The organism is Pseudomonas sp. BJa3, assembly GCF_026343815.1.
In the GTDB taxonomy this organism is placed as follows: domain Bacteria; phylum Pseudomonadota; class Gammaproteobacteria; order Pseudomonadales; family Pseudomonadaceae; genus Aquipseudomonas; species Aquipseudomonas soli.
In genome coordinates, this window is record NZ_JAOXMC010000013.1 from 1 (window position 1) to 187612 (window position 187612).

A 187612-nucleotide genomic window follows, 5' to 3' on the forward strand; every position below is an offset into this window, starting at 1 on the left:
GGCATCCATGCCCGTCACCTCCCTCCGCAAGACCTCCGTTCGGCCTCCTGAAGTCGCGAAGTTACGGGCGGCGCCTGGGCTGACGCAGCTGTCGCTAGCTGGGTAGGGCGCTAGACTCCTGATCGGCAACGGCAACGGCAACGGCAACGGCAACGGCAACGGCAACGGCAACTTGCCCAGGTGCTGCTTTGATTGACGTAATCCCGCGCCTGGGTAAGGCTAGCCCTTTTCCAGGCATGAGGCTGACAATGCTGATCGATCCTCGCAAGGCCACGCTGTTGGTCGTCGATATCCAGGAAAAGCTCATCGGTGCCATGAGCGACCCCGAGGGCACTGCGGCCCGCGCCCGCTGGCTGCTGGCGGCAACCGCCGAACTCGAACTGCCCACCGTGATCTCCGAGCAATACCCCAAGGGCCTGGGCCACACCCTGGCCGCCCTCAAGGCCGCGGCGCCAGCCGCTGAGGTCGTCGAGAAAATGCACTTCTCCTGTGTCGCCGCCGAATGCCTGCCGCCCAGCCTGCTGGCGCGCGAGCAGGTGATCGTCTGTGGCATGGAGACCCATGTCTGCGTGCTGCAGACCGTGCTCGGCCTGCTGGCCCTGGGCAAGCAGGTGTTCGTGGTCGAGGATGCCTGCGACAGCCGCACTCCGGCCAGCAAGGCGGCGGGCCTGGCGCGCATGCGCGATGCCGGGGCGCAGGTGGTCACCCGCGAGATGGTGCTGTTCGAATTGCTGGGCAGCTCCAGCCATCCGCTGTTCCGCCAGATCAGCAAGACCTACCTGGTGGGGGAGCAACCCTGAACGGGCGTCTGTGGGCCTTCGGGCTGCTGGCGCTCGGTCTGCTGCAGGGCTGCGCCGGGCGCCGCGAAGAGGCACCGGAGGCCGATCCGGCCAAGGTCCGCGCCCAGCTCATGCGCCTGCTGCCGGCCCAGGTCAAGGACCGTCAGGGTTGGGCCGAGGATATCCAGGTGGCGTTCCAGGCCCAGGGCATCAGCCCGAGCAAGAGCAACCTGTGCGCCGTGCTGGCAGTGACCGAGCAGGAGTCCACCTTCAACGCCGACCCTCAAGTGCCAAACCTGGGGCGCATTGCCCGGGAGGAGATCGACCGCCGGGCGGCTCGGCTGCATGTGCCTCGGCTGCTGGTCGATGGCGCCCTGAGCACGCCTTCGGCCAACGGCAAGACCTACCAGCAACGCCTGCTCGCCGTACGCAGTGAAAAGCAACTGAGCGCCCTGTACGACGAGGTGATCGGTGGCCTGCCGCTGGGGCGTTCGCTGCTGGGCGGGCTTAATCCGGTGCGCACCGGCGGGCCGATGCAGGTCAGCGTGGATTTTGCCGAACAGCACGCCAAGGGCTATCCCTACGACCACCCGGGCAGCATTCGCCAGGAGGTGTTCAGCCGCCGTGGCGGGATGTACTTCGGCATCACCCACCTGTTGGGTTATCCCACCCATTACCAACGCCATCTTTACCGCTTCGCTGACTTCAACGCCGGTTGGTACGCCAGCCGCAACGCGGCGTTCCAGGCGGCGCTAAGCCGAGCCAGCGGGGTGCCGCTGGCGCTCGACGGCGACCTGATTGCCCCTGGTGCGATCATGCCCGGCACCACCGAGCAGGCGGCGCGCAAGCTGGGGGCGAAGCTGGGGTTGCGTAATCCGCAGATCAGGGCGCAGTTGGAGAAAGAGAATGACCTGGCGCTGGAGGAGACCGAGCTCTACCGCAAGGTCTTCGCCCTGGCCGAAGCCAAGGCCGGCAAGCCCTTGCCAAGGGCGGTGCTGCCTGGGATCGAGCTGAAAAGTCCGAAGATCACTCGCAAGCTGACCACGGCGTGGTTTGCCGGCAGGGTGGATGAGCGTTATCAGCGTTGCATGAAGCGCTGAAGCGGTCGCAGCGTGGGAGAGGGCTTGCCCCGCGACAGGGCCGGCATTGCAATCGCGGGTGCAATCCCGCCCCCATGTCGATCAGCCCTGACCGAGCGCCTTGACCACCTGCTCGACACTGGCCTTGAGCCCGGCTACGGTATCGTCCGCATCGCTCTCTACCACCAGCAGCTTGGCCCCGGTGGCGGCGATCACTTCGGCTACCTTGGCATCCGGCTGGCGATGGTGCAGCACCAGCGCCACGTCCTGCGCCTTGAGGTTGTCTCCAAGCGCCTTGAGCGCCGCTTCATCCCACTTGTCGTCGGCTGGCAGCGCCTGCTCGACCACGTCCAGGTTCAGCCCGCTGGCCAGGTAGCCCAGGCGTTCGGACAGGCTGACCACGGTCAGGTTGTCGACCTCGGCCAGGCGCGTCTGGCTGTTGGCGGTCAGCTCCAGCATCTGCCGCTTGATGTTGGCCAGGTTGGCCTGGATCTTCGCTTTGTCCGCTGGCGAGAGGCGCTCCAGGTCATTGGCCACCACGTCGGCCATGCGCCCCAGGTTGGTCGGGTTGAGCCAGGGGTAGGCGGCGAAGGCTTCGTCGCCCTTGACCGCGATACCGGGCAGGGCGCCGTCCACCGGGCGCGCGGCGTCGATCTCGACGATGCGGATGTTGCTGCGCCGGGCCATGGGGTAGAGCGGGTCGTCGCGCCAGATCGAGCGCACGCCGATCACCGCGTCGGCCTGTTGCGCCACCTTGTGCAGGCTGGCGCCGCCACGGCCGCTGAAATACGAAGGTTGGCGGCTGGCCGGCAGGTTGGCCGGGGCGGCGCGCTTGAGCTGCACCGAGGTGCCGTCGAGCAAGGCGCTGGCCAGGCTGTGGGTCACCGGCAGGGTGGTCAGTACTTCGGTGGCGCCCGCCAGCAGCGGCATGCCGCTCAGGGCCAGGGCCAGAGTGAGTCTCTTCAGGGTCATGCCGGGTTTCCTTGCAGGCGTGGGACGAGGGCGCGGGCCAGGGCGCAGAGGGCGAAGCAGATCCCGGCGACCAGGATGATCGCCGCGCCCGAGGGCACCGGCAGGTCGAAGACGATCGGCAGCAGGATGCCGAGCAACGTGCTGAGGGTGGCGATGATCACCGAGACGAAGAAGAAGCCCTTGAGCGACTGGCTGACCAGCCGCGCCGCCGCCGCCGGGATCACCAGCAGGGCGCCGACCAGGATCGCGCCGATCACCTTGACCGAGGCCACGGTGACCAGGGTCACCAGCACCACGAAAAGGTAGTCGAGGGTCTTCACCGCCACCCCGCGCACCGCCGCCAGCTGCGGGTTGAAACTGGCCAGCATGATGCGGTTGTACAACGGCAGGGCCAGGGCCAGCACCAGCACCGCGACGATGCCCAGCACCAGCAGGTCGTGGGCGCTGACGGTGAGCACCGAGCCGAACAGCACGTTTTCGAGGATGTGCACGTTGATCTTGCCGGCCAGCATCAGCAACAGGCTCGCGCCCAGGGCCAGCGACACCGAGAGGAACACGCCGATCAGGGTGTCCGGCGACAGGCCGGTGCGGTTGCGCAGGAAGTTGAGCAGGATGCCGAACAGCAGGCAGTAGCCGAACAGGCTGCCGTACGGGCCGGTGTAGGGCTCGCCGAGCAGGATGCCGATGGCAACTCCGGTGAGCGCCGCGTGGCCGACCGCCTCGGAGAAGAAGGCAAAGCGCTTGACCACCACCAGGGTGCCCAGGCCGCCGAGGACCGGGCCGATCATCAGGCCCGCCAGCAGGGCGTTGACCACGAAGCCGTAGGCCAGTGCCTCCGGCAGATAGCCAGCCGTGGCCCAGTCCTGGACCAGCTGGCGCAAGGTTTCGAAACTCATCAGGCAAGGCTCTCGCTGCGCGGGTGAACGGAGAACAGCCCGAGCAGGCGCTCGGGAGTCAAGGCCTGGGCCGGCGGGGCGTCGAACAGCACCTGACGGCTCAGCCCGGTGACGCGGTCGGCCATGCGCAGCACCGCTTCGAGGTCGTGCTCGATCCACAGCACGGTGGTGCCGGCCTGGCGCCAGCCGTGCAGCAGTTGCTCGAACACCTGGATACCGGCCTCGTCGAGGGCCGACATCGGCTCGTCCAGCACCAGCAGCTGCGGCTCGGGGATCAGCCCTTGGGCCAGCAGCACGCGCTGGCGCTCGCCGCCGGAGAGGGCGCCCATGCGCCGCTTGCGCTTGTCGAGCATGCCCACCCGTTGCAGCGCCGCGTCGATTTGCGGGCGCTCACGCCGCGACAGGCCAAGGAACGCCGGGCGGCGCTGGCACATGGCGGCCATGAAGTCGTCCACGGTCATCGGCAGGCCGCGGTCGAACTCCAGGGCCTGGGGCACGTAGCCGATCACCTCGCGCTCGCCGGGCCAGTGCAGGGTCAACTGGCCCTGGTGCGGCATCTGCCCGAGCAAGGTCTTGATCAGCGAGCTCTTGCCGCCGCCGTTGGGGCCGACAATGGCGTGCACGCTGCCTGGGGCGACACTGAAACGCACATTTTCGAGGATGCGCGTGCGGCCGAGGGTGAGGTCGATGCCGTCGAACTCGATGCGCGGCCCGCAGGCGCTGGTGAGGTTGGCGGCGGCGGTCATGTGCGGTTTTCCTGGATGGCCTGGACCACGGTATTGAGGTTGCGCTTCATCTCGACCTCGTATTTTTCCTTGGTGTAGTCGCCGTAGGAAATGTGGGTGAGCGGGTAGATGCGCACGCCGGACTCGCGGTGGATGGTGTCGACATAGGCCGAGGGGAAGTCCATCTCCGAGAAGATCACCTTCACGTCCAGCGCCTTGAGCTGGTCGATGGTCTTCTTCAACTGCGCCGGGCTCGGCTCGATGCCGTGGGCAGGCTCCACCACGGCGGTGACCTCCAGGCCGAAGTCACGCACCAGGTAGTCGTAGGCGGCGTGGATGGTGGCCACGCGGAAGGTCGCGTCCGGCGCCTGGGTGACCTTGGCCAGGGCCTCGGCACGCAAGCCACGCAGGCGCTTGGCGTAGGCACGGGCATTCTGCGTATAGAACTTGGCGTTGTCGGGGTCGAGCTTGCCCAATTCGCGGGCGATGTTGTTGACCTGGGCGATGGTGGCGCTGATCGACAGGAAGGTGTGCGGGTTGACCACCTTGCCGGCGCCGCGGGCGGCGATGCCGGTGGCTGCCAGCAGCGGCACGTTGGCGTTGGACTCGATGGTCCTGATGTCGGGCTTTTCGCTGGCGGCGATCATGCGGTCGGCGAAGTCGTCGTGGCCGACGCCGTTGAGCACGATCACGTCGAGACTGCCGATGCGCTTGATGTCCTCGGCGCGCGGCTCGTAGGCATGCGGGTTGAAACCGGCCGGGATCAGCGGCACCACTTCGGCCTTGTCGCCGACAATATTGCTCACGTAGCTGTAGTAGGGGTGCAGGGTGATGCCGATGCGCAGGGGCTTGCCGTTGTCGGCGAGGGCCAGGGCGGGCAGGGCGCAGGCCAGGAGCAGCGCCAGGGTGCGGCGGGCGAAGCGGAGCATGGGCAGGTCCTTAGTGACGGTGTTGGCGGGTGACCCCGGCGTCGTAGTGGGTGACGATCTGCTGCCAGCCGGCGGCGATCAGTGCATCGCTGTCCAGCGCGTCCGGGGGCAGGGCGGTGCTGTCGCGGCGCAGCCAGACATCAGGCTGGGCATCGCCGGCGGCAGGCAGGATCACCAGGAAGCTGCCGGCCACCTGGGCGTCCTGGCTGCGTCCCAGGTAGGCACCGTTGGCCAGCAACGACCACTGGTGGCTGCCGCGGCTCTGGCTGCTTGCGTCGCTGACGAAGGGTGGCAGACCCTCGGCGGCCAGGGCCTGGGCGTCCGGGGCGACGCCATTGTCCTCGCGCAGTGCGCGGATCTCCTCGACGGCCACCCACAGGTCGGTGTGGATGCCCTGTTCGGCGGCATTGAGGTCGCGGCGGGCGTCGAGCTGGTGGGCGGCGATGGCCTGTTCATCCTCGCGCTCGCCGCGCACGGCCACCACGCTTGCGGCCAGCACCACGATCAGCACGGCGGCCAGCAGCACGTAGAGGGTCTCGTGCCCGGCGCCGGCCGGGCGCACCACCTGGGCGCGGCTCATGGCGCACCGATGTCGGCGTGGTCGACTTCCACCACGTGGCCGGGGCCGGCGTCGAACAGCACATAGAACTCGCCGTCGGGGCGCTTGAAGGTCAGGGTCGAGTCGTCGCCGAGCTTGCTCGCCACCAGCACCTGTTCGTCGTAGCCGATCACGTCCAGGGTCACCCCCGGTGCGCCGCTGCCGTCGGAGAAACCGCCCTTGCAGGTGATCTGTTCGCCGTGCTCGGTGCACTCACACATGGGGTTGTGCGCCAGCGCCGGGGTGGCGGCCAGGGCCAAGAGGGGCAGGGCCAGCCTGCGCATCAGCTGTTTCATTTGTTGCCTCCTTGTTTTTCAAGCCAGGCCGCGGTGGCGGGGGATGCCTTGGCCAGCGGAACCGAGGCCTGGTACATCTTGCCGTCCCAGCCTTCGATGGTGATCCAGATGTCGGCGTCGGAACGGGTGCGTGGCGGGATCGGCAGCGAGGTGCCCATGCGCGCCGGCGCACCGAAGAAGATCGTGCCGGCGGCGCGCAGGCTGCGCGGCTTGCCCACCCGCAGGTAGATGGCCTTGGCGCCGTCGTTGCAGTTGCCGCAGGCGGCGTTGAAGGCCTTGAAGTAACCGGCCGGCCCTTCGGCACGCGGGGCTTCGTCGCGCAGCTCGGCCAGGTCCAGGGTCCAGCGCCCGACCTGGACGTCCTGGATGATGTTGGCGCCCAGGCCGCTGTCGCCGCGGAACAGGCTGGCGTCGGCGAAGTACTTGGGCATGAAGCCCAGCGGCACGAGGATCAGCAGGATGTTCAGGTGAAAGCGCCATTTCAGCCACAGCTGCTTCAGGCCGCTCGGCGGCAGGGTGTCGGTCTGGCTCAAGAGTGGGCCTCCAGGGTGATTGGGCGCGCCGGGCGTTCGCCGCGCTTGAGGGCGGCGCGGGTGGCCTGGGTGGTTCGTTTGGTCCAGATCAGCAGGCCGCTGAACACCATCAGGGTCAGCACCAGGCCGAAGAAGAACCAGATCAGCTTGATCGCCAGGCCACCGAAGTCACCGGTGTGCAGCGGACGCATGGATTCGGTGACGAACTCCAGGGCCGAGCGGTCGCCGAGCAGGAACTGGGCGTCGACGTTGCGCGTGTAGGGGTTGACCTCGGCGGTCTGGAACATCAGCGGGTACCAGCCACGGCCGCCCATGCTGTAGTGGCTGTAGGCGGTGGCGGGCAGCGAGATGAAACTGACGTCCAGGCCCGGGACCGCCTGGGTGGCGATGCGCGCCGCCTCGTCAAGGTCGATGCGTGGCGCCGGGCTGCCGTCGGGGGTTTGCGGGACCTGCTGGCGGGCGATCACCGGGGTGACGGGCTCGCTGGAAATGGTCACGTGGTTGTCGCCGAGGATCGCCTGGATCAGGAACCAGGTGCCGGTGATGGAGATCACCGCGATGAACCAGATCGACCACACGCCGGCCAGGCGGTGCAGGTCGCCCCAGAAGATCCGCCGGCCATGGCCGGTGCGCACGGGCTTGAAGAAGCCGCGCCAGAACTTCTTGTACACCACCAGCCCGGTGACCAGCGAGGCGAGCATCGGCAGCCCGAGCAGCGACACCAGGTACCAGCCCCAGCTGTAGCCGTTGGTGAAGGGCACCAGCCACCAGCCGTGCAGGGCGCGGGTGAAGGCCTCGAAGTCGAAGTCCGGGCGCTGGCCCTGGATGGCCCCGCTGTACGGGTTGACGTAGAGCAGCGCGTTGGTGCCGTCGGCGCGGGTCACCGAGGCCTGCAGGGCGAAGTGCGAACCGTCCGGCTGGTTGAAGAAACGCACCGCCAGGTCCGGTTCGGCCTTGTGCATGGCGTCGAGCACCTGCTGGTAGCTAAGGCGCTGGCTGTCGTCGTCGGGCTTGCTGGCGCGCACGTCGGCATTGGCCAGCCAGACGATTTCCTGGCTGACCACCGCGAGCATGCCGGTGAAGCAGACGATCAGGACGAAGAACCAGATCGGCAGGGCAAGCCAGCTGTGCACCAGAAACCACAGCTTGGAATTGGATTTCTTTCTCGATTGTCGGGCCATCGGTCGGTCTTCTGCATAAAAAAATACGGTCGAGTCTGTGCTCAACCTGGAGGGCTGCATAAGTAAGGACGAATGAGAATCAGAAAGCTGCCAAAGCAAATGAAAGAAAATGTTTCAAGAACTGGACGTAACCTCCGTTGCAACCGGCTGCTTGGCCGTGCGCGCCTGCTTTTGGCTGCGCTTGAGCGCGTTGGCGGTGGCCAGGGCGGTACGTTTGCTCCAGATCAGCAGGCCGCTGAGCACCATCATGCTCAGCAGCAGGCCGAAGAAGAACCAGATCAGCTTGGTGGTCAGGCCGGCGAACTCGCCGGTGTGCAATGGGCGCATGGACTCGGTGACGATTTCAACCGCCTTGCGATCGCCCAGCAGGCGGCTGGCTTCCATCTTGCCGGTATAGGGGTTGATCTCAGCTTTCTGGTACACCAGTGGATACCAGCTCATGCCGCCGATGCTCAGATGGGCATAGGCGTTGCTGGGGAAGCCGACGTAGTCGACGGTGAAACCCGGAATTTCGCGCTGGGTGATCCTGACGGCCTCGTCCGGGCTGATCATCGGCGTCGGGCTGCCGTCGGCGGTTAGCGGCACCGTCTCCCTTGCCACCACCGGCACGATGGGTTGGCTGGAGATGGCGATATGGTTGTCGGCGAGCAGGGCCTTGACCAGGAACCAGGTGCCGGTGATGGAAATCACCGCGATGAACCAGATCGACCAGATGCCGCTCAGGCGGTGGAAATCGCCCCAGAAGATTCGCGCGCCCTGGTTGAAGCGCAGGGTCGGCTTGAAGAAACCTTTCCAGAAGCGTTTATAGATCACCAGGCCGGTGACCAGCGAAGCGAGCATCGGCAGTCCGAGCAGTGACACCAGGTACCAGCCCCAGCTGTAGCCATTGGTGTGCGGCACCAGCCACCAGCCGTGCAGGGCGCGGGTGAATTCCTCGAAGTTGAACTGCGGGGGAACGCCCTGGATGTGCCCGGTGTAGGGGTTGACGTAGACCCTCAGCGTGCGGCCGTCAGGGTAGGTGACATCCGACAGCATGGCGAAGTGCGACTCGCTCAGGGTCATCAGGCTGGCCACGGCGATGCCGGGCTCGTCGCGCTGCATGGCCACCAGCAACTCGTCATAGGACAACCGCCGGGCGTCATCCGAAGGCGGATTGGCGCGGGTTTCCGGATTGGCCAGCCAGACGATCTCCTTGCTGATCACCGCCAGGGTGCCGGTGACGCAGACGATGAGCACGAAGAACCAGATGGGCAGCGCCAGCCAGCTGTGCACGAGGAACCAGATTTTCGAGCGTGACTTTTTCGACATGGGGTACGCAGTGTCAATGGCGAATTCAGGGGCGGATTGCCCGGCCGTATCAGAAAGAGACGCATGAGCAGGGCAAAACCTGATGGGTCAATTGCAAGCAAGTGTTTCCAGGTTGCCCTGTCTGTTGCTGCAGGTTCCTGCGCCGGGACTAATTTGCCTGCTTCCCGAAACGTCCCCCTATCACCGGATGCGAGCGTGCCCCTGGGCCGTCGCTCCCTTTTCCTTAGGTGTGTACAGGAGGCCCGTCATGGGTGTTGCTGTGGGATTTACAGTGCGTCCGCTATTGCCGGAGCAGGGACGTTTGCCATTGCTGGTGGAGGCCGGTGACGACGACACCAGCCTGCTGGACGTGTTCGATGAGCTCAAGGCGCTGGTGGACGAGCACCTGTTGCACGATGGCGGCATCCTGTTCCGCGGTTTCCGCCTGGAGGGCGCTGAACAGTTCCGTCAGTTCGCCGCCAGTTTCGGCCATCCGCTGCTCAACTACGAGTTCGGCTCCACGCCGCGCACCAACGTCACCCAGGGGGTCTACACCTCCACCGAGTATCCGGCGCACCAGCACATTCCGCTGCACAACGAGCAGGCCTACTCCCGCGACTGGCCGATGAAGATCTGGTTCTACAGCATGATCGCGGCGAAGTCCGGTGGCCAGACGCCGATTGCCGACAGTCGCGAGGTTTACCGCAAGGTGCCGGCGCACATTCGCGAGCGCTTCGTCAGCAAGGGCCTGATGTACGTGCGCAACTTCGGCAATGGCCTGGATGTGTCGTGGGAGGATGTGTTCAATACCGAGGATCCGCAGGAGGTCGAAGCCTACTGCAAGGCCCACGGCATCACCTGTGAATGGAAGGACGACGGTGAGCTGCGCACCCGCCAGGTATGTCAGGCTGTGGCCGAGCATCCGGTTACCGGCGACAAGGTCTGGTTCAACCAGGCGCACCTGTTCCATATTTCCAACCTGCCGCCCGAGGTGCGGGAAAGCCTGCTGGATATCGTCGACGAGGAAGACCTGCCGCGTAACGTCTACTACGGTGACGGTTCGCCCATCGAGGATGACGTGCTCGACGAGATCCGTGCGGTGCTCGAGGACTGCAAGATCAGCTTCCTCTGGCAGGAAGGCGACGTGATGATGCTCGACAACATGCTCGCCGCCCATGCCCGCGCGCCGTTCGAGGGCCCGCGCAAGGTGATCGTGGCGATGGCCGAGGGGCACTCGCTGGACCAGGCCTGACCTGTCGACGCCGGGGCTGCCGCGCAGCCCCAGGCTTTTCAGGCTCGATACCCGCTAAATCATCCCCCCTTCCATTCGTTCTTGTTGATGCGCCCGGACCTTCCGGTCGCGCCGCCGATCAGCAAGGACCCCACACATGAATGCCGCAGACGCCCAGAAACTTTCCCGCCGTTTCATCGAGTTGCCCCTGGACAAGCGTCGCTTGTTCCTCGAAGGGATGCGACGCGAGGGTATCGATTTCGCGCAGTTGCCCATGTCGTCCTGTGTCGGCCTGAGCGAGCGCGACGGCCTGTCCTACGCCCAGCTGCGCATGTGGTTCCTCTGGCAGCTGGAACCCTACAGTGCCGCCTACAACCTGCCGATGGCCGTGCGCCTGGAAGGCGAGCTGCAGGTCCAGGCGCTGGAGCGGGCCTTCACCTTGCTGGTCGGCCGCCACGAATGCCTGCGCACCACCTTCGCCCAGGACGGCGAGTGCGCCGTGCAGCGGGTGGCCGAGCCAACGCCGGTAGGCATCCAGCTGTTCGACCTGGCTGATCTGCCCGAAGCCACGCGCTGGGAGCGCGCCCACCAGCAGATGGCGGCCCAGGCCACCCAGGCCTTCGACCTCGAGCGCGGCCCGCTGTTCGGCATCGCCCTGCTGCGCCTGGCGCCCCAGGAGCATGTGCTGCTGCTGACCCTGCATCACATCATCGCCGACGGCTGGTCGATGAACGTCCTGATCGACGAATTCATGCGCAGCTACGACGCCCTGGTGGCGGGGCGCGAGCCTGCGCTGGCGGAAATCAAGGTGCACTACCGCGACTACGCGCTGTGGCAGCGCAGCTGGCTGGAGGCCGGTGAGCGCGAGCGCCAGCTGGACTACTGGCGCGAGCAACTGGGCGACGAGCACCCGTTGCTGGAGCTGCCGACCGACCGGCCTTATCCGGCCCAGCCCAGCCACCTGGGCGAGCGCCTGGAACTGGTGCTCGACGCTGGCCTGCGCGAAGATCTCAAGCAACTGGCCCAGCAGTACGGCGTGACCCTGTCCACCGTGCTGCTGGCGGTGTTCAAGACCCTGCTGCACCGCTACAGCGGGCAGGCCGACATCCGCGTCGGCGGCCTGATCGCCAACCGCAACCGCAGCGAAACCGAGGGGCTGGTCGGTTTCTTCGTCAACACCCAGGTGCTGCGCAGCCAGTTCAGCGCGCAGACGCCGTTCAGCGACCTGCTGCGCAGCCTGCACCAGGCCTCGGTCGGCGCCCAGGCGCATCAGGACCTGCCGTTCGACGCGCTGATCGAAGCCTTGCAACCCCAGCGCAGCCAGAGCCACACGCCGCTGTTCCAGGTGATGTTCAACCACCAGCCGCTGGTCACCGACCTCAAGGATGTGCGCCTGGACTGCGGCCTGCGCGTGGGCTACCTGAGCGCCGAGCAACTGGCCGGCAGCCGCCGCCAGCATGCGGCCACCAGTGACCTGATGCTCGATACCCGGGAGGAGGGCGAGCAGGTGTTTGCCGCCTTCACCTATGCCACCGATATCTTCGATGAAACCACCATCAGTGCCCTGGCCGGGCACTGGCGCAACCTGCTGCGCGCGGTGTGCAACGATCCGCGCCAGCGCCTGGGCGAGCTGCCGATGCTGGCCGAGGCCGAACGCCAGGCGTTGCTGTGCCCGGTGGCCGATGTGGCGCCGTGGGAGCCGGTGCAGCGCCTGTTCGAAACCCAGGCCGCGCGCAGCGGCGAGGCGCTGGCGCTGATCCTGGCCAATGGCGCCGAGGCGCCGTCGATGCGCTATGCCGAGCTCAACGCCCGGAGCAATCGCCTGGCCCATTACCTGCGTCGCCAGGGCGTTGGCCCCGACAGCCTGGTGGGCGTGGCCCTGGATCGTTCGCTGGACCTGGCCGTGGCCCTGCTGGCAGTGCTCAAGGCCGGTGGCGCTTATGTGCCGCTGGACCTCCAGGCACCGACCGAGCGCCTCGGCCATGTGCTTGAGGACAGTGGCCTGCAGTGGCTGTTGACCACTTCCGCGCAGTTGCCCGGCCTGCCGGCGCGGGAGGCAGTGCGCTGCCTGTGCCTGGACCAGCTGAAACTGGAAGACGAGCCGGTCGCTGACCTGCCGCTGACCGTCGTGCCCGACAACCTCGCCTATGTGATCTACACCTCCGGCTCTACCGGCCGGCCCAAGGGCGTGGCGATCAGCCACGGCGCCCTGAGCGAGTTCATTGCCCGCGCCATCGACTACAGCGACCTGCGCGAAGGCGACCGGGTGCTGCAGTTCGCCACCAGCAGCTTCGATGGTTTCGTCGAGCAGTTCTTCCCGCCGCTGTGCCATGGCGCCTGCGTGGTGCTGCGCGATACCCGCCTGTGGGACAGCGCCGCCCTGCACGAAGTGCTGATCGAGCACGGTGTGACCCTCGCCGACCTGCCGGCCGCCTACTGGTACTGGCTGGTGCAGGACTTCGCCGCGCGTCCGCCGGCCAGCTATGGCGCGCTGCGCCAGATCCACGTCGGCGGCGAGGCGATGGCGGTGGACGGGCTGCGCCTGTGGCAACTGGCAGGGCTCGGCCATGTGCGCCTGCTCAACACCTATGGCCCGACCGAGGCCACGGTGGTCTCGACCATTCACGACTGCACCGGGCTTGGCCATGAGGCAGTGTCCTGGCGTGGCATCCCCATTGGCCAGGGCCTGGCGCAGCGTCGCCTGTACATCCTCGACGATGACCTCGAACTGCTGCCCCAGGGCGCGGTGGGCGAGCTCTACATCGGCGGCCCGGGCCTGGCCCGTGGCTACCACGGCCAGCCATCACTGACTGCCCAGCGCTTCGTCGCCGATCCGTTCGCCCAGGGCGAGCGCCTGTACCGCACCGGCGACCGCGCGCGCCTGGGCGCCGATGGCGCCATCGAATACATCGGCCGCGTCGATCACCAGGTCAAGGTACGCGGTTTCCGCATCGAGCTTGGCGAGATCGAGGCGCGCCTGCAACAGTGCCCGGGGGTTCGCGAAGCGGTGGTGCTGGCCCTGCCGATGACCGGCGGCCTGCAACTGGTGGCCTACATCGTGCCTGACGCCGCCGAGCAGGACGCCGCCGAGCAGGCGCGCTTACGCCAGCAGGTGCGCAGCCTGCTCAAGGCCCGCCTGCCCGAGTACATGGTGCCCGGCCACCTGCTGCTGTTGCCGCGCCTGCCCCTCACGCCCAGCGGCAAGCTCGACCGCAAGGCCCTGCCAGCACCGGACCCGAGTGCGTTGCAGGCCGAGTACCGGGCGCCGCAGAGCGCGGTCGAGCAACAACTGGCGCAGATCTGGATGGACGTGCTGAACGTGCCGAAGGTCGGCCTGGACGATCACTTCTTCGAACTCGGCGGGCACTCGTTGCTGGCTGCCCAGGTGCTGGCGCGGATCAAGGACCAGCTGGGCCTGGTGCTGCCATTGCGCAGCCTGTTTGAACAACCGGCGCTGGGTGACCTGGCCGCCGAGCTGGCCCGGCTGCAGGGCGGCGATACGGATGACGACTGGTCGGATATGGACGCGTTCCTGGGTTCCTTGGAAGGGGTTGAGGCATGAGTGGCAACATGGCGGTACGCATTGCGAAACGGTTCGTCAGCCTGCCCCTGGAGCAGCGCCGGCAGTTCCTCGCCAAGCTGCGTGAGGACGGCAAGGACTTCAGCCTGTTGCCGGTGGTCGAGTCGCGGCACGACTTCGCCAGCATCCCCTTGTCCTTCGCCCAGCAGCGCCTGCTGTTCCTCTGGCAGCTGGAGCCGCACAGCGCGGCGTACAACATGGCGGCTGGCCTGCGCCTGAACGGTCGGCTCGACGTGGCGGCGCTGCAGCGCTCATTCGACTTCCTGGCCACGCGCCACGAGGCGCTGCGCACGGTGTTCCAGGTCGAGGGCGAACAGCCGCGCCAGGTGATCCTCGATCATCTGGCCGTGCCCCTGGAACAGGTCGACCTCACCGCCATCGCCACTGACCAGCGTGAGGCCGAGCTGGCCACGCGGGTGCGCGAGGCCAGTCACCAGCCGTTCGACCTGCTGCACGGCCCGCTGCTGCGCGCCACCCTGTACCGGCTGGCGGCCGAGGACTATGTGCTGCTGGTGTGCATGCACCACATCGTCTCCGACGGCTGGTCGATGGACGTGATGGTCAAGGAGTTCGTGCACAGCTACCAGGCGTTCACCCAGGGCCAGGCGCCGCAGTTGCCGGCGTTGGCGGTGCAGTACGCCGACTACGCCATCTGGCAGCGCAGCTGGCTGGAGGCCGGCGAGGGCGCGCGCCAGCTCGACTACTGGCGCGAGCAGTTGGGCGATGAGCAACCGCTGCTGGAGGTCGCCGCGGACTACCCGCGTCCACTGGCCCAGAGCTTCGACGGCCAGACCCTGGGCTTCGACTTCGGCGTCGAGCTGTCCCGACGCCTGGGCGGCTACGCCCGCGCCCAGGGCATGACCCTGTTCATGCTGGTGCTGACCGGTTTCTCGCTGTTCCTGTCGCGCCAGGCCGGGCAGCGCGATATCCGCATCGGCGTGCCCAACGCTAACCGCGGCCGTGCCGAGGTCGAGGGGCTGATCGGCTTCTTCGTCAACACCCAGGTGCTGCGCTGCCAGGTGGACGAACGCCTGAGCTTCGATGACCTGCTGGCCCAGGTGCGCGAAGCGGTGCTCGGCGCCCAGGCGCACCAGGAGCTGCCGTTCGAGCAACTGGTGGACGCGCTGGTGCCGGAGCGCAACCTCGGCCACAACCCGCTGTTCCAGGTCAAGTTCAACCAGAACGTCGGCATGCAGCGCCAGCGCTCGCTGGCCTTGCCGGGCCTGAGTGTCGCCGAGTACTCGCTGGACAAGGTCGGCACCCACTTCGACCTGGCGTTGGACATCACCGACGACGGTCAGCTGATCCATGGCGAAATGACCTTCGCCAGCGACCTTTACCAGCGTTCGACCGTCGAAGCCTTCATTCCGGCCTTCATCGAGCTGCTGGGCCAGCTGCTCGACGCTCCGCAACTGCCGCTGCACCGCCTGGCCGCGCCGCTGCGCAGCGAGCAGGCGCCGCAGCGTGAAGTGCCGGCGCTGGTGCTGGAACAGTGGCAGCAGCAGGTGTACCGGCAGCCCGAGGCGCTTGCCGCTTGCAGCCTGGAGCACAGCCTGAGTTTCGCCGCTCTGGACCAGGCCGCCAACCGCCTGGCCCATCACCTGCAACAGCAGGGTGTGGTCAGCGGCCAACCGGTTGCGGTGCTGATGGAGCGTTCGCTGGACTGGCTGACCTGCATGCTCGGTATCCTCAAGGCTGGCGCCGTGTACATGCCGCTGGACACCAAGGCGCCTGAAACGCGCCTGCGGCAGATGCTCGACGCCGCGCAAGCCAAGGTGCTGCTGTGCGCCGCCGACGATGCACGACTGACCAGCCTGGCCGCCGCCGATCGCCTGACCTTGGCGTATGTCCCCGAACAATGGCAGGACCTGCCGGCCAAGGCGCCGGCGCTCACGTTGTGGGCCGAATCGCCGGCCTACGTGATCCACACCTCCGGCTCCACCGGCCAGCCCAAGGGCGTGCTGGTCAGCCATGGCGCCCTGGCCAGCTACGTCGCCGGCCTGCTCGAACGCCTGGCGCTTGCGCCGGGGGCGAGCATGGCGCTGGTCTCGACCATCGCCGCCGACCTCGGCCACACCGTGCTGTTCGGTGCCCTGTGTGCCGGGCGCCTGCTGCATGTACTGCCCGAGGCGCTGGGCTTCGACCCGGACGCCTTCGCCCGCTACATGGCCGAACACCAGGTCGGCGTGCTGAAGATCGTCCCCGGCCACCTGGCGGCGTTGCTGCAAGCCGGCAACCCCGTCGATGTGCTGCCCCGGCATGCGCTGATCGTCGGTGGCGAGGCCTGCACGCCAGCCCTGGTGGAGCAGGTACGCCGGCTCAAGCCGGGCTGCCGCCTGATCAACCACTATGGCCCGAGCGAGACCACGGTCGGCGTGCTGACCCATGAAGTGGCCGCGCTCGCCGAGGGCGCCCGCGCCGTGCCGGTGGGCGAGCCCTTGCGGGGCGCCCATGTGCTGTTGCTCGACGATGTGCTCAATCCGGTGGCCGACCAGGTCGCCGGTGAGCTGTACATCGGTGGCGCCAGCGTGGCCCAGGGTTACCTGGGCCAACCGGGCCTGACCGCCGAACGCTTCCTGCCGGACCCGACGCGGTCGGGCCAGCGCCTGTACCGCAGCGGCGATCGGGTGCGGCGCAATCGTTCGGGCCAAGTGGAATTCATCGGCCGCGCCGACGACCAGGTCAAGGTGCGCGGTTATCGCGTCGAGCCGGCCGAGGTGGCGCGGGTGCTGCGGGGGCTGGACGGGGTCGCCGAAGCGGTGGTCCTGGCGCAGCCGGTGGAAGGCGACGAAAGCCGCCTGCAACTGGTCGGCTGGTGCGTGGGCCAGGGGCTGCAGGGTGAAGCCTTGCGCCAGCAACTGCAGGATCGGCTGCCGGACTACATGGTGCCGGCGCAGATCTTGGTCCTGGACCGCCTGCCGCTGACCGCCAACGGCAAGCTGGACAAGCGTGCCTTGCCGGCACCGGGCGTCGCCAGGCGCCAGTACACGGCGCCGGTCGGCGAGATCGAAGAGGCCTTGGCGGCCATCTGGGCCGAGGTGCTCAAGCTCGACCAGGTCGGCAGCACCGACAACTTCTTCGAGCTGGGCGGCGACTCGATTCTCAGCCTGCAGATCATCGCCCGGGCCAAGCGCCAGGGCATCAAGCTCAGCCCCAAGCAGCTGTTCGAGAAGCAGACCATCGGCCAGCTGGCGGCGGTGGCCAAGCGCATCGAGAAAAAGGCCGTGGCGGCCGAGCAGGTCAGTGGTTCCATGCCATTGCTGCCGATCCAGGCGCGCTTCTTCGAAACCGCTATCCCCGAGCGTCAATACTGGAACCAGGCCCTGCTGCTCAAGCCGACCCAGGCCCTTGGTGCTGACCATCTGCAAGGCGCATTGCAGGCGCTGGTCGCTCAGCACGACGCATTGCGCCTGCGCTTCACCCAGGGCGAGGCCTGGCAGGCCGAGTTCCAGCCCACCAAGGCCGACGATATCCTCTGGGTTCGTCAACTGACTGACCTGGCCGAGCTGCCGGCGTTGGCCGAGCAGGCCCAGCGCAGCCTCGACCTGGCCCAGGGGCCGCTGCTGCGGGCGTTGCTGGTAGAACTGCCTGAAGGCCAGCAGCGCTTGCTGCTGGTGATCCACCACCTGGTGGTCGACGGCGTGTCCTGGCGGGTACTGCTGGAAGACCTGCAACTGGCCTACACGGCCCTGGCCGCCGGCAAGGCGGTGACACTGGCAGCCAAGAGCAGCTCGCTCAAGGCCTGGGCCGAGCGCCTTGGCGCCTATGCCCGCAGCCCGGAGCTGCTGGCCGAGGCCGACCACTGGCTGCGCGATTTTGAAGCCGCTGGCGGCGAGTTGCCCCGCGATAACCCGACGGGCGCCCAGACCAATCGTTATGTCGCCCATGCCTCGTCACGCCTGGACGCCACGCTGACCCGCAAACTACTGCAAGTGGCGCCCGCCGCCTACCGCACCCAGGTCAACGACCTGCTGCTGGCGGCCCTGGCGCGGGTGCTGTGCGACTGGACCCGAGAGGATTCGGTACTGGTCCAGCTCGAAGGCCACGGCCGTGAAGACCTGTTCCCGGAACTGGACCTCAGCCGCACCCTCGGCTGGTTCAGCAGCCTGTTCCCGGTACGCCTGACGCCGGCCCAAGGGCTTGGCGCGGGGCTGTGCGCAATCAAGGAACAACTGCGAGCGGTGCCGAACAAAGGCATCGGCTATGGCGTGCTGCGCTATCTCGGCGAGCCTGACCTGCGCGAGCGCCTGCAGGCGCTGCCACGGCCACGGGTGACCTTCAACTACCTCGGCCAGTTCGACGGCAGCTTCGCCCAGGCCGAGGGCGCCTTGTTCACTCCGGCCAGCGAGGCCAGCGGCGCCACCCAGGACCTGGACAGCCCGCTGGGCAACTGGCTCGGCATCAACGGCCAGGTCTACCAGGGCGAGCTGGAGCTGGACTGGAGCTTCAGCCGCGAGGTGTTCCATCCAGGGACCATCGAGGCCCTGGCGCGCCGCTACGAGCAGGTGCTGGCCGAGCTGGTTGAGCATTGCGCCCAGGCGCCGCACCAGGGCGTCACGCCATCGGACTTCCCACTGGCCGAGCTGACCCAGGCGCAACTGGACAGCTTGCCGCTGGCTGCGGGGGACATCGAAGACCTCTATCCGCTGTCGCCGATGCAGCAGGGCATGCTGTTCCATAGCCTCTACGAGCAGGACGCGGGCAACTACATCAACCAACTGCGCGTGAACGTGCAGGGGCTGGATGTGGCACGCTTCCGCGCGGCCTGGCAGGCGGTGGTGGACAATCACGAAGTGCTGCGCAGCTGCTTCCCGCAGGACCTGCCGTTGCCTGTGCAGGTGGTGCGGCGCCAGGTGCAGGTGCCGTTCGTCGAACTCGGCCAGGCCCAGGACCTGGACGCCGTGGCCCAGGCCGAGCGCCAGGCCGGCTTCGACCTGGCCAGCGGCCCGCTGCTGCGCCTGACACTGATCCGCACGGCTGACGGCGGCCATCACCTGATCTACACCAGCCACCATATCCTGATGGACGGCTGGAGCAGCTCGCGCCTGCTCGGCGAGGTGCTGCAGCGTTACAGCGGCGTCGCCCCGAGCGCCAGGACCAGCCGCTACCGCGACTATATCCAGTGGCTGCAAGGCCAGGACCAGCAGGCCAGCGAAACCTTCTGGCGCGCCCAGGTGGCCGAGCTGGACGAGCCAACGCGACTGGTACAGGCGTTCAAGTCCTCGGCCCAGGGGCGAGGCCATGGCAGCCTGGCGCTGCGCTTCGAACCGCAACAGACCCAGCAATTGGCGGACTTCGCCCGGGAACAGCGGGTCACCCTCAACACCCTGGTCCAGGCCGCGTGGCTGTTGCTGTTGCAACGCTACACCGGCCAGGCCAGCGTGGCCTTCGGCGCCACCGTGGCCGGCCGTCCGGCGGAGCTCGCGGGCGTCGAGGAGCAGCTGGGGCTGTTCATCAACACCTTGCCGGTGGTCGCCAGCCCACGCCCGGAACAGACCGTGGGCGACTGGGTGCAGCAGGTGCAGGCGCTGAACCTGGCCCTGCGCGAGCACGAGCACACGCCGTTGTACGAGATCCAGCGCTGGGCCGGCTGGAGTGGCGAGGCGCTGTTCGACAACATTCTGGTATTCGAGAACTACCCGGTCGCCGAGGCGCTGCAACAGGGCGCGCCGCAAGGCCTGCAGTTCGGCGAGGTGCAGAACCAGGAACAGACGAACTACCCGCTGACCCTGGTGGTGCAGGTGGGCGAGCGCCTGGAGGCGAGCTTCAGTTTCGATCTCCAGTGCTTCAGCGAGCTGGCCATCTACCAGCTGGCGGGGCACTTCCGGCACCTGCTCGCGCAGTTGGCGGCTGATGGTCAGCGTGCCCTGGGTGCGCTCAGCCTGCCGGTGGAAGACCAGCAGGTGGTTGCCAGCTATCCAAGTACGGCTTGCACCCAGGAGCTGATCGAAGCGCAGGCGGCGCGCACGCCTGAAGCGATCGCCGTGACTTTCGCCGGGCAGGCGTTGAGCTATGACCAGCTCAACCGCCGTGCCAACCGCCTGGCGCACAAGCTGCGCGCGCAGGGCGTGGGGCCGGATGTGCTGGTGGGCATCGCGGTGGAGCGTGGTTTCGAGATGATCGTCGGTCTGCTGGCGATCCTCAAGGCCGGGGGCGCCTATGTGCCGCTGGATCCGGAGTACCCTCAGGATCGCCTGAGCTACATGATGGAGGACAGCGGCATTCAGTTGCTGCTGACTCAAGGCCATCTGCTGGCCGGGCTGCCGGTGCCGGCGCACGTGCGCAGCCTGTCTCTCGAAGATGATTTGACCGACTATAGCGACGAAAACCCCGAGCACCTGACCCAGCCAGACAACCTGGCCTATGTGATCTACACCTCGGGCTCGACCGGCAAGCCAAAAGGCACGCTGCTGCCGCACCACAACCTGCTGCGCCTGTTCAAGGCCACCGATGCCTGGTTCGGCTTCGGCCCGCAGGATGTGTGGACACTGTTCCACTCGTACGCCTTCGACTTCTCGGTGTGGGAGATTTTCGGTGCGTTGCTGCACGGTGGCCGTCTTGTCATCGTTCCGCGTGAAGTGACCCGTTCGCCGGAGGACTTCCACCAGTTGCTGGTGGAGCAGGGCGTGACCGTGCTGAACCAGACCCCATCGGCGTTCAAGCCGCTGATGCGCGTGGCCTGTGACAGTGCATCCGACCTTTCGCTGCGCTACGTGATCTTCGGCGGCGAAGCCCTGGATGTGGCCGCGTTGCAACCGTGGTTCGAGCGCTTCGGCGAGGATTGCGACAACCTGATCAACATGTACGGCATCACCGAGACCACGGTCCACGTGACCTACCGGCCGATCCGCTTCGCCGACACGCAACAGGCGGGCAGCCCGATCGGTGCGGCGATCCCGGACCTGTCGATGTACGTGCTGGACGCCGATTTCAATCCGGTGGCCAAGGGCTGCACGGGCGAGCTGCATGTCGGCCATGCCGGCTTGGCAAGGGGTTACCACAACCGTGCCTCGCTGACCGCCGAACGCTTCGTGCCGGACCCGTTCTCCAGCGAAGGCGGGCGCCTGTACCGCACCGGCGACCTGGCGCGTTACCGCGAACAGGGCGTGATCGAGTACGTGGGCCGGATCGACCACCAGGTGAAGATCCGTGGCTTCCGTATCGAACTGGGCGAGATCGAAGCGCGCCTGCAAGAACATGCGGCGGTGCGCGAAGTGCTGGTGCTGGATATCGACGGGGCAGGTGGCAAGCAACTGGCCGCCTACCTGATTGCTCAAGATTCATCAGCCGACCATGCAACCCTGCGTGACACGCTGAAACAGCACCTGAAAGCCGACCTGCCGGACTACATGGTGCCGACGCACTTCCTGGTCTTGGACCAGTGGCCACTGACCGCCAACGGCAAGCTGGACCGCAAGGCGTTGCCGAAGCCGGACGCCAGCCAGCTGCAACAGGGCTACGTGGCCCCGCGCACGGCGCTGGAGCAGCAACTGGCGGCGATCTGGGCGGAGGTGCTCAAGGTCGAGCAAGTGGGCCTGCACGACAACTTCTTCGAACTCGGCGGCCACTCGTTGCTGGCCACCCAGGTGACCTCGCGGATCCGCCAGCGCCTGAATGTGGAAGTCCCGCTGCGCAGCCTGTTCGAATCCGCCGACCTGCAAGCCTTCGCCCAGACCACCGGCCAAGGTGCGGCCAGCCAGGCACCGGCGTTCAGCGTCGTTGACCGCAACCAGCCGTTGGCCTTGTCCTACGCCCAGCAACGCCAGTGGTTCCTCTGGCAGCTGGAACCGGCCAGCGCTGCCTACAACATCCCTTCGGCCCTGCGCCTGCAAGGCGAGCTGGATATCGAGGCACTGCGCAGCAGCTTCGCCGCGCTGATCGCCCGTCACGAAACCCTGCGCACTACCTTCCGCCAGCAGGGCGACAGTGCCGAGCAGGTGGTGCATGCGCGGCTGGAAACGCCGCTGGACATTACCACGGCCGTTCTGGACGAAGCCGGCGTGCAGGCCTGGGTCGAGAAGCAGGTATGCCAGCCGTTCGACCTGGAACACGGCCCGCTGCTGCGCGCCCGCCTGCTGCGCCTGGCCGCCGACGAGCATGTGCTGGTGCTGGTCCTCCACCATATCGTTGCCGACGGCTGGTCGATGCCGATCCTGGTCGACGAACTGGTGCGCGGCTATGAAAGCCATCTGCAAGGCCAGGCCCCGCAACTGCCGGCGCTGGCCTTCCAGTACGCCGACTACGCGGCCTGGCAGCGCCAGTGGATGGAAGCCGGTGAGCAACAGCGTCAGCTCGACTACTGGCAGGCGCGCCTGGGCAGCACCCAGCCGATCCTCGAGCTGGCCACCGATCGCCCGCGCCCCGTGGTGCAGCAGTATGAGGGTGCGCGCCTGCCGGTGGATCTCGAGCCAAGCCTGGTTGCCCAGCTCAAGACGCTGGCCGGGCAGCATGACGTGACCCTGTTCATGCTCCTGCTGGCTTCGTTCCAGGCTTTGCTGCATCGCCACAGCGGCCAGTCGGACATCCGCGTCGGCGTGCCGGTGGCCAACCGCACCCGGGCCGAGACCGAAGGCCTGATCGGCTTCTTCGTCAACACCCAGGTGCTGGATGCGCGCTTCGAACCGCAGATTCGTTTCGACGAGCTGCTGCAACAGGTCAAGCACACCGCCCTGGGCGCCCAGGCGCACCAGGAGCTGCCCTTCGAGCAACTGGTCGAAGCCCTGCAGCCCGAGCGCAGCCTGAGCCACAGCCCGCTGTTCCAGGTGATGTTCAACCACCAGACCCAGGTGCTGGGTGAATCCCGCGTACTCGCAGGCCTCAGCCTGCAGGGTCTGGTATCGGACAAGCAGACCGCACAGTTCGACCTGACCCTGGACACCGCCGAACACGAAGGCGGCCTGAGCGCGACCCTGACCTACGCCACCAGCCTGTTCGAGCCGGCGACCGTGGCGCGCATGGCCGAGCACTGGCGCAACCTGTTGCAGGGCATCTGCCAGGACGCCGGGCAGCGCGTCGCCGAACTGCCGTTGCTGAGCCGCGAGGAGCGCGAGCGCACCCTGTACGCCTGGAACGACAGCGCCGCCGACTACCCGCGCGGGCAGACCGTCCAGCAGCTGATCGAGGCACAGGCTGCCCGCACGCCGCAGGCCGTCGCCGCAGTCCTGGGCGAGCAGTCGCTGAGCTACGCGCAACTGAACCAGCGCGCCAACGCCCTGGCCCACCACCTGCGCAGCCTGGGCGTCGGCCCCGATGTGCTGGTGGGGATCGCGGTGGAGCGCAGCCTGGACATGCTCGTCGGCCTGCTGGCGGTGCTCAAGGCCGGCGGCGCCTACGTGCCGCTGGATCCGCAGTTCCCCGAGGACCGCCTGGCCTACATGATGGAGGACAGCGGCATCGCGCTGCTGCTGACTCAGTCCAGCCTGGTGCAACGCCTGCCGATCCCGCCGCAGGTGCGCAGCCTGTGCCTCGACCAGGCGCTGCCGGGCGAGTACAGCCAGGACAATCCGCGCCCGCTGGCACACCCGGAAAACCTTGCCTATGTGATCTACACCTCCGGCTCCACCGGCAAGCCCAAGGGCGTGACCATCCGCCACGACGCGCTGGTCAACTTCCTCTGCAGCATGGCGCGCCAGCCGGGTATCGATGCTCGCGACAAGGTGCTGTCGCTGACCTCGCTGTCGTTCGATATCGCGGGCCTCGAGCTGTACCTGCCGCTGCTGCGCGGTGCCTGCGTGGTGCTGCTGGGCGAACAGGTGAACAAAGACCCGCAGGCGTTGCTGGCGGTGATCCAGGTCCAGGCGGTCAGCGTCGTCCAGGCCACCCCGTCGACCTGGCGCATGCTGCTGGACGCCGCGGCGCCTGGAGCCTTCGCCGGCAAGAAGGTACTGTGCGGCGGCGAGGCGCTGAGCGCCGAGCTGGCCCAGCGCCTGATCGCCCAGGCCGGGCATGTGTGGAACGTCTATGGCCCGACCGAGACCACCATCTGGTCGGCCTGCCATTACCTGACCGACAGCGACGACGTGTGGCTGGGGCGGCCGTTGGCCAACACCCGCCTGCACGTGGTCAGCGACGAGCTCGACGTGCTGCCGCAAGGCGCGCGTGGCGAGTTGCTGATCGGCGGCGACGGCCTGGCGCGGGGTTACCACAACCGCCCGGGCCTGACCGCCGAGCGTTTTGTCCCGGACCCGTTCGCCAGCGAGCCGGGCGCGCGCCTGTATCGCACCGGCGACCTGACCCGCTATCGCGAGGACGGGGTGATCGAGTACGTCGGGCGTCTGGACCACCAAGTGAAGATCCGTGGCTTCCGTATCGAACTGGGCGAAATCGAGGAGCGCCTGCTGTTGCATCCGGCGATCCGCGAGGCCGCGGTGATAGATATCGATGGCCCGGCTGGCAAGCAGTTGGCCGCCTACCTGGTGCTGCACGATGCGCAGCAAAGCGTGGAAGCGCTGCGCGGCGAGCTGCGTGCGCACCTAAAGGCCGGCCTGCCGGACTACATGGTGCCGAGCCATCTGGTCGGCCTGGCACGCATGCCGCAGACCCCCAACGGCAAGCTCGACCGCAAGGCCCTGCCGCTGCCGGATGCCAGCCAGCTGCAGGCAGCCCACGTGGCACCGGTCACGGAGCTGGAGCGCAAGCTGGCGGCGATCTGGGCCGAGGTGCTGCAGGTCGAGCGGGTGGGCCTGCAGGACAACTTCTTCGACCTCGGCGGGCATTCGCTGCTGATCGTCCAGGTGATCGGCCGGGTGCGCGAACAACTGGGCGTCGACCTGAGTCTCAACGAGCTGTTCGAGCAGGCCACGCTGGCCGACTTCAGCCAGGTGGTGGAGCGCAAGTCGGGGCAGGTCGCCAACGCCCATGACGAGCTGACTAAATCCTTGGAGGCCTTGAAACGTCTTACTGCACAGGAAATAGATAATCTGATCGCTTAGCGGGAGACATTCAAAGTGCAAGAGCTGCTCGACTCCGTAAAGTCGCTGTCCACCAGGGAGCGCAAGGCATTGGCAGCCTTGCTCAAGCGCCAGGGTGTCAACCTCTACGGGGTCACCCCGATCTTCAGAAGGGACTCGGCGGACGGGGCAGCGCTTTCCTATGCACAGCAGCGCCAGTGGTTCCTCTGGCAGCTCGACCCGCACAGCGCCGCCTACAACATCCCGGCGGCGCTGCGGCTCAAGGGCGCGCTGGATGTCGAGGCGTTGCAGCGCAGCTTCGACAGCCTGGTGGCGCGCCACGAAACCCTGCGCACCACCTTCCGCCAGGAAGGTGACGGGGCGGTGCAGATCGTCCATCCGCCAATGCCCGTGGCGCTGGCGGTGGAGCCCTTCGTGCCTGCGGATTCGACGGATCTGCAGGCAGCCATCCGCGCGCGCGTGGAGGCCGAGGTCCAGCAGCCGTTCGACCTGGAGCATGGACCGTTGCTGCGGGTCAGGCTGCTGGTGCTGGGGCCTGAAGAGCATGTGCTGATCCTGACCGTGCACCATATCGTTTCCGATGGCTGGTCCACGCCGATTCTGGTGGACGAGCTGATCCGCCTGTACGAGGGCTTGCGCACGGGCTCGCCGGTGACCCTGGCCGAGCTGCCGATCCAGTACGCCGACTACGCCCTGTGGCAGCGCGACTGGATGGAGGCGGGCGAGCAGGAGCGCCAGCTCGGTTATTGGCGCGAGCAGCTGGCGGGCGAGCAGCCGTTGCTGGAGCTGCCTGTCGACCGCCCGCGGCCGTCGGTGCAGAGCTTCCAGGGCGCACGCCTGGCCATCGATATCGATGCCTCCCTGGCGCAGGGGCTCAAGGCCCTGGCGCGCCAGCAGGGGGTGACCCTGTTCATGCTGTTGCTGGCCTCCTTCCAGACCCTGCTGCATCGCTACAGCGGGCAAGCCGACATCCGTGTCGGGGTGCCGGTGGCCAATCGTACCCGCGCCGAAACCCAAGGGCTGATCGGCTTCTTCGTCAACACTCAGGTGCTCAAGGCTGAGTTCGCGCCGCAGACTACCTTTGCCGCGTTGCTGCAGCAGGTGCGTGAAACCTCGCTGCAGGCCCAGGCGCACCAGGACCTGCCGTTCGAGCAACTGGTCGAGGCGCTGCAGCCCGAGCGCAGCATGAGCCACAACCCGTTGTTCCAGGTGCTGTTCAACCACCAGGCCGAAAGCCCGGGCATGGTCCGTGAGCTGGGCGGGTTGCAGGTCCAGGGCTTGAGCTGGGAAGGGCAGACCACCCAGTTCGACCTGATCCTCAACACGGCCGAGCACGAGGGTGGGCTGATTGCGGCGTTCACCTATGCCACCTCGCTGTTCGATGCGGCCACGGTCGAGCGCATCGGCCGGCATTGGCGCAATCTGTTGCAGGGCATCTGCGCCGATCACGCCCAGCGCGTGGCGCAGTTGCCGTTGCTCGATTCGGCAGAGCTGGGGGCGTGGACGGCTGATGTGCGGCGCTACCCGAGCACCGAGTGCGCCCAAGCGCTGATCGAGCAGCAGGCGGCGCGCACGCCTGAGGCGATCGCCGTGACCTTCGCCGGCCAGGCGCTGAGCTACGACCAGCTCAACCGCCGCGCCAATCGCTTGGCGCATAAACTGCGCGCGCAGGGCGTGGGGCCGGATGTGCTGGTGGGCATCGCGGTGGAGCGCGGGTTCGAGATGATCGTCGGCCTGCTGGCGATCCTCAAGGCCGGGGGCGCCTATGTGCCGCTGGATCCGGAGTACCCACAGGACCGCCTGAGCTACATGATGGAAGACAGCGGCATCGCACTGCTGCTGACTCAAGAGCATCTGCTGGCCGACCTGCCTGTGCCGGCGCAGGTGCGCAGCCTGTCTCTCGAAGATGATCTGGCTGGCTACAGCGACGAAAACCCCGAGTACCTGACCCAGCCGGACAACCTGGCCTATGTGATCTATACCTCGGGTTCCACCGGCAAGCCAAAAGGCACGCTGCTGCCACACCACAACCTGCTGCGCCTGTTCAAGGCGACGGACGCCTGGTTTGGCTTTGATGCGCAGGACGTGTGGACGCTGTTCCACTCGTACGCCTTCGACTTCTCGGTGTGGGAGATCTTCGGTGCGCTGCTGCACGGTGGCCGCCTGGTGATCGTCCCGCGTGAAGTGACTCGTTCGCCGGAAGACTTCCATCAGTTGCTGGTGGAGCAGGGCGTGACCGTGCTGAACCAGACCCCATCGGCGTTCAAACCGCTGATGCGCGTGGCCTGTGACAGTGCATCCGATCTTTCGCTGCGCTACGTGATCTTCGGCGGCGAAGCCCTGGATGTGGCTGCACTGCAACCGTGGTTCGAGCGCTTCGGCGAGGATTGCGACAACCTGATCAACATGTACGGCATCACCGAGACCACGGTGCATGTGACCTACCGGCCGATCCGTTTTGCTGACACGCAACAGGCGGGCAGCCCGATCGGTGCGGCGATCCCGGATTTGTCGATGTATGTGCTGGATGCCGACTTCAACCCGGTGGCCAAGGGCTGCACGGGCGAGCTGCATGTCGGCCACGCTGGCCTGGCACGGGGTTACCACAACCGTGCCTCGCTGACCGCCGAACGCTTCGTACCGGACCCGTTCTCCGGCGAAGGCGGACGCCTGTACCGCACCGGCGACCTGGCGCGTTACCGCGAACAGGGCGTGATCGAGTACGTGGGCCGGATCGACCACCAGGTGAAGATCCGCGGCTTCCGTATCGAACTGGGCGAGATCGAAGCACGCCTGCAAGAACATGCGGCGGTGCGTGAAGTGCTGGTCCTGGATATCGACGGGGCAGGGGGTAAGCAACTGGCTGCCTACCTGATCGCTCAAGATCCATCAGCCGACCATGCAACCCTGCGCGACACGCTGAAACAGCACCTGAAAGCCAACCTGCCGGACTACATGGTGCCGACGCACTTCCTGGTCCTGGACCAGTGGCCACTGACCGCCAACGGCAAGCTGGACCGCAAGGCCCTGCCCAAGCCGGATGCCAGCCAGCTGCAGCAGGGCTACATGGCCCCACGCACGGCGCTGGAGCAGCAGCTGGCGGCGATCTGGGCCGAGGTGCTGAAGGTCGAGCAAGTTGGCCTGCACGACAACTTCTTCGAACTCGGCGGCCACTCGTTGCTGGCCACCCAGGTCACCTCGCGCATCCGCCAGCGCCTGGACCTGGAAGTCCCGCTGCGCAGCCTGTTCGAATCCGCCGACCTGCAAGCCTTCGCCCAGGCCGCAGGCCAAGGTGCGGCCAGCCAGGCGCCGGCGTTCAGTGTCGTGGATCGCAACCAGCCGTTGGCCTTGTCCTACGCCCAGCAACGCCAGTGGTTCCTCTGGCAGCTGGAGCCGGCCAGTGCTGCCTACAACATCCCTTCGGCCCTGCGCCTGAAGGGCGAGCTGGACATCGAGGCGCTGCGCAGCAGCTTCGCCGCGCTGATCGCCCGCCACGAAACCCTGCGTACTACCTTCCATCAGAAAGGTGAACAGGCCTGGCAACGCATCCATGGCGCAGGTGATTTCGACCTGCCTGTCGAACCGGTAACAAGCGAGGCGCTGCAGGCGCGGATCGCGCAGGAGACCGCGCAGCCGTTCGACCTGGAGCACGGCCCGTTGCTGCGCGCCCGCCTGCTGCGCCTGGCCGCCGACGAGCATGTGCTGGTACTGACCCTGCACCATATCGTCGCCGATGGTTGGTCGATGCCGATCATGGTCGATGAAGTGGTGCGTCTGTATGCCGGGTACCGTCAGGGCGCCGAGGCGCAACTGCCGGCCCTGGCGTTCCAGTACGCCGATTATGCCGCCTGGCAGCGCCAATGGATGGCGGCGGGCGAGCAGGCGCGCCAGCTCGACTACTGGCGCCAGCAACTGGGCGACGAGCAACCGGTGCTGGAGTTGCCTGCCGACCGCCCACGCCCGTTGCAGCTGAGTCATGCCGGGGCACGCCTGGATATCCACCTGGAGCCGGAACTCGCCGAGGCGCTGAAAGCCACCGCACGGCAACAGGGCGTGACCCTGTTCATGCTGTTGCTGGCCTCGTTCCAGGTGCTGCTGCACCGCCTCAGTGGTCAATCGCAGGTGCGCGTCGGCGTCCCGGTCGCCAACCGCAACCGGGCCGAGACCGAGGGCCTGATCGGCTTCTTCGTCAACACCCAGGTGCTCAAGGCTGAGTTCGCGCCGCAAACCACCTTCGCCGGGTTGCTGCAACAGGTCCGGCACACCGCCGTGCAGGCCCAGGCGCACCAGGACCTGCCGTTCGAGCAACTGGTCGAGGCGCTGCAGCCCGAACGCAGCCTGAGCCACAGCCCGCTGTTCCAGGTGCTGTTCAACCACAAGGCGGAAAACCCCGGCATGGCCCAGGAACTGGCCGGGCTGCGGATCGAGGGGCTGGGTTGGGAAGACCGCAGCACCCAGTTCGACCTGGTCCTGAATACGGTCGAGCACGACGCGGGGTTGAGCGCCATCCTGACCTACGCCACTGCATTGTTCGATCCGGCCACTGCCGAGCGTCTGGGCAGGTACTGGCGCAATCTGCTGCAGGGCATCTGCCAGGACAGCGCCCAACGCGTGGCGCAGTTACCGTTGCTCGACGCGCTCGAGCTGGATGAGTGGCAAGCGCATGTACAACGTTACCCAAGCTCCGAGTGCGCTCACGCGCTGATCGAGCAGCAGGCGGCGCGCACGCCTGAAGCGATCGCCGTGACCTTCGCCGGGCAGGCGCTGAGCTACGACCAGCTCAACCGCCGCGCCAACCGCCTGGCGCACAAGCTGCGCGTCGAGGGCGTGGGGCCGGATGTGCTGGTGGGCATCGCGGTGGAGCGTGGGTTCGAGATGATCGTCGGCCTGCTGGCGATCCTCAAGGCCGGCGGCGCCTATGTGCCGCTGGACCCGGAATACCCGCAGGATCGCCTGAGCTACATGATGGAAGACAGCGGCATTCAGTTGCTGCTGACTCAAGGCCATTTGCTGGCCGGCCTGCCGGTACCGGCGCAGGTCCGTAGTCTGAAGCTGGAAGATGATCTGGCCGGCTACAGCGACGAAAACCCCGAGCATCTGACCCAGCCGGACAACCTGGCCTATGTGATCTACACCTCGGGCTCGACCGGCAAACCGAAAGGCACCTTGCTGCCGCACCACAACCTGCTGCGTCTGTTCAAGGCCACCGATGCCTGGTTCGGCTTCGGTGCGCAGGATGTGTGGACGCTGTTCCACTCCTACGCCTTCGACTTCTCTGTGTGGGAGATCTTCGGTGCGCTGCTGCACGGCGGTCGTCTGGTTATCGTGCCGCGTGAAGTGACCCGTTCGCCGGAAGACTTCCATCAGTTGCTGGTGGAGCAGGGTGTGACCGTGCTGAACCAGACCCCATCGGCGTTCAAGCCGCTGATGCGTGTGGCCTGTGACAGCACTGCCGATCTGGCGCTGCGCTACGTGATCTTCGGCGGCGAAGCCCTGGATGTGGCTGCATTGCAACCGTGGTTCGAGCGCTTCGGGGAGGATTGCGACAACCTGATCAACATGTACGGCATCACCGAGACCACGGTGCATGTGACCTACCGGCCGATCTGTTTTGCTGACACGCAACAGTCGGGCAGCCCGATCGGTGCGGCAATTCCGGACCTGTCGATGTATGTGCTGGACGCCGACTTCAACCCGGTGGCCAAGGGCTGCACGGGCGAGCTGCATGTCGGCCACGCCGGCCTGGCGCGGGGTTACCACAACCGCGCCTCGCTGACCGCCGAACGTTTCGTGCCGGACCCGTTCTCCAGTGAAGGCGGGCGTCTGTACCGCACCGGCGACCTGGCGCGTTACCGCGAACAGGACGTGATCGAGTACGTGGGCCGGATCGACCACCAGGTTAAGATCCGTGGCTTCCGTATCGAGCTGGGCGAGATCGAAGCCCGCCTGCAAGAGCATGCGGCGGTGCGTGAAGTGCTGGTGCTGGATATCGACGGGGCAGGGGGCAAGCAACTGGCTGCCTACCTGATCGCTCAAGATCCAGCTGCTGATCATGCAGCCCTGCGTGACACGCTGAAACAGCACCTCAAAGCCAACTTGCCGGACTACATGGTGCCGACGCACTTCCTGATCTTGGACCAGTGGCCATTGACCGCCAACGGCAAGCTGGACCGCAAGGCCTTGCCCAAGCCAGACGCCAGCCAACTGCAACAGGGCTACGTGGCCCCGCGCACGGCGCTGGAGCAGCAACTGGCGGCGATCTGGTCCGAGGTGCTGAAGATCGAGCAGGTCGGCCTGCACGACAACTTCTTCGAACTCGGTGGCCACTCGTTGCTGGCTACCCAGGTCACCTCGCGGATCCGTCAGCGCCTGAATGTGGAAGTGTCGCTGCGCAGTCTGTTCGAGTCCGCCGACCTGCAGGCCTTCGCCCAGGCCGCAGGCGAGGGTGCGGCCAGCCAGGCCCCCGCCATTACCGTGGCGGATCGCAACCAGCCGCTGGTGCTGTCGTACGCCCAGCAGCGCCAGTGGTTCCTCTGGCAACTGGAGCCGGATAGCGCCGCCTACCACATCCCTGCAGCCTTGCAGCTGAAGGGGCGACTGAACCCCGAGGCGTTGCGTCAGGCCTTCGAGACCCTGATCGCTCGCCATGAGAGCCTGCGCACCACCTTCGATCAGCAAGGCGGCGAGGCGCAGCAGCGTATCCACGCGCCCGCGACGTTCACCCTGGTCATGGAATCGCTGCAGGACACCTCCACCGAGGCGGTCCGCGAGCGCGTGGCTCGGGAGATCCAGCGCCCGTTCGACCTGACCCAGGGGCCGCTGCTGCGGGTGCGCCTGCTGCGCCTGGCCGAGGACGACCACGTGCTGGTACTGACCCTGCATCATATCGTCGCCGATGGCTGGTCGATGCCGATCATGGTCGATGAAGTGGTCGACGCCTACCTGGCCTTGAGCCAGGGCCGGCAACCCGAACAGCCGGTCTTGCCGGTGCAGTACGCCGACTATGCCGTCTGGCAGCGCCAGTGGATGGAGGCCGGCGAGCAGGCCCGCCAGCTGGACTACTGGCTGGCGCAGCTGGGCGGCGAGCACTATGTGCTGCAACTGCCTACCGATCATCCACGGCCCACTGTGCAAAGCCACGCCGGTCGCAGCCTCGCCATCGAGGTACCGGCGCCGCTGGTCCAGGCTTTGAAGGCGCAGGCGCGCCAGCAAGGGGTGACGCTGTTCATGCTGCTGCTGGCTTCGTTCCAGAGCTTGCTGCACCGCCAGACCGGGCAGGCCGATATCCGTGTCGGCGTGCCGATCGCCAACCGCACCCGGGCCGAGACCGAAGGCTTGATCGGCTTCTTCGTCAACACCCAGGTGCTCAAGGCGCAGTTCGAGCTGCACACGACCTTCAGCGCGTTGCTGCAACAGGTCAAGCACGCCGCCTTGCAGGCCCAGGCGCACCAGGATCTGCCGTTCGAGCAACTGGTCGAAGCGCTGCAGCCGGAGCGCAGCCTGAGCCACAACCCGCTGTTCCAGGTGATGTTCAACCACCAGGCCCAACGCTCGGACCAGGGGCGCGAACTGCCTGGGCTGAGCATCGAAGGCCTGAGCTGGGGCAACCCCACGGCGCACCTCGACCTGGCCCTGGATACTTTCGAAAGCGAACACGGCCTCGGCGCGACCCTGACCTACGTCAGCGACCTGTTCGAGCACGCCACCATCGAGCGCATGGCCGCGCACTGGCTCAACCTGTTGCAGGCAGTCAGCACCCAGCCTGCGCAGCGGATCGTCGAGCTGCCGCTGCTCGATGAGGCACAGCGCCAGGTCATCCTCGGGCAGTGGAGCCGCCACGAGGCGATCTACCCTGACCAGCGCACCGTGCAGCAGCTGATCGCCGACCAGGCCGCGCGTACCCCGCACGCCACGGCGCTGATCTGCGAAGGGCAGCAGCTCACCTACCAGGCCCTGGACCAGCGTGCCAACCAGCTGGCCCATCGCCTGCGCGAGGCGGGCATCGGCCCGGACGTGCGCGTGGGCATCGCCCTGCCGCGCAGCCTGGACATGGTGGTCGGCCTGCTGGGCGTGCTCAAGGCCGGCGGCGCCTATGTGCCGCTGGACCCCGACTACCCGCACGAGCGCCTGGCCTACATGATGGAGGACAGCGGCATCGCCCTGTTGCTCGGCCACAGCGCCCAACTGCAAGACCTGGCCGTGGCACCGCAGGTGCGCAGCCTGTGCCTGGACAGCGAGCCGCTCGATGCCTGGCCGAGCCATGCGCTGCCAGCGCTGGGCGACCCCGACAACCTGGCGTACATCATGTACACCTCCGGTTCCACCGGGCGCCCCAAAGGCGTCGGCATCAGCGCCGCGGCGCTGAGCCGACATGCCCATGTCGCCCAGGGTTTCTGCGGCCTGTCGGCGGCCGACCGGGTGCTGCAGTTCTCCACCTTCAACTTCGACGCCTTCGTCGAGCAGCTGTACCCGGCGCTGATCTGCGGCGCCAGCGTGGTGCTGCGCGGCCCGACGCTGTGGGACAGCGAGACCTTCTACCGTGAAGTGGTGACCCAGGGCATCACCTTCGCCGACCTGCCGACCGCCTACTGGTACCTGCTGGCCAAGGACTTCGCGGCCAAGGGTCCACGCGACTATGGTTCGCTGCGGCGCATCCACATGGGGGGCGAGGCCATGGCCGCCGATGGCGTGCTGGCCTGGCAACAGGCCGGGCTCGGCCATGTGCGCCTGCTCAATACCTACGGGCCGACCGAGGCCACCGTCAGCGTCATGAGCCACGACTGCAGCGCCTATGTCACCGGCGAGCAACCCCTGCCGGTGCAGATCCCGATCGGCAAGGCCCTGGGCGGTCGCTCGATCCACCTGGTGGACGCCGATGCCGACCTGGCCCTGCCGGGCGCCATCGGTGAACTGCTGGTCGGTGGCGAGCTGCTCGCCCGCGGCTATCACAATCGTCCGGGGCTGACCGCCGAACGCTTCATCCCCGACCCGTTCGCGACGACGCCGGGCGGGCGCCTGTACCGCACCGGCGACCTGGCGCGCTATCGCGAGCACGGCGTGGTCGAGTACGCCGGGCGTATCGACCACCAGGTGAAGATCCGCGGCTTCCGTATCGAGCTGGGCGAGATCGAGGCGCGCCTGCGCGAGCACCCTGCGGTGCGCGAAGTGCTGGTGGTCGATATCGATGGCCCCGGCGGCAAGCAACTGGCGGCCTATCTGGTGCCCAACACCATGCCCGAGGCCGAGGACGGCCTGCGCGCCGAGCTGAAGGCGCACCTGGGCGCCAGCCTGCCGGACTACATGGTGCCGATGTACCTGGTGCTGCTCGAACGCATGCCGTTGCTGCCCAACGGCAAGCTCGACCGCAAGGCACTGCCGACCCCCGATACCCGCCAGTCGCAGCCGGCCTATGTGGCCCCGGTCAGTGAACTGGAGCAGCAGCTGGCGGCGCTCTGGGCCGAGGTGCTGCAGGTCGAGCGGGTGGGCCTGGGCGATGACTTCTTCGAGCTGGGCGGGCACTCGCTGCTGGCGGCCCAGCTGATTTCCAAGATCAACTCGGGCCTGGGCATCGACATCCCCCTGCGCCTGCTATTCGAGAAACCGCAATTGAATGATTTTGCCCAGGCCTGTGCCAGCACCGGCTTGTCGTTGAGCGAGGACGGCTTGTCCGATATCGAAAGAATGATGAATGAAATGGCGGGCGTCTGAGATGGACAAGAGCACAGCAGAACGTATCGCCAAACGCTTTGTCGGCCTTGCCCTGGAGCAGCGTCGGCAGATCCTCGACAAGATGCGCGAGACCGGGCAGAGCTTCCGCTTGCTGCCCATCGCCGTGACCCGTCACGACAGCCCGCGCATCCCGCTGTCCTATGCCCAGCAGCGCATGCTGTTCCTCTGGCAGCTGGAGCCGCACAGCAGCTTCTACAACGTGCCGATGGCGGTGCGCCTGAGCGGTTCGCTGAACCAGCAGGCTCTGGCCCAGGCCCTGGATGCGCTGGTGCGGCGCCATGAGAGCCTGCGCACGCGCTTTGTCTCCGAGCAGGGCGAGTTCCACCAGCAGGTCCTCGAACAATCGGGCGTTGGCCTGGAGGTGCGTGAGGTGCAGGCCGGGCCGGGCGAGGATATCGAGCAGTGTCTGCGTACTGCGGTGCGCGAGGCGCTGGATGCGCCGTTCGACCTGCTCGAAGGCCCGCTGCTGCGGATCCGGCTGTTGCGCCTGGCACCGACCGAGCACGTGCTGACGGTGTGCATGCACCATATCGTCTCGGACGGCTGGTCGGGCGAGTTGATGGTGCAGGAGTTCGTGCACCTGTACGAGGCCCTGTCGCAAGGCCGTGACGCCAACCTGCCGGCGCTGGAGGTGCAATACGCCGACTACGCGATCTGGCAACGCGCCTGGCTGGAGGCCGGCGAGGGCGAGCGCCAGTTGCAGTACTGGAAGCAGCAATTGGGCGATGAACACCCGGTACTGGACCTGCCCCTGGACCACGAGCGTCCGGCGCACCCCAGCTACCGTGGTGCGACGCTGCGCAGCGATGTGCCGGCGGCACTGTCGGCGCAGCTCAAGGTCCAGGCGCGTAGCCAGGGCCAGACCGTGTTCATGCTGACCCTGGCGGCGCTGGCCGTGACCCTGTCGCGCTACAGCGGCCAGGCCGACATCCGCATCGGCGCGCCCAACGCCGGGCGCAACCGCAAGGAAGTTGAAGGCCTGATCGGCTTCTTCATCAACACCCAGGTGCTGCGGGTTCAGGTAGACGAGCGCCAGAGCGGCGCGGCGCTGCTGGAACAGGTGAAGCAGGTGGTCAGTGGCGCGCAGTCGCACCAGGAATTGCCGTTCGAGCACCTGGTCGACGCCCTGGCGCCGGAGCGCAACCTGGGCCACAACCCGCTGTTCCAGGTGAAGATCAACCAGAACATGGCCGATACCGAGGCCGGCGCCCAGGCCCGCCAGACGCTGGGTGAGCTGAGTGTCAGCGGTTTTTCGGTCGAGGGCAGCGATGCGCGCTTCGACCTGGCCTACGACTTCACCGAGACCCCCGACGGCCTGCAAGGCTACTTCACCTACAGCACCGACCTGTTCGAAGCCGCGACCATCGAGCGCATGGCCGATTCGTTCCAGGCCGTGTTGCGTACGCTTGTCGAGCACCCCGACGCGGCGTTGCTCGATCACCCGGACGCCCAGGCTGAGCAGGTCGAAACCGCTGCCCAAGACTGGCCGCAGCAGGACTTCCTCGCCCTGTGGCGTCAGGGCCTGCAAGCCGGGGGTGGGCAGTCGGCATTGCGGGCGGGGGATCGCACGCTCACCTACGCCGAGCTTGAGCAGCAGGCCAACCGTTTCGCGCATTACCTCAAGGCGCAGGGTATCGCCCCGGGCATGACCGTGGCGCTGTGCCAGGAGCGCTCCATCGAGTGGGTGACCAGCCTGCTGGCGGTGCTCAAGCTGGGCGCGGTGTACCTGCCGCTGGACAGCCGCCAGCCGGCCGAGCGCCTGCAGCAGTTGCTGCAGGCCAGCGCCGCGCAGCTGCTGGTGCATGCCCAGGGCGACGCCCAGGCGGCGGGGCTGGGCGTGTGCCGCGCCGTGGCCTATGACGCTTCACTGTATGGCGACTGCGACGAGCAGCCACCGGCGGTGCGTGTCTTGCCGCAGCAGGCGGCCTACATCATCTATACCTCGGGTTCCACCGGGCAGCCCAAGGGCGTGGTGGTCAGCCACGGGGCGCTGGCCAACTACCTCCAGGGCGTGCTGCAACGCCTCGACCTGCAGCCCGGCGCCAGCCTGGCGATGGTTTCCACGGTGGCCGCCGACCTTGGCCATACCGTGCTGTTCGGCGCGCTGGCCTCGGGCCGGCTGCTGCACCTGCTGGGCCACGACCAGGGTTTCGATCCGGATGCCTTCGCCAGCTACATGGCCGAGCACCGCGTCGATGTGCTGAAGATCGTGCCGAGCCACCTGCAGGGCCTGTTGCAGGCCGCGCAGCCGGAGCGGGTGCTGCCCGAGCAATTGCTGATCCTCGGTGGCGAGGCCAGTTCCTGGGCGCTGATCGAGCAGATCCGCCGCCTGAAGCCCGGCTGCCGGATCATCAACCACTACGGCCCGACCGAGACCACCGTGGGCATCCTCACCCACGAAGTTGGCGCGCGCCTGCCCGGCTGGCGCAGCGTGCCGGTCGGCCGGCCGCTGGACAACGGCCAGGCGCGGGTGCTGGACGCCTACCTCAATCCGCTGCCCGAGCGCGTGGCCGGCGAGCTGTACCTGGGCGGCCAGGGCCTGGCCCAGGGTTATGTCGGCCAGCCGGGGTTGACCGCCGAGCGTTTCGTCCCCGATCCGTTCGCTGGCAACGGCGAGCGGCTGTACCGTGCCGGTGACCGCGCACGCCTGGACCAGGGTGTGCTGGAGTACCTGGGCCGTGGCGACGACCAGGTGAAGATCCGTGGTTACCGGGTAGAGCCAGGCGAGGTCGGCCAGGTGCTGCAAGGCCTGCCCGGCGTGGCCGAGGCCGTGGTGCTGGCACTGCCTCTGGACAGCGACCCCACGCGCCTGCAACTGGTGGCCTGGGCTGTACCGGCGGCGGGTGTCGAGCTGCAGGCCGAAGCCCTGCGCCAGGCCCTGTTGGCGCGCCTGCCAGAGTATCTGGTGCCGGCGCAGGTGCTGCTGCTCGAGCGCCTGCCGCTGACCGCCAACGGCAAGCTGGACAAGCGTGCCCTGCCCAGACCCGGTGTGGTGGCCAAGCAGCGCTTTGTCGCGCCGGTGGGTGAAATCGAAGAGAAACTCGCGGCGATCTGGTGCGAGGTGCTCAAGCGTGAGCAAGTGGGCAGCACCGACAACTTCTTCGAGCTGGGTGGCGACTCGATCCTCAGCCTGCAGATCATTGCCCGCGCCAAGCGCCAGGGCATCAAGCTCAGCCCCAAGCAGTTGTTCGAGAAACAGACCATCGGCCAACTGGCGGCGGTGGCCAAGCTGATCGAGAAGAAGCCGGCGGCCGAGGTAGTCGAGCAGGTCAGCGGCAGCCTGCCGCTGCTGCCGATCCAGGCGCGTTTCTTCGACAGCGCGATTCCCCAGCGCCACCACTGGAACCAGGCAGTGCTGCTGACCCCGCGCCAGCCGTTGACGGTGGCCTTGCTGCAACCTGCGCTCAAGCTGCTGCTGGAACAGCACGACGCCCTGCGCCTGCGGTTCAGCGAGGACCAGGGCCAGTGGCAAGGGCAGTTCGCGCCGCTCGATATGCAGGAACTCCTGTGGGTACATCAGCTGGACGATGCCGCGCGCCTGCCGGAGCTGGCCGACGAGGCCCAGCGCAGCCTGGACCTGAAGAATGGCCCGCTGCTGCGCGTGGTACTGATCGACCTGCCCGAGGGGCAACAGCGCCTGCTGGTGGTGATCCACCACCTGGTGGTCGATGGCGTGTCCTGGCGCGTCCTGCTCGAAGACCTGCAGCTGGCCTGCCAGGCACTGCTGGCCGGCAAGGCGCCGGTGCTGCCGGCCAAGAGCAGTTCGCTCAAGGCCTGGGCCGAGCACCTGCGCGAGCACGCCCGCAGCCCCGCGATGGTGGCCGAGCTGGCCTACTGGCAAGCGCAGTTGCAGGGTGTCAGCGACGTCCTGCCTGGGGCGAACCTGCAGGGTGGCCAGCAGCGCAAGCATGAAATCTCGGTGCGCACCCACCTGAACGCCGAACTGACCCGGCAACTGCTGCAGGAGGCGCCGGCAGCCTACCGCACTCAGGTCAATGATTTGCTGCTGACGGCGCTGGCGCGGGTCATCCGTCGCTGGACCGGCGAGGCGCACGCGCTGATCCGCCTGGAAGGCCATGGCCGCGAAGACCTGTTCGATGACCTCGACATCACCCGCACGGTCGGCTGGTTCAGCAGCCTGTACCCATTGAAGCTGACCCCCGCCGATGACCTGGGCGCGTCGCTCATGGCGGTCAAGGAGCAACTGCGCGCCGTGCCGGCCAAGGGCATCGGCTACGGTGTACTGCGTTACCTGGGCGACGCGCAGGTCCGCGAAACCCTTGGCGCCCTGGCCCAGGGCAGCATCGTGTTCAACTACCTGGGGCAGTTCGACGGCAGCTTCGACAGCGAGCAAGGGTTGTTCACCCCGGCGCCGGAAGGCGCGGGGCAGGGGCAAAGCCCGGAGGCGCCGCTGGGCAGCCTGCTCAGCATCGATGGCCAGGTCTACGCCGGTGAGCTGGCGCTGGACTGGAGCTTCAGCAGCGCCGTGTTCGAACGTGGGCAGATCCAGCGTCTGGCCGACGAGTACGCCGAGGAGCTGCGCCTGTTGATTGCCCACTGCACCAGCCCGGGCGTGGCGGGCGTGACGCCTTCGGACTTCCCGCTGGCCAATCTCGACCAGCGTCAGCTGGCGGCGCTGTCGGTGGCGGCGGACAACATCGAAGACATCTACCCGCTGTCGCCGATGCAGCAGGGCATGCTGTTCCACAGCCTGTACCAGCAGGAGGCGGGCAACTACATCAACCAGACTCGCGTCGAAGTGCAGGGGCTGGACGTACCGCGCTTCATCGCGGCCTTGCAGGCCACCGTGGACAACCACGAAGTGCTGCGCAGCAGTTTCTTCAGTGGCTACGACCAGTCACTGCAAGTGGTGCAGCGCCAGGCTAGGCTGCCGCTGGTCGAGCTCGACTGGCGTGACCAGGCCGATTTGCCCAGGGCGTTGCAGGAATGGGCCGAGGCCGACCTGCGTGCCAGTTTCGACCTGGCCAGCGGTCCGCTGCTGCGCCTGGCGGTGATCCGCAGCGCCGAACAGCAGTACCAGCTGGTGCTGACCAACCACCATATCCTGCTCGATGGCTGGAGCAGCTCGCGCCTGTTCGGCGAAGTGCTGCAGCGTTACGCCGGTGTTACCCCGGCAGGCAAGAACAGCCGTTACCGCGACTATATCCAATGGCTGCAGCGCCAGGACCAGGCCGCCAGCGAGCGCTTCTGGCGCGAGCGCACGGCGGAACTCGACGAGCCTACGCGGCTGGCCCAGGCCTTCAGGTCCGAAGCCCAGGGCCATGGGCAGGCCGAGCATCAGATCAGCCTGGATGCACAGCGTACCCAGCGCCTGGGCGAGTTTGCCCGGGACCAGCGGATCACCCTCAACACCCTGGTCCAGGCGGCGTGGCTGTTGCTGTTGCAGCGCTACACCGGGCAGGCATGCGTGACCTTCGGCGCCACCGTGGCCGGCCGCCCGACCGAGCTTGCGGGCGTCGAGGAGCAGCTGGGGCTGTTCATCAACACCTTGCCGGTGGTCGCCAGCCCGCGCCCGGAACAGACCGTGGGCGACTGGGTACAGCACGTGCAAGGGCTGAACCTGGCCCTGCGCGAGCACGAGCACACGCCGCTGTACGAGATCCAGCGCTGGGCCGGCTGGAGCGGCGAGGCGCTGTTCGACAATATCCTGGTGTTCGAGAACTACCCGGTGTCGGAGGCGCTGCAGCAAGGCGCTCCCGAGGGGCTGGTGTTCGGCGAGGTGGCCAGCCAGGAGCAGACCAACTATCCGCTGACGCTGGTGGCCCAGGTGGGCGAAAAACTGTCGGCCAGCTTCAAGTTCGACCGCGCCAGCTATGCCGGATCGGCTGTCGGGCAGATGGCGGCACACTTCGTCGAACTGTTGGAAGGGTTGGCGGACTCGTCGCAGCGGGCTTTGGGTGAGCTGGTGCTAAGTACAGCGCCGCTACAGGTCATTGACAGCTATCCGAGCTCGGCCTGCGCCCACGCGCTGATCGAGCAGCAGGCGGCGCGCACGCCTGAGGCGATCGCCGTGACCTTCGCCGGGCAGGCGTTGAGCTATGACCAGCTCAACCGCCGTGCCAACCGCCTGGCGCACAAGCTGCGCGCGCAGGGCGTGGGGCCGGATGTGCTGGTGGGCATCGCGGTGGAGCGTGGTTTCGAGATGATCGTCGGCCTGCTGGCGATCCTCAAGGCCGGGGGCGCCTATGTGCCGCTGGACCCGGAATACCCGCAGGATCGCCTGAGCTACATGATGGAAGACAGCGGCATTCAGTTGCTGCTGACTCAAGGCCACCTGCTGGCCGGCCTGCCGGTGCCGGCGCACGTGCGCAGCTTGTCTCTTGAAGATGATCTGGCTTGCTACAGCGACGAAAACCCCGAGCACCTGACCCGGCCGGACAACCTGGCCTATGTGATCTACACCTCCGGTTCCACCGGCAAGCCAAAAGGCACGCTGCTGCCGCACCAAAACCTGCTGCGCCTGTTCAAGGCCACCGATGCCTGGTTCGGTTTCGGTGCACAGGACGTATGGACACTGTTCCACTCCTACGCCTTCGACTTCTCGGTGTGGGAGATCTTCGGTGCGCTGCTGCACGGTGGTCGTCTGGTGATCGTGCCGCGTGAAACCACGCGTTCGCCGGAAGACTTCCATCAGTTGCTGGTGGAGCAGGGCGTGACGGTGCTGAACCAGACCCCATCGGCGTTCAAACCGCTGATGCGCGTGGCCTGTGGCAGTGCATCCGACCTTTCGCTGCGCTACGTGATCTTCGGCGGTGAAGCCCTGGATGTGGCTGCACTGCAACCGTGGTTCGAACGCTTCGGCGAGGGTTGCGACAACCTGATCAACATGTACGGCATCACCGAGACCACGGTGCACGTGACCTACCGGCCGATCCGCTTTGCCGACACGCAACAGGCGGGCAGCCCGATCGGCGCGGCGATCCCGGACCTGTCGATGTACGTGCTGGACGCAGACTTCAATCCGGTGGCCAAGGGCTGCACGGGCGAGCTGCATGTCGGCCACGCCGGCCTGGCGCGGGGTTACCACAACCGTGCCTCGCTGACCGCCGAACGCTTCGTACCGGACCCGTTCTCCAGTGAAGGCGGGCGCCTGTACCGCACCGGTGACCTGGCGCGTTACCGCGAGCAGGACGTGATCGAGTACGTGGGCCGGATCGACCACCAGGTTAAGATCCGTGGCTTCCGTATCGAGCTGGGCGAGATCGAAGCCCGCCTGCAAGAGCATGCGGCGGTGCGTGAAGTGCTGGTGCTGGATATCGACGGGGCAGGGGGTAAGCAACTGACGGCTTACCTGATCGCTCAAGATCCATCAGCCGATCACGCAAGCTTACGCGACACGCTGAAACAGCATCTCAAAGCCAACCTGCCGGACTACATGGTGCCGACGCACTTCCTGGTCTTGGACCAGTGGCCATTGACCGCCAACGGCAAGCTGGACCGCAAGGCCTTGCCCAAACCGGACGCCAGCCAACTGCAACAGGGCTACGTGGCCCCGCGCACGGCGCTGGAGCAGCAACTGGCGGCGATCTGGGCTGAGGTGCTGAAGGTCGAGCAAGTCGGCTTGCACGACAACTTCTTCGAACTCGGCGGCCACTCGTTGCTGGTGATCACCCTGGTGAACAAGGTGCGCGAAGCCTTCGCCATCAACATCAGCCTGCATGAGTTCATGCTGATGGCCAGCTTTGAGGAACTCGCCAACTTCATCGGCGGCGGCAAGGATCGCCTGAAATCGCCGGTAATCAACCTCAACGGCTGCCAGCGCCAGCGCCCGGCGCTGTTCTGCCTGCCGCCGGGTGGCGGCGGTGCCTACGCCTACTACCCGCTGGCCAGCCGCCTGGCCGATGAGCGCCCGGTGTATGGCCTGGTCAACCGCTGCTATGCCGAGCCGGGCTGGGTGGACGAATCCTGGGCGGCGATGGTCGGCTATTACGTCGAGCAGATCCGCCGTACCCAGGCCAGCGGCCCGTACCATCTGCTGGGTTGGTCCATGGGTGGCGCCCTGGCGCTGGAGGTGGCTCACGCCCTGGAGCAGGCCGGCCAGCAGGTCGGTTTCGTCGGCCTGGTCGACACCCAGCTGCCGCAGGAGGTATCCGGCCTCGACGCCGAGCCGGTCGAGGTGGTGCAGGTGGCACGGGCGGACGAGAGCCTGCTGCGTGGCCTGCTGGCCTTTGCGCCGGGCGTCGGCGAGGCGCGGATCGCTGGCTTCATCGACGAGGCCGAGCGTCTGCCGGCCGAGGTCGACAGGACCGAGTGGGTCATCCAGCAGGTGGCCGCCGCGGGGAATGTCAGCGCCGAACGCCTGCGCAGCATCCACGAGGATGTGCACCTGCAGCGGGAGATCGTCGATGGCTTCGCCGTGCTCGACCGCAACGCCGAACTGAGCCAGTCATTCCGCCTGCGCCCGTTGGTGGTCCAGGTGGACTGCTGGTGGGCCAGTGAAAGCCGCAGCGCCGAGCGGGTACGTCTGGGCGAGGCGGGGCTGCTGGCCCAGGCTTCGGTCAACGGGCTGGCCAGTTCGACGGTGATCGCCGATGGGCATGAGGGTGTGATCAACGCCGTCGCGTTCACCGACGGGCTATTGCAGCGGCTTGCCGACAAGGCGTAAGGGTTGCTGTTGCAGCAAGCCGGGACCGCACTGTGGTCCCGGCATTGCTGCCCATCAAACCGTGCGCAAGCGCGCTTTCTCCACCTGTTGCATCTCCACTCCATCGAGCAATGCCTCGACCACCGCCTTGGCCGCATCCAGCCCATGATCATTGCCCAGCAACAGGTCATGGCAGGTGCCGCTCGCCAGTTCCATTGCCTTGAGGTTGGTGGCGAACGCGCCCTTGAGCAGAGTGGACAGGTGCACCAATGCATCTTCGAAGTCCACGCCTTCGCGCACGGCGAACAGGGAAGGGTGGCTGCATTCGCAGTTGCCGAAGCTGGAGTGCGCCGTGGTGGCGCGGGAAGGGGGATCAGGTAAGCCTTTTGTCATTGTGTCGCTCCTTGATTCAATGGAGCCGCCACAGATCGCTACCAAACGAAGTGGTGACGGCTGTACGCAGGTTGGTAGACCGGGAATCAAGGAAACCGGCGCGCACGAGTGCGCCCTACGCACAGCCGCCATAAAACGAAATAGCGGGCACAGAAAAAGCGCCGACTCTATCGCAATGGGGGCGCTTGTGCGCCTTGATTGATCGCGGGCTACCAAACCCGGCTGCTGGACTTACAGCAGCGCGCAAAGGTTACCGGGCTCAGGCAACCGTTTCAAGGCGCGTTCATATGCGGATACACTCGCCGACTCACCATCACAAGGATGTGCCTGATGCCCGAACCCTCCAACCTGTTGGCCTTCGCCCTGATCAGCCTGGGCATGGTGCTGACCCCCGGCCCCAACATGATCTACCTGATCTCCCGCTCCATCTGCCAGGGGCGCGGCGCCGGGCTGGTCTCGCTGGCAGGGGTGGCCATGGGCTTTGTCTTCTACATGCTCTGCGCAGCGCTCGGGATCACCGCGTTGGTCATGGCCGTGCCGTTCGCCTACGACGCCCTGCGCATCGGCGGCGCGTTGTACCTGCTGTACCTGGCCTGGCAGGCGCTGCGCCCGGGCGGGCGCTCGCCGTTCCAGGTGCGCGAGCTGCCGGCGGACAGCCCCCGGCGGCTGTTCATGATGGGCTTTGTGACCAACCTGCTGAACCCCAAGATCGCGGTCATGTACCTGTCGCTGATGCCGCAGTTCATCGAGCCGGGCCATGGCAGCGTCTTGCTGCAGTCGCTGGTACTGGGCGGCACGCAGATCGCCATCAGCGTCACGGTCAACGCGTTGATCGCGGTCATGGCGGGGTCGATCGCCGTGTTCCTGGCCGGTCGGCCGGCGTGGCAGCAGGTGCAGCGCTGGCTGATGGGCACGGTGCTGGCCGCCCTGGCCGTGCGCATGCTAGCTGAAGGGCGCCGTTGATCGCCAACAGCGATCAGATGGAACGTTTTGCCACCGGCCGACTTCTTACCCTCAGAGGAAAGACAACGTGCCCGGGATTACCGCGACATGAAAGCCCGCCAGGAGAGCAAATCAGTCAACCTGCAACCATTACCGGGTTTCATGCGCGGTGGTGGCGAAGTCAGCTGCCTGTTGCAGGCCATGGATTGGGGACGTTCGCCACTGGGCCCGCCGGACGCTTGGTCGCCAGCATTGAAGGGCGTGGTCGCCACGCTCCTCAGCGCCGAGGCACAAATCGTGCTGTTCTGGGGGCCGCAGTACGCCGCGCTGTACAACGATGCTTACTGGCCGACCATTGGTGACAAGCACCCCGCGGCGCTAGGGCAACCCGCCCAGGTTCACTGGCGCGAACTGTGGGACGACCTGGAACCTTTGTTACGCGGAGTGCGTGAAACCGGCGTGAGCTTTTCCGCCAAGGACCGGCCGTTCTACATCGAACGCCATGGCCCCGGTGAAACGGCATACTTCGACGTCTCCTACTCCGCCGTTCGCGAGGCCGATGGCGCCGTAGGCGGCGTGCTTTGCATCGTCACCGAGACATCCGAACGCGTGTATTTCCAGCACCGTCAGGCATTTCTCCAGGAACTGCGCCAGGCCTTGCCCGGCCTCGGCCAGGCCGAACGCATCGAAGCCCATGCGGTAAGGCGCCTGGCCAAGGAGCTGGGGGCCGCAAGAGTCTGCTTCGGCGAAGACCTGGGCGATGGACGCTACCGGGTAGGACAGGAATGGGCCGCACACGTGCCGCCAATCACCGGCATCAACCAGTACGCGGCCTTGGACCCGGCATTGCGCGAGGCGCTGCTGGCCGGTCAGGTCGTGCAGCGTAACTATGAAGCGAACAGTGCTATGCCCGGTTTCCAAGGGCTGTGTGCCACGTTGCACGCCCCTGTGCTGCGCGCCGAGCGGCTGGAGGCTATGCTCGCGGTGCACTTCCACACCCCCCATGCATGGACACCCAACGAGTGCGTGCTGGTCCAGGAGACCGCCAGCCAGGTGTGGGCGGCCATCACCCATGCCCGCGCCGAGCGCGCGCTGCATGCCTTGAACGAAGACCTCGAGGAAAGAGTGGTAAACATGCTCGCCCAGCGCGAGGCCTCACTGGTGCACCTGCACGAGGCGCGCAAGGCGGAGATCATCGGCCAGCTGTCCGGCGGTATCGCCCACGACCTGAACAACATGCTCACGCCGATCATTGCTTCGTTCGAGTTGCTGCGCCGCCATCCGCAGCAGGAGCGTGCCGAACGCCTGATCGACGGCGGCCTGCAGGCGGCGGAGCGGGCGCGCAATCTTGTCGGGCGCCTGCTCAGTTTCGCCCGGCGCCAGACCCTCAAGCCCGTCACGGTGTCGCTGGCCGCGCTGGTGGCGGACATGCACGAACTGATGGCGCGCTCCCTGGGGCCGGCCATTGTGTTGCAGGTCGACATCGACACGGCGCTGCCAGGTGTATTGGTGGATCCGCACCAGTTGGAACTCGCACTGCTGAACCTTGTGGTAAACGCCCGGGACGCCATGAGTGAGGGTGGCCAACTGATCATACGCGCGGGAGCCAATGAGGGCAGCGTGCCTAGGCCGCAAGGGCTGGAGGGCGGTCGCCAGTTGTGGCTGCAGGTCAGTGACAACGGCTGTGGCATGAGTGACGAAGTGCTGGAGCATTGCATCGAGCCGTTCTACTCGACCAAGGGGGTGGGTCGGGGCACCGGCCTTGGTCTGCCGATGGTGCAGGGCCTGGCGTTGCAATCTGGCGGCGGCTTCAGCATTCGCTCATGGGTCGGTCGAGGCACGGAAGCGACCTTGTGGCTGCCAGCCAGCGAGGCTGAGGTGGTCGAGCGCTTCGTCGAAACGGACGCGCCGCAGCAGGCGCAACGGCCGACTCGGGTGCTGCTGGTCGATGACGAGCCGCTGGTGCGCCAGGCCACGTTGATGCAGTTGCGCGCTCTCGGTTACGAGGTGACCGAAGCGCAAGGGCCCGCCGAGGCCCTGGGGTTGCTGGACCAGGGGCTGGTGCCCGATGCGCTGCTGACCGACCATGTCATGGCCGAGATGACCGGGGCGCGACTGGCCCAGCAGGTACGTGAACGCCTGGGCCAACTGCCGGTGTTGATCATTACCGGTTACACCAACCTCACGCCACGCGAGTTGCATGGCTTCGACGTGCTGCGCAAGCCGTTTCGCCAGGATGAGCTAGGGCGCAGCCTGGCGCGTTTGCTGACGGCACGAGGGTAGGTCACGAACCGTTCCTGTGCGACACAGCGCTCACTGCCGCCGCAGCACCTCCTCCAGCATTCGGCACACCTGCTCGGCCGAATAGGGCTTGGCGAGAAAGGCGAAACCCTGGTGGCCACCTTCGGCAATCGCCTCGCTGTAGCCGGAGGTGAGGATCACCGGCAACTGCGGCTGGCTGCGCTGTAACTCCAAGGCCAGGGCCAGTCCCCCCATGCCCGGCATCATCACGTCGGAGAACACCACGTCGAACCCGCCTTGTGTCGAGGCGATCTGTATCAGCGCATCCTCGGCCGAGACCGCCCAACTGACCCGATAGCCATGATCGCGCAGGATCTGCGCGATGAAACTGCCGACATCCGGGTTGTCCTCGACCACCATGATATGTCGGGACTCGCCAGAGGGCTCTAGCGCTGGCATCGCGGCGATGTCCTCGACCGCTGCCTGAGGTACCTGGGGCAGATACAGGGTAAAGGTAGTGCCTTTGCCTTGGCTGCTGCTGACCTGGACATCGCCGCCCGACTGCTTGACGAAGCCGAACACCTGGGACAAGCCGAGCCCGGTACCCTGGCCCGCGCCCTTGGTGGTGAAGAATGGATCGAAGATCCGCTCCTGCAGGTGCGGGGCGATACCCACGCCACTGTCGATCACCGAGATCGCGGCGAATGGCCCGGCCTGGGCGGCCTGGCCGCGCAGCGCCGGCATGGGCTGGTCGGCTTCCAGGCGCAAGCGCAGGGTGCCCGCGCCCGCCATGGCATCGCGGCCGTTGATCATCAGGTTGATCACCGCGGTTTCCAGCTGGCCGAGGTCGGCGTGCACGTGGCAGGGCGTGTCGGGCAGTTCCAGGCTCACCTGGATGCGCGCGCCGGTGGCGGTATCGAGCATCTCGGCCATTGCTTCGAGCCTCGGGCCTGCGTCGAACACCTGGGGGCTGAGCGCCTGGCGCCGAGCGAAGGCGAGCAGTTGCCCGGTCAGCTTGGCGCCACGGTCGACGGTGTCGGAGACGGTCTTGAAGTAGCGGCTGCGCCGGTTGTCGTCGAGGTCCGGCCGCTGCAGGAAATGGATGGAGGAGCGGATGATGGTCAGCAGGTTGTTGAAGTCGTGGGCCACGCCACCGGTCAGCTGACCGATGGCCTCGAGCTTTTGGGTCTGGCGCAGGACCGCTTCGGTGTGCAGCAACTGGCAGGTACGTTCTTCGACACGCTGCTCGAGGGTCGCGTTGAGCGCCTCCAATGCCGTCATCGCCTCGCGCACCTCGGCGTTGGCCTGGACCCGCTGGATATGCGCCCAGCAGCGTTCGGTCACTTCGCCAAGCAGGGTCTGTTCGTAGCGGGTCCAGGCCCTGGGCCGCTTGTCGTGGATGGCCATCAGCGCCGTCAGGCGGCCCTCCTTGATCAGCGGCATACAGATGGTCGCGGTGATGCCGATGGCCTGAAAGGTCGCCGACTCGGCGGCCGGCAACTGGCTGAGGTTGTCATCGATCACCAGCGCCTGGCCTGCGCGCAGGCGGCTGACGGCCAGTTCGCCGAAGGCGGCCAGGCGATACTGGCCGACCAGCCGTGGCGAGCCCGGTGCAACCCAGTCGCCACAGATGGTGAAACCGTCCTCGTCGGACGCCATCACGGCATAGGCGCAGCTGGACAATTTCAGGTGCTCGCCCAGCAGGCGGGTGGTGGTTGCCATGATCCGTTCGGGATCGGTGGCGTGCGCGGTGGCCCGGCCGAGGCTGTCGAGGAAGTTCAGGCGGCGGTTGGCCACCACGCTCGCGGTAGTTTCGGTGACCGTGTCGAGCATGCCCACAACGTTGCCGTCATGGTCGCGCACGGGGCTGTAGCAGAAGGTGAAATAGGCGCGCTCCGGGCTGCCGTGGCGCTCGATCGTCAGCGGGAAGTCTTCGATGTACACCGCTTCGCCGTCGAGGGCGCGCCGGGCCATGCGGCCGATATCGCTCCAGGCTTCCTGCCACACTTGGCTGAAGGGGCGCCCGAGGGCCGTGGGCTTGTTGCCGAGGATTTCGCTGAAGGCGTCGTTGTGCAGGGTCAGCAGCGCATCGCCCCAGAGCACGGCCTGGGGGAAGCGCGAGGCCAGACACAGGGCGACGCTGGTCTTGAGCACGTCGGGCCAGCCGTCCAGAGGCCCAAGGGGCGTAGCCGCCCAGTCGTGGTTGCGGATGCGCGCGGCCATCAGCCCGCCGCCGTCTAGCCATTTCGCCATGAACGCTTGCCGGTCCTTTTGTGTGGGATCATCAGGTTGCACCGAGACGCGACGCTTGGCGAGGGATTTGTATGCGCTGTCGCCTCAGCGGATGAAATGCACCTTGCCGGTATCGTCGTTGCCCATGTAGATGCCGTACACCCCGGCCTGGCGCTCGAGGATGTAGCGTTCGAGGATCTGCCGGATCGCCGGGTAGTAGATCTCGTCCCAGGGGATCTGGTCCGGCTCGAAGAAGCGGTAGTCCAAGGTCTCGGGCCCGTACTGGCCGGTCTCCTCGGTGACCACGGCGCGGAAGATGATGTACACCTCGCTGATCTGCGGCACGCTGAAGATCGAGTAGGGCGAGACGATGTCGGCGCGCACGCCGCTCTCTTCCCACACCTCGCGCAGCGCCGCCTGCTCGGTGGTCTCGCCGGCCTCCATGAAACCGGCTGGCAGGGTCCAGGTCCCGGGGCGCGGCGGGATGGCGCGCTGGCACAGCAGGTACTTGCCGTCGCGCTCGATGATGCAGCCGGCGATGATCTTCGGATTGATGTAGTGGATGTAGCCGCAACCGGCGCAGTGAAGACGTTCGTGGGTGTCGCCGTTGGGGACGCCCCGGGCCAGTTCCGTGGTGCAGTGCGGGCAGTAGCGCGGGGCGGTGGGCATGGTCAGTGGCCTATGCGAGGGTCCTTGAGGGGCAGGGGGGCGACGATATCGCGGACCTTGGCGTTGTCGTCCTGCTTCTGGCGCAGGTAGTCGAGGGCGACCTTGGCGGCGGCGCGCACATGGTCGACCGAGGCCTGGTGGGCGGCCAGGGGGTCGCCGCCCTTGATCGCCTCGACGATCTTTTCCATCTCGCGGTTGCTCGCGCCCCGGCGGTTCTCCTGGGACACCGAGGTGGCGCGCAGGTAACTGATGCGCGCCTGCAGCTGGCGCAACTGCTGGGCGGCGACCTGGTTGCCCGAGCCTTCGAGCAGCACGTCGTAGAAGCCTTGCACCGAGTCGAGCACCTGCTGCAGCTCGCCGTCTTCCAGCGCCTCGCGGTTGACCTCTAGGGCGCGCTCCAGGGCGCGGATGTCCTTGGCCTTGGCGTTGAGGGTGAACAGTTGCACGATCAGGCCTTCGAGCACGCAACGCAGCTCGTAGATATCACGGGCGTCTTCCAGGGTGATGATCGCCACCCGAGGACCCTTGGCGTCGGCGAACTCCACCAGGCCTTCAGACTCCAGGTGCCGCAGGGCCTCGCGCACGGAGGTGCGGCTGACGCCCAGGCGCTCGCAGAGGTCGCGCTCGACCAGGCGATCGCCTGGTAGCAGGTGGAAGTTCATGATCGCGCCGCGCAGCTTGTCGAGCACGATTTCACGCAGGGTGACGGGGTTGCGGTTGACCTTGAAGCTGTCGTCGAGGGGCTGGCGTTTCATCAGGGGCGCTCTTCTATGCGGCTGTTGCGCCAACATCGCGGAATGCCTTGAACCGGGGCATTCCTTGCAGTGGTTCACACAGCCCGCTGTTAACGGGTGGATTGCGCATCGGCTTCGGCGAACGCTTCGCGGGCCAGGCGGAAACTGTCCACCGCCGCGGGCACGCCGCAGTAAATGCCGACTTGAAGCAGGATCTCGCGAATCTGTTCGCGGCTCAGGCCATTACGCAGCGCGCCGCGGATGTGCAGCTTGAGCTCGTGGGGCCGGTTGAGCGCGGAAATCATCGCCAAGTTTATCATGCTGCGCTCTTTGAGCGACAAGCCATCGCGGCCCCAGACATGGCCCCAGCAGTACTCGGTGACCAGCTCCTGGAGTGGCTGGGTGAACTCGTCGGCGTTTTCGATCGAGCGGTTGACGTAGTCTTCGCCGAGCACTTGTGAGCGGATCTGCAGGCCTTTCTCGTACTTTTCGTTGCTCATCTGCCGAGGTCCTTGAACGTTGAATAAAAATGGGGGCCGCAACCGAGGGTGAAGGGGTATGCGCGGCCCCCGGAAACTGTGGGGCGCACAGCGCCCCCGCGAGTGTCAGCCCAGCGGCGGCAGCGCGCCGAGCTTGCCCTTGTGGTAGACCATCGGGGTGACCGGCTGCTCGGGCAGCACCAGGTTCTTCACCTGGCCGACGATGATCGCGTGGTCGCCGCCGTCGTACTCGCGCCACAACTCGCACTCGATGATCGCCGTGGCCTTGGTCAGCAGCGGGTTGCCCAGCTCGCTCAACTGCCAGTCGATGCCCTTGGCCTTGTCCTTGCCCTTGCCGGCGAAGGCATAGGCCTCGGCGGTCTGGTCGGCGGACAGCAGGTGGATGGCGAACTGCTTGCTGTCACGCAGGATCGGGTAGGTGTCGGAGGCGTAGTTGGGGCAGAACAGCACCAGCGCCGGCTCGATCGACAGCGCGCTGAACGCGCTGGCGGTGATGCCGACGATGCCGCCGTCGGCATCCAGGGTGGTGACCACGGTGACGCCGGACGGGAACGAGCCCATCACGTCTTTGTAGATGCCAGGTTCGATCATGGTGGCGTTCTCCTAGCGCATCACGAAGGGGTCGGGCATGGGCGCGGTGGACAGGTTGATCCACACCGTCTTCAGCTCGGTGTAGGCCAGTACCGAGTCGATGCCGCTCTCGCGGCCGTAACCGCTGTTCTTGAAGCCGCCGATGGGGGCCATGGCCGATACGGCGCGGTAGGTGTTGACCCAGATGATCCCCGAGCGCACGTCACGGGCCAGGCGGTGGGCGCGGCCCAGGTCGCGGGTCCAGATACCGGCGGCCAGGCCGAACTGCGAGTCGTTGGCCATCGCCAGGGCCTGTTCCTCGGTCTTGAAGCGGATTACCGCGGCGACCGGGCCGAACACTTCTTCCTGCATGATGGTCATCGAGTTGCTGTCGCACTCGAACAGGGTCGGCTCGTAGAACCAGCCATCGCCTTCGACTTCGGCACGCTTGCCACCCATTCGCAAGGTGGCGCCCTCGGCCTTGGCCGCGGCCACCAGGCCTTCGATCACCGCCAGTTGCTGGGCGGTGGCGATCGGCCCCATCTCGCTGTTGTCGTCCTGCGGGTTGCCGATGCGGATGCTTTTGGCGCGTGCGATCAGGCGTTCGACGAACTCGTCGAAGATCTCGTCCTGCACCAGCAGGCGCGAACCTGCCACGCAGCTTTGCCCGGAGGCGGCATAGATGCCGGCCACGGCGCCGTTGATGGCGCTGTCCAGGTCGGCGTCGGCGAAGATGATGTTCGGTGACTTGCCGCCCAGTTCCAGCGACAGCTTGGCGAAGTTCTCGGCGCTGCTGCGCACCACGTGGCGGGCGGTGGCGGCGCCGCCGGTGAAGGCGATCTTGCGCACCAGCGGGTGGCGGGTCAGCGCCGCGCCGGTGCTTGGGCCGTAACCTGTGACCACGTTGACAACGCCAGCCGGGAAGCCGGCTTCCAGGGCCAGGCGGGCCAGCTCGAGGAGGGTGGCGGAGGCGTGTTCCGAGGGTTTGAGCACGATGGTGTTGCCGGCGGCCAGGGCCGGGGCCAGCTTGATCGCGGTGAGGTACAGCGGGCTGTTCCACGGGATGATCCCGGCCACCACGCCGACCGGCTCGTGCACCGTGTAGGCGAACAGGTCCGGCTTGTCCAGCGGCAGGGTGCCGCCTTCGAGCTTGTCGGCCAGGCCCGCGGTGTAGTGGAAGAACTCCGGCAGGTAGCCGACCTGGCCGCGGGTCTCGCGGATCAACTTGCCGTTGTCGCGGCTTTCCAGCTGGGCCAGGTGTTCCTTGTTCTCGGCAATCAGGTCGCCGAGGCGGCGCAGCAGCTTGCCCCGGGCGGTGGCAGTGAGGCCGCGCCAGGCCTTGCCTTCGAAGGCGCGCTGGGCGGCCTGCACGGCGAGCTCGACATCGGCTTCGCCGGCATCTGGCAGTTGCGCCCAGGCCTTGGCGGTGGCCGGGTCAAGGCTGTCGAAGGTCTTGCCGCTCTGGGCATCGCGCCATTGGCCATCGATGCACATCTGGAAACGAACGAGGGTCATGCAACTATCCCCTTGGCGGATTCGGTGAGGGTGCGGGCCTGCCTGAGGAAGTCCAGCAGCATCTTGTTGACTTCGCGCGGTGCTTCCACCGGCATCATATGCCGTTGCTCGGCCAGGACCACACTCTGCGCGCCGGGAATTCGCGCGGCGAGTTGGCGGGTCATGGCCGGGGTGGAACCGCTGTCGAGCTCGCCGGTAGCGATCAGCGTCGGTACCTGGATGCTGCTCAGGTCGGCTTCGCGGTACATGTCCTGGGTGGCGAACAGCGAGTAAGTGGTGTGGTAGCCCTGCGGGTCGTTGCTTGCCAGGATCTGGCGGATGGCGGCGACCTGGGCCGGGTTGGCGGCCTTGTACTCGCGGCTGAACCAACGCTCGAGGGCGGCATCGACGTTGGCGTCTGGACCCTGTTCGTAGGCTTGCGCGGCGCGTGCGATCACCCCGGCGCTCTGCTCGGGAGTACGGTTGAAGACGCTGTTGAGTATTACCAGCGAGGCCAGGCGTTGCGGGTAGTCCAGGGCGAACGCGCGGGCCACCAGGCCGCCCATGGAAAAGCCGATCACGCAGGCCTGAGCGACCTGCAGGTGGTCGAGCAGTTCGGCGAGCTGCTCGGCATAGCCTTCCAGCGGCGTATCGGCGCTGGGTACGCGGCTCTGGCCATGGCCGAGCATGTCGTAGGCGATGACGCGATAGTCGTTGGCCAGGCCGACGATCTGCCCGCCCCACATTTCCTTGTTCAGGCCCACGCCGTGGATCAGTACCACGGGCTGGCCCTGGCCCAGGTCCAGGTAACTGGTCCCGGCCGGTGTACGTTCAGCGACAGGCTGAATCATGGAGGGCGCTCCTTGAAGGTCGGGCGCGGCGGGTATGCACGCCACGCCCAGGCCCGGCTTGGTTGTTGTTATTGAGCGTTGGCCTTTTCGGCAGCCAGTTCTTCCAGGTCGATGTAGCGGTTGCCAATGCGTGGGTGCAGGCGGCCACCGTCGGCGGCGCCCAGTACCACGACGATCTCGTCGGCACGTGGCGCATCTTCGATCTGCATTTCCAGGGTGATGTAGTGCGAGCGCAGGCCTTCGTCGTCCTTCTGCATCATCGGGATCTGGATCGAGGTGCCGGGGCCGCCGCGCTTGTTGGTGAAGCTCAGGTAGCTCTTGGCCTGCACGGCTTCGCGGTAGTGGTTGCCGAAGCGCAGGGTGTGGATCACCGCCGAGGCGTGCTCGATCTCGCCGTCGGCGCCGACCACGGCGGCCTTGCCATAGGCCTCGATCTTGTCGGCTCCGCCGATGGCGGCGGTCAGGCGCTCGACCATCAGCGTACCCAGTGCGGAGCAGTTGGCGCGGATCTCCGGCTTGAGGTCTTCGACGAAGCCGCGACCAGCCCATGGGTTCTTGATCACCACGGCCAGGCCGACCATGGTCACCGGCTTGTCGGTGGCCTTGCCGCCTTCGATGCGGGTCTCTTCGGAGTAGGTGACGATCTTGCGGATTTCGAAACTCATGGGGGGCTCCTGGTTAGGGTTATCAGCTCTTGTTGTCTGATGGTATACCATAATATTTGATGTGCAAGAGCCGGTCGAAAATTTCTCTCACCGGAGGACGAAAGGCTGTGTGCCTGGCTTGGATTTGGAGGCGATGCATCTATCGAGCGCCCCCCCGCGCGGCGCTCGATCTCACAGGTGCAGAACCTGCCCCGACGAACGTTTCAAGGCGACCCGCAAAAAAAGCCCGCTCGCGCCGGCCACGGGGGCCAACGCGAGCGGGCTGGTCCCCGCAATCAATCAGGCAAAGGGAATTCAGGCGAACGCCGGGACCACTTCCTTGATGAACAGCTCCAGCGACTTGCGTTTCTCGGCATGGGGCAGGCTGTTGTCGCACCAGAAGCTGAACTCGTCGACGCCTAGCTCCTGGTAGTACTTGATGCGCGCGATGATTTCTTCAGGGGTGCCGATCATGGTGTTCTTGCGGATGTTCTCCAGCGCGAAGGCTGGCACCTCGGCGAACTTCGATTCAGGGCTTGGCTCGAGGAAGCCGTTGACCGGCACGCTCTTGTTGCCGAACCAGGCATCGAAGGTGCGGTAGAAGCGTGAAATTGCCTGGGCGCCGACCTTCCAGCCGTCCGGCTCGGCCGGGCTGTGCACGTGGGTGTGGCGCAGCACCATCAATTGTGGGCGCGGCACGTCCGGGTTGTTGTCCAGCGCGGCCTGGAACTTGTTCTTCAGGTCCAGCACCTCTTCGTCGCCCTTCATCAGCGGGGTGACCATGACGTTGCAACCATTGGCCACGGCGAAGTTGTGCGAGTCCGGGTCGCGGGCGGCGATCCACATCGGCGGCATGCCCTGCTGGACCGGCTTTGGCACGCTGGTGGAGGTGGGGAAGTTGTAGATCTCGCCTTCATGGGCATAGTCGCCTTGCCACAGCTGGCGCACCGCCGGGACCATTTCGCGCAGGGCCTTGCCGCCGTCAGTGGCCGGCATGCCGCCGGCCATCCGGTCGAACTCGAACTGGTAGGCGCCACGGGCCAGGCCCACTTCCATGCGGCCATTGCTGATCACGTCGAGCAGGGCGCATTCGCCGGCGACGCGGATCGGGTTCCAGAAGGGCGCGATGATGGTGCCGGCGCCCAGGCGGATTTTCTCGGTGCGCGCGGCCAGGTAGGCCAGCAGCGGCATCGGGCTCGGCGAGATGGTGTACTCCATGGCGTGGTGTTCGCCGATCCACACGGTGCTGAAACCGCCGTCTTCGGCCATCAGGGTCAGTTCGGTGAGGTCTTCGAACAGCTGGCGGTGGCTGACCTGCTCATCCCAACGTTCCATGTGCACGAACAGCGAAAATTTCATGGGGCTTTTCCTCGGAGCTTTGTTGTTGTCGCCCGCCGGGGCAGGCGCTCTAAGTGGAATCGGTCGTCAGGGTTCAGGCGAAGGCCGGCAGGCTGGCCATCTTGCCGCGGCAATAGACCATCGGGCGGGGCGCCTCCTGGGGGACGATCAGGTTGTGTACCTTGCCGACCATGATGGCGTGGTCGCCGCCTTCGTATTCACGCCACAGTTCGCATTCGATCACGGCGGTGGCGCCGGCCAGGATCGGGTTGCCCAGTTCGCTCAGGGTCCACTCGATGCCGACGGCCTTGTCCTTGCCTTTTTTCGCGAACGCATACGCCTCGGCCTGCTGTTCACCGGAGAGCAGGTGAATGGCGAAGCGCTTGTTCTTCATCAGGACAGGGTAGGAGTCGGAGCTGTAGTTGGGGCAGAACAGCACCAGCGGCGGGTCCATGGACAGGGAGGAGAAGGCGCTGGCGGTGAGGCCGACGATCGAGCCTTCGTCGTCCAGGGTGGTGATGACGGTTACGCCGGAGGGGAAGGAACCCAGGACGTGCTTGTAGACGGTTGCGTCGATCATCTCGTGTACCTCTGAAAAGGCTGCGGTGGTCCGCGGTTTTTATCGTTGATGTGTCTGATGGTATACCGTAATACCTATATTGCAAGCGGAATTTTCCGTGGCCTGGAGTTCACGATAAACGGTGCAAACCCCGTAATTACTGGCCTTGGTGTAGACATTCGTGCTGCGTGACGGTGCAAGGAGCGGATCAGTTGCGCTGAAAATGAGCAGTGCAGTGTTGTCAAACTGTTGGAATACCATAATATGGTCTGCAGCTGAGAGGCCGCCCCGAGCGGTTTCCATACAACGATAAAAACGACCTTTCGAGCTGAATCCTATGTCCCAACCGTCGTCGCAACACCATCTCGTCGAGCAACACACGGTCGATTACGTGCCACCGTCCGAGCGCCATGGGAAGGCGCGCGACCTTTTCACCCTGTGGTTCAGCACCAACATCGCGCCGCTGCCGATTGTCACTGGTGCCATGGTGGTCCAGGTGTTCCATCTGAACTTGCTGTGGGGGCTGCTGGCCATCGTGCTGGGGCATCTGCTGGGTGGGGTGGTGATCGCCCTGGCCTCGGCGCAGGGGCCGCAGCTGGGCATTCCGCAGATGGTGCAGAGCCGCGGCCAGTTCGGGCGCTATGGCGCACTGCTGATCGTGTTCTTCACCGCACTGATCTACGTCGGTTTCTTCATTTCCAACATCGTCCTGGCCGGCAAGTCGATCCACGGCATCGCCCCCGGCGTGCCGATGCCCGCCGCCATCGTCATCGGCGCCCTGAGCGCCACCGCCATCGGGGTGATCGGCTACCGCTTCATCCATACGCTGAACCGCGTCGGCACCTGGGTGATGGGCTCGGCGCTGCTGGCCGGCTTCATCATGATGTTCGCCCAGGAACTGCCGGGCGATTTCTTCAGCCGCGGCGCGTTCAACCTGTCCGGCTTCGTTGCCACGGTGTCGCTGGGCATCATCTGGCAGATCAGCTTCTCGCCCTACACCTCAGACTACTCGCGCTACCTGCCCCGTGAAGTCGGCATCGCCAAGCCGTTCTGGGCCACCTACCTCGGTGCCACCCTGGGCACCATCCTGTGCTTCAGTTTCGGTGCGGTGGCGGTGCTGTGCGTGCCGGAAGGCACCGACGCCATGGTGGCGGTCAAGCAGGCCACCGGCTGGCTGGGCCCGGTGCTGATGGTGCTGTTCCTGCTCAACATCATCAGCCACAACGCCCTCAACCTCTACGGTGCGGTGCTGTCAATCGTCACCGCGATCCAGACCTTCGCCGCCCATTGGACGCCGAGCATCAAGCTGCGGGTGGTGCTGGCGGGGGTAATCCTGGTGGGTTGCGGTCTCGTGGCGCTGAACGCCTCGGCCGACTTCATCGGCCAGTTCATCGGGCTGATCCTGGCGCTGTTGCTGGTGCTGGTGCCGTGGGCGTCGATCAACCTGGTGGACTTCTACCTGATCAAGCGCGGCGAGTACGACATCGCCTCGATCTTCCGCGCCGATGGCGGCATCTACGGGCGCTTCAACCACCACGCGATCATCGCCTATGCCTGCGGCATCCTGGTGCAGCTGCCGTTCGCCAATACGTCGCTGTATGTCGGGCCGTATTCGAACATTGTCGAAGGAGCCGACCTATCGTGGCTGTTCGGGCTGCTGGTGACAGTGCCGCTGTACTACTGCCTGGCAACGCGGGCACAGCCGGAAATGGCGCAGCGGGTGGTCGGCGTCAAATCCTGAAATTTGCGACAAACTCATCGCCGGGGACGCCTACTCCCGCACAGCCGGCAGGAGCAGGCGTGTCCCGCGATAGTCGTAAGGCCGTTCAGACCTTGAACTGCGCGACCAGCCCGTTGAGTTCCAGCGCCAGCTGTGACAAGTCCTGGGCCGATACGCTGGTTTGATTGGCCCCGGTGGTTGTCTGCATCGCCAGGTCGCGGATATTCATCAGGTTGCGGTCCACTTCCCGTGCCACCTGCGCCTGTTCCTCAGTGGCGCTGGCGATCACCAGGTTGCGCTGGTTGATCGAGGCGATGGTCCGGGCGATCAGCTCCAGAGCCCGGCCGGCCGATTGCGCCACCTCCAAGGTGCCGCTGGCGCGGCCCTGGCTGCTGTGCATGGCACTGACTGCGCGCTCGGTGCCGATCTGGATGGCGCCGATCATCTGCTCGATCTCCGCCGTGGATTGCTGCGTGCGGTGGGCCAATGCGCGCACTTCGTCGGCGACCACGGCGAAGCCACGGCCTGCCTCGCCAGCTCGGGCGGCCTCGATGGCGGCATTGAGCGCCAGCAGGTTGGTCTGGCCGGCAATCGCGCCGATCACATCCAGCACGCGGGTAATTTCGTTGGCGCTGTTGGCCAACCGTTCGATCTCGGTGGCGGTACCGGTGACGTCGTCGACCAGGTGCTGAATCGAAGCGAGTGCCTGGTTAACCTGGTCTTGACCATCACGGGTGGTCTGGTCCGCGTCTTGCGAGGCTTCGGCGGTGCTCACGGCGTTGCTGGCCACTTCCTCGACGGCACTGGTCATCTGGTTGACCGCGGTGGCGGCCTGGTCGATCTCGGTGCTCTGCAGCAGCAGGTCACGGCTGGTGTCCTCGGTGACGCCGTGCAACCGCTCCGAGGCCGAGGCCAGGCGGTTGGAGGAGGTGGCGATCTTGCCAATGGTCTCGCGCAGGCTTTGCTGCATGCGGCGCAGAGCGTGCAGCAGCAGCGCGGGTTCGTCCTGGCCGGCCACTACGATCTCGCGAGTCAGGTCGCCAATGGCAATACGTTCGGCCACCATGACGGCCTCCGCCAGCGGCGTGACGACACTGTTGGTGAACAACAAGGCGACGGCGACCAGCACCAGAATGATCAGCAACAGCGCAATGACGATTGCCCGCAAGGCATCGTCCCCAACATCGCTGCTGTGCTGCGAGGCGGTGTGCGCACCTTTGTAGTTGAAATCAACCAGTGTCGACAACGCGTCCATCATATGGTCCGCCCGCTGGATCAGCGGGCCGCTGATCTGTTGCTTGGCTTGCGTCATGCGGCCTTCGTTGATGTTCGCGAGTACCTGAAGCTGCAGGTCGGTGTATTGCTTGCGCGCCTCGAGAAAGGCATTGAACAGGTTGCGATCTTGCGGACCATCGATGGTCGACTCGTAGCTGTTCAGGCTGTTGCGCAACGTATCTTCAATGCTGCCAAGCAAGTGCAGGCTCGTTCCCTCGCCGCTGCTGTCCTCAAGGGCAGCACGCAGTGTGGCCGCACGCTCCTTGGCGAGGCTGGAGCTAATGCCGTTGAGCGCAATCATGGCCGGTAGCCAGTTAACCCGGATTTCATCCGTGGCACTGTCCATTCGTTGGGTTTCGTACACTGCGACCCCACCCATGGACAGAATGAGAACAGCCAGGGTGGTGAAAAAACAGCCAGCCCTTTTGCCGATTTTCATGTTTCTAAGCAGCATGGATATTCCTTGACGTGAGATAAATTTACACGTCAAGAGCATGGTGGCGCGGCGACTTACGGAGTAGTCGGCGAAGACCACACGCTACTGCGAGTTTTTCTGACTTTTTATCTGCGTGAATTGTGATGGGAAGGGGGCGCACGGCTGCGCCCCACACTGCTGCGAATGGTCAGACCTTGAATTGCGCCACCATCGCGTTCAGCTCCACCGCCAGGCGTGAAAGGTCCTGGGCCGCAGCGCTGGTCTGGTTGGCGCCTGCCGAAGTCTGCATCGCCAGGTCGCGGATGTTCACCAGATTGCGGTCGACCTCCCGCGCCACCTGGGCCTGCTGTTCAGAGGCCGTGGCGATCACCAGGTTGCGCTGGTTGATCGTGGCGATCGCCTCGGCGATCAGTTCCAGGGCCCGGCCGGCCGATTGCGCCACTTCCAGGGTGCCGCCGGCGCGGCCCTGGCTGCTGTGCATGGCGTTGACCGCGCGCTCGGTGCCGGTCTGGATGCCGCCGATCATCTGCTCGATCTCCGCCGTCGACTGCTGGGTGCGGTGGGCCAGGGCGCGTACCTCGTCGGCGACGACGGCAAAACCACGGCCCGCCTCGCCGGCACGGGCGGCCTCGATGGCGGCGTTGAGGGCCAGCAGGTTGGTCTGGCCGGCGATCGAACCGATCACGTCGAGCACCTGGCTGATCTGGTTGGCGTGGCTGGCAAGTTGCTCAATTTCCTCGGCGGTGCCGGTCACGTCATCGACCAGGTGCTGGATCGAGGCCAGTGCCTGGTTGACCTGGTCGCGGCCGTCGCGAGTTGTGCGGTCGGCGCCTTGGGAAGCATCGGCGGTGCTCACGGCGTTGCTGGCCACTTCTTCGACAGCGGCGGTCATCTGGTTGACCGCGGTGGCGGCCTGGTCGATCTCGGCACTCTGCTGGTGCAGGCCGCGGCTGGTGTCTTCTGTAACGCTGTGCAATTCCTCGGAGGCCGAGGCCAGCTGGTCGGAGGAGGCGGCGATCCGCCGCAAGGTATCGCGCAGGCTGTGCTGCATGCGGCTCAGGGCGCGCAGCAGCAAGGCCGGCTCGTCGCGGCCGAGCACGGTGATCTCGCGGGTCAGGTCGCCGGTGGCGACGCGCTCGGCCACGGCGACGGCGTCGGCCAGCGGCACGATGATGCTGCGGGTGAGGAGGGTGGCGATGGCGACCAGCGCGAGCAGGATCACGGTGATGGCGCCGATGATCAGGGCAAAGGCTTCGTCCGAGGCCGCACTGCTGCGCTGCGAGGCCTGCTCGGCGCCCTGGGTGTTGTAGGCGATCAGTTCGCCCAGAGCCTTCATCATGCTGTCGGCGTATTCGGCCAGCGGGCCGTTGACCAGGCGGCGGGCTTCGTCGAGCTGATCGTTGCCGGCGGCGCTGCGAATGGCTTTCTGCAGGCCGTGGTAACGCTCGCTGAGACCGATGAAGGCATCGAACAGGGCGCGGTCGTCGGCTTTGATGATGGTGCGCTCGTAGGCCTTGAGGTCGCTATCGAGCTGCTGGTTGACCTGGACGATCTTGTCCAGGGTAATGTGACGTGCGCTGCTGCTGTCCTCCAGGACACTGCGCAAGGTGAGGGCGCGGGCTCGGCCCAGGTTGCTGCTGACTTCGCCCAGGGCGATTACCGCGGGCATCCAGGTGATGCGGATCTCGTCGGTGGCGCTGTCCATTCTGCGGGTTTCGTACAGGGCGACCAGGCCCATGACCAGGACCAGGACCCCGAGCAGGGTGAACATTCCTGCTGCCCGAATGCCAATCTTAACGTTCCGTAACTGCATGCGACGCTCCTTGACGGTGGCTGGCAGGCGTCAAGAGCGCGGACTGACCGGGCTCGGCTGGAAGGGCTCTCGATGCACTGCGAAAGGGGATATATCCTCACGGTTCATGTTGTTTTTTCTGGATGATGACACAGTGCCACTATTATTGACCAGTCGTTCAATGAAAGCTCGTTCCCTCGGGTATGTCGTCACTTGCTGACCGTTAGTCTTCATTGCGTCGCAAAAAGGGCCGCAGAGCGGCCCTTTCTTATCATGCAACGATTGGAATGGCGGGGTCGGCAGCTGCTAGCGCCTGGGCGCGATCAGCTGCGGGGGGGTAGATCCATACCGTGTTGATCTGGCGCTTGAGACTCTTGCCTTCCAGGCCCTGCAGGTGCAGTTCGCGTTCCCAGCCTTCGCTGTAGGCCGCGCCCCACCCTCCAAGGTCCAGGCAGGTGACGTACTTGGGCTGGCGATAGATCACCGGCTCCACGCCCAGCAGCTCGGCCATGGCGTTGTTGCCCGAATGGCGGCCCATGGGAATGGCGTGCTGGCAGGTCATCAGCGCTAGGTTGCCCTTGTCGTCGACGGCGGCGCAGGCGACATCGCCAGTGGCGAAGATGTAGTCCTGCCCAATGACTTTCAGGTGATCATCAACTTTCAGGCGTCCCAAGCCGTCACGCTCGCCTGCGACCTGGGCGGTCAACGGGCTGGCCTTGACCCCAACGGTCCATATCACAGTCTTGCTGGCGATGTATTCGCCGTTATCCAGGGTCACGCCCCCCGCATCCACCGCCACCACCGAGGTGCCAGTCAGCCATTGCACCCCGGCCTGCTCGCTGGCGCTGACAATGGCCGGGGTGATCCCGGCGCCGAGCGCGGCACCGATGCTGGCGCCACGGTCGATCAGCACCACGCGGGCCTGGCCTTCGCCGAGGATGGCGCGCAGTCGGGATGGCAGCTCGGTGGCCGTTTCGATACCGGTGAAGCCACCGCCGCACACCACCAGGGTGTTGCGCGCCGGGGAGGCGGGCAGGCTGGCCAGGCTATGCAGGTGCTGCTCCAGGCGAGTGGCCGACTCCATCTGGTCGACATCGAAGGTGTGCTCGGTCAGGCCCGGGACGGCGGGGCGGGCCACCTGGCTGCCGGCGGCGAGGATCAGACGATCGTAGGCGAGCTGGTGCGTGTGCCCGTTGGTATCGCGATAGCCGACCAGGCGGGCGTCGCTGTCGATGGTGTCGGCGGTGCCGTGGATGAACTCCACGCCCACCACGTCGAACAGGGCCTCCAAGGGCGCCTGCAAGCTGTGCACGTCGGCTTCATAGAAGCGTGGGCGGATCCGCAGTTGCGGCTGCGGGGCCAGCACACTGATGCGCACGTCGCCGCGCTGGGCCTGGTCGAGCAGGCGGGCGGCGCTCAGGGCGCTCCAGACACCGGCAAAGCCGGCACCGATGATCAGGATACGAGAGGTCATGAAGGTGCTCCGCAAGGTAGGAAAGGGCTTCGACGAAGCATGTGCTACTTGTCGAATAACTACGACTGTATTGATCGTAGTTTAATTCGGCAAGTGTTTTTTAAGCATCGGGTTGTGCGTCAACCGCCACAAAATGCGCGGATGCCGCGTATTGAATGACGTAAAGCGGGGTCTTGACCGGCCAGCCCGACGACAGGCGGCTACGCCCGGCTTTGCTTTCCAGCACTGACGGGCGTACAATTTACGACTAAATCAGTCGGAGATTTATATGTCCCTCTACAGTGCAGGCGTCGAGTACGGCATCCACTGCCTGCTGTTCCTGGTGGACGAGCGTGGCGACAGTCGCGAGTCCAGCGTGCGTGACCTGGCCGAGCTGCAGGGGGTGCCCCAGGAATACCTGGCCAAGGTCTTCACCAAGCTCGCCCGGGCCGGGCTGGTTGCCGCGACCGAAGGCGTGCGCGGCGGGTTTCGCCTGGCGCGGCCTTCCGACGAAATCACCGTGCTGGATATCGTCACGGCCATCGATGGACCGAAGAAGCTCTTCGATTGCCGGGAGATCCGCGAGCGCTGCGCGGTGTTCGAGGGTTCGGCGCCGGGCTGGGCGACCGAGGGCACCTGTGCCATTCACGCGGTGATGCTGGGGGCACAGAAACGCATGGAAGAGGCGTTGGCCCAGCAGACCATCCTCGACCTGGTACGGCGGTTCGGGCGCAAGGCGCCGGCTGAGTTCGGGCAGAAGGTCAATGACTGGATGAGCGAGCGACGCGACGGCAAAGGCAGCGCTGGCGATATTTCGTTGCAGGTGGTCTGACTGGGCCTGGGCCACCACGGAAAATGCTGCTCAACCCCCAGGTAAATCCTGGCCTGGGTGATCCGCCCGCGCGCCTCAAGGCGCGGTAAGCTGACAGGAAAATCCCGCGCGCCGCCCACGGCGCCAGAGAGGTCAGCGTGGCTTCCTACACCTTGCGTCAACTGAAGTACTTCGTCACCACCGTGGAGGCCGGCAGCGTCGCCGAAGCCTCGCGCCAGTTGTACATCGCCCAGCCGTCGATCTCCACGGCGATCAAGAGCCTGGAAGAAAGCTTCGGCGTGCAGCTGTTCATTCGCCATCACGCCCAGGGCGTGTCGCTGACGCCCAGCGGCAAGCGCTTCTACGCCAAGACCCGGTCCCTGCTGCAGATGGCCCACGAGTTCGAGCAGAACGCCCTGGCCGACAACGACACGGTGGCCGGGCAGATCGACATCGGCTGTTTCGAGACCGTGGCACCGCTGTATCTGCCGCGGCTGATCGCCGGCTTCCGCGAGCGCTACCCCGGGGTGGACATCCGCCTGCGCGACGGTGAGCAACAGGACCTGATCCAGGGGCTGACGGCCGGTACCTTCGACCTGGCGTTCCTCTATGACCATGACCTGGACGGCACCATCGAGACCGAGCCGCTGATGCCCCCACAGAAGCCCTATGTGCTGCTGCCGGAAAAGCACCGTTTCGCAGGCCAAGCCCAGGTGTCGCTGCGTGACCTGTGTCCCGAGCCGATGATCCTGCTCGACGTGGCCCCAAGCCGCACCTATTTCGTCAGCCTGTTCAACGAACTGGGGCTGACGCCGAACATCGTCTTCAGCTCCCCGTCGATCGAGATGGTCCGGGGCATGGTCGGGCAGGGCTTTGGTTTCTCGCTGCTGGTGACCCGGCCGCACTCGGAATTCACCTACGACGGGCAGCGGCTGGTGACGCTGGCGATCGCCGAGCCGGTGACGCTGTCGGGGTTGGCGGCGGCGCACCTCAGGCGTGTGCAACTGACCAAGCCGGCGCAGCTATTCGTGGAGTTCTGCCGTGAAGAGCTGGCACGGATGTAGGTGCTGACCGCCCGTCGCCTGTAGGGCGAAGACGACCGAACGTTGCCCGGTCAGTGGTTTCTTCCACTAAGGTGCATGAGACACTTCGGCGTTGTCATTACCGGGGCGAATGGACCTGCGCCCGGTGATGCTCAACTTCGACTGACAACCTTGCCGGTCGAGGGCGTAGCACATCTAACAGGCCATCCACTACAGAGAGGGTCGTACCATGTCTTTGATTGGCGTTTCTATGCTTGAGATGCGGCAGATGATCGAGCAGGCTTGCCTGCCCGACCACTGCGAGGTGAGCTGCGCCGATGGCGAGAACCTCACCATTCGCTTGGGTCAGGGCTCGAGTCCGGACGATTGCCTTACCGTGGCAGTGGTGCCAATTGCCAACCTCAACAACTGTCGAGATCTGGTGAACCTTGTGAGTCGGGTCAAGGCGCAACGTGATGCCCCGCCGGGGGCCCGTAAAGCGATTGCCTGAGGTCATTGCAACTCGAGCAACAGATTGATGCCGCCGTCGCCGCACTTGACGTGTTCACGGACAACGCCCCGATAATTGCGTCCCTCCCAGGCGAAGGCGACGCTGTGCGCCTTCTCCACCTTGGCAGGTAACGGTGGCTCGATATGCAGGCGCAGTGCGGGGCGGCCCTGCAGGCTAAGTGCCGCCAACTGGACCTGGCACATGGCACGCTGGGCCATTGGACCGAATAATGTATCGCGGACGAAATCCAGTTCCAGGCAAGCGCAAGGGGCACGACAAGGCATCTTCATGGTGGCTTTCCGACTCAAAGAGGCATAGCTCGAAGTTGGAAGCGTAAAGGCGCCAGACGTTCAAATTATTTCAGTAGGCTGAAGCAGCTCATTCGGCCTGGCATGCGCGGCACCCGCTAAGCCAGTTGCTAACAGGCGGCTCAGGGGGGGCCGAGAATCTCCAGCACCTTGTCGCGCAACTGGTCGATGCTGAACGGCTTGCCTATGAGGTGCATGCCTGGGGGCACGTTGAAGCTCTCGGCGTAGCCACTGGCGAACAGCACGGGCAGATTCGGCCGGCTTTCCCGGGCCTTGGCCGCCAATTCCTCGCCGCGCAGGTCGGGCAACCCGACGTCGGTCATCAACAGCGCCAGCGGTTGCGTCGGATCCTCGATGATCTTGAGGGCCGCGGCAGCGCTGTCGGCCTCGATGGCGGCATAGCCCAGTTCGTCGAGCACTTCGACTATCAGCATACGAACGATGTCGTCGTCTTCGACTACCAGAAGGTGCATTTCATGGGTCCTGTTTCGATGGATTGTCTCTACTCTGTGCGCGGGGCCATGGCAGAAGTTCCCAAGCTTAACGGCATGCGCAAATAGATGGAACGTTTGCTGCAAGCAGGCTTCAAATACTGGCTAAATGCCCTGCCAGATCTGCCAAAGCTGGTTAGACTCGCGGTATTCGCGGTCGGTCTGGCGCAGGGCATCACTTACACGACGTTGACGCCGGTCTGTTCAATGGATTTTTTTCGCTCGGGCACTTTCACATGATTCAAGCAGCCTCGATGGACCAACGCAGTTTTCGCAAACTGCTGAGCCGCAACGTCGGCCTGCCCCTGGGAGTGGGGCTACTGGGCGCCGTGGCCTTTGTCGCGGTGATCTACTACCTGCTTTCGGCCATGCAGTGGGTCGAGCACACCGATCGGGTGATCGGCAATGCCAACGAGACGATCAAGCTGTCGATCGACATGGAAACCGGCATGCGCGGCTATCTGCTGACCGGCGAAGAGCGTTTCCTCGACCCCTATGAGGTGGCCAAGCCGCGCATCTTCGGCAGCCTGGACAGCCTGCGGGCAATGGTGGCCGACAACCCTCAGCAAGTTGACCGCATCGACCGCATCGCGGCGCTGCAGCGCGAGTGGAACACCTTCGGCAACGAAGTCATCAGCCAGCGGCGCACCCAACAGGGTGATGTGGCGTCGTCGATTGGCCGTGGCCGCGGCAAGCGCCTGACCGACGAGATCCGCAAGGAGTTCGACACTTTCATCAACACCGAGCAGCAACTGCGTACGGCGCGCAACGAGACGGTCAGCACGGTCACCATGACCGCGATCTCGGCGTTCGTGCTGTTCATCGTTGCCCTGAGTGCGTTGCTTGCTTACCTCGGACGGCGTGACTTGCTGGCCTTGTCCTCAAGCTATGTCGAAAACCTCGAAGCCCAGCAACGCGCCGCCGAGCGCCTGGAGCAACAGGCCTGGGTGCGTGCCGGACAGACCCAGCTGGCCGAACAGGTGCTGGGCCAGCTGACGCTGCCGATGCTTGGCGACAATATCCTGCGCTTTTTCGCCGGTTACCTGGGCAGCGTGGTCGGTGCGCTGTATGTGCGCGATGAGCATGGCCAGCTGGTGCGGGTCGCCGCCTATGGTCTGGATGCCGAACAGAAGGCCAGCGAACCGCGCGTCGGCGATCATGCCGGCCTGCTGGGCGAGGCGGTGGCCCAGGGGCGGCTGTTGCGCCTGGATGAGCTGCCGGAGGATTACTACCGCCTGAGTTCCGGGCTGGGCCGTGGCTTGCCTCGCAGCGGTGTGCTGGTGCCGGCGCAGGACGAAGCGCGGGTCAACGGCGTACTGGAGCTGGGATTCCTACGCACGCTGCAAGATCGTGACTTGGAGCTGCTGCAGCGCGTCGCCGAAAACCTGGGTATCTCCATCGAAAGCGCCCGCTATCGCCAGCGCCTGCAGGAAGTGCTCGCTGAAACCCAGCAGCTCAACGAAGAACTGCAGGTGCAGCAGGAGGAACTCAAGACCGCCAACGAAGAGCTCGAGGAACAGTCGCGGGTGCTCAAGGAGTCCCAGGCCCACCTCGAGACCCAGCAGGCCGAACTCGAGCAGACCAACGAACAACTGGCCGAGCGCACCGAGGCGCTGGACCGCAAGAACGGCGAGCTGAACCAGGCCCAGGTCGAGTTGCAGGCCCGCGCCGATGACCTGCAGCGCTCGAGCAAGTACAAGTCCGAGTTTCTCGCCAACATGTCCCATGAGCTGCGCACTCCACTCAACAGCTCACTGATCCTGGCCAAGCTGCTGGCCGAGAACGCCGAAGGCAACCTCAGCAAGGAGCAGGTGAAGTTCGCCGAGTCCATCTATTCGGCCGGCAACGACCTGCTCAACCTGATCAACGATATTCTCGACATCGCCAAGGTCGAGGCCGGCAAGCTGGAGGTACGCGCCGAAAACACTCCGCTGGAGCGGCTGGTCGAAGGCTTGAAGGGTATGTTCCAACCGTTGGCGCAGGACAAGGGGCTGTCCTTCGCCGTGCAACTGGAGCAACCGTTGCCGGCTTCCCTGTTCACCGACCGTCAGCGCCTTGAGCAGATTCTCAAGAACCTGTTGTCCAACGCCATCAAGTTCACCGAGCGTGGCCAGGTCAGCCTGCGCATCAGCCATCAAGCGGGACGGGGGATCGTCTTCGCGGTGCGCGACACCGGCATCGGCATCGCCGCCGACCAGCAGCAGGCGATCTTCGGCGCCTTCCACCAGGTCGATGGCACCAGCAACCGGCGCTATGGCGGCACGGGCCTGGGCTTGTCCATCTCGCGTGACCTGGCGCACCTGCTGGGTGGGCAGATCGATGTCGATAGCACCCCGGGGCAGGGCAGCGTTTTCAGCCTGGTCCTTCCCGAGCATTTCGAGCCTGATACCCAGCAGATCGAGGTGCACAGCCTGCGCCCGGCGGTCGACGAACTGCCTCCGGCACCGCCGATGGCGACAACCGTACGCAGCGAGCGCCCGACGCCGGCCTTCGCCGACGATCGCGAGCAGGCGCCATTCGGCAACCGCTGCATCCTGGTGATCGAGGATGAGCCGAATTTCGCTCGTATCCTCTTCGACCTCGCCCACGAACTGGGCTACAGCTGCCTGGTCGCCCATTCCGCCGACGAGGGCTTCGAGCTGGCGGCCCAGTACCTGCCCGATGCCATCCTGCTGGACATGCGCCTGCCTGACCATTCCGGGCTTACCGTGCTGCAGCGCCTGAAAGAGCAGGCCGGCACCCGGCATATTCCGGTGCATATCATTTCGGTGGAGGACCGAGTCGAGGCGGCCATGCACATGGGGGCGGTGGGCTACGCAGTCAAGCCCACCAGCCGCGAGGAACTCAAGGCGGTGTTCGGTCGGCTGGAGGCGAAGCTCACGCAGAAGCTCAAGCACATCCTGCTGGTGGAAGACGATGACCTGCAGCGCGAGAGCATTGCCCGCCTGATCGGCGACGACGATATCGAAATCACTGCCGTGGCAATGGCTCAGGATGCCCTGGCGCTGCTGCGCGAGAATATCTACGACTGCATGATCATCGACCTCAAGTTGCCCGACATGCTCGGCAACGAGCTGCTCAAACGCATGACCGCCGAAGATATCCGCAGCTTCCCGCCAGTGATCGTCTACACCGGCCGTAATCTCACCCGCGAGGAGGAGGCCGACCTGCTCAAATATTCGCGCTCGATCATCATCAAGGGCGCGCGCTCGCCCGAGCGCCTGCTCGATGAAGTGACACTGTTCTTGCACAAGGTCGAGTCGCAGCTGTCCAACGAACGCCAGCGCATGCTCAAGACCGCTCGCAGCCGCGACAAGGTGTTCGAGGGGCGCAAGATCCTGCTGGTGGACGATGATGTGCGTAATATCTTCGCCCTGACCAGCGCCCTGGAACACAAGGGTGCCATCGTCGAGATCGGCCGCAACGGGCGCGAGGCCATAGAGTGCCTCGAAGCCAACGACGACATCGACCTGGTGCTGATGGACGTGATGATGCCGGAAATGGATGGCTACGAGGCGACGCGCCTGATCCGTCAGCAACCGCGCTGGCGCAAGCTGCCGATTATCGCCGTGACCGCCAAGGCGATGAAGGACGACCAGCAGCGTTGCCTGCAGGCCGGGGCCAATGACTACCTGGCCAAACCGATCGAGCTGGACCGCCTGTTCTCGCTGATCCGAGTCTGGCTGCCGCAATTGGAGCGAATCTGAAATCTTGACCAGTGAACGCAATACCGATATCGAAATCCGGCTGCTGATCGAGGCGATCTACCTCAAGTACAGCTACGATTTTCGCGATTACTCCGGCGCCTCGATCAAGCGCCGGATCCTCCATGCCATGCGCCAGTTCGACTGCCGCACGGTATCGTCGCTGCAGGAGCGAGTGCTGCATGACCCGGGCATGTTCCTCGAGTTGCTGCAGTACCTGACGATCCCGGTCAGCGAGATGTTCCGCGACCCTGGGCACTTCCTGGCACTGCGCACCGAAGTGGTGCCGCTGCTGCGCACCTGGCCCTCGCTGAAGATCTGGATCGCCGGTTGCAGCACCGGCGAGGAGGTGTACTCCATGGCCATCCTGCTGCGCGAGGAGGGCCTGCTCGAACGCACCATCATTTATGCCACCGATATCAATCCGCACTCGCTGGAGCGTGCCAAGCAGGGCATCTACTCCATGCAGGTCATGCATGAGTACGAAGATAACTATCGCAAGGCAGGTGGTCGGCGGGACTTTTCCGAGTACTACACCAGCGCCTACGGCAACGCCATCATGGATGCCAGTCTGCGCGACAACGTGACCTTCGCCGATCACAGCCTGGCCACCGACAGCGTGTTCTCCGAGACACAACTGGTGTCGTGCCGCAATGTGCTGATCTACTTCAACAAGGGGCTGCAAGACCGTGCCCTGGGGCTGTTCCACGAGTCGCTGTGCCACCGCGGCTTTCTGGTGCTGGGCAGCAAGGAGTCGGTGGACTTCTCGGCCTACGGCGAGCGTTTCGAGCCGCTGGTGCGGCCCGAGCGGATCTACCGCAAGACATGAACAGCGTGCGAGCGATTGTGATTGGCGCCTCGGCGGGGGGCGTGTCGGCGCTGTTCAGCGTGCTCGGCGCGCTGCCCGGCGATTTCGCCATCCCGGTATTATGCGTGCTGCATCTGCCCGATGATCGGCACAGCCAGCTGGCCGAGGTGCTGCAACGCCGCTTGCGTCGACCGGTTCGCGAGGCCCTCGACAAGGCGCGAATAGAGCCCGGCCTGATCTATGTAGCGGGGCCGGGCTACCACCTGTCGGTGGAGCGTGATTTCAGCCTGTCGCTGAGCCAGGAAGAACCGGTGCATTTCTCACGACCGGCAATCGATTTTCTCTTCGAGTCGGCCGCCGACGCCTACGGCTCGGAGCTGCTAGGCGTATTGCTCACCGGGGCCAATGAAGACGGCGCCCAAGGGCTTTTACGCATCAAACAAAGCGGAGGCCGGACGGTAGTCCAGGACCCTCGCGAAGCACAGGTCGCGTTGATGCCGGAGGCCGCACTGGCCCTGCACGACCCGGACCACATTCTTTCCCTGAGCGGTATCGGGCAGTTGCTCGCTACCCTGGAACCCAGCGCATGCTAAGCCACATCACCGCGAAACTGCTGATCGTCGACGACCTGCCGGAAAACCTGCTGGCCCTGGCCGCCCTGATCCAGGGCGATGACCGCGAGGTGTATCAGGCACAGTCCGCCGACGAGGCGTTGTCGCTCCTGCTCGAGCACGAGTTCGGCCTGGCCATTCTCGATGTGCAGATGCCTGGCATGAACGGATTCGAGCTGGCCGAGCTGATGCGCGGCATGGAGAAGACCCGCAATATTCCCATCGTCTTTGTCAGCGCCGCCGGGCGCGAGATGAACTATGCCTTCAAGGGGTATGAGAGCGGAGCGGTGGATTTTCTGCACAAGCCCCTGGAACCCTTGGCTGTGAAGAGCAAGGTGTCGGTATTCGTCGACCTGTTCCGCCAACGCAAGGCGCTGGACCGCCAACTGCAGGCCCTGGAACACAGCCGGCAGGAGCAGGAGCTGCTCCTCAACCAGTTGCAGCTGGCTCGTGGCGAGCTGGAGCGAGCAGTGCGCATGCGCGATGACTTCATGTCGATCGTCTCCCATGAGGTGCGCACGCCACTCAACGGGCTGATCCTGGAAACCCAGTTGCGTCGCATGCATCTTGCGCGTGGCAACCTGGCGGCGTTCAGCGAAGACAAGCTCAAGGCCATGGTCGAGCGCGACGAACGCCAGATCAACAGCCTGATCCGCCTGGTCGAAGACATGCTCGACGTGTCGCGGATTCGCACCGGCAAGCTTTCGATCCGGCCGCGCACCTTCGACCTTGGACAACTGGTGCGGGGGCTGGTGGAGAACTTCACCGCCCAGGCCAACGCGGTGGACACCTTTATCGAGCTGCAGCGCTGCGATGCCTTGCAGGGCGAGTGGGACGAGTTCCGGATTGAACAGGTGGTGGCCAACCTGTTGTCCAATGCCTTGCGCTATGGCAATCGCAAGCCTGTGCAAGTGCGGGTGTTCGAAGAGGACGCAATGGCCTGTGTACAGGTGCAGGACCAAGGTATCGGCATCGATGTACAGAACCAGCAGCGGATCTTCCAGCAGTTCGAGCGTGTCGCTGCGCAGCAGGCCAGTGGTGGCCTGGGCTTGGGCCTGTACATTTCCGAGCAGATCATCCTGGCTCATGGCGGGCGGATCCGGGTCGACAGTCAGGTTGGAACTGGGTCGACGTTCACCGTCCAGCTGCCGCTATCGGTATTGCCGCATGCCTGTGATCAGCCCCGGGCAACCTCTGCATAAAGCTGCGGTCTGATAGCCAACTTATTGAATTCGAAGGCGTTGTCATGAGTGAAGATGCACAAGACGTGGTACTGGTGGTTGAGGACGAGCCGGCGATCCGCATGATCCTGCGTGATTACCTGGCAGGCGAGGGCTACCACGTGCTGGTGGCCGAGGATGGCGAGCAGGCGTTCGCGATCCTGGCCAGCAAGCCGCACCTGGACCTGATGGTCACCGATTTCCGCCTGCCGGGCGGGATTTCCGGGGTGGAGATCGCAGAGCCTGCGGTGAAACTGCGGCCTGACCTGAAAGTGATCTTCATCAGCGGCTATCCGGCGGAGATTCTCGAGTCGGGTAGCCCGATCGCGCGCAAGGCGCCGATCTTGGCCAAGCCGTTTGACCTGGATACCCTCCACGAGCAGATCCAGGCGTTGCTGCGCTAGGCCATCGCTGGCAAGTCGTTGCGGCGAACCGTAGCTCCCACAGAGGCGGCGCTTGGCTTGAGGGCGGCGCGGTCGGGGTGGGAGCCGGCTCGCCGGCGAATGGGCTGCACCGCAGCCCCGGTATGGATGGCGTTACCTCAACCGATCTGCGTACGCAGCAATGCCATGGCCCGGTCAACCTGCTGTTCATCGTTGAGCAGGCTCGGCGCAAAGCGGATCACCGGCCCTGCGTCGCGGTCCACGGCATCGACCATGACCTTGTTGGCGTTCAGGTAGGCGGCCACGGCATCGGGATCGCGATCCTTGATGCGGAAGAAGGTGAAGCCTGCGGAGAACTCGCGGCTGACCGGCGTCACCAGCTCCACGGCGCGGTGTTCAGCCAGGCGCGCCTTGAGGTAGTCGTTGAGCTGGTGGATACGTGCCTGGACATCGGCCTTGCCCAGCTCCAGGTGCAGCTTGAAGGCCTCGCCCAGCGCCCAGCGGTGCTCGAAGGCGTGGTACCCGCCCGGGGTCATGATGGTGCCGAAGTCCTCGTTGCGTGAAAAGGTGGCGAAGGTCGGTGTCAGGTGCTGCATCTGCTCGGACGCCGAGCAGATGATCCCGGTCCCGCGTGGACCGAACATCCACTTGTGGGTGCCAGCGATGAAGTAGTCGCAGTTGAAGTCGGCGAAGCGGGCGTTTTCCACGCCGAAGCCATGCACGCCATCGACCACGTAGACAATCCGTTCGGCCTCGTCGCGGTTGCGGTTGTGCTGGCGCACCAGCTCGCCGATGGCGCCCACCGGCAGCTTGACGCCGCTGCCCGAGTGCACCCAGGTCATGCCCAGCACACGGGTTTCAGGGCGAATGCTGCGGTCGATCACGCTCAGCACCCGGTCGGTGGACACGTCGCCCGGTTTGTCGAACAGGCGCAGCTTGCGCACCTGGGTGCCATGCTGGCGCAGACGGAAGGCCAGGCAGTTGTGGGTCGAGTAGTGCTCGTGCTCGGTGGTCAGGATCTCCTGGTGCGACGCCACGTGCAGGCCGCCGTAGATCATGCCCAGACCCTCGGTGGTGCTGCCGGTGAGGGCGACCTGGCGGGGGCGCACGTCCAGATAACGGCCAGCCCACTCGCGGACCTCATCCTCGCGCTGCCATTCGTACTGGCTCTCCCAGTCCATGCACACCGCGGGGTTGTGGTCGAGGGTGGCGCGGTGGCGGTCGATCGCATCCTGTACCGGCCGTGGGTGGGCGGTGATCAGGAAGTTGGCGAAGTGCGCGACATCCGGCGCCAGGGGAAACAGCTGGCGCAACTGGCGCCATTTGTCCGGGCCCTGCAATGACGGCGGGGTGGCGGTGGCGGCCAGGGCGCTTGGCAGCAACGGCAGGCTGGCCGCCAGGGCGGCGGCCTGCTTGAGGAAGGCGCGCCGATCAGTCATGGCGGGTTTCCTGGGCGGTATTGGCGAGCTGGGCCACGGGGTTGGCGGCTTTCTGCACCTGCCCCCAGACGCGCAGGAAGTTGCCTGCCCAGAGCTTGGCGATATCGGTTTCGGAATAGCCGCGGGTCAGCAGTTCGGCGGTCACGTTGCGGATCTCGCCGACGTTCATGAAACCGGTGACGCCGCCGCCATCGTTGAAGTCGGAACTGATGCCGACATGGTCGATGCCCATCTTCTTCACCGCGTAGTCAATGGCGTCGACATACTCCTTGAGGCCGGCGCGGGGCTCTTCGTCGACGATGGCATACAGGCTGCTGGCGTATTCGCCGAAGCGCGCCTCTGGCCAGATGGCGATGATCGGGTCGCCCGGCATCAGTGCGTTGGTCAGGCCTTGCAACGGTTGCAGGTCGAAGCGTGCGCGCAGGGCTTCGAGCTTCTCCAGGGTCGGCTTGCTCAGGGGCTTGAGGTAAGTGGTGAAGGCCACCACCTGAAGCACGCCGCCGCTGTCCTTGATCAGTTGCATCTCTTTGTCGGACAGGTTGCGCGGAATGTCCACCAGCGCCCGTGGCGCCGAATGCGAGGCCACGAACGGCGCGCGGCTCAGGCGGGCGACGTCTTCCAGGGCCAGGGTGGACATCTGCGAGACATCGATGATCACGCCCAGGTCGTTGAGCCGCTTGACCGCCTGCTCGCCCAGTGGCGACAGGCCGCCGAAGGCGTCGGGGGTGTCGTTGAAGAATGGCAGTGGCCGCGAGGAATCGGCCCAGGCGTTGTTGCCGGTGTAGCTGAAGCCGAACATGCGCATGCCGCGCTTGGTCCACAAGTCGAGCTGCGACAGGTCGCTGCCCAGTGGGTAGGCGTTGAGCATGCTGATGAAAATGGCGAACTTGCCTTCGCCGTTCAGGCGCCGGAAATCGTCTGGTGTGTAGGCAATGCCGACCTGGTTGGGGAAGTCGCGCACGATGCCGCTGATGATCTTGTAGCGCACTTCCTGCTGGTTGCGGGCCTCGTCGATGAAGCCAGGGGTAGGGCGGTGCGGCGCGTTCGGGCCGTTCCACAGCTCCGGCCAGCCGAAGACGGTCAGCGCCGCGCCGGACAGCCGGCCCTTGGCCGCCTTGGCCAGGTCGAACTGGCCACGGCCGTCCTTGTCTGCTTCGTAACCGGTGCTGCCGTAGCCCAACGGCACGGTGACATGGCTGTCGAAGGAGAGCATGTGCTCATGCAGGTCGTTGGCCTGCTGCACGATCGCACGGGGGTAGCCGCCGTCCTGTTTCCAGAAGTAATAGCCGGCGGCTCCACCCAGGGCGGCCACCAGGGCCAGGGGCAGGCCGATGTACAAGGCTTTGCGGGAGCGGGTCTTGGTCATTGCCATCTCGTTGCAGGGCTGATCGGTTCCGGCCTGGCCGCGCGGTGGGCGCTAGGGCAGGGCTCGGGTATCAGGTGGACGAATGGCGGGCGGGTAAATTTATCGGTGGGCGAGAATCAAGTTTGCACGCGTGGTGCCGATACCCCAGTCATTGAAAGGACCCACCGTGGAGGATTAAGGAATGGTAGGCATCAACAACGTCAGCAGCAGCATCGCCACGCAACTGGTCAAAGGGCAGGCCAAAGAAGACGAGAAGTCGCCGGCTACTGTCGCGGTAGACCTCAAAGGCACCAGCGAACCAGGCAAGCCTGCCGGCGCAAAGAAGGCCGAGGATGACGAGGGTAGCGGCGAGCCGTCGTACATTCAGCAAATGCGCGAGATGATCAGGCAATTGCAGAAGCAGATGGCCGAAGAACAGCGTCAGCTGGCGAAGATCGCCGCGCAGGAAATGGACGACACCACGAAAGCGACGATGATTCTCGCCAAGCAGTCGAGCATTGCCACCTTGAGCGGGCAAATACAGGCAGCGACCGCGAAGCTGCTTGATGCACTGACCAAGACCGGCGGCAACAGTGCCGGTGGCATGGTATCCACCCAGGCCTGAAAACGCCCGGTTTCAGCCCACAACGCCCCGCTTGCGCGGGGCGTTGTCGTTTCAGTCCTGCGCCAGGCGCGCGCGCTGCCTTTCACTCTTGTACTGCATGGCGACTGCCGGCGCCGGCTTGGCGCTGCCGGTTTCCAGCCACTGGCGCATGCGGCTGGCGTCGGCGAAGTGGGTGTACTTGCCGAAGGCGTCGAGGATCACCATGGCCACTGGACGGTTGTCCATTTTGGTCAGCAGCACCAGGCAATGCCCCGCTTCGTTGGTGAAGCCGGTCTTGGTCAGCTTGATGTCCCAGTTGCTCTTGTTCACCAGGTGGTCGGTGTTACGGAAACCCAGGGTGTAGTTGGGCTTGCGGAACGCCACGGTCTTTTCGCGGGTGACCGACAACTCGCTGAGCATCGGGTACTTGCGCGAGGCCATCAGCAGCTTGGCCAGGTCCTGGGCGGTGGAGACGTTCAAGGTCGACAGGCCGGTCGGCTCGACGTAGCGGGTGTGGCTCATGCCCAGGCTGCGGGCCTTGGCGTTCATCGCCTTGATGAACGCGCCGTAGCCACCGGGGTAATGGTTGGCCAGGGAGTTGGCCGCACGGTTTTCCGACGACATCAGGGTGATCAGCAACGTCTCGCGACGGTTCAGCTCGCTGCCCAGTCGCACCCGGGAATACACGCCTTTCATCTCCGGGTTGTTGGCGATTGTCATGGTGAGCATCTCGTCCATGGGCAGCTTGGCGTCGAGCACGACCATCGCGGTCATCAACTTGGTGACCGAGGCGATGGGGCGCACGCGATCGGCGTGGCTGGAATACAGCTCCTTGTTGGTGTTGAGGTCGATCAACAGGGCGCTGCCGGACGCCAGGTGCAGTTTGCCCGGGTCACGCTGGACCTGGGCCGGGGGTTGTGCAGCAGCGGTCGACGGTAGGGTCGCGGTTCCTGTGAGCAACAGCAGCAGGCTGAGGATGGACAGGGAAGTTTTCACGTTGAGGCTCACTAAATGTTGGTATGTCGTTGGCTGTGCAAGGGTTTCCCCCAAAAAACCGTTGCATTCTGGAGTATGGTCGAACGGCTGTCGAATGCCTTATATCCAAAGGGCGCAACGTGAAGTAAATTTAATCCGGCGCGCTTTGCGCCGCATTCCCATATGGTCAACCGGACGACCTGCCATGACACTCCGTATCGATTTCACCGACCAGGCGACTAGCCTGCATCACGATGCAATTTTGAAACCCTTGCGCGAATTCAATGATGGCGTGATCGGCTCGCCTGGAGCGGCCACCGTCGCCTGGACGCTGCGTGACCCCAACCTTGATGAAATCGTCGGTGGCCTCTACGCCAGGCTGGGTGGGGGGTGGATGTTCGTCGAACTGCTGGTGGTGCCCGAGCGGATGCGCGGGCAGGGCTGTGGGCGCGAGCTGATGGCCAGGGCTGAGGCGCTGGCGAGGAAAAAGGGCTGTGGCGGGATCTGGCTGGATACCTTCAGCTTCCAGGCGCCGGACTTCTACCGCAAGCTGGGGTTCGAGTTTTTTGGTGAGATTGCCGATTTCCCGCCTGGGCATACCCGTTATTTTCTGCAAAAGCGATTGGCCTAGTCTTGCAGGCTTCGCACAGGAAAAGGTCTCAGCCAACCCGCAACCAGATCGCCGAGGCGTCGTCGCTCATCTTGAATCGTGGGTAGCGCAGGCATGCCGCATCGTCTTGCTCGATGCCACGCAACGTCCGCGCCAGGTCATCGAGGCCGTGGGCCAGCAGGCGCTCGATGAAACCGGCTGGGTCATAGGCGCGATAAGTGTCGAACAGTGCGGCGAAACCGTCGCTCATCAACAGCACATCGTCCCCCAGGGACACTGATGCCCGGCTGTAGAGCGTGCCCTCCCTGGACAGCTCGGCATCGATGCCAAGCACGGCCCGGGGACGCTCACGGGCAACCCGCCGGTCAGCCAGTACGGCAGGGGTCCGCACGCCGTGGGCGCCAGTACCGGGCCCAAGTGCCGCAGCCTCGGCGCGTTCGGCCTCGCGGTCGGGCTCCGGGGTGAGGAAGTGGATGCCGCTCGCGCTGCGGTGCAGTACCACGCAGTCGGCCAGGTGGGCGCAGACCAGCTCATCACCTTCCAACGCTACCGCGGCAAAGGCGGCGCGCGGCAGTTCCCAGGTGGCCAACGGCTCACGTTGACGGTCTTGCTGGTAAGCCTGGGCAATCGCCACGAAAACCGATTCGCAGACCTGCCGCAGGGGCCCCGACGCCGCGGAGAAGGCGCGCTGGGCCGTGGCCGAGAGCCAGGCCGCGCCGCCGCGCTCACCCAGCAGGCCGGGAGCGCCGAGGTCAGTAGCGCCGTCGATTACCCAGGCATGGCGGTCGGCACTGCCGACGCGGTCGTCATTGGGGACATCGGGCTTGCCAGCCAGGCTCAGGGACTGGATCAGGTCGAAATGCATATCGGGCTCCGGATCGATGGGGTGCAGCAACCTTGAACGCTGGGTCGGCGTGCGTCAAATATCAAGGTTTGGGTGCGCGGTCCCAGCAGTCGCTGTCCAGGGCGCAGACGCCGTATTGCCGGTCCATCAGCGCCATGCGCCGCAGGTGGGCGTCGATGATGTCGCGGTTCACTTCGCTGTCGATGATGTAGCGGCTGTAGCGCTCGATCAGGCGGAGTTTCCAGGCCTCTCGGGTGGCCGCGTCGAGTGTGTCGGGCGCATTGGCCAGCCGTTGCAGGGTGAGGTCGTCGACACGCTTGAGCTGGTCGGTGAGGGTGTCGATGTAGAGGGCGCGCTGCGTTTCCTTGTGGCGCGCAGTGTCGGCATCGAAGACATCAAGGTTGCGCTGCCATTGGCTCCAGTAGGCGTCCGGCAGCTGGATATCGCGTTTCTGACGCAGCTTGGCGACGATTTGCGCGTTGCTCTGGCGCGGGGGTGGTTGACGGTTCTGACTGGCCAGCGGGTCCAGGGCGAGGGCCTGGGCAATCCAGGCATTGCGTGCCTCGCTGTCCGGCAGCACCGGGCCAAGTGGCGGGGCTTGGTCGGTGGTGGAGCGGGGCAGGGCATTGCAGCCGGCAAGCGACAGGAGCAGTGACAGTACCAGCAGCGCTGGTAGGTTGTGACGCGACATGAATCTTCCTTGAGTAACTGCAAGATCGTGCATCCGTGGCGGATGCACGAGAAGTATCGGCGCTTGCGCGGCTGACTTGAGCTCAGTCCAGTTGCTTGGCCATTTCCGCGGTCTGCGCCCAGCCCAGCCCGGCATAGACCGGCCGGCCCACCTCGGTGGCGTGCAGGACGGCAAAGCCCAGGCCGCGCCGGATGAACTCGGCCTCCGCCAGGCACATCAGTTTCGAAGCCAGTCCCCGGCGGCGATGGGAAGGCTCCACGTAGACATTGAGCACGTAGCCGCGCTGCTCGTGACAGGGATGCGCCGGGTGCGGCGGCCAGTCGATCGACATCAGGCCGATGGCCGCCACCGGCTGCTCCTCATCCAGCAGCACGAAACCGTAGTAGCGACCATCGGCCAGGCGTGGTTGCAGCCAGGGCCGGAAGTGTTCGGTCATGGTTCGCAGGCTCACAGGGTCGCCACCGGCCTCCAGGAACATGGCCTCGCGATGGGCGCAAACCATGGCCTGGTCGCCCGGCAGCAAGCGGCGCAGGACCAGCCCGGGAAAATCGCTGGTGGTTGGCAGTTCGTTCATGGCAGCTCCCTTGGTTACAGGCTTCGATCCTAGGCGCAGCGGGCAATCGCCGTTAGATACAGATGGCCGGCAAACCTGGCATACAGCAACCTTGCCGCTGCCTGCGTTTATGGCGATGATCCGTGGCAACGCGACCACCCGACGAAGAGGCCCGCATGCCTGTTGCCCCGCTTTTGCGTTGCACCCTGCTCCTGCTGCTCGCAACCCCGGTGTGGGCGATGGACGGCAAGGGCAACTCGATCGATCACTTCACCGTTGGCTCCAGCCTGGGCACGGCCGCAGTGAGCGGCTCCACCAGCCACTCGCAGCGCAGCTACCAGGCCGCCCGCGATGATGCGCTGATGTTCATCGCCAGCGACGGGCGTTTGCGCGGAGCACGCCTGGAGCAGGCGCTGGGTGACTATCGCCAATTGCACCCCGCTAGCGCGCTGGGTGACCTTGAGCTGGCCCGGGCCTTCGCCTGCCAGGGGAGCTGACTGGCCAGCCGTTGATCGCGCTTGCTCGGGGCGGATGGATCCGGGGGCTAGACTCGTGGGCAGTGAGACCCGCCCAGGAGAGTGCCCATGACCGCCAAGAACACTGTTTGCCTGTGGTACGACAACGACGCCGAGGACGCGGCGAATTTCTATGCCAGCACCTTTCCCGACAGCCGCGTGACCGCAGTGCACAAGGCGCCTGCCGACTACCCCTCGGGCAAGGCGGGCGACGTGATCACCGTCGAGTTCACAGTGATGGGCGTGCCCTGCATTGGCCTGAACGGCGGCAAGGCGTTCAGCCACAGCGAGGCGTTTTCGTTCCAGGTGGCGACCGACAGCCAGGAAGAGACCGACCGCTACTGGAACGCCATCGTCGGCAATGGTGGCAGTGAAAGTGTCTGTGGCTGGTGCAAGGACAAATGGGGCCTGTCCTGGCAGATCAGTCCACGGATACTCACCGAGGCCGTTGCCAGCGCCGATCGCGGCGTGGCGAAGCGGGCGTTCGAGGCGATGCTGCAGATGAGCAGGATCGATATCGCCGCCATCGAGAAAGCCATCAAGGGCTGAACCCTTCAGTGCACGAGCTTGCGTTCGCTGACGCATGCCCTCGCTTGCTCGGCCAGCGTATCCAGCCGTACGTCGCGCAGCCGTTCGGCCTCGACCATCGCCGCTTCGCCCTGCTGCTTGAGCAGGTAGGCATGGATCTGCCGCACCTCGACGGTCTGGTAGATCGGCGCGATATCCAGCCGCCCGATCAGTGCCTCGCTGGGCTTGCCGGTACTGCTCATCAATACCTGCGGCCCGGCGCTGGCGACTACCTGCAGGCCCATGTTCTCGAACCACGGCACTTGCTGGGCGAAGGCGCTCAGCTCGACACAGGCATAGCGGCCACGCACGGCATCCAGCAGGCCACGGGCGATACCTTTGCGGCGGTGGTTGGCGTCCACGGCGAGGTAGGCGAGGGCGCAGGCTTGCGGGTTGTCCTGGGCCGGCAATACCAGGGCAAAGCCGAGCAACCGGTCCGGCGCGTCGGCATCCAGGGCGAGGGTCAGTTCAACTCGCAGGCCGCGGGTGCCGTCCAGGGCCATCAGGTACTGGTGCACCTCCAGGCCGACACCATACTGGTACAGCGGGTACAGCGGGTTGTCCGGGCTGATGGCGACGCTGCTGAGCTGACCGACGTGGTCGATCACCAGTTGGCGGATCTGGTTCTGGAAGGATTCGGGCGGCACGCCGTCAAGGCGGCGGAGGATGAACATCGCGGGTGGAACTCCGGCAAGGTGTGAAACACCCGCCCCGGACGAGGCGGGCGTCCATTCTACCCGCAGATGCTAGTGTCCTGCCTCGGAAATAAGCTGTTCACTTTTGGCGGCGTCTTGGGCGCCCGGCCCGCGTTGCCACTCCTCGCCATAGCCCTGCTATGACTCGTCGCGGCGCCTTGGCCGAACACCCAAGCCACTCGCCAAAAGAGAACGTATTTCCGAGACAGGACACTAGCGCAGCCCAGCCAGCATCAGGTCGAGGTTCTGCACGGCGGCGCCCGACGCGCCCTTGCCCAGGTTGTCGAATACCGCGGTCAGCAGCACCTGGCCGTGCTCGGGGTTGGCGTACAGGGCCAGGCGCAGGTCATTGCTATCGTTCAGCGCCTGCGGGTCGAGCGCTGCGGCCGCGCCGTGCTGGTGCAGGGGCATGACCTGCACGTGCTGGGCTCCCTGGTAGTGCTGTTCCAGGCAGGCCTGCAGTTGCTCGGCGCTGACCCCGGGCAGCAGGCGCAGTTGCAGGGGAATGCTCAGCACGATGCCCTGGCGATAGTCGCCATAGCCCGGGACGAACACCGGTCGTGCGCTGAGCCCTGCGTGTCGCTGGATCTCCGGCACATGCTTGTGGGCCAGTTCCAGGCCGTACAGCTGCAGCGCCGGCAGGTAATCATCGCTGCGCTGTTCATGGCGCTCGACCGCGGCACGGCCACCCCCGGAGTAGCCGGATATGGCATGGATGCTCAGCGGGTAGTCGGCGGGCAGCAGGCCGGCGTTGACCAGCGGATGCAGCAGGGCGATGGCGCCGGTAGGGTAGCAGCCGGGGTTGCTGACCCGGGTAGCCGTGGCGATGCGCTCGGCCTGCTCGGCGTTCAGCTCAGGCAGGCCGTAGACCCAGCCTGGAGCTGTGCGGTGCGCAGAGCTGGCGTCGATCACCCGTACCGCCGGGTTGCGCAGGATGGCCACGGCCTCGCGGGCGGCTTCGTCGGGCAGGCAGAGAAGGGCAATGTCGGCGCTGTTGATGGCCTCGCTGCGGCGGGCCGGGTCCTTGCGCTCGGCCTCGGGCAGGGTGAGCAAACGCAGGTCGTCGCGGCCTTGCAGGCGGGCGTGGATCTGCAGACCGGTGGTGCCTTGGTCGCCATCGATGAATACTAGGGGTTGATGCATGTCGATTGTCCGGTGACGGGAGTGATGGCTAATCCTCGCTGCTCACTGGACGAAAGAAAATTTGAATATCATGATGCCCACGTTCAGTAATACTGAATTGATAGCCGCCCTTGCGAGACCCCATGCGAAAAATCAGCCTCGACCGCCTGCGCACCCTGGTGGTGATCGCCGACTGCGCGTCCTTCGCGCAGGCCGCCCGCCAGCTCAACCTGGCGCCCCCGACCATCAGCCTGCATGTGGCGGAACTGGAGGCGCGCATCGGAGCCCCATTGCTCACCCGCACGCGCGGCCAGGTTCGCCCCACGACCATCGGCGCGACGTTGCTGGCCCGCGCCCGGCGCCTGCTGGCCGATGCCGACCAGGCGCTGGACGAGGTGCGCCGGCAGGTCGAGGGCCTGACCGGCCGGGTGCGCCTCGGCGCCTCGACCGGCGCCATTGCCCACCTGCTGCCCCAGGCCCTGGAAACCCTGCGGGTGGATCATCCGGGGATCGACGTGCAGGTGCAGGTGCTCACCTCCCAGGCCTCCCTGGCGCGTCTGCGTGAAGGCACCCTGGACATCGGCCTGGTGGCGCTGCCGCAGGTGGCGGGCAAGGGCTTGAGGATCACGCCGTGGCGGCGCGATCCGATCATGGCCTATGTGCCCGCCGACTGGCAGCCGCCGGCGCGGGTCACCCCGGCCTGGCTGGCCGGCAGGGCGCTGATCCTCAACGACAGCACCACCCAGCTGTCGCGGGTCACCTCGGAGTGGTTCGCCACGGCAGGTCTGTATCCCGAAGCGCGGATCGAGCTGAACTACAACGATGCGATCAAGAGCTTGGTGGCCGCCGGGTATGGCGCCACCTTGCTGCCGCAGGAAGGTGAGGTGCGCCAGCCGCAGGGGCGTATTGCCCAACGGCCATTGCGACCTGGCTTGTGGCGTCAGCTCGGCATTGCCTGCCGTGAAGGGGAGGTGGAGCGGGCGACCGCGCATGTGCTGGAGGCGCTGGGGCGGTTGCGCCAGTGACAGGCTCAAGGGTCCTGCGGATCGTGCCCCAGCGATTGCAGAAACAATGAGAACAGCTCCGGTTGCGACGAGATGTCCAGCTTGGCGTACAGATGCCGGCGATGCACCTTGATGGTCTCCGGTGAAATGGCCAGCCGCTCGGCCATGGCCTTCGATGAATAACCGCGCAGGATAAGCCGGGCGATCTCCAGCTCGCGCTCCGACAGCACCTTGGCGCCGAACAGGCTCATGGCGTCGCGCACCTGGTGGGCCATGCCCGCCACTGGCGTCGGGCGCAAGCTGTGCTGCTGCCAGTGCTGGGTCATCAGTGCGACCACCCACGGACAGACCAGCGCCAGCAGGCCGTGGCTGGCGCTGTCGAACCGTTCGCGCCGGCCCAGCGACAGGGACAGGGCGCCGCTGTCGCCGAGCTGGACGATGAACTGCACCTCGTCCTCCAGGACATGGTCGTGAAAGTACTTGAGGTAGTACTCGCTCTGGCGGAACTGGTCCGGCGCCACTTCTTCCAGGCGATGCAGGCCATCGCCTATGCGCTCCTGGCAGGCCTGGTAGAACGGGTCGAGCTGATACAGGCCACTCAGGTACAGGGCCATGGCCTCGGGGTTGCCTTCACCCCGTGCGTCGAAAATTTCCAGTGCCCGGGGCAGCCCGGTACGGGGGTAGAACATCGCCAGGGCGTTGTCGAACGCCAGCCATTGCTGCAGCAGCAGGATCAACTGGCGCCAGAAGCGCGGCTGGCCGATTCGCTCGACGGTGCGGGCAAGGCCGGCGTGGGCGCTGGCTTCGGTGAATAGATGGTGCATGGGGCCCGCCGCGGCTGGTGGTAGGCCCGCAGTGTTCAGAGCTTTGCACCGCCCCGTCAAGGGGCGTACCCCCTAAGGGTAATTGGCCAAAGGCTTGCCCAGGCCTACAGTCCAGCCCAGGTCCAGCGGCCGCGCGACCGGTTTTCCCCTCACAACCAATAACAATCAGAGGAAAAACGCCATGAGCTCCAGCGAAGAGCCCGCAAGCGCGCTCAAGCAGCGCCTGGGTGTGTTCGACGTGGTCGCCATCACCGTTTCCGCGGTGACCCCAGCCAGTTCCGTGTTCGTCATTGCCCCGTTCGCCATCCAGCAGGCCGGCAGTGGTGCGTTCCTGTCCTTCATCATGGCCGGAGCGCTGGCGTTGATGTTCGCCTGGTGCTACGCCGAACTGGGGCGCGCCCACAGCTCCGCTGGCGGCGAGTACGTGTACGCCAAGCGCGTGTTCGGCGGGCTGGCGGGTTATGCCACCTTCCTCACCGTGCTGGCCTCGATGCTGTTCATACCGCCGGTGCTCGCAGGTGGCGCCGCCACCTACCTGAACAATGCCCTGGGCACGCGTTTCGATACCCAGACCGTGGCCTTGGTGATCGTGGTGTCGAGCTATGCCCTGGGTATCCTCAATATCCGCCTGAATGCCTGGATTACCGGGGTGTTCCTGTTCTGCGAGGTCGCCGCGCTGCTGGTGATCGTGATCCTGGGCTTCGGCAATGCCAGCCAGCCGGTGGCTAGCCTGTTGCAGCCGCAGATGCTCGAGCAAGGGGCGCTGACGGTCGCGCCCTGGGCACTGGTGCTGGGCGCGGTGGGCATGGCGCTGTTCGCCTTCAATGGTTATGGTGGCGCGGTGCTGCTGGCCGAAGACATGAAAGACCGTGGCCGCACCGTGCACCGGGCGGTGCTGTGGTCGCTGGCGGTGGTGGTGGCCATCGAGGTGATCCCGCTGGCGGCGCTGTCGATTGGCGCGCCGTCGCTGCAGGCAATGCTGGCCAGCGGCGATCCGATCGGCTACCTGCTGACCGCCCATGGCAACGAGACCCTGGCGCGGCTGGTCAGCGCGGGGATCTTCCTCTCGGTGTTCAACGCCATCGTCGCCATCGTCATCCAGGTCGGCCGGGTGGTGTACAGCAGCGGGCGCGACGCGATCTGGACGCCCACGCTAAACCGTGCCTTCACCCTGATCCATCCGCGCTGGGAGTCGCCGTGGCTGGCCACGCTGTTCCTCGCCGTGCCGTCGGCCTTGCTGAGCCTGTCCGGCAGCCTGGAGGAGCTGACCTCGTTCACCGTGCTGCTGTTGCTGCTGATCTACCTGGTGGTGGCCGCATGCGCCTTGTGCAGCCGGGTACTGCGCCGCGACCGCGAGCATCCGTACCGCATGCCGCTATGGCCATTGCCGTCGCTGCTGGCGGTCAGCGGTGCCGGCTGGCTGCTGGTGACCTTGCTGCGTGAGGCGTCCTTGCGTGACCTGTTGATCATTCTCGGGCTGCTGGCCGTGTCGGTGACGCTGTACAGCACCCACGGCCGGCTCAGCCCGACCTTCCAGAAATTGTGAGTATCCAAGGAGTACACATGCGTGCGCGTCAACTGGGCATCACCCTCGGCCACGGCACCCCGGGCCCGTTCAATGCCATCACCGACGTCCCTGGAGTGCGGGTCGGCCACAGTACCTTGATCGACGAACAACGCCCGGCACCGATCCGCACCGGGGTGACCTTGATCGAGCCCCGTGCGGGCGCGGCCCGCCAGCAACCCTGCTTCGCCGGCTGCCACGTGCTCAACGGCAACGGCGACGCCACGGGCCTGGAGTGGATCCGTGAGGCTGGCCTGCTGACCACGCCGATCGCCATCACCAACACCCATAGCGTCGGCGTGGTGCGCGATGCGCTGATCGCCGCCGAGCGCGAGCGCCTGCCGGACGATGCGGTGTACTGGTGCATGCCGGTGGTGATGGAAACCTACGATGGTTTGCTCAACGATATCTGGGGCCAGCACGTGACCCCGGCACAGGTACGCCAGGCGCAGGAGGCAGCCATCCCGGGGCCGGTGCAGGAAGGGCCGGTGGGCGGTGGCACGGGGATGATCTGCCACGAGTTCAAGGGCGGCATCGGCACGGCCTCGCGGCGCCTGGAGGACGGGCAGGGCGGCTGGACTGTCGGTGCGCTGGTCCAGGCCAACCATGGCCAGCGGCGCGAGTTGCGGGTGGACGGCTACCCGGTGGGGCGCCAGCTGGGGCATTTGCCGTCGCCTTTCGCCGAACCTGTGACCGGCACCCCGGGCATGGGCTCGATCGTGGTGGTGATCGCCACCGACGCACCGCTGCTGCCGCACCAGTGCCAGCGCCTGGCCCAGCGCGCGTCGATCGGCATCGCCCGCACTGGTGGCGGCACCGAGGACTCCAGCGGCGATATCTTCCTGGCGTTCTCCACCGGTAACCAGAATCTGCCGCCGGCGGACTATGCACGCAAGGGGCTGGAACAATGCACCGAGTTGCGCATGCTCAACAACGACCATATCTCGGCGTTGTTCATGGCGGCCGCGGAAGCGGTGGAGGAGGCGATCGTCAATGCCTTGCTGGCGGGGCGCACGATGCAGGGCAAGGGAGGGGTGGTGGTGCCGGCGCTGGATGGGGATACCTTGCTGACGGCATTGCATGAAGCAGGTTGGAAACCTCGCGACTAGCGTAGTGGCCATCGCGGGGCAAGCCCGCGATGGCCTCGTCGACACTTACTGGCGAGCGCCTGCCAGGGCGCTGCTGGTGCTGCGCGAAACGCGCAAGGCCACCAGGCTACCGACCATGATCAACCCGGCCAGCGCATACAGCGCCGCATCGGTCGAGCCGGTCTGGTCCTTGATGAAGCCCACCAGGTAGGGGCTGAGGAAGCCGGCCATCTGTCCCACCGAGTTGATGATCGCCAGGCCCGCCACGGCGGTGCCGGCGGTGAGCAGCGCGGTCGGCATCGGCCAGAACATCGGCAGGCCGGTCAGCGCGCCCATGGTGGCAATGGACAGGCCGAGGATGGCGATGGTCGGGTGGGCGGCGAAGTTCACTGCGATCAACAGGCCCAGCGCGCCCATCAGCATCGGTACCACCAGGTGCCAGCGGCGTTCGTTGCGCAGGTCCGCCGAGCGGCCGACGACAATCATGAACACACCGGCCAGCAGGTACGGGATGGCGCTTAGCCAGCCGATCAGCAGGGGGCTGTCGAAGCCCATGTTCTTGATGATCGACGGCAGCCAGAAGTTGATGGCATAGACACCGCTCTGGATGCAGAAGTAGACGAAGCCAAAAGTCCAGATCAGCGGGTTGCCCAGCACCGACAGCACGCTATCGCCGCGAGTGGCCGGCTTGCCGGCGGCGTCGGCTTTCAGGTCCGCCTCGATCAGCTGGCGTTCGACCGGGCTCAGCCAGCGGGCGCTCTGGTAGCCGTCGCTGAGCAGCACGATGGCCAGCGCGCCCAGCGCGACGGTGGGCAAGCCCTGGATCAGGAACATCCACTGCCAGCCGGCCAGGCCGTGCTGGCCCGCGGCGAAGTGGTCGAGGATCCAGCCAGAGAATGGCCCGCCCAGCAGCCCGGACACCGGGATCGCCGACATGAACAGGGCCATGATGCGGCCGCGACGGTCCGCCGGGAACCAGCGCGAGAGGTACAGCACAACGCCCGGGAAGAAGCCCGCTTCGGCGGCGCCGGTCAACAGGCGCAGGGTGTAGAACTCGGTGGGGGTGGTGACGAACAGCAGGCAGGTGGACAGGCTGCCCCAGGCGATCATCATCAGCGCGATCCAGCGCCGCGGCCCGAAGCGGTTGAGCGCCAGGTTGCTGGGCAGGCCGCAGAGCACGTAGCCGATGAAGAAGATGCCGGCGCCGAGGCCGTACACGGTTTCGCTGAATTTCAGTGCGTCGAGCATCTGCAGCTTGGCGAAGCCGACGTTGACGCGGTCGAGGTAGTTGAACAGGTAGCAGATGAAAATGAACGGGATCAGCCGCAGGGTGATGCGCCGGTAGAGCGCGTTGCGGGTGATCTCGTTGCCTTGGTCAGGGGCGGGGCTGTGTGCCATGATCGGGTTCTCTGTTGTTATGGTTGTCACCGCGTCGCCTGTGCCGGCGCTCGCATGGAAAAGTCTCGGGCAGTGTAGCGCGGCTGTCTTTGTGCTTTTGCACAGCGTCAGGTATGGGCTGCTGTGCCGCCGACCAAAGCCGAAGGATCCTTACATGTTCGAGCTGGACCACGACCTGGCCCAGGACATCGTCGACCGGGCGATGGCCATCCTGCCGTGCAACGTCAACGTGATGGACAGCCAGGGGCTGATCCTGGGCAGTGGTGAGGCCGAGCGTATCAACACCCGCCACGAAGGCGCGCAACTGGTGCTGGCCAATGGGCGCATCGTCGAGCTGGACGTGGAAGCGGCCAAGTGCCTCAAGGGCGTGCAGCCCGGTGTCAACCTGCCATTGATGCTCGATGGCCGGCTGATCGGCGTGCTCGGCCTCACCGGCGATCCTCAGCAACTGCGCACCTACGCCGAGCTGGTGCGCATGACCGCCGAGATGCTCCTGGCCCAGCGCCACCTGCAGGTGGAGCAGCAGTGGCGGCGCCAGCGCTGCGACGACCTGCTGGCGCTGTTGCTGGGCGGCAGCGGCGACTCGCCGCGGTTGGTCGATGAGGCCCGGCAGCTGGGGCTCAAACCGAACCTGCCACGCATTGCCTGCCTGTTCGAGTTGCGTGGCGGCCCGCCTGCCGAGGCGCTCTCGGCCTGGCTGATGAGCCGCTACCCGGACAGCTGGTGTGTCAGCCCTGCGCGGCAGTCGCTGCTATGGTGCCGGCCAGCTGGCGTGCCGCTGGACGAGCCGCGCCTGCTCGAGCGCCTGCAACGCCATGGTTGGGACGTCGAGCGCCTGGCCTTGGGCAGCCCGGCGCAGAGCCTGGAGCAACTGCGCCGCAGTTATCGGCGGGTGCGCGACCTGCTGGCCTACGGTCGTGAGGTGCTGCCCGACGAGCGCCTGCTGAGCCTGGCCCGCTACCGGCTGCCGGCGTTGCTGTGGCGGCACCGCAACGACGATGCGCTGGACGAGCTGCTCGAACCCTTGCAGCGCATTCGCGCCAAGGATGCCAGCGGGCAGTTGCTGCTCACCCTGCGCGCCTGGTGCGCCCATGACGGGCAGAGCCAGGCCTGCGCCGAGGCGCTGGGGATCCACCGCAACAGTCTGCGCTACCGGCTGGAGCGCATTGCCGAGGTTGGCGAGGTGGATCCGTTGCGCATGGAGGGGATGCTGAGCTTGTACCTGGGGTTGCAGCTGTTGCCGGCGGACTGACGGCTGGCAAAGGCATCCGCCCAAACAACCGCCGCTGGTTTTTGTGCATTCGACCGAGGCCAGTGCACCGCGCACCTGTCAGCATGCGCGGAACAGGACAGGAGAATCCCATGAAAATCGTCATCGCCCCCGATTCGTTCAAGGACAGCCTCGACGCCGCCGGTGTCGCCCGCGCCATCGCCAGCGGCCTGGCCGAAGTGTGGCCGGCCTGCGAGCGCATCGAATGCCCGATGGCCGATGGCGGTGAAGGCACCATGGAGGCGATCGTCGCCGCCAGTCAGGGCGAGTTGCGCTGCCAGGTGGTGCGCGGCCCGCTGGGCGAGCCCGTCGAGGCTGCTTGGGGCTGGCTGGCCGAGAGCCGCACGGCAGTGATCGAGATGGCCCAGGCCAGTGGTATCCAGCTGGTGCCCAACGGGCGGCGCGATGCGTGTCGTAGCAGCACCTGGGGCACCGGCGAACTGATCGCCGCGGCGCTGGCGGCCGGCGCCTCGCGCATTGTCCTGGCCATCGGCGGCAGCGCCACCAACGACGGCGGCAGCGGCATGCTGCGCGCGTTGGGCCTGCGCCTGCTGGACGCACAGGGCGAGCCGCTGGCCGAAGGCGGGTTGGCCCTGGCGCAGCTGGCGCGCATCGACGCCAGCGATCTGGACCCGCGCCTGGCGCAGGTGCGGGTGGACGTTGCCGCCGATGTCGATAATCCGCTGTGCGGCGCCAATGGCGCCTCGGCGATCTTCGGCCCGCAGAAGGGTGCCAACTCCGAGCAAGTGCAGGCTCTGGACCAGGCCCTGGCGAACTTCGCCGATCATTGCGCGGGTGTGCTGGGCAAGGATGTGCGTGACGAGCCTGGCAGCGGTGCGGCCGGAGGGATGGGGTTTGCGGCCAAGGCGTTCCTGGGCGCGCAGTTCCGCCCGGGGGTCGAGGTGGTCGCCGAGCTGGCCGGGCTCGATGCCCTGGTGCAGGGCGCGGATCTGGTGATTACCGGTGAAGGGCGCTTCGATGCCCAGACCCTGCGCGGCAAGACACCCCTTGGTGTGGCGCGGGTAGCCAAGCGCCACGGCGTGCCGGTGGTGGTGCTGGCGGGTACGCTGGGTGCGGGTTACGAGCAACTGTATGGGCTGGGCATCGATGCGGCCTTCGCCCTGGCCAGCGGGCCGATGAGCCTGGAGCAGGCCTGTGCCGAGGCTGGGGCGTTGCTCAAGGCGCGGGCCGCGGATGTGGCGCGGTTGTGGCAGGTGGCGCGCCAACACTGACGACGTCATAAGACAACCAGGCTTCATGAGGCTGACCCGGTCCCTGTGGATGCAACTGTCTCGTGATGCTTGCAAGGGACTCATCGCTGGCAAGCCAGCTCCCACAGGGACGGTGCTTGCCCGCCAAGCGGGTGCCACCCATCTCGATGCGCCGCCTCTGGCGGCGCTCCTTGCCTGTCCTCGCGCAGCAAAGCGCTGACGCTTTCAGCCCCTCCCAATGAATATTTATTTAGCATCCTAATCAAGGCTTTGACATTCACTGCCTAAGCAGTAATATTTTCACACAATTACCCGAGCAGGCCGCCGATGTCCCATTTCACCCCGGAAAACTTCCAGACCTGCGCCATCGGCATGCTGCTCGGCCGCGCCGCGCTGCTCAAGGACCGCATCCTCGACTGGCACCTCGAAGCCGACGGCGTCACGGCCGCCCAGTTCAAGGTGCTGATCATCGTCACCCAGTACCAGGTCGACACCCCGGCCGAACTGTGCCGCTACCTGGGCCTGGACAGCGGTTCGATGACCCGCATGCTCGACCGCCTCGAGCAGAAGGGCCTGATTCTGCGCAACCGCTGCCCCGACGACCGCCGCCAGGTGCGCCTGGCCCTGACCGCCGACGGCCAGCGTCTGGCCGACCGCTTGCCCCAGGTCGGCGCGGCGGCAATGAACGAACTGGTCGGCGTACTGCAGCCCGAGGAGCTCAAGACCCTCGAGCAACTGCTTGCCAAGGTCCTGCTCAGCGCCGGCGACCCCCTGACGATTCGCCGTTTCGGCGACCGTTGATCCCAGTCACGCATTTTCCAAGGTATTGTCATGGCCACTCCCGTTGACACCTCCACCCCGGCCCCTGAGCCTGACAACTCGGGCAAGCGCAAGGCCTGGCTGCTCGCTTTGTTGTTGATCCTGATCCTCGCCGGTGCCGGCACCTGGGCCTGGTACAGCCTGGTCGGGCGCTGGCACGAAAGCACCGACGATGCCTACGTCAACGGCAACGTCGTGGAAATCACTCCGCTGGTGAGCGGCACTGTCACCAGCATCGGCGCCGACGACGGCGACCTGGTGCATGCCGGCCAGGTGCTGCTGCGCTTCGACCCGGCCGACAGCGAGGTTGCCCTGCAGGCCGCCGAAGCCAAGCTGGCGCGCACCGTGCGCCAGGTGCGCGGGCTGTACAGCAATGTCGATTCGCTCAAGGCTCAGTTGCAGACCCGCCAGGCCGAGCTGCAGAAGGCCCAGCAGGACTACAACCGACGCAAGGTGCTGGCCGACAGTGGCGCCATCGCCGCCGAGGAAGTCGCCCACTCCCGTGATGACCTGACCGTGGCCCAGGCCGCCGTCAACAGTGCCCGCCAGCAACTCAACACCAGCTCCGCGCTGGTCGACGACACGGTGGTCTCGTCGCACCCGGAAGTGATGGCCGCCGCCGCCGACCTGCGCCAGGCCTACCTGGACCATGCCCGCACCACGCTGGTGGCGCCGGTCACCGGCTATGTCGCCAAGCGCACCGTGCAACTGGGCCAGCGCCTGCAGCCGGGTACCGCGACCATGGCGGTGATCCCTCTGGACGAGGTGTGGGTCGACGCCAACTTCAAGGAAACCCAGCTGCGCGACATGCGCATCGGCCAGCCGGTGGAAATCACCGCCGACCTGTACGGCAGCGAAGTGACCTACTCCGGCACCGTCGACAGCCTCGGCGCCGGCACCGGCAGCGCCTTTGCCCTGTTGCCGGCGCAGAACGCCACCGGCAACTGGATCAAGATCGTCCAGCGGGTACCGGTACGCATCCATCTGGCCCCTGAGCAGCTGAAAAGCCACCCGCTGCGGATCGGCCTGTCCACCGTCGCCGAAGTCGACCTGCACGACCAGAGTGGTCCGGCCCTGGCCCAGCAACCGCCGCAGCAGGCCAGCTATACCACCGAGGTGTACGACCGCCAGCTGGTCGAGGCCGATGACCTGATCGCCCGGCTGATCCACGAGAATAGCGCCACCGGCAAGACGGCCCAGCGATGAGCCAGGCGGCCCCCGCGCAGTTCACCCCGCCGAGCCTGCTGCTGACCACGATCGGGCTGTCCCTGGCGACGTTCATGCAGGTGCTCGACACCACCATCGCCAACGTGGCACTGCCGACCATCTCCGGCAACCTCGGCGTGAGCTCGGAGCAGGGCACCTGGGTGATTACCTCGTTTGCGGTGAGCAATGCCATCGCCCTGCCGCTGACCGGCTGGCTGAGCCGGCGCTTCGGCGAAGTGAAGCTGTTCATCTGGGCCACGCTGCTGTTCGTGCTGGCGTCGTTCCTGTGCGGTATCGCCCAGTCGATGCCCGAGCTGGTGTTCTTCCGTGTGCTCCAAGGCGTGGTGGCCGGCCCGCTGTACCCGATGACCCAGACCCTGCTGATTGCCGTATATCCACCGGCGAAACGGGGCATGGCCCTGGCGTTGCTGGCGATGGTCACGGTGGTCGCGCCGATTGCCGGGCCGATCCTCGGCGGCTGGATCACCGACAGCTACAGCTGGCCGTGGATCTTCTTCATCAACGTGCCGATCGGCCTGTTCGCCGCCGCCGTGGTGCGCCAGCAGATGCGCACGCGCCCGGTGGTCACCAGCCGCCAGCCCATGGACTACATCGGCCTGCTGACCCTGATCGTCGGCGTCGGCGCCTTGCAGGTGGTGCTGGACAAGGGCAACGACCTGGACTGGTTCGAGTCGTCGTTCATCGTCATCGGCACGCTGGTCTCGGTGGTATTCCTGGCGGTGTTCGTCATCTGGGAGCTGACCGATCGCCACCCGGTGGTCAACCTGCGCCTGTTCGTGCACCGCAACTTCCGCATCGGCACCTTGGTGCTGGTGGGTGGCTACGCAGGGTTCTTCGGGATCAACCTGATCCTGCCGCAATGGCTGCAGACCCAGATGGGCTACACCGCCACCTGGGCGGGCCTGGCAGTGGCGCCGATCGGCTTGTTGCCGGTGCTGATGTCGCCGTTCGTGGGCAAGTACGCGCACCGGTTCGACCTGCGCCTGCTGGCCGGCATCGCCTTCCTGGCGATCGGCACCAGCTGCTACATGCGCGCCGGCTTCACCAACGAGGTGGACTTCCTGCACATCGCCCTGGTGCAGCTGTTCATGGGTATCGGCGTGGCGCTGTTCTTCATGCCGACCCTGAGCATCCTGCTGTCGGACCTGCCACCGCACCAGATCGCCGACGGATCGGGGCTGGCGACGTTCCTGCGTACCCTGGGCGGCAGTTTCGCCGCGTCGCTGACCACCTGGATCTGGATCCGCCGGGCCGACCAGCACCATGCCTACCTCAGCGAGCACATCAGCACCTTCGAGCCGGCCACCCGCCAGACCCTGGAACAACTGGGCGGGGCCAGCCCGCAGAACTACGCGAAGCTTGAACAGATCCTCAACAGCCAGGCGTACATGATGTCGACGGTGGACTACTTCACCTTGCTGACCTGGGTGTTCGCCGGTTTGATCCTGCTGGTGTGGCTGGCCAAGCCACCGTTCACGGCCAAGGCCGCTCCGGCGTCGGCAGGGCACTGAGTCCAACCTGTGGAAAGGTCCGATAAGCCTGCCGTTTTCAAATGGTGGTATTTCCCCTAATCTTGTAGGTCCTTTCGGGACTACTTGGCAGGCTCATGGACAAGGTCATCGTCATCACCGGCGCCAGCCGGGGCATAGGCGCCGCCACCGCGCTGTTGGCGGCGCAACAGGGTTACCACATATGCATCAACTACCACGCCGATGACCAGGCCGCCGAGAAGATACTGGCGCAGGTCCGCGCGTTGGGGGCCGAGGCTATTGCCGTGCGCGCCGACGCCAGTGTCGAAGACGAAGTGGTGCGGCTGTTCCACTGTGTCGACCAGCAACTCGGGCCTGTCACCGCGCTGGTCAACAACGCCGGGACCATCGGCCAGCAGAGCCGGGTGGAGGACATGTCCGAGTTTCGTCTGCTCAAGGTGATGAAGACCAACGTGGTCGGGCCGATGCTGTGCGCCAAGCATGCCTTGCTGCGCATGGCCCGGCGCCATGGCGGGCAGGGTGGGGCGATCGTCAATGTGTCGTCGGTGGCCGCGCGCCTTGGCTCGCCCAATGAGTATGTCGACTACGCCGCGTCAAAGGGTGCGCTGGATACCTTCACCCTTGGCCTGGCCAAGGAAGTGGCGGGCGAGGGCGTGCGCGTCAACGGTGTGCGGCCTGGGTACATCCATACCGGCTTCCATGCACTGAGTGGCGATCCGGACCGGGTCGGCAAGCTTGAAGCCGGCCTGCCGATGGGGCGTGGCGGCAAGCCCGAGGAAGTGGCCGAGGCGATTATGTGGCTGCTGTCGGACAAGGCGTCCTATTCGACAGGGAGTTTCATCGACCTGGGCGGCGGGCGCTAGAACCGCTCCTCACTCCTGCAGCAGGCAATCGACCTGCTCTGCCAGTTGCTGCAAGGAAAACGGCTTGGTCAGCACGCTCATGCCTGTCTCGAGGCCGCCATCGCCCAGCGCAGCCGTTTCGTCGTAGCCCGTGACAAACAGTACTTTCAAGCCTGGGTAGCGCTGGCGCAGCAGGCCGGCCACCTGGCGGCCATTGAGGCCGCCGGGTAGGCCGACGTCAGTCACCAGCAAGTCTGGCGCCTTGCTTGCCTGCAGGCCTGCCACGGCTTCGGGGCCATCCTTGAACATACGCACCTCATGGCCCATCTCCTCGAGGACTTCGCCCATCACCTTGCGCATGGCCAGCTCATCTTCAACCACCGCGACGTTGCGCGCACTGCCCTGTGTCTGAGGTGCGACCACGCACCCTGTAGTCTTGCCTCGCAGGCACTGCGCCGCGCCGTGGTGGCGAGGCAGAAACATGGATATGCTGGTGCCTTGCCCAGGTATCGAGGCTATTTTTAGCTGGCCCCCGGACTGACGTACGAAACCGAAGATCATCGAAAGCCCAAGGCCGGTGCCCTGGCCAAGCGGCTTAGTGGTGAAGAAAGGATCCATCGCCCGTGCCAGCACGGGCTTCTCCATGCCGCGCCCATTGTCGTCGACGCTGATGCGCACGTACTGCCCGGCGCCCAGATCCAGGATGGCGGCATCCTGCTCGTCCAGTTCGACGTTGCTGCAGGCGATGCGCACCGCGCCATTGCCGCTGATGGCGTCGCGGGCATTGATGCACAGATTGAGCAGCGCGCTCTCCAACTGCGGCGGATCTATGCGCACTGTCCAAAGTTCGTCATCGTTCTGACAAGACAGGTCGATATGCGGCCCGACAGTGCGCGCAATCAGTTCGCGCATGCCCTCGACCAGTGCCGCCACAGCGGTAGGCTTGGGCTGCAGAATCTGTTGGCGGGAGAACGCCAGCAGTCGGTGAACCAGCGAGGCGGCTCGCAGCGCGGCGTCCTTGGCGTTGCCCAGCAGCAGCGGCAGGGCATCGTGACGTTGTTGTTGCACGCGCTGGTCAGCCAGTTCCAGTGCCCCAAGAATGCCGCCGAGCAGGTTGTTGAAGTCGTGCGCCACACCGCCGGTCAGCTGGCCCACGGCCTCCATTTTCTGCGCCTGGCGCAACGCTTGTTCGGCTTGCGCCAGGCGTTGTTGCTCCTGGACCCGCTCGGTAATGTCGTAGGCGAACAGGTAAGCGCCCACTGGTTGGCCATCGTTATCGTGCAAGGGCGCGAAACGCATTTCATAGTGACGGCGCGCGGCACCTTCACCGAACGCGTCGATTTCGATGAAGGTTTCTCCGGACAACGCCTTGCGCCATAGCGCCAGAGAGCGTTGGCAGTCGCTCGTTGCGGCTGAGAATTCGGCCATCAGTGGCGCACCGATTTCGGGCTCGAAAGCGAAAATCCGCTGGAATTCGACGCGAGTGGCGGCGTTGACGGCCAGCCAACGCATGTGCCTGTCCACCACTTGCACGCAGGCGACGCTGGCATCGATCAGGTCGGCGAAAATCTTGCGCTCGGCTACTGCCTGCTCGATGCGCCGTTCAAGTTGCGTATTGAGCGTGTGCAAGGCCGTTTCGGCGCGCTTGCGCGCCGTCACATCGCGAAAGATCACCGCGACTTGATGATGTTCGGCGGGCTCGACCCGAATCGCCGCCAACCCAAGGCAGCGGTCAGTGGCGTACAGATCGTGTTCGAAGTAGATGGGATCGCCGGTGCGTTCCACTTCACCGAAGCGTTCCAGCCAGATTTCGGCCTCGTCGGGGATGACTTCGCGCAAGGTGCGCCCCACTACATCGGACAAACCAGCATGGCGGCAATAGGCGGGATTGGCCATCAGGTGCAGGTAGTCGTTCCATTGGCCGTCGGCGCCGGGGATGAACTGGATGATGCAGAAACCTTCCTCCATGGCCTCGAACAGGAACCGGTAGCGTTCGGCCTCCTGCACCCGCGCCTGCAATCGCTCCAGCTCTTGTGCCATGCGCATGTTGCGCTGGCGCTCTTCGCTGAGGGCCTGCCGCAGCTCATGCAGATCCTCAGGATTCTCGCTTCGCGGGCACACAGTCATCGACGGGGCTCCTTGTCATCGACAGCAATTGCTCTACCTGTTCGACCAGCGCTTCGAGCGTGAAGGGTTTGGTCAGTACTCGAGCCCCAGAAGGCATGGGCCGCTCATTCAATACGGCATTCGCATCGTAACCGGTGATGAAAAGCACAGGTACCTCAGGCAGGCGCAGGCGAAACGCCTCGGCTACCTGTCGTCCATCAAGGCCGCCGGGCAGGCCGATATCGGTGATCAACAACTCGGGCTGGCCGTTCGCCTCGAGGGCTGCAGGGCCGTTTGGGTAGCTGTCGATGCAATGGCCGAGGTCTTCGAGTACTTCAGTGATTATCGCGCGCAGTGGTTCATGGTCTTCTACCAAGGTTATGCGTCGCCCGGAGGCGGGAGTGCGGGCAGCAGGCTCGATTGCCGCCAAGGGCGGGCGTTCGCTCCCGGGTTTCCAAGGCAGGTAAAGGCGTATGCATGTCCCTTCACCAGGCGCCGAGCGGATCTGCAATTGGCCACCGGACTGGCGGACGAAGCCGTAGACCATGGACAGCCCAAGCCCGGTGTTGCGCTCTGACGGCTTAGTGGTGAAAAACGGTTCGACCGCACGTGCCGCCACCTCTGCAGACATGCCTTGGCCATTGTCCTCTACCGCCAGGCACAGATAACGACCCGCCGGCAAATTCAACGTCTGGGCAGTATCATCTGTAATCTGCACCCGGCGGCAATCGATATCGATGCGCCCGCCACTGGGCATGGCATCGCGGGCGTTGATGCACAGGTTGAGCAGCGCGCTCTCTAATTGTGGCGGGTCGACAAAGCTCAGCCCCTTGTCATGCTCGAAATGGCAGCTCACTTCAATGGCCGGGCCGACACTGCGACTGATCAACTCCTGCATGCCCTCGACCAGGGTACGGAGCCGGATCATCTGGGGCTGCAGGGTCTGTTGTCTGGAAAAAGCCAGCAGCCGCTGAACCAGCGTGGCGGCCCGATGAGCTGAACTGCAGGCGCTGTCCAGCAAGGCCGGGATATCATCATGGCGTGCTTGCTGCACACGTTGGCGCATCAGCTCCTGAGCGCCGAGTATCCCCGCCAGCAGGTTGTTGAAGTCATGGGCGATGCCACCGGTAAGCTGGCCAACTGCCTCCATCTTCTGGGCCTGGCGCAAGGCCTTTTCAGCCTCCAGCAGTTGTTGCTGCTCGTTGACCCGGCGGGTGATGTCGTAGACGAACAAATAAGCGCCGGTTATTACCCCGGCGCCGTCGCGCAGTGGCGTGAAACGCGACTCGAAATGGCCAAGGCGGCCATTTTTTTCGTAAGCGATCACTTCAGTGAAGCTTTCACCTGCCAGTGCTCTGCGCCACAGCGCCATGCAGCGGTCAAGCTCGGTGGGGAAGTCTGCCAGGCAGTCGATCAGGCTATCGCCTGCCTTGAGCGTATGGTTGAACAGATACTCGAAGTCCCTGACCGCGCGTTTGTTTACCGCGAGGAATGTCATCGAGGTGTCCACCACCTGGACCCGCGCAACGCTGTTCTCCACCAGCTCGGCAAACAAGCTGCGTTCAGCGAGGGCGGCAGCCACGCGTTGTTCGAGATGCTCGTTGAGTTGTTGCAGCGCCGTTTCGGCGCGGTAACGCTCGGTGACGTCCTTGAACAGTACCGCCACTTGCCGGCGTTCGGCCGGCTCGATGCGGAAGGTGGTCACCGACAGCACCCGCCCCGTTGCCACCAATTCCTGCTCGAACTGCAAGGGCTTCCCGGTGCGCAGCACGGGGCCATAACGGGCGATCCAGTCATCGGCTTCGTCGGGCACCATTTCCCGCAGTTTCTGCCCGGTTACGTCGGCAATGCCTGCGTGGCGGGTATAGGCCGCATTCGCCAGCACATGCACGTAGTCGCTGAGCGGACCGTGAGGCCCATCGAAGAACTCGATGACACAGAAACCTTCGTCCATCGTGTCGAAGAGAAAGCGGAACAGGTCTTGATCATCCTGTTGATGGCGGGCCCATTGTGTTTCCAACTCGGTGTTGCGCTGACGAAGGACTTCCATCTGTTGGCGAAGGGACTGCAGTTCGCGCGAGGGCATGAGGGCTTCCAGTGATAGGGGGGGGCGCCGTGGCGGCGTTGCGTCAGAGTGTGTCAGGAGCTTGGCGGGTACCGCTGAGCAACTGGTCGACCCGTGCCATCAGCAACGCCAACTCAAAGGGTTTGCGCAGCAGGAGGGTGTGATCGGATGGCGTCCACCGGTCCTTATCCAACTCCCCGTCGTAGCCGATGATGAACAACACGGGCATGTGCGCGTTACCGGCACGATAAGCGTTGGCGACCTGGTAGCCATCGACGCTACCTGGCAATCCGAGATCGACTATCAGCAATGCGGGGCTGGGGGCCTGGCCAAGGGCCTGTACGGCGCCAACGCCTTCGTCGAAGACGCGAACCCGATGCCCCCGTTCTTCCAATACCTCACGGATTACCATGAGCAGGGTCTGCTGGTCTTCGACCAGCAGAATGTCGAGGCCAGTATTACATGCAGACTCTATCGCTCGGTGAGGGTCCAAGTGTGCGAGCGGTAACGTGGAACTCTGTTCCCGTGGCAGGTACAGGCTGATGCGTGTGCCGCCTTGGGGAGTGCTGTGGATACTCAACTGTCCTCCGGACTGGCGCATCAGTCCATATGCCATGGACAAGCCCAGGCCAGTACCCTGGCCAAGTGGCTTGGTGGTGAAGAACGGCTCGATGGCGCGGGAGGCAACCTCGGCGGGCATGCCGCAGCCCGTATCTTCCACCACGATCTGAAGGTAGTCGCCTGGAGCGAGCTGCAAGGCGGCGGCCTCGGGCGAGCCGAGTGGATTGTTCTGGCAACTGATACGCAAGGTGCCGCCTCTGGACATGGCATCCCGGGCGTTGATACACAGGTTCAACAAGGCGTTTTCCAGTTGCGGGGGATCCACACGCACTGCCCACAGCCCGGCCAGCGTCGCATCGACAAATGTGATGTTCGCATCGAGGGTGCTGTTGATCAGGTCATGCATGCCCGCCATCAGAAGGTGCACGTCCACGGCCTGTGGCGTCAGCGTCTGCTGGCGGGCGAATGCCAGCAGGCGTTGGACCAGCGTGCTGGCACGCGTGGCGTTCTGCTGGACGATGCCGAGCATGTGCCGACAGTCGCGGCTATGACCGTGTCTGAGTCGTTTGTCGGCGATCTCGAGGGCGGCCAGGATGCCCCCCAGGAGATTGTTGAAATCGTGGGCGATGCCCCCGGTAAGTTGGCCAATAGCTTCCATTTTCTGCGATTGGCGCAAGGCTTCTTCTGTCAGTTGCAGGCGTTTCTGCTCCTTTACCCGCAATGAGATGTCATAGGCGAAGAGGTAGCCGCCCTGAATCCGTCCCTCGGCGTCGCGCAAGGGGTTGTAGCGCATATCGTAGTGTCGCTGCGCTTCAGCGGGGCCGACGGTGATGACATGAGTGAATGGCTCGCCCGCCCGCACTCTCGGCCACACCGGCTCGAGGCTTGGCAGGAGGTCAGGCGTTGCCGCCAGGATCTGCGAAATGGAATCGCCCACCTTGGGGATGAAGCCATGCAGACGCTCGAAGGTTTCGCATGCTGTCCGGTTGATGGCGATCAGGCGCTGGTTGCAGTCGGCAGCAAATACGTTGGCCAAGCTGTGGTCGACCAGCTCTCCCAGAAGCTTGTTGTTTACACGCGCTTCGTCAGCGCTCTTGCGGGCGCGGTCAAGCATGGCATTCGTGACCCGTTCGCTGGCCGGGGCGCCGGTAAACAGCACCGCCACCCGGCGGTCGGTGGCCGGGCCTAGGCGATGGGCAGCGATGGACAGCAGACGGTCGGTGGCGTTCAAGCGCTGCTCGAAGCAGGCCGGTTTGCCGGTACGCACGACTTCGGCGAAGCGTGCTACCCAGGCGTCGGCTTCGCTGGGGAGGAGTTCACGCACCGTCTGCCCCATCTGCTTGGCATGTGCGGTGTGCTGGAGGCAGGCATCGTTGCTGAGGATGTAGCGATAGTTACTCAGCGGCCCCTCTGGCCCGTCAAGCAGCTCCAGCACGCAGAAACCCTCGGCCATATGGCTGCGCAGCAATGCAAAGCAGTTTAATTCGAGCTCATTGCGCGCAACTTGCGCCTCGAGCTCGGCGATGCGTGCGCTCAAGCGTTCGATGGAGGGGGCTGGAGTATTGGCCATGGGCAGGTACCGGTCGGCTAGTGGCGAAACTATAACCGGGCCGACCTTTACCTGCCATGTATCAGAACGAACGCACGATTCGCCCCAAGGTTTCCATGGCCTGTTCCGCGCCATCGCCCCAGGGGCTGCCATAGTTCAGGCGGATACAGTTGCCGAAGCGCCGGGTGGGCGAGAAGATCGGCCCTGGCGCGATGCTGATGCCCTGGGCCAACGCCATGTGGAACAGCTTCAACGCGTCCATCTGCTCGGGCAGCTCCAGCCACAGGAAGTAGCCGCCAGAGGGCTGGCTGACCCGGGTCTGCGCCGGGAAGTGACGGGCGATGGCGGCGAGCATGTTGGCCTGTTGGCCCTCCAGCGCGTAGCGCAGCTTGCGCAGGTGGCGGTCGTAGCCGCCGTGTTGCAGGTAGTCGGCGATCGCCGCCTGGGCCGGCATCGAGGCGCACAGGGAGGTCATCAGCTTGAGCCGCTCGATTTTCTGCGCAAAGCGCCCGGCCGCCACCCACCCAATGCGATAGCCCGGGGCCAGGCTCTTGGCGAACGACCCGCAGTGCATCACCAGGCCTTCGGTATCGAAGGCCTTGGCCGGCTTTGGCGCCTGCTGCGAGTAGTACAGCTCGGCATAGACATCGTCCTCGATCAGCGGTACCTGGTGGCGTTTGAGCAATTCGACCAGTTCCTGCTTCTTGGCCTCCGGCATGCTCGCGCCCACCGGGTTCTGGAAGTTGGTCATGCACCACACGGCCTTGACCGGGTGTTTGTCGAGGGTCTGGGCCAGCACGCCGAGGTCCATGCCCTCGCGCGGGTGCACCGGGATTTCCACCGCCTTGAGCTTGAGGCGTTCGAGCACCTGCAGGCAGGCATAGAAGGCCGGTGCCTCGATGGCTACCAGGTCGCCAGGCTGGGTCACGGCCTGCAGGCACAGGTTCAACGCTTCCAGCGCGCCGTTGGTGATCAGCAGTTCTTCCATGGGCAGCATCAGCCCGCCAACCATGTAGCGCAGGGCGATCTGCCGACGCAGTTGCGGGTTGCCCGGCGACAGGTCGGTCACCACCATGCGCGGGTCCATGGCCCGGCTGGCGCTGGCCAGCGAACGGGACAGGCGCTGCAACGGGAACAGGCTCGGGCTGGGGAAGGCCGAGCCGAACGGTACGGTGTGCGGGTCCTTGATCGAGTCGAGGATCGAGAACACCAGGCCGCTCACATCGACATCGGTGGACTCGCTGGCCGGCGCCTGGGGCTGCGGCTCGCAGAACGGCCGCGGCGCATGGGCGTTGACGAAGTATCCGGAACGCGGCCGGGCACGGATCAGTCCGCGGCGCTCCAGCAGGTAATAGGCCTGGAACACGGTGGACGGGCTGACCCCGTGGGTCTGGCTGGCGTAGCGCACCGAAGGCACCCGCTGGCCGGGGCCTAGCACCCCGGAGCGGATCAGTTCGGCAATGTCGTCGGCAAATCGTTCGTAGCGTTTCATTATGGCTTTGGCAGGTAAGGTGATGATCAGTGTAAGGGATCAGCGATTCATCGGTGCGACGAAACGGCTGCGCGCGGTGCTGCGGATCCCCGGCTGGTCGCTGTCCTGGATCTCGAAGGTCAGTTCTTGGGAGCTGCTGGTCGGGCGATCAGCCAGCATCGCCACCGACACCGGCAGCTCGCTCATCTCGCCGGAGGCCAGGGTGAACTCAGTACGGCCATGCAGCTCGAAGCCGTCGGCGTCCACCAGGCGCAGGCGATAGTGCTGCGGTTCCTGGGTCTTGTTGATGATCTTGAGCAGGTAGATGTTCTCGATCTGGCCCAGGGCGTTCTCGCGGAACAGGCCACGGTCCTTGATCACGTCCATCGACACCATCGGGCGTATCTGCAGGGCCAACACCAGGGCGCCGATCATCACCGTCAGCGCGGCGGCGTAGCCTAGCAGGCGAGGGCGCAGCCAGTGGGTCTTGCCGCCTTGCAGGTTGTGTTCGGACTTGTAGCCGATCAGGCCACGGGCATAGCCCATCTTGTCCATCACCCCGTCGCAGGCGTCGATGCAGGCGGCGCAGCCGATGCAGGCCATCTGCAGGCCTTCGCGGATGTCGATGCCGGTGGGGCATACCTGCACGCACAGGGTGCAGTCGATGCAGTCGCCCAGGCCCTGGCTGCGCGCATCGCTGCCTTTCTTGCGCGGGCCACGGGCTTCGCCGCGGCTGGGGTCGTAGGCCACCGCCAGGGTGTCCTTGTCGAACATCACGCTCTGGAACCGCGCATAGGGGCACATGTGCATGCATACCGCCTCGCGCAGCCAGCCGGCGTTGAGGTAGGTGGCGGCGGTGAAGAACAGCACCCAGAACAAGGCCACGCCACCCAGCTCGAAGGTGAACAGTTCGGCAGCCAGCGGGCGGATCGGCGTGAAGTAGCCGACAAAGGTCAGCCCGGTCAGCACGCCAATGGCCAGCCACAGGCCGTGCTTGAGAGCGCGGCGGGCGATCTTCTCCACGCCCCAGGGCGCGGCAGCCAGCTTGATGCGTTGGTTGCGGTCGCCCTCGGCGATTTTCTCGCACCACATGAACAGCCAGGTCCAGGTGCTTTGCGGGCAGCTGTAGCCGCACCACACGCGGCCGGCAAACACGGTGATGGCGAACAGGCCGAAGGCGCAGATGATCAGCAGCGCCGACAGCAGGATGAAGTCCTGCGGCCAGAAGGTCGCGCCGAAGATATGGAACTTGCTGTCGGCCAGGTCCCAGAGCACGGCCTGGCGGTCGCCCCATTGCAACCAGGCAGTGCCGAAGAACAGTACGAACAGCAAGCCGGCGAAGGCGATCCGCAGGTTGCGGTAGAAGCCAGTGAAACTGCGTGTATGGATGCCACCGGCCACCTGGCTTTTGCTCTTGTGGGTGGTGGGGGCAACCTCGATGACTCGGAAGGGGATTCTCTCGCTCATGGTTCGTCGCTCATCAGGCCTCGATCAGGCCAGGGCACTATGGCCCGCGATCTGTTTTCAGCACAGGCCCAGGTATCGCGATAAAAACCATATCAGATGACGGGCTTGTTTGTTGAGGCCTTGTATTTCGGGGCATGGCGTACTGGATGGCAGATGCCTGCGGCTATCCACCGCACCTTTGTGGATACGGCTTTGGATGTGGGCGCGAGAAGCGGCCCGCATCGCCGCAATGCGGTAAGGTGTTGCCTCTGCGCCTGCGTACCGGTCTGTCATGACTATCATGAGTATTCGATGCTGATTTCCACGCTATTCAATGGTCGCTCATTGACGCCATCCCTCCAGGCCGAACCCTGTGTGCCCTGGTGGAGCTTCACAAAGACGGTATTGGCCGCGACCGCCTTGACCTTGGTGCGCGACGGTCGACTTGCCCTGGATACCGCGCTGCCTGAAACCCCTTACACCCTGCGCCAGCTTCTGCGTCATGAGGCGGGCCTCGCAGATTATTGCGAGCTTGCCGAGTACTACGCGGCAGTTGCCAAGCATGAACCTGCGTGGCCCGTGGACGAGATGATGCAGCGCCTGGATGGCGCCCGGCTTCGCTACGCCCCCGGAGCGGGCTGGCGCTACTCGAATGTGGGTTACATGTTGGTAGCCAGGCTCATCGAGCGGGCCACGGGCTTACCGCTTGAAGAAGCGCTCAGGCAGCAGGTGTTGGCGCCGCTCGGTATCTCGGCGGTTCGCCTGGCGAGCAAACGTGCGGATCTGAATGGGGACTACCTGGGCGATTCGTTGAACTACGACCCTGGCTGGGTCTATCACGGGCTGCTGATCGGCCCTGTTTCGCAGGCTGCGCTTTTGCTGGATCGTCTGCTTGCCGGGGCACTGCTTCCGGCCGAGCTGCTGCAGGAAATGCGGGTGACAAAGGGTTTGGGTGGGCCAATGGCTGGCCGGCCGTGGATCGCGCCTGGATATGCTTTGGGGCTGATGCGAGGGGCGGTCGAGGGTGGTTTGACGCTGGCCGGGCATACCGGGTGCGGGCCCGGGAGCGTGGTGGCGGTCTATCGATGTGCGGTGGGGGAGGCCGTCGCGTGTTGCGCAGTGTTCTCGATGGAGCTGGATGAGGGAAGTGTCGAGGCGGTGGTAGTCCGGGAGATACGTAAATTACTTGAGGCGCGGTGCTGAGGCTTTCTGGGGCTTGTTTCGCTTTTGCGGGAGATCACTAGTTGCCTGGATATAACATCCGTTTTTTGCTCGATAGCTGAACGTCGTGGATGACCGCTATCGGCCTGAATCAGCCGCTTCAACCCAAGTACCAAGAAACGATTAAAATCCCGAGCTGTCAACTTCCTTGCCAGAGTGCTGCGTTATGAAACTTGAGAGAGTTAGGTACTTGCTCGGTCCCAACCCTGGCGACCCTTCTCCGATGGAGTTGCTGGTGTTGATTCTGGAGGCGTCTATCGAGCTGGTGTCGATTCCAGGTAACGACTTTTGCTGGTCGTATTGGGCAGACGAAAGCGAAGCAATACAAGAGCTTCAAAGCTTGCTTGACTTGGTGAAGGCCGGCACCTTACCCGAACGATTGAAGCTCACCGTAATCTTTGCACCCACTGGGCCGCTGCAAGAAACAAGCATGAGTAGCGGTTGGGCAGAAACCTATTTGAAGATTGCAGAGCGATTTGATCAGGTTGAAGCATTGTTGTGGTGATGTCAGAAGATGTCCAAACACTCGCGCGGCCCCCACAGAGACGGGCATCTTGATCTTGCCAGATAGCACTAGATTGACCGCTATGGGTCGATACCAGTCATCAACGACCACGGCTATCGACCTACAACAGACGCTCAAAGCATGCAGTTGACCGAACCCGCCATTGCCGTACAATCGCGCCCCCAAAAATCATCAGGCATGGCGAGAGGGAGCTTCAATGCAACGGGTGATGATCATTGGTCAGCCAGGGTCTGGGAAAAGTACCCTGGCGCGCAAGCTTGGCGAGCGCACGGGCTTGCCGGTCGTGCATATCGACACGATTCACTGGCAGCCAGGGTGGGTCGAGCGCAGCCGTGACGAGAAGACGCGTCTTTGCCATGAGGTCGAGGCCCGTGAGCGTTGGATCTTCGAAGGCGGGCACTCGACGACATGGCAAAACCGGCTGGCCCGCGCTGACACGGTGATATGGATCGATCGCTCGGCGCCGCTTCGATTCTGGCGTGTGTTCTTCAGAACGATGCTGAGCCGCGGTCGATCTCGGCCTGACTTGCCGGACGACTGTCCGGAACTGCTGGCCAACCTGCCGGAGTTTTTCAGGTTCATGTGGCGGACGAAGAACTCGTCCCGGGAGGCGATGAAGCGATTCGTGGCGACCGCCCCGTCGGCTTGTCGCGTGGTCTGCCTGCGGTCCAATCGAGATACCGAAGTTTTTCTCGCGAGCCTGGGCGCATTGCCTGATCAGGTGGCGCGAGGTCATTAGAGGCCCGTTCTCGATTGATTGGCGGCTGCGGTCGATCGTGATGACCTCTCTGGCATTCATCGCCGGCGCCGTACCGCTTCTGCTCGGCAGCGGCGCAGGTAGCGAGGTCGGGCGTCACGGTGTTTTGCGCAATGCTTGGCGTGACGTTGTTCGGCTTGTTGCTGTCGCCGGTGTTCTATGTCGTGCTGAGAAAACTCGGCGCAGGCATTCCTGTACATTCTTCCGGCATGGCACGGGACAGTATGCTGAACATACTGCCGCGAAACTAAGTTTCGAGCGCCAGAGCCATCGATTTCCAGCCGTGCAAATGCCCTTGGTCTTGCGGCCGTTGATACTGGGTTGAAACCGATGGCCCTGGTTCAGTGCGGGGCGTGCGAACGTCAGAAGTTGTACTTGATACCCGTCATGATGTTTCTTGGAGCACCGTACATACCGTGGTCGCCGGCATAGCTGAGGTATTCGCGGTCGAACACGTTGTTCAGATTGACTGACGCACTCAGATGTTGGTTGAAGTCATAGCGAGCCATGAGGTTGGTGACGGCGTAGCTGCCTTGGGTGAAGGTGTGCAGGTCGGCACCGGTCTTGCTCTGCCAGTTCACACCGCCGCCGAGGGTGACCTTGTCCAGAATGCCCGGCAGGCGATAGCTGGTGAAGGTCTTCAGACTGTGGCGGGGCAGGGTGGTAACGATACGCTGGTCGTCAGCGTCGGTGCTCACCGCATAGGCATAACCGGCGGAGGCCTGCCAGCCTTCGGCCAGTTCTCCGTCCAGGGTGAACTCAGCGCCCTTGGTAGTAGTGCCCTGTTCCGACTTGTAAGTGTTGCCGCCTGGAGTGTCGATCCAGATCGCCAGGTTGTCCTGCTCGATCTTGAACAGCGCGATGCTGGAGTTCAGCTTGCCGTCGAAGTGGCTGCCCTTGACACCGACTTCATAGCCGGTGCCTTCCATCGGGTCCAGTGGCTTGTTGTTGATGTCGCGAACCCAGGACGACTGAGGGTTGAAGATTTTCGTATAGCTGGCATACAGCGACCACGTATCGTTGACGTCATACACCACGCCGGCATACGGAATGTAGACGCCGGTTTCCGATTCCTTGGTCTTGGTGTGTTCTGCGTTGTAGGGCTTGTCCTCGATGTCACGATGCCAGTCGATCACGCGGCTACCCAGCAAGATGCTCAGATCGTCGGTGGCATGCAGGCGCGTGGCGAGGTAGGCGGCGTATTGGGTCTCGTCGACAGTGGATTTGCCCGTGACGTCGAATTCCGGTTTCACCGAGGCGCCGTTCCAGTTCAGCAGGTTGTCGATCGCGCCGGCGGGAGAGCCCGAGTAATCGTATTTCCAGCCGCCGTAGCTTGGCACGCTCTCGTAGTAGTTGGACAAGGTCACACCGGCGATCAACTCGTGCTCGCGGCCCAACAGGCCGAACGGGCCGGTCAGGTAGGCATCGATGTTGTTCTGGCGTGGGATACCGGAGAAGCGCACTGGCAACTGAGTGGTGCCACTTCCATCCGGGTTGAGGCTACCGTTCACGTAGTTGAAGACTTCGTCAAACTTGTTTTCGGAGTGGGTCAGTTCGATCTTCCCGCTCCAGCCATTGGCAAGCTGCTGCTCGATCGAGGTGAAAAAGCTGGTTTGTTCATGGTCGTTGTAAGACCAGGTCTGAGCCGAATTGAGCGAGCGTTTGAGGTTTGCACGAGAGCCGTCAGTGAAGCGGGTCGGCAAGCCGGAGCGCATGGGGGAGTCAACGTCTGTGCGTTGATAACTGAAGCCCATCGTCAGCAGGGTGTCCTCGGTCAGGTCGAACTCGGTAATGCCGTAGATTAGTTGCGAGTCCTGTTTGTAGCGGTCGATCCAGGACTGCTCGGTCTTGAAGTCGGCGACCAGGCGACCGCGTACGTTGCCGGTTTCGGTCAGCGGGCCGGATACATCAAAGCCGGTACCGTAGCGGTCCCAGTTGCCGGCTTCAGCGGTGACGCTGGCCTGAGCCTCGGCGGTCGGACGCTTGCGGATCAGGTTGATCGTCGCTGAAGGGCTGCCCAGCCCGCTGATCAGGCCGGTAGCACCGCGCACTACCTCCACACGGTCATACATGGCCATGCCCTGGGTGTAATTGTCCATGCGCTTGACGGTGGGCACACCATCGATTTCAAAGTTCTGGATCTCGAAGCCGCGAGAGAAGTAACCGTCGGATTCGGCACCCTGTCCGTCGCGCAACACGATGATGCCCGGTGTGGCATCGAGGGTATCGCTGAGATTGGTCAGGCGCTGGTCATCCAGGCGCTGGCGGGTCATGACGGTCAGCGACTGCGGGGTTTCCTTGGGGGTCAGGTTCAGACGGGTCGAGCTGCTGGATGAGTAGGTGGTATAGAGCCCGGTGCCCTCTGTAGTCGACCCGGGAGCCTTGCCCGAAATGGAAATGCTCTGAAGCTCCAGGGCGGCAGAGGCCGGTGCGCGCTGGAGGGTGTATCGCCCATCCGGCTGGCGAACCGCAATGAGTTGGCTGCCCTCGAGTAACGCCTGTAAAGCGCCGTCGACCGTGTAATCACCATTCAAGCCCTGGCTGTTTTGCCCGGCAATCAACTCATTGGGAAACGACAACAACAAGTGGGCTTGCTGGCCCAGCTGATTGAGCGCAGCGCCCAGTGGCGCCGGGGCAATTTCGTAGTGCTGCACGTGGCTATCGGCGGCTGCCCAGGCTGGCGCTGAAGTGGCGAGCAGAACCGCTGCGGTAGTGGCGAGCGAGGTTACGTAGCAGGAGGAAATACTGCGGCGATGCATGTGAAGTTTCCCGATGATTTTTGATGTATGGCCTATGAGTCTCGCCAGAAATCAAAACGGCTCATCGAGGACGAAAAAACTTCAAACGTTAGCGGGCAGGGGTCGCAAGTTGATCCACAGGCGAGTGAAACGCTGTACATCCAGTTTCAGTGTCTGGGCGACGGCATCGATGATTCGATCACTGTCTGCCAGCGGGTAGGTGCCCCATACACGCAGATTGGCCAAGGCGGCGTCGCACCCCAGATGCCCATGACGATACCGGCCAAGCTCATCGAGGAACGCCTGAAGCGGCTGGCCGTTGGCGACGATCATGCCTTCGGCCCAAGCGGGAGTGGATGCTTGCATTGCCCCCTGGTCGAGCATCCCGAGCGGCCCGAAACGCGCCAGCTGCCCGGCTTGCAGGGTGGTCCAGGTGCTGGCTTGAGTCGGCAGGACGTCAAGCGAGCCACGATAGACCGCCAACTGGGTCGAGCCATTGTCAAACTGCCGCATCGTGAAACGCGCCGAGGACGTCTGCGCCCGAACCTGAGCGGTTTCGATAAACAGCGCCGGGTTCAAGGCAGTGTTGATCAGGACCTCGCCGCTGAGCAATCTCAGGTGCCAGCGATGGTCAGTCGCGCGAGCATTTATCGCGCTACGGGTATTGAGTTCAAGCGACAGATCCGAGGCCAGCGCAACACGTCGCTGCTCGCCCACACCCGTGGTGTACTCGGCACTCATGCGCGACACCAACTCGCTGTCGCGACTCAACCAGGCACCGGTACCCGCAGCCAGCAGCAAGGCCAGGCCCTTTATTGCCCGACGCCTGCTCAGCCCTTCCTGGGAGGGGAGCAACAGCGCCTGTCGGGCGAGGCCAGGATCGCCTTGGGTGCGCACTGAATCGAGCTGCGCCCCCAGCGCCAAGGCTTTTTCCCAGGCCAGTTCATGCAAGGGGTGTTCACGACGCCACGCCATGAAAGCGGCCTGTGCGGGTGAATCAAAATGGGCCTCCTGCATATCGAGCCACCATTCCATCGCTTCCTCACACATCTTCGGCGATAGCGAGGGTTCTTGGCCAAAGGCGTTTGCGGTGATAGTCATTGCAGCCATTCCGTCACCAGCATGCATCGCGCCCCCGCCTTGATGATATGGCGCTTGACGGTAGCGATTGAAATATCCAGCCGCTCGGCAATTTCTGCGTGGCCGAGCCCATCGAGTTGCGACCAGAGAAAAGCCTTCTTGACGGCGACATCCAGTTCGCACAGCGCTTCGTCGAGTCGTACCAGCGTCTCGAAAAGAATCAATTGGGTCGCCAGATCCGGCAGTTCGCTTTGGTCCTCGGTCTGCAGCGCCTCCAGATAGGCTTTTTCCAGGCGTGCGCGGCGGTAGTGGTTGGACAGGACACTGCGTGCCACCTTGGCCAGAAAAGGGCGAGGCTGGCGGATTTCAAGTGCCTCGTTGCTGGCCAACAGACGCATGAAGGTGTCCTGCATCAAGTCAGCCGCGCGGTGTGAGCAGCTCAATTGCCGATACAGCCAGCTACGCAACCAGCGGTGTTGCTGTTCGTAGAGAGCAGTGAGCTGAGCGGTATCGATGGATGCCATGAGCTGCCACAGAACTGGTGCAAATGAGACTTAGTATCATATGGGATTAATTGAGTATCGACAAGAATGCACAAGGGCGCAGCGCATGACTGGCCTGATGGATCAGGGGCATTTGCTTGCTTTCAGCGCCGTGCGGAAAGTTGCTGCGGCGCCAGGAATGCGTCGTGGAAGTAATTGTTGAACGCGTGCATCGCCGGGCTGAATTCTCGCTCGCGATGCCAGGCCAGGCCGACGCTCATGGGGGTGACCTTGTCGGTGATGGTCACGGTTTCGATGCGTTTACCCTCCAGCGACCAGGGGCGGTGTACCAGGTCGGAGAGGATCGCCACGCCGCTGCCGTTGGCCACCATGCTGCGCACCGCTTCCACGGAGCTGGTGCGGATTCGCACGTTGGGCTGCTGTCGGGCATGTTCCCAGTAGCGCATGGCGCTTTGTTCGGCTTCGTCGACGGTAAGCAGGATGAAGGGCTCCTGTGTGACGTCGGCAAGGCTCACGGCCGAGTGTTCGCACAGCGGGTGATGGCTGGGCAGCCACAGCCGGCGCTCGGAATTGAGCAGGGTTTTCGAAACGATGTCCGGGTGGGTCAGGTTCGATGTCAGCACCACCGCCATGTCGAATTCGCCTTCCAGCAGGCCTTGCTCGATGGCCTGGCGCTCCCGTTCGTGCACTTCGATGGCCACGTCCGGGTGCCAGTGTTCCAGGCGTTGCAGATGATGCGGCAGGAAGTAGCCGATTACCGTGTAACTGGCCGCTATTCGCAACAGGCCGGTGGCGCGAACGTCCGGCAGTGGGCTGTTAAGGGCGTCGTCGACGCTGCGCAAGATCACGTAGGCCCGATTGAGAAAGTGCCGTCCGGCATCGGTCAGGCTCATGCCCTGTGCCGAGCGCTGGAACAGCAGCGTGCCGAGCATGCCCTCCAGCTCCTTGATCGCCGTGGTTACCGCCGACTGGGAAATATTCAAATGAATCGCAGCCTGGGAGATTTGCCCGATCTCGGCCGTGGCGACGAAATAGCGAACCTGGCGCAGGGTCAGTGACATGAACACTCCGCTTGATGAGGTATCTGATTTTCAGAAGATAACCCCTCTGATAATAGATCTTCCCAAGGGGGCGGCTGGAATTTAACGTGCTCTGCATGAAGTCACAAGGGTCAGGAGCAAGTGTCATGCAGGCAGTAGATTTCAATTCGGACATGGGCGAAGGCTTCGGTCCGTGGACTATCGGCGACGGCGTCGACAACGAACTGATGGGCTTCATCAGCTCGGCCAACATCGCCACCGGTTTCCATGCCGGCGACCCCGGCACCATGCGACGCACTGTCGAGCAGGCCAAGCGCCTGGGCGTGGCCGTTGGTGCCCATCCGGGCTTTCGCGACCTGGTCGGGTTCGGCCGCCGTCACATCAATGCACCGGCCCAGGAGCTGGTGGACGACATGCTCTATCAGCTGGGCGCCCTGCGTGAACTCGCCCGGGTTCAAGGCGTGGCCCTGCAACACATCAAACCCCACGGCGCGCTGTACATGCACCTGGCCCGGGACGAAGAAGCGGCGCGTTTGCTGGTGGAAAACCTGCAGCGCCTGGAGCCCGAGCTGCTGCTGTATTGCATGCCCGAGTCGGCGATCTGGCGTATCGCCACGGAGCTCGGCCAACCGGTGATCCGCGAGTTCTACGCCGACCGCGAATACGACCTCAGCGGCTCCATCGTCTTCACCCGCAACGTGCGTGCCTACGACCCGACGCAAGTAGCTGCGCGGGTACTGCGTGCCTGCCAGGAAGGCGTGGTGCGCACGGTGGAGGGTGAAGACCTGGCGATCGAATTCGACTCCATTTGCTTGCACAGCGATACACCCGGTGCCCTGGCACTGGTCGAGGCTACCCGTAATGCGCTCGATGGCGCAGGGATCCAGGTGCGCGCACCGCGATAACGCAACCGAAGACACTGGCACGCAGACGCCAGGACTTACTCGACACACAGATTTCTTGCCTGCCTTTCTACAAATATTCCAAGAGGAACAGACATGGCGCAGCACACAGTCATCACCCCGTTGCCGGGGACTTTCTACCGCAAGGCCACCCCGGAATCGCCGAACTACGTCGAGGCCGGTGCCAACGTCAGCGCCGACACGGTGATTGGCCTGATCGAGGTCATGAAGCAGTTTTCCGAACTGACCGCCGGCACGGCAGGGCGTCTGGACGCGTTTCTGGTCGAAGACGGTGATCCGGTGGAGCCGGGTCAGGTCATCGCCACACTCGAAGACGCGTGAGGGCACGACCATGACCCAAGGCATTGGTAAACTGCTGATCGCCAACCGTGGCGAGATCGCCGTGCGGATCATCCGTGCCGCGCAAGCGCTGGGGATTCCAACCGTGGCGGCGTGCAGCGAAGCAGACGTCGATTCCCAGGCCGCACGCATGGCCGACGAAGTGCACATCCTCGGCCCGGCTCGCGCCGACAAGAGCTACCTCAATGTCGAAGCGCTGCTCGGTGCCCTGAAGGCCACCGGCGCCAACGCGGTGCACCCAGGCTACGGCTTTCTCTCGGAGAACGCCGAATTTGCCGAAGCGGTGCAAGCCGCCGGGGCGATTTTCGTAGGCCCAAGCCCCGAGACCATCCGGCGCATGGGCGACAAGGCCGAGGCCCGGCGCACTGCGCAAGCCGCGGGTGTGCCGGTGGTGCCCGGCTCCCCGGATGAACTGTTCGATGTGGAGTCGGCGCTCAAAGCCGCCGAATCCGTCGGTTTCCCGCTGCTGATCAAGGCCTCGGCCGGTGGCGGAGGGCGTGGGATTCGCCTGGCGGAAAACCCGCAGCAACTGAGCGAAGAATTCCCCCGTTCCCAGCGCGAAGCCCAGGCCGCCTTCGGCAATGGCGCGGTGTATCTGGAGCGCTTCATCGGCAAGGCCCGGCACATCGAAGTGCAGGTGCTGGGCGACGGCAAGCATGCGGTGCATCTGTTCGAACGCGAGTGTTCCCTGCAACGCCGCCGGCAGAAGATCTTCGAAGAAGCGCCGTCGCCGGTGCTCGATGCGCAGCAGCGCGAGACCCTCTGCGCGAGTGCCGTGCGCCTGACCGAGGCCCTGGGCTATCAGGGCGCGGGCACCCTTGAGTATCTGTACGACGACGCCACCGGCGAGTTTTTCTTCATCGAGATGAACACGCGGATCCAGGTGGAACACCCGGTCAGCGAGCTGATCACCGGCATCGATCTGGTTCAGGCCATGTTGCGCATCGCCGGCGGCGAACCGCTGGGCCTCAAGCAAAGCGATATCCGGCTCAACGGCGCGGCCCTGCAAATGCGCCTGAACGCCGAAGACCCGGCGCGGGATTTCTTCCCAAGCCCGGGTCTTGTGCAAGCGCTGAACTGGCCGGAAGGCGAGGGCGTGCGCGTCGACAGCCATCTGTATGAAGGCTACCGGGTACCGCCATACTATGACTCGCTGCTGGCCAAGCTGATCGTCCATGGCAGCGATCGCGCCGAGGCCCTGGCCCGCGCGCGACTGGCCGTGGAGCAGACCACGCTCACGGGCATGGCCAGCACCTTGTCTCTGCACGGCGAGTTGCTGGAGCAACCCTGGCTGCACACCGCCGACTTCCACACCGGCACTTTGGAAACCTGGCTGGCCGAGCGCCGCAGCGGAGGTGCAGCATGAACAGTCCGATTCGCTACAGCTTTGGCGCCGACGAACATCTGTTTGCCGAAGTCAGCGACAGCATGTCCCTTGAAGCCTTCTTCAAGGGCATGGCCGTCACCCGTGCGGTGGAGCGCCTGGCCCTCGATGGCGTGCTCGACGTGTGCCTGGCCAACGCTTCGTTCCAGATCCGTTTCGACCCGGACCGCATCGCCCCGGCCGATCTGCTCGAAGCGGTGAAGGGCGCCGAAGCCGAGGCCGTGGCCGAGCGCACCCTGCACACCCGGATCATCGAAATCCCGGTGCTCTACAACGATCCGTGGACCCACGAAACCCTGATGCGTTTTCGCGACCGCCACCAGGACCCGAACGCCACGGACCTGGAGTACGCCGCGCGCATCAACGGCCTGGCCGACGTCGAGGCGTTCATCGCCGCCCACAGTGGCGCGCCGTGGTTCGTTTCGATGGTGGGCTTCGTCGCGGGCCTGCCGTTCATGTTCCAGATGGTCGAGCGCGAACGCCAGTTGCAGGTGCCCAAGTACCTGCGACCCCGTACCGACACGCCGAAATTGACCCTGGGCCATGGCGGCTGCTTCGGTTGCATCTATTCGGTACGTGGCGCCGGTGGCTACCAGATGTTTGGCGTCACTCCGGCACCGATCTACGACCCGCAGCAGAACCTGGGGTACCTCAAGGAACACATGGTGTTCTTCCGTCCCGGCGACATCGTGCAGTTCAAGTCGATGGACCGCGATGCTTATGACCACGCCGTGGCCGAGGTCGAAGCCGGGCGCTTCGACCTGCGCATCCGTCCAGTAGAGTTCTCGCTCGATGCGTTTCTCGCCGACCCGATCGGCTATCCCAAGTCGCTGCAGGAGGTGCTGGCATGATCAAGGTACTCAAACCCGGTCTGGCCACCTCGGTGCAGGACCTCGGCCGCGAGGGCTACTACCACCTGGGTATCCCGCCTTCCGGGGCGCTGGACCAGTACGCCCTGAGCGCGGCCAACCAGTTGGTGGGCAACCCGGCCAATTCGGCGGCGCTGGAGTGCACCTTGCTGGGGCCGGAGCTGGAGTTTCACCAGGATGCCCTGGTGGCGGTATGCGGTGCGCAGATGACGCCGAAAGTCGATGGCGTGGACATGCACTTGGACACAGCCTTCGAAGTGAAGGCCGGACAAGTGCTGCGATTCGATTTTCCCAAGGCTGGCGCGCGGGCTTATCTGGCGGTGGCCGGCGGTATCGATGTACCGGTGGTGCTCGGCAGTCGCTCCACCTACACATTGGGGGCGTTGGGTGGTTTTCAGGGGCGCAGGCTGGTGATGGGTGATGAACTGCCGATCGGCATTGCCAGCGGCAAGGGGTGTGTCGGGGCAAGCCTGCCCATGGCGTTGCGACAGTCGCTGGGAGGGGAGATCACCCTGCGGGTGGTGCCAGGGCTGTACTACGACCGTCTGACCCTGGCGGCGGCGGACAGCTTTTTTGCCGAAGCCTGGACCGTCGGCTCGGAGGCAGATCGCATCGGCTATCGCTTCAAGGGTGGCAGCCCGCTGAGCTTCCAGCCTCGCGAGCAGCCGTTCGGCGCCGGCTCCGATCCTTCGAACATCGTCGACAGCTGCTACCCGATCGGCTCTATCCAGGTGCCTGCAGGGCTCGAGCCCATCATTCTGCACCGCGATGCAGTGTCCGGTGGCGGCTACGCGATGATCGGCACGGTGATCAGCGCCGACCTCGATCTGGTCGGCCAGATGCAACCCAACCAGAAGGCCCGCTTCGTCGCGGTGACTCTGGAAGAGGCGCTGCAAGCCCGACGTTCCTACAAGAAAAAACTCAGCTATCTGAGCAAGCTGTTCCCTTCCTGATCTGCCCGCCGTACTGCGCGGGTAAAGCCAAAAAAGGCTAGCCAACGCCGCCCCTCGGTGCGGGGGCGGCTGCCCGCGCTTCAACCTCTGACTGGCTCTGGAGTTCACGCATATGGCTGCTTTATCGCAATCGAGTCAAACCGGAAAGGACCCGGCCAATCACCCCGTTTCGACCGACGCGCGCATGGGGCGACTGTCGTTGACCATGGCCTGGTGGGCGGTGTGCAGTGCAATGTTCTATATCGTGGTCGGCGCTTCCCTGGCGCTGTCCTACGGCGCGCGCAATGCGTTGATCGGCATGCTGTTGTCGGTGATCAGCTATGGCCTGGTCAACAGCGTGCTCAGTCGCTTCGCGATGCGCAGCGGTTTGTCGGTGGCGCTGTTTTCGCGGCTGCTGTTCGGTAGCACCGGTGCGTGCCTGGCGACGCTGATCTTCTTTTCCACGGCCATTTACTACGCGGTTTTCGAGGGTTCGGTGATCGCCGTGGCGCTCAATCACCTGTATCCACAGTTGGCGTATCCGCTGGCTGCATTGCTGGTGGTGCTGTACAGCGTGCCGATGGTGATGGGCAGCGTTCAGCATTGGCTGGACAAGCTCAACGGTGTACTGCTGCCGGTGTACCTCGGCGGTCTGCTGGCGGCGGTGGGGTGGTCGATCAGTCGTTATGGCTACCAGCCGCAATGGCTGGACTTTGGCCCGGCGATTCCCGCTGCATTGGGCTGGTGGGACTGTTTCGTGGCATACATGGGGGTCTGGATCCTGATGCTGTTCACCTTCGATTACGCGCGTTTCGGCAAACCTGAGGACGCTGAGTACCATGGTCGCTGGAACTTCGGCATGCCGTTCTACATGGTGACTTTCCTGCTCAATGGCGCGGCGGGCATCTATCTGGTCAGCAGCATTCCCCACGAAGGCGCGCTGAACGAAGTGTCGGTGGTCATGGCGATCCTGCAGTTGATGGGGCTGTGGGGGCTGTTGTTCGTCTGGGCCACGCAAACCCGGATCAACACGGCCAATTACTACCTGGCGACCTTGAACATGCAGGCGTTCTTTTCCCGTTTCGGCCTGTGTGGTTCGTACCTGCTGTGGGCGCTGGCGGTTGGGCTGATCGTGTATGGCCTGATGCTCGCGGATGTATTCGCATACTTGCTCAAGGCGTTGGCCTACCAAGGCATCTTTGTAGTGGCTTGGGTCGGCGTGGCATTAGCGCAGATTCTTTTGGGTCGTCTTGACGTGGTTGCGCTCGGCGGGGAGCGCGCATGGAATGCTGTCGGCTTGACGGCCTGGTTTGGCGCCACCGCTTCGGGGCTGGCCTTGATGTTTGCCGGTGGCGGGCTGGGCAGCTTTTCTGCACCATCGACTGTAACGATTGCGTTCGCCTTGCAAGCAGGTTTGTCCAGACGAAGCCGGGTACTATCGCAGTCGATTCAGTAAGTTTTAGCCGTTACACCTCCGGGGGGGGGACGGAAAGTCGCCGAGCGGCGGTCAGGCAATTCGAAAGCAGGCGAGGAGCGGACGCAGTCGTGAAAAAACTAGCGACTGGCAGTCGAGCTTTCTAACCAGGCAGCACGAGTCATTTCCCATACTTCGACCTCCATCCGTCCAGATACGAAATCTCCTGGCCGCACGTCTACCAAGCGCATACCCTCATGTTCCGAGACCCTGCGAGATGCGTCGTTGGCAACCGCTTTGGGAACCTGCATGACCGGACGCGACAGTGTCTCGAACCAATAGGCATTGATGATCCGGCATGCCTCGCGCATGTAGCCCTTTCCCCACCACTGTGGAGCGAGCCAGAAGCCTCTGTTGTTTCCAGGCTGATCATACAAACTGATGCTACCCAGGGTGCAGCTGGCATCGTCGCGCATGCGGATCATCCAGTGCCATTCACGACCTGCTGTCATGGCAGGCAGGGCGATATCTCGGACATAGATCAGCGCCCCGTCTTCTGGATACGGCCATGGGACACGACGATCGAGGTAGCGAACCACCTCCCAGCAGGGGAACAGCTCCTGGATGATGGGCGAATCCTCTAACTGGAGGGGGGTGAGAACCAGCCGATCAGTGACAAGCGTCGGAAGACAGTCCATGACATTCGTTCCTGGGCATCCCTGTGAGATTTTGATTATCTGTACCGGGCTGGTTTGTGTCGACTGCTTCTGGCCGTTAGCTGACCTTCGCCAAGGGCAGCCATGGGGCGAAAGCGGTCACTCGCGACTGGCTGCTTTCGACCCAAAGCTGCCTCTCAGCCAACATCTTCCCACGACCACATTTTGCAAAGCCTCTAGCGTTGGCCCGGGACGCTGGCATGCAAGTCAGCGGCAATTCCCTTCGTCATCCTATGATTTTACCCCGTTCTCATTTTATGGGCGCGTCACTCGAGCTGCTTTAAGCAGAACACGAAAATCGGCACGCATAAGCCTACGTGGGCTAAGATAGAAATCTAAAATCGAGCTATAAATTGATCTGTAGGGAGTAGTTATGGCTACACATGGTTTGTTTTTTGATGCGGAAATCATCACAGCAGAAAAAATAGAACGCCCATTTCCAGCTCATGACGGTGCTAGTTTAGAGAGAGAGCTTAGATGCTTCTATGGTGAGACTGCGCATATAAAAGTTAGTTATAGAGGTCAGTTTCAAGTGGGCGTGCACACTGACATGTGTCACGGAATGTATTTTTTAGCCACCATAGGGAATGACACCTTTTACTATATTTCCAACGAACCAGGATTTAAATATTTATCTCTGGTTTTTAATAATCAAGCAATGCAAGAGCAACAGAGTATCTTGTAATATCCAGGGCGTATCATTATTTCCATACATATTCGATTCACTGCTCTTGGCCGAAAGCTGTCCCTTGCAAAACTCAGCTTTCGGCCGGAAGCGGAGGGGGTCCCTAAAAAATTTGGCGGACTCCAGAAGCCGTTGGCATGGTCATCAAAATTCAATAGGGCATATCAAGATGTACGAAGAACGGTTCATTGCTTTTGTAGATATATTGGGATTTGGCAAGCTAGTAGAGAAAAGCGCCGTCACACCTGATCTACCTAAAAAGATTCTTGATGCATTGATGGCGATGCATCCGGCACAAATCGAAGCTGAGCTGGTCACTACTGTTAATTTTGAGCTAATTCCTGCGGGGGAAGTAGAGCGGGTTCGAGAAACCGCTCGACATATGTCAACAATTCAGCAGCAACTGCACCCAGTTAGCATTAACTACTTTTCTGATAGCTTGGTATTATCTGCCCGCTCTGATGATATTATTGCGTCGCAAATGGTCCTGGATCTACTAACTAAAATTAGCGCAATGATGTGGATGTCACATAACCTATTGCTTCGCGGTGGCGTGACAGTCGGAGAGCTTGTCCACATCCAAGGTGGCCCAATGTTCGGGCCAGCAATGAATCAAGCATATTTCCTTGAATCCGAGAAGGCCAACCATCCTAGATTTTTGATCGATAAGCATTGTATCGAGCATTACAGAGCTGTTGATACATTTAGATTGTTCGAGTCGTTCATAGAAGAAGACGGTGATTACTACTATGCCTCTCTTGCGACCGCTTTCAGACATATTTTGAATGACAGTTCCCTGGTCATGTCCGGAGAAAAAGTTCTTCGTAAGTTCCGACAATCGATGCTGAAAGCGCCAGCAGAGATCGAAAAGCTGCGGGAGCAATTCAAAGACGACGACAGAGTACGCCCCAAATATGAATGGCTGGCCAAGGAGTTCGAGGCACGAATTCCTGAAGTGGATCCCCCGTATCCATGTGAAGACGGCGATTAATGGCGTCAGCTTTTGCAAAAATTTTAAGACCTCTTTTGGCCGATAGCTGTCCGTAGTCACAGGCAGCTATCAGCCAGAAGCGGACACTGACTTCGAGGGGTTTACCCACATGACACGGGTGGAGGCTCATCTCATTGGTTTAGCAGGAGCATCTGTGCCCATGGGTGCGCATCGGAAACCAAATCGGACGTTTCGAAAAATGGATCTCAGCCGCCTGTCGCGGTTTTTTAGTACGAGGACAGTTAGTACATATGCGCAGTGAAGGATCAATGCGACGGTAAGTAGGTCCTGGATGACTAGCATTCCCGCCAGAGCGCACCCAGCAAATCACTTTCACTTCATCGCTAAGATGATTATATGCCGCCAGATTGCTCTCGGAGCCATGGTGAGGTGCAGTGGCAACCACGTAACGTGATGCTTCTGTAGGCCATCGTAACCAGCTCGCAGAATAATTCTTTCCCTTCCCCAAGGGCGAATCGCCCGTAAACAAGATACTAGGTCCTAGCCAGTAGTCTTTGGAAGCCGGTGATAGAAATACCAAACATTCTTCATTAACCGGGGTGAGGCGTACCAGAAATGATAACCCAACAGGCGGGGGCAGCGGGGTAGCAAGCTCAACCGCATTGAGGGGTATGAGAAAACCTCTATCCCCCCCACCAGCACGATCCGTTCTCGCAAACTCCCCAAAATCGAACCAGCGTACTTTGACGCCGTGCCGCATGGCCTGCACAGCTATCGCGTGAATTCGCTCAGCGGTGTCGATCAAACCTAACCAGAAGGAAGCGACCGTTTTGCTAACCTTCTTTTTGGCCACCCGATACCTGATCCGACCGCGACCATTTCGAAACGCTCTGGCCGCGCGCTCCGCAGCAGGTCTGTCCTCTGGCAGTTCAGCATCCAACGGGCCAACGCTCCTTTGTTCATCTATTTGTATGAAGGGCTTTTCATAGTCATCTCCATCGGCCAACCTCTCAGCATTTTTGTAGTTATCTCTGTCAGCCAACCGCTCAGAATCTCTGTATGCATCTCTCTGACCACTGATGTAAGAGTGCATCCGCTCCTCGAACTCTTCAGGGTCTGCATCGAAAGGGGCAACGTGGATTTCCTGATCCAAGGTTTGGATGAGGTCATCCACTACGACAGCCGGGTTTTTTAATAGCACAGGCAGCGACTCTGCCCACGCCCCCGGCAACCAAAATTCCCGGACTTTTATCTTCGACCTGTCCAGCAGATCGACCAGTCCACCAGCGTGGTCATGGTCAGCATGGGTGCAGATAACAACATCTAGGCGATCCACACCGTATTTGGTCAGCTCTCCTGAGAGAAGTACGCTGCTCCTTCCACCGTCGACCAGAATCACGCGGCCTGAGCGGCGTAGTAAAAATGCGTCACCCGAAACCGGCAGCGCTACGAGCTGATCCATCAATTCCCCCAAGTCTTCCACTCAACTAAAAATCCACACAGGAAATCGCCCCTACTCATCCCCGTAGTATAATATACCTATACCACGTACTCCACTTAATCGCAGCGAGACGCTTCATGTCACAAAATAATGAGCACGATGAACTTGATTTTGAAGGCGGCCTGGATCTAATAGTACCCGGCACAAAGCAAAGGACTGAAATTCTGTTCAGGATCGGGGCCGAACTAAATAAAGAATCAGACCGTGGATGTGCTCTAGTTGCAGCCGCATATCTTGAGAATGAAATTAATGAGCTGCTCAGTAGTTTTTTTGTTAAGCAGGGCGCGAGAGCGAGAGCAGCGTTATTTGATTTCAATGGTCCGGTAGGGACATTTTCATCGAAAATCAAAATGTCGACTGCATTGGGGCTGATACCGGAAGAAATCCATAATTCGCTTGATCTTATTCGCAAAATTAGAAACGAATTCGCTCATCTCCATGAGCCACTTGACTTCGATTCGCCAAAAATCAGACAGCAGGCAATGAGTCTTCTACCGAGTTTTAATGCAGCACAAGAATCCATCCGCGAAAATTTCATATGTAAAATCCAGAGCATTGCAGCCACTATCCACCTATGTATTGCTCACACTTTCCCACGACAAGCTCCGAAATATGAGCAAGTACCAATACGCACAGATGCCAGCGAGCAGCAAATTGAGTTAGCCGCACGTCGATTGATGAAAACCACGGCACCAGACATCACATATGAACAAGCAGTAGAGATGGCGCGACTCGTCAAGGAAATTAAATAACCATGGTTCACCCCTGCTTCTAAGCGGCCTATCAACCAAGTTTAATTAGGACTGGCCACAACCAGTCCTTCCACCAAGATTACATGCGGATCAAATCAATATGGCTGAACAGCTATCGAGCAAAGCCGTGAATCGAATATCCTTTCAGGCCATATACAGGCCCTGGTGAGCTTTGGCTATCGGCCAGAAGCGGACACTCAGCAATGGCCGCTTCCGCCCCATTGATGATCCCTATGGACAGGACTTTAGACAACCTGTAGCGGCCATTGACCAATCGCGCAAAACGGCCATTTAAGGGACCTACGAAAACAGCGACGATTCATTTTTCCGACTCCTCTTGAGCACCGAGACTTCGATACCTTTGCTTACCCCACACTGTAGGGTCTGGCGTCACCTCAATCACCGTCGCCGGTGGCCGATTGATACGAAAGCCGGGCTCCATTTTTTCACGCATTTCCAAGTACTGCCCCAGGAAGGCGTCGTACGCCAAGCGGGGGGCGTATTGCACACTTCCGTTCTGATCCACTGCTTCACCGTGGTAGAAGAAGTCCACCCCCTGGGCAAGAGGCAAGGACAGGCTGGCGATAGGTTTGTAGTCGCCTTCATAGAGCGTGAGACGCAGCTTTGCCTTTATCCCATACAACAGGCCCATCTGTTCGGCAAACCAATTGATATACATATCGCCGTTGATGCGCACAGGTTTGATTGCGGGCACTGTATAGGCGGTGTCTAGATCATGATTCTTGCGAAGGCGGCTAGCCATGCCATGGAGTTCCAACCCTTCACCAAGTCTGATTTCCACCTGCTCCCCGGGCTCGATCTTGATTGGCTTGTTAACTGAGAGCGCAGGCCACAAAAGGTTTTTGCCACCATATGAGCCACCGCCTTTCGATAGATTTCTCGCCTGAACTATCTCCCATTTGGCTGCTGTCAGGACGATTATGGCTGATGTGATATTTGTCGCGCGTACCGATAAGTAGACCTGCTCATTTACAGACTTTTTGTCCCCGCTCGGTTGTCCGAACATGGGCGTTGGGCTGAACCAAGCGTCTGACACGAAGAGCCTACGGCCACGACTCGAGGCAGTGATGTCGGAGAGGCGCTCTAATGCTTCTTTGGTGATCCCTATGCAGTAGCTAGTCACCGATGCCCCTGCGCCAGTGACGATCGCCGAGCAAGGATCTGTCGTCTGCATGTTCGGTGATCCTGCGATACCCAGCTGGGGCAGCGATAGCACCGCAAGCATCACTATCGAGCGGTAACTTCTTTGCGTCATCATGGGCGGGTATCGACTGTGGCTTTCACAACAGCACCTTGTCCGGTCACGATCGGCGAGGCAGCGCCGTGGGTGGAGAAGCCGTCTCTCCTAGAGGCTTGCGCAGAGGTCGGATTAGTAGGCCCTGTGACATGCACTTCCACTTGTGCATCAGGCGCAGTGACGATGGGAGAGGCATCTGTATAGGTGGCAATAGGCGGGGTCGGATATTCGGCCGGCTGGAGTGTCACGCCTATCCGATCGGCCTGTGCCTCGACCTTGAGCCCGCGATTCTGGATTACTGCCGCGCTGCCCAATGCTCCGATCACAATAATCAGTGTGAGCGCCATTATGTTGCGGATGCGGTTGCTGTTTGCGGGGGTGTTTTGCGAGAAGTTGTTCGAGTCCAAAGGCATTCTTCCTTATTCGCATTGCGAGCTGCTGTACTCCTAGGGGATATGGTGCCTCAGAACGAAGTCGAAAGTCATGAATCGCGTCTGTTTGCGTAGGTCCCTCAAATGGCCGTTTTGAGCGACTGGTCAATGGCAGCTCTTGTCCGGCTGAAACTCTTGGCGACCGGCAGCTATGGGTCGGAAGCGGCCAGTCACGAAATGCCAGTAACGACCCATAGTCGGCCTCCACCGCACTGTCTGAAAACGGGCAAAAGCAAAAATTCGGAGTGCCTGGTCCTGGAGCGGCCTTGCACTTGTATCAGCCAATCACCGGCGCATGTTCGGCCATCAATTCGGTTATCCAGTCGATAAACACCCGCACCTTGGCGCTGACATGGCGATTCGGCGGGAAGGCCAGGTACATCGGCATTGGCGACATGTGCCAGTCTTCGAACAGTGGCAGCAGTTCGCCGCTGATCAGGTGCGGTTTGGCCATGTACTGCGGCAGCCAGAGCATCCCGAGGCCAGCCAGGCCGGCGGCAAGGTACGCATTGCCGTCATCGACTGTCAGTTGCGGGCGCGCCTGGACCTCCAAGCGTTCATCACCTCGGTGCATCGCATAGGGCAAGGTTTTGCCTGTGCGAAACCAGAGAAAGCCGACGGTTTTGTGCTGGCCTTCCTCCAGCTCAAGGGGGTGAACCGGCGTCCCGAAGCGCTGCAGATAGCCGGGCGTGGCATAGATGCCGAGTTTCAGATCGCCCACATGCCTTGCCACCAAGGACTGGTCGGTGATCTCGCCGCCACGCACCACGCAGTCAATGTTTTCACCGATGATGTCGACGATGCGATCGCTCACGCCCACCGTCAGCTGGATTTCCGGATAACGTGCAAAGAACCCCGGCAAGGCGGGTATGAGCAGCATTCGCGCCAGCGGGCTGGGTACATCAACCCGCAGCCGGCCGCGCGGCGCCATCGACGCGCTGGACAAGCTGGTCTCGGCGTCGTCCATGTCTGCCAGTAACCGGACGACGCGTTCGTAGTAGGCCGCGCCGTCGGCGGTGACATTGACCTTGCGTGTGGTGCGGTTGAGCAGGCGCACGCGCAGCCTTGCTTCCAACTGCTGAATGAGCTGCGTCACGGTGGTCTTGCTCATGTGCAGGGTGGCGGCCGCCTTGGTGAAACTGCCGGTCTCCACCACCCGGGCAAACGCCTGCATTGCATCGAATCGGTCCATTCCACGCCTCGTTCGCCCCTGGATTGTTTGGAGTATACAAACAGTCCTGGCCAGCGCTGCCCGTTTATCCAGGCAGGTGGCGTTTTTTATAGTGGCCTCACCGTAAACAGCGGGCCGCGATGGCCCAAAACGAGGTAGGCCATGTCCAGCAAACGTGATGTCGTTTTCCCGCCAGATCGCCATGCTTTGTACGAGTTGCACCGCTACTCACCAGCGATTCGCTCCAATGGTTTTCTGTTCGTATCCGGTCAGGTCGGCAGCCGCAAGGATGGTTCGGCCGAGCCTGACCTCGCGGCTCAGGTTCGTTTGGCCTTTGCCAACCTCAACGCGATCCTGGCCGAGGCGGGCGGGAGTTTCGAGGATGTAGTTGATACGACCATCTTCATGGTCGACCCCGACTCGAAATTCGAAACCATCTGGGAGGTGGCAGCCGAGTATTGGGGCGAAGCACCTTATCCCACGGTGACCGCTATCGGCGTGACCTGGCTGTCCGGTTTCGATTTCGAGATCAAGGTGATTGCGAAACTGCCGCAATAGTAATGGGGTAGGGGAGCATGTTCATAGCGCGTCCTACAGGCATGAATAAGATGTTCCCTAGTTCGAGTAGTCTGGTTCCGAAGCATGCGTTGACCACTGTTGCGCCCCCGAAGTGGCGGCTAGTCTCGCTGGGTCGTATCAACGGCCGGGTCTGCAAGCCTGCGCGGTATTACGATGGTGCTCACCATGAGCCTCGGCGTTGAGTCGTGGGTCCCGCTTTATGGTGGCTGCGTGCGGGTGACCTTTTGGTCAGCCGGGTTTTCGCCTCGTAATGCCCCGGTCTTGCAGGCCTGTACGTAGCTGCCATCTTTCACTGTCCGCCGAATTCCCTCTCCTTAAAGACGCCCCGCACCTGCCTGGAAGGCGCCACCAAAGGTACGCGGCTGTTCCGCGTAGAGCCTGGCAACTGTGCGAACCACGCCATGGAGCAGGCCTCCGTGCTGCTCGACAGCGCCCGCCGGGCGTCTTTCATCGGCGTGATGGACAACGAACCGGTGCTGGTCTGGGCATCGCACTACCTGAGCGATATGGCCAAGGCATTGATGGATGATGCGCATATGGGGATTTTGAAGAAGGTGTGACACAGACAGGGGAGGCACGCGCAGGGCCGCCCCGACTTGCGCCTGTCAGAAACGCCCCCTGAGTAAAAAAGAGGCGGATTTTTCCTCGCCAGAGTTTGGAATGGCTATCAGTCCATATCCGAGAATCGCCGCCGCGTCAGGAACAGCACCACGCCTAGCGGCACAGCCAGTAGCGCCAGCAGCTCCAGGTCAAAGCCCAACACCTGTTGCTGGTCGACTTTGAAGATGCCGACCAAGCCTGCGGCTAACAGCGTCAGGCCCAGCCACTTGCGTAAGGGGGATGGTCTCAGAAACTGAACGAGGAGTGCGCCCAGTACCAGAAGGATGGCAGCTTGCATGATGTAAGGCATGTACCGCTCCTCAGACCTTGATGACCAACGTCACGCCAGAACGCTGCGGGCCAATCCCGCCATGAACCTCTCTCGATGCACTTTCCATAAGGGTAATTTGCGAGAGATTGAAGACGATCCCTTCATCGGTTCTGTACTGAGTGGTCCTCTCAAGCTTCATGCGCGTGTCCATTCGTGCAAAAGAGAGGATGTTCTACTAGCGATGGCGTAGATGCAAACTGTCTCTCGGATAGCTGGGTAATGGGGTAGGGAGCAAGCTCGTATCGCGTCCTCCAGGCATGAATAAGATTTTCCCTATTTCAAGTAGGCCGTTTCCGAAGAATGCTTTGGCCACTGTTGCGCCCTCGAAGTGGCGGCTAGTCTCGCTGGGTCGTTGCCAAATCAACGGCCGGGCCTGCAAGCCCGTCTGAACATCGAACTGTACTCACCCTCGAGTCGCTGGCGTTTTCCAGTGGTTGTGCTCAATGGTGGCTACGTGTGGTTGGCCCTCGGGCCGGCCGGGTTATCGCTCGATGTTCCCCGGACTTGCAGACCCGCACGTAGCCGCCACCCATCCTCCTGCAGGTGAATGTGTGTCTGGTTGATCATTCATGAACGTCGAGTACGAAGTCATGTTGAAGATCGTCCCGGATCCACCACCGTCCTCCGAATCCCCCCACCTCCTTGAAGACACTCTGGTCCAGGCTACCGAGTACGTCATGTGTGCGTTCGCCGTCGCCTATCAGTCGTTTTGACGGATGATGCACATATGGGAATGTAGTAAAGGCCTCCAGGTGTCCGCCGCAAATCTTGCAGCGCTCGATCTAACAGGTGCAGATGCCTTCGTGGCGAACACCTTGAAAAGCCCGGCGCTTACGTCCCTGCACCCATCAGAAACTCCCCTTGAGCGTCACCATGAAGTTGCGCGGCTCACCGTAGTAGTTGCCCCAGCCAGTGGCCCCGACAGTCGAGTAATAGCGCTTGTCCAGCAGGTTGTTGCCGTTCAGCGCCAGGCTCCAGTGGTCGTCCAGGCGGTACTGCACGCGGCCGCTCCACAGCGAGTAGCCCGCTTGCTCGATGCTCAGGTTGCCCTGGCGGCGGAAGTTCTCGCTCTGGCTGGAAACCCCGGCCCCCACGGTCCAGCGGTCGAGCGCGCCGGCGAGCTGGTAATCGCCCCAGACCTTGAGCATGTGCCGGGGGATGAAGCTGGACGTGAAGTTGAGCTCGGTCGGCTCGGTCTGGTTGATGGTGTTCAGGTACTTGGTCTGGGTGTAGGTGTAGCCCGCCAGCAGTTGCAGGCGCTCGATGGGCGAGCCGCTGACTTCGGCCTCGAAGCCCTGGGCGCGCACCTTGCCGCTGTCGGTGTAGCAGTACTGGTCGCCCGAGCCCTTGCAGGTGTCGACGAAGTCGGTTTCGGCGCGGTGTTCCTCGATGGTGCGGAACAGGTTGAAGGCGGTGTTGAGCGCGCCGCCGAACAGTTCACCCTTGATGCCCAGCTCGTAGTTGGCGCCGGTCTTCGGTTGCAGGGCCTGGCCCTGGGCGTTCACCAGGTTGCTCTGCGGCTGGAAGATATCGGCGTAGCTGGCGTAGGCGGTCCATTCATCGTTGAGGTCATAGAGCACTGCGGCGAAGGGCGTGACCTGGCCGTTCTCCTGGCTGCGGTTATGCACCCAGTAGTCCCAGGCCTGGGTGTAGGAATCGCTTTTGTTGCGGTACCAGCTAACCCGCGTGCCGAGCACCAGGGTCAGCGGCTCGGCCAGTTTCAGGCGCAGGGTGGCGTAGGTGCCGTACTGGGTGGTGGTGGAATCCGTGGGAACGCTGCCGCCACGACTGGGGGCGGCCAGGAACGCGTCCTTGGACGGGTGCGGGAAGGCCGGCGACGGGTCGAACGGATTCTGGGTGCCGCCCAGGCCTCTCAGGGCGAAGTAGTCGTGGGTCTGCTGGCGGCTGGCGTTGGCGCCGACGATCAACTCGTGCTCAAGACCGAATGCCTCGAACTTGCCGTCGAGGTAGCTATCGAAGCCGTAGTCGTCCTGATCGTAGTCGAATCGCCCGGCGTAGCGGCCGATGGCGGCACTGCCGGCACCGACCGGCACCGCGCCCTCGGCGTAGCCGTACTCGATGTTCTGGTTGTTGTGGGTATAGACCGAGGCGAAGTTCAGACTCCAGTCGTCGTTGAAGCGGTGCTTGAGGTCGGCGAAACCGGTGGTGCGCTGGCTTTGCTGGTCGTTCCAGCTGGCGCCCAGGCAGGTGGAGCGCGACAGCTTCAGGTCGCTGCCATCAGCATAGCGGGGCAGGCCGTGGTAGCAGGGCGAGGCATCGACGTCCTCATAGGCCAGGCCGACGCCCAGGGTAGTGTCAGGTGTCACGTCCCAGTCCAGGGCGCCGTACAGCACCTGGTCCTGGCGCTTGGCATTGTCGTAGAAGTACTGGCGATCCTGCAGGGTGGCCACGGCGCGGCCGCGCACGGTCCCTGATTCGTTCAGGGGGCCGCCCACGTCCACCTGGCCGCGGTAGTTGTCCCAGGTGCCGGCGGACAGGGTCAGTGTGGTCTGGGCCTTGTCCTGGCCACGTTTGCGCACGAAGTTGACGCCGCCTGCCGATGAGCCGGAACCTTTCATCATGCCGGCCGCGCCCTTGAGGATCTCGACCCGGTCGTAGAAGGCCATGTCGCTGGAGAAGCTGTTGGCCTGCACATAGTTGCCGCCCACGTCCAGCGGTACGCCGTCGTACTGGTACTGGCCGTCGAGGTTGAAGCCACGGGAGTAGAAGTACTTGCCGCCCATGGGCGAGTCGTAGACGGTGATGCCGGGAGTTTTGTCGAGCACCTGTTCCAGGGTGTTGAGGTTCTGGTCGTCGAGCATCTTGCGGGTCATGACGGTGACCGACTGCGGCGTCTCCTTGAGGGTGTGCACGCCTTTGCCGATGGTCACCGCCCGCGCTGCATAGGACTGGGTGCCCTCGCTTGTGGCGTCGAGGCGGTTGGCGTCGATGGTCAACGGCCCCAGCTCCATCGCGGGGCCACTATCAGCCGGGATCAGCACATAGCCGCCATTGCCCTGGCGTTGGGCTTGCAGCCCGCTGCTGCCGAGCAGGCGCAGCAGGCCTTCCTCGACGCTGTAGCTGCCGTCGAGCCCGGGGGTGGAGAGATGGCGGGTCTGCTCGGTGTCGAACGAAATGGTCACCCCCGCCTGCACGCCGAACTGGGTGATGGCGTTGCCCAGGGGGCCGGCTGCGATGTGGTAGGCGGTCTGGCTGACGGCCAGGGCGTCGACCGGCGCGAACATCAGGCCAGGCGCGGTGGCGAGGGACAGGCCGAGGGTGAACCGGTGGATGGCGTGGCGCAGGCGGGTGCTGGGCTGGAGCAGGGGCATTGGGTGATCCTTGCGTGTCATGGCGGAAAGTCGCTGTCGTCGCGGCTTGTGTCATGGACGGACGAGAATCGAAATCAGCAAGATTGCGAAAAACTTTTTTTGGCGCCGGGCTCAGGCAGGTTCGACGTTGACCCAGTAACGGCTCAGGTAGCGCACCCTCACGGGCAGGGATTTCGGCAGGTTCGCCAGGGCGATATCGGTATCATCAATGGCGAACGAGCCGGAAATGCGCATGCCTTGGACGGACGGCGCGCAACGCAGTACGCCCGGGCGGTAGCGGCCCAGTTCGGCGATGAAATCGCCCAGGCGCCAATCGTTCACGCTGAGCATGCCCTGGACCCAGGCCGCGGAATCGGCGGGCAGGGCTTGTGCGCGGCCGATCGCGTCGCGGTCAAAGCCTGCCTGTTGGCCGGCGTCCAGGCGCAACACCTGGTCGAGGTGGCGTTGCGGGCGTATCTCGACGGCGGACTGCAACACGCCGACCTGTGTCTGCTGCGCTGCTTGGCGCACGCTGAATTGCGTGCCCAGCGCACGCACGCTGCCGTTGTCGGTGTGCACGATGAACGGGCGGCGGGCGGCGTCGCTGGCGGTGCTGATCAGGATCTCGCCGCGATACAACTGGATCGCCCGCACCTGGGCGTCGAAGCGCACGTCGAGTGCGGTGTCGACGTTCAGCTCCAGCTGCGAACCGTCGTCCAGGCGCAGCGAGCGCCGTTCACCGCTGCCGGTGCGCTGCTGGGCGAGCAGGGCGCGATAGGGCACCTGCTCGCTGGCCAACCAGGTACCGCCACCGACCGCCAGTAGCAGGCCCAGCACCTTGAGCACCTCGCGGCGCTGCGCCTGGGCCGCGCCCAGGCCTGACAGCGCAGCCTGGCGCGGTACCGTTGACCACTGGTGTTGGAGTTTCTCCACCCGGGCCCAGGCTTCGGCATGCGCGGGGCTTGCGGCCAGCCAATCGCGCCAGGCCTGGGTCCGTGCTGGGTCGGCATCACCGTCATTGAGTTGCACGTACCAGGTCGCGGCCGCCTCGAGGGTCTTCAGGTCCACTGGCCGGCCCTCAATTGTCGACCACCAGCAGGCAGCGGGTCATGGCCCGGATCAGGTGGTTCTTGACTGTGGTGATCGATACATCGAAGCGTTCGGCGACTGCCGCGTAGGTCAGCCCTTCCAGTTGCACCGCGAGGAAGATGTCACGGGTCCTGGGGCCCAGTTCGTCGAGCAGTGCATCGACCGCTACCAGCATTTCGATGATCGACAGGCGCGTCTCCGGCGACACTTCGACCGGCTCCGGGCGCAGGGCCAGGGCCTGCAGGTAGGCCTGCTCGATGGCGCGGCGCCTGACTTTGTCGATCAGCAGCGCGCGGGCAATGGCGCTGAGGTAGCTGCGCGCCTCGCGAATGGGGCCCTGGTTGCGGGCAGTCATCACCCGCAGGAAGGTGTCGTGGGCCAGGTCGGACGCATCGGCGGCATTGCCCAGGCGTGCGCGCAGCCAGCTTTTCAGCCAGCCGTTGTTTTCGCAGTACAGCTGGTGAAGCGCCGAGCGGTCGAGCGTCGACATAGAGCGGGATCCACGATGTAAATGGTAATTGCTCGCATTGTCTCGGGGTGGCGGGGGGATTGCAAGACTCGGCTGATTACTCTCTCCGGACCAAGTCGTGCACCCGGCTTGGTTTCTGCGGACCAGGCAATTGGTCGCCTTGCTCGAGTTCATGGCGTCATGGCGACCGCTTGTTCAGACGTTCAGGGTCAGCGACCAACTGTGCTGCAGAACCTGCGACAGATCGCGGGTCAGCTCATCAAGGGCCTCCTCGGCGACATGTCCTTTCAGCATCAGCCTGAACTGGTCATTCAGAATCTTGCCCTGGCTACTGAGCTTCTCCTTGGAGTGATCTACGAGGCCGAAGCGGTAAGGCGTCCAGCCATGAGACATCCGGCTCAGATTGTTCGCGGTTCGCTTGACCAGGTTTTCTTTTGTGACTGCCATGCCGGGTGAGTATCGATATAGCTGCGTACCCTCCTTGATGGTCGCGGCTTCAACAACCCGCCCTATGATTGCCAGGATAAAATCGTTGGCGCCGTCTTGCAGCTTTTCATCCTCCGCCAGCATGGACGAGATGATGTTGTTCAGGTCCTTTTCGTTTTGATGCATTTCTATCTTCCGGGATGATCTGGGGCTATTGCACTGTAAAGGGAGCCAGTGGCCCCGGCCAGGGCGGATACGCGCATTTGACTGACAATGCGATTCTACCGTTGCGGTCAGTGCCTGCGCTGTCAGCTAATGAAAATGATCCTGGACACCAGCTCCGCACTGTTCTTCGCCTGCAACTTCTTCATCAACCGCGCCCGATGCACTTCCACCGTCCGATGGGATATCCCCAGCTGCCGCGCCACTTCCTTGCAGGTCAGGCCGTTCACGATATGCGACGAAATCTGCCGCTCACGCGGCGTCAGTTGCACCGCGGGCGCCGGCTGCCGGTCGAGCCGTTCGAAATGCCAGATCATCAGCTTGAACGGATCCTCCGCCGTTAGCGTAAAGCCCTGGGCCCGGGCCCAGAACACCTCTCCGCTGCGGTGCTGCATGAAACGCTCGTCTGAATAGAAAGCGCCCAGACCGTTGCGCAGCCAGTGCTCGCTGCGCTCGCCAATGCTCTGGTAGTCAGCCTGGGAAGGGTAGAGCAGCAGGGTCAGGTGCCCGCGCAGCTCCTCGCGGGTGTAGCCGAACAGCCGGGCGAAGGCCTCGTTGCAGTCGAGCATGCGCCGGTGGCCGGTGATCAGTTGCGGCGCGGGTGACACCTGGAACGCCAGGCGCTCGAGGTCCGGGGAGGCGTGGGTGGGTACGGTCATCAGGCTTCCTGCCTCGGTGCTTATGGTCATGCCCCGTAAGGCTCACTACTTACTCGTGTACGTAGTTGCCCCAACTAGCGTGGGATTCGGGTGCTGACACATTGTATGCAATACCCGCTTCAAGGACAGAAGAAAACACCATGTTCCACGATTCCGTCGCCATCGTCGCCGCCGCGCACAGCCCTTTCGGTCGTTTGGATGGCCTGAACCTCGAAGACCTGATCGTCCAGGTCACCCGCGATGCCTTGCAGGATGCAGGCATCGACGCCGCCGAGATCGACGCGCTGTTTCTCGGCCACTTCAACTCGGGCCTGGTGGCCGACGGCTTCCCCGCATCGTTGATGCTGCAGGCCGACCCGCAACTGCGCTTCAAACCCGCCACCCGCTGCGAAAACGCCTGTGCCTCGGGCTCGGCGGCGATCCAGGCCGGGATCAACGCGATCCGCAGCGGCGCCGCCGAGCTGGTGCTGGTGGTCGGCGCGGAGAAGATGACTGGCAACAGCACGGTCGAGGTCACCCGGGCGCTGGCCGGTGCCGGTTACCAGAACGCCTTGCAGGAGGCCGGCCTGAGTTTTGCCCAGCTGTTCGGCCAGGTCGCCCAGCAATACACCGAGCGCTACCACAGCCCATTGGCATCGATGGCGGCGATCGCGGTGAAGAACCACGCCAATGCCATGGCCAACCCGCTGGCGCAGATGCACCGGGTGATGGACTTCGAGCACTGCAACCAGGTGTCGCCGAGCAACCCGCTGATCGCGGCGCCCCTGCGCCTGACCGACTGCTCGCTGATCAGTGATGGTGCTGCGGCGATCATCCTGGCTTCGCCTGCCCGCGCCCGCTCGATGCGGCGCCAGGTGGCGATCCGCTCGATGGTTCAGGTCAATGATTTCCTGCCGTTGTCGCGCCGCGACATGCTGGCTTTCGAGGGGCCGCAGCGGGCCATTCACGGGGCGCTGCGCGAGGCAGGGGTGACCCTCAACGACCTGAGTTTTGCCGAGGTGCACGACTGCTTCACCATCGCCGAACTGCTGATCTACGAAGCCATGGGCCTGGCGCCCCGTGGCGAGGGGCATCGCGCCCTGGACGACGGCATCGTGCGCCAGGGTGGGCGCTTGCCGGTGAATCTGTCCGGCGGGCTCAAGGCCAAGGGGCATCCGGTGGGGGCCACCGGGGTGTCGATGCATGCCCTGGGCTTCGCCCAGCTGACCGGCAAGCCCATCGGCCTGGGCGTGCCCAATGCCGAGTTCGGCCTGCTGTTCAACATGGGCGGCATGGCGGTGGCCAACTACGCCAGTGTGCTGCAAGCCGTCAGGGTCTGAGCCATGAACATCGCCCATTGGTTGCAGGATGCGGCCCTGCGCTGGCCTGAGCGGCCGGCGTTGTTCGAGGGGCCGCGGCAGATCGCCGACTACCGGATGTTTGCCACCCAGGTGCGGGCACGGGCGCTGGAGCTGCGTCACGTGCACGGCATCGAACCGGGCGAGCGGGTGGCGCTGCTGATGAAGAACAGCTGCGACTACCTGCAACTGCTCTACGCGATCTGGTGGTGCGGGGCTGTGGCGGTGCCGATCAACCACAAGCTGCACGCCCTGGAGGCCGCGTGGATCGCCGGCAATGCCGGGGCGCGGCTGATCTTCACCGACGAGGGCCAGCTGCTCGCCGACCTGGCATTGCCGAACGGTTGCCGCGAGCTGGCCACGCCTGCCCGGCGCATGCCGGGGTTGCCGGCCAGCGATGAGCTGCAGGCGCCGCACCCACGCCTGGACAGCGACCTGGCCTGGCTGTTCTACACCTCCGGCACCACCGGGCGTTCCAAGGGGGTGATGCTGTCCCATGGCAACCTGGTGGCCATGTCGCTGTGCTATTCGCTGGACGTCGACCCGGTAGCCGCCGAAGACGCCGTGGTCTATGCCGCGCCGATGTCCCACGGCGCAGGGCTGTACAACTTCATCCACGTGCGCTGCGGCGCCCGGCACGTGGTGCCCCTGTCCCGGGGCTTCCAGGCGACGGAGCTGTTCACCCTGGCGCGATCGCTGGGGCAGGTCAGCCTGTTCGCCGCGCCGACCATGGTCAAGCGCATGGTCGAGCAGGCGCGCGAGCAAGGCTATGCCGGCGAAGGCATCAAGACCATCGTCTACGGCGGCGGCCCGATGTACCTGGCGGACCTGGTGGATGCCCTGGATACCTTCGGCCCGCGCCTGGTGCAGATCTACGGCCAGGGCGAATGCCCGATGACCATCAGTGCGTTGTCCCGCGAGGCCATCGCCGACCGTGGCAACCCGGGCTGGCCGGCCATCGCCGCTTCCGTTGGCCGCGCCCAGGCCTGCGTGGAGGTGCGCGTGGTCGATGGCGCGGGCCGGGAGACGGCGGCTGGCGAGGCAGGGGAGATCGTCGTGCGCGGCCCGGTGGTGATGCAGGGTTACTGGGACAATCCCCAGGCCACCGCGGCGGCCCTGGTGGATGGCTGGCTGCACACCGGCGATATCGGCTTTCTCGACGGCCAGGGCTACCTGTCGCTGACGGACCGCAGCAAGGACGTGATCATTTCCGGGGGCAGCAACATCTATCCCCGCGAGGTCGAGGAAGTGCTGATCCAGCACCCCGAAGTGTTCGAGGCCTGCGTGGTGGGTGAAGCCGACCCCGAGTGGGGCGAGTCGGTGGTGGCCTTCGTCGTGCCGCGCACGGCAGGCAGCCTCGATGCGCGGACGCTCAATGAGTGGTTCCTGGCGCGCATGGCCTCGTTCAAGAAACCGAAGAAGTACCTGTTCTGCGCCGAGCTGCCGAAAAACAGCTATGGCAAGATTCTCAAGACCCAGTTGCGCCAATGGCTGCTGGACCCGGACGGGTCGCTCGGCAGCGCTTGAGCCGCGACATTTCATGGAAAGCGACACGACAGGAGTTACCCGCATGGGCATGTCACCCGCCAACACCCAGCGCCAGCGGCACCGGGCTTTCATCGGCGCCACCACCGGCCACCTGATCGAGTGGTACGACTATGGTGTCTACGGTTTCCTGGCCTTGTATATCGGCAAGGCCTTCTTCGTTTCCGACGACCCCACCAGCAGCCTGCTGGCGAGCTTCGCGGCCTTCGCCCTGAGCTTCTTCATCCGCCCGCTGGGCGGGCTGTTCTTCGGCCCGCTGGCGGACAAGATCGGCCGCCGTCGCACGCTGATCACGGTGCTGGTGATGATGGCAGGCTCCACCTTCCTGCTCGGCCTGCTGCCGACCTACGCCAGCATCGGCATCGCAGCGCCAGTGCTGCTGGTGCTGATCCGCTGTGTGCAGGGCTTCTCCGCCGGCGGCGAGATCGGCACCATCACCAGCTTCATCTCCGAATACGCCGGCCCCGGCCGTCGGGGCTTCGCCACCTGCTGGCTGATGGTCACGGCGGTGCTCGGGTTGCTGTTGGGCGGCGCGGTGGCCAATGGTATGACCTGGGCCTTGGGCGCCGAGCTGATGCAGGACTGGGGCTGGCGGATTCCGTTCCTGATTGCCGGCCCTCTGGGCTTCATCTCGCTGTATATTCGCCTCAAGCTCGAGGACAGCCCGGAGTTCCTCGCCCTGGTGGAGGCCGGGCAGACCTCCAAGGCGCCGCTGCGCGAGGTGTGGCAGTGGAAGCGCTCGATTGCCCTGGTGTTCTTCATCATCACCTTGCACAGCTCGATCTTCTACCTGGTGCTGACTTTCGCCTCGACCTACATGTCCAACACGCTGAAATTCGACAGCGGCACCACCTTGCTCTATGTGTTCGTCGCCAGCCTGTCGGCGGCGCTGGTGATGCCGTTTGGCGGCGCCTTCACCGATCGCTACGGGCGCAAGCCGTTCCTGATGGTGATCGGCACGTTGGCGACCCTGGCCATGTACTGGTTCTTCAAGACCGCGCCGGGCGCTACGCCGGCGACCCTGTTCTGGCCGCTGATGGCGGTGGCGATCCTGTTCGGGCTGTATGCGTCGTCGACCTACGCGCTGATGAGCGAGCTGCTGCCGACGCGCATCCGCTCCACCGGCATCGCCATGGCCTACAACATTCCGGTGGCGGTATTCGGCGGCAGCGCGCCGCTGATCTCCACCTGGCTGATCAAGGTGACCGGGGATATTACCGCGCCGTGGTACTTCTACGTGGGCACCGGCGTGGCGTCGCTGCTGGCGCTGGTGGTGCTGCGCCAGGAGGACTTCGTGGCGTGCAACCGTGCACCGACGCAAGAACGGCCGGTGGGGACGGTACTGGCGGATTCTCAGGCTTGATGTAGCACGGGGATATCAGGCGCAGCGCCATTTCCGGAGCGGGGCGGCATTCTGTTACAGTCGCCGCCTCATGTAATCGGCCCGAGGATGTACAAGGATGTCGCTGCACGATTGGTTCGGATTTGTCGTTGTCTCGATGGTGGTGACCTTGTCGCCAGGCCCGGGTGTCATCATGGCGTTGTCCAACTCGCTGTCCCACGGGCCGAAGCGGGCGATGCTCGGCTCGCTGGGCAACGCGCTCGGGCTGCTGGTGGTGTCCACCGCCACCAGTGCGGGCCTCGGGGTATTGCTGCAGACTTCGGCCACGGCTTTCCTGCTGCTCAAGGTGCTCGGCGCGAGTTACCTGATCTACCTGGGGATCAAGCAGTGGAAGAGCCGTACCAGCGCCTTTGACCTGCTGGAGCAGCCGGTCAAGGCCAGCGCCAGCAATCGGCGGCTGCTGCTCAATGGCGTGGCAGTCGCGCTGACCAACCCGAAGGCGATCCTGTTCTTCGCCGCCTTCCTGCCGCAGTTCATGCGCACCGGCCACGGCGCCGATGGCCAGCTCGGCCTTTTGGTAGTCACCTTTGCCCTGTGCTCGATACTGTCCCACGCTTTCTATGTCACCCTGGCCCAAGCCTTGAAACGCCAGCTGGCTGCGCCGAACCGTGCGCGCCTGATGAATCGCCTGTTCGGCGTGTCGTTCATGACGCTGGGGGCCAGCCTGTTCACCGTTCAGGCCAAGACCGCCTGAGCACAAAGTTTTCCGATAGGTATATTCCCATGGCACAAGCCACCGACCAGGCCTTTTACGACCGCGCCGATGCGCATGTGGAACTGGCTAACCAGCAGATCGAAAAGCTCGAGGACCTCGGCAAGGTCAGCGCTTCGATGACCTTCGCCGCCAGCCGCTTCAATGCCTGGATGGCGGCACGCAGTTTCAAGTCCGCGGCGGAGATGGCGGCAGCGCGCGAGGAATTGTTGAAGTATTTCAGCGAGCAGTACCGGATGATGCTCGAGGACAACCTCGACGAACATATCCAGCACTTCGACCGCTATGTGCTGGGCAAGGACGGCTGAGCCAGCACCCGCAGGCGTTGTGAAGGCGGCGCTAGCGCCTGGCCAGCAGGATGTCTTCGAAAAACGCTCCCACCGGTTCTGTGGGATGGCACAGCTGAATTTCCAGCACCCAGACCATCTCCCCCGGCACGATCGGTAGATCGGCCAGCTTATCCTGCCCGAACAGGGCATGGGGGAAGTCGGTAATGCGGTGCCCGGCCAAGTTGCGCTCCAGCCGCCAACCCTTTGCCGCGGCGCTGCGCTCGGCGACGTCATACAGTTCGCGGCCGGTCAGTCCTGTGTGCCAGGCCTGGCGCGTTTCCTCGAACACCTCGTGCAAGGCCGTGACGCAGGCCAGATGCAGGGGATGCTTGCCAAACACAAAGGTGTCGCCATAGTCGCCTTCATAGCCGTCCCACACAGGGCCGAGGTCGACCACGGCGATATCACTGGCGCGCAGCCGGCGCTGCGGGTCAATCCCCTGGCGTGGTGTGCGTACGGTGTCGTCGCCAAAGCGGATGTAGGTCGGGTGCCAGGTGTGCGAGGCGCCCATGGCCTGCAAGGTCTGCTCGGCCATCGCCAGGGCCTGGGCGGTGGTCATGCCGATTTTCAATTGACTGGCAATCGCCGCCAGCGCTCTTACCGTCTGCTCGCGGGCGGCCAGCATGCCATCGAGCGAATAGCGCGGGCCTACCTGTTCCCAGTACGGATCCAGTGCGTTTGGCGCCGCCGCGGTGCCGCTGGGGACAAACGCCTCGGCGATGAACCGATGCGTCTGAACCCCCGCAGCCAGGCACTGTTGGCGGGCCTCGCGGATCATCGCCGCGTTACCGCAGGCATAGACCTGTGTGTCCCCCCAGGGATGTCCCTGGGCCAGCGCCACCTGGTGAACGCGCGCGCGCGCCGACAGTACCGGGTGCCACTGAAACCGAGGGTGCTCCAGGCCGGCCTGGTCGAGAAAGCCACGGTCATAGAAGTCGTCCGGCGTTGAACCGCCCCAGTACAGTGAAACCTCGGCCTTGCGCGCCAGAGCGGTCAGCAGCAAGGGCTTGATGCCGGCGTAACCGGTCCCGGTGGCGAACAGCACCATTGGCCGTTCATTTTCATGCTGCCAAGTGCAGGCACCTGTCGGGCCCTCGAGCTTCACCGTGTCGCCCCTGCGCAACGTGGGCAGCAGACGCTCGGAAAACAGGCCGCCACTGACCTTGCGGATATGGAACACCATGCGTCCTTGATCGTGCGCCGGCAGGTTGGCGATGGAGAAGCAGCGGCTGTCGCCGTTGTCGAGACACAACCTGACGTACTGGCCAGGCCGAACCTCCACAGGCTGTGCGGGCTGCAGCACCAGTTCACTGATGTCTTGGCTCAAGGCGCGCAGGCTCTGTACCTGCGCGGTGAACGCCAGGGTGGGGGTGTCCAGTGACCAGCCGGGAATCTCCAGGCACATGTCGCTGCAGGCATGGCTCTGACACAACAGCATCTCGTCGGGAGCCAGGGGATAGGAGGGCGCGGGTGTGTCCGCGCTACGTGGCGTGTCGCGATAGCTACCCGAAACAACCTTGACCTTGCACGAGCCGCAGGCACCTCGGCGGCACGAGAACGGCACGGCAAGGCCGCTGGCAAGCATGGCGTCGAGCAGCAATTCTTGGTGGGCGTCGAACGTGCTGCCCGAGGGCGACAATTCAATGACATGACGATTGGGCATGGGCACCTCGGGGCAAGGAGAAGGCGTGATTGTTGCGGTAGACTTGGCCCAGGAAAACCTCCAGTTTTGGATAGTTCACATGGTCCAGCTCCGCAAATGGCGGCTGTTGCTCAACCTCGATGACGCTGCGCCACAGGCGTCCTACCGGAAAATCGTCGAAGGCCTGGTGGCCGCCATCACCGAAGGCCGTCTGCGGCCCGGCACTGCGTTGCCCGGCACGCGGGAAATGGCCCAACTGCTCGACGTCAACCGCAAGACGGTGATCCTTGCCTACGAGGAGGCAGTGACCAAGGGGTGGCTGGAAAGCGTGCCGCGTCGTGGCACCTTCGTCAGCCAGCAACTCGCGACAGCGGCAGTGCCGGTGCCCGGTGGCCCGCGCTCATTCGCCCCGGTGCTGCGCGACGCACCCGCTGGCGCCTATTTCGCGGCAAACGACCAGGCGACGGCATTGCAGCAGCGGCCCTGTGCGTTGTTCTTCGATAACGGTGCCTGTGACCATAGGCTGTTGCCCCAGGCCGTGCTGCATCGTTACTACCGCAATGCCCTGCGCTATAGCTTCGCCAGCAACACGGTGCGCCACGGCAGTGACGGCAGCGGTCATTATCTGCGTTGCGCGTTGGCGCAGATGTTGCGCCACGACCGCGGCCTGAATGTGCAGGCAGAGCATATCTGCCTTACCCAAGGCGTGCAGATGTCGCTGTACCTGGCCGCCAGTGCGCTGATCGAGCCCGGGGACGTGGTGCTGGTCGAGCGCCTGAGCTATCCGCCGGCATGGGAGATCTTCCGCCGGCTGGGCGCTCGGCTGGTGACCGTGGACCTGGACGAGCAGGGCTGCCGGGTCGAGCAGATCGACGCGTTGTGCCGGTTGCACCCGGTGCGCATGCTCTATATCACTCCCCACCACCAGTTCCCCACCACCGTCAGCCTACGTGCCGGTCGCCGGCGACGGTTGCTGGAGCTGGCGCGAGTGCATGACTTCTGCGTGATCGAGGAAGACTACGACCATGAGTTCCACTTTGCCGGCCGGCCGTACCTGCCGCTGGCCAGCGATCCGGCGCAACGCCATGTGATCTACATCGGCTCGCTTTCCAAGTCGCTGGGCAGTACCTTCCGGTGCAGCTACATCGTCGCGCCAGCACCGGTCATCGAAGTATTTGCGCGGACCGCGGCGCTGACCTTGGGCCAGGGCGACGCGGTGATGCAGCGCATGCTGGCAGACTTGATCAACGCCGGTGAGCTGAGAAAGCACCTGCGTCGGGTGAGCAAGGAGTACCTGCGCCGGCGCGAGACACTGGCGCGTTGTCTGCGCGAGGCGTTCGCCGAGCGGGTGGTGGTGCGCGAGCCGGAAGGGGGCCTGGCTCTGTGGGTGGTGTTCGATCCAGCTATTGATGTGCAGCGGCTGGTGGCCGAGGCACTGCGACTGGACCTGATGGTGCGCAGTGGCCGGCAGTTTTCACCTGCCGGCGAGGCGGAGAATGCCCTGCGCCTGGGCTTCGCATCGTTGGACCAGGGCGAGATCTCCCTGGCTGTGCGGCGCTTGGCCCAGGCAGCAGCGGCAATCGCCGGGTAGGTGCTGTCAGCGCAGCGCACCCTGTTCCTGAGCAGGTACACCGTACGACACGTAATAGGCCAGGCCGACGAAAAACGCTCCACCCACGGCATTGCCGAGGAACACTGCTGCCAGGTTCTCCAGCAGTTGCCCCCAGCTCAGGTAGCCGGCGAAGATCGCCGCCGGTATCAGGAACATGTTGGCTACCACGTGTTGGAAGCCGATGGCGACGAAGGCCATGATCGGGAACCAGATGCCGAGGATCTTGCCGCTCATCTCGCGACTGGCGTAGGACAGCCACACTGCCAGGCATACCAGCCAGTTGCAGCCGATGCCGGAAACGAAAGCGTGCAGGAAGTCGGCGCTCACCTTGCTGGTGGCGCTGGCCAGGGTTTTGCCCAGGTAAGCACCCTCGGTCAGCCCTAGCAGATGGCCGAAGCAGTAGGCGACGAACAGCGCGCCCAGCAGGTTGGCGAGGGTCACCAGGGTCCAGTTGCGCGCCACTGCCCGCAGGCGGATACGTCCGGCGAACATTGCCAGAGGCAGGCTCATCATGTTGCCGGTGAGCAGCTCGCCACCTGCCAGGATCACCAGGATCAAGCCGATGGGAAACACCGCGGCGCCCAGCAGCGTGCCGAACGAGGCCCACTGCGCGGGAATCATGGTGCTGACGTGGATCGCCAGGAGAAAACCCAGGGAAATGAACGCACCGGCCAGAAAACCGAGGATCAAGGTGGCGCGGGCGGGTAAGAGGGCTTTGCGGGTACCGGCTTCGATGACCAGCTCGGTGATCCGGGAGGGGGTATTCACAGACATTTCAACAACTCGAACGCAAGGACAACGGCAAGGCCGTGGGTCGGGGGTTGGCGGCAATGGGCAGGTGATGCGCTTGGCCTTATGGAGGACGACGTGGCTTTGAAGCGGGCGGCACGGTAGCTGAGGCAATTTGACGCGGTCAAATCGATAGCCTGGATCAGGTGATAGATCCCCTCTATGAGGGTGGGAAGGCCATCGGGCTGTGCTATACCACATGCGGCCCGGCGCGTATTAACGCACCGCATGGGGTAATGCGCCGACCTTTTCCAGCGAAGCGTGGGGATGAAACCTGTATGACTATTGACCAGATCGAACCGCAGGCGGTGGACAGCCCGATCACCCGCAGCGCGCTGTTCATGGTGGCGACGCTCGGTCCAGGCGAGCACTGCGCGGTCCGTGTCCGCGAAGTGTGCGGTGACCTGGCCGGGCTGGTGCGCTCGGTGGGCAAGCGCGTGCCCTCGGGCAACCTATCTTGCGTCATCGGCTTCGGCGCGGCGGTGTGGGAGCGCCTGTTCGGCACCCCGCAGCCGATTGGCCTGCACCCCTTCCGCGAGTTCGGCAGTGGAGCGCGCAAGGCGCTTGCCACGCCGGGCGACATTCTTCTGCATATTCGCGCCGAGCACATGGACCTGTGTTTCGAGTTGGCGGCGTTGCTGGTCAAGCGCCTGGGTGATGCGGTGGCGGTGGTCGATGAGGTGCAGGGTTTCCGCTATTTCGACATGCGCAGCATCATCGGCTTCGTCGATGGCACTGAGAATCCCGGTCCGCGGGACGTGGCACGCTTCACCCTGGTAGGCGATGAGGACCCGGCGTTCGCCGGCGGCAGCTATGTGCTGGTGCAGAAGTACCTGCATGACATGGCCGGCTGGGAGGCGCTGTCGACCCAGGAGCAGGAGCGCATCATCGGGCGCACCAAGCTGGCCGACATCGAGCTGGATGCCGCGAGCAAGCCCAGTTGCTCGCACAGTTCGCTGACCACCCTGGAAGAGGGCGGGCAAGAGATCAAGATCCTGCGCGACAACATGCCCTTCGGCCGCCCCGGTGCCGGGGAGTTCGGTACCTATTTCATCGGTTACGCCCGGTCGCCCGCGCCGATCGAGCAGATGCTCGAGAACATGTTCGTCGGCAAGCCGCCGGGCAACTACGATCGTCTCCTGGACTACAGTCGCGCCGTTACCGGCGGGTTGTACTTCGTGCCGCCGGTGGATTTCCTCGAACAGGCCGCTGAATGATATTTCACCCGCAGGCTTGAATCGAGGGGCAGTGCCGTGCAGTATTGCGCGGTATTACATGGTACATGCCATGGTACGAATAGGTGGAATGAGTAATGGCCCGCAATGGCATAGACAAGGCTGCCGTTCAGCAGGCACGGCAGGCACTGATGGCCCGGGGTGAACACCCCAGTATCGATGCGGTACGTATCGAGCTGGGTAATACCGGCTCGAAGACCACTATCCATCGGTACCTCAAGGAACTGGACCGGCAGCCGCTGGAATTGCTGGGCAGCCAGGGGGCCTTGAGCGAACCGTTGGCGCGATTGGTCGAGCAGCTGGCTGCCCAGTTGCAGGAGGAAGGGCTGGCCCGGATCGCCGCCGCCGAGCAGGCGGCGCAAGCGCGTTGTGCGGCGATGCAGGCCGAGCTGCAACTGACCCAGCGCGACCTGGCTGGCACGCTGCGCCAGGTCGAGGCCCTGACCGCTGCGCTGCACGCCGAGACTCAACGCCTCACGACCGCCCAGGCCAGCCTGCAAGCCGAGCAGTTGCGCAGCGCCAGCCTCAGCCAGTCACAGGGTGAGTTGCAGGCGCGCCTGGCCGACAAGGACGGGCAACTGCGCGCCAGCCTCGAGCAGCGCCAACAGGATCAACGCCGCAACGAGACCCAGGTGCGCCAGTTGCAAGGCCAGTTGCAGACCTTGCAGCAGGGTGCCCTGGCGCGTCAGGACGAGCTGACGCGCCTGCACCGCGACAATGAACGCCTGCTCGCCGAGCATCGCCAGGCCACGGCCCGGGGCACGCTGCTGGACGAGCAATTGCAGCAGCGTGACGCGCAGGTGCAGGGGCTGCGCGCCATCCTCGCCCAGGCCCAGGGCGCCAACGATGAGATGCGTAGACAGCTGGCAGCCCGAGCTGCTGACACTTCGACCCTGTAGAGCATCGCTGCGACAGATGCGCCGTTCGTTCAATCGCCGAGGTCAGGCACCAGGCAACACTGGCGGCTCCAACCATGACTGGAGCCATCCATGCGTATCCTCTATGCCCCGTGTTTCTTCTTCGGTTTCATTGCCACCGCGGTGTGGCTGATCGATCTTGGCGCCGATATCCTCTGGCTGCTGCCCCTGCTTGGCGTGGCGATCTTGCTGTCGTTCTCCTGCGAAGTGCTGTGCCCCTACAAATCGGCCTGGCGCGAGGCAACAGGCGAGGGCGGGCGCGATGCACTGCACGCATTGGTCAACGAAACCCTCAATATCGCCAGCATCGCCGCCATCCCGCTGTTCGCCGGCTGGCTGCCGGCCACAAGCCTGTGGCCCAGCCACTGGCCCGTGCTCGGGCAACTGTTGCTGGCGCTGCCCTTGGCCGACCTGGGCATCACCCTGGTGCATTACGCCAGCCATCGCAGCGCGCTGCTCTGGCGCCTGCACGCGGTGCATCACAGCGTGACCCGGCTGTACGGCTTCAATGGCTTGATGAAGCACCCGCTGCACCAGATGGCCGAGGGGCTGGGCGGCGTGCTGCCATTATTGCTGCTGGGTTTGTCGCAGGACGTGGCGGCGTTGCTGGCGTTCTGCATCGCGGTCCAGCTGCTGTTGCAGCACAGCAATGTCGACATGCGCATCGGCGTTCTGCGCCATCTTTTCGCCTGGGCCCCCGTGCACCGGCTGCACCACCTGAAGTACGGCACCCTGGGCGACGTCAACTTCGCGTTGTTCTTTCCCGTCTGGGATCGCTTGCTCGGCACTGCCCTGCACCTGCCGGCCTACGGGTTGGCCGATGACGACATGGGCATCGGCGACCGTCCGGACTATCCCAAAACGTACCTTGCGCAACTGCGTGAGCCGTTCTGCCAAGTGGCCACGGCGCATCCGCCGGCAGCCGTGCCGGACAGCCTGCGTCAGGCGCTAGAGCACGTCTGAGCGCAGGTGGCGCAGGGCTTCGCTGGCGCGGATGCCGAATTGCTGGCGCAGGCTGCGGCTCAGGTGCGCCGAGTCGGCGAAGCCGGCGGCCATGGCCGCCTCGGTCAGGCTGGCACCGGCCAGCGCTTCGCCCAGGGCCACGCGCAGGCGTTGCCACAGCACCATGCGCCGCACCGACAGGCCCAGGCGGCCACTGAACAGGCGCTCGAGCTGGCTGACCGACAGCGCCGCTGCCTGTGCCAGCTCCGTGGCAGGCAGGCGCTGCTCGTCCACCGCGCGAATCCGTGCGAGGGCCCGCGCCAGACGGAGATCCAACGGGCGACGCGGTGCCTGGCGCAATGCCTGGGCGAGGCTTGAGATATCGCGGGGGGCTTGCCGGCAGACGTCGAGCAAGGTCTCCAGGGAAAACGCCAGGGGCTCGGCGAACAGGGTGATGCAGGCGGTGCCGGGCGCGAGAATGGCGTGGGGCTGCAACGAGGCGATGGCCAGCATGTCGCCGCGGTGCTCTTCGCCATTGACCTGCAGGCAGGCTTGGCCCTCGAGGGCGAGCACTACCTGGTGGGCATAGTGGGCATGGACACCGGTGTGGCCCGCCGTGCCGAGCAGCAGGCCGTGATCATCGGCCAGCCAGAGCCGACCTCGCCAGGCGCCGTGCCGTGCTTCGCTCATTGCCGGTTCCCTATCCGTTTCGGCGCTCGATCACTCAGGCGAGTGGCTATCGTGCAAAGGCCGATTATGCTTGAAGTGACTTGCCGCGATTCGAGGCCGATGCCTCGTCGTGCTTCGCGCAGCCTGCAATGCCGTTGGGCCTGGGTGCGTGCTTTGGCTACCTGATGGAGCACTCCGGTCTACCACAACCAGACGGAGGCGACCCATGGCGGTCCTTGACAGCGCATCCACGGGCAGTAGCGCGCCCCAACGTGGCATTTCCCGGGAGGAGCGCAAGGTCATCTTCGCCTCTTCGCTGGGCACCGTGTTCGAATGGTACGACTTCTACCTGTACGGCTCGCTGGCGGCAATCATCGCCAAGCACTTTTTTGCCGGGGTCAATGAGACCACCTCGTTCATCTTTGCCTTGCTGGCTTTCGCCGCCGGCTTTGCCGTGCGGCCGTTCGGCGCCATCGTGTTCGGCCGCCTGGGCGACATGATCGGGCGCAAGCACACCTTCCTGATCACCATCGTGATCATGGGCGTGTCCACCGCGGTGGTCGGCTTGCTGCCCAGCTATGCGACGATCGGCGTGGCCGCGCCGGTGATCCTCATCACCCTGCGGCTGTTGCAGGGGCTGGCATTGGGCGGGGAGTACGGCGGCGCTGCCACCTATGTGGCCGAGCACGCGCCCAAGGGCAAGCGCGGTTTCTTCACCGCGTGGATCCAGACCACTGCCACCCTCGGGCTGTTCCTGTCGCTGCTGGTGATCCTGGCCTGCCGCACGGCCATGGGCACCGAGGCGTTCGAGGATTGGGGCTGGCGGATACCGTTCCTGCTGTCGATCCTGCTGCTGGCGATTTCGGTGTACATCCGCCTGCAGCTCAACGAGTCGCCGGTGTTCATGAAGATGAAGGCCGAGGGCAAGGCGTCGAAGGCGCCGCTGACCGAATCGTTCGCCCGCTGGGACAACCTCAAGGTGGTGATCATGGCACTGCTCGGCGGCACCGCCGGCCAGGCGGTGGTGTGGTACACCGGGCAGTTCTACGCGCTGTTCTTCCTGCTGCAGACCCTGAAGATCGACCCGCAGACCGCCAACCTGCTGATCGCCGGTTCCCTGCTGATCGGCACGCCGTTCTTCATCGTCTTCGGCAGCCTGTCCGACCGCATCGGGCGCAAGAAGATCATCATGGCCGGCTGCATCATTGCCGCGTTGACCTACTTCCCGATCTTCAAGGCGCTGACCGAGTACGGCAACCCGGATGTGTTCGTTGCCCAGGAGCAGAACCCGGTCGTGGTGGTGGCTGACCCCGGGCAGTGTGCCTTCCAGTTCGACCCGGTGGGCAAGGCCCGCTTCACCAGTTCCTGCGATATCGCAAAGAGCCTGCTGGCCAAGCGGGCGATCCCGTATGAGAACGAAAAGGCTGAGCCGGGCAGCGTGGCGCAGATCCGTATCGGTGAGCGGGTGATCCCGAGTTTCGAGGGCACTGGCCTGGCCGCGGCTGAACTGAAGACTCAGGCCGACGCCTTCACCGCCACGCTGACCGGTGCCCTGAAAGGGGCCGGATATCCCGAGAAGGCCGACCCTGCGAAGATCCATTACCCGATGGTGTTGCTGCTGCTGACCATCCTGGTGATCTACGTGACCATGGTCTACGGGCCGATCGCCGCCTGGCTGGTGGAGCTGTTCCCGGCACGGATCCGCTACACCTCGATGTCGCTGCCGTACCACATCGGCAACGGCTGGTTCGGTGGCTTCCTGCCGACGGTGGCCTTCGCCATGGTGGCGGCCACCGGGGATATCTACTACGGGCTGTGGTATCCGATCATCATTGCGGTGATGACCGCGGTGTTGGGTATCTTCTTCCTGCCCGAGACCAAGGATCGGGATATCCATCACACCTGAGCGATGACAGTCTGCTGCTGCGGCGATGGCTCGCTCCACGCCGCAGCAGCGGCCCTGGTCAGTCGAAGTACCCGCGCAAGGTATACCGGTAGCCGACATCCACCTCCAAGGCCTGTGGCCGCGCATAGGTCTTTTTCATGACGAATTCGAACGCCGGTTCGTACACCCCGTCGCGGACTACTGCGCCCGCGAGCACTTCCACCGAATACCAGCCGTTGTCCAGCTCGATGATCGGCCGCCCCGGCTCCTGGTAGCGCGCCAGCAGATCACCCAGGGTCTTGTTGGTGAAGTGCTGCAGGATGCGCCAGGTGAAGAGCATCACGGCGCCGTGTTCGACTCTGAGCATATGGCCCGGACGACGGTGCTTGAGGCGGCTGCCGGGTTCGAGCAGTGCCGGGGTGCGTTCGTCGAGGGTGAACAGGATGCGGTAGGGCAGGTTGTCGACGCCGGCCAGCGGCAGGATCACGCCTTGTTGCACCGCCAGGTCGCCGCTGTCGCTGCTGGTGAACGCGCGCGCCAGGTCGTCGGGCAGGTCTTGGTCTTCCTTGAACTGTTCGAGCAACTGGATATCGCCCAGCAGGAAATAGTCGACCAGGTCGTTGAACACTTCGCTGAATTCGTAGCGCATGGGGTGTCCTTGTTCTGGCTGCGCCGAGGAAGTCAGCAATGTAGCAGCCCCAGCGAGGGGCGCCAGCACCTCGATCGCGAGACTTCAGACTGGCTTCAGATTCGCCCTCGATACTGCCTCCACTGAAACGAGCGGGGGCCCGTCATGACCGAGCTGAATTGGAACACCCTGTTTCCCGTGGCCATTGGCAGCCATGCGCAACACCAGGCCCAACTACTGCTGCATGGGCCGGAAACGCCAGGTCGACTTGAACTTGAGCAATTCATCCATGCGCGATTCGCCTGCGTGCATCACGCCGATGTGCATCATTACATGCCCGAGCTGCTGGGGCTGCGTGATCGCCATGGCCGGCTGATCGCAGCCGCCGGCGTACGCCTGGCTGGCAGTACACCGTTGTTCCTGGAGCGCTACCTCGATGTGCCGCTGGAGAACGCCGTGGCGAACGTGGCAGCGGCGCCGATCACCCGCGAGCAGCTGGTGGAGGTGGGTAACCTGGCCGCGCTCAGTGCCGGCAGCGCACGGATCATGATCGTCGCGGTGACCTGGCTGCTGGCGGCACGCGGCCTGCAGTGGGTCGCATTCACTGGGGCGGCGACCTTGCTCAACAGTTTCCGTCGACTCGGGCTGGAGCCCACGGTCGTGGCGCAAGCGGCTGCGCACCGGCTAGGCGAGGAGTCCGGCAGTTGGGGCAGTTACTACGCGCAGCAACCCCAGGTGTACGTCGGCAATATCGGACTAGGCCACACGGCTCTGGCCCGCGCCGGCGTGTTCGAACGGCTGGGCCTGCCGGTGCTGAATCAGGAGAGCGGTCATGCCGCATGATATCGAGGCATTTTTCGAAACACTGCAGGTCCATGCCCGCCACCGTGGCGAGCAACCGGCGCTGCTGGGCAGTGATGAACGGTTCAGCTACGCGCAGTTGCTGAGTGAAGTGCGCCTGCGAGCGGACTGGTTGCGCGAACAACCTGCCGGCACCTTCGCCGTGGCATTGGATAACGGTCCGCAAGCCGTGCTTTGGGACCTTGCCGCGTTGCTGGCCGAGCGTCCGATGCTGCTGCTGCCGGGCTTTTTCAGTGCGGCCCAGCGACGCCACTGCCTGACGCAGGGGGGCGTCTCACTGGTGCTGGCCGACAGCGCGCTTGCCGATGAGCTGCAAGCCTGTGGGTTCACCCGTGGCACGCAGTTCTGGCGCCGTGATCCGCTTGTGTCCCCGCAACTGCCGCTCGGCACCGCCAAGATTACCTACACCTCCGGCAGTACCGGTGCGCCCAAGGGCGTTTGCCTGGGCGCCGCGTCGATGCTGCGCGTCGCCCGCGAGCTTGAGGCGGCCAGCCGGGAGGCGGCGCCGGGCAAGTACCTTGCCGTGCTGCCGCTGGCGGTGTTGCTGGAAAACCTGGGGGTGTACGCGGCGCTGCTGGCCGGCGCCGTGGTCATGCTCTATCCGCAGGCGCAGCTGGGTATCCGCGGCGCCAGCCAGGTGGACTTCGCGCGTCTGCTGGGGGTGATCGCCCTGAGCGGCGCCGAGAGCCTGATCCTGGTCCCGCAGCTGTTGCTGGGGCTGGTCACGGCCATCGAGCGGGGGGCGATGCGTGTCGGCCCGTTGCGTTTTGTCGCCGTGGGCGGTGCCCGGGTGGCGGCCAGCCTGCTGTCGCGTGCCGCAGCGGTCGGCCTGCCTGTGTACGAAGGCTACGGCTTGTCCGAGTGCGCCTCGGTGGTATGCCTGAACCGTCCCGGGGCGCGGCGCCTGGGCAGTGTCGGCCGGCCGTTGCCCCATGTCCAGGTGCGCATCGCCGAGGATGGCGAGGTGCTGGTGGCCGGCTCTAGCATGCTTGGTTACCTCGGCGAACCCGCGTTCGATGGCCAGTGGTGGCCGACCGGGGACCTCGGCCAGCTTGACCGCGACGGCTACCTGCACCTGGCTGGGCGCAAGAAACACCAGTTCATCACCAGCTTCGGGCGCAACGTCAACCCTGAATGGGTCGAGGCCGAGCTGACTCAGGGCGGGGTCATCGCCCAGGCCTTTGTGCATGGCGAGGGCCTGCCGGGCAACCTGGCACTGCTCTGGCCGCTGGACCCGCAGGCCAGCGATGAGCAGATCGAGCGTGCGGTTCGCCAGTGCAACGAAGGCCTGCCTGACTATGCCCGGGTCCATGCCTGGCGACGCTTGTTCGAGCCGTTGAATGCCGAGGCGGGGACTCTCACCGCCAATGGCCGGCCACGCCGCGAGGCGATCCTGCTGCATTACCAGTCCCTGTTGTCCATTCTCCAACAAGCATGAGGTTCGCCATGTCCTTTTTCGAAAACCTGCAAGCACAGACCGCCAGTGAGCGCGAAGCGCTGTTCAGTGTCCCGGTGATCCGCGATGCCCTGGGTGGCGTGGTCAGCCTGGAGGGTTATGTGGCCTTCCTGACCCAGGCCTACCACCATGTGCGTCATACCGTACCGTTGATGATGGCCTGTGGCGCCCGTCTGCCATCGCGTCTCGAGTGGTTACGTGGCGCCGTGTGCGAGTACATCGAGGAGGAATACGGCCACGAACGCTGGATCCTCAACGACATCGCCGCCTGTGGCGGTGACCCGGACAAGGTCCGCGATGGGCGTCCCGCGTTGCCGATCGAGTTGATGGTCGCCTTCCTCTACGACTTGATCGCTCGGGGTAACCCGGTGGGGCTGTTCGGCATGGTCAATGTGCTCGAGGGCACCAGCATCGCTCTGGCCACCCAGGCTGCCGGCAGGATACAGGGTAGCCTGGGGCTTGCGGACAAGGCTTTCAGCTACCTCAGTTCCCACGGCGCCCTGGACCAGGATCACATGGTGACTTACCGCGGCCTTATGGACCGCCTGGACGACAGTGGCGATCAGCAGGCGGTGATCCATGCGGCCAAGGTGGTATACCGCCTGTACACCGAAATGTTCCAGCACCTGCCACGTGCAGGCCAGAGTGAGGTGCGGCATGCGCTTGCCTGATTGCGTGGTGGTGTTGACCGGGGCCAGCGGCGGAATCGGCCTGGAGCTGGCCGAGCAGCTGTGTGCCGCCGGCGCCCGGGTGCTGGCCGTAAGCCGACACCTTGGCCCGCTGGCGCAGTTGATGAACCGTTATCCGCAGCAATTGCGCTGGCAAGCGGCTGACCTGCGCTGTGCCCAGAGCCGCGAGGACGTGCTGGCGGCGGCGCGGTCCATGGGTGGTGTCAACGTGCTGATCAACGCTGCGGGGATCAATCGCTTCGCCTTGCTCGACCAGCTTGACGAGGCGGCTCTCGACGAGCTGCTGGATATCAACCTCAAGGCCGCACTGCAGCTGACCCGTGCCTGCCTGCCGCTGTTACGCGATCAGCCTCGGGCCCTGGTGGTCAACGTGGGCTCTACCTACGGCTCGATCGGCTACCCCGGCTACGCCGCCTACTGCGCTAGCAAGTTCGCGCTGCGCGGCTTTTCCGAAGCACTGCGCCGCGAGCTGGCCGACACCCCGGTGAACGTGCTATATGCCGCGCCACGAGCAACGCGCACGGCAATGAACAGCAATGCCGCCACGGCGCTCAACCAGGCACTGAAGGTCGGCGTGGACCAGCCGCGGGATGTGGCCCGCGCGGTGCTCGATGCGGTCCAGTCCGAGCGCAGCGAGGTGTACCTCGGCTGGCCGGAAAAACTCTTCGTGCGTTTGAACGGCATGCTGCCGGGGTTGGTTGATCGTGCCCTGCGCAAGCAACTGCCGCTGATTCGTCGTTTTAGCGCCCATCCGGGCAAGGAGTCAGGCAAATGAAACGTCTGCTATTGGCCGGTGTGCTGGCCTTTTCGCCCCTTGTCTGGGCCCTCGACCAAGCCGGCAACCAGCGCCTGAGCGAGGTGCAGCAGCGCTGGGCGCAGATTCAGTACCAATTGCCCGAAGCGCAGCGCGCCAAAGCGTTCGAGGCGCTGGCCGTGGAAGCGGCAGGGTTTGTCCGTCAATACCCGGGGTCGGCGGAACCCTTGATCTGGGAGGGCATCGTCAACAGCAGTTGGGCTGGCGCCACAGGCGGGCTCGGCGCGCTGGGTAAAGTCAAGGCCGCCCGTGCCAGCCTGGAAAAGGCGTTGGCGCTGGACCCCAAGGCCCTGCAAGGGTCGGCCTACACCAGCCTGGGGGCTTTGTACGATCGGGTGCCGGGCTGGCCCTTGGGGTTCGGTGACCAGGACAAGGCCGACGCGATGCTGCGCCAGGCCCTGGCGATCAACCCCGACGGTATCGACAGCAACTACTTCTGGGCCGACCACTTGTACCGGCAGAACCGCTACGGTGAAGCCCGTGCTGCCTTGGACAAGGCCCTGCACGCCGCGCCGCGGCCAGGACGCGGGCTGGCCGACCAGGGCCGGCGCGGGGAAATCGATGCTTTACTCAAGGCCATCGAGGACAAACAGGACTGAGCATGCGCCTGCTACTGGTTGAGGATGACGCCGCTTTGGGCGAGGGAATCTGCGATGGCCTGCGGCTGGAGGGCTACACCCTCGACTGGTTGCAGGATGGCCAGAGTGCGTTGCATGCGCTAGGCGTCGAGAGCTTCGACGTGCTGGTGCTGGACCTGGGGTTGCCGCGTCTGGATGGCCTGGAACTGTTGCGTCGGCTGCGCGCCGCGGAAAACGCCATGCCGGTGCTGATCCTCACCGCGCGCGACGGGCTGGAGGATCGCATCGCGGGGCTGGATGCCGGTGCCGACGATTACCTGGTAAAACCCTTCGACCTCAACGAACTCAAGGCCCGCCTGCGCGCGCTGCTGCGGCGCAGCGCAGGCCGCGCCCGGGTGCTGATCGAGCATGCCGGCGTGAGCCTGGATCCGACGACCCAGCAGGTGCGCTACAACGGCCAGCCAGTCGTACTCACGCCCAAGGAGTATCTGCTGCTGCACGAGTTGCTTGCCCAGCCGGGCAAGGTTTTCACCCGTGAGCGCCTGACCCAGTTGCTCTATGGGTGGGACGAGGAGCCTGAGAGCAATACCCTTGAAGTCAATATCTACCAGTTGCGCAAGAAGCTATTCAACGGCCTGATCCGCACGGTGCGCGGTATCGGCTACCTGGTGGAGGGGCGCGCATGAGTTCGTTGCGCCAGCGCACGCTGTGGCGGGTCATGCTGTTGCTGCTGGTCGGCAGCGGTCTGCTGGCGCTGTACAACTACCACGACAGCCGCCATGAAATCACCGAGGTCTACGATGCCCATCTGGCGCAGAACGCTCGCCTGCTGCAGGGGGTGATGAGCCTGCCCGTGCACGAGCAGAACCGGCAGGCGCTGTACCAGGCGTTCGACGAGGCGCTGAGCAAGGCGGGGCGGCACCGGGTCGGCCATCCCTACGAAAGCAAGCTGGCCTTCCAAGTGTGGGACGACCAGGCCACCTCGCTGGTGCATACACCCAGCGCGCCCGCTTTCGCGGTGCCACCGAGCACGCCGGGGTTTTCCGACATGCTGGTTCAGGGGCAGCGTTGGCGTGGTTTCGTGCTGCCGGTGCCGGAGAAGCACTGGCTGATCTGGGTGGGGGAGCGCAACGATGTTCGCTACGACCTGATCGACAGGATCGTGCGCCACACGCTGATGCCGTTTCTGCTCGGCAGCCTGGCATTGGCGCTGCTGGTCTGGGCGGCCATCGGCTGGGGACTGCAGCCGTTACAGAACATGGCCCGGGTGATCCGTGGCCGGCACGCCGAGTCCCTGGAACCTCTGCAGCTGGTGCCGTTGCCCAAGGAACTCGAGCCGATGCAGGCGGCGATCAACCGGTTGCTTGCGCAGATCGAGCAATTGCTGCGCCGAGAACATCGTTTCATTGCCGATGCCGCCCACGAGATGCGCACGCCGCTGGCGATTCTGCGCCTCCACGCGCAGAACGCCCAGGCGGCCACCGGTGAGGCTGAGCGCGACAAGGCGCTGGGGTATCTGATCGGAGGCGTCGACCGCCTGACCCGGGTGGTCAACCAACTGCTGACCCTGGCCCGCCTTGAACCTCGCCTGGCGCAGCGCAACTGGGCCGCAATCGATCTCGGTGTACTGGCCACCGAAACCCTGGCAGAGCTGACCCCGTGGATCCTCGAACGCGGTCAGGAGCCCTCTCTGGAGATCGCCGAAGGCGTTGATTATCGCGTGTTCAGCGATGCCGGTGCCCTGGCCATCGCCTTGCAGAACCTGGTGACCAACGCGGTGGATCATTCGCCCCCTGGGGGGCGGGTGCGTGTCGCCTTGCGCCGAGATGCACAGGTGTTGGTGGTGGAGGTCCAGGACGAAGGCCCCGGTATCGAGTCGGCGGACCTTGAGCGGGTATTCGAGCGCTTCTACAGCAAGGACACGCCCAATGGTGCCGGCCTGGGATTGTCGATCGTGAGCACCGTCATCAAACGCCTGGACGGTAGTGTGCAACTGCGCAACGCCTCGCCGCGCGGGCTGTGCGCCACCCTGCGGTTGCCGGCGGCCCAGAGCTGATCAATGGCGTTGTGCGATCTGGATCAGGTTGCCGCAGGTGTCGTCGAACACGGCCACGGTGACCGGGCCCACGGGGGTAGGTGACTGGGTGAAGTGCACGCCCGCCTTGCACAGCCTTTCATATTCAGCCTGGATATCGCGCACGCCGAACGAAGTGGCGGGAATCCCGTCCTGCTTGAGGGCGGCCTTGTAGGTCTTCGCCGCTGGATGGGCATCGGGCTCGAGCAGCAACTCGACGCCATTGGGGTCATTGGGGGAGGTGAGGGTGAGCCAGCGGTACTTGCCCATGGGGATGTCGTGCCTGGGCTCGAAGCCCAGGACATGGTGGTAGAAGGCATGGGCCTTGGCCTGGTCGTCGACGAGGATGCTGGTGACTACGATCTTCATGGGTATCCCTCTTGCGGGGCATCGTGCACCTGATACTGGGGGAGTATAGAAGAGGGGCCTGATTCATGGGGGCTGCTGCGTGAACGTTGGTGGCGGCCTGCCCCCAGTGCAGTCGATGCGGTGCGGGCACTTGCGGCCCTTGGTGCGTCGTCAGCATTTCACCAGATCGAACAAAGAACGCATCGCCCGTGTCGCCATGCGACGCATCACCGGCGCCTGCAGGCGTTGCGCGGGACCACCGGCACCCAGCGCGGCCACCACCTGGCCGCGCAGGCGCAAGGGCAGGGCGAAGCAGTGCAGGTCCGGGCGCGAGGCGGCAAGGTCAAGGGCGAAGCCTTGGTTGGCGACCTGGTGCAGTTCCTGGGCAAGGGTTTCTGGAACCGCTCGAGTGCGGAACAACTGCCTGGCCAACTGACGATCATGGGCCAGCAGCACTTTGCCGATCGCTGAAGTGGCCAGGCCATCGCGACGGCTGTCCAGCGGCTGTTGCAGGGACAGGCCGCGGCTATCCAGCGCCGCCAGCGTTAGATAGGCTCGGGTGCCCCCGGGAACGGCGAGGAAGCAGTTTTCGCCACACAGTTCGGCGAAAGCACGCAATGCTGGCGTGAAGGCCTGGCGCAGGCGCTGCTCGGTCTCGTTCAGCGGCTGAGCCAGCTGTCGCAGGCGCAGGCCGAGGGTGTAGAAGCGCTGCTCGCGGGTGACATAGCCAAGCGAGATCAGCGTGTCGAGCAGGCCATGGATGGTGCTCTTGCCCAGGCCACTGCGTGCTGCGAGGTCGTTCAGGCGTGCCCGACCGCCTTCGGCGCGAAGGAGTTCGAGCAAGCGCATGGCGCGCTCCAGGGACTGTATCTGGCGAGGGTTGGTGGTCATGGGCGATCCCGTTGTGCGATGGCTGCACATTGTGCCTGCAATCGTCGCAGCGTGCAGGCGCAGCGCAGTGCAAGGTTCGACAATGTCGAACTGCGGCGCTTTTGTGGGACCAATACAGCCTCTGGCTGATTCCGCGCCGTAGACTCGCCGGCAAATCCAACCAGCCAGAGGAATCAGTACATGGATCTGCAACTGCAAGGTGCCCGAGTCGTGGTCAGCGGCGGGACGCGCGGGATCGGCCGGGCAATCGTCGAATGCTTCCTTGGCGAAGGCGCCCAGGTGGCCTTCTGCGCCCGGGACGAGGCCGGAGTAAGCCAGGCCGAGGCGCAGTTGAACGGGCACGCCTGGGGCAGGGCGGTAGACATTACCGACGCCGACGAAGTCGAGGGGTGGATCGCCGCCGCCGCCGAACGCATGGGAGGGGTTGACATCGTCGTGCCCAACGTCAGTGCCCTGGCCCATGGCAGCGAGGCGGCCGTATGGCGGCAGGCCTTCGAGACCGACCTGCTGGGCAGCGTGCGGCTGGTCACGGCGGCGCTGCCCTGGCTCAGGGAGTCCGCGCAAGCGGCGGTGGTGCTGATTTCCAGCGTATCCGGGCGCGAACTGAGCAGTTTCGACGAACCCTACGGGGTGCTCAAGGCTGCCCTGACCCACTATGGCAAGACGCTCTCGGCGCGTCATGCGGCAGAGGGCATCCGGGTCAATTGCGTGTCCCCCGGCAATGTCTACTTCGCCGACGGTGTCTGGGGGCGTATCGAGCAGGAGCAGCCCCAGGTGTTCGCCCGCAGCCTGACGGCCAACCCACTGGGGCGCATGGCTCGACCCGACGAGGTGGCGCGAGCCACAGTGTTCCTGGCCAGTCCCGCAGCCAGCTTCATCACTGGCACCAACCTGCTGGTCGACGGTGGCCTGACCCGCGGTGTGCAGTTCTGATGACAGTCAGAGCCTGTAGCGAGGTGAACCCCGGTCCTGACCTGACAGACGGCACAAATGCCTAATGCGAAAGTGATATCAGATCGCTTGCAGGCCTTGGCCGCCGATCTATGCTCAGGACATCCGTGGAATCAGGAGGCCCGGCTCATGTTCGAGTATCATCGCAAGTCCGATCTGGTCGAGATCCAGCGCTGCCGGCAGGCCCTGGCGGGCATGGAGGCGAAGCTGGCAGCGATCAGCCGCTCGATGGCGATGATCGAGTTCACGCCGGATGGCACGATCCTCGAGGCGAACGAACACTTCTGCAAGACCATGGGCTACAGCGCCGACGAGTTACGTGGCAAGCACCACCGGCTGTTTTGCGACCCGACCTATGCCAAGAGTGCCGAGTACCAGCAACTGTGGCGCGAGCTGGGTGAGGGCAAGGCTATCGGCGGTACGTTCGAGCGCCTGGACAAGGCGGGGCGCGAGGTGTGGCTGGAAGCCAGCTACATGCCGGTGATCGACGAGCGCCAGCAGGTGACCAGCGTGATCAAGGTGGCCTCCGACATTACCCGCCACGTGATCGAGGAGCACGAGAGCGAAAGCCTGCTCAAGGCTATCGGCCGTTCGATGGCGGTGATCGAGTTCACTCCGGCTGGGCGAGTGATCAAGGCCAACCAGAACTTCCTCGACACCATGGGCTATCGCCTGGAGGAAGTGGTCGGGCGCCACCATGGGCTGTTCTGCCTGCCCCATGAACGCGAATCATCCCAGTACCGCGATTTCTGGGCGTCGCTCAACCGTGGCGAGTACCATTCACATCGCTTCGAGCGGGTCAACAAACAGGGCCAGACGGTTTACCTCAAGGCTTCCTACAACCCGATCTTCGACAACAAGGGCCGGCTGTACAAGGTGGTGAAGTTCGCCAGCGACATCACCCATCAGATCAGCACCCAGCAAACCGCCGCCGACGCCGCCCATGCCAGCTCGGTGCAGACCGATGCCTGTGCGCGCAAGGGTACCCAGGTGGTGCAGCAGGCAGTCGAGGTGATCGAGCAGATCTCATGCGAGCTCAATGATGCCGCCCGTACCATCGATGCCGTGAGCAAGCAGTCCGAAGTGATCGGGCAGATCGTCCTGACCATCCGTGGCATCGCTGACCAGACCAACCTTTTGGCGCTCAATGCCGCCATCGAGGCGGCCCGGGCCGGGGAGCATGGCCGTGGCTTCGCCGTGGTCGCCGACGAGGTGCGCAACCTGGCTGCGCGCACCAGCAAGGCGACCCTGGAGATCGTCGAGGTGGTGCGACAGAATCATGACCTGTCGTTGACCGCGGTGGCCAGCATGCAGTCAAGCCTGACCCGCACCGGCCTGGGCGTGGAACTGGCCAATGAAGCCGGTACGGTGATCATGGAGATCCAGGAGGGCTCAAGGCACGTGGTGGACGCCATCAGCCAGATCAGTTCGACCCTTCAATTGCACTGAGGCTCTGACGCAGTTCGAGCTCCAGGGTATGCAGGCTCGCCCGTAACTGGGCGAGCCCCTTCTCCACCGGCTGCCCTTGGGCGATGGCCTGTTCCAAGGCCTCGCAGTCCTGCCTCACGCCCTTGACCTTGAGCATTCGGGCGCCGCCCTTGACCCGGTGGACCACCGGAGCGAGGGCGGCGCCCGACGGGTTGTCACCGAGCGCGTGCAGCGCCTGCAGGTCTTCGGCACTGCTTTGCGCCAACTGCTCCAGCAGGCGCTTGACCAGCCGATCATCGTCCTGGGTGAGGTGGCGCAGTTGCGCCAGATCGAAGCCGCTGGCGCGGGGTGCCTCGGTGGCCAGCGGCAGGCAAGCCTTGAGCGCCTGCAGGCCGATCGGTTTGAACAGGCACTCATCCATGCCGTTGTCCAGGCAGCGCTGGCGCTCCTCGGCCTGGGCATTTGCCGTCACGCCAATGATTCGAACCGCGGGCAGGTTTGCCTCGCGCTCCCGAGCGCGTATCTGCCGGGTCAGCTCATGGCCGTCCATGACCGGCATGCTGCAGTCGGTGATGACCACGTCGAAACGGCCGTCCTGCCAGAGTGACAGCGCGGCCTTGCCCTGCTCGGCGAGGGTCACCTGATGCCCAAGTGAACGCAGTTGCTTGTCGAGCAATAGCAGGTTGGCGGGGTAGTCATCGACGATCAGGACCTGCAGGGGGCCTGCGCCGGGTTCGATCAAGGCGTTGCCGGTTGTTTCGGTGCCAGGAGGCGCGGCGCCGGGCAGTGTCAGGTGCACTGCAACCTGGGTCCCCAGCCCCTCGATGCTGTTCATGTTCAGTTCGCCTCCCATCAGCTCGCACAACTCGCGGCTGATCACCAGGCCGAGGCCGGCGCCCTGGCGCGCCTGCCGGCCATCGACCTGGGAAAAGGAGGTGAACAGGCGGGCCTGGTCAATGCTGCTGATACCCACGCCACTGTCCTTGATCTGCAGCGTGATCTCGAACATGCCGCCGTCGACCGGAGCGATGGTCAGCGACACTTCGATATGGCCCTGATCGGTGAACTTGATGGCGTTGCTCACCAGGTTCGACAGAACTTGCTTGAAGCGCAGCGGGTCGACGAGCAACCAGGTGGGCGAGTCGGGCAGCTGCGCGGTCATTACCAGCCCTTTCAGGTTGGCGCTGCCTTCGAACACCCGCAGGGTCGAATGGATCAGCGCGACCAGGTCGCAGGCCACGGGTTGCAGCGTCATATGGCCGGACTCGATACGCGAGATATCGAGCACATCGCCGATCAGGTCGAGCAGGCCAAGTGCCGAACCGTGAGCCGCCTCCAGCGCCTGGCGGTCGCTATGACCGTGCTGGCTGTCTTCAAGCGCCATCTCGAGCAGGCCGATCACCGCGTTCATCGGAGTGCGGATCTCGTGGCTCATGACCGCCAGGAAGGTACTTTTCGCCCGGCTCGCCTGTTCGGCATCGTCCTTGGCCTGACGCAGCTGTTCGAGCAGGCCGCGGCTGAGTGCCAGTTGCTCCTGCAAAGCGCGCTGGGCTTCGCTGCGCTGGTGGATCAGCTTGCGCAGGTAGGTATTCCAGAACACCACGCCAGCCAGCAACAGGGCGGCCAGAACCAGTACCTGCAGGGCCAGGGTGCGGTAGTTGCGCCAGGGGATGTCGCTGACGGCTGCGTTGGTTCGCCATTGACTGACCAGTTGTTCCAGTTCGTCAGGTGGAATGCTCAGCAAAGCCTTGTCGAGGATGGCCTGCAACTGCGGCTGCGCAGGACCCACGGCGAAAGTTGCCAGGGCCGGCTCATCACCGTACAGGCCGGCAATGCGCAGGCGGTCCTTGAACACCTGGTTGATGAAATAGCTGGCGTTGATGTGCGAGCCAAGGGCGACGTCGGCATTACCATTGGCCACGGCCTCCATCAGTTGCAGGGGGTTTTCCACTTCTACGATCCGCAGTTCGCCGTACTCGCGTTCCAGGCCTTCGCGCAACGGTGAACCGCGCAGCAGCGCCACTCGCAGTCCTTTCAGTGGTTGCTGCGGTTCCAGGGACGGGGCATCCCGCCGTGTGACCACTACCCGCGGGCTGATCATGTAGGGTCGGGTGTAGCGCAGGCGTTGCGCGCGGTGCTCGCCGTAGCCGATGGCACCGATCATGTTCGCCTTGCCTTGGGCGACCTGCTCGACCATCTCCTCGAAAGACTCCGATTCGACCACCTTGAAGCGCAACCCCGTGCGCAGGCCGATACGCTCCAGGAGGTTCAAGGCGATACCCCGTGGTTGCTGCTGGGCGTCGGTGAAGCTCAGGGGCGCCAGCGTGGTGTTGATCATCACGCTGACCTGCCGGTGTTGCGCGATCCAGTCTCGCTCCTCTTGGGTCAAGGCATCGAGGCGGCGGTCGAGCAGCAGGCTGGTGCTGCCTCCGGCCCAGCGGCGCAGGATGTTGAGCCGTTCGCTGTCGGCGATGCGCCCGAGGGCGAGGTCGACCAGTTGCAACAGGCGCAGGTTGTCCTGGTTCAGTGCAAAGGCAAAGCTGCTGGCCGGGGCCTTGACGAAGTGATCGACCTTGACCGTTTGTTGGAAACCCTTGGCGATTGCATAGTCGGTACTGATGGCATCACCCAGGTAAGCGTCGGCCTGTCCCAGGGCCACGGCGGCGACCCCGGCGAGGGTCGAGCGATACAGCTCCAGCCGGGCGCGGGGATAGAGGCGACGCACCGCCTGAATGGGCAGGTAGTGATCCACCATGGCAAGGCGCAGCTCGGCCAGGTCGTCACCGTCGCGCAGGGCCTGGTTCTTGCGCGTTACGATGACCGGTAGGTCGTCGGCATAGGGCAGGCTGAGGGCCAGGTGCGCATCATTGGCTTCGAAAGCATTGGAGCTGCCTAGCAGGTCGATCTCGCCAGCGCGCAGCGCCGCCAGCGCCTGCTCGCGGCTTGGATAACGGCGCACCTGGACCGGCACGCCCAACTGCTCGCCGATCAGGCCGGCATAGTCCGCGCTCAGGCCTTCGTAGTCGGACTGACTGTTGTTGATGTCGAAGGGGGGGTAGTCCGGGCGCGAGCTGCCCAGCACCAGGCGTCCACGCTCTGCAAGCCACTGACGGTCGGAGGCGGCGAGCGTCAAGGGAGGCGCCGCGCTGAGGGCGCGGGCCAGAAGATGTCGGGATTCGCTGTGCGCTTCGCTGTGCGCGGGAAGTGCCGGCAGCATGGCCAGCAGCAGGCACAGCAGGGCGCCCTTGTTCATGACTCAGGCCACGTTGTTGCGTTTGGCCAGGTCGACCATTTCCACCAGCGACTCGACCTTGAGCTTTTCCATGATCCGGCCGCGGTAGGTGCTGATGGTCTTGGCGCTGAGGTTCATCTGTTCACCGATCAGTTTGTTGCTCTGGCCGGCGCTGAGCCGACGCAACACTTCCATTTCGCGGTTGGACAGCAGTCCCAGGCGCGACGTCTCGCTTTCCAGGGTATTGCTGTTGACTGCCATCTGCGGAAAGGTCGAGTAGCCCTTGACCAAGGCCTTGAGGGCAAAGACCAGGGCATCGAGGTCTTCGTCCTTGTTGACGAAGGCCGAGATGCCGGCGTCCATGCAGCGGCGCACGTAGAGATCGGCGGGCTGGCCGGTGAGTGCCATGATCCGCGGCGGAGGGGCGATCAACTTGAGACGCTTGATCACCTCCATGCCGTCGAGGTCCGGTAGGCCGATGTCGAGGATGACCACGTCTGCCTTGGTTTGCTCGGCCAGGCGTGCGGCCTCTTTGCCTTTGCCGGTTTCGCCCACGACGGTGAAGCGTTCGCGTTCAAGCAGTATGCGTACGGCGAGCCGCACGATGTGGTGGTCATCGACCAACAGCACGGATGTCATTCAGGTAGCTCCTGTCAAAGTGCATCCCGCTTCCAGCCTTGTCTTCAAGGTTCCGGGCCGCGGACTTGCTGGGCAGCGCGCACCTTACGGATATTCAGCACCCTTGGTAATAGGCGAGTATAGGGGTGTTGAAAAACCCGCGCCAAGATGTGGAAAATTCCTACAAACAAGGTTCGAGCACAGGGGCTTCAGGCGCAGGGTGCGTGGGGCTTGAGTACACGGAGTGCGGAGGCGGGATTGTTGCCCAGTACCTTGCCCACGCGGGTTGGGCGCGTCACCAGTTGGCCGCCGCAATTTGGGCAGCGGTCATGGAAGTGCTGCGCGTTGCAGGCACGGCAGAAGGTGCACTCGAACGAGCAGATCAGCGCATCCGGGCTTTCAGGTGGCAGGTCGGTGTCGCAGCATTCGCAGTTGGGGCGCAGGTCGAGCATGTTCAGGGCTTCCATCCAGTTGGAAAGCCCAGTGTGCGCCGCCGCTGCCCGCTCGGCAATCGCTTCACGGGCCGGGCCGATAGAGGTGGGCGTGGCCGGCGCGATACAGGGCGGATTCGGCGAAGGGGGCGTCGCCCAGGACATGCCCCACGAGGATCAGCGCGGTGCGTCGGAAGCCCTTGGCGGCCACGCGTTCGGTGATGTCCGCCAGGGTGCCCTTGACCCAGTCCTGATCTGGCCAGGTGGCGCGATGGACCACGGCGATGGGACAGTCGGTACCGTAATGCGGCAGCAACTGTTCGACGATCCGCTCCAGATGACGTACGCCCAGGTGAATGGCCAGGGTGCTGCCATGGCGGGCCAGATCGGCCAGCTGTTCACCGGCCGGCATCGGCGAACTGTCGCCGTAGCGGGTGAGGATCACCGTCTGCGCTACGCCTGGCAATGTCAGCTCACAGCCCAGCAGCGCGGCGCTTGCGGCGGTGGCGGTGACGCCGGGGACGATCTGGTAGTCGATGCCCAGCTCACGCAGGTGGCGGATCTGTTCGCCGATGGCTCCATACAGGCTGGGGTCGCCGCTATGCACGCGGGCTACATCCTCCCCGTTGGCATGTGCCTGGCGCATGGCCTCGATAATCTGCTCCAGGTGTAGCTCGGCGCTGTTGAGCACGGTGTGCGCCTGGTGCCCCTCGAGCACCGCAGCAGGTACCAGGGAGCCCGCGTAGATGAGCACGGGGCATTGGCGGATCAGGCGTTGGCCCTTGACCGTGATCAGCTCGGGATCGCCGGGGCCGGCGCCGATGAAATAGACCGTCATGGGGGTTCCTTGCAGGTAAAAGGATCGGATTATCCGCCGATGGCCAGGGCCAGGGTAGCGCCTCGTAACCCCTGCCTTGGTACGCGCAGGCGCGGCTCGGTGCCGCTGCGCCCGGCCAGGGCCAGCGCCGCGCTTTCGGCCACGCCCCAGCAGCCGGTCTGCGCGTACGCTATTGTCGAGCGCTGGCTGAGCAGCGGTTCGAAGGTTGCCAGGTGGCTGCTGTCGAAGCAGATGAACGGCAGGCCGAGCCGTTCGGCCAGCGCCAGCAGGCCGGGTTCGCGCGCCTTGGGTTCGATGCTGGCAATGGCCTTGAGGGCCGACAGAGGCAGGGCGTGGCTGGTCAGCGTCTGGCGCAGCAGCACGGCGAGTGTTTCGACCGGGCAGCCACGCCGGCAGCCAAAGCCGGCATATAACGCCGGCGGGCGAGCGAGGTCGCGCATCAGGCCTGACTGGAGCGGCGGAACAACCAGGCGCTGAGCAGGCCCAGGGCCAGCCAGAACGCGGCGTTGGTCAGCCAGGATGCGATCTTGAACTGGGTTTCCAGCGCTTCGGGGGCCAAGCTTTCATGAACCGCTGGTTGCGGCGCGCCGATCAGGTGAGGGACTACCAGCAGGGCGACACCCAGCACCTTGAACAGCCAATGGTGGGCGAAGACCAGCAGCGCCAGGCCCGCGGCGGTGGCGGCGGCGGTGCCGATCCACCAAGTCTGGCGCTGGCCGAGGTCGGCGGCGGCTGTCCCCGGAAGTTCCGGTGGCAGACCCAGGGTCGGCGCCAGGCAGAACACGGCGAAGCCCGCCAGGCCCCACAGCGCACCGGTGGCCACTCGGCCTGGGGTGCGCAGGCTGTACAGGGCGGCGAGAATCAGAGCGAAGCCGACGGCTACCACCAGGTTGCCACCGGTAGTGGACAGGACCCGCTGCCAGCCATCTTCGGGCGCCCAGGCCTCGGCGCTGTGCTCATGAGGTGCTGCCGCCTCGCCGTGCTCATGGTGTTCGACGGCGGGGGCGGCGGTTTCATAGGTTTCCGCCTGGAGAATCAGCGGGGCGACCCAGAAGCTTTGCAGCAGGGTCAGCAGCAGGGCGGCGAGCAGGCCGCTGAAACCCGCGGTACGGGCGATGCGCGTGATCATGCGGGCGTACTCAGTGGCAAGGGAAGGCAGCGCTGTGGCGGGTGTCGTGGGCGGCGTTGTGCACCGCCTCGATGTGCGAGAAACCGGCGAAGTACACCAGGCACAGGCCCAGCAGGGTGGCGCCGACCGCGACGATCAGGCGCTGGCTGAGGCTGATGGGGGTGGCGATACTGGATTTGGCGTGGGTGATGGGCATGACGCGTCCTCTGCTGCTTTTGTTGTGGCAACGGGCAGGCGCGACGCCCCCGGGCACGGTTGGCCCAGGTGATACGACAGCGCCCGCCCACCGCGGGGTGTTCTGCAAGCATGTCAGGCCGGTCTCCGGGCTGGCGAGGTGGAGTGGGGCTCCATTGGTCAAGCATCACCTTCCCATGCCATGCGGGGGCACAGTGGTTTGGATGCTTCTCTCGCTTACCGTTGCGGGGGCAGCACCGGCCTTGTCGTCCCTCTTCAAAGGGCGCGCGACGCACCGGTTTCCCGTTTCACCCCCGTTGGGGGCACCTGAACGCAATGCGTTAGCAAATCACGGGGCCGGGCCTGCGTCAATCGCTGTGGCGGTTGACCGTCAGGCAGGCACTGCGTAGCCTTGCCGGTTCGAGGTTCCCGGGCGTTGGCCCGGGCTAAGACGGGAACGCGGTACAAGCCGCGGCTGCCCCCGCAACTGTAGGCACTGATGAAGGATCGGCATAGCCACTGCGCACGCGCGGGAAGGCGCCATCCCACTGGCTGAGAAGGCCGGCGGTGCAAGCCAGGAGACCTGCCTCGCAACGTTTTCGACTTTCAACCGGGCGGGGTGATCCGGTGGCGAACCAGCCAGGGCGACTCGACCCGGGGCTGTCGTCCTGCATGCCCGCGCCACTGCTGCCAAGGGCATTGCGACATGAAAACACTGGCCAAGCTTCCCGTCACCATCGTCACCGGCTTCCTCGGCTCGGGCAAGACCACCTTGCTGCGCCATATGCTCGACAACGCCCAGGGCCGCCGGATCGCGGTGATCGTCAACGAGTTCGGCGAACTGGGTATCGATGGCGAGATCCTGAAGCAGTGCAGCATCGGTTGCTCAGAGGAAGAAGCCAACGGCCGTGTCTACGAGCTGGCCAACGGCTGCCTGTGCTGCACCGTGCAGGAAGAGTTCTTCCCGGTGATGCGCGAGCTGGTAGCGCGCCGCGGCGACCTCGACCATATCCTTATCGAAACCAGCGGCCTGGCCCTGCCCAAACCCTTGGTGCAGGCCTTCCAGTGGCCAGAGATCCGCAACGCCTGCACGGTCGATGCGGTGATCACTGTGGTCGACAGCCCGGCCGTGGCGGCCGGTACTTTCGCCGCCTATCCAGACCAGGTCGACGCCCAACGAAAGCTCGACCCTAACCTGGACCACGAATCGCCGCTGCATGAACTGTTCGCCGATCAGCTGGCCAGCGCCGACCTGGTGGTGTTGAACAAGGCCGACCTGATCGATGCCGACGGCCTGGCCAAGGTCCGTGCCGAAGTGGCCGAGGAACTGCCGCCGGCGGTCAAGGTGATCGAGGCAAGCAGTGGTCGCCTGCCGCTGGAAGTGTTGCTGGGCGTGGGCGCCGAGTCCGAGGTACATATCGACGGCCGCCGCACCCACCACGACAGCCACCACGACGGCGACGATCACGACGACCATGACCACGACGCCTTCGACTCTATCTCCATCGACTTGCCCGAGGCTGACGAAAGCCTGTTGCTCGACGCCTTGACACAACTGGTCACCGAGTTCGGCATCTTGCGCGCCAAGGGCTTCGCCGCCATTCCCGGCAAGCCGATGCGTCTGCTGATCCAGGGCGTGGGCACCCGTTTCGACAAGCATTTCGACCGCGCCTGGCGCAGCGAGGAAGCACGGATCACCCGCCTGGTGCTGATCGGCCAGGACCTGGATGCTGCACGCCTGCAAGCGCGTCTGCGCCAGGCCCTGGGCGCCTGACCCATGCACCTGCTGCGGACCCAGCCGGGCGGTTTTGTGCCGGACGACAGCATCGCCGACCTCGGCCAGACCCCTGCCGAACTGGTGATCCTCTGCAGCGGTGATTCGCACCTGGCGCTGCTCGCCGAAACCGCCGAGCAGTTGCCGGCGGATTTCCTCAGCGTGCGCCTGGCTAACCCGATGCAGGTGCAGAACCACGCCTCGGTCGACCTGTATGTCGACCAGGTGCTGCGCCATGCCAAGGTGATCCTTGTGTCGCTGCATGGCGGCGTCGGTTACTGGCGCTACGGTGTCGAACAACTGGTGGCGTTGGCGGCGCAGGGCGTGCAATTGATCCTGGTCCCCGGCGACGACCGGCCCGACCCGGAGCTTACCGGGCTGGGCACGGTACGCGGCGAACAGGCCGAGCGCCTCTGGCATTACTTGCGCCAGGGCGGCAAGGCCAATGCACTGAACCTGTTCAACTGCCTGGCCAGCCAGTGGCTGGGGCGCGCCTACCCCTGGGACGAACCGCAGCCTTTGCCGCGCACGGTGGTCTACCACCCGGGCAAGGCTAGCGCACGGCTCGAGGACTGGTACACCGAATGGCACCCGGAGTACCCGGTGGCGCCGCTGCTGTTCTACCGCTCTCACCTGCAGGCGGCCAACACCGCGTTCATCGATGTGTTCTGCCTGCGCCTGCAGGCTTGCGGCCTGAATCCGTTACCGATCGCCGTGGCCAGCCTCAAGGAACGCGCTTGCCTGGACCAGGTCGAGGCCTGGCTTGACGAAGTGCAGGCCGAGGTGGTGATCAACACCACCGGCTTCGCTCTGTCCAGCCCCGAACAGCCCAATCTGCGCCCGCTGCGTCGCGACGTGCCGGTGTTGCAGGCGATCTGCGCCCAGGACAACCAGCCCGGCTGGGAGCAGAGCGAGCAGGGCCTCGGCGCCCGCGACCTGGCGATGCACATCGCCTTGCCCGAGCTGGACGGGCGCATCATCACCCGGCCGGTGAGTTTCAAGGACCTGGCCTGGCGCAGCGAGCGCAGCCAGTCCGACGTGGTCTGCTACCGCGCCCACCCCGAACGCATGGATTTCGTCGCCGAACTGGCGCGGCGCTGGGTGACCCTGGCGCGCCTGGACAACCAGAAGAAGCGCGTGGCCCTGGTGCTGGCCAACTATCCGACCCGCGACGGGCGCATCGGCAACGGAGTCGGCCTCGACACCCCAGGCGCGGCATTGAATATCCTCAAGGCCCTGCAGGCGCAGGGTTATCCGGTAGCCGGCCTGCCCGACAGCGGCACCGAGTTGATCCACCAGTTGCTTGGCGGTGTGACCAACGACCTCGATCATCTTGACCAGCGCCCTTGCGCCCAGAGCCTGGCCCTGGCCGACTACCACAGCGCCTTCGCCGCATTACCCGAGGCCAACCAGCGCGCCGTGCTGGAGCGCTGGGGGCCGCCTGAGCAGGATCCGATGTTCCGCAGCGGGCGCATGATGGTCGCTGGCCTGCGCTACGGCCTGACCTTCGTCGGCATCCAGCCGGCGCGGGGCTACCAGGTGGACCACAGCGCCGTATACCACGACCCGGACCTGGTGCCGCCGCACGGCTACCTGGCGTTTCACTTCTGGTTGCGCAACGGCTACGCCGCCGATGCGTTGATCCATGTCGGCAAGCACGGCAACCTGGAATGGCTGCCGGGCAAGGGCGTGGGGCTGTCCGCCGAATGCTGGCCGGATGCGTTGCTCGGGCCGTTGCCCAACATCTATCCATTTATCGTCAATGACCCAGGCGAGGGTGCCCAGGCCAAGCGACGTACCCAGGCGGTGATCATCGACCACCTGATGCCGCCATTGACCCGCGCCGAGACCTACGGCCCGCTGCGCCACCTGGAACAGCTGGCCGACGAGTACTACGAAGCGCAGTTGCTCGATCCACGTCGCGCCAACGAGTTGCAGCGCGACATCCTCGCACTGGTCAAGGCCAACCACATCGACCGCGAACTGCAGCTTGAAGGGCAGCTGGAGGATGCTGCGGTGTGGTTGCCGCGCTTGGATACCTACCTGTGCGACCTCAAGGAGTCGCAGATCCGCGATGGCCTGCATGTATTCGGCCAGTCGCCCCAGGGGCGCCTGCGCAGCGACACGCTGCTGGCCCTGGTGCGGGTGGCTCGGGGAGATGGCAAGGGCGGCAATGCCAGCCTGATTCGCGTGCTGGCCAAGGCCTTGGCGTTGGGCTTCGATCCGTTGGACTGCGACCTGGGGCAGGCCTGGGACGGGCCGCGCCCGGGCCTGCTGCTGCAACTTGACAACAGCGCATGGCGCACCTGTGGTGATACCCGTGAGCGTCTGGAGTGCCTCGCGCTGACATTGATCGAGCAGGCATTGCAAGGGGCTGTGGCGTTGCCGGATGAAGACGGCTGGGCACCGGTGCGCGAGGTCTTGCAGGCACTGGTCGAACGGGTCGCGCCGGACCTGGACGCCTGTGGCGCCGCCGAGATGGACGGCCTGCTGGCCGCACTGGCCGGGCGTTTCGTCCCGGCAGGGCCCAGTGGCGCACCCAGCCGTGGCCGCCTGGACGTACTGCCCACCGGGCGCAACTTCTACACCGTCGATGTGCGTAACCTGCCGACCACCACGGCCTGGCGCCTGGGGTTTGCCTCGGCCAACCTGATCCTCGAGCGCCACCTGCAGGATCACGGCGACCACTTGCGTCAGCTGGGCCTGTCGGTGTGGGGCACGGCGACCATGCGCACCGGCGGCGACGACATCGCCCAGGCCCTGGCGCTGATGGGCGTGCGCCCGGTGTGGGCCACCGGCAGCCAGCGGGTCGACGACTTCGAGATCCTGCCATTGAGCCTGCTCGACCGGCCGCGGGTGGATGTGACGCTGCGAGTGTCGGGTTTCTTCCGCGACGCCTTCGGCAACCTGATCCGCCTGTTCGACGCCGCCGTGCAGGCGGTGGCCGCGCTGGACGAGCCGGACGACCTGAACCCCCTGGCCGCACGGGTGCGCGCCGAGCGTGAAGTGTTGCTCGGCGCCGGCATGGAGCTGGAGCAGGCGGCGCGGCAGGCCGGCTGGCGGGTATTCGGAGCCAAGCCGGGGGCGTATGGCGCCGGCGTGCAGAACGCCATCGACGGCCGGCTGTGGCACAGCCGCGACGACTTGGCCGAGGTCTATCTCAACCATGGTGGCTACGCCTACGGCGCCAGCGACGAGGGCACACCGGCCCGCGCCGCGTTCGCCCAGCGCCTGGCGCAGGTGCAGGCCGTGCTGCAGAACCAGGACAACCACGAGCACGACCTGCTCGACTCCAACGACTACTACCAATTCCAGGGCGGCATGCTGGCGGCGGCCGAAACCCTGGCCGGTACCGCGCGAGCCAGCTACCACGGCGATCACAGCCAGGCTGACCGGCCGCGGGTGCGGACCCTGAAGGAAGAACTCAACCGAGTGATGCGTGCCCGCGCGCTCAATCCGAAATGGATCGACGGCGCCAAGCGTCATGGCTATAAAGGTGCGTTCGAGCTGGCGGCGACGGTCGACAACCTGTTTGCCTTCGACGCCACCACCCACCTGATCGACGACCATCATTACCAGGGCCTGGCCGACGCCTATGTGCTCGACCCGGCCACCCGTGACTTCATGCGCGAGCACAACCCCGAAGCCCTGCGCGACCTTACCGAGCGTTTGCTGGAAGCCCAGCAGCGCGGGTTGTGGCAAGAACCGGGCTACTATCGCGAAAGCCTCGAGCAGCAGTTGCTCGCCGGCGAGGAAGACAGCTGAACATGAGCGAACCCGTACAATTCCCCCTGGCCGCCGTGGTCGGCGCCGACGACCTCAAGCTTGCGCTGTGCCTGACGGCGATAGACCCGAAGATCGGTGGCGTGTTGATCGAAGGCCCCCGGGGCATGGCCAAGAGCACCCTGGCAAGGGGCCTGGCCGATTTACTGGGCGACGGCCCGTTCGTGACCCTCCCACTGGGGGCGACCGAGGAGCGGCTGGTCGGCACCCTCGACCTCGATGCCGCGTTGAGCCAAGGCCAGGCGCGGTTCTCGCCGGGTGTGCTGGCCCATGCCGACGGCGGCGTACTGTACGTCGACGAAGTCAACCTGCTGCCCGACCCCTTGGTGGACCTGCTGCTGGACGTGGCGGCCAGTGGTACCAACCGTATCGAGCGCGATGGCATCTCACATCGGCATGCCGCCCGGTTCGTGCTGATCGGCACGATGAACCCGGAGGAGGGCGAGCTGCGGCCGCAACTGCTCGACCGGTTTGGCCTGAACGTGGCCTTGGAGGGCCTGCCCGCGCCCGAAGCACGGCAGCAGATCATCCGCCGCCGCCTGGCCTTCGACAGCGACCCACAGGCATTCTGTGCCCAGTGGGCGCCTCAGCAGGCCGCACTGCGCCAGCGTTGCCAGGCCGCGCGCGAGCAATTGTCGTCGATCGCCCTGGATGACCAGGCCCTGGCCTGGATCACCGAGCGGTGTTTTGCCGCCGGGGTGGACGGCATGCGTGCGGATCTGGTGTGGCTGCGGGCTGCACGGGCTCACGCCGCCTGGCGTGGCAATGCAGTGATCGAGGAAGCGGATGTGGAAGCGGTTGCCGACTTCGCCTTGCGCCATCGTCGTCGCGCTCACGCACCGCAGGCGCAGGCCGCCACGGCGGGCGAGCCACCTCGGCCGCAGCAAGCGCAAGGCGGGCAGGGTGACTGGGGCGCCTTGCCGCCCCAGCCGATGGCGACGGGCGCACGCCGCGAGGTGCCGAACTGGGCAAAAAAGCCCTGAGCATCCGCTCGCGCCATGCCCAGGCGGCGGATGCCAAGCCCCGTGTCGGCAATTTGACAGGTAGTGCCCGGGGCCGCCCGCGTACGGCCGAGACCGGCCGCATCGCTTGGCTGACGACCTTGCTCAAGGGGCGCCCGCGCCAGCATCGCGACCTGTGCTGGCAACAGCGCCAGGCCCAAGCGCCGGAGCTTTGGCTGGTGATCGTCGATGCATCGGCTTCCACCCGCCGCAACCAGGCACTGACACAAGCCAAAGGCCTGCTGGCCGGATTGTTCGATGAAGCCTATCGGCAACGGGCGCGCCTGGCCTTGCTCACCGTCAGTGGCGACAAGCCGCAATGGCAGCTGCATGGTCTCAAGGCCTCGGCGGCACTGCAGCCGTGGTTGCAGGGGCTGGGGGCTGGCGGTGGCACGCCGTTACCAACAGCGCTCGAGGAGGCGCGCCAGTGGTTGCTGGCGCGGAGCAAGCGCCTGCCCCTGGAGACCCAGCGCTGCCTGGTACTGACCGATGGCCGCCTGCTGCAGGAAGCCCCAATGCAGCCGTTACCGTGCAGCACGTTGTTGGTGGACATGGAACGGGCGGCGGTGCGAGTAGGCCGCGCCCGACAACTTGCCGAACAACTGCATGCCGAATACCGGCATATTGAGCAGTTCAGCGTGGTCGATTGAGCATGTAACTGCGACAGGATGTCGCAATTGAAAAGTTATATTCGTGGTCTCTGAAAGTTGACCAAGTGCGTGGTAGCCACGCACTTGTTACAGGCTGCCTTGTTTATTTGGGCATCGACCAGGGTTGCAGGTCGTACCCTTTGCCGGACAGTTCGGCTCGCACTTCCTCGATCAGGCTGGCCCATTGCGCAGGGTCCGAGTAGACCCGCGAGGACACTTGCTTGCTGCCGATACGGGTGCTGGTCCGGTCGACCACTGCCAGGCTCAGTTCACCAGTACCGTTGGGGGCATCCCAGGCTACGCACTGGAAGGGTTCGAAGGCGTGGTCGGCGATCAGCAGTGCTTCGTTGACACGGAGCGGGGCGTTCATGGTTCGGTCTCTCTCATGGTCCCAAACAGCGAAATATTGTTCCGCGGTGTTATTCCTCAACAGGTTACAACGCGGGGTTATTTGTACTGATGCTCCAGGTCAGGGTTCAAGTCACAAGGCCGGTGATTTTTTTTATTGACGATCATTCGTCCTTGCGAGCCGCTGCGCCTATGACGTGCAAGGATGGAGATAATTCCCGAGTGGGCAGAGTGCGCGGCAGGCGGGCTGACCAACGGTAGTGGGGAGCGTCAAGTTAATTGCTACTGTTAATTCGGGCGTCGCAACTGTCTGTTTATAGGTAAAAAACCAATAACTGGCGCCAAGGAAAGGTCATGCTTGAACCTGCATCCCATCGCCGCCTGCTGATCGTCGACCCCTGCGACGATTGCCACCGCCTGTTGCCAGGCTTGCGCAGTGTCGGCTGGGATGTCCGAAGTTGCACGCTCGAGGCGGCGCTGGAGCAACCCTGCGATGTTGGCCTGGTGCGCTTGCAAGCCTCGCACCTGCTGCACCCCGAGGCGGTCAAGGACCTGATCAAGCGCAGCAATACCGAGTGGATCGCCGTGCTCAGCGCCGAGGAACTGCGCCTGCAGAATGTCGGCGATTTCGTCTGCGAGTGGTTTTTTGACTTCCATACGCTGCCGTTCGATGTCTCCCGGGTGCAGGTCACCCTGGGGCGTGCCTTTGGCATGGCACGCCTGCGCGGCAAGGGCACGGTGCGCGTCGATGAGCCCGAGCACGAGCTGCTGGGTGAAAGCCGGCCGATCCGCGAGTTGCGCAAGCTGCTCGGCAAGCTGGCGCCGACCGAGTCACCGGTGCTCATCCGTGGCGAAAGCGGAACCGGCAAGGAACTGGTGGCGCGCACCCTGCACCGGCAATCACACCGCCGCGACAAACCTTTTATTGCCATCAATTGCGGGGCGATCCCGGAACACCTGATCCAGTCCGAGCTGTTCGGCCATGAAAAGGGCGCTTTCACCGGAGCCCACCAGCGCAAGGTGGGGCGCATCGAAGCGGCCAATGGCGGCACCCTGTTTCTCGACGAAATCGGTGACCTGCCCTTGGAGTTGCAGGCCAATCTGTTGCGCTTTCTCCAGGAAAAACACATCGAACGGGTGGGCGGTAATCAGCCCATCGCGGTCGACGTCAGGGTTCTGGCGGCCACCCATGTGGACCTGGAAAAAGCCATTGCCTTGGCGCGATTTCGCGAAGACCTTTACTACCGCCTGAATGTCCTGCAAGTGGTGACCGCGCCGCTGCGTGACCGACATGGTGACCTGTCGATGCTGGCCAGCCATTTCTCGCAGTTTTACAGCGCGGAGACGGGCAGGCGGCCCCGCTCGTTCAGCGACGGTGCCCTGGCGGCAATGGGACGGCACGATTGGCCGGGCAATGTGCGCGAGTTGGCCAACCGGGTGCGACGTGGCCTGGTGCTGGCCGAGGGACGGCAGATCGAGGCCCAGGACCTGGGACTGCAGGACCTGCAGGAACAGGACCAGCCGCTGGGCACGCTCGAGGACTACAAGCATCGCGCAGAGCGGCAGGCGTTGTGCGATGTGCTGAACCGGCACAGTGACAACCTGAGCATCGCGGCCAAGGTGCTGGGTGTGTCGCGGCCGACGTTCTACCGGTTGTTGCACAAGCACCAGATTCGTTGAGCAACCACGCTGTCGATCGCGGGGCCTCAGCTCGATTGAGCAAGATGGCCGTCCGCCAGTTCCTCCACCGTCTCTGGCTCATCGGGCAGCGCGGTGATCACGCTGAAGTCGCTGACCTCCACTTCGCCGCCGCCATACCCCAACAGGTGGAAGGAAAACGCCTTGCGCACGGTGGGGTTGTCGAAATCGAACTGCATTTCCAGCGGCTCATCGGCCGTTACTCGAATCTCTTCGGGCAAGCCAAGCTGCACATCCTGCTCAAGCTCCTTGGCCTTGAGCCGGATGTACGCGGCGTGGCGCGGATCCAGCGCTCGTACCTTGAGACGTACCCGGGTGCGGGTGCCTTCGGGCATCTCCAGGTATTGCGCGCCGATCAGGTTGTCGGCCCAGTCATCCCTGATGCGCTCAGCCAGGGCGATGGGGGAGGGGCCGCCGAACTGGTAGCGCAGGTTGAGCGGAGTCTGCAGCAACGACTGGTCGAGGCCGGTGGCCAGCAGGCCGATCTGCGCTCCTAGGCCGTCGTCTCCACGGCCAACGAATTTGGCCTGGTCGGCAATGAAACCGGGGCTGGCATAGCGTCGGCAGCGCTGCTGGAAATCGCACTCGCTGAGGGTGCCCTGGCCATCGTGGTAGCGCAGCATGCCGTTGGTGTAGGAAATCATCTCGCGGCCACTGTCATAGTCGCGGTACAGCGAGCGCCCGGCCAACGCCGCAGGGATCGGCAGGGCGAAATAGTCGAGCAGGGAGGTGCTCAGGTCGACGTGGCCGTAGGTGCCCTGCTTGAGCCTGGGCAGTTGGGCCTGCTCCGGCGCGAGCGTGAGGTTGAAGCCCCAGGCCGAAGCCAGGCGCACGCCATCGATGCCGTGGGATTCGTCGGAGGTGACGATCACCAAAGTGTCTTCCAGCACGCCCTGGCGCTCGAGACCGTCGAGAAAACTGCCCAAGGCATCGTCCAGGTAGGCCACCGCAGCTTGCTTGGGCGTATCGAAGCGTTGCAGATAGGACTCCGGCGCCGAATACGGCTGGTGAGTGCCGACCGTGAGCAGGGTGAGCATCCAGGGTTTTGGTTGCTTGCGCAGCTCACCAACATAGTCGAGCGCACCCTCGAAGAACGCGCGGTCGTCCTTGCCCCAGGGGAATTCCAGGTAGTTGTCGTTAGCGAACCACTCCAGCCCATGCACCGTGTCGAAGCCGATGTGCGGCATGATCCGGTCCTTGGCCATGAAACGCAGCCCGGCGCCTTGCAGGTAATGGGTGGCGAAGCCGGCTTCGCGCAGCTGGGCAGGCAGGCAGGCCTGGTTGCGTTGCTGCTGGGTCAGCAGCTCGACCCCCTTGGGCGTGCCGTTGGCCAGCTTGTCATAGTCGCCGCAGAGCATCGCGTACAGGCCGCGAATGGTCTGGTGCGTGTGCAATACATAGTCGGGGGTGTTCATGCCGCGCTCGGCCCACTGGCTCAGACGCGGCATCAGGTCCTGCTGGTAGTGGCTGCCCAGTGCCTCGCGGTTGGGGCGCAGGTAAGCGCCGGGGATGCCCTCGACGGTGATGATCAGCAGGTTGCGCGCCTTGCCCGGTGCGTCGAGCAGCTTGACGCCATTGAGGTCGGACTGGGTCAGGCCGGCGCTGGACAGCGCCGTGACTGCCGGCACCCGGCCCATACGGCTCAAGGCCTGATGCTGGACCTTGCCCACCGCCGTCGACAGCGCCTGGTGGGTGAGGCCGTATTGGCGCCATTGGTCGGCGTCCGAAGGGGCCAGCTGCTGGCCGCCCCAGTGCAGGCCGAACAGCGCCAGGGGCACGGCCCAGAGTCGCCGTGGCAATGGCGCGCCGGCTGGCGATCGCCATACGCTTGCCAGCCAGGCGCCGAGGCCGGCGACCAGCAGGACGGGGAGCCAGGCATGGGCCAGTCCGCCGCCGGTGGAGTTTTCCATGAACTGCGGGTCGATCAGGTAGGCCAGGTCGTCGACCGTGGGCAGCCTGCCGACGGCGCTGACCAGCTCGGCGGATGCCACCCACAGGCCGCCCCAGGCCAATAGCAGCGGCAGGGCCAGCCACCAGGGGCGCCGCTGCAGGAGCAGGACCAACAGGCTGCCGATGGCGAGGTCAGACAGGTAGCCGAAGGGGTTGGACCAGCCCAGCAGCGCGCGCGCGGTCAGGGGTATCACCAGCACCAGGATTGCCAGGGTGGCAAGGCGGGCGCGAGGGGGACCGAGCAGGTTGTTCACGAAACTTTCCTTAATGCCATTAAACCGTCACAAAAGTGTGCCGGATGATAACAGGCTGGTGCCGGGAAAGTCGGGCGCTACAAAACCGGTAACCAAATGCCGGGCCCGTGCGCGGGCCCGGAGTGGTCAGAAGTAGTAGGGGAATTTCAGGCTGAACGAGAAGTCTGGCGAGTCTTCGGTCAGGCCGATGGAGAGGTTGGGCACGATGGTCAGGTTGTCGGTGGCAGCGAAGGTCAGGCCGACGTTGAAGTTGGCGGCGTTGTAGTCGCTGTTGGTGATCGACTGCCAGTCGCCGCCGTCGCGTTTGATCTTGCTTTTGCTGGCGAATTGGTCGGTGACCGAGAATGACATGCTCATCCGCTCGTTCAGGGCAAAGGCGATCCCCCCGCCGATCTGCCAGGAATCTCCGAGTTTCACGTCACCTGGGACCTTGCTGTTGACTTCCGGGCTGATGTCGCTGAACGAGTCCTGCATGTTGTAGGTGTAAGACAGGCTGGCGAAGAGAACGGCTGGGTCGAACGTCTTGACCAGCGAAATCCCTGGGGTGATCGACCAGACACCATTGCCGGTGGGCAGGCTTTCAGGCACCGCCAGGTTGTCGTTGGCCGTATCCCTGATCAGCTTGATGCCGTAAGGATCCTTGCCGGTGGGGGCCTTGACCCGCAGTGTCGCGACCGCGTCGGGCCAGTTTTCCGACTCGTCGAGGAACTTGTAGGCTACCCCCACGTTGATATCGCCGATGGTGGGGTCTCGGGTTACCGTGGCATCCGAGGCGGTGGAGCCGACGCCGCTTACCCCGCCGGAAGAATAGGTCGACTCCCGGTACACGATTGGCACGTTTATGTCGAACTGCCAGCGCTGGTCCAGGTTGTAGCGGGCTGTCAGGTCCAGTGTCCAGTTATCGGCCTTGATGCGGTCGAGGTTGATGTTGCCAAGGAAGATCGAGTCCAGAGCGAGGAAACCGTTGAGGGTCAGGGCGCGAGTGTCGTAGTGGGTATAGGTCACGCCGGTCTCGACGCTGAACTTGCCGCCGCCGAAGAAGCCGCTGGCTTCGTCATACAGGTTGGAAACACTTTGCGCAGGCTCGGAGTCGTCCTTGAGCGATTGACCATAGGAGCTGCCTGCATTGCCCGGAGTGCCAGACGCAACCGTTTGGGCGCCTTTGGCCGGTTCCGAGGGGGACCTTGTCAGGCGCCTGGGCGGCGGCGCCGCCGGGGTCTCTTCTACTTGCCGCACGCGCTGCTCGAGCACCATCAGGGCATTCTGCTGGGCTTCGTAGCGTTGCTTCAGCTCCCGCAACTCCTGCTTCAGTGCCTCGACCTGAGGGTCCGGTGCTGCGTAGAGCAATGTCGCGGGTGCCAAGGTACTCAGACAGACTACAGCTCTGAACGTCAACGATCGGTGCATGGGTTAGCCGTCCCTTCAGACTACATACGATGAGAGTCAGCGTAGATCAGTATCCGAGAGCGCGAAGGCCTTTGAGCTGGTCAAGATTGCCGTTCAGCGCGGCGTCAGGCACGTTGTCGCGCAGCACGACGTTGAGGGACGTCAGGTTGCTGACCTGGTTGCCGTTGCCGAGCAATGTCGCGTTCTGCATCAACCCACCCTGGGCGATGCGTTGCAGGGCACTGCCCTGGTTGTTGTTGGCCACCACGTCGAGCTGCACGCCGGTGCCGCTGGCCGATACGCTCAGCGAGCCGGCGCCGTTGCTGCCAACCAGTGTGGAACCTGCGGCCAGTACCTGGCCCTGCTGTGGCGTATCGGGAGCCTGGTTGGCCTTGGTGACGTTGATATCGACGTTGTTGTAGGCGGTATTGTTGTCCCCGGCGGCGCGCACTACCTGGGTGACACCGTCGGTCGTGTTCAGGCCCGCGCCGCCCGTGACGCTGCCGGTGCCTTGCGCGTTGCCCGAGCCGGAGCCTTTCTTGTCGATCATCGACACGTAGAATTGCGGTTTGATGGTCGACTGCTGGACCTGCATCGAGGTCTTGGCGCCGATGACATCGCCACTGGCGTTTTGCCAGGTGCTGGTCATTACCACGCCAAAACTGATGATCCGCCCCGGCATTACATAGCGCCCGCGCAGGTTCGCCAGCTCCTGGTCCTTCAGTTCAATGGGCTTGAAGGTCTCTGCCTGGATGGGCAGGGCGGCTGCCAGACAGATCAGGGTGAGCCATGCTGGAGTCTTCATGGGATGCTCCCGGAGCGTCGTGCTTGATTGTCATTAGAAGAAGTCGCTGCGGATGAAGCCAAAGTCCATCAGGTCAGCGTCCTTGACCGGGGTAAAGTTGTTGATCCGGCCCTTGGCGCTCAGCGGCAGAGGAGGGTCGAGCAAAGCATTGGTCTTGTCGTAACCCTGGCCGATCACGGCGAAGATGATGCCGTTCCAGCCCTTGAGGAAGTCCTCGACCTTGTAGCGCTTGTGCCCCAGGACCGGATCGCCGATATAGACCCAGCCTTTGTCGACCCGCTGCATGACCACGAAGTGCTTGTAGCCGCGGATGTCCATCAGCACCACCACGGGGATACGCACGCTATTCAGGGTTTCGGCGGCGACCCGGTAGCCGCGGGCACGCATGCCCAGGCTTTCCACGTAGCGTTTCATGTCGAGCATGGAGAAGCCCTGCACCCGCACCAGGTCCTGGTCGGCGTGAGCCAGCATGCCTTCGATGATGTGTTGTTCGTCCACATCCAGCCAGTAGGCCTGGCGCAGGATGGTTGCCAGCGCCGCGGCGCCGCAACTGAAATCGGTCTTCTGTTGCACCAGGTCGGCGAACTTGCGCTCACGGATGCTCTGGATGGGCTTGTAGATCACCGCACCCCCCGGCAAAACCGAAAGCGGCATCTGCGCCGCTTCGCTGTAACTGGCCATGCACAGCAAAAACGCCAAGGCGATCATCCGCATGGTCTTGCCCCCTGGTCCTGTTGAAGAAAGGCCCCCCGAAGGGGGCCTTATGGTTACAGCGCTCAGAACGAGGTGTTGGAGATGGCCAGCGAGTTGCTCTGCTGGTTGCCCACACCGGCGGCGACGTTGACGCCGAGGTTGCCGCTGCCACCGTTCACCGAGCCACTGAGGGTTGCGGTGTTGGTCACAGGGTTGGCCCAACCGGTAGGGGTCAGCACCTGGAACGACACGGTGTTGCTCAGGTCGTACGAGCTGGACTCGCTGTAGCTCTTCGAGCCGGACTTCGACGATTCGTTGGAGGCGCTGCCCGACTTCTCATAGGAGGAGTCGTAGGCTTTCTCGAACGCAGAGTCGCGAGCTTTTTCGTACGAGGAGCTGGAAGACTTCTCGTGCGACTTGTCATACGACGCGTCGATCGAGGCGGTCAGCGAAGCATCGAACGAGTCGGTGCGGCTGCGCTCGTGGCGGCCGTAGTCCTGGGTCTGGGTCACGCTGCCGCTTGCCGAGGCATCCAGCGAAGCGTTCAGAGAACCGCTTGCCGAGGAGCTCGAATCATGGCTACGCGAACCACTGGCGCTGGAGCTGTTGGAGCCACTGGCGTTCCAGCTGTTGGAGCCGGCGGCGTCCCAGCTCGACGAGGCGCTGCTGTCCTTGCTGTAGCTGGAATCCTTGTCGTACGAGGCGCTGCCACTTTTCGTGGTGGTGAGGGTCAGCGTATCGACCCGGTAGGTGCGGTCGGCGCTGTTGTTCACTACCAGGCCTGGGCCATTCTGGTCGGCAGAGGCGGTGGCGGTGGCATTGCCCAGTGGCGCATTGGAGTTGGCAATGGCCATGGTGTTTTTCTGTTGGTTCAGGTCGCCACCGGCAATGTTGATGCCCATGTTGCCGCTGCCGTTGTTGCCCGAGCCGCTCATGACGCCGGAGTTGGTGACACCGTAGTTGTTGACGCGGTTATTGTTGCTGTACTGACGTACGTCGGCGGTGGCCGAGGCGGAGCCGAACACGAAGCTGTTGTCCAGGCTCGAATCGGCGCCGGCGTTGGCGATGGCGGCGGCGTTGTCCTGTTGGTTGCCGGCGCCGGCCGCGACGTTGACACCGACGTTGCCGCTGGTGCCGGAGGCCGAGCTGCTCATTTCGGCTTCGTTCACCGTGCCTTCATTGTTGATGCGGTTGTTGGTGCTGCTTTGCTTGTCCCAGGCATTGGCGGTGGCATATACCGGGATCTTGGTAGGAGGAGGGGTGTGATGACCGTTGTTGTGGCCATTGTTATGGCCGTTGTTGTGGCCGCCACGTGGATCATTCTGCCCAGCTTGTACAGCCACAGCCATGATCGCAGCAATTGCGAAAACCAGAGGCTTGAGTGCCATCGAGGGTTTCATGGTGGTTCTCCGTACTTTGTTTTAGGTTAAGTGTTGTTGTTACCTGTTTGGGTCAATCTGCGACCCGGATGCTCAGGGTGTTGGCCGTTCGGTTTCCCACCCCTGCACTCTGATTCAACTGCACCACGCCACGGCTACCGGTGAATGCCTGGTCGCTGGTGCTGACCTGGCGATGGCCGGGTGTCTGGGCAGTTGAGTCCGAGCTGTTGATCAGCGCCACGTTCTGTTGCAGAAGGACGCTGTCATCGATGCTTTGCGGTTGGGCACTGACGCTGATGCGCAGTGCGTTGGCTTGCTGGTTGCTGGCGCCGGCGCTCTGGTTCACGCCCAGTACGCCGTTGCCGTGGCTGAAGGCGTCGCCCTGGATGCTGGCCCGAGCATCTATCGAGGGGTCGACAGGCGTGCGCAAGCGTTGGCGGATCTGGGTGCTGGCGTTGGCGTCATGGCCGATGGCGATAGCCCGGGCGTTGACCTGCTGTTGTTGGTCCCCGGCCGCCTGGTTGACACCCAGGTTGCCTTGGTACTGTGCGCCTGAACTGTCGATGGTGGCGTTGTTGATCACGGGGGATTGGGCAAAGGCCGGTGCACTGCATAACGTGGCCAGGATCAGCAGCGTATGCTTCATGTCACTGACCCCCGTTGAGGATCTTCAGGGCGCCCAGACCTTGCTGGACGTTCGAATTGACCATGTTGGCAATGCCATTGCCCGAGCCTGAGGCTCGCCCACCGGCAATGTTCGGCAGTTGCGTCTGGGTGCCGATATTGGCCCCGATGTTGTTGGTCTGTTGGCTGATCAGCGTGTTGATGCCTGCGCCGCTGCTGATACTGGCGAAGTCGCCGTCGCTCAGTTCGTTGGTCTGCTTGAGGATGTGCGCGGACGGGTTGGTGTTGACGGTGACAGGATTGGGATCGGGCACAAGCGGGGCGCGGGTGGCAATGCGCGGTTGCACATCACGGGTAATGATGACGAGCCCGTTATCGGCCTGGGCTGGCAGGCTGAAGCTAGAACCCAGTGCGCATCCGATCAGCAGGAGACGACAGACGTTGCCTTTATCAAGTTTCCCCACGATGGCAATTCCTTCTTCGGCGTGTTGGGCCTGGGCCGCGTTGCCAGAAGGAGAGCAGAAGCTGTGCCGGTTTTTGTTATTGCTTTTGAATCAGGTAGTTGAGGGGCTGGAGCTGGCGCGTCAAAGGATTGGTGTATCAGTGCTGAGACAGAGAGACGCCCCAGGAGCTGCCGGGCCCATTGAAGTCGGGCGCTGACAGGTTTTCGTCGAGGGTGTTTCACGGGTGTGACACTACCCCCGGATCTGGCGCAATACGCGCAAATCCGGGGGCCATGGCCCCACAGGGTGTATCAGCGGCTTAACATTCGGTGGGGCAGGTGGGGGATTTGCCGTCGAGCAGGCGCTGTACAACGCTCAACACCTTGGCGCTGCGTTGCGACCAGTCGCCATCGATCACCTGCACGTTCTGCCGGTTGCGTTGCAACCAGGCCAGGCTGTCGTCGAAGAACACCTGGCGCTCTTCCAGCCGGGGCTGGCAGCGCAGCCCGTCCCCGACCCATTCGACGCCCTCAGGGCGCAGCAGCAGGTGCAGGTCGTAATGGCGCGCCTGGATGGCCTGTTCCAGCCACTCGGGGCAATCGCCGAACAGTGCCCGGCTCCACAGGATATTGCTAAGCAGGTGGGTGTCGAGAATCAGCAGCTCCGGTGCCTGCGCCCGGCCCTGGTCTTCCCAGGCGAGTTGCCCACGGGCGATGGTGGGGATATCGGCGTAGCAGGTATCGCGCTGCTCGCGCTCCATGAAGTGGCGGACGTACTCACCCACCAGCACGCCACCGAAATGCGCCTGGATCTCTCCGCTCAGCCAGCTCTTGCCACTGGACTCCGGGCCGCACAGCACCAGGACCTTCATGCGCTGGCCAGCGCCGGGTCGCGGCGCCACTCCAGCCAGCCGCGCACGGCAATCAGGGTGAACAGGGCATACAACGCGGCGGTGAGGTAGAGGCCCTTGTAGAGGAACAGGCCGACGAAGACCACATCCACCACCACCCACAGCGCCCAGCACTGCAGGCGCTTCTGTGCCATCCACAGCTGGGCCACCAGGCTGAAGCCGGTAAGCGCGGCGTCGAGCCAGGGCTGGGCGGCGTCGGTCCAGTGGGCCATGGCGGCGCCCAGCAGCAGGCTGGCCAGCAGGCCGATCGACAGGCCCTTGAGCATCGTCACGGGTGCCAGGCTGGTCACCTGGCGGGCGTCCTCGACCCGATCCGGGCGGGTCCACTGCCACCAGCCGTACAGCTGCAGCACGGCGTAGACCAGTTGCAGGAGCATGTCCGAGTACAGCTTGACCTCGTAGAAGATCCAGCTATACAGCACCACCATCACCAGGCCGATCGGCCAGCACCAGGGATTTTGCTTGACGGTGAGCCAGACGGCGATGACGCCGAGCGCGGCGGCGAAGAGTTCGAGGCCGGACATCGGCGATCCTTGGACGGGGAAAGGGCGCGATGCTAACCGCTTCGAGCGACCGGCTTCAAGCGGCGGGCAGCATCCGAGCTACCCGCCGCCTGGCCCTGCTAGACCCTGAACTGGCGCAGCAACTGTTCCAGTTCATCGCTCAAGCGGGCAAGCGCCACCCCAGCGTCGCTGGACTGGCGGGCGGCCTCGGCGGTCTGTTGCGACAGGTCGGCGGTTTCGGTGACGTTGCGGTTGATTTCCTCGACCACATGCGACTGCTGCAAGGTGGCGCTGGCGATGGAGGCATTCAGCGCCCCCAGGTTGCCCAGTGCCTGGTTGATGGCGTCCAGGCTGCTACCGGCCTCGCGGGCTTGTTCGACGGTCTGGCGCGAGGCTTCGCTGCTGGTATCGATGGCCCGCACCGCGGCTTCGGACTGCCCCTGCAGATGCTCGATCATGGTCTGGATCTCGGCAGTCGACTGCGCCGAGCGCTGGGCCAGCAGGCGTACTTCGTCGGCGACCACGGCGAAGCCGCGCCCCTGCTCACCGGCGCGGGCGGCCTCGATGGCGGCATTGAGGGCAAGAAGGTTGGTCTGCTCGGCGATCGAGCGGATCACCTCGAGCACGCCGCCGATCTTCGTACTGTGGCTGGCCAGTTCGCGGATCACCTGTACTGCCTGGTCGATGGTCGCCGAGAGCCGGTCGATCTGTTGCAGGCTGCCGTGGATCGCCTGTTGGCCGTGGCCAACCTGCGTCTGGGCGTTGCGCATTTCGCTGGAGGCCTGCTCGGCGTGCTTGGCCACGTCATGCACGGCGTAGGAAACTTCGTTGATGGCGGTGGCCACCTGGTCCATCTGCAGCGATTGCTGGGCGCTGCGGGCCTGGGCGGAGCCTGCGTTGTCACCGACATGGCCGGCCGACTCGGCAAGGGCATGGGCTGCGCCCTGCAACTGGCCGATCACGCCCTGCAACTTACCGTTGAAGCGGTTGAAGTGTTCACCCAGCTGGGTGATCTCGTCGCGGCCGTGGGTGTCCAGGCGCCGGGTCAGGTCGCTTTCGCCACTGGCGATGTTGCCCATGGCCTGCACGGCCTCCTGCAGTGGCCGGGCGATGCTGCGGGCGATCAGCATCACCAGCAGGGCCATCAGCAGGGCAATGCCCAGGCCCAGCAGCGAGGCATCGCGCAACTGCCTGGCGAACTCGGCCTGCACGTCGTCGATGTAGACGCCCGAACCGATGATCCAGCCCCAGGGTTTGAACAGCTGGATATACGAGGTTTTCGCCACCGGTTCGCTGGCGCCGGGCTTGGGCCAGCGATAGTCGACGGGCCCCGCGCCCTGGCTGCGGGCCAGGGCGACCATCTCGTTGAACACGGCGAAGCCGTCGGGGTCACGGATGGCGGAGAGGTCCTGGCCATCGAGCTTGGGGTTGGCCGGGTGCATGACCATCTTCGGTTGCAGGTCGTTGATCCAGAAATAGTCGTTCTGGTCGTAGCGCAGCCCGCGCACCACTTGCAGGGCCTGCTGCTGAGCGGCCTCGCGGGTCAGCGTGCCGGCGGCCTCCAGGCCTTGGTAATGGGCCAGCACGCCGGCGGCGGTCTGTACCACGTGGCGGGTCTTCTCGGCCTTCGCCTGGTACAGACCGTCATGGATCTGGCGCAGCATCAGCAGGCCCAGCACCAGCAGCATGGCCACGGCCACCAGCAGGATCAGCCACAGGCGGCGGCTGATCGACATCGACCTCAGGGTCTTCATGATGCGTTACTCCAGTCTTGTTCTTTTTATCCAGGGCATCCAAGCATGCTTTGTCGCGGGCCCCCACTCGACCAACGGCTAATGCGTCGTTCTTGACATCCTCAGTTGCAGGTAACGCAAGCCTTGAAACATAGGCTCTGCTAGGATTTCGGCCGCGCCAGATGAAACCTTTAGGCGGCTGGTCTTTTCAGCTGGCTTTGGTGGTCCTTGCGCTGTAAAAAGCACGCGCCGCGTGCGGTATCAATTGTGTCAATCAAAACAAGCGGCCTGCCACGCGTAGCGTCGCACTTGGGGGAAAGATGGATTTGTGGAGTGCCTTGCAGGCGGTCATTCTGGGCGTGGTCGAGGGGCTGACGGAGTTCCTGCCCATTTCGAGCACCGGGCACCAGATCATTGTCGCCGACCTGATCAATTTTGGCGGCGATCGCGCCATGGCGTTCAACATCATTATCCAATTGGGTGCCATCCTGGCGGTGGTGTGGGAATTCCGGCGCAAGATCTTCGACGTGGTACTGGGCTTGCCCACGCAGGCGCCGGCACGGCGTTTCACCACCAACCTGCTGATTGCTTTCATTCCTGCCGTGATCTTGGGCGTGCTGTTTGCCGACCTGATTCATGAATACTTGTTCAACCCTATCACGGTCGCCGCCGCGTTGGTGGTCGGCGGGGTGATCATGTTATGGGCCGAGCGTCGTCAGCATCGGGTGGAGGTCGATCATGTTGACGAAATGCGCTGGAGTCATGCGTTGAAGATCGGTCTGGTGCAGTGCCTGGCGATGATTCCAGGTACCTCGCGCTCGGGGTCGACCATTATCGGTGGCTTGCTGTTCGGCCTTTCGCGCAAGGCAGCGACCGAATTTTCGTTCTTCCTGGCAATGCCCACCATGGTCGGCGCGGCGGTGTATTCGGGGTACAAGTACCGTGATCTGTTCCAGCCAGGCGATTTGCCGGTGTTCGCGATTGGTTTCGTGGTCTCGTTCATCTTTGCCATGATTGCCGTGCGCGGGTTGCTCAAGTTCATCGCCAACCACAGCTATGCGGTGTTTGCCTGGTACCGAATCGCCTTTGGTCTGCTGATCCTGGCGACTTGGGAGTTCGGTTGGGTCGATTGGTCGACGGCGCATGGTTGAGAGGGCCCGTTCGCAGCGTGCGCCCCGGCGTGGGGAGGGCGTGCGCAATGCACGCCTGAAGGGGCTGGTACTTGTGGTGCTGTGCCTGTTGCCGGTGCTCGGCGGCCTGCGGATGGGGTTGAGTGGCGGGAACTGGTTGCCGTTGGCGATGTATCCGGTGGTGAGTCTGGTCAGCCTGTTGTTGTACTGGCAGGACAAGCAGCAGGCGCGGACTCAGGCTTGGCGTACTCCGGAGAAAGTGCTGCATGCCAGCGAGCTGCTGGGGGGCTGGCCGGGGGCTTTGCTGGCGCAGCAGGTGTTTCGGCACAAGACTCGGAAGGTTTCCTATCAGGTTGTGTGTTGGGGGATTGTTCTGGTACATCAGGTGTTCTGGGTTGATTATTTGTTTTTGGCGGGGCGGTGGGGGGCTTTGATCTGACGGTTGTAGTTTTGGTTTTGGTTTTGGTTTTGGTTTTGAAAGTTGTATGCGCATTCATTTGTGATGTCGACGCTTATTCACCTTTCCGCCCTTACGGCGGGTCCCTTTTTGAAGGATCAAAAAGGAACCAAAAAATCC

Annotated in this window: 149 protein-coding genes, 5 pseudogenes and 2 riboswitches; of the genes and pseudogenes, 74 read left to right on the plus strand and 80 right to left on the minus strand. The window is 64.4% G+C overall.

What is annotated here, in order from left to right:
- Positions 1–248: 248 nt before the first annotated feature.
- The gene (locus tag OH705_RS17250; protein WP_267302608.1) at positions 249–800 is read left to right on the plus strand and encodes an isochorismatase family protein; all 552 of its coding nucleotides are present in this window, start codon (positions 249–251) and stop codon (positions 798–800) included.
- Positions 801–910: 110 nt separating this feature from the next.
- A complete protein-coding gene (locus OH705_RS17255) occupies positions 911–1879 on the plus strand; it encodes a DUF1615 domain-containing protein (protein ID WP_323873494.1) in 969 nt (322 codons plus the stop codon).
- 81 nt (positions 1880–1960) lie between these two features.
- Here the strand turns inward: OH705_RS17255 and OH705_RS17260 are convergent, their stop codons facing one another.
- The 9 genes from OH705_RS17260 to OH705_RS17300 form a co-directional block, all read right to left on the minus strand.
- On the minus strand, positions 1961–2830 hold the full coding sequence (locus tag OH705_RS17260) for a metal ABC transporter substrate-binding protein (RefSeq protein ID WP_267302609.1): 870 nt from the start codon (positions 2828–2830) through the stop codon (positions 1961–1963).
- Complete coding sequence (locus tag OH705_RS17265) at positions 2827–3726, minus strand: metal ABC transporter permease (RefSeq protein ID WP_023633107.1); 900 nt, start codon at positions 3724–3726, stop codon at positions 2827–2829. Before OH705_RS17265 ends, OH705_RS17260 begins: the two co-directional genes overlap by 4 nt.
- Positions 3726–4472 carry a metal ABC transporter ATP-binding protein gene (locus OH705_RS17270; protein WP_267302610.1) on the minus strand — a complete coding sequence of 249 codons (747 nt, stop codon included), beginning with the start codon at positions 4470–4472 and terminating at the stop codon, positions 3726–3728. The genes OH705_RS17265 and OH705_RS17270 overlap by 1 nt, the downstream gene beginning before the upstream one ends.
- Positions 4469–5380 carry a metal ABC transporter substrate-binding protein gene (locus tag OH705_RS17275; protein ID WP_267302611.1) on the minus strand — a complete coding sequence of 304 codons (912 nt, stop codon included), beginning with the start codon at positions 5378–5380 and terminating at the stop codon, positions 4469–4471. The genes OH705_RS17270 and OH705_RS17275 overlap by 4 nt, the downstream gene beginning before the upstream one ends.
- 10 nt (positions 5381–5390) lie before the next feature.
- Positions 5391–5960 carry a DUF6162 family protein gene (locus tag OH705_RS17280; protein WP_038706327.1) on the minus strand — a complete coding sequence of 190 codons (570 nt, stop codon included), beginning with the start codon at positions 5958–5960 and terminating at the stop codon, positions 5391–5393.
- A complete protein-coding gene (locus OH705_RS17285; RefSeq protein WP_028692195.1) occupies positions 5957–6274 on the minus strand; it encodes a hypothetical protein in 318 nt (105 codons plus the stop codon). The genes OH705_RS17280 and OH705_RS17285 overlap by 4 nt, the downstream gene beginning before the upstream one ends.
- Positions 6271–6807, minus strand: a complete 537-nt coding sequence (locus OH705_RS17290) for a hypothetical protein (protein WP_038706326.1) — start codon at positions 6805–6807, stop codon at positions 6271–6273. Before OH705_RS17290 ends, OH705_RS17285 begins: the two co-directional genes overlap by 4 nt.
- Positions 6804–7988 carry a PepSY-associated TM helix domain-containing protein gene (locus OH705_RS17295; RefSeq protein ID WP_267302613.1) on the minus strand — a complete coding sequence of 395 codons (1185 nt, stop codon included), beginning with the start codon at positions 7986–7988 and terminating at the stop codon, positions 6804–6806. The genes OH705_RS17290 and OH705_RS17295 overlap by 4 nt, the downstream gene beginning before the upstream one ends.
- A 114-nt stretch (positions 7989–8102) precedes the next feature.
- Positions 8103–9296 (minus strand): PepSY-associated TM helix domain-containing protein, encoded by a 1194-nt coding sequence (locus OH705_RS17300; protein ID WP_023630533.1) that lies wholly within the window; start codon positions 9294–9296, stop codon positions 8103–8105.
- 247 nt (positions 9297–9543) lie between these two features.
- On the opposite strand from OH705_RS17300, the gene OH705_RS17305 reads away from it, so the two are divergent.
- From OH705_RS17305 to OH705_RS17335, 5 genes and pseudogenes are all read left to right on the plus strand, one after another.
- Entirely contained in the window at positions 9544–10527 is a 984-nt protein-coding gene (locus tag OH705_RS17305; RefSeq protein WP_267302614.1) for a TauD/TfdA family dioxygenase, read from the plus strand.
- Between the two features lie 136 nt (positions 10528–10663).
- Positions 10664–14068: an amino acid adenylation domain-containing protein gene (locus OH705_RS17310; RefSeq protein WP_267302615.1), complete on the plus strand. Its 3405-nt coding sequence runs from the start codon at positions 10664–10666 to the stop codon at positions 14066–14068.
- The gene (locus OH705_RS17315; RefSeq protein ID WP_323873495.1) at positions 14065–25017 is read left to right on the plus strand and encodes a non-ribosomal peptide synthetase; all 10953 of its coding nucleotides are present in this window, start codon (positions 14065–14067) and stop codon (positions 25015–25017) included. The genes OH705_RS17310 and OH705_RS17315 overlap by 4 nt, the downstream gene beginning before the upstream one ends.
- Before the next feature lie 27 nt (positions 25018–25044).
- A pseudogene (locus tag OH705_RS17325) lies at positions 25045–34704 on the plus strand (amino acid adenylation domain-containing protein); the annotation flags it as partial.
- 1 nt (position 34705) lies between these two features.
- Positions 34706–43351 carry a non-ribosomal peptide synthetase gene (locus OH705_RS17335; RefSeq protein ID WP_267302616.1) on the plus strand — a complete coding sequence of 2882 codons (8646 nt, stop codon included), beginning with the start codon at positions 34706–34708 and terminating at the stop codon, positions 43349–43351.
- Between the two features lie 54 nt (positions 43352–43405).
- On the opposite strand, the gene OH705_RS17340 is transcribed toward OH705_RS17335, so the two are convergent.
- Positions 43406–43639, minus strand: a complete 234-nt coding sequence (locus OH705_RS17340; RefSeq protein WP_323873497.1) for a hypothetical protein — start codon at positions 43637–43639, stop codon at positions 43406–43408.
- A 414-nt stretch (positions 43640–44053) separates the two neighbouring features.
- Between OH705_RS17340 and OH705_RS17345 the strand changes: the two genes are divergently transcribed.
- Together OH705_RS17345 and OH705_RS17350 are read left to right on the plus strand one after the other, a co-directional pair.
- A complete protein-coding gene (locus OH705_RS17345; protein WP_267302618.1) occupies positions 44054–44686 on the plus strand; it encodes a LysE family translocator in 633 nt (210 codons plus the stop codon).
- 87 nt (positions 44687–44773) lie between these two features.
- Complete coding sequence (locus tag OH705_RS17350; protein ID WP_267302619.1) at positions 44774–46948, plus strand: ATP-binding protein; 2175 nt, start codon at positions 44774–44776, stop codon at positions 46946–46948.
- A gap of 30 nt (positions 46949–46978) precedes the next feature.
- On the opposite strand, the gene OH705_RS17355 is transcribed toward OH705_RS17350, so the two are convergent.
- From OH705_RS17355 to OH705_RS17400, 10 genes are all read right to left on the minus strand, one after another.
- Positions 46979–49159 (minus strand): ATP-binding protein, encoded by a 2181-nt coding sequence (locus OH705_RS17355; RefSeq protein WP_038706319.1) that lies wholly within the window; start codon positions 49157–49159, stop codon positions 46979–46981.
- A gap of 84 nt (positions 49160–49243) precedes the next feature.
- On the minus strand, positions 49244–49807 hold the full coding sequence (locus OH705_RS17360) for an NUDIX hydrolase (protein WP_094011892.1): 564 nt from the start codon (positions 49805–49807) through the stop codon (positions 49244–49246).
- Positions 49808–49809: 2 nt separating this feature from the next.
- On the minus strand, positions 49810–50562 hold the full coding sequence (locus OH705_RS17365; protein WP_038706317.1) for a GntR family transcriptional regulator: 753 nt from the start codon (positions 50560–50562) through the stop codon (positions 49810–49812).
- An 89-nt stretch (positions 50563–50651) separates the two neighbouring features.
- Positions 50652–51041: a carboxymuconolactone decarboxylase family protein gene (locus OH705_RS17370; protein ID WP_267302620.1), complete on the minus strand. Its 390-nt coding sequence runs from the start codon at positions 51039–51041 to the stop codon at positions 50652–50654.
- Positions 51042–51146: 105 nt separating this feature from the next.
- Positions 51147–51632, minus strand: coding sequence for a flavin reductase family protein (locus OH705_RS17375; protein WP_038706316.1), 486 nt, complete (start codon positions 51630–51632; stop codon positions 51147–51149).
- Between the two features lie 12 nt (positions 51633–51644).
- Positions 51645–53126, minus strand: a complete 1482-nt coding sequence (locus tag OH705_RS17380; protein WP_267302621.1) for an aldehyde dehydrogenase — start codon at positions 53124–53126, stop codon at positions 51645–51647.
- The gene (locus OH705_RS17385) at positions 53123–53956 is read right to left on the minus strand and encodes an alpha/beta fold hydrolase (RefSeq protein WP_023632163.1); all 834 of its coding nucleotides are present in this window, start codon (positions 53954–53956) and stop codon (positions 53123–53125) included. Before OH705_RS17385 ends, OH705_RS17380 begins: the two co-directional genes overlap by 4 nt.
- 68 nt (positions 53957–54024) lie before the next feature.
- Positions 54025–54621, minus strand: coding sequence for an amino acid synthesis family protein (locus OH705_RS17390; protein WP_110605304.1), 597 nt, complete (start codon positions 54619–54621; stop codon positions 54025–54027).
- 294 nt (positions 54622–54915) lie between these two features.
- Positions 54916–55959, minus strand: a complete 1044-nt coding sequence (locus tag OH705_RS17395) for an LLM class flavin-dependent oxidoreductase (RefSeq protein ID WP_038706314.1) — start codon at positions 55957–55959, stop codon at positions 54916–54918.
- A gap of 73 nt (positions 55960–56032) precedes the next feature.
- Positions 56033–56518 carry a flavin reductase family protein gene (locus OH705_RS17400; RefSeq protein WP_267302622.1) on the minus strand — a complete coding sequence of 162 codons (486 nt, stop codon included), beginning with the start codon at positions 56516–56518 and terminating at the stop codon, positions 56033–56035.
- A gap of 316 nt (positions 56519–56834) precedes the next feature.
- On the opposite strand from OH705_RS17400, the gene OH705_RS17405 reads away from it, so the two are divergent.
- Positions 56835–58238, plus strand: coding sequence for a purine-cytosine permease family protein (locus tag OH705_RS17405; RefSeq protein ID WP_094011896.1), 1404 nt, complete (start codon positions 56835–56837; stop codon positions 58236–58238).
- A gap of 85 nt (positions 58239–58323) precedes the next feature.
- Here the strand turns inward: OH705_RS17405 and OH705_RS17410 are convergent, their stop codons facing one another.
- From OH705_RS17410 to OH705_RS17420, 3 genes are all read right to left on the minus strand, one after another.
- A complete protein-coding gene (locus tag OH705_RS17410; protein ID WP_267302623.1) occupies positions 58324–59946 on the minus strand; it encodes a methyl-accepting chemotaxis protein in 1623 nt (540 codons plus the stop codon).
- 169 nt (positions 59947–60115) lie between these two features.
- Entirely contained in the window at positions 60116–61741 is a 1626-nt protein-coding gene (locus OH705_RS17415) for a methyl-accepting chemotaxis protein (protein ID WP_267302624.1), read from the minus strand.
- 250 nt (positions 61742–61991) lie between these two features.
- Positions 61992–63194, minus strand: a complete 1203-nt coding sequence (locus tag OH705_RS17420; RefSeq protein ID WP_267302625.1) for an NAD(P)/FAD-dependent oxidoreductase — start codon at positions 63192–63194, stop codon at positions 61992–61994.
- A 268-nt stretch (positions 63195–63462) separates the two neighbouring features.
- Here OH705_RS17420 and OH705_RS17425 point away from each other — a divergent pair, with 268 nt between their 5' ends.
- The 3 genes from OH705_RS17425 (at position 63463) to OH705_RS17435 (ending at position 65517) form a co-directional block, all read left to right on the plus strand.
- A complete protein-coding gene (locus OH705_RS17425) occupies positions 63463–64005 on the plus strand; it encodes an RrF2 family transcriptional regulator (RefSeq protein WP_267302626.1) in 543 nt (180 codons plus the stop codon).
- Positions 64006–64142: 137 nt separating this feature from the next.
- Positions 64143–65048 (plus strand): LysR family transcriptional regulator, encoded by a 906-nt coding sequence (locus OH705_RS17430; protein ID WP_031314708.1) that lies wholly within the window; start codon positions 64143–64145, stop codon positions 65046–65048.
- A gap of 208 nt (positions 65049–65256) precedes the next feature.
- Complete coding sequence (locus OH705_RS17435) at positions 65257–65517, plus strand: DUF1652 domain-containing protein (protein ID WP_023629516.1); 261 nt, start codon at positions 65257–65259, stop codon at positions 65515–65517.
- A gap of 2 nt (positions 65518–65519) precedes the next feature.
- On the opposite strand, the gene OH705_RS17440 is transcribed toward OH705_RS17435, so the two are convergent.
- Positions 65520–65807 (minus strand): hypothetical protein, encoded by a 288-nt coding sequence (locus tag OH705_RS17440; protein ID WP_023629515.1) that lies wholly within the window; start codon positions 65805–65807, stop codon positions 65520–65522.
- Positions 65808–65947: 140 nt separating this feature from the next.
- On the minus strand, positions 65948–66298 hold the full coding sequence (locus OH705_RS17445) for a response regulator (RefSeq protein WP_023629514.1): 351 nt from the start codon (positions 66296–66298) through the stop codon (positions 65948–65950).
- Between the two features lie 87 nt (positions 66299–66385).
- On the opposite strand from OH705_RS17445, the gene OH705_RS17450 reads away from it, so the two are divergent.
- Genes OH705_RS17450 through OH705_RS17475 form a run of 6 tightly spaced genes read left to right on the plus strand, consistent with a single transcriptional unit; the run spans position 66386 to position 73063 of the window.
- A complete protein-coding gene (locus tag OH705_RS17450) occupies positions 66386–66556 on the plus strand; it encodes a hypothetical protein (protein WP_158659606.1) in 171 nt (56 codons plus the stop codon).
- The gene (locus OH705_RS17455) at positions 66553–70023 is read left to right on the plus strand and encodes a response regulator (RefSeq protein WP_267302627.1); all 3471 of its coding nucleotides are present in this window, start codon (positions 66553–66555) and stop codon (positions 70021–70023) included. The genes OH705_RS17450 and OH705_RS17455 overlap by 4 nt, the downstream gene beginning before the upstream one ends.
- Positions 70024–70027: 4 nt before the next feature.
- Positions 70028–70849 carry a CheR family methyltransferase gene (locus OH705_RS17460; RefSeq protein ID WP_094011900.1) on the plus strand — a complete coding sequence of 274 codons (822 nt, stop codon included), beginning with the start codon at positions 70028–70030 and terminating at the stop codon, positions 70847–70849.
- On the plus strand, positions 70846–71421 hold the full coding sequence (locus OH705_RS17465) for a chemotaxis protein CheB (RefSeq protein WP_023629511.1): 576 nt from the start codon (positions 70846–70848) through the stop codon (positions 71419–71421). Before OH705_RS17460 ends, OH705_RS17465 begins: the two co-directional genes overlap by 4 nt.
- On the plus strand, positions 71415–72641 hold the full coding sequence (locus OH705_RS17470; RefSeq protein WP_094011901.1) for a hybrid sensor histidine kinase/response regulator: 1227 nt from the start codon (positions 71415–71417) through the stop codon (positions 72639–72641). Before OH705_RS17465 ends, OH705_RS17470 begins: the two co-directional genes overlap by 7 nt.
- 44 nt (positions 72642–72685) lie before the next feature.
- Positions 72686–73063, plus strand: coding sequence for a response regulator (locus OH705_RS17475; RefSeq protein WP_023629509.1), 378 nt, complete (start codon positions 72686–72688; stop codon positions 73061–73063).
- Between the two features lie 137 nt (positions 73064–73200).
- Here the strand turns inward: OH705_RS17475 and OH705_RS17480 are convergent, their stop codons facing one another.
- Positions 73201–74481: an aminotransferase class V-fold PLP-dependent enzyme gene (locus OH705_RS17480; RefSeq protein WP_160290785.1), complete on the minus strand. Its 1281-nt coding sequence runs from the start codon at positions 74479–74481 to the stop codon at positions 73201–73203.
- Positions 74474–75847 (minus strand): pyoverdine-tailoring dipeptidase-like protein PvdM, encoded by a 1374-nt coding sequence (gene pvdM / locus OH705_RS17485; RefSeq protein WP_046855255.1) that lies wholly within the window; start codon positions 75845–75847, stop codon positions 74474–74476. The genes OH705_RS17480 and pvdM overlap by 8 nt, the downstream gene beginning before the upstream one ends.
- A gap of 181 nt (positions 75848–76028) precedes the next feature.
- Here pvdM and OH705_RS17490 point away from each other — a divergent pair, with 181 nt between their 5' ends.
- Entirely contained in the window at positions 76029–76451 is a 423-nt protein-coding gene (locus OH705_RS17490; protein WP_094011903.1) for a hypothetical protein, read from the plus strand.
- Between the two features lie 51 nt (positions 76452–76502).
- On the opposite strand, the gene pbpG is transcribed toward OH705_RS17490, so the two are convergent.
- Positions 76503–77426 (minus strand): D-alanyl-D-alanine endopeptidase, encoded by a 924-nt coding sequence (pbpG, locus tag OH705_RS17495; RefSeq protein ID WP_267302628.1) that lies wholly within the window; start codon positions 77424–77426, stop codon positions 76503–76505.
- Positions 77427–77610: 184 nt separating this feature from the next.
- On the opposite strand from pbpG, the gene OH705_RS17500 reads away from it, so the two are divergent.
- A complete protein-coding gene (locus tag OH705_RS17500) occupies positions 77611–78036 on the plus strand; it encodes a GNAT family N-acetyltransferase (RefSeq protein WP_023631773.1) in 426 nt (141 codons plus the stop codon).
- A 28-nt stretch (positions 78037–78064) separates the two neighbouring features.
- Here OH705_RS17500 and OH705_RS17505 read toward each other — a convergent pair whose 3' ends face one another.
- The 3 genes from OH705_RS17505 to OH705_RS17515 form a co-directional block, all read right to left on the minus strand.
- Positions 78065–78880, minus strand: coding sequence for a protein phosphatase 2C domain-containing protein (locus tag OH705_RS17505; RefSeq protein ID WP_110605298.1), 816 nt, complete (start codon positions 78878–78880; stop codon positions 78065–78067).
- 61 nt (positions 78881–78941) lie between these two features.
- A complete protein-coding gene (locus OH705_RS17510) occupies positions 78942–79550 on the minus strand; it encodes a hypothetical protein (protein ID WP_094011967.1) in 609 nt (202 codons plus the stop codon).
- 82 nt (positions 79551–79632) lie between these two features.
- The gene (locus OH705_RS17515) at positions 79633–80124 is read right to left on the minus strand and encodes a GNAT family N-acetyltransferase (RefSeq protein ID WP_094011968.1); all 492 of its coding nucleotides are present in this window, start codon (positions 80122–80124) and stop codon (positions 79633–79635) included.
- Positions 80125–80279: 155 nt separating this feature from the next.
- Between OH705_RS17515 and OH705_RS17520 the strand changes: the two genes are divergently transcribed.
- Both OH705_RS17520 and OH705_RS17525 read left to right on the plus strand, forming a co-directional pair.
- Entirely contained in the window at positions 80280–80600 is a 321-nt protein-coding gene (locus tag OH705_RS17520) for a DUF2388 domain-containing protein (protein ID WP_023632009.1), read from the plus strand.
- Between the two features lie 87 nt (positions 80601–80687).
- On the plus strand, positions 80688–81167 hold the full coding sequence (locus tag OH705_RS17525; RefSeq protein WP_094011969.1) for a VOC family protein: 480 nt from the start codon (positions 80688–80690) through the stop codon (positions 81165–81167).
- 5 nt (positions 81168–81172) lie between these two features.
- Here the strand turns inward: OH705_RS17525 and OH705_RS17530 are convergent, their stop codons facing one another.
- Positions 81173–81859: a GNAT family N-acetyltransferase gene (locus tag OH705_RS17530; protein WP_094011970.1), complete on the minus strand. Its 687-nt coding sequence runs from the start codon at positions 81857–81859 to the stop codon at positions 81173–81175.
- A gap of 234 nt (positions 81860–82093) precedes the next feature.
- The gene (argC, locus tag OH705_RS17535; RefSeq protein WP_094011971.1) at positions 82094–83023 is read right to left on the minus strand and encodes an N-acetyl-gamma-glutamyl-phosphate reductase; all 930 of its coding nucleotides are present in this window, start codon (positions 83021–83023) and stop codon (positions 82094–82096) included.
- 122 nt (positions 83024–83145) lie between these two features.
- On the opposite strand from argC, the gene OH705_RS17540 reads away from it, so the two are divergent.
- On the plus strand, positions 83146–84027 hold the full coding sequence (locus OH705_RS17540; RefSeq protein WP_267302629.1) for a LysR family transcriptional regulator: 882 nt from the start codon (positions 83146–83148) through the stop codon (positions 84025–84027).
- A 5-nt stretch (positions 84028–84032) separates the two neighbouring features.
- Here OH705_RS17540 and OH705_RS17545 read toward each other — a convergent pair whose 3' ends face one another.
- Positions 84033–84830 (minus strand): helix-turn-helix transcriptional regulator, encoded by a 798-nt coding sequence (locus OH705_RS17545; protein ID WP_267302630.1) that lies wholly within the window; start codon positions 84828–84830, stop codon positions 84033–84035.
- A 181-nt stretch (positions 84831–85011) separates the two neighbouring features.
- On the opposite strand from OH705_RS17545, the gene OH705_RS17550 reads away from it, so the two are divergent.
- Positions 85012–86376: an APC family permease gene (locus tag OH705_RS17550; RefSeq protein WP_267302631.1), complete on the plus strand. Its 1365-nt coding sequence runs from the start codon at positions 85012–85014 to the stop codon at positions 86374–86376.
- Positions 86377–86393: 17 nt separating this feature from the next.
- Positions 86394–87503, plus strand: a complete 1110-nt coding sequence (locus OH705_RS17555) for a P1 family peptidase (RefSeq protein ID WP_038706304.1) — start codon at positions 86394–86396, stop codon at positions 87501–87503.
- Between the two features lie 45 nt (positions 87504–87548).
- Here OH705_RS17555 and OH705_RS17560 read toward each other — a convergent pair whose 3' ends face one another.
- Complete coding sequence (locus OH705_RS17560; RefSeq protein WP_267302632.1) at positions 87549–88880, minus strand: MFS transporter; 1332 nt, start codon at positions 88878–88880, stop codon at positions 87549–87551.
- A 154-nt stretch (positions 88881–89034) separates the two neighbouring features.
- Here OH705_RS17560 and OH705_RS17565 point away from each other — a divergent pair, with 154 nt between their 5' ends.
- From OH705_RS17565 to OH705_RS17590, 6 genes are all read left to right on the plus strand, one after another.
- Entirely contained in the window at positions 89035–90132 is a 1098-nt protein-coding gene (locus OH705_RS17565; protein ID WP_094011975.1) for a sugar diacid recognition domain-containing protein, read from the plus strand.
- A 110-nt stretch (positions 90133–90242) separates the two neighbouring features.
- Complete coding sequence (locus tag OH705_RS17570) at positions 90243–91382, plus strand: glycerate kinase (protein WP_267302633.1); 1140 nt, start codon at positions 90243–90245, stop codon at positions 91380–91382.
- 306 nt (positions 91383–91688) lie between these two features.
- The gene (locus OH705_RS17575) at positions 91689–92162 is read left to right on the plus strand and encodes a MarR family winged helix-turn-helix transcriptional regulator (protein WP_038706300.1); all 474 of its coding nucleotides are present in this window, start codon (positions 91689–91691) and stop codon (positions 92160–92162) included.
- Positions 92163–92192: 30 nt separating this feature from the next.
- Positions 92193–93386 (plus strand): HlyD family efflux transporter periplasmic adaptor subunit, encoded by a 1194-nt coding sequence (locus tag OH705_RS17580; protein ID WP_038706299.1) that lies wholly within the window; start codon positions 92193–92195, stop codon positions 93384–93386.
- On the plus strand, positions 93383–94918 hold the full coding sequence (locus tag OH705_RS17585) for a DHA2 family efflux MFS transporter permease subunit (protein WP_023629481.1): 1536 nt from the start codon (positions 93383–93385) through the stop codon (positions 94916–94918). The genes OH705_RS17580 and OH705_RS17585 overlap by 4 nt, the downstream gene beginning before the upstream one ends.
- 95 nt (positions 94919–95013) lie before the next feature.
- Complete coding sequence (locus OH705_RS17590) at positions 95014–95760, plus strand: SDR family oxidoreductase (RefSeq protein WP_023629480.1); 747 nt, start codon at positions 95014–95016, stop codon at positions 95758–95760.
- A gap of 9 nt (positions 95761–95769) precedes the next feature.
- Here OH705_RS17590 and OH705_RS17595 read toward each other — a convergent pair whose 3' ends face one another.
- The 5 genes from OH705_RS17595 to ccoG all read right to left on the minus strand — a co-directional run bounded on the left by OH705_RS17595 (position 95770) and on the right by ccoG (position 104958).
- Positions 95770–97866, minus strand: a complete 2097-nt coding sequence (locus OH705_RS17595) for a hybrid sensor histidine kinase/response regulator (RefSeq protein ID WP_267302635.1) — start codon at positions 97864–97866, stop codon at positions 95770–95772.
- Entirely contained in the window at positions 97835–99931 is a 2097-nt protein-coding gene (locus tag OH705_RS17600; protein ID WP_052062212.1) for a hybrid sensor histidine kinase/response regulator, read from the minus strand. The genes OH705_RS17595 and OH705_RS17600 overlap by 32 nt, the downstream gene beginning before the upstream one ends.
- Before the next feature lie 43 nt (positions 99932–99974).
- On the minus strand, positions 99975–102041 hold the full coding sequence (locus OH705_RS17605; RefSeq protein WP_267302636.1) for an ATP-binding protein: 2067 nt from the start codon (positions 102039–102041) through the stop codon (positions 99975–99977).
- Between the two features lie 61 nt (positions 102042–102102).
- A complete protein-coding gene (mapR, locus tag OH705_RS17610; RefSeq protein WP_038706298.1) occupies positions 102103–103512 on the minus strand; it encodes a GntR family transcriptional regulator MpaR in 1410 nt (469 codons plus the stop codon).
- Positions 103513–103551: 39 nt separating this feature from the next.
- Positions 103552–104958: a cytochrome c oxidase accessory protein CcoG gene (ccoG, locus tag OH705_RS17615; RefSeq protein ID WP_267302637.1), complete on the minus strand. Its 1407-nt coding sequence runs from the start codon at positions 104956–104958 to the stop codon at positions 103552–103554.
- A 291-nt stretch (positions 104959–105249) separates the two neighbouring features.
- Here ccoG and OH705_RS17620 point away from each other — a divergent pair, with 291 nt between their 5' ends.
- From OH705_RS17620 to OH705_RS17635, 4 genes and pseudogenes are all read left to right on the plus strand, one after another.
- Complete coding sequence (locus OH705_RS17620) at positions 105250–106140, plus strand: serine hydrolase domain-containing protein (protein WP_267302638.1); 891 nt, start codon at positions 105250–105252, stop codon at positions 106138–106140.
- A gap of 253 nt (positions 106141–106393) precedes the next feature.
- A complete protein-coding gene (locus OH705_RS17625) occupies positions 106394–106663 on the plus strand; it encodes a hypothetical protein (protein WP_236660999.1) in 270 nt (89 codons plus the stop codon).
- A gap of 217 nt (positions 106664–106880) precedes the next feature.
- Complete coding sequence (locus OH705_RS17630) at positions 106881–107423, plus strand: AAA family ATPase (RefSeq protein ID WP_267302639.1); 543 nt, start codon at positions 106881–106883, stop codon at positions 107421–107423.
- Between the two features lie 22 nt (positions 107424–107445).
- Positions 107446–107692: pseudogene (locus OH705_RS17635) on the plus strand (efflux RND transporter permease subunit); the annotation flags it as partial.
- 111 nt (positions 107693–107803) lie between these two features.
- Here OH705_RS17635 and OH705_RS17640 read toward each other — a convergent pair.
- The 4 genes from OH705_RS17640 to OH705_RS17655 all read right to left on the minus strand — a co-directional run bounded on the left by OH705_RS17640 (position 107804) and on the right by OH705_RS17655 (position 112823).
- Positions 107804–110200, minus strand: a complete 2397-nt coding sequence (locus OH705_RS17640; protein WP_267302640.1) for a TonB-dependent siderophore receptor — start codon at positions 110198–110200, stop codon at positions 107804–107806.
- An 81-nt stretch (positions 110201–110281) separates the two neighbouring features.
- Positions 110282–111280 carry a FecR domain-containing protein gene (locus tag OH705_RS17645; protein ID WP_267302641.1) on the minus strand — a complete coding sequence of 333 codons (999 nt, stop codon included), beginning with the start codon at positions 111278–111280 and terminating at the stop codon, positions 110282–110284.
- Entirely contained in the window at positions 111277–111783 is a 507-nt protein-coding gene (locus OH705_RS17650; RefSeq protein WP_267302642.1) for a sigma-70 family RNA polymerase sigma factor, read from the minus strand. Before OH705_RS17650 ends, OH705_RS17645 begins: the two co-directional genes overlap by 4 nt.
- Positions 111784–111905: 122 nt before the next feature.
- Positions 111906–112823, minus strand: coding sequence for a LysR family transcriptional regulator (locus OH705_RS17655; protein WP_023629551.1), 918 nt, complete (start codon positions 112821–112823; stop codon positions 111906–111908).
- Positions 112824–112948: 125 nt separating this feature from the next.
- Between OH705_RS17655 and OH705_RS17660 the strand changes: the two genes are divergently transcribed.
- From OH705_RS17660 to OH705_RS17685, 6 genes are all read left to right on the plus strand, one after another.
- Positions 112949–113707, plus strand: coding sequence for a 5-oxoprolinase subunit PxpA (locus OH705_RS17660; protein WP_267302643.1), 759 nt, complete (start codon positions 112949–112951; stop codon positions 113705–113707).
- A gap of 93 nt (positions 113708–113800) precedes the next feature.
- Complete coding sequence (locus OH705_RS17665) at positions 113801–114046, plus strand: acetyl-CoA carboxylase (protein ID WP_023629552.1); 246 nt, start codon at positions 113801–113803, stop codon at positions 114044–114046.
- 10 nt (positions 114047–114056) lie between these two features.
- On the plus strand, positions 114057–115430 hold the full coding sequence (locus tag OH705_RS17670; RefSeq protein ID WP_267302644.1) for an acetyl-CoA carboxylase biotin carboxylase subunit: 1374 nt from the start codon (positions 114057–114059) through the stop codon (positions 115428–115430).
- Positions 115427–116299 carry a 5-oxoprolinase subunit B family protein gene (locus OH705_RS17675; protein WP_094011987.1) on the plus strand — a complete coding sequence of 291 codons (873 nt, stop codon included), beginning with the start codon at positions 115427–115429 and terminating at the stop codon, positions 116297–116299. The genes OH705_RS17670 and OH705_RS17675 overlap by 4 nt, the downstream gene beginning before the upstream one ends.
- A complete protein-coding gene (locus OH705_RS17680) occupies positions 116296–117270 on the plus strand; it encodes a biotin-dependent carboxyltransferase family protein (protein WP_267302645.1) in 975 nt (324 codons plus the stop codon). Before OH705_RS17675 ends, OH705_RS17680 begins: the two co-directional genes overlap by 4 nt.
- Before the next feature lie 184 nt (positions 117271–117454).
- The gene (locus OH705_RS17685; protein ID WP_267302646.1) at positions 117455–118705 is read left to right on the plus strand and encodes a purine-cytosine permease family protein; all 1251 of its coding nucleotides are present in this window, start codon (positions 117455–117457) and stop codon (positions 118703–118705) included.
- A gap of 98 nt (positions 118706–118803) precedes the next feature.
- Here the strand turns inward: OH705_RS17685 and OH705_RS17690 are convergent, their stop codons facing one another.
- Positions 118804–119361, minus strand: coding sequence for a GNAT family N-acetyltransferase (locus OH705_RS17690; protein ID WP_267302647.1), 558 nt, complete (start codon positions 119359–119361; stop codon positions 118804–118806).
- Positions 119362–119752: 391 nt separating this feature from the next.
- On the opposite strand from OH705_RS17690, the gene OH705_RS17695 reads away from it, so the two are divergent.
- On the plus strand, positions 119753–120064 hold the full coding sequence (locus tag OH705_RS17695) for a hypothetical protein (RefSeq protein ID WP_267302648.1): 312 nt from the start codon (positions 119753–119755) through the stop codon (positions 120062–120064).
- Positions 120065–120233: 169 nt separating this feature from the next.
- Positions 120234–121055 carry a hypothetical protein gene (locus tag OH705_RS17700; RefSeq protein ID WP_267302649.1) on the plus strand — a complete coding sequence of 274 codons (822 nt, stop codon included), beginning with the start codon at positions 120234–120236 and terminating at the stop codon, positions 121053–121055.
- A 139-nt stretch (positions 121056–121194) separates the two neighbouring features.
- On the opposite strand, the gene OH705_RS17705 is transcribed toward OH705_RS17700, so the two are convergent.
- Positions 121195–122478: an MBL fold metallo-hydrolase gene (locus OH705_RS17705; RefSeq protein ID WP_267302650.1), complete on the minus strand. Its 1284-nt coding sequence runs from the start codon at positions 122476–122478 to the stop codon at positions 121195–121197.
- Positions 122479–122594: 116 nt separating this feature from the next.
- Here OH705_RS17705 and OH705_RS17710 point away from each other — a divergent pair, with 116 nt between their 5' ends.
- Positions 122595–123269 carry an MltR family transcriptional regulator gene (locus OH705_RS17710; RefSeq protein ID WP_267302651.1) on the plus strand — a complete coding sequence of 225 codons (675 nt, stop codon included), beginning with the start codon at positions 122595–122597 and terminating at the stop codon, positions 123267–123269.
- Between the two features lie 319 nt (positions 123270–123588).
- Here OH705_RS17710 and OH705_RS17715 read toward each other — a convergent pair whose 3' ends face one another.
- From OH705_RS17715 to OH705_RS17725, 3 genes are all read right to left on the minus strand, one after another.
- Complete coding sequence (locus OH705_RS17715) at positions 123589–124464, minus strand: hypothetical protein (protein WP_267302652.1); 876 nt, start codon at positions 124462–124464, stop codon at positions 123589–123591.
- Between the two features lie 80 nt (positions 124465–124544).
- Positions 124545–124934 carry a hypothetical protein gene (locus OH705_RS17720; protein ID WP_267302653.1) on the minus strand — a complete coding sequence of 130 codons (390 nt, stop codon included), beginning with the start codon at positions 124932–124934 and terminating at the stop codon, positions 124545–124547.
- 301 nt (positions 124935–125235) lie between these two features.
- A complete protein-coding gene (locus OH705_RS17725) occupies positions 125236–126150 on the minus strand; it encodes a LysR substrate-binding domain-containing protein (RefSeq protein WP_267302654.1) in 915 nt (304 codons plus the stop codon).
- 141 nt (positions 126151–126291) lie between these two features.
- Here OH705_RS17725 and OH705_RS17730 point away from each other — a divergent pair, with 141 nt between their 5' ends.
- Together OH705_RS17730 and OH705_RS17735 are read left to right on the plus strand one after the other, a co-directional pair.
- On the plus strand, positions 126292–126687 hold the full coding sequence (locus OH705_RS17730) for a RidA family protein (protein ID WP_094011997.1): 396 nt from the start codon (positions 126292–126294) through the stop codon (positions 126685–126687).
- A 356-nt stretch (positions 126688–127043) separates the two neighbouring features.
- Positions 127044–127268: a DUF3077 domain-containing protein gene (locus OH705_RS17735; protein ID WP_416383584.1), complete on the plus strand. Its 225-nt coding sequence runs from the start codon at positions 127044–127046 to the stop codon at positions 127266–127268.
- A gap of 107 nt (positions 127269–127375) precedes the next feature.
- Here the strand turns inward: OH705_RS17735 and OH705_RS17740 are convergent, their stop codons facing one another.
- From OH705_RS17740 to OH705_RS17765, 6 genes are all read right to left on the minus strand, one after another.
- Complete coding sequence (locus OH705_RS17740) at positions 127376–127618, minus strand: hypothetical protein (protein WP_267302655.1); 243 nt, start codon at positions 127616–127618, stop codon at positions 127376–127378.
- Between the two features lie 869 nt (positions 127619–128487).
- Complete coding sequence (locus OH705_RS17745; protein WP_267302656.1) at positions 128488–130971, minus strand: TonB-dependent siderophore receptor; 2484 nt, start codon at positions 130969–130971, stop codon at positions 128488–128490.
- 111 nt (positions 130972–131082) lie between these two features.
- The gene (locus OH705_RS17750; protein ID WP_267302657.1) at positions 131083–132018 is read right to left on the minus strand and encodes a FecR domain-containing protein; all 936 of its coding nucleotides are present in this window, start codon (positions 132016–132018) and stop codon (positions 131083–131085) included.
- A 10-nt stretch (positions 132019–132028) separates the two neighbouring features.
- On the minus strand, positions 132029–132529 hold the full coding sequence (locus tag OH705_RS17755; RefSeq protein ID WP_046855312.1) for a sigma-70 family RNA polymerase sigma factor: 501 nt from the start codon (positions 132527–132529) through the stop codon (positions 132029–132031).
- Between the two features lie 174 nt (positions 132530–132703).
- Positions 132704–133120 carry a hypothetical protein gene (locus tag OH705_RS17760; protein ID WP_267302658.1) on the minus strand — a complete coding sequence of 139 codons (417 nt, stop codon included), beginning with the start codon at positions 133118–133120 and terminating at the stop codon, positions 132704–132706.
- A gap of 122 nt (positions 133121–133242) precedes the next feature.
- Entirely contained in the window at positions 133243–133815 is a 573-nt protein-coding gene (locus tag OH705_RS17765) for a LuxR C-terminal-related transcriptional regulator (RefSeq protein WP_110605276.1), read from the minus strand.
- A 140-nt stretch (positions 133816–133955) separates the two neighbouring features.
- On the opposite strand from OH705_RS17765, the gene OH705_RS17770 reads away from it, so the two are divergent.
- The 5 genes from OH705_RS17770 (at position 133956) to OH705_RS17790 (ending at position 139119) form a co-directional block, all read left to right on the plus strand.
- Complete coding sequence (locus OH705_RS17770) at positions 133956–135134, plus strand: acetyl-CoA acetyltransferase (protein ID WP_038706289.1); 1179 nt, start codon at positions 133956–133958, stop codon at positions 135132–135134.
- 3 nt (positions 135135–135137) lie between these two features.
- On the plus strand, positions 135138–136679 hold the full coding sequence (locus OH705_RS17775; protein ID WP_267302659.1) for a class I adenylate-forming enzyme family protein: 1542 nt from the start codon (positions 135138–135140) through the stop codon (positions 136677–136679).
- A 43-nt stretch (positions 136680–136722) separates the two neighbouring features.
- Entirely contained in the window at positions 136723–138060 is a 1338-nt protein-coding gene (locus OH705_RS17780; RefSeq protein ID WP_104445253.1) for an MFS transporter, read from the plus strand.
- Positions 138061–138157: 97 nt separating this feature from the next.
- A complete protein-coding gene (locus tag OH705_RS17785) occupies positions 138158–138793 on the plus strand; it encodes a LysE family translocator (protein WP_094012004.1) in 636 nt (211 codons plus the stop codon).
- A 29-nt stretch (positions 138794–138822) separates the two neighbouring features.
- The gene (locus OH705_RS17790) at positions 138823–139119 is read left to right on the plus strand and encodes a DUF3144 domain-containing protein (protein ID WP_110605272.1); all 297 of its coding nucleotides are present in this window, start codon (positions 138823–138825) and stop codon (positions 139117–139119) included.
- 31 nt (positions 139120–139150) lie between these two features.
- On the opposite strand, the gene OH705_RS17795 is transcribed toward OH705_RS17790, so the two are convergent.
- Positions 139151–140803 carry an NAD(P)H dependent flavin oxidoreductase family protein gene (locus OH705_RS17795; RefSeq protein ID WP_267302660.1) on the minus strand — a complete coding sequence of 551 codons (1653 nt, stop codon included), beginning with the start codon at positions 140801–140803 and terminating at the stop codon, positions 139151–139153.
- 79 nt (positions 140804–140882) lie between these two features.
- Here OH705_RS17795 and OH705_RS17800 point away from each other — a divergent pair, with 79 nt between their 5' ends.
- Positions 140883–142373, plus strand: coding sequence for a PLP-dependent aminotransferase family protein (locus OH705_RS17800; RefSeq protein WP_267302661.1), 1491 nt, complete (start codon positions 140883–140885; stop codon positions 142371–142373).
- Between the two features lie 6 nt (positions 142374–142379).
- Here the strand turns inward: OH705_RS17800 and OH705_RS17805 are convergent, their stop codons facing one another.
- On the minus strand, positions 142380–143168 hold the full coding sequence (locus OH705_RS17805) for a formate/nitrite transporter family protein (RefSeq protein ID WP_038706285.1): 789 nt from the start codon (positions 143166–143168) through the stop codon (positions 142380–142382).
- A gap of 293 nt (positions 143169–143461) precedes the next feature.
- On the opposite strand from OH705_RS17805, the gene OH705_RS17810 reads away from it, so the two are divergent.
- The 3 genes from OH705_RS17810 (at position 143462) to OH705_RS17820 (ending at position 146298) form a co-directional block, all read left to right on the plus strand.
- A complete protein-coding gene (locus OH705_RS17810; RefSeq protein ID WP_094012006.1) occupies positions 143462–144400 on the plus strand; it encodes a Dyp-type peroxidase in 939 nt (312 codons plus the stop codon).
- 95 nt (positions 144401–144495) lie between these two features.
- Positions 144496–145317: a DNA-binding protein gene (locus tag OH705_RS17815; protein WP_267302662.1), complete on the plus strand. Its 822-nt coding sequence runs from the start codon at positions 144496–144498 to the stop codon at positions 145315–145317.
- A 90-nt stretch (positions 145318–145407) separates the two neighbouring features.
- Positions 145408–146298: a sterol desaturase family protein gene (locus tag OH705_RS17820; protein ID WP_160290543.1), complete on the plus strand. Its 891-nt coding sequence runs from the start codon at positions 145408–145410 to the stop codon at positions 146296–146298.
- On the opposite strand, the gene OH705_RS17825 is transcribed toward OH705_RS17820, so the two are convergent.
- Positions 146284–146967, minus strand: a complete 684-nt coding sequence (locus OH705_RS17825) for an AraC family transcriptional regulator (RefSeq protein ID WP_038706283.1) — start codon at positions 146965–146967, stop codon at positions 146284–146286. The genes OH705_RS17820 and OH705_RS17825 overlap by 15 nt on opposite strands.
- A 205-nt stretch (positions 146968–147172) precedes the next feature.
- Here OH705_RS17825 and OH705_RS17830 point away from each other — a divergent pair, with 205 nt between their 5' ends.
- Positions 147173–148852: an MFS transporter gene (locus OH705_RS17830; protein WP_023632052.1), complete on the plus strand. Its 1680-nt coding sequence runs from the start codon at positions 147173–147175 to the stop codon at positions 148850–148852.
- A 58-nt stretch (positions 148853–148910) separates the two neighbouring features.
- Here the strand turns inward: OH705_RS17830 and OH705_RS17835 are convergent, their stop codons facing one another.
- Positions 148911–149480, minus strand: coding sequence for a hypothetical protein (locus OH705_RS17835; RefSeq protein ID WP_094012009.1), 570 nt, complete (start codon positions 149478–149480; stop codon positions 148911–148913).
- A gap of 144 nt (positions 149481–149624) precedes the next feature.
- On the opposite strand from OH705_RS17835, the gene OH705_RS17840 reads away from it, so the two are divergent.
- From OH705_RS17840 to OH705_RS17870, 7 genes are read left to right on the plus strand one after another with little or no spacing between them, the layout of a single operon-like run.
- Complete coding sequence (locus OH705_RS17840; protein WP_038706282.1) at positions 149625–150302, plus strand: thermostable hemolysin; 678 nt, start codon at positions 149625–149627, stop codon at positions 150300–150302.
- Positions 150292–151758 (plus strand): AMP-binding protein, encoded by a 1467-nt coding sequence (locus OH705_RS17845; protein WP_267302663.1) that lies wholly within the window; start codon positions 150292–150294, stop codon positions 151756–151758. The genes OH705_RS17840 and OH705_RS17845 overlap by 11 nt, the downstream gene beginning before the upstream one ends.
- Before the next feature lie 8 nt (positions 151759–151766).
- Entirely contained in the window at positions 151767–152447 is a 681-nt protein-coding gene (locus OH705_RS17850) for a TenA family transcriptional regulator (RefSeq protein WP_023632524.1), read from the plus strand.
- A complete protein-coding gene (locus OH705_RS17855; RefSeq protein WP_104445261.1) occupies positions 152434–153240 on the plus strand; it encodes an SDR family oxidoreductase in 807 nt (268 codons plus the stop codon). Before OH705_RS17850 ends, OH705_RS17855 begins: the two co-directional genes overlap by 14 nt.
- Complete coding sequence (locus OH705_RS17860) at positions 153237–153878, plus strand: tetratricopeptide repeat protein (protein ID WP_104445262.1); 642 nt, start codon at positions 153237–153239, stop codon at positions 153876–153878. Before OH705_RS17855 ends, OH705_RS17860 begins: the two co-directional genes overlap by 4 nt.
- 2 nt (positions 153879–153880) lie before the next feature.
- Positions 153881–154543, plus strand: a complete 663-nt coding sequence (locus OH705_RS17865) for a response regulator (protein ID WP_038706279.1) — start codon at positions 153881–153883, stop codon at positions 154541–154543.
- Positions 154540–155913, plus strand: coding sequence for an ATP-binding protein (locus tag OH705_RS17870; RefSeq protein WP_267302665.1), 1374 nt, complete (start codon positions 154540–154542; stop codon positions 155911–155913). Before OH705_RS17865 ends, OH705_RS17870 begins: the two co-directional genes overlap by 4 nt.
- Here OH705_RS17870 and OH705_RS17875 read toward each other — a convergent pair whose 3' ends face one another.
- Positions 155914–156300: a VOC family protein gene (locus OH705_RS17875; protein ID WP_023631650.1), complete on the minus strand. Its 387-nt coding sequence runs from the start codon at positions 156298–156300 to the stop codon at positions 155914–155916.
- Between the two features lie 150 nt (positions 156301–156450).
- Positions 156451–157170 (minus strand): IclR family transcriptional regulator, encoded by a 720-nt coding sequence (locus OH705_RS17880; RefSeq protein WP_267302666.1) that lies wholly within the window; start codon positions 157168–157170, stop codon positions 156451–156453.
- A 180-nt stretch (positions 157171–157350) separates the two neighbouring features.
- Between OH705_RS17880 and OH705_RS17885 the strand changes: the two genes are divergently transcribed.
- From OH705_RS17885 to OH705_RS29345, 3 genes and pseudogenes are all read left to right on the plus strand, one after another.
- A complete protein-coding gene (locus OH705_RS17885; RefSeq protein ID WP_267302667.1) occupies positions 157351–158103 on the plus strand; it encodes an SDR family NAD(P)-dependent oxidoreductase in 753 nt (250 codons plus the stop codon).
- 213 nt (positions 158104–158316) lie between these two features.
- A pseudogene (locus tag OH705_RS29340) lies at positions 158317–159033 on the plus strand (PAS domain-containing protein); the annotation flags it as partial.
- Between the two features lie 117 nt (positions 159034–159150).
- Positions 159151–159570, plus strand: a pseudogene (locus OH705_RS29345) (methyl-accepting chemotaxis protein); the annotation flags it as partial.
- Here OH705_RS29345 and OH705_RS17895 read toward each other — a convergent pair.
- From OH705_RS17895 to OH705_RS17925, 7 genes are all read right to left on the minus strand, one after another.
- Positions 159545–162802 (minus strand): transporter substrate-binding domain-containing protein, encoded by a 3258-nt coding sequence (locus tag OH705_RS17895; protein ID WP_416383583.1) that lies wholly within the window; start codon positions 162800–162802, stop codon positions 159545–159547. The pseudogene OH705_RS29345 and the gene OH705_RS17895 sit on opposite strands and share 26 nt — an antisense overlap.
- A 3-nt stretch (positions 162803–162805) precedes the next feature.
- A complete protein-coding gene (locus tag OH705_RS17900; RefSeq protein ID WP_023630915.1) occupies positions 162806–163420 on the minus strand; it encodes a response regulator transcription factor in 615 nt (204 codons plus the stop codon).
- A gap of 188 nt (positions 163421–163608) precedes the next feature.
- On the minus strand, positions 163609–163851 hold the full coding sequence (locus OH705_RS17905) for a DUF1272 domain-containing protein (RefSeq protein WP_094012014.1): 243 nt from the start codon (positions 163849–163851) through the stop codon (positions 163609–163611).
- 64 nt (positions 163852–163915) lie between these two features.
- Positions 163916–164668, minus strand: a complete 753-nt coding sequence (gene cobM, locus OH705_RS17910) for a precorrin-4 C(11)-methyltransferase (RefSeq protein ID WP_023630917.1) — start codon at positions 164666–164668, stop codon at positions 163916–163918.
- A gap of 29 nt (positions 164669–164697) precedes the next feature.
- Complete coding sequence (locus OH705_RS17915) at positions 164698–165108, minus strand: cobalamin biosynthesis protein (RefSeq protein WP_038706276.1); 411 nt, start codon at positions 165106–165108, stop codon at positions 164698–164700.
- Positions 165108–165797, minus strand: a complete 690-nt coding sequence (locus OH705_RS17920) for a CbtA family protein (protein ID WP_038706275.1) — start codon at positions 165795–165797, stop codon at positions 165108–165110. The genes OH705_RS17915 and OH705_RS17920 overlap by 1 nt, the downstream gene beginning before the upstream one ends.
- A 10-nt stretch (positions 165798–165807) precedes the next feature.
- On the minus strand, positions 165808–165993 hold the full coding sequence (locus tag OH705_RS17925) for a CbtB domain-containing protein (RefSeq protein ID WP_023631330.1): 186 nt from the start codon (positions 165991–165993) through the stop codon (positions 165808–165810).
- Positions 165994–166091: 98 nt separating this feature from the next.
- Positions 166092–166317: riboswitch (cobalamin riboswitch) on the minus strand.
- Between the two features lie 60 nt (positions 166318–166377).
- Positions 166378–166577: riboswitch (cobalamin riboswitch) on the plus strand.
- A 100-nt stretch (positions 166578–166677) separates the two neighbouring features.
- Here OH705_RS17925 and cobW point away from each other — a divergent pair.
- Genes cobW through OH705_RS17945 form a run of 4 tightly spaced genes read left to right on the plus strand, consistent with a single transcriptional unit; the run spans position 166678 to position 173179 of the window.
- Positions 166678–167745, plus strand: a complete 1068-nt coding sequence (gene cobW / locus OH705_RS17930; protein ID WP_038706274.1) for a cobalamin biosynthesis protein CobW — start codon at positions 166678–166680, stop codon at positions 167743–167745.
- Between the two features lie 3 nt (positions 167746–167748).
- Positions 167749–171510, plus strand: coding sequence for a cobaltochelatase subunit CobN (cobN, locus tag OH705_RS17935; RefSeq protein WP_267302669.1), 3762 nt, complete (start codon positions 167749–167751; stop codon positions 171508–171510).
- Positions 171511–171512: 2 nt separating this feature from the next.
- On the plus strand, positions 171513–172511 hold the full coding sequence (locus OH705_RS17940; RefSeq protein WP_267302670.1) for an ATP-binding protein: 999 nt from the start codon (positions 171513–171515) through the stop codon (positions 172509–172511).
- 53 nt (positions 172512–172564) lie between these two features.
- Entirely contained in the window at positions 172565–173179 is a 615-nt protein-coding gene (locus tag OH705_RS17945) for a vWA domain-containing protein (RefSeq protein ID WP_081941271.1), read from the plus strand.
- A gap of 103 nt (positions 173180–173282) precedes the next feature.
- Here OH705_RS17945 and OH705_RS17950 read toward each other — a convergent pair whose 3' ends face one another.
- Complete coding sequence (locus OH705_RS17950) at positions 173283–173549, minus strand: hypothetical protein (protein ID WP_023631096.1); 267 nt, start codon at positions 173547–173549, stop codon at positions 173283–173285.
- Positions 173550–173881: 332 nt separating this feature from the next.
- On the opposite strand from OH705_RS17950, the gene OH705_RS17955 reads away from it, so the two are divergent.
- Entirely contained in the window at positions 173882–175207 is a 1326-nt protein-coding gene (locus OH705_RS17955) for a sigma-54 dependent transcriptional regulator (protein WP_023631095.1), read from the plus strand.
- A gap of 26 nt (positions 175208–175233) precedes the next feature.
- Here the strand turns inward: OH705_RS17955 and OH705_RS17960 are convergent, their stop codons facing one another.
- The 11 genes and pseudogenes from OH705_RS17960 to OH705_RS29355 form a co-directional block, all read right to left on the minus strand.
- Positions 175234–177429, minus strand: coding sequence for an LTA synthase family protein (locus OH705_RS17960; protein ID WP_094012019.1), 2196 nt, complete (start codon positions 177427–177429; stop codon positions 175234–175236).
- Between the two features lie 126 nt (positions 177430–177555).
- Entirely contained in the window at positions 177556–178836 is a 1281-nt protein-coding gene (locus tag OH705_RS17965) for a hypothetical protein (RefSeq protein ID WP_094012020.1), read from the minus strand.
- A 46-nt stretch (positions 178837–178882) separates the two neighbouring features.
- Entirely contained in the window at positions 178883–179620 is a 738-nt protein-coding gene (locus tag OH705_RS17970; RefSeq protein WP_094012021.1) for a hypothetical protein, read from the minus strand.
- 33 nt (positions 179621–179653) lie between these two features.
- On the minus strand, positions 179654–180334 hold the full coding sequence (locus OH705_RS17975) for a C39 family peptidase (RefSeq protein ID WP_094012022.1): 681 nt from the start codon (positions 180332–180334) through the stop codon (positions 179654–179656).
- A 62-nt stretch (positions 180335–180396) separates the two neighbouring features.
- The gene (locus tag OH705_RS17980; protein WP_267302671.1) at positions 180397–181713 is read right to left on the minus strand and encodes a heme utilization protein; all 1317 of its coding nucleotides are present in this window, start codon (positions 181711–181713) and stop codon (positions 180397–180399) included.
- A 52-nt stretch (positions 181714–181765) separates the two neighbouring features.
- Entirely contained in the window at positions 181766–182338 is a 573-nt protein-coding gene (locus OH705_RS17985) for an adhesin (protein WP_104443750.1), read from the minus strand.
- A 1-nt stretch (position 182339) separates the two neighbouring features.
- Positions 182340–182780, minus strand: a complete 441-nt coding sequence (locus tag OH705_RS17990) for a hypothetical protein (RefSeq protein WP_267302672.1) — start codon at positions 182778–182780, stop codon at positions 182340–182342.
- Positions 182781–183078: 298 nt separating this feature from the next.
- Positions 183079–183630 (minus strand): AAA family ATPase, encoded by a 552-nt coding sequence (locus tag OH705_RS17995; protein WP_094012026.1) that lies wholly within the window; start codon positions 183628–183630, stop codon positions 183079–183081.
- The gene (pnuC, locus tag OH705_RS18000; RefSeq protein WP_094012027.1) at positions 183627–184193 is read right to left on the minus strand and encodes a nicotinamide riboside transporter PnuC; all 567 of its coding nucleotides are present in this window, start codon (positions 184191–184193) and stop codon (positions 183627–183629) included. Before pnuC ends, OH705_RS17995 begins: the two co-directional genes overlap by 4 nt.
- A gap of 98 nt (positions 184194–184291) precedes the next feature.
- Positions 184292–185026: a methyl-accepting chemotaxis protein gene (locus OH705_RS29350; protein ID WP_411829637.1), complete on the minus strand. Its 735-nt coding sequence runs from the start codon at positions 185024–185026 to the stop codon at positions 184292–184294.
- A gap of 138 nt (positions 185027–185164) precedes the next feature.
- Positions 185165–185926, minus strand: a pseudogene (locus OH705_RS29355) (cache domain-containing protein); the annotation flags it as partial.
- A gap of 299 nt (positions 185927–186225) precedes the next feature.
- On the opposite strand from OH705_RS29355, the gene OH705_RS18010 reads away from it, so the two are divergent.
- The gene (locus OH705_RS18010; protein WP_094012029.1) at positions 186226–187056 is read left to right on the plus strand and encodes an undecaprenyl-diphosphate phosphatase; all 831 of its coding nucleotides are present in this window, start codon (positions 186226–186228) and stop codon (positions 187054–187056) included.
- Positions 187049–187474 (plus strand): DUF1294 domain-containing protein, encoded by a 426-nt coding sequence (locus tag OH705_RS18015; protein ID WP_267302673.1) that lies wholly within the window; start codon positions 187049–187051, stop codon positions 187472–187474. The genes OH705_RS18010 and OH705_RS18015 overlap by 8 nt, the downstream gene beginning before the upstream one ends.
- The last annotated feature ends 138 nt before the right edge of the window (positions 187475–187612 follow it).

Excerpts from the sequence above, each read along its gene's own strand:
- OH705_RS17380 (WP_267302621.1), bottom strand. The coding sequence starts at position 53,126 with ATGACCCTCGTTCGTTTCCAGATGTGCATCGATGGCCAATGGCGCGAT.
- OH705_RS17920 (WP_038706275.1), bottom strand. The coding sequence starts at position 165,797 with ATGATCACGCGCATCGCCCGTACCGCGGGTTTCAGCGGCCTGCTCGCC.
- OH705_RS17680 (WP_267302645.1), top strand. The coding sequence starts at position 116,296 with ATGATCAAGGTACTCAAACCCGGTCTGGCCACCTCGGTGCAGGACCTC.
- OH705_RS18010 (WP_094012029.1), top strand. The coding sequence starts at position 186,226 with ATGGATTTGTGGAGTGCCTTGCAGGCGGTCATTCTGGGCGTGGTCGAG.
- OH705_RS17530 (WP_094011970.1), bottom strand. The coding sequence starts at position 81,859 with ATGTTCATCCTCCGCCGCCTTGACGGCGTGCCGCCCGAATCCTTCCAG.
- OH705_RS17675 (WP_094011987.1), top strand. The coding sequence starts at position 115,427 with ATGAACAGTCCGATTCGCTACAGCTTTGGCGCCGACGAACATCTGTTT.
- OH705_RS17295 (WP_267302613.1), bottom strand. The coding sequence starts at position 7,988 with ATGGCCCGACAATCGAGAAAGAAATCCAATTCCAAGCTGTGGTTTCTG.
- OH705_RS17270 (WP_267302610.1), bottom strand. The coding sequence starts at position 4,472 with ATGACCGCCGCCGCCAACCTCACCAGCGCCTGCGGGCCGCGCATCGAG.
- OH705_RS17985 (WP_104443750.1), bottom strand. The coding sequence starts at position 182,338 with ATGAAGCATACGCTGCTGATCCTGGCCACGTTATGCAGTGCACCGGCC.
- cobM (WP_023630917.1), bottom strand. The coding sequence starts at position 164,668 with ATGACGGTCTATTTCATCGGCGCCGGCCCCGGCGATCCCGAGCTGATC.
- OH705_RS17780 (WP_104445253.1), top strand. The coding sequence starts at position 136,723 with ATGGGCATGTCACCCGCCAACACCCAGCGCCAGCGGCACCGGGCTTTC.
- OH705_RS17500 (WP_023631773.1), top strand. The coding sequence starts at position 77,611 with ATGACACTCCGTATCGATTTCACCGACCAGGCGACTAGCCTGCATCAC.
- OH705_RS17895 (WP_416383583.1), bottom strand. The coding sequence starts at position 162,802 with ATGAACAAGGGCGCCCTGCTGTGCCTGCTGCTGGCCATGCTGCCGGCA.
- OH705_RS17375 (WP_038706316.1), bottom strand. The coding sequence starts at position 51,632 with ATGATCGAACCTGGCATCTACAAAGACGTGATGGGCTCGTTCCCGTCC.
- OH705_RS17695 (WP_267302648.1), top strand. The coding sequence starts at position 119,753 with ATGGCTACACATGGTTTGTTTTTTGATGCGGAAATCATCACAGCAGAA.
- cobW (WP_038706274.1), top strand. The coding sequence starts at position 166,678 with ATGAAAACACTGGCCAAGCTTCCCGTCACCATCGTCACCGGCTTCCTC.
- OH705_RS17800 (WP_267302661.1), top strand. The coding sequence starts at position 140,883 with ATGGTCCAGCTCCGCAAATGGCGGCTGTTGCTCAACCTCGATGACGCT.
- OH705_RS17250 (WP_267302608.1), top strand. The coding sequence starts at position 249 with ATGCTGATCGATCCTCGCAAGGCCACGCTGTTGGTCGTCGATATCCAG.
- OH705_RS17575 (WP_038706300.1), top strand. The coding sequence starts at position 91,689 with ATGTCCCATTTCACCCCGGAAAACTTCCAGACCTGCGCCATCGGCATG.
- OH705_RS17760 (WP_267302658.1), bottom strand. The coding sequence starts at position 133,120 with ATGCATCAAAACGAAAAGGACCTGAACAACATCATCTCGTCCATGCTG.
- OH705_RS17795 (WP_267302660.1), bottom strand. The coding sequence starts at position 140,803 with ATGCCCAATCGTCATGTCATTGAATTGTCGCCCTCGGGCAGCACGTTC.
- OH705_RS17400 (WP_267302622.1), bottom strand. The coding sequence starts at position 56,518 with ATGATCGACGCAACCGTCTACAAGCACGTCCTGGGTTCCTTCCCCTCC.
- OH705_RS17645 (WP_267302641.1), bottom strand. The coding sequence starts at position 111,280 with ATGACTATCACCGCAAACGCCTTTGGCCAAGAACCCTCGCTATCGCCG.
- OH705_RS17515 (WP_094011968.1), bottom strand. The coding sequence starts at position 80,124 with ATGAACGAACTGCCAACCACCAGCGATTTTCCCGGGCTGGTCCTGCGC.
- OH705_RS17950 (WP_023631096.1), bottom strand. The coding sequence starts at position 173,549 with ATGAACGCCCCGCTCCGTGTCAACGAAGCACTGCTGATCGCCGACCAC.
- OH705_RS17335 (WP_267302616.1), top strand. The coding sequence starts at position 34,706 with ATGGACAAGAGCACAGCAGAACGTATCGCCAAACGCTTTGTCGGCCTT.
- OH705_RS17685 (WP_267302646.1), top strand. The coding sequence starts at position 117,455 with ATGGGGCGACTGTCGTTGACCATGGCCTGGTGGGCGGTGTGCAGTGCA.
- OH705_RS17715 (WP_267302652.1), bottom strand. The coding sequence starts at position 124,464 with ATGCAGACGACAGATCCTTGCTCGGCGATCGTCACTGGCGCAGGGGCA.
- OH705_RS17600 (WP_052062212.1), bottom strand. The coding sequence starts at position 99,931 with ATGCCCTCGCGCGAACTGCAGTCCCTTCGCCAACAGATGGAAGTCCTT.
- OH705_RS17855 (WP_104445261.1), top strand. The coding sequence starts at position 152,434 with ATGCGCTTGCCTGATTGCGTGGTGGTGTTGACCGGGGCCAGCGGCGGA.
- OH705_RS17840 (WP_038706282.1), top strand. The coding sequence starts at position 149,625 with ATGACCGAGCTGAATTGGAACACCCTGTTTCCCGTGGCCATTGGCAGC.
- OH705_RS17505 (WP_110605298.1), bottom strand. The coding sequence starts at position 78,880 with ATGCATTTCGACCTGATCCAGTCCCTGAGCCTGGCTGGCAAGCCCGAT.
- OH705_RS17255 (WP_323873494.1), top strand. The coding sequence starts at position 911 with ATGCGCCTGCTGCCGGCCCAGGTCAAGGACCGTCAGGGTTGGGCCGAG.
- OH705_RS17820 (WP_160290543.1), top strand. The coding sequence starts at position 145,408 with ATGCGTATCCTCTATGCCCCGTGTTTCTTCTTCGGTTTCATTGCCACC.
- OH705_RS17450 (WP_158659606.1), top strand. The coding sequence starts at position 66,386 with ATGGAACGTTTGCTGCAAGCAGGCTTCAAATACTGGCTAAATGCCCTG.
- OH705_RS17440 (WP_023629515.1), bottom strand. The coding sequence starts at position 65,807 with ATGAAGATGCCTTGTCGTGCCCCTTGCGCTTGCCTGGAACTGGATTTC.
- OH705_RS17260 (WP_267302609.1), bottom strand. The coding sequence starts at position 2,830 with ATGACCCTGAAGAGACTCACTCTGGCCCTGGCCCTGAGCGGCATGCCG.
- OH705_RS17590 (WP_023629480.1), top strand. The coding sequence starts at position 95,014 with ATGGACAAGGTCATCGTCATCACCGGCGCCAGCCGGGGCATAGGCGCC.
- OH705_RS17300 (WP_023630533.1), bottom strand. The coding sequence starts at position 9,296 with ATGTCGAAAAAGTCACGCTCGAAAATCTGGTTCCTCGTGCACAGCTGG.
- OH705_RS17395 (WP_038706314.1), bottom strand. The coding sequence starts at position 55,959 with ATGAAATTTTCGCTGTTCGTGCACATGGAACGTTGGGATGAGCAGGTC.
- OH705_RS17520 (WP_023632009.1), top strand. The coding sequence starts at position 80,280 with ATGCCTGTTGCCCCGCTTTTGCGTTGCACCCTGCTCCTGCTGCTCGCA.
- OH705_RS17790 (WP_110605272.1), top strand. The coding sequence starts at position 138,823 with ATGGCACAAGCCACCGACCAGGCCTTTTACGACCGCGCCGATGCGCAT.
- OH705_RS17770 (WP_038706289.1), top strand. The coding sequence starts at position 133,956 with ATGTTCCACGATTCCGTCGCCATCGTCGCCGCCGCGCACAGCCCTTTC.
- OH705_RS17870 (WP_267302665.1), top strand. The coding sequence starts at position 154,540 with ATGAGTTCGTTGCGCCAGCGCACGCTGTGGCGGGTCATGCTGTTGCTG.
- OH705_RS17640 (WP_267302640.1), bottom strand. The coding sequence starts at position 110,200 with ATGCATCGCCGCAGTATTTCCTCCTGCTACGTAACCTCGCTCGCCACT.
- OH705_RS17595 (WP_267302635.1), bottom strand. The coding sequence starts at position 97,866 with ATGACTGTGTGCCCGCGAAGCGAGAATCCTGAGGATCTGCATGAGCTG.
- OH705_RS17465 (WP_023629511.1), top strand. The coding sequence starts at position 70,846 with ATGAACAGCGTGCGAGCGATTGTGATTGGCGCCTCGGCGGGGGGCGTG.
- OH705_RS17825 (WP_038706283.1), bottom strand. The coding sequence starts at position 146,967 with ATGAGCGAAGCACGGCACGGCGCCTGGCGAGGTCGGCTCTGGCTGGCC.
- OH705_RS18015 (WP_267302673.1), top strand. The coding sequence starts at position 187,049 with ATGGTTGAGAGGGCCCGTTCGCAGCGTGCGCCCCGGCGTGGGGAGGGC.
- OH705_RS17670 (WP_267302644.1), top strand. The coding sequence starts at position 114,057 with ATGACCCAAGGCATTGGTAAACTGCTGATCGCCAACCGTGGCGAGATC.
- OH705_RS17700 (WP_267302649.1), top strand. The coding sequence starts at position 120,234 with ATGTACGAAGAACGGTTCATTGCTTTTGTAGATATATTGGGATTTGGC.
- OH705_RS17860 (WP_104445262.1), top strand. The coding sequence starts at position 153,237 with ATGAAACGTCTGCTATTGGCCGGTGTGCTGGCCTTTTCGCCCCTTGTC.
- OH705_RS17730 (WP_094011997.1), top strand. The coding sequence starts at position 126,292 with ATGTCCAGCAAACGTGATGTCGTTTTCCCGCCAGATCGCCATGCTTTG.
- OH705_RS17875 (WP_023631650.1), bottom strand. The coding sequence starts at position 156,300 with ATGAAGATCGTAGTCACCAGCATCCTCGTCGACGACCAGGCCAAGGCC.
- OH705_RS17355 (WP_038706319.1), bottom strand. The coding sequence starts at position 49,159 with ATGGCGAAATGGCTAGACGGCGGCGGGCTGATGGCCGCGCGCATCCGC.
- OH705_RS17725 (WP_267302654.1), bottom strand. The coding sequence starts at position 126,150 with ATGGACCGATTCGATGCAATGCAGGCGTTTGCCCGGGTGGTGGAGACC.
- OH705_RS17480 (WP_160290785.1), bottom strand. The coding sequence starts at position 74,481 with ATGACTGATCGGCGCGCCTTCCTCAAGCAGGCCGCCGCCCTGGCGGCC.
- OH705_RS17385 (WP_023632163.1), bottom strand. The coding sequence starts at position 53,956 with ATGATTCAGCCTGTCGCTGAACGTACACCGGCCGGGACCAGTTACCTG.
- OH705_RS17655 (WP_023629551.1), bottom strand. The coding sequence starts at position 112,823 with ATGTCACTGACCCTGCGCCAGGTTCGCTATTTCGTCGCCACGGCCGAG.
- OH705_RS17815 (WP_267302662.1), top strand. The coding sequence starts at position 144,496 with ATGGCCCGCAATGGCATAGACAAGGCTGCCGTTCAGCAGGCACGGCAG.
- OH705_RS17310 (WP_267302615.1), top strand. The coding sequence starts at position 10,664 with ATGAATGCCGCAGACGCCCAGAAACTTTCCCGCCGTTTCATCGAGTTG.
- cobN (WP_267302669.1), top strand. The coding sequence starts at position 167,749 with ATGCACCTGCTGCGGACCCAGCCGGGCGGTTTTGTGCCGGACGACAGC.
- OH705_RS17420 (WP_267302625.1), bottom strand. The coding sequence starts at position 63,194 with ATGACCTCTCGTATCCTGATCATCGGTGCCGGCTTTGCCGGTGTCTGG.
- OH705_RS17365 (WP_038706317.1), bottom strand. The coding sequence starts at position 50,562 with ATGAAACGCCAGCCCCTCGACGACAGCTTCAAGGTCAACCGCAACCCC.
- OH705_RS17850 (WP_023632524.1), top strand. The coding sequence starts at position 151,767 with ATGTCCTTTTTCGAAAACCTGCAAGCACAGACCGCCAGTGAGCGCGAA.
- OH705_RS17555 (WP_038706304.1), top strand. The coding sequence starts at position 86,394 with ATGCGTGCGCGTCAACTGGGCATCACCCTCGGCCACGGCACCCCGGGC.
- OH705_RS17845 (WP_267302663.1), top strand. The coding sequence starts at position 150,292 with ATGCCGCATGATATCGAGGCATTTTTCGAAACACTGCAGGTCCATGCC.
- mapR (WP_038706298.1), bottom strand. The coding sequence starts at position 103,512 with ATGAAACGCTACGAACGATTTGCCGACGACATTGCCGAACTGATCCGC.
- OH705_RS17630 (WP_267302639.1), top strand. The coding sequence starts at position 106,881 with ATGCAACGGGTGATGATCATTGGTCAGCCAGGGTCTGGGAAAAGTACC.
- OH705_RS17705 (WP_267302650.1), bottom strand. The coding sequence starts at position 122,478 with ATGGATCAGCTCGTAGCGCTGCCGGTTTCGGGTGACGCATTTTTACTA.
- OH705_RS17835 (WP_094012009.1), bottom strand. The coding sequence starts at position 149,480 with ATGCGCTACGAATTCAGCGAAGTGTTCAACGACCTGGTCGACTATTTC.
- OH705_RS17765 (WP_110605276.1), bottom strand. The coding sequence starts at position 133,815 with ATGACCGTACCCACCCACGCCTCCCCGGACCTCGAGCGCCTGGCGTTC.
- OH705_RS17545 (WP_267302630.1), bottom strand. The coding sequence starts at position 84,830 with ATGCACCATCTATTCACCGAAGCCAGCGCCCACGCCGGCCTTGCCCGC.
- OH705_RS17965 (WP_094012020.1), bottom strand. The coding sequence starts at position 178,836 with ATGCACCGATCGTTGACGTTCAGAGCTGTAGTCTGTCTGAGTACCTTG.
- OH705_RS17665 (WP_023629552.1), top strand. The coding sequence starts at position 113,801 with ATGGCGCAGCACACAGTCATCACCCCGTTGCCGGGGACTTTCTACCGC.
- OH705_RS17345 (WP_267302618.1), top strand. The coding sequence starts at position 44,054 with ATGCCCGAACCCTCCAACCTGTTGGCCTTCGCCCTGATCAGCCTGGGC.
- OH705_RS17390 (WP_110605304.1), bottom strand. The coding sequence starts at position 54,621 with ATGAGTTTCGAAATCCGCAAGATCGTCACCTACTCCGAAGAGACCCGC.
- OH705_RS17900 (WP_023630915.1), bottom strand. The coding sequence starts at position 163,420 with ATGACATCCGTGCTGTTGGTCGATGACCACCACATCGTGCGGCTCGCC.
- OH705_RS17570 (WP_267302633.1), top strand. The coding sequence starts at position 90,243 with ATGAAAATCGTCATCGCCCCCGATTCGTTCAAGGACAGCCTCGACGCC.
- OH705_RS17775 (WP_267302659.1), top strand. The coding sequence starts at position 135,138 with ATGAACATCGCCCATTGGTTGCAGGATGCGGCCCTGCGCTGGCCTGAG.
- OH705_RS17620 (WP_267302638.1), top strand. The coding sequence starts at position 105,250 with ATGCTGATTTCCACGCTATTCAATGGTCGCTCATTGACGCCATCCCTC.
- OH705_RS17585 (WP_023629481.1), top strand. The coding sequence starts at position 93,383 with ATGAGCCAGGCGGCCCCCGCGCAGTTCACCCCGCCGAGCCTGCTGCTG.
- OH705_RS17565 (WP_094011975.1), top strand. The coding sequence starts at position 89,035 with ATGTTCGAGCTGGACCACGACCTGGCCCAGGACATCGTCGACCGGGCG.
- OH705_RS17955 (WP_023631095.1), top strand. The coding sequence starts at position 173,882 with ATGCTTGAACCTGCATCCCATCGCCGCCTGCTGATCGTCGACCCCTGC.
- OH705_RS17350 (WP_267302619.1), top strand. The coding sequence starts at position 44,774 with ATGAAAGCCCGCCAGGAGAGCAAATCAGTCAACCTGCAACCATTACCG.
- OH705_RS17305 (WP_267302614.1), top strand. The coding sequence starts at position 9,544 with ATGGGTGTTGCTGTGGGATTTACAGTGCGTCCGCTATTGCCGGAGCAG.
- OH705_RS17785 (WP_094012004.1), top strand. The coding sequence starts at position 138,158 with ATGTCGCTGCACGATTGGTTCGGATTTGTCGTTGTCTCGATGGTGGTG.
- OH705_RS17445 (WP_023629514.1), bottom strand. The coding sequence starts at position 66,298 with ATGCACCTTCTGGTAGTCGAAGACGACGACATCGTTCGTATGCTGATA.
- OH705_RS17605 (WP_267302636.1), bottom strand. The coding sequence starts at position 102,041 with ATGGCCAATACTCCAGCCCCCTCCATCGAACGCTTGAGCGCACGCATC.
- OH705_RS17995 (WP_094012026.1), bottom strand. The coding sequence starts at position 183,630 with ATGAAGGTCCTGGTGCTGTGCGGCCCGGAGTCCAGTGGCAAGAGCTGG.
- OH705_RS17940 (WP_267302670.1), top strand. The coding sequence starts at position 171,513 with ATGAGCGAACCCGTACAATTCCCCCTGGCCGCCGTGGTCGGCGCCGAC.
- OH705_RS17275 (WP_267302611.1), bottom strand. The coding sequence starts at position 5,380 with ATGCTCCGCTTCGCCCGCCGCACCCTGGCGCTGCTCCTGGCCTGCGCC.
- OH705_RS17265 (WP_023633107.1), bottom strand. The coding sequence starts at position 3,726 with ATGAGTTTCGAAACCTTGCGCCAGCTGGTCCAGGACTGGGCCACGGCT.
- OH705_RS17360 (WP_094011892.1), bottom strand. The coding sequence starts at position 49,807 with ATGCCCACCGCCCCGCGCTACTGCCCGCACTGCACCACGGAACTGGCC.
- pvdM (WP_046855255.1), bottom strand. The coding sequence starts at position 75,847 with ATGACCAAGACCCGCTCCCGCAAAGCCTTGTACATCGGCCTGCCCCTG.
- OH705_RS17740 (WP_267302655.1), bottom strand. The coding sequence starts at position 127,618 with ATGCCTTACATCATGCAAGCTGCCATCCTTCTGGTACTGGGCGCACTC.
- OH705_RS17830 (WP_023632052.1), top strand. The coding sequence starts at position 147,173 with ATGGCGGTCCTTGACAGCGCATCCACGGGCAGTAGCGCGCCCCAACGT.
- OH705_RS17710 (WP_267302651.1), top strand. The coding sequence starts at position 122,595 with ATGTCACAAAATAATGAGCACGATGAACTTGATTTTGAAGGCGGCCTG.
- OH705_RS17805 (WP_038706285.1), bottom strand. The coding sequence starts at position 143,168 with ATGTCTGTGAATACCCCCTCCCGGATCACCGAGCTGGTCATCGAAGCC.
- OH705_RS17315 (WP_323873495.1), top strand. The coding sequence starts at position 14,065 with ATGAGTGGCAACATGGCGGTACGCATTGCGAAACGGTTCGTCAGCCTG.
- argC (WP_094011971.1), bottom strand. The coding sequence starts at position 83,023 with ATGCATCAACCCCTAGTATTCATCGATGGCGACCAAGGCACCACCGGT.
- OH705_RS17415 (WP_267302624.1), bottom strand. The coding sequence starts at position 61,741 with ATGCAGTTACGGAACGTTAAGATTGGCATTCGGGCAGCAGGAATGTTC.
- OH705_RS17755 (WP_046855312.1), bottom strand. The coding sequence starts at position 132,529 with ATGTCGACGCTCGACCGCTCGGCGCTTCACCAGCTGTACTGCGAAAAC.
- OH705_RS17550 (WP_267302631.1), top strand. The coding sequence starts at position 85,012 with ATGAGCTCCAGCGAAGAGCCCGCAAGCGCGCTCAAGCAGCGCCTGGGT.
- OH705_RS17285 (WP_028692195.1), bottom strand. The coding sequence starts at position 6,274 with ATGAAACAGCTGATGCGCAGGCTGGCCCTGCCCCTCTTGGCCCTGGCC.
- OH705_RS17980 (WP_267302671.1), bottom strand. The coding sequence starts at position 181,713 with ATGAAACCCTCGATGGCACTCAAGCCTCTGGTTTTCGCAATTGCTGCG.
- OH705_RS17475 (WP_023629509.1), top strand. The coding sequence starts at position 72,686 with ATGAGTGAAGATGCACAAGACGTGGTACTGGTGGTTGAGGACGAGCCG.
- OH705_RS17810 (WP_094012006.1), top strand. The coding sequence starts at position 143,462 with ATGACTATTGACCAGATCGAACCGCAGGCGGTGGACAGCCCGATCACC.
- OH705_RS17525 (WP_094011969.1), top strand. The coding sequence starts at position 80,688 with ATGACCGCCAAGAACACTGTTTGCCTGTGGTACGACAACGACGCCGAG.
- OH705_RS17425 (WP_267302626.1), top strand. The coding sequence starts at position 63,463 with ATGTCCCTCTACAGTGCAGGCGTCGAGTACGGCATCCACTGCCTGCTG.
- OH705_RS29350 (WP_411829637.1), bottom strand. The coding sequence starts at position 185,026 with ATGGACCAGGTGGCCACCGCCATCAACGAAGTTTCCTACGCCGTGCAT.
- OH705_RS17885 (WP_267302667.1), top strand. The coding sequence starts at position 157,351 with ATGGATCTGCAACTGCAAGGTGCCCGAGTCGTGGTCAGCGGCGGGACG.
- OH705_RS17970 (WP_094012021.1), bottom strand. The coding sequence starts at position 179,620 with ATGAAGACTCCAGCATGGCTCACCCTGATCTGTCTGGCAGCCGCCCTG.
- OH705_RS17490 (WP_094011903.1), top strand. The coding sequence starts at position 76,029 with ATGGTAGGCATCAACAACGTCAGCAGCAGCATCGCCACGCAACTGGTC.
- OH705_RS17975 (WP_094012022.1), bottom strand. The coding sequence starts at position 180,334 with ATGCGGATGATCGCCTTGGCGTTTTTGCTGTGCATGGCCAGTTACAGC.
- pnuC (WP_094012027.1), bottom strand. The coding sequence starts at position 184,193 with ATGTCCGGCCTCGAACTCTTCGCCGCCGCGCTCGGCGTCATCGCCGTC.
- OH705_RS17745 (WP_267302656.1), bottom strand. The coding sequence starts at position 130,971 with ATGCCCCTGCTCCAGCCCAGCACCCGCCTGCGCCACGCCATCCACCGG.
- OH705_RS17880 (WP_267302666.1), bottom strand. The coding sequence starts at position 157,170 with ATGACCACCAACCCTCGCCAGATACAGTCCCTGGAGCGCGCCATGCGC.
- OH705_RS17510 (WP_094011967.1), bottom strand. The coding sequence starts at position 79,550 with ATGTCGCGTCACAACCTACCAGCGCTGCTGGTACTGTCACTGCTCCTG.
- OH705_RS17370 (WP_267302620.1), bottom strand. The coding sequence starts at position 51,041 with ATGAGCAACGAAAAGTACGAGAAAGGCCTGCAGATCCGCTCACAAGTG.
- OH705_RS17915 (WP_038706276.1), bottom strand. The coding sequence starts at position 165,108 with ATGCGCGACCTCGCTCGCCCGCCGGCGTTATATGCCGGCTTTGGCTGC.
- OH705_RS17435 (WP_023629516.1), top strand. The coding sequence starts at position 65,257 with ATGTCTTTGATTGGCGTTTCTATGCTTGAGATGCGGCAGATGATCGAG.
- OH705_RS17905 (WP_094012014.1), bottom strand. The coding sequence starts at position 163,851 with ATGCTCGACCTGCGCCCCAACTGCGAATGCTGCGACACCGACCTGCCA.
- OH705_RS17405 (WP_094011896.1), top strand. The coding sequence starts at position 56,835 with ATGTCCCAACCGTCGTCGCAACACCATCTCGTCGAGCAACACACGGTC.
- OH705_RS17410 (WP_267302623.1), bottom strand. The coding sequence starts at position 59,946 with ATGCTGCTTAGAAACATGAAAATCGGCAAAAGGGCTGGCTGTTTTTTC.
- OH705_RS17280 (WP_038706327.1), bottom strand. The coding sequence starts at position 5,960 with ATGAGCCGCGCCCAGGTGGTGCGCCCGGCCGGCGCCGGGCACGAGACC.
- OH705_RS17690 (WP_267302647.1), bottom strand. The coding sequence starts at position 119,361 with ATGGACTGTCTTCCGACGCTTGTCACTGATCGGCTGGTTCTCACCCCC.
- ccoG (WP_267302637.1), bottom strand. The coding sequence starts at position 104,958 with ATGAGCGAGAGAATCCCCTTCCGAGTCATCGAGGTTGCCCCCACCACC.
- OH705_RS17650 (WP_267302642.1), bottom strand. The coding sequence starts at position 111,783 with ATGGCATCCATCGATACCGCTCAGCTCACTGCTCTCTACGAACAGCAA.
- OH705_RS17660 (WP_267302643.1), top strand. The coding sequence starts at position 112,949 with ATGCAGGCAGTAGATTTCAATTCGGACATGGGCGAAGGCTTCGGTCCG.
- OH705_RS17455 (WP_267302627.1), top strand. The coding sequence starts at position 66,553 with ATGATTCAAGCAGCCTCGATGGACCAACGCAGTTTTCGCAAACTGCTG.
- OH705_RS17865 (WP_038706279.1), top strand. The coding sequence starts at position 153,881 with ATGCGCCTGCTACTGGTTGAGGATGACGCCGCTTTGGGCGAGGGAATC.
- OH705_RS17925 (WP_023631330.1), bottom strand. The coding sequence starts at position 165,993 with ATGCCCATCACCCACGCCAAATCCAGTATCGCCACCCCCATCAGCCTC.
- OH705_RS17470 (WP_094011901.1), top strand. The coding sequence starts at position 71,415 with ATGCTAAGCCACATCACCGCGAAACTGCTGATCGTCGACGACCTGCCG.
- OH705_RS17580 (WP_038706299.1), top strand. The coding sequence starts at position 92,193 with ATGGCCACTCCCGTTGACACCTCCACCCCGGCCCCTGAGCCTGACAAC.
- OH705_RS17560 (WP_267302632.1), bottom strand. The coding sequence starts at position 88,880 with ATGGCACACAGCCCCGCCCCTGACCAAGGCAACGAGATCACCCGCAAC.
- OH705_RS17540 (WP_267302629.1), top strand. The coding sequence starts at position 83,146 with ATGCGAAAAATCAGCCTCGACCGCCTGCGCACCCTGGTGGTGATCGCC.